General features: G+C 47.4%; 201 protein-coding genes and 5 pseudogenes (1 of these 206 cut by a window edge). 135 read left to right on the top strand and 71 right to left on the bottom strand.

Going from position 1 to position 230686, the window contains the following annotated elements:
• Nucleotides 1-185: 185 nt before the first annotated feature.
• The 5 genes from yycF to E6W40_RS20605 all read left to right on the top strand — a co-directional run bounded on the left by yycF (nt 186) and on the right by E6W40_RS20605 (nt 5757).
• Nucleotides 186-917: a response regulator YycF gene (yycF, locus tag E6W40_RS20625; RefSeq protein ID WP_136608177.1), complete on the top strand. Its 732-nt coding sequence runs from the start codon at nt 186-188 to the stop codon at nt 915-917.
• Nucleotides 918-2744: a cell wall metabolism sensor histidine kinase WalK gene (gene walK, locus E6W40_RS20620; protein WP_136607491.1), complete on the top strand. Its 1827-nt coding sequence runs from the start codon at nt 918-920 to the stop codon at nt 2742-2744.
• Nucleotides 2741-4021, top strand: a complete 1281-nt coding sequence (locus E6W40_RS20615) for a YycH family regulatory protein (protein WP_136607490.1) — start codon at nt 2741-2743, stop codon at nt 4019-4021. Before walK ends, E6W40_RS20615 begins: the two co-directional genes overlap by 4 nt.
• A 126-nt stretch (nt 4022-4147) precedes the next feature.
• Entirely contained in the window at nt 4148-4945 is a 798-nt protein-coding gene (yycI, locus tag E6W40_RS20610) for a two-component system regulatory protein YycI (RefSeq protein WP_136607489.1), read from the top strand.
• 5 nt (nt 4946-4950) lie between these two features.
• Nucleotides 4951-5757, top strand: a complete 807-nt coding sequence (locus E6W40_RS20605) for an MBL fold metallo-hydrolase (RefSeq protein WP_136607488.1) — start codon at nt 4951-4953, stop codon at nt 5755-5757.
• Here E6W40_RS20605 and E6W40_RS20600 read toward each other — a convergent pair.
• Nucleotides 5726-5932, bottom strand: coding sequence for a hypothetical protein (locus tag E6W40_RS20600; RefSeq protein WP_136608176.1), 207 nt, complete (start codon nt 5930-5932; stop codon nt 5726-5728). The two genes, E6W40_RS20605 and E6W40_RS20600, sit on opposite strands and share 32 nt — an antisense overlap.
• A gap of 659 nt (nt 5933-6591) precedes the next feature.
• On the opposite strand from E6W40_RS20600, the gene E6W40_RS20595 reads away from it, so the two are divergent.
• From E6W40_RS20595 to rlmH, 3 genes are all read left to right on the top strand, one after another.
• Nucleotides 6592-7839, top strand: a complete 1248-nt coding sequence (locus E6W40_RS20595) for a S1C family serine protease (protein ID WP_136607487.1) — start codon at nt 6592-6594, stop codon at nt 7837-7839.
• Between the two features lie 128 nt (nt 7840-7967).
• Nucleotides 7968-8135 (top strand): CxxH/CxxC protein, encoded by a 168-nt coding sequence (locus E6W40_RS20590; protein WP_136607486.1) that lies wholly within the window; start codon nt 7968-7970, stop codon nt 8133-8135.
• A 239-nt stretch (nt 8136-8374) separates the two neighbouring features.
• On the top strand, nt 8375-8854 hold the full coding sequence (gene rlmH / locus E6W40_RS20585; protein ID WP_136607485.1) for a 23S rRNA (pseudouridine(1915)-N(3))-methyltransferase RlmH: 480 nt from the start codon (nt 8375-8377) through the stop codon (nt 8852-8854).
• Between the two features lie 460 nt (nt 8855-9314).
• Here rlmH and E6W40_RS20580 read toward each other — a convergent pair whose 3' ends face one another.
• The gene (locus tag E6W40_RS20580; RefSeq protein WP_136607484.1) at nt 9315-11738 is read right to left on the bottom strand and encodes an ATP-binding protein; all 2424 of its coding nucleotides are present in this window, start codon (nt 11736-11738) and stop codon (nt 9315-9317) included.
• A gap of 598 nt (nt 11739-12336) precedes the next feature.
• Between E6W40_RS20580 and E6W40_RS20575 the strand changes: the two genes are divergently transcribed.
• The 4 genes from E6W40_RS20575 to E6W40_RS20560 all read left to right on the top strand — a co-directional run bounded on the left by E6W40_RS20575 (nt 12337) and on the right by E6W40_RS20560 (nt 19750).
• Nucleotides 12337-15825: an SIR2 family protein gene (locus tag E6W40_RS20575; RefSeq protein WP_136607483.1), complete on the top strand. Its 3489-nt coding sequence runs from the start codon at nt 12337-12339 to the stop codon at nt 15823-15825.
• Nucleotides 15826-16131: 306 nt separating this feature from the next.
• Nucleotides 16132-16356: a hypothetical protein gene (locus tag E6W40_RS20570; RefSeq protein ID WP_136607482.1), complete on the top strand. Its 225-nt coding sequence runs from the start codon at nt 16132-16134 to the stop codon at nt 16354-16356.
• Between the two features lie 502 nt (nt 16357-16858).
• Nucleotides 16859-18598, top strand: coding sequence for an ABC-F family ATP-binding cassette domain-containing protein (locus E6W40_RS20565; RefSeq protein WP_136607481.1), 1740 nt, complete (start codon nt 16859-16861; stop codon nt 18596-18598).
• A gap of 279 nt (nt 18599-18877) precedes the next feature.
• Nucleotides 18878-19750, top strand: coding sequence for an AraC family transcriptional regulator (locus E6W40_RS20560; RefSeq protein WP_136607480.1), 873 nt, complete (start codon nt 18878-18880; stop codon nt 19748-19750).
• Between the two features lie 202 nt (nt 19751-19952).
• Here the strand turns inward: E6W40_RS20560 and E6W40_RS20555 are convergent, their stop codons facing one another.
• The gene (locus E6W40_RS20555) at nt 19953-20420 is read right to left on the bottom strand and encodes a MarR family winged helix-turn-helix transcriptional regulator (protein WP_136607479.1); all 468 of its coding nucleotides are present in this window, start codon (nt 20418-20420) and stop codon (nt 19953-19955) included.
• A 152-nt stretch (nt 20421-20572) separates the two neighbouring features.
• On the opposite strand from E6W40_RS20555, the gene E6W40_RS20550 reads away from it, so the two are divergent.
• Complete coding sequence (locus E6W40_RS20550; protein WP_136607478.1) at nt 20573-21631, top strand: WD40/YVTN/BNR-like repeat-containing protein; 1059 nt, start codon at nt 20573-20575, stop codon at nt 21629-21631.
• 2 nt (nt 21632-21633) lie between these two features.
• Nucleotides 21634-22398 (top strand): SDR family oxidoreductase, encoded by a 765-nt coding sequence (locus E6W40_RS20545; protein WP_136607477.1) that lies wholly within the window; start codon nt 21634-21636, stop codon nt 22396-22398.
• Between the two features lie 403 nt (nt 22399-22801).
• Here E6W40_RS20545 and E6W40_RS20540 read toward each other — a convergent pair whose 3' ends face one another.
• From E6W40_RS20540 to E6W40_RS20525, 4 genes are all read right to left on the bottom strand, one after another.
• Complete coding sequence (locus E6W40_RS20540) at nt 22802-23986, bottom strand: MFS transporter (protein WP_136607476.1); 1185 nt, start codon at nt 23984-23986, stop codon at nt 22802-22804.
• A gap of 88 nt (nt 23987-24074) precedes the next feature.
• Nucleotides 24075-25124 (bottom strand): LLM class flavin-dependent oxidoreductase, encoded by a 1050-nt coding sequence (locus tag E6W40_RS20535; RefSeq protein WP_425464955.1) that lies wholly within the window; start codon nt 25122-25124, stop codon nt 24075-24077.
• A 59-nt stretch (nt 25125-25183) separates the two neighbouring features.
• Nucleotides 25184-25465, bottom strand: coding sequence for an ArsR/SmtB family transcription factor (locus E6W40_RS20530; RefSeq protein WP_136607475.1), 282 nt, complete (start codon nt 25463-25465; stop codon nt 25184-25186).
• A 166-nt stretch (nt 25466-25631) separates the two neighbouring features.
• Nucleotides 25632-26567 carry a ketopantoate reductase family protein gene (locus E6W40_RS20525; RefSeq protein ID WP_136607474.1) on the bottom strand — a complete coding sequence of 312 codons (936 nt, stop codon included), beginning with the start codon at nt 26565-26567 and terminating at the stop codon, nt 25632-25634.
• Between the two features lie 197 nt (nt 26568-26764).
• Here E6W40_RS20525 and E6W40_RS20520 point away from each other — a divergent pair, with 197 nt between their 5' ends.
• Entirely contained in the window at nt 26765-27337 is a 573-nt protein-coding gene (locus E6W40_RS20520) for a TetR/AcrR family transcriptional regulator (protein ID WP_136607473.1), read from the top strand.
• A gap of 397 nt (nt 27338-27734) precedes the next feature.
• On the top strand, nt 27735-29474 hold the full coding sequence (locus E6W40_RS20515) for an ABC-F family ATP-binding cassette domain-containing protein (RefSeq protein WP_136608174.1): 1740 nt from the start codon (nt 27735-27737) through the stop codon (nt 29472-29474).
• A gap of 188 nt (nt 29475-29662) precedes the next feature.
• On the opposite strand, the gene E6W40_RS20510 is transcribed toward E6W40_RS20515, so the two are convergent.
• The 4 genes from E6W40_RS20510 to E6W40_RS20495 all read right to left on the bottom strand — a co-directional run bounded on the left by E6W40_RS20510 (nt 29663) and on the right by E6W40_RS20495 (nt 33060).
• A complete protein-coding gene (locus E6W40_RS20510; RefSeq protein ID WP_136607472.1) occupies nt 29663-30574 on the bottom strand; it encodes a DMT family transporter in 912 nt (303 codons plus the stop codon).
• Nucleotides 30575-30618: 44 nt separating this feature from the next.
• Entirely contained in the window at nt 30619-30999 is a 381-nt protein-coding gene (locus E6W40_RS20505) for a RidA family protein (protein WP_136607471.1), read from the bottom strand.
• A 123-nt stretch (nt 31000-31122) separates the two neighbouring features.
• Nucleotides 31123-32121 carry an alpha/beta hydrolase gene (locus E6W40_RS20500; protein ID WP_136607470.1) on the bottom strand — a complete coding sequence of 333 codons (999 nt, stop codon included), beginning with the start codon at nt 32119-32121 and terminating at the stop codon, nt 31123-31125.
• Between the two features lie 42 nt (nt 32122-32163).
• A complete protein-coding gene (locus E6W40_RS20495) occupies nt 32164-33060 on the bottom strand; it encodes an MBL fold metallo-hydrolase (RefSeq protein ID WP_136607469.1) in 897 nt (298 codons plus the stop codon).
• Nucleotides 33061-33386: 326 nt separating this feature from the next.
• Between E6W40_RS20495 and E6W40_RS20490 the strand changes: the two genes are divergently transcribed.
• Nucleotides 33387-33932: a helix-turn-helix domain-containing protein gene (locus tag E6W40_RS20490; RefSeq protein ID WP_136607468.1), complete on the top strand. Its 546-nt coding sequence runs from the start codon at nt 33387-33389 to the stop codon at nt 33930-33932.
• 279 nt (nt 33933-34211) lie between these two features.
• Here E6W40_RS20490 and E6W40_RS30530 read toward each other — a convergent pair whose 3' ends face one another.
• The 3 genes from E6W40_RS30530 to E6W40_RS20480 are packed head-to-tail and all read right to left on the bottom strand — an operon-like array spanning nt 34212 to nt 35369.
• Entirely contained in the window at nt 34212-34355 is a 144-nt protein-coding gene (locus tag E6W40_RS30530; protein WP_425464950.1) for a hypothetical protein, read from the bottom strand.
• Between the two features lie 35 nt (nt 34356-34390).
• Nucleotides 34391-34867 (bottom strand): GyrI-like domain-containing protein, encoded by a 477-nt coding sequence (locus tag E6W40_RS20485; protein WP_136607467.1) that lies wholly within the window; start codon nt 34865-34867, stop codon nt 34391-34393.
• A gap of 22 nt (nt 34868-34889) precedes the next feature.
• A complete protein-coding gene (locus tag E6W40_RS20480; protein ID WP_136607466.1) occupies nt 34890-35369 on the bottom strand; it encodes a hypothetical protein in 480 nt (159 codons plus the stop codon).
• A 151-nt stretch (nt 35370-35520) separates the two neighbouring features.
• On the opposite strand from E6W40_RS20480, the gene E6W40_RS20475 reads away from it, so the two are divergent.
• The 3 genes and pseudogenes from E6W40_RS20475 (at nt 35521) to E6W40_RS20465 (ending at nt 37380) form a co-directional block, all read left to right on the top strand.
• The gene (locus tag E6W40_RS20475; RefSeq protein WP_246073122.1) at nt 35521-36513 is read left to right on the top strand and encodes a helix-turn-helix transcriptional regulator; all 993 of its coding nucleotides are present in this window, start codon (nt 35521-35523) and stop codon (nt 36511-36513) included.
• Between the two features lie 241 nt (nt 36514-36754).
• Nucleotides 36755-36935, top strand: a pseudogene (locus E6W40_RS30150) (NADP-dependent oxidoreductase); the annotation flags it as partial.
• A 187-nt stretch (nt 36936-37122) separates the two neighbouring features.
• Nucleotides 37123-37380, top strand: a complete 258-nt coding sequence (locus tag E6W40_RS20465; protein WP_136607465.1) for an NAD(P)-dependent oxidoreductase — start codon at nt 37123-37125, stop codon at nt 37378-37380.
• Between the two features lie 297 nt (nt 37381-37677).
• Here the strand turns inward: E6W40_RS20465 and E6W40_RS20460 are convergent, their stop codons facing one another.
• On the bottom strand, nt 37678-38316 hold the full coding sequence (locus E6W40_RS20460) for a nitroreductase family protein (RefSeq protein WP_136607464.1): 639 nt from the start codon (nt 38314-38316) through the stop codon (nt 37678-37680).
• A gap of 114 nt (nt 38317-38430) precedes the next feature.
• Between E6W40_RS20460 and E6W40_RS20455 the strand changes: the two genes are divergently transcribed.
• From E6W40_RS20455 to E6W40_RS20445, 3 genes are all read left to right on the top strand, one after another.
• A complete protein-coding gene (locus E6W40_RS20455; RefSeq protein ID WP_246073121.1) occupies nt 38431-38793 on the top strand; it encodes a helix-turn-helix domain-containing protein in 363 nt (120 codons plus the stop codon).
• A 188-nt stretch (nt 38794-38981) separates the two neighbouring features.
• Nucleotides 38982-39947, top strand: coding sequence for a helix-turn-helix transcriptional regulator (locus tag E6W40_RS20450; RefSeq protein ID WP_136608171.1), 966 nt, complete (start codon nt 38982-38984; stop codon nt 39945-39947).
• A gap of 106 nt (nt 39948-40053) precedes the next feature.
• Nucleotides 40054-40680 (top strand): type 1 glutamine amidotransferase family protein, encoded by a 627-nt coding sequence (locus E6W40_RS20445; protein WP_136607463.1) that lies wholly within the window; start codon nt 40054-40056, stop codon nt 40678-40680.
• 304 nt (nt 40681-40984) lie between these two features.
• Here E6W40_RS20445 and E6W40_RS20440 read toward each other — a convergent pair whose 3' ends face one another.
• Nucleotides 40985-41710, bottom strand: coding sequence for an SDR family oxidoreductase (locus E6W40_RS20440; protein WP_136607462.1), 726 nt, complete (start codon nt 41708-41710; stop codon nt 40985-40987).
• 1000 nt (nt 41711-42710) lie between these two features.
• Here E6W40_RS20440 and E6W40_RS20430 point away from each other — a divergent pair.
• Nucleotides 42711-43193, top strand: a complete 483-nt coding sequence (locus E6W40_RS20430) for a DUF2975 domain-containing protein (protein WP_136607460.1) — start codon at nt 42711-42713, stop codon at nt 43191-43193.
• Between the two features lie 174 nt (nt 43194-43367).
• Entirely contained in the window at nt 43368-44069 is a 702-nt protein-coding gene (locus E6W40_RS20425) for an SDR family oxidoreductase (protein WP_281281503.1), read from the top strand.
• Between the two features lie 179 nt (nt 44070-44248).
• On the opposite strand, the gene E6W40_RS20420 is transcribed toward E6W40_RS20425, so the two are convergent.
• From E6W40_RS20420 to E6W40_RS20405, 4 genes are all read right to left on the bottom strand, one after another.
• Entirely contained in the window at nt 44249-45697 is a 1449-nt protein-coding gene (locus tag E6W40_RS20420; protein ID WP_136607458.1) for a serine hydrolase domain-containing protein, read from the bottom strand.
• Nucleotides 45698-46160: 463 nt separating this feature from the next.
• Nucleotides 46161-47180, bottom strand: a complete 1020-nt coding sequence (locus tag E6W40_RS20415) for an alpha/beta fold hydrolase (RefSeq protein WP_136607457.1) — start codon at nt 47178-47180, stop codon at nt 46161-46163.
• Nucleotides 47181-47624: 444 nt separating this feature from the next.
• Nucleotides 47625-48545: an alpha/beta hydrolase family protein gene (locus E6W40_RS20410; protein WP_136607456.1), complete on the bottom strand. Its 921-nt coding sequence runs from the start codon at nt 48543-48545 to the stop codon at nt 47625-47627.
• A gap of 54 nt (nt 48546-48599) precedes the next feature.
• The gene (locus tag E6W40_RS20405; RefSeq protein ID WP_136607455.1) at nt 48600-49352 is read right to left on the bottom strand and encodes an SDR family oxidoreductase; all 753 of its coding nucleotides are present in this window, start codon (nt 49350-49352) and stop codon (nt 48600-48602) included.
• Nucleotides 49353-49508: 156 nt separating this feature from the next.
• On the opposite strand from E6W40_RS20405, the gene E6W40_RS20400 reads away from it, so the two are divergent.
• On the top strand, nt 49509-49955 hold the full coding sequence (locus E6W40_RS20400) for a MarR family winged helix-turn-helix transcriptional regulator (RefSeq protein WP_136607454.1): 447 nt from the start codon (nt 49509-49511) through the stop codon (nt 49953-49955).
• A gap of 254 nt (nt 49956-50209) precedes the next feature.
• Here E6W40_RS20400 and E6W40_RS20395 read toward each other — a convergent pair whose 3' ends face one another.
• The gene (locus E6W40_RS20395; protein WP_136607453.1) at nt 50210-51403 is read right to left on the bottom strand and encodes an alpha/beta hydrolase family protein; all 1194 of its coding nucleotides are present in this window, start codon (nt 51401-51403) and stop codon (nt 50210-50212) included.
• A gap of 143 nt (nt 51404-51546) precedes the next feature.
• On the opposite strand from E6W40_RS20395, the gene E6W40_RS20390 reads away from it, so the two are divergent.
• Entirely contained in the window at nt 51547-52101 is a 555-nt protein-coding gene (locus tag E6W40_RS20390) for a PadR family transcriptional regulator (RefSeq protein ID WP_136607452.1), read from the top strand.
• A 377-nt stretch (nt 52102-52478) separates the two neighbouring features.
• Here the strand turns inward: E6W40_RS20390 and E6W40_RS20385 are convergent, their stop codons facing one another.
• Nucleotides 52479-53060, bottom strand: coding sequence for a TetR/AcrR family transcriptional regulator (locus E6W40_RS20385; protein ID WP_136607451.1), 582 nt, complete (start codon nt 53058-53060; stop codon nt 52479-52481).
• A 125-nt stretch (nt 53061-53185) separates the two neighbouring features.
• On the opposite strand from E6W40_RS20385, the gene E6W40_RS20380 reads away from it, so the two are divergent.
• The 3 genes from E6W40_RS20380 to E6W40_RS20370 all read left to right on the top strand — a co-directional run bounded on the left by E6W40_RS20380 (nt 53186) and on the right by E6W40_RS20370 (nt 55608).
• Nucleotides 53186-54196, top strand: coding sequence for an NADP-dependent oxidoreductase (locus E6W40_RS20380; protein ID WP_136607450.1), 1011 nt, complete (start codon nt 53186-53188; stop codon nt 54194-54196).
• A gap of 67 nt (nt 54197-54263) precedes the next feature.
• Nucleotides 54264-54563 (top strand): putative quinol monooxygenase, encoded by a 300-nt coding sequence (locus E6W40_RS20375; RefSeq protein WP_136607449.1) that lies wholly within the window; start codon nt 54264-54266, stop codon nt 54561-54563.
• Between the two features lie 475 nt (nt 54564-55038).
• Nucleotides 55039-55608, top strand: a complete 570-nt coding sequence (locus E6W40_RS20370; protein WP_136607448.1) for a GNAT family N-acetyltransferase — start codon at nt 55039-55041, stop codon at nt 55606-55608.
• 244 nt (nt 55609-55852) lie between these two features.
• Here E6W40_RS20370 and E6W40_RS20365 read toward each other — a convergent pair.
• A protein-coding gene (locus E6W40_RS20365; RefSeq protein ID WP_136603897.1) for an IS3 family transposase occupies nt 55853-56973 on the bottom strand; the annotation gives its coding sequence in 2 pieces (ribosomal slippage) (nt 55853-56724 and nt 56724-56973; 1122 coding nt in all).
• 240 nt (nt 56974-57213) lie between these two features.
• Nucleotides 57214-57687 (bottom strand): SRPBCC family protein, encoded by a 474-nt coding sequence (locus tag E6W40_RS20360; RefSeq protein WP_136607447.1) that lies wholly within the window; start codon nt 57685-57687, stop codon nt 57214-57216.
• Here E6W40_RS20360 and E6W40_RS20355 point away from each other — a divergent pair.
• On the top strand, nt 57679-58212 hold the full coding sequence (locus E6W40_RS20355) for a winged helix-turn-helix transcriptional regulator (protein WP_168928999.1): 534 nt from the start codon (nt 57679-57681) through the stop codon (nt 58210-58212). The genes E6W40_RS20360 and E6W40_RS20355 overlap by 9 nt on opposite strands.
• 202 nt (nt 58213-58414) lie before the next feature.
• Here the strand turns inward: E6W40_RS20355 and E6W40_RS20350 are convergent, their stop codons facing one another.
• Entirely contained in the window at nt 58415-59974 is a 1560-nt protein-coding gene (locus E6W40_RS20350) for an IS1182 family transposase (protein WP_136604998.1), read from the bottom strand.
• A 1035-nt stretch (nt 59975-61009) separates the two neighbouring features.
• On the opposite strand from E6W40_RS20350, the gene E6W40_RS20340 reads away from it, so the two are divergent.
• From E6W40_RS20340 to E6W40_RS29770, 7 genes are all read left to right on the top strand, one after another.
• Nucleotides 61010-61507: a DinB family protein gene (locus E6W40_RS20340; RefSeq protein WP_136607445.1), complete on the top strand. Its 498-nt coding sequence runs from the start codon at nt 61010-61012 to the stop codon at nt 61505-61507.
• A gap of 268 nt (nt 61508-61775) precedes the next feature.
• Nucleotides 61776-62255: a GyrI-like domain-containing protein gene (locus tag E6W40_RS20335; RefSeq protein ID WP_136607444.1), complete on the top strand. Its 480-nt coding sequence runs from the start codon at nt 61776-61778 to the stop codon at nt 62253-62255.
• Between the two features lie 23 nt (nt 62256-62278).
• A complete protein-coding gene (locus tag E6W40_RS20330; RefSeq protein ID WP_136607443.1) occupies nt 62279-62701 on the top strand; it encodes a DoxX family protein in 423 nt (140 codons plus the stop codon).
• A gap of 123 nt (nt 62702-62824) precedes the next feature.
• Nucleotides 62825-63304 (top strand): GyrI-like domain-containing protein, encoded by a 480-nt coding sequence (locus tag E6W40_RS20325; protein WP_136607442.1) that lies wholly within the window; start codon nt 62825-62827, stop codon nt 63302-63304.
• A gap of 220 nt (nt 63305-63524) precedes the next feature.
• On the top strand, nt 63525-63986 hold the full coding sequence (locus tag E6W40_RS20320) for a phage tail protein (RefSeq protein WP_136607441.1): 462 nt from the start codon (nt 63525-63527) through the stop codon (nt 63984-63986).
• A gap of 431 nt (nt 63987-64417) precedes the next feature.
• A complete protein-coding gene (locus tag E6W40_RS20315) occupies nt 64418-65845 on the top strand; it encodes a PQQ-dependent sugar dehydrogenase (protein ID WP_136607440.1) in 1428 nt (475 codons plus the stop codon).
• Between the two features lie 492 nt (nt 65846-66337).
• Nucleotides 66338-66496: a hypothetical protein gene (locus E6W40_RS29770; protein WP_211147057.1), complete on the top strand. Its 159-nt coding sequence runs from the start codon at nt 66338-66340 to the stop codon at nt 66494-66496.
• A gap of 90 nt (nt 66497-66586) precedes the next feature.
• On the opposite strand, the gene E6W40_RS20305 is transcribed toward E6W40_RS29770, so the two are convergent.
• The gene (locus tag E6W40_RS20305) at nt 66587-67285 is read right to left on the bottom strand and encodes a YheC/YheD family protein (RefSeq protein ID WP_168928998.1); all 699 of its coding nucleotides are present in this window, start codon (nt 67283-67285) and stop codon (nt 66587-66589) included.
• 219 nt (nt 67286-67504) lie between these two features.
• Here E6W40_RS20305 and E6W40_RS20300 point away from each other — a divergent pair, with 219 nt between their 5' ends.
• Nucleotides 67505-68083: a TMEM175 family protein gene (locus tag E6W40_RS20300; protein ID WP_136607437.1), complete on the top strand. Its 579-nt coding sequence runs from the start codon at nt 67505-67507 to the stop codon at nt 68081-68083.
• Between the two features lie 293 nt (nt 68084-68376).
• Here E6W40_RS20300 and E6W40_RS20295 read toward each other — a convergent pair whose 3' ends face one another.
• Entirely contained in the window at nt 68377-68955 is a 579-nt protein-coding gene (locus tag E6W40_RS20295; protein WP_136607436.1) for a TetR/AcrR family transcriptional regulator, read from the bottom strand.
• Between the two features lie 280 nt (nt 68956-69235).
• Between E6W40_RS20295 and E6W40_RS20290 the strand changes: the two genes are divergently transcribed.
• The 3 genes from E6W40_RS20290 (at nt 69236) to E6W40_RS20285 (ending at nt 71333) form a co-directional block, all read left to right on the top strand.
• Nucleotides 69236-70429 (top strand): MFS transporter, encoded by a 1194-nt coding sequence (locus E6W40_RS20290; protein WP_136607435.1) that lies wholly within the window; start codon nt 69236-69238, stop codon nt 70427-70429.
• A gap of 105 nt (nt 70430-70534) precedes the next feature.
• On the top strand, nt 70535-70687 hold the full coding sequence (locus tag E6W40_RS29585) for a hypothetical protein (protein WP_168928996.1): 153 nt from the start codon (nt 70535-70537) through the stop codon (nt 70685-70687).
• A 43-nt stretch (nt 70688-70730) separates the two neighbouring features.
• The gene (locus E6W40_RS20285) at nt 70731-71333 is read left to right on the top strand and encodes a class I SAM-dependent methyltransferase (protein WP_136607434.1); all 603 of its coding nucleotides are present in this window, start codon (nt 70731-70733) and stop codon (nt 71331-71333) included.
• 130 nt (nt 71334-71463) lie between these two features.
• Here the strand turns inward: E6W40_RS20285 and E6W40_RS20280 are convergent, their stop codons facing one another.
• The 3 genes and pseudogenes from E6W40_RS20280 to E6W40_RS20270 form a co-directional block, all read right to left on the bottom strand.
• Nucleotides 71464-72348: an aminoglycoside phosphotransferase family protein gene (locus E6W40_RS20280; protein ID WP_136607433.1), complete on the bottom strand. Its 885-nt coding sequence runs from the start codon at nt 72346-72348 to the stop codon at nt 71464-71466.
• Nucleotides 72349-72379: 31 nt separating this feature from the next.
• A pseudogene (locus tag E6W40_RS20275) lies at nt 72380-72641 on the bottom strand (winged helix-turn-helix transcriptional regulator); the annotation flags it as partial.
• 74 nt (nt 72642-72715) lie between these two features.
• Complete coding sequence (locus E6W40_RS20270) at nt 72716-74161, bottom strand: DHA2 family efflux MFS transporter permease subunit (RefSeq protein WP_136607432.1); 1446 nt, start codon at nt 74159-74161, stop codon at nt 72716-72718.
• A gap of 167 nt (nt 74162-74328) precedes the next feature.
• Here E6W40_RS20270 and E6W40_RS20265 point away from each other — a divergent pair, with 167 nt between their 5' ends.
• Nucleotides 74329-74883: a TetR/AcrR family transcriptional regulator gene (locus tag E6W40_RS20265; RefSeq protein WP_136607431.1), complete on the top strand. Its 555-nt coding sequence runs from the start codon at nt 74329-74331 to the stop codon at nt 74881-74883.
• Nucleotides 74884-74929: 46 nt separating this feature from the next.
• Here the strand turns inward: E6W40_RS20265 and nspC are convergent, their stop codons facing one another.
• Together nspC and E6W40_RS20255 are read right to left on the bottom strand one after the other, a co-directional pair.
• Nucleotides 74930-76057: a carboxynorspermidine decarboxylase gene (nspC, locus tag E6W40_RS20260; protein WP_136607430.1), complete on the bottom strand. Its 1128-nt coding sequence runs from the start codon at nt 76055-76057 to the stop codon at nt 74930-74932.
• 1 nt (nt 76058) lies between these two features.
• Nucleotides 76059-77297, bottom strand: coding sequence for a saccharopine dehydrogenase family protein (locus E6W40_RS20255; protein WP_136607429.1), 1239 nt, complete (start codon nt 77295-77297; stop codon nt 76059-76061).
• A gap of 676 nt (nt 77298-77973) precedes the next feature.
• Here E6W40_RS20255 and E6W40_RS20250 point away from each other — a divergent pair.
• The 4 genes from E6W40_RS20250 to E6W40_RS20235 all read left to right on the top strand — a co-directional run bounded on the left by E6W40_RS20250 (nt 77974) and on the right by E6W40_RS20235 (nt 80192).
• Complete coding sequence (locus tag E6W40_RS20250; RefSeq protein ID WP_136607428.1) at nt 77974-78678, top strand: DNA alkylation repair protein; 705 nt, start codon at nt 77974-77976, stop codon at nt 78676-78678.
• A 127-nt stretch (nt 78679-78805) separates the two neighbouring features.
• A complete protein-coding gene (locus E6W40_RS20245; RefSeq protein ID WP_136607427.1) occupies nt 78806-79282 on the top strand; it encodes a MerR family transcriptional regulator in 477 nt (158 codons plus the stop codon).
• Between the two features lie 26 nt (nt 79283-79308).
• A complete protein-coding gene (locus E6W40_RS20240) occupies nt 79309-79752 on the top strand; it encodes an SRPBCC family protein (protein WP_136607426.1) in 444 nt (147 codons plus the stop codon).
• The gene (locus E6W40_RS20235) at nt 79749-80192 is read left to right on the top strand and encodes an SRPBCC family protein (protein ID WP_136607425.1); all 444 of its coding nucleotides are present in this window, start codon (nt 79749-79751) and stop codon (nt 80190-80192) included. Before E6W40_RS20240 ends, E6W40_RS20235 begins: the two co-directional genes overlap by 4 nt.
• 153 nt (nt 80193-80345) lie before the next feature.
• On the opposite strand, the gene E6W40_RS20230 is transcribed toward E6W40_RS20235, so the two are convergent.
• On the bottom strand, nt 80346-81536 hold the full coding sequence (locus E6W40_RS20230) for a coenzyme F420-0:L-glutamate ligase (RefSeq protein ID WP_136607424.1): 1191 nt from the start codon (nt 81534-81536) through the stop codon (nt 80346-80348).
• Between the two features lie 125 nt (nt 81537-81661).
• On the opposite strand from E6W40_RS20230, the gene E6W40_RS20225 reads away from it, so the two are divergent.
• From E6W40_RS20225 to E6W40_RS20200, 6 genes are all read left to right on the top strand, one after another.
• On the top strand, nt 81662-82555 hold the full coding sequence (locus E6W40_RS20225) for a LysR family transcriptional regulator (RefSeq protein ID WP_136607423.1): 894 nt from the start codon (nt 81662-81664) through the stop codon (nt 82553-82555).
• Between the two features lie 157 nt (nt 82556-82712).
• Nucleotides 82713-83894, top strand: a complete 1182-nt coding sequence (locus E6W40_RS20220) for a multidrug effflux MFS transporter (protein WP_136607422.1) — start codon at nt 82713-82715, stop codon at nt 83892-83894.
• Between the two features lie 443 nt (nt 83895-84337).
• Entirely contained in the window at nt 84338-85339 is a 1002-nt protein-coding gene (locus E6W40_RS20215) for a sensor domain-containing diguanylate cyclase (protein ID WP_246073119.1), read from the top strand.
• A 371-nt stretch (nt 85340-85710) separates the two neighbouring features.
• Complete coding sequence (locus tag E6W40_RS20210) at nt 85711-86676, top strand: iron-hydroxamate ABC transporter substrate-binding protein (protein WP_136608169.1); 966 nt, start codon at nt 85711-85713, stop codon at nt 86674-86676.
• Between the two features lie 365 nt (nt 86677-87041).
• A complete protein-coding gene (locus tag E6W40_RS20205; protein ID WP_136607421.1) occupies nt 87042-88544 on the top strand; it encodes a malate:quinone oxidoreductase in 1503 nt (500 codons plus the stop codon).
• Nucleotides 88545-88812: 268 nt separating this feature from the next.
• Nucleotides 88813-91629 carry an S-layer homology domain-containing protein gene (locus E6W40_RS20200; protein ID WP_136607420.1) on the top strand — a complete coding sequence of 939 codons (2817 nt, stop codon included), beginning with the start codon at nt 88813-88815 and terminating at the stop codon, nt 91627-91629.
• Between the two features lie 164 nt (nt 91630-91793).
• Here E6W40_RS20200 and E6W40_RS20195 read toward each other — a convergent pair whose 3' ends face one another.
• From E6W40_RS20195 to E6W40_RS20185, 3 genes are all read right to left on the bottom strand, one after another.
• Entirely contained in the window at nt 91794-93140 is a 1347-nt protein-coding gene (locus E6W40_RS20195; RefSeq protein WP_136607419.1) for an MFS transporter, read from the bottom strand.
• Nucleotides 93141-93170: 30 nt separating this feature from the next.
• Nucleotides 93171-93878 carry a purine-nucleoside phosphorylase gene (gene deoD / locus E6W40_RS20190; RefSeq protein WP_211147073.1) on the bottom strand — a complete coding sequence of 236 codons (708 nt, stop codon included), beginning with the start codon at nt 93876-93878 and terminating at the stop codon, nt 93171-93173.
• Between the two features lie 269 nt (nt 93879-94147).
• Nucleotides 94148-94888 carry a GntR family transcriptional regulator gene (locus tag E6W40_RS20185; RefSeq protein WP_136608168.1) on the bottom strand — a complete coding sequence of 247 codons (741 nt, stop codon included), beginning with the start codon at nt 94886-94888 and terminating at the stop codon, nt 94148-94150.
• A 341-nt stretch (nt 94889-95229) separates the two neighbouring features.
• On the opposite strand from E6W40_RS20185, the gene E6W40_RS20180 reads away from it, so the two are divergent.
• From E6W40_RS20180 to E6W40_RS20150, 7 genes are all read left to right on the top strand, one after another.
• On the top strand, nt 95230-96036 hold the full coding sequence (locus E6W40_RS20180; protein ID WP_136607417.1) for an SDR family NAD(P)-dependent oxidoreductase: 807 nt from the start codon (nt 95230-95232) through the stop codon (nt 96034-96036).
• A gap of 52 nt (nt 96037-96088) precedes the next feature.
• On the top strand, nt 96089-97357 hold the full coding sequence (locus E6W40_RS20175) for an MFS transporter (RefSeq protein ID WP_136608167.1): 1269 nt from the start codon (nt 96089-96091) through the stop codon (nt 97355-97357).
• 55 nt (nt 97358-97412) lie between these two features.
• Complete coding sequence (locus E6W40_RS20170) at nt 97413-98147, top strand: SDR family NAD(P)-dependent oxidoreductase (RefSeq protein ID WP_136607416.1); 735 nt, start codon at nt 97413-97415, stop codon at nt 98145-98147.
• Between the two features lie 67 nt (nt 98148-98214).
• Nucleotides 98215-98634 carry a MarR family winged helix-turn-helix transcriptional regulator gene (locus E6W40_RS20165; protein WP_136607415.1) on the top strand — a complete coding sequence of 140 codons (420 nt, stop codon included), beginning with the start codon at nt 98215-98217 and terminating at the stop codon, nt 98632-98634.
• A 265-nt stretch (nt 98635-98899) separates the two neighbouring features.
• Nucleotides 98900-100375, top strand: coding sequence for a protein adenylyltransferase SelO (locus E6W40_RS20160; RefSeq protein ID WP_136607414.1), 1476 nt, complete (start codon nt 98900-98902; stop codon nt 100373-100375).
• An 82-nt stretch (nt 100376-100457) separates the two neighbouring features.
• Nucleotides 100458-101405 carry an SMI1/KNR4 family protein gene (locus tag E6W40_RS20155; protein WP_136607413.1) on the top strand — a complete coding sequence of 316 codons (948 nt, stop codon included), beginning with the start codon at nt 100458-100460 and terminating at the stop codon, nt 101403-101405.
• 215 nt (nt 101406-101620) lie between these two features.
• Nucleotides 101621-102472 carry an MBL fold metallo-hydrolase gene (locus tag E6W40_RS20150; protein WP_136607412.1) on the top strand — a complete coding sequence of 284 codons (852 nt, stop codon included), beginning with the start codon at nt 101621-101623 and terminating at the stop codon, nt 102470-102472.
• 74 nt (nt 102473-102546) lie between these two features.
• Here E6W40_RS20150 and E6W40_RS20145 read toward each other — a convergent pair whose 3' ends face one another.
• Complete coding sequence (locus E6W40_RS20145) at nt 102547-103992, bottom strand: DEAD/DEAH box helicase (RefSeq protein WP_136607411.1); 1446 nt, start codon at nt 103990-103992, stop codon at nt 102547-102549.
• A gap of 175 nt (nt 103993-104167) precedes the next feature.
• Nucleotides 104168-104755 (bottom strand): GNAT family N-acetyltransferase, encoded by a 588-nt coding sequence (locus tag E6W40_RS20140; RefSeq protein WP_136607410.1) that lies wholly within the window; start codon nt 104753-104755, stop codon nt 104168-104170.
• A gap of 260 nt (nt 104756-105015) precedes the next feature.
• On the opposite strand from E6W40_RS20140, the gene E6W40_RS20135 reads away from it, so the two are divergent.
• Nucleotides 105016-106254 (top strand): ATP-binding protein, encoded by a 1239-nt coding sequence (locus tag E6W40_RS20135; RefSeq protein WP_136607409.1) that lies wholly within the window; start codon nt 105016-105018, stop codon nt 106252-106254.
• 454 nt (nt 106255-106708) lie between these two features.
• Here the strand turns inward: E6W40_RS20135 and E6W40_RS20130 are convergent, their stop codons facing one another.
• From E6W40_RS20130 to E6W40_RS20120, 3 genes are all read right to left on the bottom strand, one after another.
• Nucleotides 106709-107218 carry a hypothetical protein gene (locus tag E6W40_RS20130; RefSeq protein ID WP_136607408.1) on the bottom strand — a complete coding sequence of 170 codons (510 nt, stop codon included), beginning with the start codon at nt 107216-107218 and terminating at the stop codon, nt 106709-106711.
• 420 nt (nt 107219-107638) lie between these two features.
• A complete protein-coding gene (locus tag E6W40_RS20125) occupies nt 107639-109102 on the bottom strand; it encodes an MDR family MFS transporter (RefSeq protein ID WP_246073118.1) in 1464 nt (487 codons plus the stop codon).
• 412 nt (nt 109103-109514) lie between these two features.
• Entirely contained in the window at nt 109515-110432 is a 918-nt protein-coding gene (locus tag E6W40_RS20120) for an aldo/keto reductase (protein ID WP_136607407.1), read from the bottom strand.
• Nucleotides 110433-110890: 458 nt separating this feature from the next.
• Here E6W40_RS20120 and E6W40_RS20115 point away from each other — a divergent pair, with 458 nt between their 5' ends.
• Nucleotides 110891-111700 (top strand): alpha/beta fold hydrolase, encoded by an 810-nt coding sequence (locus E6W40_RS20115; RefSeq protein ID WP_136607406.1) that lies wholly within the window; start codon nt 110891-110893, stop codon nt 111698-111700.
• Between the two features lie 27 nt (nt 111701-111727).
• The gene (locus tag E6W40_RS20110) at nt 111728-112705 is read left to right on the top strand and encodes a sensor domain-containing diguanylate cyclase (protein WP_136607405.1); all 978 of its coding nucleotides are present in this window, start codon (nt 111728-111730) and stop codon (nt 112703-112705) included.
• A gap of 74 nt (nt 112706-112779) precedes the next feature.
• Here E6W40_RS20110 and E6W40_RS20105 read toward each other — a convergent pair whose 3' ends face one another.
• Nucleotides 112780-113328, bottom strand: coding sequence for a helix-turn-helix domain-containing protein (locus E6W40_RS20105; protein ID WP_136607404.1), 549 nt, complete (start codon nt 113326-113328; stop codon nt 112780-112782).
• 148 nt (nt 113329-113476) lie between these two features.
• On the opposite strand from E6W40_RS20105, the gene E6W40_RS20100 reads away from it, so the two are divergent.
• From E6W40_RS20100 to E6W40_RS20075, 6 genes are all read left to right on the top strand, one after another.
• Nucleotides 113477-113887, top strand: coding sequence for a DoxX family protein (locus E6W40_RS20100; protein WP_136607403.1), 411 nt, complete (start codon nt 113477-113479; stop codon nt 113885-113887).
• A 23-nt stretch (nt 113888-113910) separates the two neighbouring features.
• On the top strand, nt 113911-114681 hold the full coding sequence (locus E6W40_RS20095; RefSeq protein ID WP_136607402.1) for a DODA-type extradiol aromatic ring-opening family dioxygenase: 771 nt from the start codon (nt 113911-113913) through the stop codon (nt 114679-114681).
• Nucleotides 114682-114841: 160 nt separating this feature from the next.
• Complete coding sequence (locus tag E6W40_RS20090; protein WP_168928995.1) at nt 114842-116209, top strand: RCC1 domain-containing protein; 1368 nt, start codon at nt 114842-114844, stop codon at nt 116207-116209.
• The gene (locus E6W40_RS20085) at nt 116166-121244 is read left to right on the top strand and encodes an AAA family ATPase (RefSeq protein ID WP_246073117.1); all 5079 of its coding nucleotides are present in this window, start codon (nt 116166-116168) and stop codon (nt 121242-121244) included. The genes E6W40_RS20090 and E6W40_RS20085 overlap by 44 nt, the downstream gene beginning before the upstream one ends.
• Nucleotides 121241-121894 (top strand): response regulator, encoded by a 654-nt coding sequence (locus tag E6W40_RS20080; protein WP_136607400.1) that lies wholly within the window; start codon nt 121241-121243, stop codon nt 121892-121894. Before E6W40_RS20085 ends, E6W40_RS20080 begins: the two co-directional genes overlap by 4 nt.
• A gap of 90 nt (nt 121895-121984) precedes the next feature.
• Complete coding sequence (locus E6W40_RS20075; RefSeq protein WP_136607399.1) at nt 121985-122824, top strand: SDR family oxidoreductase; 840 nt, start codon at nt 121985-121987, stop codon at nt 122822-122824.
• Nucleotides 122825-122925: 101 nt separating this feature from the next.
• On the opposite strand, the gene E6W40_RS20070 is transcribed toward E6W40_RS20075, so the two are convergent.
• Both E6W40_RS20070 and E6W40_RS20065 read right to left on the bottom strand, forming a co-directional pair.
• Nucleotides 122926-123978 (bottom strand): bifunctional transcriptional activator/DNA repair enzyme AdaA, encoded by a 1053-nt coding sequence (locus E6W40_RS20070; RefSeq protein WP_136607398.1) that lies wholly within the window; start codon nt 123976-123978, stop codon nt 122926-122928.
• A 105-nt stretch (nt 123979-124083) separates the two neighbouring features.
• Nucleotides 124084-125127: a C40 family peptidase gene (locus E6W40_RS20065; RefSeq protein WP_136607397.1), complete on the bottom strand. Its 1044-nt coding sequence runs from the start codon at nt 125125-125127 to the stop codon at nt 124084-124086.
• A 217-nt stretch (nt 125128-125344) separates the two neighbouring features.
• Between E6W40_RS20065 and E6W40_RS20060 the strand changes: the two genes are divergently transcribed.
• From E6W40_RS20060 to E6W40_RS20050, 3 genes are all read left to right on the top strand, one after another.
• On the top strand, nt 125345-126085 hold the full coding sequence (locus tag E6W40_RS20060) for a hypothetical protein (RefSeq protein ID WP_136607396.1): 741 nt from the start codon (nt 125345-125347) through the stop codon (nt 126083-126085).
• Nucleotides 126086-126219: 134 nt separating this feature from the next.
• Nucleotides 126220-127281 (top strand): LLM class flavin-dependent oxidoreductase, encoded by a 1062-nt coding sequence (locus E6W40_RS20055; RefSeq protein ID WP_136607395.1) that lies wholly within the window; start codon nt 126220-126222, stop codon nt 127279-127281.
• Nucleotides 127282-127486: 205 nt separating this feature from the next.
• On the top strand, nt 127487-128443 hold the full coding sequence (locus tag E6W40_RS20050; protein WP_136608164.1) for a bile acid:sodium symporter family protein: 957 nt from the start codon (nt 127487-127489) through the stop codon (nt 128441-128443).
• 122 nt (nt 128444-128565) lie between these two features.
• Here the strand turns inward: E6W40_RS20050 and E6W40_RS20045 are convergent, their stop codons facing one another.
• Nucleotides 128566-129699: a tetratricopeptide repeat protein gene (locus tag E6W40_RS20045; protein ID WP_246073167.1), complete on the bottom strand. Its 1134-nt coding sequence runs from the start codon at nt 129697-129699 to the stop codon at nt 128566-128568.
• A gap of 266 nt (nt 129700-129965) precedes the next feature.
• Between E6W40_RS20045 and E6W40_RS20040 the strand changes: the two genes are divergently transcribed.
• From E6W40_RS20040 to E6W40_RS19990, 11 genes are all read left to right on the top strand, one after another.
• Nucleotides 129966-130943 carry a ring-cleaving dioxygenase gene (locus E6W40_RS20040; protein WP_136607393.1) on the top strand — a complete coding sequence of 326 codons (978 nt, stop codon included), beginning with the start codon at nt 129966-129968 and terminating at the stop codon, nt 130941-130943.
• Between the two features lie 166 nt (nt 130944-131109).
• Nucleotides 131110-132057 (top strand): aminoglycoside phosphotransferase family protein, encoded by a 948-nt coding sequence (locus tag E6W40_RS20035; RefSeq protein ID WP_168928994.1) that lies wholly within the window; start codon nt 131110-131112, stop codon nt 132055-132057.
• 106 nt (nt 132058-132163) lie between these two features.
• On the top strand, nt 132164-132994 hold the full coding sequence (gene ypfJ, locus E6W40_RS20030; protein ID WP_136607391.1) for a KPN_02809 family neutral zinc metallopeptidase: 831 nt from the start codon (nt 132164-132166) through the stop codon (nt 132992-132994).
• A 304-nt stretch (nt 132995-133298) separates the two neighbouring features.
• Entirely contained in the window at nt 133299-134912 is a 1614-nt protein-coding gene (locus tag E6W40_RS20025; protein ID WP_136607390.1) for an ABC transporter substrate-binding protein, read from the top strand.
• Between the two features lie 131 nt (nt 134913-135043).
• Nucleotides 135044-135994, top strand: a complete 951-nt coding sequence (locus E6W40_RS20020) for an ABC transporter permease (protein ID WP_136607389.1) — start codon at nt 135044-135046, stop codon at nt 135992-135994.
• Nucleotides 135995-135998: 4 nt separating this feature from the next.
• Nucleotides 135999-136844: an ABC transporter permease gene (locus E6W40_RS20015; RefSeq protein ID WP_136607388.1), complete on the top strand. Its 846-nt coding sequence runs from the start codon at nt 135999-136001 to the stop codon at nt 136842-136844.
• Between the two features lie 41 nt (nt 136845-136885).
• Entirely contained in the window at nt 136886-137899 is a 1014-nt protein-coding gene (locus tag E6W40_RS20010; RefSeq protein ID WP_136607387.1) for an ABC transporter ATP-binding protein, read from the top strand.
• A complete protein-coding gene (locus E6W40_RS20005) occupies nt 137896-138783 on the top strand; it encodes an ABC transporter ATP-binding protein (protein WP_136607386.1) in 888 nt (295 codons plus the stop codon). The genes E6W40_RS20010 and E6W40_RS20005 overlap by 4 nt, the downstream gene beginning before the upstream one ends.
• Before the next feature lie 21 nt (nt 138784-138804).
• Nucleotides 138805-139239, top strand: coding sequence for a hypothetical protein (locus E6W40_RS20000; RefSeq protein WP_136607385.1), 435 nt, complete (start codon nt 138805-138807; stop codon nt 139237-139239).
• A gap of 184 nt (nt 139240-139423) precedes the next feature.
• Nucleotides 139424-140023 carry a sigma-70 family RNA polymerase sigma factor gene (locus E6W40_RS19995; RefSeq protein ID WP_136607384.1) on the top strand — a complete coding sequence of 200 codons (600 nt, stop codon included), beginning with the start codon at nt 139424-139426 and terminating at the stop codon, nt 140021-140023.
• Nucleotides 139990-140775 (top strand): DUF4179 domain-containing protein, encoded by a 786-nt coding sequence (locus tag E6W40_RS19990; protein WP_136607383.1) that lies wholly within the window; start codon nt 139990-139992, stop codon nt 140773-140775. The genes E6W40_RS19995 and E6W40_RS19990 overlap by 34 nt, the downstream gene beginning before the upstream one ends.
• Nucleotides 140776-140932: 157 nt before the next feature.
• On the opposite strand, the gene E6W40_RS19985 is transcribed toward E6W40_RS19990, so the two are convergent.
• On the bottom strand, nt 140933-141586 hold the full coding sequence (locus E6W40_RS19985; RefSeq protein ID WP_211147071.1) for a response regulator transcription factor: 654 nt from the start codon (nt 141584-141586) through the stop codon (nt 140933-140935).
• Between the two features lie 3 nt (nt 141587-141589).
• Nucleotides 141590-142732: a sensor histidine kinase gene (locus tag E6W40_RS19980; RefSeq protein ID WP_168928993.1), complete on the bottom strand. Its 1143-nt coding sequence runs from the start codon at nt 142730-142732 to the stop codon at nt 141590-141592.
• A 190-nt stretch (nt 142733-142922) separates the two neighbouring features.
• Between E6W40_RS19980 and E6W40_RS19975 the strand changes: the two genes are divergently transcribed.
• Nucleotides 142923-143447 carry a CPBP family intramembrane glutamic endopeptidase gene (locus E6W40_RS19975; RefSeq protein ID WP_168928992.1) on the top strand — a complete coding sequence of 175 codons (525 nt, stop codon included), beginning with the start codon at nt 142923-142925 and terminating at the stop codon, nt 143445-143447.
• 72 nt (nt 143448-143519) lie between these two features.
• Here E6W40_RS19975 and E6W40_RS19970 read toward each other — a convergent pair whose 3' ends face one another.
• From E6W40_RS19970 to E6W40_RS19955, 4 genes are all read right to left on the bottom strand, one after another.
• On the bottom strand, nt 143520-144527 hold the full coding sequence (locus E6W40_RS19970; protein WP_136607379.1) for a FecCD family ABC transporter permease: 1008 nt from the start codon (nt 144525-144527) through the stop codon (nt 143520-143522).
• A complete protein-coding gene (locus E6W40_RS19965; protein ID WP_136607378.1) occupies nt 144524-145537 on the bottom strand; it encodes a FecCD family ABC transporter permease in 1014 nt (337 codons plus the stop codon). The genes E6W40_RS19970 and E6W40_RS19965 overlap by 4 nt, the downstream gene beginning before the upstream one ends.
• 6 nt (nt 145538-145543) lie before the next feature.
• The gene (locus E6W40_RS19960) at nt 145544-146485 is read right to left on the bottom strand and encodes an iron-hydroxamate ABC transporter substrate-binding protein (protein ID WP_136607377.1); all 942 of its coding nucleotides are present in this window, start codon (nt 146483-146485) and stop codon (nt 145544-145546) included.
• A 64-nt stretch (nt 146486-146549) separates the two neighbouring features.
• Entirely contained in the window at nt 146550-147335 is a 786-nt protein-coding gene (locus tag E6W40_RS19955) for an ABC transporter ATP-binding protein (protein ID WP_136607376.1), read from the bottom strand.
• A gap of 207 nt (nt 147336-147542) precedes the next feature.
• Here E6W40_RS19955 and E6W40_RS19950 point away from each other — a divergent pair, with 207 nt between their 5' ends.
• The 3 genes from E6W40_RS19950 to E6W40_RS19940 all read left to right on the top strand — a co-directional run bounded on the left by E6W40_RS19950 (nt 147543) and on the right by E6W40_RS19940 (nt 153478).
• Nucleotides 147543-148592, top strand: coding sequence for an NAD(P)/FAD-dependent oxidoreductase (locus E6W40_RS19950; RefSeq protein ID WP_136607375.1), 1050 nt, complete (start codon nt 147543-147545; stop codon nt 148590-148592).
• A gap of 376 nt (nt 148593-148968) precedes the next feature.
• Nucleotides 148969-151767, top strand: coding sequence for a bifunctional diguanylate cyclase/phosphodiesterase (locus E6W40_RS19945; protein WP_136607374.1), 2799 nt, complete (start codon nt 148969-148971; stop codon nt 151765-151767).
• A gap of 73 nt (nt 151768-151840) precedes the next feature.
• A complete protein-coding gene (locus tag E6W40_RS19940; RefSeq protein ID WP_136607373.1) occupies nt 151841-153478 on the top strand; it encodes a thiamine pyrophosphate-binding protein in 1638 nt (545 codons plus the stop codon).
• 65 nt (nt 153479-153543) lie between these two features.
• Here the strand turns inward: E6W40_RS19940 and E6W40_RS19935 are convergent, their stop codons facing one another.
• Nucleotides 153544-154293, bottom strand: coding sequence for a hypothetical protein (locus tag E6W40_RS19935; RefSeq protein ID WP_246073116.1), 750 nt, complete (start codon nt 154291-154293; stop codon nt 153544-153546).
• A 231-nt stretch (nt 154294-154524) separates the two neighbouring features.
• Between E6W40_RS19935 and E6W40_RS19930 the strand changes: the two genes are divergently transcribed.
• From E6W40_RS19930 to E6W40_RS19920, 3 genes are all read left to right on the top strand, one after another.
• Nucleotides 154525-155205, top strand: a complete 681-nt coding sequence (locus tag E6W40_RS19930; RefSeq protein ID WP_246073115.1) for a cupin domain-containing protein — start codon at nt 154525-154527, stop codon at nt 155203-155205.
• A 144-nt stretch (nt 155206-155349) separates the two neighbouring features.
• Entirely contained in the window at nt 155350-156948 is a 1599-nt protein-coding gene (locus tag E6W40_RS19925; protein WP_136607371.1) for a PTS sugar transporter, read from the top strand.
• A 226-nt stretch (nt 156949-157174) separates the two neighbouring features.
• Complete coding sequence (locus E6W40_RS19920) at nt 157175-157822, top strand: pentapeptide repeat-containing protein (protein WP_136607370.1); 648 nt, start codon at nt 157175-157177, stop codon at nt 157820-157822.
• A gap of 50 nt (nt 157823-157872) precedes the next feature.
• Here the strand turns inward: E6W40_RS19920 and E6W40_RS30135 are convergent.
• A pseudogene (locus E6W40_RS30135) lies at nt 157873-158008 on the bottom strand (PLP-dependent aminotransferase family protein); the annotation flags it as partial.
• A 256-nt stretch (nt 158009-158264) separates the two neighbouring features.
• On the opposite strand from E6W40_RS30135, the gene E6W40_RS19910 reads away from it, so the two are divergent.
• The 8 genes from E6W40_RS19910 to E6W40_RS19875 all read left to right on the top strand — a co-directional run bounded on the left by E6W40_RS19910 (nt 158265) and on the right by E6W40_RS19875 (nt 169594).
• Nucleotides 158265-159632 carry a polysaccharide deacetylase family protein gene (locus E6W40_RS19910; RefSeq protein ID WP_246073114.1) on the top strand — a complete coding sequence of 456 codons (1368 nt, stop codon included), beginning with the start codon at nt 158265-158267 and terminating at the stop codon, nt 159630-159632.
• 23 nt (nt 159633-159655) lie between these two features.
• On the top strand, nt 159656-160975 hold the full coding sequence (locus tag E6W40_RS19905) for a nucleotide sugar dehydrogenase (RefSeq protein WP_136607368.1): 1320 nt from the start codon (nt 159656-159658) through the stop codon (nt 160973-160975).
• 48 nt (nt 160976-161023) lie between these two features.
• Nucleotides 161024-162877, top strand: a complete 1854-nt coding sequence (locus tag E6W40_RS19900) for a glycosyltransferase (protein ID WP_136608162.1) — start codon at nt 161024-161026, stop codon at nt 162875-162877.
• Nucleotides 162878-162918: 41 nt separating this feature from the next.
• Nucleotides 162919-164685: a polysaccharide deacetylase family protein gene (locus E6W40_RS19895; RefSeq protein ID WP_136607367.1), complete on the top strand. Its 1767-nt coding sequence runs from the start codon at nt 162919-162921 to the stop codon at nt 164683-164685.
• A gap of 42 nt (nt 164686-164727) precedes the next feature.
• On the top strand, nt 164728-165798 hold the full coding sequence (locus E6W40_RS19890) for a glycosyl hydrolase family 18 protein (protein ID WP_136607366.1): 1071 nt from the start codon (nt 164728-164730) through the stop codon (nt 165796-165798).
• 263 nt (nt 165799-166061) lie between these two features.
• Nucleotides 166062-166952, top strand: coding sequence for a DMT family transporter (locus E6W40_RS19885; RefSeq protein WP_136607365.1), 891 nt, complete (start codon nt 166062-166064; stop codon nt 166950-166952).
• Nucleotides 166953-167007: 55 nt separating this feature from the next.
• Nucleotides 167008-167982 carry an aldo/keto reductase gene (locus E6W40_RS19880; protein WP_136607364.1) on the top strand — a complete coding sequence of 325 codons (975 nt, stop codon included), beginning with the start codon at nt 167008-167010 and terminating at the stop codon, nt 167980-167982.
• A gap of 196 nt (nt 167983-168178) precedes the next feature.
• Complete coding sequence (locus E6W40_RS19875) at nt 168179-169594, top strand: hypothetical protein (RefSeq protein ID WP_136607363.1); 1416 nt, start codon at nt 168179-168181, stop codon at nt 169592-169594.
• A gap of 92 nt (nt 169595-169686) precedes the next feature.
• On the opposite strand, the pseudogene E6W40_RS19870 reads toward E6W40_RS19875, so the two are convergent.
• Nucleotides 169687-169872 (bottom strand): annotated as a pseudogene (locus E6W40_RS19870) (KGG domain-containing protein); the annotation flags it as partial.
• Between the two features lie 427 nt (nt 169873-170299).
• Here E6W40_RS19870 and E6W40_RS30130 point away from each other — a divergent pair.
• From E6W40_RS30130 to E6W40_RS19850, 4 genes are all read left to right on the top strand, one after another.
• Nucleotides 170300-171046, top strand: coding sequence for a sigma-70 family RNA polymerase sigma factor (locus E6W40_RS30130; protein ID WP_342774734.1), 747 nt, complete (start codon nt 170300-170302; stop codon nt 171044-171046).
• Nucleotides 171047-171157: 111 nt separating this feature from the next.
• Nucleotides 171158-171739 (top strand): TetR/AcrR family transcriptional regulator, encoded by a 582-nt coding sequence (locus E6W40_RS19860; protein ID WP_136607360.1) that lies wholly within the window; start codon nt 171158-171160, stop codon nt 171737-171739.
• Nucleotides 171740-171923: 184 nt separating this feature from the next.
• A complete protein-coding gene (locus E6W40_RS19855; protein WP_136607359.1) occupies nt 171924-172871 on the top strand; it encodes a helix-turn-helix transcriptional regulator in 948 nt (315 codons plus the stop codon).
• A gap of 65 nt (nt 172872-172936) precedes the next feature.
• On the top strand, nt 172937-173476 hold the full coding sequence (locus E6W40_RS19850; RefSeq protein WP_136607358.1) for a DinB family protein: 540 nt from the start codon (nt 172937-172939) through the stop codon (nt 173474-173476).
• A gap of 266 nt (nt 173477-173742) precedes the next feature.
• Here E6W40_RS19850 and E6W40_RS19845 read toward each other — a convergent pair whose 3' ends face one another.
• On the bottom strand, nt 173743-175356 hold the full coding sequence (locus E6W40_RS19845) for a type 2 periplasmic-binding domain-containing protein (protein ID WP_136607357.1): 1614 nt from the start codon (nt 175354-175356) through the stop codon (nt 173743-173745).
• Nucleotides 175357-175700: 344 nt separating this feature from the next.
• Between E6W40_RS19845 and E6W40_RS19840 the strand changes: the two genes are divergently transcribed.
• Together E6W40_RS19840 and rlmN are read left to right on the top strand one after the other, a co-directional pair.
• Nucleotides 175701-175886, top strand: coding sequence for a hypothetical protein (locus tag E6W40_RS19840; protein WP_136607356.1), 186 nt, complete (start codon nt 175701-175703; stop codon nt 175884-175886).
• Between the two features lie 97 nt (nt 175887-175983).
• Nucleotides 175984-177081: a dual-specificity RNA methyltransferase RlmN gene (gene rlmN, locus E6W40_RS19835; RefSeq protein WP_136607355.1), complete on the top strand. Its 1098-nt coding sequence runs from the start codon at nt 175984-175986 to the stop codon at nt 177079-177081.
• Between the two features lie 66 nt (nt 177082-177147).
• Here the strand turns inward: rlmN and E6W40_RS19830 are convergent, their stop codons facing one another.
• Nucleotides 177148-177516 (bottom strand): DUF423 domain-containing protein, encoded by a 369-nt coding sequence (locus E6W40_RS19830; RefSeq protein WP_136607354.1) that lies wholly within the window; start codon nt 177514-177516, stop codon nt 177148-177150.
• 378 nt (nt 177517-177894) lie between these two features.
• On the opposite strand from E6W40_RS19830, the gene E6W40_RS19825 reads away from it, so the two are divergent.
• The 3 genes from E6W40_RS19825 to E6W40_RS19815 are packed head-to-tail and all read left to right on the top strand — an operon-like array spanning nt 177895 to nt 181244.
• Complete coding sequence (locus E6W40_RS19825; RefSeq protein ID WP_136607353.1) at nt 177895-178863, top strand: AAA family ATPase; 969 nt, start codon at nt 177895-177897, stop codon at nt 178861-178863.
• Nucleotides 178864-179967: a DUF58 domain-containing protein gene (locus E6W40_RS19820; protein ID WP_136607352.1), complete on the top strand. Its 1104-nt coding sequence runs from the start codon at nt 178864-178866 to the stop codon at nt 179965-179967.
• The gene (locus E6W40_RS19815; protein WP_136607351.1) at nt 179964-181244 is read left to right on the top strand and encodes a hypothetical protein; all 1281 of its coding nucleotides are present in this window, start codon (nt 179964-179966) and stop codon (nt 181242-181244) included. The genes E6W40_RS19820 and E6W40_RS19815 overlap by 4 nt, the downstream gene beginning before the upstream one ends.
• Before the next feature lie 57 nt (nt 181245-181301).
• Here E6W40_RS19815 and E6W40_RS30125 read toward each other — a convergent pair.
• Nucleotides 181302-181409: pseudogene (locus tag E6W40_RS30125) on the bottom strand (ASCH domain-containing protein); the annotation flags it as partial.
• Nucleotides 181410-181480: 71 nt separating this feature from the next.
• Between E6W40_RS30125 and E6W40_RS19810 the strand changes: the two are divergent.
• From E6W40_RS19810 to E6W40_RS19790, 6 genes are all read left to right on the top strand, one after another.
• On the top strand, nt 181481-182578 hold the full coding sequence (locus tag E6W40_RS19810; RefSeq protein ID WP_136607350.1) for a glycosyl hydrolase: 1098 nt from the start codon (nt 181481-181483) through the stop codon (nt 182576-182578).
• A 135-nt stretch (nt 182579-182713) separates the two neighbouring features.
• Nucleotides 182714-183589 (top strand): diguanylate cyclase domain-containing protein, encoded by an 876-nt coding sequence (locus E6W40_RS19805; RefSeq protein WP_136607349.1) that lies wholly within the window; start codon nt 182714-182716, stop codon nt 183587-183589.
• A gap of 34 nt (nt 183590-183623) precedes the next feature.
• Nucleotides 183624-183767 (top strand): hypothetical protein, encoded by a 144-nt coding sequence (locus tag E6W40_RS29575; RefSeq protein WP_168928991.1) that lies wholly within the window; start codon nt 183624-183626, stop codon nt 183765-183767.
• Nucleotides 183760-185055, top strand: coding sequence for a glycosyltransferase family 2 protein (locus E6W40_RS19800; protein WP_136607348.1), 1296 nt, complete (start codon nt 183760-183762; stop codon nt 185053-185055). The genes E6W40_RS29575 and E6W40_RS19800 overlap by 8 nt, the downstream gene beginning before the upstream one ends.
• A 228-nt stretch (nt 185056-185283) precedes the next feature.
• Complete coding sequence (locus tag E6W40_RS19795; protein WP_211147056.1) at nt 185284-185823, top strand: CD3072 family TudS-related putative desulfidase; 540 nt, start codon at nt 185284-185286, stop codon at nt 185821-185823.
• A gap of 125 nt (nt 185824-185948) precedes the next feature.
• A complete protein-coding gene (locus E6W40_RS19790) occupies nt 185949-186686 on the top strand; it encodes a hypothetical protein (RefSeq protein WP_136607347.1) in 738 nt (245 codons plus the stop codon).
• A gap of 83 nt (nt 186687-186769) precedes the next feature.
• Here E6W40_RS19790 and E6W40_RS19785 read toward each other — a convergent pair whose 3' ends face one another.
• Complete coding sequence (locus tag E6W40_RS19785; RefSeq protein WP_136607346.1) at nt 186770-187549, bottom strand: hypothetical protein; 780 nt, start codon at nt 187547-187549, stop codon at nt 186770-186772.
• Nucleotides 187550-187689: 140 nt separating this feature from the next.
• Between E6W40_RS19785 and E6W40_RS19780 the strand changes: the two genes are divergently transcribed.
• Together E6W40_RS19780 and E6W40_RS19775 are read left to right on the top strand one after the other, a co-directional pair.
• Nucleotides 187690-188652, top strand: a complete 963-nt coding sequence (locus E6W40_RS19780; RefSeq protein ID WP_136607345.1) for a helix-turn-helix transcriptional regulator — start codon at nt 187690-187692, stop codon at nt 188650-188652.
• Nucleotides 188653-188697: 45 nt separating this feature from the next.
• The gene (locus E6W40_RS19775; RefSeq protein ID WP_136607344.1) at nt 188698-189192 is read left to right on the top strand and encodes a GyrI-like domain-containing protein; all 495 of its coding nucleotides are present in this window, start codon (nt 188698-188700) and stop codon (nt 189190-189192) included.
• Between the two features lie 94 nt (nt 189193-189286).
• Here E6W40_RS19775 and E6W40_RS19770 read toward each other — a convergent pair whose 3' ends face one another.
• Nucleotides 189287-189811: a PadR family transcriptional regulator gene (locus tag E6W40_RS19770; RefSeq protein WP_136607343.1), complete on the bottom strand. Its 525-nt coding sequence runs from the start codon at nt 189809-189811 to the stop codon at nt 189287-189289.
• Nucleotides 189812-189965: 154 nt separating this feature from the next.
• Nucleotides 189966-191126: a YhgE/Pip domain-containing protein gene (locus tag E6W40_RS19765; protein WP_246073113.1), complete on the bottom strand. Its 1161-nt coding sequence runs from the start codon at nt 191124-191126 to the stop codon at nt 189966-189968.
• A 245-nt stretch (nt 191127-191371) separates the two neighbouring features.
• Between E6W40_RS19765 and E6W40_RS19760 the strand changes: the two genes are divergently transcribed.
• Both E6W40_RS19760 and E6W40_RS19755 read left to right on the top strand, forming a co-directional pair.
• Nucleotides 191372-191773, top strand: a complete 402-nt coding sequence (locus E6W40_RS19760; RefSeq protein ID WP_136607342.1) for a BlaI/MecI/CopY family transcriptional regulator — start codon at nt 191372-191374, stop codon at nt 191771-191773.
• Nucleotides 191774-191804: 31 nt separating this feature from the next.
• On the top strand, nt 191805-194063 hold the full coding sequence (locus tag E6W40_RS19755) for a M56 family metallopeptidase (protein ID WP_136607341.1): 2259 nt from the start codon (nt 191805-191807) through the stop codon (nt 194061-194063).
• Between the two features lie 79 nt (nt 194064-194142).
• Here the strand turns inward: E6W40_RS19755 and E6W40_RS19750 are convergent, their stop codons facing one another.
• On the bottom strand, nt 194143-196263 hold the full coding sequence (locus tag E6W40_RS19750; protein ID WP_136607340.1) for a glycoside hydrolase family 52 protein: 2121 nt from the start codon (nt 196261-196263) through the stop codon (nt 194143-194145).
• A 143-nt stretch (nt 196264-196406) separates the two neighbouring features.
• On the opposite strand from E6W40_RS19750, the gene E6W40_RS19745 reads away from it, so the two are divergent.
• From E6W40_RS19745 to E6W40_RS19730, 4 genes are all read left to right on the top strand, one after another.
• The gene (locus E6W40_RS19745; protein WP_136607339.1) at nt 196407-197300 is read left to right on the top strand and encodes an AraC family transcriptional regulator; all 894 of its coding nucleotides are present in this window, start codon (nt 196407-196409) and stop codon (nt 197298-197300) included.
• Nucleotides 197301-197418: 118 nt separating this feature from the next.
• A complete protein-coding gene (locus tag E6W40_RS19740) occupies nt 197419-197709 on the top strand; it encodes an ArsR/SmtB family transcription factor (RefSeq protein WP_136607338.1) in 291 nt (96 codons plus the stop codon).
• Between the two features lie 183 nt (nt 197710-197892).
• Nucleotides 197893-198903 carry an NADP-dependent oxidoreductase gene (locus E6W40_RS19735; protein ID WP_136607337.1) on the top strand — a complete coding sequence of 337 codons (1011 nt, stop codon included), beginning with the start codon at nt 197893-197895 and terminating at the stop codon, nt 198901-198903.
• A 234-nt stretch (nt 198904-199137) separates the two neighbouring features.
• Nucleotides 199138-199545 carry a hypothetical protein gene (locus E6W40_RS19730; protein WP_136607336.1) on the top strand — a complete coding sequence of 136 codons (408 nt, stop codon included), beginning with the start codon at nt 199138-199140 and terminating at the stop codon, nt 199543-199545.
• A gap of 39 nt (nt 199546-199584) precedes the next feature.
• Here the strand turns inward: E6W40_RS19730 and yedF are convergent, their stop codons facing one another.
• Together yedF and yedE are read right to left on the bottom strand one after the other, a co-directional pair.
• Nucleotides 199585-199812, bottom strand: coding sequence for a sulfurtransferase-like selenium metabolism protein YedF (gene yedF / locus E6W40_RS19725; protein WP_136607335.1), 228 nt, complete (start codon nt 199810-199812; stop codon nt 199585-199587).
• Nucleotides 199802-201046, bottom strand: coding sequence for a selenium metabolism membrane protein YedE/FdhT (gene yedE, locus E6W40_RS19720; RefSeq protein ID WP_136607334.1), 1245 nt, complete (start codon nt 201044-201046; stop codon nt 199802-199804). Before yedE ends, yedF begins: the two co-directional genes overlap by 11 nt.
• Nucleotides 201047-201320: 274 nt before the next feature.
• Between yedE and E6W40_RS19715 the strand changes: the two genes are divergently transcribed.
• From E6W40_RS19715 to E6W40_RS19690, 7 genes are all read left to right on the top strand, one after another.
• Entirely contained in the window at nt 201321-203042 is a 1722-nt protein-coding gene (locus tag E6W40_RS19715) for a methyl-accepting chemotaxis protein (protein WP_136607333.1), read from the top strand.
• Between the two features lie 98 nt (nt 203043-203140).
• Nucleotides 203141-203419, top strand: a complete 279-nt coding sequence (locus E6W40_RS19710) for a hypothetical protein (protein ID WP_136607332.1) — start codon at nt 203141-203143, stop codon at nt 203417-203419.
• A 137-nt stretch (nt 203420-203556) separates the two neighbouring features.
• Nucleotides 203557-203733, top strand: coding sequence for a hypothetical protein (locus E6W40_RS29570; protein ID WP_168928990.1), 177 nt, complete (start codon nt 203557-203559; stop codon nt 203731-203733).
• A 238-nt stretch (nt 203734-203971) separates the two neighbouring features.
• Nucleotides 203972-204673: an N-acetylmannosamine-6-phosphate 2-epimerase gene (locus E6W40_RS19705; RefSeq protein WP_136607331.1), complete on the top strand. Its 702-nt coding sequence runs from the start codon at nt 203972-203974 to the stop codon at nt 204671-204673.
• A 32-nt stretch (nt 204674-204705) separates the two neighbouring features.
• On the top strand, nt 204706-205602 hold the full coding sequence (locus tag E6W40_RS19700; RefSeq protein ID WP_136607330.1) for an ROK family protein: 897 nt from the start codon (nt 204706-204708) through the stop codon (nt 205600-205602).
• Between the two features lie 185 nt (nt 205603-205787).
• The gene (locus E6W40_RS19695) at nt 205788-206234 is read left to right on the top strand and encodes a MarR family winged helix-turn-helix transcriptional regulator (protein WP_136607329.1); all 447 of its coding nucleotides are present in this window, start codon (nt 205788-205790) and stop codon (nt 206232-206234) included.
• Nucleotides 206235-206304: 70 nt separating this feature from the next.
• Nucleotides 206305-208293 carry an FUSC family protein gene (locus tag E6W40_RS19690; RefSeq protein ID WP_168928989.1) on the top strand — a complete coding sequence of 663 codons (1989 nt, stop codon included), beginning with the start codon at nt 206305-206307 and terminating at the stop codon, nt 208291-208293.
• An 82-nt stretch (nt 208294-208375) separates the two neighbouring features.
• Here E6W40_RS19690 and E6W40_RS19685 read toward each other — a convergent pair whose 3' ends face one another.
• Together E6W40_RS19685 and E6W40_RS19680 are read right to left on the bottom strand one after the other, a co-directional pair.
• Complete coding sequence (locus E6W40_RS19685; protein WP_136607327.1) at nt 208376-208855, bottom strand: GyrI-like domain-containing protein; 480 nt, start codon at nt 208853-208855, stop codon at nt 208376-208378.
• Between the two features lie 163 nt (nt 208856-209018).
• Nucleotides 209019-209900: a LysR family transcriptional regulator gene (locus E6W40_RS19680; protein ID WP_136607326.1), complete on the bottom strand. Its 882-nt coding sequence runs from the start codon at nt 209898-209900 to the stop codon at nt 209019-209021.
• A gap of 160 nt (nt 209901-210060) precedes the next feature.
• On the opposite strand from E6W40_RS19680, the gene thrC reads away from it, so the two are divergent.
• The 3 genes from thrC to E6W40_RS19665 all read left to right on the top strand — a co-directional run bounded on the left by thrC (nt 210061) and on the right by E6W40_RS19665 (nt 214569).
• Nucleotides 210061-211317, top strand: a complete 1257-nt coding sequence (thrC, locus tag E6W40_RS19675) for a threonine synthase (RefSeq protein WP_136607325.1) — start codon at nt 210061-210063, stop codon at nt 211315-211317.
• Between the two features lie 256 nt (nt 211318-211573).
• The gene (locus E6W40_RS19670) at nt 211574-212782 is read left to right on the top strand and encodes an MFS transporter (protein WP_246073112.1); all 1209 of its coding nucleotides are present in this window, start codon (nt 211574-211576) and stop codon (nt 212780-212782) included.
• A gap of 335 nt (nt 212783-213117) precedes the next feature.
• Nucleotides 213118-214569, top strand: coding sequence for an FAD-dependent oxidoreductase (locus tag E6W40_RS19665; protein WP_246073111.1), 1452 nt, complete (start codon nt 213118-213120; stop codon nt 214567-214569).
• A 296-nt stretch (nt 214570-214865) separates the two neighbouring features.
• Here the strand turns inward: E6W40_RS19665 and E6W40_RS19660 are convergent, their stop codons facing one another.
• Complete coding sequence (locus tag E6W40_RS19660; RefSeq protein WP_136607322.1) at nt 214866-216425, bottom strand: hypothetical protein; 1560 nt, start codon at nt 216423-216425, stop codon at nt 214866-214868.
• Nucleotides 216426-216569: 144 nt separating this feature from the next.
• On the opposite strand from E6W40_RS19660, the gene E6W40_RS19655 reads away from it, so the two are divergent.
• Both E6W40_RS19655 and E6W40_RS19650 read left to right on the top strand, forming a co-directional pair.
• A complete protein-coding gene (locus E6W40_RS19655; protein ID WP_136607321.1) occupies nt 216570-217181 on the top strand; it encodes a TetR/AcrR family transcriptional regulator in 612 nt (203 codons plus the stop codon).
• Between the two features lie 137 nt (nt 217182-217318).
• A complete protein-coding gene (locus E6W40_RS19650; protein WP_136607320.1) occupies nt 217319-220435 on the top strand; it encodes an MMPL family transporter in 3117 nt (1038 codons plus the stop codon).
• 118 nt (nt 220436-220553) lie between these two features.
• Here the strand turns inward: E6W40_RS19650 and E6W40_RS19645 are convergent, their stop codons facing one another.
• Nucleotides 220554-221678, bottom strand: a complete 1125-nt coding sequence (locus E6W40_RS19645) for an NADH:flavin oxidoreductase (protein WP_136607319.1) — start codon at nt 221676-221678, stop codon at nt 220554-220556.
• 116 nt (nt 221679-221794) lie between these two features.
• Nucleotides 221795-222106 carry an ArsR/SmtB family transcription factor gene (locus tag E6W40_RS19640; RefSeq protein ID WP_136607318.1) on the bottom strand — a complete coding sequence of 104 codons (312 nt, stop codon included), beginning with the start codon at nt 222104-222106 and terminating at the stop codon, nt 221795-221797.
• A 197-nt stretch (nt 222107-222303) separates the two neighbouring features.
• Here E6W40_RS19640 and E6W40_RS19635 point away from each other — a divergent pair, with 197 nt between their 5' ends.
• Together E6W40_RS19635 and mprF are read left to right on the top strand one after the other, a co-directional pair.
• Nucleotides 222304-224442, top strand: a complete 2139-nt coding sequence (locus E6W40_RS19635; RefSeq protein WP_136607317.1) for a catalase — start codon at nt 222304-222306, stop codon at nt 224440-224442.
• A gap of 147 nt (nt 224443-224589) precedes the next feature.
• The gene (gene mprF, locus E6W40_RS19630) at nt 224590-227235 is read left to right on the top strand and encodes a bifunctional lysylphosphatidylglycerol flippase/synthetase MprF (protein WP_136607316.1); all 2646 of its coding nucleotides are present in this window, start codon (nt 224590-224592) and stop codon (nt 227233-227235) included.
• A 118-nt stretch (nt 227236-227353) separates the two neighbouring features.
• Here mprF and E6W40_RS19625 read toward each other — a convergent pair whose 3' ends face one another.
• The 3 genes from E6W40_RS19625 to E6W40_RS19615 form a co-directional block, all read right to left on the bottom strand.
• Nucleotides 227354-229327: a CotH kinase family protein gene (locus tag E6W40_RS19625; RefSeq protein WP_246073110.1), complete on the bottom strand. Its 1974-nt coding sequence runs from the start codon at nt 229325-229327 to the stop codon at nt 227354-227356.
• Nucleotides 229328-229446: 119 nt separating this feature from the next.
• The gene (locus E6W40_RS19620) at nt 229447-230145 is read right to left on the bottom strand and encodes a DUF4956 domain-containing protein (RefSeq protein ID WP_136607315.1); all 699 of its coding nucleotides are present in this window, start codon (nt 230143-230145) and stop codon (nt 229447-229449) included.
• A 44-nt stretch (nt 230146-230189) separates the two neighbouring features.
• Nucleotides 230190-230686, bottom strand: partial view of a polyphosphate polymerase domain-containing protein gene (locus E6W40_RS19615; RefSeq protein WP_342774718.1) — the 3' portion only. It continues 217 nt past the right edge of the window; the window shows 497 of its 714 coding nt (coding positions 218-714); the start codon falls outside the window, past its right edge; its stop codon occupies nt 230190-230192.

Below are 230686 nucleotides of genomic sequence, written 5' to 3'. Positions count from 1 at the left end.
ACACGTTCAGCAATCATACACGATGATATAGATGGGCACTGTCTCTTATCCGAGGCAGTGTTTTTTTTGAACAAATGCATGAGATAAACCGTGTTTAAGCGCTTGGACAGGATGTGACGCGAAGCGAGGTATGGTAAAATGATAGGAGGACTGTACGAGTTCCGATGAACGGGGTGAAAGAGCGGATGCAGGGAACGATTCTGGTGGTGGATGATGAACAGCCCATCGCCGATATTTTGAAGTTTAATTTGGAAAAAGAGGGTTATGAGGTCATCTGTACCTTTGACGGCGTAAGCGCGGTCGAGATGGCAATCTCTATTCAGCCTGACCTGATGCTGCTTGATTTGATGCTTCCGGGCAAGGACGGGATGGATGTATGCCGCGAACTGCGTGCCCAAGGCATGCACATGCCGATTATCATGCTGACCGCAAAGGATGGCGAGATCGACAAGGTATTGGGTCTGGAGCTCGGCGCGGATGATTACGTCACGAAGCCGTTCAGCACGCGTGAGCTGCTTGCACGGGTGAAGGCGCATATGAGGCGCCAGACGAAGACGGCGGGCACAGAAGCCGCTGCCGTGGCCGTGCAGGAGCAGAAGCAGGGCATTCAGCTGTTTGACCTTTTTATAGATACGGATATGTATTTGGTGTACAAGGACGGCGAGGCGCTGGATTTGACGCACCGTGAGTATGAGCTGGTGTATTATTTGGTGAAGAATGCCGGAAGAGTGATGACAAGGGAGCATTTGCTCCAAGCGGTATGGGGTTTTGAATATTTCGGGGATGTCCGTACGGTGGACGTCACGATCCGGAGACTGCGCGAGAAGATTGAGGAGAATCCGAGCAAGCCGGAGTATATTTTGACGCGCCGGGGTCTTGGGTATGTGATGCGCAGTCCCAAAAACGGAGGCCTGTAAATGAAATGGACCTCCTTTTTCCGCACCATTCAGGCGAAGCTGATCATTATCTATGTGCTGCTCATTCTGATCGCCATGCAGCTGATTGGCGTTTATTTCGTGAGCGCCATGAAAAACTCGCTGACCCGAAATTTTACGCAGGACCTGCAGGAGAGAGCTGAGCTTCTGTCCGTACTGGCCGCGGAAAAACTGGAGAGCACCGCCGATACGGGAGAGAACAATTCTGTTGAAAGTCTGGGAGCGATCGTGACCAATCTGTTCAACATGGACGGAGCGGAGATTCAGGTGCTGGATGCGAGCGGCAAGGTGCTGATTACATCCAATCAGTCGCATATGGACTATGTGGGACGTAAAAATACGCAAACCGTGGTCAGCCGCGCGCTCCAGGGCAGCAAGGATAACGAGGAATACGTCATTGACGAGGACAATGTCCGCAAGAAGGTCGTGGCGAAGCCTGTGTTTAACAAGGGTAAAATTGTCGGTGCGGTATACATTGTCGCCTCGATGAAAGAGCTGTACACGACGATGGGGCGGGTTAACAATATTTTCATATCCGGTATATTGCTGGCGCTGGGACTGACAGCTGTGCTTGGAGTCATTCTCGCGCATACGATTACCCATCCGATCAAGGAAATGACGCGGCATGCCACAGCGGTGGCGGAGGGGGATTTTGACCAGAAAATGCCCGTCTTTGGCAATGATGAAATCGGCCAGCTGAGCGAGGCCTTTAACTATATGACAACCCGTCTGCGGGAAGCACTGCTTGTAAATGAGGAAGAGAAGGAGAAGCTGGCATCCATTCTCACCAATATGAGTGATGGCGTGATTGCGACGGATGAAGCGGGACGGATTATTCTGATGAACCGCCGTGCAGGTGCGATTCTGGGCGTGGATGAAGAGGAACTGTCCGGCAGTGGCATCGCGGGGGTGCTGGGACTCAGCGCAGAGCAGACGCAGACGTTCACGGAGGGTACGTACGTGACGATGCTGCTGCAGATGAATCCGGAAGAGGAGCATTCGTATATGATTCGCGTGACGTTTACTCCGATCCACCGCCGGGAATTTGGCATTACAGGTACGATTGCCGTACTTCAGGATGTGACGGAGCAGGAGAAGCTCGAAGCGTCGCGGCGTGAATTCGTGGCGAACGTCTCGCATGAGCTGCGTACGCCGCTCACGACCATCAAGAGTTATACTGAAGCCCTTGATGACGGTGCACTCGACGATCCGCCGCTGGCATCAAGGTTTGTAGGCGTAATCCAGAACGAGACAGGCCGGATGATCCGGCTCGTAACGGATCTGCTGCATTTGTCGCGGCTGGATAACAAGGAAGCCTTGATACGCAAACAGCCGACGGATGTGCTTGAAATGCTGGAGGATGTGGCGGACCGGTTCTCATTCCAAATGCAGCAGAAGGACATCGGGTCCGAGGTCAAGGTGGAAGCCGGACTGCATAAGGCGCTTTGTGACCGCGATCAAATCGATCAGGTACTGGACAATTTGGTGTCCAATGCGATGAAATATACGCAGCCTGGCGGGACGATCTCCATGGGAGCGGCCGAGGCGCCGGGGAACATGCTGGCTATTTCCGTACAGGATACGGGGATCGGGATTCCGAAAAAGGATCTCGACCGGATTTTCGAGAGGTTCTACCGGGTCGACAAGGCGCGTTCCCGCAGCATGGGCGGCACCGGGCTCGGGCTGTCCATCGCCCGGGAGATTGTTCTTGCCCATAGCGGTACAATCTCGATCCAGTCGGATCTCGGACAGGGGACCAAAGTGACGTTTACGTTGCCGCTCGCTGAGGTTAAGGGGGTGGCAACATGAAGGAACGGATGAAGTCTCTCATGCTGCTGCTGCTCGTCTTGGGTAGCCTGATTCAGAGCTATTACCTCATTTATCGCCTTCCGGGGAGCGACACGGCTGCCAAGGCGATGAACAACTATATCAAAACAGACAATATGGGTCCGCAGGATAAAGTGGAAAACCTGCTCTATCCGGATAAGATGTTGATTCATATGGGCGAAGGCAAGCATACCATTTTCTATCCGAATTCAACGTTCTATAAATTGATATACACCCGTCTGAAGGGACGCAGCTTCGAAGGCTTCCAGCGGCGGCCTGTCGAAAATATGGACTGGAATAAAATCCGTAACGAGAATCCCGGTATTGAGCTGACCTTTGGCTCCGGCATTCCGGTGTCATTGCTGCAGCGGGTGATGCAGATTCAGCCCGATTCATTGTTTGGAGCTGAGCGGATTAACCGGATCTGGATCTACAGCGCGCCAAGCGATTCGAAGGCGCATGCGCTGTTCTTCAGCACGGAAGGCGATGTGGTGTATGAAGCTGGCAAGGTCGATCTGACCGTGCAGGATGTGCAGCAGCATGTGGACTTCGGCAAAAACTGGATTCCGTATGCCATGCAGGCGGACGGCTCGTATTATCTGCCGGAGAAGCCGGTGGACATGGTGGACGCGAATTTGGAGATCGGCTCGTATACGGTAGCACAGATGCAGCAGAGCCTGTTTTTTGATCCGGGCATTACCCGGTATATTCAGGAAAAGGACGGCTCGGAGATATATACAGACTCTAAGCGCAGTCTCCAGGTACGGCAGGAACAGAAATGGATGAGCTACACGGACCCGGCGGCTCCGCCGGCCGGGGAGAGCAGCGATGATAAAGACATTTTGGCGGCAGTAGACTTTGTGAATGAGCATGGCGGCTGGAATGGCGTATACCGGCTGGACTTATCCGGCATCGGAACGGAGCAAAGCCAGATTATGTTCCAGCAGTATTACGGCTCTTATCCGGTTCTCGATACGATGAACTTCCATTACGGTACGATGAAGCTGGATTTACAGCAGGGCAACGTCTCTACTTACGAGCGTTCCCTGATCTATATGAAAATGGGACAGCAGACCAAACAGATGAAAAAGCTGCCTGGCGGCGATGATCTGAAGGCGATGCTGGCAGCATTCAGCAAGGAGTCTCCGATTGTGGATCTCTATCCGGCTTATCTGCCGGAGCTTGAGACCAAGGGACTGAAGCTGACACCTGTCTGGGCCGTGAAGCTGGCGAACGGTCAGATTCGGACGATCAGATAAGGATGATGACGAAGGTGGAAGCTGCGAGAGAGACAGTATTGTTCTGAAGAACGACAACGATGGGGAGAACAATCCTTAATCGTAGTGGTAAACTCTCACAATGACTGCATATAAGGAGGCAAAGGAATGGATTGGGGACGGGCCAAAAATGTATTGATATATGCTTTTTTGCTGCTAAACCTGGTGCTGGGTTATCAGCTATGGGCCGATGTGCGTGAGCAGGCGGACACCAATCTGGATTTTGCCTCCTTGTCGGAGAGTACGCAGAAGATCATGAAAGAAAAATCGATACAGCTTTTGTGCCAGATTCCGAGCATTACGCCGCAGCTGCCCAAGATCACGTATCAATATTTGAATGGGGAAAGCATTGGCGGGCTGGTCATATTACAGGATAAAATTGAAAGTCAGCTGATTTTTAGAGATAAAGAATTGGTGAGTGCCTTAAAAGGGCGGATTCCGGAGATTGGAAACTATCAGTATGATCCGCTGGCAAGCGAGTATATGAGCAAAAGCGAGATGGAGCGGGTTAAACAGGCCGGAGCTGCCGGACGCTTCGTCATGCACGCGCTCGTGGACCAGAAATGGCCGCTATTTAACGACCAGCTGGAGTTGTACTACAGCGAGCAGCGGATTATCTCCTACAGCCAGTCTCCAATCGAGATTGCGACATCGGGAGATGAGGAGAATCAGAAAATGCTGCCGGCCAGTAATGCGCTGAAAACCTTGGTGGAGCGGCATATTCCACCGGGTTCGAATATCAAGGACATTCAGCTCGGGTACTACGGGCAGGTATATAACTCGGAAAGCCAGGTGGCCGCGCCTTCGTGGCGGTTTACGCTGGAAAGCGGAGAGATGTATTATGTACAGGGCATCAGCGGGGATGTTACTGTGAGCAGTCCGAAGACGGAGAAAGAAAGGGAGTAGTGGTTATGGGAATATCTTTTACAGTGCTGTCCAGCGGTTCTACCGGCAATGTCACCGTGGTCAGAAATGAAGAAACGACATTGATGATCGATGCAGGCCTGAGTGCCAAACGGATTGATGAGCTGCTGAAGGAGCGGGATGTAACGGGCGAGGAGATCGACGGCATTCTTGTCACCCATGAGCATTCGGATCATATCAAAGGTCTTGGGGCCGTGGCGCGCAAGTACGATCTGCCAATCTACGCCAATGAAAAGACATGGGAAGCAATGGAGAAGTCCATTGGCAAGATCGCTGAGGAGAACCGGATTGTGATGGATAGCGGTGAAGTCCGCGACTTCGGCTCCCTACGCGTGGAATCGTTTGGCATTTCACATGATGCAGCGGAGCCTGTAGCCTACTCCTTTTATGACGGTAATGAGAAGCTCAGCGTGGCTACAGACCTCGGATATATGAGTGATAAGGTGAAGCAGTCGCTCAGCGACTCAAACGTGATGGTGCTCGAAGCGAATCATGATATCGAGCTGCTGCGAATGGGGAGATACCCTTGGAATATTAAGCGCCGTATCCTTGGCGATATGGGTCACTTGTCCAATATCGCTGCTGGTGAAGCCCTTAGCGAGCTGCTCACGGGTGATCTGAAGCGGACTTATCTGGCACATCTCAGCCGCGACCATAACATGATGGATCTGGCTAAAATGACCGTGCGCGACAGTATGGAGGAACGAGGCTGTTTTTATAAAGACAGTGAATTTAAATTATGCGAGACGTATTATGACCGCCCTACACCATGGGATAAGGTGAGTGAACCATAAATTGGTCGAGTTCGGCCGCCTTCCTCTCCACCTCTTCACGGGTGAGGATGCCCTTGTCTACCAGCAGCTCGATAATCGTGCTGAGGGCAAGGGTATTGCGGTAATGCTCATCCTTCAAATCTCCAAGCTTGGCCATCATCTGCACATAGTCCATACTGGACGGAAATCGTTCCATCATATTCATCCTCCTGGCATGATTTCTTGGTAACTCTCTTCTACTATTATTTCCAAAAATGAACAATCAAATCCCACAACTCACCAGTACAACCTTTTAAAATAAATTAGGTACGAAGACCTCCATGTGTTACAATAATCTGTACCGGAAAAAAACCTGAAAGTCCTTGCAGCAGTTGGGCTGAGGGCGATTAGTAAGCCTCCAGATTTTAGGTAAATTATTGAGTGTAGCCTTGCTTTGGAAGAGGCTGTACTTTGCTGGTCTGCTATTATTCTAGTAGCTTGCAGATGGAAATATTCCTGTTTTTTGATAGAGTCCCGTAAAAATTGGATGTCTGGATCAAAAAGTTGAAGAAAAATGGATTTTTTTGCTTAAGAGTGGCTGTTTTGTGGTGATTAAAAATAAAGGGATTTTTAAACGCAACCTTTAGGGTCATCATGCAGTTTATAATAATGAAGACTTTTGCACTACAGAAAAAACAGCGCCAAAAAGGTAATCTTTAGGTAGATTGAAGATAACTGAAGATCATGCAGACGAACTCTTACATGGAAATGATTATTCAGATGAGGACCGGACAGGATTACATACCTAAGAGGGTATTGGAGGTACAAAACGGCAGGTTGGATTTGGGTGCGTGACAACAAAGGGGAGAGGATCACATGGGGCTGTTTCAAGACGATTTTTATTCGACCAAAGTGACGAAGCGCGAACGCGGACTCCGCAAAGCTGGCAAGGCGCAGGAAGTCTGGCCGAGATCCAGGCGCAGCCGGGGGATGTCCACGCTTCAGGTCGCTACGATCAGCTCGGTCATCAGCGCATTTGTGGCTGTGCTGTTGTTCAGTATGATCACGGGGCTGCCTTCCTCCGGGAAAGAAGCGGTCGCAGTTAGCGCCATCAATTCCAAGCAGCTGGACAGTAACGCCGATCCTTATGACAGATTAGTAACGGCTGCAGCCAAAGTACGCCCTACCGTAGTAAGCATTGTGAATTACAAGGACGCCAAGAAGGATAAGACCAGTCTGGAGGATTCGGCTCTGGGATCAGGAGTTATTTTCAAAAAAGACCAGGGTCAGGCCTTTGTGATTACGAACAACCACGTTATTGAAGGCTCACAGGAGCTCGAAGTGGTGTTGGTAAATGGTGAGATGAAAAAAGCTAAGCTCGTCGGCGCAGATAAGGTGAATGACATCGCCGTGCTGGCAGTCAACGATAAAGATATTAATGAGGTAGCGGAAATGGGCGACTCCGGCAAGCTGCGGCTTGGGGAAACGGTGTTTGCGATCGGCAATCCGCTTGGACTTGGTGACACACTGACTTCCGGTATTGTAAGCTACACGAACCGTATTGTGCCCGTATCCCTGAACCAGGATGGTATATATGACTGGGAGCAGGAGGTTATCCAGACCGATGCGGCAATCAATGAAGGCAACAGCGGCGGAGCGCTTGTCGATCTGAACGGAAAAGTCATCGGCATTAACACGATGAAGATTGCGGATGCCGGTGTAGAGGGATTGGGCTTTGCCATTCCTGTGGAACAAGTGATGAAGACGGTCGATGAGCTGATGACACATGGCAAGATTGCCCGCCCGTATATCGGCATTTACTCCATGGATCTCGGTAACCCGTATGCCCAAATGGATGAGGATCAGCTCAAGGAGCTGAAGCTGCCAAGCGATGTGAAAGACGGAGTCGTGGTGCTGGATGCCATTGGTCCGGCGCAGGAGGCTGGTCTGAAGCTTAATGACGTCATCGTGAAATTTAACGATGATCCGATTACGACAACACTGGAAATGAAGAAATTCCTGTATGATAAAGTCAAAATCGGCGATACCGTAAAGGTTACCTTCTACCGTGGTGGCAAGGAACAAACGACGAACGTGAAGCTGGCGGAAAAGCCGGATCAATAAAGATAACATCAGAAAAACAGATGTGCGAAAATGTCGAAAAAGAGCTATAATTTGAGTAGGAATTTAGATTTTTGCAAAAGATGGACTTATGACAACCGTGTGCAACGTTAGAAGGGATGCTTTCATTTATGTATGTAGTATGCAAAGAACATTTGGAGCTTGCCATTGATATGTTTGTGGACGAATACGAGGATGCTCCGGACGTTGTGGATCTGAAGGATACAGAGTTTTCTGATTGGGATCCGCCTGTGCAGTGCGCACACTGTGAGCAGGCCGGCAAGTTTCTGGTCGTATAACCACAAAAGCATAAGGTAACAGGGGAGCGTGGGAGCACGCTCCTTTTTAATTGCCATGGAAGTGCGGGATGTCGATATCCGTGGTTTTTGCGGGCAAGGGATCAGGAACATGAAAATAAAAATAAGAGGAAGAAGAATTGGCCTATTCCAAGTAGCCCCGGATGGACAGGGATGGAAGGCAACGGAGCTTCCCATAATACAGTACATATCAAGGTTTCATGAACGGAGGACATACGAACATGTTGATTCAATTGATTGGCGTCGGCAAGCTGAAAGAGAAGTATTTGGTGCAGGGCATCCAGGAATACGCCAAGCGGCTGACCCCGTACATCAAATTCCAGATGATCGAGGTCGCGGACGAGAAAGCTCCGGACACCTTGAGCGAAGCCGAGGTGTCGATCGTAAAGGAGCGCGAGGGCGAACGCATTCTCGCGCATGTCAAAGAGAGCGCGCATGTGGTCGCGCTCGCCATCGGCGGCCAGCTGTGGAGCTCGGAAGAGCTGGCTGCCGAACTCGACAAGCTCGGCACGTACGGGACGAGCCATGTCGTGTTCGTGATCGGAGGGAGCCACGGGCTCTCCGATCAGGTGCTGCGCCGCGCCCAGCAGAAGCTGAGCTTCGGGCGCATGACGCTGCCGCATCAGCTGATGCGGCTGGTGCTGACCGAGCAGATTTATCGCGCGGTGAAGATAAATCGGGGGGAACCGTATCATAAGTAGGGCGAAATTATTTCAAGTTTGTGGTGTAATCTTCGGACAGGGGTTCAACTCCCCTCGCCTCCATATGGTAAATCCACAACCTTGAGGTTATGAATTACTATTATTGGGATAAATCGGGAATGCGAAATGAACCAAAGCCACCCGGGATGATGGCTTGGTTCATTTTAAATTACGTGGCACTGTCGCTAACAAAAGAATTGCTCGGGGCTAATCTGGATGGGATGGGTTAGAGCCAATTAACGAAATCATTTAGGTTTAATTTACCTGTAACAGTTACTTTCTTATAATTCTCAGGATGTTTTTGTACGTTCATGGCGACGCGCTCTGACCTCAGGAGCGGGTTTTGAACGGGAGGTTGAAACATTGTCGCTAATAATAGGTAAGTAGGTTTGTATAGTAGTTTGAATTTTGAAGATAGTTTATCAACAAGTTAAGTTTACAATCGGGGAAATCGTTGTTACTAAAATATGCTTAAGGCTTCCATAGCAACTCGGAAACGCTGTATTGTATCGTCATTAATATCCCACAAGGTTGGGTGTACACCTATATCTTCAGCATCATAATGATCTGCATCTGTTCTTCCAGCATTCAAATCATCCATATAAACCTGAAATCTGTTTTTGTTGATATTGATGTTTTCAAATTTTTGTCCAAGGTAATTCCAATTAAGACTAATGATTTTTTTTAAGCTTGAAAAATACATTATGAACTTTTTATGTTCAAATATCTCTTCAAATTTACAAGTGTTTATGTCTAGCCGAGTTCCATAATTTTCATTAGCGGTCACAAATTTTTTCAGAATATTTCGCCCTTCTCGTTCCTTTCCAGTTATATTGTAATAAGTGTAGATATGGGTTTTAAGTTTTTTCTCAAAATTTGCAACGAAGTCTTGCACATATCTTCTTCGTTCATCGTTGTCCATTGTTAATGGATCTTTGGTGCAAACTTCGCATAGATACTCACGAATAGAGTGTATTTTGAATGTAACAAAGGATGTTCCATGATCATACTCAATCAAACCATATTTTTCGAGATGGTCAATCGTTTGAACCTCACTAGCGCCAATTGAATTATAGGCTTGCGGGGAAAGGGCCATTTTTTCCAAAATTATATATTCGTTTTTATAGTAAGTACGAACGTGTTGCAAAACGGTCTCATAAAGACTTCTTCCTGCATTCGAACTGTTGAATTTTATCAATAAATTGTCCACGGTTGCTTGCGATACCTCATAGGTATCGGTATGCGTGCGCATTGATTTTACATTTTCAAATACAAACGCACAAAATTGTCGGATAGCATAGGGTTGTCCTCCGAAAGATTTATTGATTGCAGGATATACGTTGGAAAACCCAATGTCGCTGTATCCTCCAAGAGTATTTATCATGTGTTTTGTATGCTCATCTGTAAAGGCCGGAAGATATGTTTTATATGACTCAGAACAGCTCGTTATCCTTTCATACATGGGATTATCTCCAGATACACCATCAAACGTTATTGTACTGATTTCATTAATTGCAGAATTCACTCCACAAATAATAAGGGAACAACCACAATCTCTTAAGGCGCCCCAAAAACCACAGTAAGCCTCCATACTTTTCCATGCCTGTGTGCTTGCTGTGTTATATGTAATTAGTTCGATTTCATCTATTGCAATTACAAAGGAGTGGTTAGCTCTGCAATACAATTTAACGTCTTCTACAAAACTCAAAGATGCATTTTCTGAAAAATCCTCAAAAGTTCGGTTTAGTTTTAATCTAGACAAATAATCGGTATACGATTCTTCGACACGTTGCTCCATATTGTTGATTTTTTCTTTAATTCTGCGAGATATGAAATATAAAGCCGCCTTCCACGAACTGGAATTCTGCAATTCAGAACGAGATTCTATTTTAATATATTTTATATTTTCTTTATCCAACCTTCGTAGCGAAGCGTTAAGAACCGATGTTTTGCCACTACGTCTTAGCCCAAAAATTCCGGAATTGCCACCCTGGCGGCATCTCTCAACAATTGCATCGGCAATTTTCCCGCGATCTCCAAATAGAAGATTATCTTCTTCGATAGCCGTGCTTTCGCCCAACATGTTATTCTCGAAATGATATTCGGCAAAGCGATTTAAGATTAAGTCTTTTAATGCCTCATTTGTTTTGCATCCTAATATTTCATCAAATGAAAAAGGAATTATTGCTGCCATTGGTTTACCTTTTATAGAACCGTCAATTCTATTTTTTAGTCCATCAGCATTGCTGACCAACATGTAAAAATTGGGGAGGGGATTGCGGTCGACAACTTCTTTTAACTTCCTAATTTCACGCTCTGCTTTCAATGTTCTATCCTGCCAATCACGACTGTCAAAATGTGAAAAAACCAACAAAAATTCACGTTGCCCTCTCACATATCTCTTCAAGATTTCTGTAGTTCCAAGCAGAGCAAACGGATAACGATCTCCTTTATCCATATCAAAATGATCAATTTTTGACACATATAACAAATTACTTAATTTATCTAGTATTACATCCTCTCTCGCTTCTTTCTTTAAATGCTGCGTATATACTGAAGACTTATTCCTTGCTATATGTTTTACAAAGCCTTTTCTGAAGAAATGAATTTCCCCAGACCCAGTGTGTGAATTTTTTTCGTTAATAGTAAAACTCACTGTAGCGGGATATATGTTTTCTGCGCGGTCATTATTCTTATTTGACCGAACAGGCGTAAAAGTAATAGAATCTCCATTGCTAAATTTATTTATTCCGTTACTTTCAAGTGGGAAAGAATATTTATCAAAATAATAAGATTTATTATCTTCACCGTTGATGAATCCAAATTTATAGGCTTCATTATTAGGATTTGTTTTTTCAATTATAGTCTTTATTTCCCCCAACATTTGCACTCGCTCCTTAATAATGTAAATGCTATCATTCTATTATTATAGTGTAGAATGATTTCGTAAGTAAACGTCAACATCACCCTAATTTCGGCAAAGAACGAGAAATGTTGGAGGAGGTTAGTTTGGTTGTTCATTTCCTTGGAGTTATCCACCCTCAACTAACGACAAGAGCGCCCGAAAGTAGCTGTCGCTACAGATATTTAACATGCCTCATATTTCGATGAAGCACGCTCTGACTTGTAGTCTCTCTTTCAAATATCAACTAGAATATAGAAAAGAAATGATTTCGATGACTGGCTCCAAGTGTTAACATGCAAGTGAGGGTGGCGTTAACTTCACAACAGTGCGATCTGGACTATTGGCAAGATTTTGTATCCTGAATGTTAAATTATGCCACCTCCCCAAACATCCTAAGCATCACGCGCATAACCCCTTTTCACGAAATCAGGGAACTAATGTTTAGTGCTCTGGTTTTTTTCGCCCTATAGTTGTTAAGCTGAACCGCATCATAAGTAGGGCTAAAGAAATTGAAATTGCTAATCTTTTACAATAATATTTATAATACTATTAAGAAACATTAAGGAGGCGGAAGTTTATGAACGCTCATATTATTGATGCATTGAAGAAAAACAAGCTTATTTTATTCATAGGATCAGGTTTTTCAAAACCTCTAGGATTTCCTGATTGGAACGGCCTTATCACAAAAATACTTAGTGAAATCTCAAGAGAAGAAACGAAGTATCAAGTTTTAATCGATGGGTTAGCATCTAATATGTTTAGTTCCTTAGAAGTTCTAGATAAAATTAAAGATAAGAAAAAAGATATATATAGTGTTCTAGATAAAGAAATTGATAGACCTTTGAATAACATGAATCTTGAGCTTCATAAGAAGGTAGGTAGAGTTTCGTCTAAAATAATTACTACCAATTATGACCGGCTTCTTGAAGAAGCTACAAAGTATAAAAAGATTGTTTTCGACAATACATATCATATAGCCAACATCTCAGAAATTGATAATTTTATACTAAAATTACATGGATGTATAGAAAGTCCAGATAAATGCATTTTGTTTCAAGATGATTATGAGGAGCTTTATTCCGAAACTCCTGCAATTGAAAAGTTGAGAAGTTTGATTTCAGATCACACTATACTTTTTATAGGGTTTAGTTTGTCAGACGAGTATGTAAGAAAACAATTTGATTACATTTATAATATCTATAAAGGATATACTAAAAATCATTATCTTCTAACTACTGATAAAAACACAAATTTTGATGGTGTATCATCTATAGTAATTGACAGTTGGAGTGAAATAGAAGTTTTTTTTGATCAGCTAATTGAGGCTAAAGAAAATATCTTACAAACGAGTGCAGCGATAGAGGTAATTAATGAGGGAGGAAACATTACAGATATTAAAGAAAAAACTTATCCGTTAGAAATGAAATTTGCTCTATTAATAAGTGCTCCAATAGATAGGGAGGACAGGTACACATTTGAAGAAGTATTAAAATACTTTGCTAAATACAACGTAATAGTTGATTGTTTCCATTTATCAATTGATACACTTCATAATATAGAAGACTATGATTATATATTGGTTTTTACAAATATAATCAAAAATAAACTACTAATAGAAGATCAATATTTAAAAAGCAAGCTTATATCTCTTCAAGAATTTGAAGGGAATTTAATGATAGAAAAGTTAAAAGGACTGTTTATTTTTGTAGATAAAGAACCATCCTTGGATTCAGAAAATATTACTTTACCAATCACGTTGTTATTACTAAATGAATTAAACAGTTTTGTGTTTAAAATTTTTCAAAAAAAATCATTGAATTTACTTAATGAGAAGAGTCAAATTATTAATATTGATCTATTCAATCTTACTTCACTAACCAAAGGCAATTCAAAAATTAAGATGTTAAGTGAGGAAGGAAAGGTAAAATTATCTCAAAATATTGATGCAAAGAATCTAATAAATTTTATTGGTAGGAAAACTGACTTAGAAGATATTATTAGAAAAATAATAGATACCACTAAACAGATACTAACAATAAAGGGGTCTGGTGGTATAGGCAAAACATCCATCGTAAAAAAAGTTGCGTTAGAATTATATGCAAGAGGGTATTTCAATGATGGGATTAATTTCATAGATTGTGAGTCTATTAAGAACTATCAGTCATTTGAATATAAACTGGCACAATGTTTTGATTTAGATAGCTCATTAAATTTGAAGGATCATATTTCAGATAATAACATGAGAAAAAACGCATTGATTATTTTAGATAATTTTGAGCCATTACTTTATATTGAGGATAATGATTTAATAAAAAATCTAATAACCTTTATATGCGACTACTCCAATGTAGTAATTACTTCAAGGGAATGGATTGGATTTGAATTTGAGGAAGGACACGAATTAAGAGCATTTACAAACGAAGAAGCATTCCAATTATTTACCAAATATTATAAATCAGCAATTTCTGAGTTTGATACAAAAATACTTAAGGAAGAGATTCTGGATAAATTACTTAATAACAATCCACTTGCTATTAAATTAATAACAAAAAATATTCCAAAGACTAAAAGTATGACCCAGTTAAAAAATGAACTTGAAACTAATTTTTTCACCATTACTGAGGCGGGATACAATGATATTTTCGATGGAAAAGTTGATGCTAATATCGAACGTTCGAAATCTTTATATCAATCCATAGCTTATTCATTTAACAAACTATTGCCAAATGAAAAGCTTCTTTTTGAGATACTATCATTATTTCCGGATGGTATCCACATGAATAATATAAGAGCTTTTTTTTCACAAGGAGAATATAAATGGGACTCTAAAAAGGTAACTGATAAAGAAATCACTGCTCTAGAAAATAAATCTCTAATTGAAATAAACAAGGGCTTCATAGAACTTCAATCTATTTTAGGTAGATTTGCTGGCCATGAATTTCTTAAGAGGTCAGACAAAGAAAAAATAGATTATTATCAAAGAGCATTTAATTTAAATGCTTATCTAATAGAAATGCTACGTTCTCGAAAAGAGGGGATGGATTCATGGCACTTGCAAGTGTTTGATCAAAATATTGGAAATAACTTGAAATGCCTAGACTATTTATTCGAGTTTGAAGGAGATAAGCGTAAAAAACTTGACTATATTGATAGTATCGATATTTATTTTAATATTACAGAACAAGCTGAGGAATTTCATAAAAAACTAGAGAAAATAAAGCATAACTTCAGTGATATTGAAAATGCTGAACTGTACTTGAGTTGTCTAATTATTAATTCAAGGTATTATGCGGGTGACTTTGAAAATGCTTATATAGAATTATCAAAGTTGTTACCAATTGAGAAATTATATTCACTCGATATTAATGTCCCTTTGGAAAAGAAAATAATGTCTACTGCAATGAATGTATATAATTATAGTAATTACGGAGAAATAAGGAAATTAATTATTAGTAAAGGCTATGATTATCCTGAATTTTTATTTGCAATGTTATTTCATGCAGGCGAGTACACAAAGTCTTTGGATTTGAAAATTACCGAAGGCGAATTCTATTTATTTGAAATACAGTATAATACGAATTCAATAGATAAAGACCGCCTTGAGGAATACATAGGCAGTTTATATAAAAAGCGATACGCCGAAATAATGCAAACTAATTATATAAAAGCAAAATTAGGAGAGATAGATAAGAAGACTGTGGATAAGTTAGTAGTAACAAATCCATATACTCAAGGTTTAAAATCATTAATGTATGCTTTTTTGGAAAATGATACTGCGTCCGCAAGAAGCTTCTACCTAAACGCAATTAAAAATTTGGAACATATAAAATATTATTATATTGAAGCAATATATTATTACTCGAAATTTCTACTGAGTTTGGAAATAGGTGAGGGTAATGAATGGTTAAGAAAAGGAAAGGAATTAGCGAGAATAAATCATTATAGAGTGTTAATCCATAAATTCGATTGTTTAATACTCGGAATTGACGAAAATTACGACGAGGAAAAGTATGTTTTACCTAATGATTTAATAATTGACGAACTTTTAGCAATCAATAAACAATAGGTTTGTAATATTTCGGATAATTAGTTTCTAGGTCCATATCCTGGTTGATGTACATCACTCGAAAGGGAAATATACTATGGAAGAATTGATATTAACATGAATCATGCTAATGGTGAAGATAAGTATTATTTCAATTAGATAACCCTAATCGGGGATAATAGATGCTACTCTTACAAGTGGGAATATAGAAGATATCGCTGTGATTCCTTGTGGACAACCATTTTTAACTGATACGGATTTAGATAATATCGACAGCATTCATAGTACTGGAACTCTTAAGGACTAAACTCAAGGAGATTAAAAACTATGAAATTACCAAAAAGAACATTGTTATTTACTATTGCTGCTATTTCTATGGCCTTTTCTTCAACCAGTTCGTCATTTGCTGAGGGATATTATTATTATAAAGGAGCTGAAAAGAACCAGGTTGTTAAGAGCAATTCCCTAACTCCATGGACATCAAAGGATATTGGTGGTTCAAGTGTTGTGGCTTGTGTTCCCTCTTATTACAGATTACAATTATTTCCATGATATCCCTAAGAAGAGGGTAGTCCTACAAGGAGGAGTTGATTGTATGAGCGAGTTTGACATGTCTTCCGAGAAGGAGTCACCTTGCCATTATGTAGATGATACGGTGAACCGTATCACAAGTAGGGCGAAATTTTCTACAGATGATCTCTCTTTCCGGAGTATTGAGTTGCTCTTATGGTAGCATCCTTTCACTGCTAACGGCGAACGATAGTCGAACAAATCGATATCAAAGAAAGGGCCATTTCGCAAAGGATGGCCCTAAAAAACTTGCCGTTACAGACAGCGCGGTGAACCATATCACAAGTAAAAACTCGGAGCCTTGAGGCTTTAGCAAATTCAGCTCTAATAGTTAGCGAAGGAAATTCCAAAGCAAGAGTAAAACCTACAAATCAATTGTACTCCCCACCAAACAGTGTTAATCTGAAAATCGGCAACCTTAAGTTTACACGCTGCCGCGCACCCCACAATACCCGCCGTTATGGCGATTCAGAAAGGTAACACCATGATTAAAATAGATAACCTATCCTTCTCTTTCCCGCAAAAAGAACTCTATCAAAACATTTCCTTCACGCTCGAAGAAGGCCAACACTGCGCCTTTATCGGCACGAGCGGCAGCGGGAAAAGTACACTGATTGAGATGCTGTTGGACCCGGAAAGACATTTGTTCGAGGGCAAGCTGGAGATCGACCCGGATTGTAGAATCGGGTACGTCAGTCAGTTCTCGCAGGTGGACAAAACGAAAGAAATGACCGTTTTTGAATATATCGGGAAAGACTTTATCAAGATCCAGGACGAACTCACCGCGATTTATGCTGAGATGGAAACCACGTCGGATATGGATTCGCTGATGGAAAAGTATCAATCGGCGTTGGACGAACTCGATGCCATAGGCGGGGATGATTTCGAAAGCACGATTAATAAGCAGCTGAATCTCGCCAATCTGATGAAGCTGAAAGACGCCAGAGTATCTTCCTTGAGCGGCGGGGAATTCAAGCTGATTCAAGTTATGAAGGAAATGCTCGGCAGCCCGGACTTAATGATCATGGACGAACCGGACGTGTTTTTGGATTTTGAAAACCTCAATGCGCTCAAAAAATTGATCAATTCCCATAAAGGCATGCTGCTGGTCGTTACGCACAACCGCTATCTGTTGAATCATTGCTTCAATAAAATCATCCACCTCGAAAACATGGAGATCCAGGAGTTTGATGGGCGGTATATCGATTATAACTTCTCGCTGCTTCAGACCAAGATCGAGCTGCAAGAAATCGCGATCGCCGAAGCCGAAGAAATCGAGCGATACGATCACATCATCGATAATCTTAGAGAGATCGCAACGAATGTTGCAGACGCGTCTAGAGGAAGGGCGTTAAAAGCCAGAGTTAAGTTTCAGGAAAGATTGGAAGCACGCCGAATCAAAGCGCCGTTTGTCGAGATCAATCAGCCGAATATTCGTTTTGATCTGGACCTTGAAGGGGAAGACGCCACTGTTATAAAGGTTGCTAATTACAGCGTCGCCTTCGACGAGTTGCTTCTGCACAACGTTAATTTCGAGATCCAATCTACAGATAAAGTCGCGATCATCGGCCCGAACGGCACAGGGAAAACGACTTTGCTCCGCGAAATCTTCAAAAACAACGATGACTCCATCGAAATCAATGCAGATGTGAAAGTGGCTTATTTATCACAGCTTCAAGACGAAACGCTAAAAGACTCGAATACGATTCTTAATGAATTCATCGACGCAGGATTCAAAACGTATGACGAGATTAGAGCGTATCTTGCGAATTACGGCTTTGAAGACGAAATCCTGGATCAGAAGATCCAATCATTATCCGGTGGAGAAAAAAACATGCTTCAACTGGCTAAAGTCGCTGGTAGTCAAGCCGACCTGCTGCTGCTTGACGAACCGACCAGCCATTTGGACCTCTATGCGCAGATTGCACTGGAGAAAGCCATCGAAGACTACAAAGGCGCGATTTTGATGATTTCCCACGATTTCTATTCAGTCGTAAACGGCATGGATTATGTGCTAATCATTGACGACAAGACGATTAGAAAAATGAGTATGCGCAAATTCAGACAGATGATCTACGCGAGTCATTTTGATAAAGACTATTTGGAAAACGAACAAAAGAAAAAGGCCGTCGAAATGCAGATCGAATTAGCTTTGAAGAATACGGATTTTGAAACGGCAAAAGGCTTGGCCGACGAGCTGGAAGGCATCATAAAGCAGCTTTAAACGGCAACGCTCATGGTGACGGTAGAAAAAGGCCAAAGAAGACACTGATGAATAATATCTCAGTGTCTTTTTACTGCATACTTATTGAATTCACTATGGACTGGTATAATTTATTGAGGAATAGCCCGTATATTGCAAAAATTCGCCGTTAGAGTGTTACGCCGAGCCCTACCATAAGTGACGGCAAGTTTTTTTATGTAACCCTACAAAAGTGTGCATGAGATGTCGGATGGATACTTTTTAATTCTGCTATTCTGTACCTGAAGGGAGGTCATTCATATGGATGGGCTTGCAACTCTGAATAGGGCTTTACAATATATTGAGGAAAACCTTGCCGGGGACATGGATTTGAAGGAAGCAGCTAGGCTTGCTTGCTGTTCCGAATACCATTTTTCAAGAATGTTCTCGTTCCTTGCAGGCATTACGTTATCGGAATATATCCGCCGAAGACGCTTAACGCTTGCGGCATTTGAACTTCAAGCCGGTAATGTGCGAATCCTTGATATGGCGGTGAAATACGGCTATGGCTCTGCAGACGCGTTTTCTAGAGCCTTTCAAGGCTTGCACGGATTCACGCCTTCTTCGGTAAAATCTCATTCCGCATCGTTAAAAGCCTATCCACCAATGACCTTCCAATTAACCATTCAGGGAGGAAGCGCTATGAATTACCGTATTGTAGAGAAGGGCCCTTTCCGAATCGTGGGCATCACGAGAAAGGTACCCATCCAGTTTCATGGTGTGAATTCGGAAATTGAGTCCATGGCGAGAAGCTTAACGCCGGAGGACATTGCGCAGCTGAAGACACTCTCGGATATAGAACCACGGGGAATAGTTCAAGCCTCTGTGAATTTCTCGGAGGGGCGTATGGAGGAGAAGGGAACAGTCGATCACTATATCGGCGTTGCTACCAGTAAGGAATGTCCCGAGCAGTTTACGGAATTGGAGGTTTCGGAAGCGACCTGGGCTATATTCGAAGCAGTCGGTCCTTTCCCGGAAACGTTGCAGAATATCTGGGGACGGATTTATTCAGAGTGGTTCCCCTCAGCGAGTTACGAGCTGGCTAGAGGGCCGGAGATGGTTTGGAATGAGAGCAAGGATTTTTCCTCCCCCACATTCCGTAGCGAAATTTGGATACCTGTAATCATGAAATAAGACTTGCATATATCAAGCGGGAAAGGAAAAAATAATTTCAGAGAGAACCTCATTCTGGGGTTCTCTCTATTTTGCATTCATTTAACTTGCCGTTACAGACAGCTTGGAGAGCCGTACCACAAGTAGGGCGAATAATCATGTTGCGGGCCGTGGCGCGGAATTGATGATGAGCGTGTGATGTGAGGAATAACAGAGCCTCGCATTATCTATTCCTATTTTGAGTAAGCTGATTCAGATGTTGTATCAGTTGCTTACGTGAGTCAATCGATATTCCTTCAAATATTTCTTCTGCAGCTTGTTCCATGATAAGTCGTGCTTTCTCGATGATTGGGAGTGCTTCATCCGTCAACTTCACCAACGTTGCCCGACGGTCATTGGGATCCGGCATCCGCATAAGCAAATTTTGTCCTTCTAAGGTATCTACATACTGTGTCATGACCCGAGCTTCAACGCCCAGATTTTTTGCCAAATCACTCATTCGAATGTTCCCAAATTGAGAAACATCCAAAAGTACGCGCAAACGTGGTCCAGTTAAGTAGGAGGGTAATCCCAAAGTCGATAACCGTCTTTCGAAATCACGATGAACTTGGTGTGTTGTCTTAATTAGGGTTTGCAGCACAAAGGCTGCGGAAGCAGAGTTTGCTGGGAAAGGGAAATCTGAACTGCTCATACAAAATCTCCTTGACTTTTTATGATTTACTGATCATAATCAACATCGACATAAAAATACTGATCATAGTCAATATAATTAAGATCTGTATCTGTAGTTTAACCTAACTAGAAAACGATGACAAACATAACTTTTCGTAAGGAGAGAACGAGATGAAACGATTTTTTTTATGCATGTCAGAGGAACTAATAGTTGTGGATGAATTAACTACGAAGTACGAGGCCCAGACTCACCCACTGGTTTTAAATCCTGTATGTATCGCTGTCGATCCTTTTATGGCAAACCGCCTTTATTGTGGAACAGATGGATATGGTCTATGGATGAGCGATGACGGGGGTGGCAGTTGGAGAAGGATTGGAGAAGACATCTCGGAAACGATCTTCACTTCGGTTTTCGTTAGCTCGATCAGAAAAGACGGAAATCATGGAAGGGTCTATGTAGGAACAGAGCGAAGTGCCTTATTTTATTCCATCGATGGCGGCCAAACTTGGATGGAATGGGAAGAAATCAAAGCATTACCCTCTTATTCGAACTGGTCGTTTCCTCCACATCCCCAAACCCATAATGTTCGCATGATTGCGGAGGATCCGTCCAATGGACATATATACGCTTCCATCGAAGCAGGAGCAACGATTAAAACTCGAAATGGGGGCGAGCACTGGCTGGATACAAAAGAGGGGAATCCTTTAGACGCTCATACAGTATTAACTCATCCAAAGGCACCCAATCGTATCTATGCAGCGTGCAGCGACGGTGTAGATCAACCAGGAAGGAGTGTGTTAGTGAGTTACGATGGTGGTGAGACATGGATACCCTTTAGCGATGGATTAGAACATCGATATATGTTTAGCATGGTAGTCAGTAAAGTTGATCCGGATATGATGCTTGTTTCCGCCTCTGCTGCTGCAAGAAATGCTTTAGACCCTTCCGTTGCCGAATCTTATATTTATCGTAAAGAAAAAAATCAGCCGTGGAAAAGGGTTGAACAGGGCTTGCCCGTTGCGAAAGGGACAATGATTTCAAATATAGCAGAGGACCCGTGTGATACCGACACTTTTTATGCATTGAATAATCGAGGACTTTTTAGGTCCTTGGATGGCGGAAAAACTTGGACCGCACTACCTGTTGATTGGAATATGGAGCATTTGCAACATGCGCCACAAAGGAGACATCGCAGCGCGTTGTTGGTTATCGATTGGAGAGGAGAATAAAAATGAATCGACTAAAGGGAAAAGTTGCGCTGGTGACAGGGGGAAGTAGGGGGATCGGTCGAGAAATCTCATTACGACTAGCAAGAGAAGGTGCAATGGTTGCGGTTCATTATGGAAGTAAGCAGGATGCCGCAAGGGATGTGGTGGAGACTATAATAGCGAATGGAGGCGAAGCATTCCCAATCGGTGCCAACCTGGGCTCGGTTGCCGGAGTTATTCAACTCGTTCAATTGCTTGATGAGGAACTCAAGGATCGAACCAGTGATATTCACTATGACATACTTGTCAACAATGCGGGTATCGGTATACCAGAATCGTTTGAAGAAACGACAGAAATAGCCTACGATGAAATATTTGCAGTTAACGTCAAGGCGCCATTCTTTTTAGTTCAACAGTCGCTCTCTCGATTGCGCGATGAAGGGCGTATAATCAATATTTCTTCGGGTGTTACAAGGGTTGCCTACCCGTCTATTATGGCCTATAGCTTAACAAAAGGAGCAATCAATACCTTCACTCTTCATCTTGCAAAACTGCTTGGTTCTCGAGGGATCACGGTAAATGCAGTTTTACCCGGCATGGTTAGAACCGACATGAATGCGGACTTTCTTGATTCCCCAGAAGCGCAAAAACTCCCTGCCGACATGGTTGCTCTTGGACGAATGGGAGAACCCTCCGATATTGCCGATGTTGTCGCGTTTCTTGCATCCCGGGATGGCCGTTTCGTCACAGCCCAATTGCTTGATGCGACAGGGGGATCTCATTTGTAGTCATTAAATAATCAGAGAAGATAAAGGGTTCTACACGACCCAAAGGAGCTGCCGCGGCAAGCTCCTTTCGTATTTTCGCCGTTATGCACGTTAAGCTGAACCGTATCATAAGTAGGGCGAAGTTCAGGTGCATTTTGAGATCGGAGCAGAACATAAGGCTAGAGTCGATGTTATTCGTACTCTTGTATCCGGTCTGCCTGGTTGCGGTTATAAGTGACATTCGGCTCTCAATTCAATACGCTCAAGCGAACCGCTAGAAAGCTATGCAATTTGGTTTTCGCAACAGACGGGAAGTCGTTTGCTCTACAAAGCGTCCATTGGATGGAGGAAGTGGAAATGGAAATAGAAAACAAGAACAAGCAGCGGCATACCGCTGCTTGTTCTTGTAATTTTACGCATGGTTTCATTCTTTGCTTGTGACGGATTGTATGCCATTAGCAGACTGACTTCGCATCGAGAACGATAATATAGCCGGAAGGAGTGCGATTGCAACACCAATTGCGCCAGCCACGCCGATTGACTGTAAGGAGAAGCTTTCCACCACAATACCGCCAATGGCAGCTCCGACAGCAATTCCCAACTGGATGAAGGATGTATTCAAGCTCAGAAGGATTCCCGCTGCGTTTGGTGCCAAGCTAATCATATAAACTTGTTGAATGGGACCCGTAGACCAAGCAAAAAACGACCATAACAGCAGCAACGGAAAGACAGCTATAGATGTATGGGCAAAGATGGACATAAGGATCAAAATAGCAGCGTGGATCATTAAGCTTCCATTCAGCGTACGCGGAATACCTAATTTATCTGCACCATAACCTCCAGCCTGGGCGCCCAACAAACTTGCTATACCGAATGAAAATAGCGCGATGCTCACCATCCCATTGCTCATACCCGAAATGTTCATCAGAAATGGTGTAATAAACGTGTAAATGATCGTATAACCGACCATCCAAAAGAAGCTAATCGACAAGGTTAATAATAGCTGTGGCCTTTTCAACAGGGCGAGTTGTTCTTTAAGAGGCACATTTGCCTCTCCTTGCGACTTTGGCAACGCCATTAAAATGACCAGCATCGCGATAAAACTAAGAAGGCCGATTCCATAAAAAATCATTTTCCAGTCGTAGGTGCTGGCAATGACTCTTCCCACAGGAACGCCTAAAATAAGCGATAGATTAAATCCCATCATGATAGTTGCTATGGCGGTGCCTTGTTTTCCAGGTCCGGCAATTTGAGCAGAAACAGTTAAGGCAACCACGGTAAAGACACCTGTACTAAGAGCTAAGATCACTCTCGCACCAACAAGCATTGGATAGCCCGTCGAGACCACCGTAATTAAATTCCCTATAAAAAAGAGCGCCAAAGCAGCCAGCATAAGTGTTCTCCGGCTTAGTTTAGAGGTAGCCGCAATGAGAATTGGAGTACCCACCGCGTAAGATATGGAATAAACCGAAATGAGTTGGCCGGCAGCAGCAATGGTTACGCCTACATCTTTGGAAACCAGATCCAATATCCCGGCAATTACAAATTCCGAAGTTCCCACTAAAAAACTTATAATCGCTAAAATATAAACTTTCCACGATTTAATCAATTGATTGTTCCCCTTTCTATTTCTATATATCTAAATATATAGAAACGATAACGCTGAAGGATTAAAATTTCTTAGCATCTTACTTTCTTTAATGCCTAGCTAGCTCCTTGCGGACAAGGGGGGCGACCTCCGTTCCAAATCGTTCGATCGTTCTTAACAAATCACGATGTGGAAGCGTACTAAAGTCAACGTACAAAAGAAAACGAGTCAAGCCCAGTTGTTTGGTTACACGCACGATCTTTTCTGCTACATATTCTGGATCTCCAACATAAAGAGCGCCGCGAGGGCTCAGTGCTTCTTCATATACACTTCGTGAATAAGTCGCCCAACCGCGTTCCCTTCCAATTTGATTCATTTGTTCGGCCATAATGGGATAATACTTTTCTTTGGCTGCTTCAAACGAGTTGGCAATAAAACCATGCGAATGACAGGCGATTTGCAATTGATTAGGATCGTGCCCTGCTTGTTGGGCTGCTTTAAGATATAACTGCACTAAGGGAGCGAAACGCTCCGGCATACCGCCTATAATGGAGAAAATGACAGGAAGACCAAGCTGACCGGCACGAATGGCCGACCCCGGACTGCCGCCAGTAGCAATCCATACTGGAAGCGGGATTTGTTGCGCTCGCGGGTACACGCCCATATTGTGCAGCGGTGCACGGTGCTTGCCACTCCATGTTACGTTCTCAGAAGATCGTATTTTGAGTAAAAGCTCCAATTTCTCATCGAATAATTCCTCATAATTTTGCAGGTTATATCCGAAGAGCGGAAAAGATTCGACAAAAGAACCGCGTCCGGCCATGATCTCGGCCCGCCCATTTGTTAAATTATCCAGAGTGGCGAAATCCTGATAAACACGGACTGGATCCGACGAAGATAATACCGTAACGGCACTGGACAGCCGAATATGGTTTGTAGTAGCTGCAGCCGAAGCTAAAATAATTGCCGGCGATGAGCTTGTGTAGTCCATGCGATGATGTTCACCGATCGCATAGACATCAAGACCGACCTGATCAGCCAGCTGAATTTCTTCCATCGCTTGTCGCAGTCGTTCACCTGGCAGAACGCCCCCTCCTTTGGGGTTGGTGTGAAGAAATGTAGAGATTCCAAGTTCCAATGGCACGCGATTTTCCAAAATGGTTTCCCCCTTTATCTTTTCTATAATTCTAAAGATATAGAAATGCTGCTTAAAAAAATTTACGCCAGTAAAAATGGCGCAAACTTCATTGCCACTTCTTGATCAACACTGTAGTGAATAAACGAACCGTTCTTTTGCGACTGGATTAAACCCGATTCCGTCAGCTGCTTGAGATGATGGGATAACGTTGAACCGGCTACGTGTCCAAGCTGTTCACCGATCGCGGTAACGCATTGATTCTTTTGCTTTATTAGCATTAAGGCAATTTTTAGTCGTGTAGGCTCACCTAGAGCCTTGTATACTTTGACAGCTTGCACCAGATCGTGATCGACATCAGCCATTAAATTCTCCTTTCAACCATCATTTCTATATTTATGGAACTATAGAAATGATACTACCACTTAATGACTGAGGTGTAAAGTGTAAATTTGGCTGTTTGTCAATCGTCTGTGAAACTGTAACTCGTCCGAGAAAATGCCACTTTCAAGTTTGACAAGATTATTTCCATTATTGCATAGGGGTGTAATTGTAAAGCTTGTCCCAATTTGGCGTGACCTCGTTCACTCTGTTTTTTAAGTCGGAAAAGGCTTGGTACAACGCATTCATTTCGTTGGCAGACACCGCCTTATCGCTTAGCGTGGTTCTGCCGATTGGGGTTGCTAATAAAATTTTCAGCACGGTAAAAACCACCTTGCGATATTTTCGGACTAACTGTTGTTGATTCGCAGGCGTAATTGAGTAACCATTTTTTATCAACACTTGATGGCCTTCATCTATTGCGTCAATGACGTAGTTAAGCAGGATTTTGTCCCTGGCCGCTTTGCGCAGATTCCCATTATATGAAACGGCAATGCGATTCAAAGGCAAGATCATAACGAAGTGGCTTTTCAGCCATTCATCCATATTTGTAAAGGTGATCGTATTATACCTTGTGTTCTTTAAAGCTTGGTCAATGACCGATCGCCAATTTAGTTGCTCTCCCAAGCCGCCGAAAACCAAGCTCACCTTTGGACCGCGCAAGCAATTTACCCGACCGTTCTCTCTCCATCCGGCAAACGACTGAAAAGCAAAGGCAACCTTTTTCTCTACGGGGCTATTGGATTGCAAATAATGCCGCATTTCAATGGGACTTGCATTATTGCCCATAATAACAATATGTTTGCTTTGATTCGCTGCAAGGGCAGGAAGGACTGCCTCGAAATCCGGATATTTCATCACGACGAAGATAAGATCATAAACATCCTCCGGCTGTAATTCACGAATCACATTTACTTTATCGACCGTTGTTCGGAGCTGTAAGTAATGGCGGATCACATTACCGTTCTGCTGTAACTCATCCGCCCGCCGCCCTCTGGCTAACATTGTGACTTCGTTGTTCCCGCGCACTAACTCGTGAGCTAAATAACTTCCCAATACCCCTGCTCCGTAGACCAGTATTCTCATATTATTCCTCCATTTTGGTTGTTTTCACGAAAAAGTTTTTAAATATCATGGCTTATTATTTAAAAATATTCTATTTGATTGTATCCTCGGTCAAATGATTCGTCAATATTTTTTTAATTTATATCCATCAAATTTAAAAACATTTTGAATTGTGCTATATTGATAGCAATATGGGATGCAAGACGGAGGAATGTGTAGTGAATAAATTCGAAATAAGAACTCAGAAAAAGAAGACGGCTGTTATTAATGCGGCATTAAAGCTCTTTAAAGAAAAAGGTTTCATCCATGTCAGCATAAAGGATATTGCCGCTGAGTCCGGCGTATCATCTGTATCGCTGTATAACTACTTCGAAAGCAAAGAAGGGGTTGTAAAGGAATGTGCGAACGTTTTGATGCAAAATACCCTTCATATGGCCGAAGAGATCATGAACCAAGACATCGATTTCAAGGATAAAATCATTCAAGTAATGGATATTTGCGCCGATCAGGACTATCAATTGCTTGGTTCGCCTGGTGCCGTAAAGGATCAAGTGTTATCAAGTCTTTATAGTGAAAATACGAATGAAATTCGAATTCGAATGCTTCAGGAGCTTATTGAACTTGCGAAAAAGGAAGGAGCTATTCACTCTTCAGTTTCTCTGGAGACTGTTCTTGAATTGTTAAACGCGATAGGAACCATTCAATTATCTTGGGCAAAATCAGGAAACTATAAAGAAAAGATGGCTGAGATGAACCGTCTGTTGTTATTCGGGTTGATTGGCAATGGTTAATGTTCGATGAAATTTTGGAATTTCCAAGACTAATCGGGGTTACCTATGAACAATTGATTGCTGCAATATTTTATGTAGGGATGCAAGACCCAACTTATAGCACTCAATTTGAAGATGCGTTTATACAGTTTTATGAGTTACTGACAGGTGTTTAAGTGGCCGGATGGTTTGACTAGAACGGTTAAAAGGGATACTTGTATGGAATTCCTGTTTCACTGAATTAGGATGGACCTATTCCGGTAGGTATGGAACGAAGGGTAATTCCGGAATCAGAGGGGATATAAATGGTTTGAAGTTAGTTGTAAACGGTGTTATTCTAGCAACGGTAAACTTAAACCTATGTTCTGCAAAACATCTAATGATAACCACTATTTTAGATATAAAGAAAGGTAATACTATGATAAAAGTTGAAAACTTATCCTTCTCATTTCCACAAAAAGAACTATATAAAAACATTTCATTTACGTTAGAAGAAGCACAGCATTGCGCTTTTATAGGAACAAGTGGCAGTGGTAAAAGTACACTGATCGATATACTTATGGATCCAGAAAGATATTTGTTCGAGGGCAAGTTAGAGATAGATCCAACCTGCACAATTGGGTATGTAAGTCAGTTCTCTCAACTAGACAGAACGAAAGAAACAACCGTTTTTGAATATATCGGAGAAGAATTTATTAAGATACAAAATGAAATAGAATCTCTTTGTACTGAAATGGAAACATCACCGGATATTGAGCCGTTACTCGAAAAGTACCAATTAGCTTTAGACGCGTTTGATGCCATCGGCGGCGATAATTTTGAAAGCAACATTAATAAGAAACTAAATCTAGCAAACCTTATGAAGCTAAAAGATGTTAGGGTATCCGAACTGAGTGGTGGAGAATTCAAACTTATTCAAGTGATGAAGGAGATGCTTCATAGTCCCGACTTGATGATCATGGATGAGCCCGATGTATTTTTAGATTTCGAAAACCTAAATGCGCTTAAAAAACTTATTAATGCTCATAAAGGCATACTGCTGGTTGTTACGCACAACCGATATCTATTGAATCATTGTTTTAACAAAATTATTCACCTTGAAAACATGGAGATCCAAGAGTTTGATGGGCGATATATTGATTATAATTTCTCATTACTTCAGACAAAAATAGAGTTGCAAGAAATCGCAGTCGCTGAACAAGAAGAAATTGAGAGATACGATAACATCATAGATAACCTCAGAGAAATCGCAACGAATATTGCAGATGCATCTAGAGGGAGAGCATTAAAAGCTAGAGTTAGGTTTCAAGAAAGATTGGAAGCACGTAGAATTAAAGCGCCATTTGTAGAAATTAAGCAACCGAATATTCGTTTTGATATGGATCAGGAGATTGAGGACACCATTGTTGTAAATGTCAGTAATTATAGTGTTGCCTTTGATGAGCTGCTGTTAGACAATGTTAGCTTTGAGATAAAATCTATGGATAAAGTAGCCATTATCGGTCCAAACGGTACCGGAAAAACGACTTTACTCCGAGATATCTTTAACAATAATCATGATTCCATTGAAATAAATGCGGATGCTAAAGTGGCTTATCTATCTCAGCTTCAAGGAGAAGTGTTAAAGGATTCTAATACAATATTAGAAGAATTCATCGATGCAGGGTTTAGTACTTATGATGAGGTTAGATCGTATATTTCACACTATGGTTTTGAAGGAGAAATCGTTAATCAGAAGATAGCATCTTTATCTGGTGGAGAAAAGAATATACTTCAATTGGCTAAAGTTTCTGCTAGTAAAGCAAACGTATTGCTTCTTGACGAACCGACAAGCCATTTAGACACCTATACACAAATCGCGCTGGAAAAAGCCATTGAAGATTATAAAGGTGCGATTCTCATGATATCTCATGATTTCTATTCTGTTGTAAATGGTATGGATTATGTATTAATCATTGACGATAAGACGATTAGAAAAATGAAAATGAAAAAATTCAAACAAATGATTTATGCTAGTCATTTTGATAAAAACTATTTAGAGGCGGAACAAAACAAAAAAGCAGTTGAAATGAAAATAGAACTGGCTTTAAAAGATACTGATTTTGAACTTGCAAAAGTATTAGTTGATGAGCTAGAAGAGCTGATTAAGTTGCTTTAAATTAAAACCCTCTGATTGAAACAGAGGCTGCCAAGGGAGTTATCAATATACTCTCTGAACGCTACCCTAAATTTTGCAGTGCTGTCTTTTCCATTATAAAAGCCAAAGGGAGCCATGATATAAAGGGCTCCCTTTGGCTTGTCGTAAGTCCTCAATCCTTTTCTTGTGGCCTCGATTACTGTGTAGTCTTACCCCTCGGTAGGGGATAATTTCAGTTTATCGTCTTGTGTTTTCCTTGTTCTCTGTCCCTGCACAGTGGCTAGAACTACGCCGGAAATGATGAGGACAGATCCTGCCACTTGCGTTAAGGAAATCGGGGTGCCTAGCGTGATATAACCTAAAATCATGGCGACAAACGGTTGTAAATTCAGAAACAGGGAGGCTTTAGCCGCCCCCACCTTGCGGATCTGCGCATTCCAGATAACCGCGCATAAGCCCTGAATAAGCAGCGCCGATCCGACCAAGAGAACCCACCACCAGAATTGAGGCTGTACCTGTACGTGAGGCTCACTCCAGGCCGCCACCGGGTATACCGAGATGCAGCCGAGCACGGTGGTATACACCGTTGCGACAAGCGCATCCATACGTTCTGTCAGCTTTTTCATGAGGATCATCGATCCCGACAATGCCAGCATACAGATAAACATGATCCAGACGCCTTCGGTAATGGCTGTGCCCATGCTTCCGCCAGTTCCAACCACGAAGAAGACACCGGCGAGGGCGACAATTGAGCCTGCAGCCATGCGTATCGTTAACGGCTCTTTCAAAAATAAGCGGGCAAACAGCGCCGTGAAAATTGGAGCTAACGATAAGATGAGCGAAGCCGTGGTTGCGTCCGTTGTCCGGAGACCCGTAAAGAAAGAAACTTGGTGAAGCAGCATCCCGATTAGAACGAAGGGGACCAAATAAACGGAGTCGCGGAACGTAATCTTCGTCAAGCCACGGGTTACAACCAAATAAATAAGCAGGAACGCCGATGAAACCATCAGCCGGTATGCTGACAGATGCAAGGCAGGAAATGCTTCCAGCAGCAGCGAGCCTAAGACGAAGTTGCTCCCGTAAAGGGCTGCGCAGAACAAGAGAAGCAAATAAGTTCGCAAGCAGATGCGCCTTCTTTCACAGAAATAGGGATAATGGAGCGGATTTAAATGCGTTTGACTGCAATAAGCTCTATTTCAATCTTGGCGTCTCTTGGAAGTTTAGACACCTCTACGGTTGTTCTGGCAGGGTGGTGATCGCTGAAATATTGGCTGTACACTTCATTCATCTGCTGAAATTGCTCTAGCTCCGTCATGAAAACGGATGTTTTTACAACGTCTCCGAAAGATAATCCAGCTTCAGCTAAGACGGCTTGCAGGTTCTTTAATATTTGATGGGTTTGGTCAACGATGCCTTCTTTCAGATTTCCTTCAGCATCAATCGGAAGCATGCCCGACGTATAGACGGCATTTCCTAAAGCGATGGCCTGCGAGTAAGGACCGATAGCTGCGGGTGCTTTTGTTGTTGTAATAGCGGTATGGCTCATCGTACTTAATTCCTCTCCGTCTCTTTGATAAATGGGTGAAGAAAAAGGCCCGAGGCGACAATGCCCGGGCCTCTCATTAGGCAAGCAATATAATCTTAAAGATCCGCTCGTGCAGTGGCAGCTTTACTTCGCCGGCACGTATGCTTCATCCAAAAAACCGCGGATGGCTTGAAAAGCCTGAAGTCTGTTTTTCTCCAGTAATACCATGTGCGTCCCTTCACCGATTTCCACCCAGCGGCGATAAGCGGCCCCTGTCAGGGAAGTGAAGAAATTCTGGGCCAATTCAAGAGGGACATCGATATCCCACTCGGCATGGACAAGAAGGACAGGAACCGTGATATCCTTAGGATTATAGAAAGCTTTGCCAGCCGTCCAGTATTCGCGGATATCCAGAATAGGGCCGTTGGTCGCCCGGATATGCTCAGGATGATCGGTTAAGCTCCCCGGATCCGAAGCAAGAGTGGCTTTGACCCATTGTTCAAACCAACCGTCCGGAATCAGATCACCGCGTTTATGTTCTGGCGCCGCGCTGAGCCAGCGTTCCTTCGTGCTGCCGGCAGCAACAAGGCGATATGAACCGAGTGGGCCTCCGGTATCGATCGGAACCGGTTTGGAGCTTAGCCATTGCGGTGCAACAAGCGTAAGCTTGTTTACTTTCTCGTTGTTTTGGCTGGTATAAGCTCCCGCAACCGTTCCCCCCCAAGACATTCCCAGTATGTTGACCTTCGTTAAATTCCGGCGTTTCAGAACGTAGTCCACGGCTGTACCAAAATCCCGGACCCCTGTCTCCGTGCGGACAAGCGGCGGATTAAGGTCGGCAGGCTGCTCCATCTCAGGCGGTCTTGTCGAGCCGCCGTAGCCGCGAACGTCCACGGCGTATACGTCATAGCCATGGCCGGCAAGATAGTCCAGAAAAGTGAAGCCTTCCAGCTCCACATCGTACAGACTGCCAATTGAATAGGTAGCGCCATGAACCATTACGATTGTTTTTTCGTTTGAGAAGGTATTCATGGAAGCGGGACGTTTATTTCGTACATAAAGCTCGATTCCGGGCGTATCGCTCGGGATACGCAAGTCTTCGGTCACGATATGGTTATCTTTAAGAAAATCACGGGTTGTCATAAGCTCAGCGCCTTTCGTATTGGATTTTGTTGTCAGGTTGTATTAAATAAAGTTCCACTTATACTTGCCCTCGCTGCGAGTCACGTACCCCGCCGCGCTTCCGGGGAAATGCGTACTGAAATAAATGACTGGGCGATCCGCTATGAGCTCCAGCACCCTAAGCCGTGTAATACGCGCTTGATCGGTAAATTCGCAGTACATGGAATTCCATTCCGGATTAAAGACCTGAAACGGATGGTGCATCACATCGGCGCCGAATAAAGCTTCTTCCCCGCCAGATTTGAGACGGATGGACATTTGGCCGATGCTGTGGCCGGGTGTCGGAATGAATGTGAATATATCAAGAAATTCTCCGCCCTCAGGGCCAATGGTCTGCGTTAATCCGGCTTCAACAACAGGCAATACGCTTTCTTCGTAAACGTTAAAATTTGCTTCGTTTGCTTTGTTGTGACTGGCCTCGCTGGAGTAATATTGCTGTTCTGCGAGGGGAAATACGTATTTGGCATTGGGGAAGGTCGGTACCCATTTTCCGTCCACAAGCTTTGTATTCCAGCCGACATGGTCCACATGCAGATGCGTCAGCAGAACGTAGTCCACTTCCTCCGGTGTAACCCCTGCCTCCTTCAGCCGCTGAAGATAGGGGAGCTGGAGATTGGCGAGATCGGGATTTAAAGGCAGGTTTTTATCGTTTCCTGTAGCCGTATCGATTAGGATCGTATGCTTCGGAGTTTTCACCACCCACGTTCCAATGCTGACAATAAGCTGAGAATTGCCATCGATCAGGCCGGCCGGAAGAGAGTTCCGATTCTCCTCCAGGAACAGGGGGTTCCACGATCCCGGAAAATATACTTCTGGCGGAATACCGTCCAGCATCATCTCCGTGACACGTGTCACGGTAACATCACCGACTCGATAGACCTCGGGAATTTTAGCAGTCATTCTTTTAACTCCTTTCGTCCTTCTAACTTATCTCTTTGATCCGGATAAAGAAGCCATTGAATCAATGTGATTCGTTTCTCATTATCCAGGAGAATTTCGCTGTAAATGAAAATGATTCTGTTGAAATGAACGATCGCCAAGAAACCTGGGTAAGATTTGTTCACCAACCTTGATTAAATGGTAGCCCAATAATGGTGCTAAATCAACGTTTTTACACCGTAATTTCGCTCTAGTGAAAGGGCTTGATATTGCTCATGTTTACGCCTATTATAAAGTAATAAATTTCGCTGATAGCGAAAATATATCGAAATCTAGGAGGCCTGCACATGAATTCGATCGGCGAAGCCATTCGAAGCACGCGAAAGAAACAGAAATTAACGCTCAAGAAGGTAGCTCAAGCGGCCTCTGTATCCTTATCTTTTCTCAGTGAAATTGAACGCGATAAGGCGAATCCGTCCATCAGTGTTCTGAAGCGCGTAGCAAATGCATTAAACGTGAATTTTACCGATTTGTTCGGCGAGGAGAAACGAAGCATTGTCGTTAGAAAAAACGAACGCAAATCTTTGGTACATTCCGAAGGTTCCCGTATTACCTGGTACGCGCTCAGTCAAGGAAGCAATAACCGAATGGGACCGATATGGGGAGTGTTGGAAGAAGGGGCGGCTTATGGCGACATCGGCGTCGGCCATAGCGATGGCGAGGAATTTCTATTTGTCCACTCCGGGCGTTTGGAGTTTATGCTGGGCAATGAACGTTATACACTCGAAGAAGGGGACAGCATCTATTATGATGCCAGAATTCCCCATAGTTATAAGAATATCTGGGATGGCGAAACGCTGCTAATAGCGGTTGCTACTCCGCCTACTTTTTGACGGAACGGAATTGGAGGTACATATGTACGAACCGCTGTTGACCATTTATGAAGAACAGCGGAAAGGAACTCCTTTAGCATTTTTCGCCGATAGCCCCGTTAAGCCGAACCATATCACAAGTAGCGGCAAGTTTTTTTGAGGAAAACTCACAGGAGCCAGTATTTACAGCTTACAGACCATAGGAGCAGGGTAGGTCACACTTCGGTCGGAACGGTGCGTAAATGGGCTTCTGCGAGGCAATGTAATAATCGATGTGAGGCCCGCTAATCACGGAAGCTGCTAGTGTCGTCTCGGAGTCATATCGATTATAGATACGTGTTGTACGATCATAAGATCGATCGAGCCGTCGGGTAGGGTGAGTCTTCTCGCGTGCGGCGGATTCTTTCTGTTATAGGACCAGAAGTATGCGATGAAAGAAGACAAAGGAGGCCGGGGGGATTACTCCCCCGCCTACCCTACTATTTTTTAATCACAGGAACCCAAAATTCGCCGTAGAAAGTGCCGTCACCGTTTTCTTTGCGATAAGTCGCATTTGGACCGCCGATGTATGCATAGTCAGTGATTTGTGCCAAGACTTCCCCAAAAGCACGGTAAGTCAATTGATCAAATAAAGTTTCCTTGTCGCCGCTTCCTGCGAGCACGATGTACTCGCTCTCTGGGAACTCGATGATGCGTGTTGCGTCAGCCACCGATTTGCTAGCTTCTACTGCGAAATAATTCCACGGTTTGCCTTGATAAACCTCGTTGACTGACCATTCGCGATCATCTTTTGCGGCCGCTTTGAGCTTATCAAAACGCCCGTCAGCCAGGAGTCTTCCCCAAAATTCTGCTTTTTCCTTCTGCAAAGCCGGCGCGTTTTGGAAATTGGATTGAATTGAAAAACCATAAGCGGTCAATGTAAATGATTTTTTATGTTCAACTGTGTAATTTGCCATGGGCGTGCTCCTTTGACTGAGTTTAGCCTGCTACTTTTGTTGCACGAAGCCACATTTCGCCGTAGAATGTACCATCCTCTGCTGCTTTGACGAATGTTGAGTTACCAGGACCAACGTATTTGTAGTCTGTGATTTCTTGCAGCAGGCCACCGAACGCTTTGCCTGTTATTTCGTCGGCAAGGCGGTCTTTCTCAGCGCCTGTGCCAGGCACAACGATGTAGTCCCCAGCGAGGAAGTCGAGGACGACCGTACCTTCCACGTCGTATGCACCCCTCACGCCGAAGCCGCGCCAAGCTTTGCTGTCGATGATGTAGTTGATTTGATATTCCTGCCCGTCAGCGAGCGCGAGAAGTTCGGCAAGCTTGCCGTTTTCAGTGATTTCAGCTTTTTTCGCTGCAGTTTTTGCAGCATTACCTGCCCAATCGTTGTAGTCTTCAAGTGTAACACCGAAAGCAGTCATTTTGTAGTTTTCTGTGATGGTTTGGATGGAGTAGTTAGACATTTTAATCTCTCCTTAGCGGATTTATTTTTACAAGATTGATACTATTCCCCAAATGTATCAAAAAACGATACCCTTTTATCGAATATCAAAAAGTAATGCAAAAACAGAATAAAAATCAGTACGAACGCTACATTTTTGATACAATAAAATCATGAAAAAGACAGAACGTGTGAACCTGATCATGCGCTTCATCAATAACCGCGCGCATTTTACGATTGCCGAGATTCAGCGGGAGTTCAAGATTTCTCGTGCGACGGCGATCCGCGACATTAACGAGATCCAGGCGATGGGTTTTCCGCTGACGACTGAGATTGGGCGCGGCGGCGGCTACAATGTCCTGCAAAATCAGTATCTATCCGCCGTCCGTTTCACGCCAGAAGAGCTGAAAGCGATATTTATCAGCTTTATCGCTTCGAAAAATTCTCAGCTGCCTTATTTGCAAAATCGCCGCTCCATCACCGAAAAACTCATCGGCATCGCGTCGCAAACCCAGCACGACGAGCTGATCGAGCTAAATAATATTTTACTTTTTGAAAATACAAATCCTGGCAATCCAAATCTGTTGGAACTTGATGATGCGGCACCTGCGGAGTTGAACCAGTTGATTTCGCTTGCCGCGCGGGATAAGCACTTGCGCTTGACGTATGAGCCGAGTCCAGGGTGGCCGCAGTTGATGGACGTTTTTTTGATTCATATTTTTAACTCAAACGCTCATTGGCTGGTCGAGGTTTATGATCTAGATACGGATGAGTTTCGTTATTTGCCTGTCGAGATGCTGCGTGATTCGGCCATTTCTGAGCAGAAGATGAAGCGATCTGAGCAAGAGATTTTAAACAAAAAACGGCTTGGTGCACGTGAGTCCAATTTGGTTGTAAGGCTTGATGTGACAGGGATTCAGCGTTTTAAGCGCCTGCACCCGCCGGGGATTATTTTGTCCTTTACAGGGATGTTCCAGTCGAGTGGGATATTCTATGTTCAATTGGATGTGACCGATGTTGAGGCGCTAGCGTATTATGCGGATTGGCTTTTGTTCTTGGGGAAAGGGGTCGAGTTTGAACGGATTCCCGATGAGCTACGCTTGATTTTGGAAGAGCGCTTAAGGGGAAGTATCGACACTTTAACAAAATACACGTCAGGCCAATAAATATTCGCGTAGGGAGAACAACTCCATGTTTTTGGGCTTCCGGCCTCGTCCCATCTTAAGCGCCTAATTCGCCGTTAGGGTGATACGCTGAACCGTACCATAAGTGACGACGAAATTATAGGAGGATGCTTATGCGGATTAGGCTTTCTAGGTGTGACTACACAGATAGCAGGAGATTGCGTCTGGACAAAGAAAAAGCCCCGTCCTTCGCGGGAATCATCGATCAAGTGAGCGAAGGAGAGCCATGAAAGCCATCGGTGTTGGACCGGGTGATACGGTGCTGATTCACGGGGCGGCAGGATCGCTTGGGGCTTTTGCGGTACAGTTGGCGAAGGAGTGGGGGGCCAAGACAAATCATTGGCATAGCCAGCGAGAGCAACCACGACTACGTACGTTCGCTCGGGGCTATCCCGATTACGTACGGGGGGCCACAACGATGAGGGCCAGCCCGGTTGCTTGTCCCCAAAAAACGCAAGTTAACCGGCCTCGATAACCTCTTCGACCATCGACTCCAGCGTGCCGACTCTGAGACCGACCGCCCGTTCAGGCAATGCCCCCAACCGCCGCGCCATAGAACTTTCTGCCGTGAATCGATGGGCGGTAGGCCTAATGCGCCGAATCTATTGGAAGCCGATCGAGGATAAGGCGATTGCCGAACATGCAGTAATACGGAGTGATTTGGATTGGGTCATTGTACGAGCGTCAGTGCTTAAATACGCGGATGGCACTCTAAAATATACAGCAGGTCCATCAGCTCGCATCTCTCCACTCCGGCCGCTGCCCTTTGCAAATTGTGCCGACTGCCTTGTGCGAGCGGCGAAGAATGAGCCTGCATGGGTTAGGATGATCGTTAATGTTGGACGATGACATGCTGAGTAGATTGCAACATTAGTCCAATGCTTAAATCTACTGTTAGCTGAGAGATAAGATGATATAGTGATCTGAATGCTTTTGAGATAATGGTAATGATTGGATACAAATAAGAAGATTCATAGGCTTGTGTTTAATTGCTGACTTGCCGGGAGCACAGAACGATGGGGAATCTTGAGGGGACTTTTGCTTTCGCAAAGCAAAAGCCCCTTCGGGTGGAAGGGGCTGCTATTAACGTTCAATCTATCTGACTCAGATCTAACCGGTGTTTGAGCTTATAAGTGCTTTTAGAGGTTACCGCCAGAATGTAATCTTGTCCGAGCTTAATCGAACGGATTCATACCCGTCTTCCTTGGCTTTTCCTATAGAGATCATCATCACCGGAGCATAGCGTTCTTCATCCAAATCAAACGCTTTGGCTACCTGATCGACTTCAAAGCCTGCCATTGGGTTCGTATCATACCCATGCGCACGAGCTACCAGCATGAACTGCATGGCAAACAGGCTGCTATCGATTTTTGCAACTTCAACTTTTATTTCTTGAGGGAGAGTCGGGTACATCGATAGGATGGTTTTGAGCTGGCTGTCTCGCACTTCAGCCGGCATTTTCCCTTGTTCCACTGCTGTATTAAAGATTTCTTCAGCATTTAAGTAGCTTTGGGTATCCCCGAAAATGATCAACATGGCCGATGAAGTGTCGTTTTGTAACGTATTGAACCGCACAAGTGGTCTTAGCTTTTCTTTTCCTTCCGGAGTGTCGACCACGACTACGCGCCAAGGCTGCAGATTGGCTGAGGACGGAGCCAGGCTGGCTTCCGTAATCATTTCGTTCAGCTCTTCTTTCGATATTTTAACGTTCTCATCATAATGACGAACGGAACGTCGTCCTTTGACGATACTGGTGAAATCGTTATTGTGGATATGGTTGAACATAGAATCTCTCCTCTGGATAACCCTAAATTTTTGACATGACGTATGTCATTTGTTATCCTATTCGCATTATGAACTATGAACTTAGGTTCATAGCAACAAATAAAGAGAGGTCCTATGATAAAAATAAATGAAGTGTCAAAATTAACGGATCTGCCGATATCCACCTTGAGATTCTATGAACGCAAAAATCTCGTTCCGGACGTATTCGTCAAACGAGATGCGAATAATTATCGTATATACTCTGAAGAGATTGTTGAATATCTAAATGATGTGAAGGCACTTTTATCCGTGGGATTTTCAATAGAAGAGTTAAGTTTGCTGGTCAATCAACAACTTCATCTATCATATGAGGAAAAGAAAAAAGTGGTGGAGCAGAAAATCAAAGAAATTGATGATATTCAGAAGCAGCTGAGACAGTCGAAAAAGTTCCTGAAGGCAGTCTTGGAAGGAAAAGCGAATTTCCAAACCAAGTGTTAAGCTGAACCGTCTCATAAGTAGGGCGAAATTGTATTTATTAGGCGAGTAGGCATTCTCTATTCTGAATGGGTGACAAAATCCCCCGAAACTACCCCCTTCAAGATCGCCAAATTCTTATATAATGTAATAAGTGCAAGGTGGATCTGTCGCAAGCAGTGCAGAAAATAGAGTTGAAAGTTGAGAATGTTATGCCAAAAAACGATAATATGTTGGCGATTCTATGGTTGCTAAATTCAGGTGCTAAAATGACTGCAAAACAAATTTCCGAAAAGTTGGAGATAAATATTAGGACGGTATACCGATATATCGATGCACTATGTGCCAGTGGAGTGCCGATTATCTCCGACTCAGGTCATAATGGCGGGTATAGGCTGCTGAATCTTTTTATCAGAGCACCTCTGCTATTTGATATGGAGGAGAAAAAGGCACTCGTTCATGCTGCGATTTTTGCCAAAGAAGCCGGCTACCCTTTGAGTGAGGCACTAAGCAATGCGACATCAAAGCTCAGAATGTATACGAACCAAGAGCAGGAAAGTATGCTTAATCGTCATTTGGCCGGATATGAGGTTATAAATGGGAGACGATATTTGTCTATTCAGCCTGTATTGATGGAATTGGAGCAAGCTATAGATAAAGAAGTCTCTGTCGGAATTGATTATCGTTCAAGTCGTGATGAACAACCCAAGAATAGGCTAATAGATCCCTATGGGTTGGTTTACTGGAACAATACATGGTATGTGGTTGCATTTTGTCACTTAAGAAATGAGATCCGTACCTTTCGAGTAGAGCGGATTCTGGAAATCAAGCATACACAAAGCAAATTTAAGCGTCCCGAAGCCTTTTCACCCCGCGAATTTTTTATGCAAAACCTGCTGCCTGATTTAGATGGCAAGGACGGAATAATTTCTTTAAAGATCGAAGGTAGGTCAGATGCATTGGATGACTTATGCCAGCATTGGTTTTTGGGTCATTATCTGAAAGAGCGGACATTAAATCGAGCAATTTTTTGGCTTGAGGAAGAATTTATTCATAACTATGTTCCGAATTTTCTTATTCCTTACGGGAAATCGATTCAAGTCATCGAACCGCAGAGCTTGAAGGAAAAGCTTGTTGCTACTGCGTCGGAGTTAACGGAATATTATAAACTACAATAGCTTCACTGACTGCAGATGTCAGGGAAGCTGTTTTATTATGAGGATAATCACTGATTACCGCTGGTTGGTATCACTTGATGAATTGTAAAGCGAGGGGAAATTACAAATGAAAAATACAGTATATCTCTATGTATTTGACACAATGGCGGACTGGGAAATTGGTTACTTAACTGCTGAACTGAACTCGGGAAGATATTTTAAAAAAGGGCGGGCTCCATTAAAAATAGTTACTGTGGGAAATGATATGACTCCCGTAACGACAATGGGTGGATTGAGAATACTTCCTGACATCAAGCTGGAAGAGTGCAGCTTCGAAAACACGGATACACTGATTTTACCAGGTGGAGATACATGGTCAGAAACAATTCACCGACCAATCATTAGCGTTGTTGAAAAGTGTTTAGAAGAAGGTGTATTGGTTGCGGCAATTTGTGGTGCTACGATACGACTTGCCCAGACAGGATTGCTAAATTTACGCCCGCATACAAGCAATGATCTGGAATACCTCAAAATGACTTGTCCCACGTATACAGGTGAAAAGTATTATAGAACGGAGCCTGTAGTAACGGATGGAAATTTGATCACCGCATCTGGTATAGCTCCTTTAGAATTTTCTGTACATATTTTGAGAGCATTGGATGTATTTCCTTCTGAAGCTTTAGATGCATGGTATAGTCTGTATAAAACCCATGAATCAAAGTATTTCTATGAACTCATGAATTCAACCCAATAATAGGTCATATTTTAACAACTCAATTTAGAACCGTACCACTAGTTGGGCTAAATTTAGAGCGGGGGTACTTTACGGGAGTTTTGGATTTTGCTAAAAAGCGAGATGCAGTTGCTTCATGAGTTTCCAGTCCTTCGGCGGCTCGCTCGGCAGGCCTAGTGCATGAACGCATGGAACAAGGAACTTATAAACCACGCAAAGCGGGCAGTCCTTGATGGGACTGCCCGCTTTGCGATGCATTTCAACTCAGCGCATGTACGCCGGCATATGCGGAAGATTCGGTTCGGCTGCATTCAGACAGATCGATTTATTTCAGCCGCAGGCCGCCGTCCACTTCGAGAACCGTTCCGGTTACAAAGGTATTGTCGACCAGATAGGCGATGGCCTTGGCAATATCATCGGGTGCGCCTACCCGACCGACCGGTGTATTTTCGGCATAACCGCTAAACGCTGCCTCGCGCTGCTCAACCGGCAGCCAATTCCACCAGGCTGTGTTGACGACTCCTGGTGAAACGGCATTGACACGCAGCGGCGAAAGCTCGAGCGCAAGAATGGGCACCATCGCTTCCAGCGCTGCGTTGATGGCGGCTAGGCCGGAAGTCCCCGGCGAAACGCTACGGGCGGAGATGGCCGTAATGAACGTGATGGAGCCGTTCGCACTGATCGTGTTCAAGCCCAGTTGGGCTGCCGTGAGCTGCGGCCAGAATTTGGCCTCGAAGCCGCCGCGCAGATCATCCAGTGTGAGCTCACGGAAATTCCCAGCTCCCTTGGCACCGGACACGGATATAATGAGATGATCGAATGCGCCTTGGCGTTCGTAGAATGTTTTGACCGCTTCCGGGGAGCTCGCATCGAGACACTCGCCCGAAGCGTTGCCTCCGAGCTGCCGAAGTGCTTCTTCAAGCTTGGCGCTGTCCCGCCCTGTAATGACGACCTCGGCTCCTCCTGCTGAAAGCATCTGTGCTGATGCGACGCCCATACCGGAAGTACCGCCCATAATAATGACGCGTTGACCTTGAATTCCGTTTCCCATGACAAATGAGCAGATACTAGAAGAAATACTTCATCATGATGAAGCGAGGGATGCATTCTTAAAAGTAATCAGAACTGATTTAAGTGAGTCATTTCTTGAGGATGCAGACTATAATGCTTCTTCGACAAACTCTAGGGAAATTTCAAAACTAATAGTTAATGTTTTTGAGGATATTGATTACAGCCATTTCTTATATTCTAAATAGAGATATACCAGTGCGCCTCTTTGAAGAATGAGACATCTTCTTAGGGGGCTTTTTACGTTAAGGTTGTTTGAACCGTATCTCATGTAAGTCGGGATCAAACCAAAAGAGGACTGTTGAAGAATTATGGAGTTATGACTGAAGAAAAGAAATAGGTGAAGCTCCACCAAGCCTTTGGAGTACGAGCATTTGGCTTCGCTCTATAGATGATACGGTGAACCCTATCACAAGTAAGCATAAAGTCGTCGTTAATTGAGTTCATACTCCGTATCCTTCTTCTGCTGGATTAGCTTTTTCTTTTCAACTTCCAATGAGACCAACTTTTCTAATATCGATGAAGGATAACGTTGGTGATAAACTTCAGGTAGAATTGGAACATGCCTTACATGGCTGTCCAAGCGTTCTCCTGATGAGGTTAAGGGTGGGGGGGTTACACCTTTTCCATGTTTATCGTTGTCAGATATGCCGTAGGTACTTCCATAGACAGACTATGAGTGAAATTTGAAACGAAAACGATATAGAAAGATACTCCAACATATGGTTCTATAAAAATACTACATAAAGCATGGATTTTATTAATTTACATGGCATTTTTTTATTGAAGAAGCTGTAAATTTGATATTTTAAAGTAAGAGCATTTCTTTGTAATGAGGAATGCTTTTTATTTTTTTATTTTTTTTAAAACTAAAAGGATATTCCAAAACAATAATAATATAATAAAAAACAATATTAATTTATCGCAAAACGATATATTTTATGTTAAAGTCGTATTGTCATTAAATAAATGGAGTGTTTAAAATGAATGTTAAACGAAGTTCTAGCACTTTCTTAAAGGTAATAATTTTTCTGATTGGAATTGCAGTGCTTGCCGTGGGTATAGTTTTTTTGCCTGAAGCAGCCAGAAGAGATGCAATAGAGCGTCCGGGCGATTATTCGCTATATCCACTTTTGGTATGTGCATATGGAATATGTATTACGTTTTCTGTGGCGTTGTATCAAGTATTTAAACTTTTAAACTACATCGAAAAGAAAAATGCATTCTCTGAGTTATCTCTTCATTCTTTGGAGGTAATAAAAAAATGCACTTTTACTGTCATTTTTTTCATTTTGTTAGCAATAGTTTATTTAAGGGTGCGTGCACAATTCACAGGTGATGATGCAGCAGGTCCAATATCTCTAGGTCTAATGGGCATCTTGGCAACAAGTATCATCGCAGCCATTGTGGACGTACTTCAAAAACCTATAAAGAATGTCTTGGATTCACAGCCAAAAAACAATTAACATTCTGAAATATACAAGAGGTCACGTAAGCAACTGATACAACATCTGAATCATCTTACTCAAAATAGGAATAGATAATGTGAGGCTCTGTAATTCCTCACATCACACGCTCATCATCAATTCCGCGCCACGCCCGCAACATGATTATTCGCCCTACTTGTGGTACGGTGAGAAATCTCATTACGACTAGCAAGAGAAGGTGCAATGGTTGCCGTTCATTATGGAAGTAAGCAGGATGCCGCAAGGGATGTGGTGGAGACTATAATAGCGAATGGAGGCGAAGCATTCCCAATCGGTGCCAACCTGGGCTCGGTTGCCGGAGTTAATCAACTCATTCAATTGCTTGATGAGGAACTCAAGGCTCGAACCAGTGATAATCACTATGACATACTTGTCAACAATGCGGGTATCGGTATACCAGAATCGTTTGAAGAAACGACAGAAATAGCCTTCGATGAAATATTTGCAGTTAACGTCAAGGCGCCATTCTTTTTAGTTCAACAGTCGCTCTCTCGATTGCGCGATGAAGGGCGTATAATCAATATTTCTTCGGGTGTTACAAGGGTTGCCTACCCGTCTATTATGGCCTATAACTTAACAAAAGGAGCAATCAATACCTTCACTCTTCATCTTGCAAAACTGCTTGGTTCTCGAGGGATCACGGTAAATGCAGTTTTACCCGGCATGGTTAGAACCGACATGAATGCGGACTTTCTTGATTCCCCAGAAGCGCAAAAACTCCCTGCCGACATAGTTGCTCTTGGACGAATGGGAGAACCCTCCGATATTGCCGATGTTGTCGCGTTTCTTGCATCCCGGGATGGCCGCTTTGTCACAGCCCAATTACTTGATGCGACAGGGGGATCTCATTTGTAGTCATTAAATAATCAGAGCAGATAAAGGTTCTATACGACCCAAAGGAACTGCCGCGGCAAGCTCCCGTACCATAAATAGGGCGAAAAATAGGGGGGGCCTGGCACTTCCTTTTTGCTGGTATTGTTCTCTCATTAAAAGAAATCTTCACGTTTTTTCAATAAGGCGAACGAATGAAATGCTTATTTTCGGAGCGAGGCATTATATCGCTGAGTGTATACAAACCATGTAATGCTTGCTGTAAATAATGCCGACGAAATCAAAGCTGTAAGAACACTATATGTTTGCCAAACAAGTATCGATGACCAATCTAATGCACAGCACATTATACACTGGACAATCGTAGCAATCAGCAAAATAGCTGTTACGATTATTCGCTTTTTTGTCATTGGCTGCGGCTCATTCGTTTTCCTTCTGCGTAATCCTAAGAGAAAGAACAGAACGGCCAAGGGGCAAAGAATAATTGTGGTAGACGACAAAATGATGTCCAAAAGCTGTATGCCGCTTATTCTATATGACTGCGTCAGATTGCCGTCTAATATATCTTTAACTTTTAGTACCATGCTTCTATTGATATTTGCGCCGTTGGTCAGCAAGCAGATGGCTGTTCGTTCATTTGGCAGTATGGCCACTTCGGTTCCGAAATTGGGATTGCCCCCTGGGTGCTCTATAATCGTTTGGTTGGCGTTAACCGACCAGCCCGCCGCATAATACATTTCGTTGACAGCCGGAACAGACATATCACCCTGATGTGATTTTTCGATAACCGTGTGGAATATTTCGGGTATATCCTGCACAATACCCATCTGTATGCCCATCCAACGCGCCATATCTTTTGTACTAGAAATGATGTAGCCTGCGGGTTTATTCCCGGAATAATCCGGCGCGTTATATGGAGTTGTCATAAAAAAGGAAGAACGGTAGCCCTGTGCCAACTGTCCGGTGGCTTGAGCATCTTCTTTGTAAACATACGTCTGGTGAAGACTGAGCGGCTGAAATACCTGTTCCCTCATAAAATCTTCATAGCTTTGTCCCGACACAATCTCAATAACCAGACCTAATACGTCATAATTAACAGTTCCGTAATTATACTGCTCACCAGGATAGAACGACAATTCAGAATCTACGAGCATTTCTACGGTTTTTTGCAACATATCCGGCGTATTGCCTTGTGGAATGTTTTGACTGTGACTGCCATTTGTTAACCCGCTAGTATGGTGTAAAAAGTTATTGAGTGTCATACTTTGCATATCAACGTGTTTCCCCTGATACTTTAACGTAAACCAAGGCAAATATTTCTGGATAGAGTCTGTCATTGACAGCAGTCCTTGTTCTTCCAGCAGCTGAATACCCATGCCGGTAAAAGCTTTACTTACCGAAGCCAGCTCATATAGTGTATTTTCACTTGCCGCCAGTCCCTTTTCACGATCTGCGTACCCGGAAGAAAAGTAGAGCACTTCATTGTTCGCAAGTATTGAGATTGACATTCCCGGTACACCTGATATACGGCTTGCATCATCCAACAATGTTTGTATTGAATCAGATTGCGAATCTGATAATGCATAACTTGGTGTTGCGAATCCAGTGAACAGTATAAGTAATGCAATCATAAAGACAATAATTTTTTTCATAGTCTCTCCATTCCGAAAAAACTCCCGTACGGAAAATATAAATAATCCGCAGTACGCCTTATCCCCCTAAAGTGTAATACGATATATATATGAAGCTTATTATTGCAAAATCTTATTGTATGTGAAAAATCATACGATATAAAAAATTAGATTGCTATCATAATCTTCTACTTACTACGAACTATTTTGCTAGGTACACAAAAAGCCCCCTCTGCTTCATTAGCGGAAGGGGCAATAGTTTGGAAGTGTTCCTCAATCTTCTCATCAAAGGTTAGCTCGATCTCTCAATGGTAAAAGACTTATTCCCTGGTATATCAGTCGAAACAAGCAATGCATGCATGGTACTCCTAACTAAAATTAAAGCGTTCGCAGAATTCGTGAAAGCAAGTACGACCAAAGAAAAAAGAGGTCAAACCAGTACATTCTGGTGACCTCAAATACGATTCGTTAGGTTGATGACGTTCTATTCGTTAGCGCTAAGTGACAACAAGTGCTTCAGATTGTCATCGATGAATTCATTATCGGCACTGTTGATACCGCGGCCGGCAAAGTGACCCCAGATTGACTGGATCGGGTTAAGACTAGCATTAGGGATACGTGCAGCTTCATATGCATTATCGTCCGCTGTGCAGAAGAGATCGGTACTTCCCGGCATAATGCAAGCAAATGCCTTTATGCTATTAAGTGCCTTATCAAAATCTCCGTTATAGGAAGAGTTGGCACTAATGTCTGCATGCTGGCCTGTCCATAACATGGCTAGGACGTTATGTGGATCCATATTCATAAAGCTATTTTCCCAGACACCAGCTACAAAATCCTCCAATGAGTCAAATCCCATCTCACGATAAAGCTCCTCTCGATAAAACGCATGTGATAATCCCCATCCCGCATACACCCGACCAACGGCGCGCATGTCTGCAGAAGTCAACTGGTTTAGTTTACTTGAGTCGAAGCCGACTGCAGATAGCAGTGAGGATTTTACACCATCCAGCACTACATATGTGTGAGGCCAAGGTTTGGCGATACCTCCGAAAGGTGCAATCCGTTCGACCATCTCCGGGTAACTTGCCCCCCATTGAAATGCCTGAATGCCGCCCATGGACCATCCGACGACGAGAGCAATCTTCTGAATGCCGAATTTTTCGGTCAGTAGTTGATGCTGGAATTGTACGTTGTCATAGATAGTTACCTGTGGAAAGTTAGACCGCTCGAATGGATGCGGCGTGTTGCTGGGAGAGGATGAAAGTCCATTACCCAGCAAATTTGGAACGATAATAAAATATTTCTCTGGATCAAGTGCCATTCCGCTGCCAATGAGCCATTCATTCTGAACATGCTGATCTCCAAATGCCGTTGGATAGACAATCACATTATCTTTCTGTTCATTTAATTTTCCGTATGTTTTATAAGCAAGAAAAGCATTGGGTAACGTCACTCCTGATTGTAAAAGTACATCACCCAAATTAAAAATTTCATAATCCATCGTATGGTCGCTCCCTTCAAAATGAAAAACCACATGTTCACTGTGATCTCTTGTACTCAGTATAGAGTCGTGATACTCTCAATAAAAGTGAATAGAATTCAAGATAGCATTCAATATAATTGAAAGAAGAAAGGGGGGCCTCCGATGGAATTGTGCCAACTGAGGTGAACCGTACCTTAAGTGAAGGCGAAAACACTCCCTAAACTGCCGCAGCACCGCCCCTGTCCCTTTGGAAATTAAGAAAACACTAAAAGAGCGAACACTTTAGGAGTGTCCGCTCAAGATCATGTTGTGGATTTGCATCGTGGATGCGATACATATAGTTCTTCTAGACGCAGTTCATTCAAGGTCAATTTGACTGACAACGCCGTCATGCACCTTCGAGATGGTGCATCCTCTACGTTCCACGATCATGCCATCAGGCCGGTATCGCCCGTCAGATCCTTACTTGGATTCGATGCGACCCAGTGGGTTGGCGCTCTCTTCCAGAGCCGCTCGGGCTGCTTGCCAGTTGGAATCGTCGAGGCCGAGCGCGCTGCGCAGATAAGCCCATGTAACCCGTTGGAGCAGGGCGACTCGTTCGGGACTCTCGTCCGTCGTCTCCGTGACGTTGTACCCGGGGATTCCGCCAAGCGAGTGTTCTCCCCCGAAGAGGGTGAGTAGGCTCTTGCTGCCCGGGCTCAGGAAATACGGGTCGTTAAACCAGTCCGGCCCCCGAGTGGACAGCATGGACTGGTCTTGGTCCCCCGCGACCACGAGGGTCGGCGTGCTCATGTCCGCAAAATCCGGATTCATAAACGGGAAGTGCTCGGCCGCAAACGGAGTCAGGTCGGCTCCCCCCGTACCCGTCGTGGCAAGCAGTACACCTGCCTTGATCCTCGGGTCGGACATGTCCTCTCCCGGCTTGCCGTCGGCATTGAGAACCCGCGCGCCGAGAAGCGTGCTCACCGTCTGGCCGCCCCAAGAGTGGCCAACTGCGGCGATACGGTTTTGATCCAGACGTCCGCTGAGGCCGGGTATGGAAGCTTCAATCTGATCAAGCTGGTCGAGGATGTGCTTCAGGTCGCCGATCCGTAGGCGCCAGATCAGCGGTGTACGGGGATCTTCAGGAGAAAGATTCAGCGTTCTGGAGTCGAGGTGGGTGGGTTGAATGACCACGAAGCCGTGAGCAGCCCAGAAGTCTACCAATGGGGCGTAGCCGTCCATCGACGAGCCAAAGCCGTGGGAGAAAACAATAATGGGCAGTTCGTGTCCAGTCGCGGGCGCAGACACCCGCACTTGCAGATTCTCACCCCGGTCTGGGGCTGATATCACTACTGGTTTTATCGAGATGACTGGAGTAGGCGTGTTAACGTTGATGTGCATAAGTATAGTTCCTTTCTTTGAGAGAGATTAGGTTCGAATCATACCGGGACTGCATCACCATGGGAGCAGGCGACTTTCGTTCGAAAACGTGCCCGTCGGACCGTTCTCGTCAAGGAGTGCGAGGCGTACGGGTTGACTTGCGGCCTGCTCGACAGTGCCCGTACCCTCGAAGTTGTTGAGGTCAGTCGAAGTGAAGCCCGGGCATACTGCGTTCACCTTAATGCCTGTGGGCTCGAGTTCGATAGCGAAAGCGAGTGTGATCGCATTCAGGGCAGTCTTGGACGGGCTATAAGCGGCACCGAACATCGGGCGATGCGGATTGGTCGTGTCCGCGTTCAACGTCAGAGAGCCTGCGCCACTTGATACGTTGACGATGCGTCCAGCCGATGCTTTAAGCAAGAGTGGCAGCATCGCTTGCGTGACGGCGATAACGCCGAACACGTTTGTCTCGAACACCGCCCGCACCTCGTCGAGAGATGCGACGCTAGGTCTCCCTGAATTCCCAACCTCCTCAAGCGTCCGGCCTGGCTTGCCCGCGTGTGAGATGCCCGCATTGTTGACGAGAACATCAAGACGGCCAAACCGGCTGCAGATTTGCTCTGCTGCGGCTGCGATGGAGGCCTGATTCGTGACGTCGAGTTGGAGGGCGCAGGCATCCGCTCCGATGTTCTTCGCCGCCGTTTCCCCATTCTCGAGATTGCGTGATCCGACCAGCACGGTGAAGCCATGCCCCGCGAGATCCTTTGCAATTTGAAGACCGATTCCTTTATTGGCCCCGGTGACCAGGGCGACCGGTTTATTTTGCATCGTAATCATCTCCTTTCGTGCATCGAAGTGCGACTTTTGTAAATGAAGGTTGACACGTCAACTTAATAATCAGGATATCGCCATGAGTTGATATATCAACCTGGTATTCACTGTAACATGTTGTGGTTGATGCGTCAACCATGATATGATGTTTTCATGGATAAGAACGAGCTAAACGAAGAAGAAATGCGAATATGGCATATGTGGAAGGGCTCCTTCCAGACCATCTTCGGCCGCGTAATCAAAGACATGTTTGAGAATACAGGACTATCCGAAGGGGATTTTGGAGTATTGGATCGATTAGACCTGTTAGGGGAAGGCAGCCTTCGCCAACAGGAATTGGCCGACTCGATGGACTGGGATAAGAGCCGATTATCACATCATCTAACGCGGATGGAGAAACGTGGACTCGTGAAGAGGAAACCGCTGGACACGGATCGTGGCGTTCAAGTCATCATCACTCCGGCAGGGAAATCAGCGCTCAATTATGCCCGTCCCGTCGTCTCGAAGGCAATACGCAGATATTTCTTTGATCAATTAACGGATCAAGACATCGAATCAATTTCCAGGCTGGCGGAAAAAACAAAGTCTTCGTCCTGGTAAAGCCCTTCGCCTCGATCGACATAGAACAGCCCTTCCAACAAAACGGCGGAGGGGCTTTTACTTTCCGCAAAGGGTAAGACTAGAAAATCAGCCTGTGCGTTTTCTACTCCAAAAAGCAGTTTTTATTCGACTAAAACATTGACTGTACAAGAAGCTTTGTTGTGACTTCAGCAAACAAAAAGTGCCTCTTTCGGGAGAGGCATTTAAGGGTGATTTAATCTTTACCTTAGCTTTGGTCTTACTATAGAAAAAACTTAATCTCTATTCAAAACTTGGTCTAACCAGGTGAATATCCGGTGGTTAGCCAATTTCAAAGCTCCAAAATGACAGTGTTCTTCAGCAGAATCTTCCGCAGTAAACTTCATATATGTTTTTGGGCCCTTCAAAGCGTTATATAATCGTTCGGGTTGTCCTGCAAAGGCGTGATCATGCTCTGCTTCGCAAACAAGAACCGGACACTGGATCTGCTCAGCAACGCCTTCTAAGGTAAAAGGCTCCGTTTTGTGCACAAGTTCTTCCAGATTAGCTGCTGAGAAAGTGAACTGCCCATTTTCAATTCCCCATCGAATGCCTGTATCTTTGGCCATAATCGACGCGATAAAATCCTCCGACTCTGGTAAGCTTAAATCCAATTCACCGCCTGCTTTTTCGCTTAATCCCGCAGCTATTGTACCCACTTGGAAGGAGAACAAACCATCATTTGCTATGCAAGCAGCGAGTCTGTGTTCATAAGCAGCTGCGCGCGGAGCCAAATACCCACCTAAACTAATACCCATTAACGCAATTTTGTCGGAAATGACTTCCGGACGTTTAATCAGATAATCGACCACTGGAGTTACAACAGCCTCCCAGTCATGTCTGAAAGGAATTCGCTGTTCGCGTATAACGGCGCCTTGTCCTGGACCCTCGAATACCAAACAATGATAACCTCTTTCTAAAGCAGAGATAACGACTTGAAAATAAAGCTCTTCTGCAGTGGAATCATATCCACCGTGAACGATCAACACAGGACCTGGCTGATTTCCGGTTAAATATAAGTAACCGGGCAGCTCAGTATCTTCATAAGGAATAGCAACATTCTCATAGTGATGATTAAGTAAAGTAAGAGCCTGTCTGAATGTACTCCGGCTCAACCCCCACGTTTCAAGAATACGTTTATCCTCCGGATTGCCATGCAGAAAAAATTCGGCTGTACGAAAGTAATTTGATGCACGCAAGTAAAAATCTCTCGCGCTGATCTTGTTGCCAGCCTTGCTGCTTTCGTCGGCTTCCCGATGAAGCCCTTTTGCTGTTCTAAGCCATTCCTCATACCAGCTTTCAAAGTCACCTTCTTTAATTCGATAGGCAGTAGATAGGCATTCACCTATATCCGCCCCGCCAAAAGCCGCGTAACCCATTGTACGAAGCAATTCGAATGAAAAAGTCTGATCATTAAAAATAAGTTTCATAGTTTCTAACACTCCTCTATATGTTAAGTTTAACCTATATGGATTTTATTCTTCTCAGCTTTGTATGTCAATATTATTTTATGTTATACTTAACCTAATGACCTGAACGGTAGTACACAAACTAAGATTAAAAGGAGAACTCTATGAACAATATCCAGTACAGTTTATTAGGACTGTTGGCAAGGGAACCGTTAAGTGGATATGAAATGAAGCAGCAAATCAACAGCAGGATTGCATATTTCTATAAAATCAACAATAACCAGCTTTATCCATCCCTAGCGAAACTGGAGGAAGTCGGACTTATCGAATTGCAAGCTATTGAACAAGAATCTTATCGTCCACCTCGGAAAATTTACAAAATTACGCCTAATGGCATGAATGCTTTAAAGTCGTGGGTGCTAGAGCTTCCTGAAGTAGGTGATACGGATACCTTCCTGTTGAAGCAGTACAGTGCTTGGTTAGTAAGACCGGAAGACCTAATGAACCTGCTGGAGAAGAGAAAAGAGCAACATGAAAGTACGTTAGAGAATTATAGGGAGAGGATTTTTTCCTTCCAAGAACAGAGCCCTGACATCAATCATCCTCTGTTTTCTACAATTTCCGTTATAGAAATGGGGATAAATTTGGAGGAGGCAAGTATCCTCTGGTGCAATAGGATGCTGGAGGTGTTAAAGCAGCATACCTTGCGAGTGGAGTAATCATCCATTTTGAATAAGGGAAAACGGAGCTCAGGAATCATGCCTCGAAGTCGGGTGGCTTTGCCTTGCCCATAATCAGCTTAAGCGAGTTAAATACAAAAAACGCAAACCGGGATGGCGCAGAAAATGACTCTGCTTCATCCCGGTTTGCGTCTGGTGGGTTAATCGGAATATCTGACTCGTCTGTCCATCAATATCACCCGGATCTGGGCTCTAAAGATTACGGAAATCCTATTGATTATAAAGTGAATCATCAACATTCGTTATTACGCGAGCATCAAATAGCCCCCACCTAGCGGCGGGAGCAGACAGGGTCGCGAGCCGGGGAGTGACAGTGTAAAGTGTCGATGCTGACTTCGCCACGGATGCAACCTGTTTTATTGTGGCGGCTGTGCCCTGAAATCGCTGCTCACTCGATTCGTCAAGATCGCGCTCGCAATAATATTGAAGTGATGCTCAGCTCGTGGCGCGGACGAGGGCTGGCCGCCGAGCCACGCGAGCGCAGCAGCTAGTGAGAACAGATCATCACCATCCATGTCGGTACGCGCTAGACCCTCGGCCTGAGCGCGAGTGAGAAGCCGTGTGCCGGCCGTGCGCACCGTAACGCACGAAGCGTGGAGCGCGGAGTTCGGGTCCTCCATGGCGGCCATCATCGCCTCCACAACTCCTTGATAGTTGCCCGTGAATGCAACGACGTCGCGTAGCCACGACACGAGTGCATCATCGGATGAACTCGCGGTTTCGAGCTCACGTGCCTTTGCCGTGAACTCGTCGAAGCCTGTGCGGAGCAAAGCTTCGAGCAGCGCCTCTCTCGTCGGGAAATGACGATACAGTGTACCGAGCCCGACGTCAGCTCTACGAGCGATGTCGCGCAGGGAAGCTTCGGCGCCCTGCTCGGTTACAACGACGTTCGCGACTGCGAGTATGTGATCATAGTTTTTCTGTGCATCGGCTCTCATATAAATCCCCCTTGACAAGTGGAGCGGTGCTCCTTATAATCCGAAATATAAACGGAGCGGTGATACGTTTTAAGTGGAGCACTGCTATCATAAGAATAACACATCTGCATGAGAGGAGAAAGAAAATGAATACAAACATGATGAAAGCAATTCGGCAACACGAATTTGGCGGCCCTGAGGTACTACGTTACGAGGATGCTCCGCTTCCTGAACTGAAACAGGGGGAGGTGCTTGTCCGAGTTCACGCGGTTGGCATCAATCCCCCCGACTGGTACCTTCGCGATGGGTATAAGTCACTTCCCCCTGAGTGGAGACCTCCGGTGCCTTTTCCCATCATTCTGGGATCGGACGTGTCGGGTGTCGTCGCGGCAGTAGCCACGGATGTGGAGGATTTCACCGTCGGCGAAGAAGTATTTGGCTTGGTTCGCTTTCCTAGCTTTGGTGAGAGTGCTGCTTATGCCCATTATGTCGCCGTACCGGCGTCGGACCTTGCACTCAAGCCGGCTGGTATCGACCATGTGCACGCCGCAGGGGCGCCGATGGCAGGCCTCACCGCATGGCAATTCCTGATCGAGCTGGGGCACAATGAACCGAATCCGCTTCAGCCGGAGATACATCGCCCGTTGCCGCTGGCTGGCAAGACGGTACTCGTTAACGGTGCCGCGGGCGGTGTGGGTCACTTCGCAGTACAGCTGGCTAAATGGAAGGGTGCACACGTTATCGCGGTAGCATCGGGCAAGCATGAATCGTTCTTGCGCGAGCTCGGTGCCGACGAATTCATTGACTACACTAAGAGTACTCCCGAGGACGTCGCGCATGACATTGATCTTGTCCTGGATTCCCTTGGCGGTCCCACCACCGGTCGTTTCTTGCGTACGCTCAAGCCTGGTGGTGCTTTGTTCCCGGTGTTCTTAGGTTTCTCCGACGCCGAGGAGGCCGCGAAGCTGGGCGTCACGGTCTCGATGACCCAAGTGCGTTCGAATGGCCCACAGTTGGCGGAGTTGGGACGCTTGCTCAATGATGGAACGATCCGCGTCGCCATCGACAGCACGTTCCCACTTGCGGATGCTCGCAAGGCGCACGAAAGAGCCGCCCATGGTCACGTCCAAGGGAAGATCGTGCTCACGGTAGAGTGAGGAAGAAAGTTCGAATAAGATATGAATAAATTTTCCAATTTAATGAAGTCAAAAAGGATGAACAAAAATGATTATACTTATGGGTTACCTTCACCTGAATCCGTCTGATGTGAATGAGTTCACTGCAGACGTTCAGGCCATCGCTTCCAGCACGAGAGCTGAAAAGGGCTGCCTCTTTTATGCCGTGACTATGGAAGATGCCAGCGCCGGGCTCGTGCTGATCGTCGAGCGGTGGCAAGATCAAGAATCGCTGACAGCTCATCTTGAAAATCAAACGACAGTGCCGTTTTTAAAAAAGTGGGGAAATAGAATCAAAATCGACACTCTAAAATACGATGCCTCGAACGAACGCTCTTTCATGGAGTAAAAGAGGAGGGGTAGACGGGGAATTCCCCAGTCTCTCACAGAACAAAACTGAAGGGCCAGGAGCTTCGTCTCGGTCTTTTGCGTTTTTCGTAAATTAAATTAATGAAAATCATTACACCCGAAATAATAATCCAGCCATAGGTTACAATCTACAACGTCATTTTTACAGATACAAACTCCCTGTAAAGAAAGGTTATGGCTTCATAGAAGTTAGCCCCGAGCCATCGCAGTTGAAAGGGCGTCCGTATTTCCCGCAAAGCGCAATTTTTCATATTGTTATCCCACTTTATCAGAGTTGAATGCTCGGATTCAGCTTGAAGGATCCCATCTCATTCTCCCTTAATGTAGTTCTATTTTATCTTGTGATAGTAGGGGAAATAGAGTAGTATAAACCAAAACTTCACCTTTTGTGAATTGAAAAAAAACGAGGAATAACTCGGAATCCGGACTGGAATTAATAAAATTGGAGAGTGTACATGGAAAACCTTTTAATGATTACACACAGTCGGATGGAAAGTGAGCGTATCCTATTACGTCCGTTATCGCTTGAAGATGCTGAAGATCTGTATGAATTTACATCTGATGAAGAAACTACACGGTTCATTTATGAACCATATAAAGATTTGAACCGAGCTAAGAGGGTATTAGCGAACTATTACCTAAAAGAGCCCATCGGTAAATACGCAATCGTGTTAAAAGAAAGCAACAAAATGATTGGGGTTATCGAGTTCAGAGTGCATGAAGAGACCAAGAGTGGAGAACTGGGTTATACATTAAGTAGGCATTTTTGGGGTAAAGGATACATGACAGAAGCAGGGGGATTAGTACTGGAATTAGCCTTCAATGTACTTGGTTTAGAGCGAGTATTCGCGGCAACTGATGTTAGGAATACCGCTTCTGCAAGACTAATGAGCCGCTTAGGTATGAAATATGAAGGTACTCTTCGGAGAAACCATATCGTAAAAGATGTACTAACAGATAGCGTGCATTATTCTATATTAAAAGAAGAATATGTAAATGTTAAAGAAAAGAAATCTACTGAGTGATCATTTGGGCGTAAGATCTTTGTACCGCTCAAAGATAATGAGGGCTAAATAATAGATCGATAAAGTCTGGGATGATTGGATAAACAATGATTTTAGCCAGAGGAGTCCCACCGGAGAAATATGCAGGCTGCTGTTTAGTCCAGATAAAAAGGGGTGTCCCATCGTCATTATTCATGACTTATGGGACACCCCCTTTAATTTCGCTCAATAGTTGTTAAGCTGAATCTGGATTGTCAACAGTAAATCAGACAACTTTTTTAAGGGCTTCTTGGCGATACTGAACAGGAGTCATATAACCTAATGTCCCATGAATACGATGCTTGTTGAACCAATTAACGTAATCGTATAATTCCAGTTCCAGATGACGAAGACTTTGGAAGTTCATCTGGTTCACGAACTCTGTTTTCATGATTTTGTAGGTAGCTTCGGCTACAGCGTTATCGTATGGACAGCCTTTCGCACTTAGAGATCTGCCGATCTCAAACGTCCCCAGAAGCTCGTCTATCTTTTGATTTTTAAACTCGCTGCCGCGGTCCGTATGAAACCACTGAATCTGACGTAAATCTCCCTGGACGTTCGCAAAAGCGCGGGAAATCAGAGCAGCGTCTTTATTCGTACCTGCACTATGGCCAATGATCTCTCGATTGAACAAGTCGAGCAGCACACATATGTAATGCCATCGGTTCTGAACCTTCACATAAGTCAGATCGCTGACAACGAAGCGCTTTGCTTCCTCCTGCTCGAACTCACGGTCCAGAACATTCCCTGTCGTTGCTTCATTAGAAGCGGTTTTATGGGGCTTATATTGAGCCACAGTGTAGGTGGAAACTAGCCCTTGCTCTTTCATAATCCGCCCAATTCTACGTCTGGAAACGACGAATCCGCGTTCTTGGAGCTTGACCTTGATCTTTCGTGTACCGTAAGCTTTTCGATTGTTGTGGAATATCTCAAGAATCGCTTCGGTTATATCGTCTTCGTTCGGTTGTTCTTTCGCGTCATAGTAAAACGTACTTCTTGCGATTTGCAGGACGTCGCACATTGCTGATACCGAGTATTTATCGAGGTTGTTCTGGATGATAGCTACTTTCGTCCCATGATCAGCGCGGCTTGCTTTAAAATATCCACCTCCATTTTCAGACGTTGGTTCTCTTTTCGTAATGCAATTAACTCGTTTTCTTCTGACGAGCGATTGTCCTTCTCCTTGAAGGAGCCCGTTGTCTGAGCTTGTTTGATCCAGCGGTCTAAAGCAGAGGCTGTGAGATCATATTCCTCCACAATGGCTGCTCTGGATTTCCCATTTTCATAGAGTTCCACCAGTTGCTTTTTGAATGCTGAGGTAAAGGTACGTCGTTCTTGTTTTGGCATTGTAGAGTTCCGCTCCTTAATGATGATAGGTTTATTCTACAAGCCCTTATTTTTTCTGTCCAACTAAGTGTAGACGATCCAATCGCACCTCAAATAACGGCAAGTTTTTTGGGGAGAATCATGCAGGAGTCTGCGTTGACTATTGCTAATACTTTGCTCGACGCTTTCCGAAGAGGCAGCGCAGTCTCTTGGCAAAGCCTTGGTTGCTAAGCGCCGAGCTTCGGTCTATGGCATGGGTTTTTAAGAGTTCTTTATGCCGTGTTTGTTTGCAATTTGCTCGCTTTGGTTGGGCTGGCCCTTACCCTTGGTGATCAAGTCGCGAAGGCTGCCGTTTATGTAGATACCCCAGGAGTCCGTACAGACGGCGTAGCACTCGTACGCGGGAACGAGGCCTACGTGCGTAAATCGAACTTCTGTTTTGCCGTCCTTCTTGGCGATTTCAAAGACAATGTCGGTATCCGTCCACTCGCTCTTTTCCTTCACGAAGTTAAAGTAGTTGTCTGCAATGTGCCAAACAACCTTTTTACCTGGAACAAGCTCGGTGATTCGGATGGTGCAGCGGTGGATATCTTGGTGGTGGTACTTAAATTCACCGAGTTCGTCGGTAGTGCCTTCAATTTCCTCTGACCACCATCCGCGGACGTTATTGATGGCGGCGAAGACTTCTTCGGGGCTTTGGTCCACCTTGAAAAAAGTGCTGTAACTTTGATTCATGCAAGTGATCTCCCCTCGTTAATTGTTGACTACACACCGAGTATAAAGTTTGTACTTGTAAAACGCAAGTACAAACTTGCGAAATGCAAGCACGAATTGTATAATCATTTCATGAAAAAGCGATCTTCCACAGTTTGTCCAATCGTATATGCGCTCGACATATGGGGCGATCCCTGGAGCCTAGTCATACTTCGTGACGTCCTTATCCATAACAAGCGGTATTACCGCGAATTTCTTGCTTCACGCGAGCACATCTCAACTAATATTTTGAGCGCACGGCTCCAATCACTCGTTGAAGCAGGCCTGCTCGTCAAGATAGAAGGAGATACAAACCGCGCACAAACCATGTACCGACCAACACAAAAGGCACTTGACCTGTTTCCGGTCGTTTTTGCCATTATGCACTGGGGCCTGAAATACAACCCAAATACCGATATGACTATTCCGATTATGCAAGAACTAACAACAAACGAAAAAGGGCTGGAGCTGCGCCTTTTGCAGAATTTCGACGATGTTACATCATAAAAAGTCGCGTCGCAATTCCTACGTTCTTAAGCCATGAAAATAGCTGCATACGGAGAAAGTATCGATATCGGTCTCAAAGCGATCGGTCAACAAAGCTGAAAACAGTGGGTTTTAGCCCGGGGCGCTGTCTCATAAGTGGATTTCCCACGACAGAGACAGCTCCGTTTTATTTTGGGATCCAAAAAAAGGAGCAATTCTCCCGTTATTGGAGAATCGCTCCTTTGCGTTTTTGCTCTACTCCGGCTTGCTTCAGCATATTATGGGCAAGCGAAAGCCATCCGACCTCCAGCGTCACTTTCTTCATGCCGCGAAGCAGAAACCGCCGGAAGCCCCGGTTGTTTTTCAGTTGGCCAAACACACTCTCCGGCTCAATCATTCGCCGTACGGCCAGGGCATAGCCTTCCTCACTTCGGAGGAGGTCCCGGGCCTGACTTTGGTATCGCAGCCTTTCCAGACTTACCGCTACTTCCCGGTTCCCTGCTGCTTTTGTGCACCGATCTTTCAGCGGGCAGCCTTCACAGCTTTGACTTCGGTAATGACGCCTGCGAATCTCATATCCACTTTCTAGTGTTTCCTTGCTTTCTCTGTGGAAATGCAGTGTTTGCGCGGCGGGGCACGTCCAGTTATCCTCGGCTGCGTTGTACGTCCAATTCTCGATTTTACTCACATCTGCTTTCCACGCTTTGCTCTTTTCTTTATGGTAACTGCCGTATTTAACGACTGCTGTGATCTCTTCCTTTTCCAGATAGGCATAGTTCTCTTCACTTCCATAGCCTGCATCTGCAATGATTGTCTGTGGATGTTGCCCCAAGATCCGCCGTGCTATTTCCAGATGAGGCTCTAAACAACGGGTATCCGTGGGTCTTTGGTGGACACTGTAGGCTAAAATGAACTGATTTTCCGTGCCAATCTGCACATTGTATCCCGGTTTTAACTGTCCATTTCGCATGTGGTCTTCTTTCATCCGCATGAAGGTGGCGTCCGTATCGGTTTTGCTGAAGCTGTTTCGATTTCCAAGCAACTTTTGGTAATGTTCGTACTTCACAAGTCTTGGAAGCAAGTCCTTCCGAAGCTTCCGAACGGCTTTCTTTAAGGGGTTATCCTTGGGATGTTTCAGCAGCTGAGCTTCCAGTTGCTGCGTGACTTGTTCGAGCTTGCTGCTATCTAACTCGGAAGCCTCACCGAGTTCGGTCAGGTCTTTGCCGTGATGCTCGCGCTCTTCCTGATGCTCTGCGGCTTCGATGGTGGAGAAAAGTGCATGTACCTTCTCTTGCAGTTTGGTCTTGTGTTTGCTGACCGCTTTACCCCAGACGAAGGTGTAACGATTGGCATTGGCCTCAATCTTGGTACCATCTACGAAATAATGTTCCAAGGAGATGTACTTTTCATCTGCAAGAAATTGAAGTACGGCGGAGAACACGGTTTCGAGGACGTCTTTCATCCGCTCAGAACGGAAGCGGTTAAGCGTGCGGAAATCCGGACGTTGCCGTCCGGCTAGCCACATAAAGGGGATGTGTTCCCGGATGGCTTTGGCGATTTGTCTTGAGGAATAGATGCGCTGTGTGTAGGCGTAGATGATGACTTTGGTGAGCATTTTGGGATGGTAACTGTCACGGCCGCCGCCGGGATAGGCAGCGTCAAAAATGGCGTCGTCCAATCGATTGACGGCAGCATTCACGACACGAACGAGGTGGTTTTCTGGAATATCTTCTTCCAGATCCATTGGCAAACAAAGTTGGTCCATGGTATATTGAATGTACAAAGAAACCTCTCCTTTGAAATGGTTGGTCACACTTCCATTTTACCAAAAGAAAGGTTTCTTTTTTGTGTTTTTTTAAAGATTGAAGATCCATTCCCCGCATAAACAGCGGAGAGGACGGACGGATTGTGGAAAAGCGGCAGCGTTCGCCTTGATCTCCGGATTTTCACCGCTAAGGGGAATGAAAAAAAATCCGGAGAGCACAGCGATTGGAACAATGGTCCGTTCGCGCAGCGTCCACCCAAAAAGTCTAAGTATATCCTACGTAAAAGACAAGGCTGTCCCAAGCAGCCATTTCATGGCTTTTGGGACAGCCCCTTGTTTTATTTCAAAAACTTGCCGTTACAGATAGCGCGGGGAACCGTATCATAAGTAGGGCGAAGCGTTCCCACTAAGTACTGCGACACCATGACCCGAAACAGAACCGGGATGTTCCAGAGGACATCGGGACACCAGTCCGTACAGAGGATGAAGCAAGTTATCTTGGAATGGTCGCCAAGATTGGAGACTGGTATTCGTAATCCCATTGAAGGGCATCTGACGCTCTTGCATCGATTCCATGAATTGCTCCGGCTGGAATTAGTAGTCGATAATCTGACAATTGAGCGCGGACTTCTAGTATATGGACTACAAAATCGAAAGCAAGAGGTCCGTCATTTTCCTCTCTGAGGCTGAAAATTATTTCTCAATGATGACAAAAGCTGTCACCAATAGCGTTTAAACTTGGGTTGAGTGAGATAAGAGTTGAACAAAAAGGAGTGACATGAAGATATCGAATACCGGTTATAATAGCTCGGCAACAAGGGAATCCTTTCACTCGGGAAATCTTTGTCTTTCTTACTTTGATTATGGAGGGGATAGAGAACGAGTGCTCGTTATGTAGCATGGGTATATGGCTAGTGCAAGATCACTCTCAGAGCTGGCTACCAAGCTGACCGTGTTCGAACAATGCGGCCACGGTGTCCACTCCGAGAAATAGACGGTTATTATCAGGCGGTAAACGAGTTTCTAATGGAACTGAATGAAGGAGATGAAAAGATGTATTGTACAGTCGAAGATTTTATAGCCGAATGGAAGAATGAAGCCGCACTAACTCAGAAGATACTGGACGGTTTGACTGATGAGTCGCTCTCGCAGCAAGTTTATCCTGAAGGACGGACGTTGGGAAGGATCGCCTGGCACTTCGTTACAAACATTCCGGATTATTTAACAGAATTTGGATTAACGGTGGCGAAAGTCCCGAATTCAGACGAAGTGCCATCTGCAAAGGTGATCACCGATACTTTTCGTACGGTAAGCATAGAGGTAGAGAAGGCACTACACGAGCAATGGACGGACGGTACATTGAAGCAAGTCCAAAAGGCCTTCGGAAGAGTGGAGTCCAATGCCACGATATTCATGGGATTGATCAAGCACATCGTACATCATCGGGGCCAAGTTACGGTGTTGATGCGCCAAGCGGGGTTACCTATACCTGCGGTATATGGTCCTTCGAAGGAAGGGTGGGCCCGGCTGGGGATAATGCCTCCGCTTTGAGCGCGACCTATCATAGGCATTCCGCATAATTGCAGGATCTCTTATTTGAAAATCACAAAGGCACCCGACGGGGTGCTTTTGATTTTCGCCCTAATTATGATACGCTGAACCGTTTATTATCAAAATAAGTTGAGAGAAGACTCCTTCTCTCAACTTATTTTTTTTCACAAAAATGTCCAATCTAAACAGTATCATATTTTGACATGATTTACAGTTATTATAAACGCATCAAGTGAAAAACAAATCATTAAAAAAAGGAGTGTTGATCATGGCAGCGTATACCATTGAGGAAAAGGAAAGTTTTATCGTTCTAGGTATTGGAACGGAGCTAAAGAGCGAATATACGGATTATGCCGGCATGAACAAGGAGAAGGAAAACTTATGGCGGGCAGTGGAGCAGGATGGAAGGCTTGACGCATTAAAGGCCATTGCCACGAATGACTACATTTTTGCCGTGAACGAAGCGGTAAATCACAAAAGGATGTATTATGCTGGCGTCATGACAGAAGCATCGGTACCGGAAGAACACAGGGTGATCCAATTCCCCAAGGGACAATACCTCGTCATTAAAGGCGAAGGGAATTCGGCTGATGAGTTGAGTAGTATGCTTACTGGCATTGCCTTTGGTCAAGTCTTGCCCGAAGCCGGCAATTTCGCCTATGTTGGCGGACCCAATGCAACGGTTGAGATGGGGCAACGGGACGGCCTCGTCTATGGGGAAATGTGGATTCCTGTTGTTGGGAAATAAATGAAACCATTGGAGGAATGAAAATGAGTGCGATCATCGGTAATGAAAAAATCGCGAAAGTAGAAACCCGTTCTATTGGAAGGATGGCCGCTTATTGGACTGTCACAATAATACTCGCATTCTCAATTACATTAAGTGGTATCGGGCAGCTGATGCGATATGGGGGAAATGTCGATCTAGTGACTTCTATTGGTTTCCCGTTATATGTCACGAACATTCTAGGAGGCTGGAAACTGCTTGGAGTCATTGCGATCGTAATGCCAGGTTTCCCCCGACTTAAGGAATGGGCTTACAGCGGTATCTTTTTTCTAATGACGGGTGCGGCCCTATCTCATGTGTTCGCTAACGATTACGGCGATTACGGATTCCATGTTATTCTTCCGCTGTTCTATGCCGCGCTTGGCATCGCCTCCTGGGCGCTGCGTCCGAAAAGCCGCAAACTTTAATGGGTAGTGATCTGACACGATAGCAGACATAAACAGTATCATATTTTGACATGGTTTGTAGTTAATATAAACATATCAAGTAAAAAAAATCATTTGATCTATTCAAAAAAAGGAGTGTTGATGATGACAGCGTATAACTTTGAGGAAAAAGAAAGCTTTATCGTTCTAGGTATTGGAACGGAACTGAAGAGTAATTACACAGATTATGCCGGCATGAACAAGGAGAAGGAGAACTTTTGGCAGGCAGTGGAACAGGATGGAAGGCTTGACGCTTTAAAGGCCATTGCCAAGAATGACTACATTTTTGCCGTGAACGAAGCGGTAAATAACAAGATGATGTATTATGCCGGTGTCATGACAGAAAAATCAGTACCGGAAGAACACAGAGTTATTCAATTCCCGAAGGGGCAATACCTCGTCGTTAAAGGCGAAGGGAAGACGGCCGAAGAGATGAGCAATACGCTTATCGGCATTGCCTTTGGTCAGGCCTTGCCAGAAGCCCAGAATTTTGCCTATGTTGGTGGACCCAATACAACGGTTGAGATGGGGCAGCGAGATGGCCTTGTCTATGGTGAAGTATGGGTTCCGGTTGTTAGTAAATAAACGGGTGGATGAATGCTTTCGATGCGAGTTTTGCTCGAAGTAGGTTCTAAGATGTAACACTAGCAAAACTTTTAGATGAATGCTTCCGATGCGAGTTTTGCTCGAAGTAGGTTCTAAAATGTAACACTAGCAAAACTTTTAGGTGAATGCTTTCGATGCGAGTTTTGCTCGAAGTGGGTTCTAAGATGTAACACTAGCAAAACTTTTAGGAGGAATGAGAATGTCCTATATCGTTGATTTCAAGAATGTATCTAAGGTTGGTTTAGAGTCTTCACCTGTAGCAGAAGCGCTTACTGGATTACGTGCTAATGAAGCCCGTTACTTTATGAACAAGTACAAACATGAATTTACAGTCGTACCCGCTAGCGAAAGTCAGGAAAACCTTGATTATGTGAACCGCATTTTGAAAGAACGCGATATTGCGTTTGCGGCCAAACCTTTAGAAACGTCGCGTTTTCAAGTGGAAAATATCCAATTTACTTACGTCTTTTATGAGGATGGTCTTGGGATCAATGTCATGTATACGGTTGATGACCCTAAGAAGCGGGCCGTTGGTTTTAAGCTTTCGGAGGGAATGGATGTACCGAAGGAGTTAGAAGGGAAATTTAAGTTTGCCAGGCAGAAGTCTAAACTGGCTGGAACCATTCGAGGCTCGTTTTTTGTAATTAAAGGACAATATTAAAGTAAACAAAGGCGCAGGTGGAGGGAAGAATGATTAGCGACAGACGGATTAAGTCGCTCAGGAAAGCAGCACGACGAAAAACGCAAACGGGATGGAGCAGGAAATGACTCTGCTTTATCCCGTTTTGCGTCTTGATGCTCATACCGAGCTCCATTCGGATTTACTAGAGCATGCCGAGTACGTCGCCGCGCCGGCCTAGCATTTCCGAACAGAGAAACGCTTATTCTGCTATGGAGAGTGGAGAAGCCTCAAACGATTGAATTTGATACGCAGATGGATCCGGGTTCATCTCCATGGAAATCAGACTGTGCGGTTACACCAAGAGCGATGCTTCATTACGGTATGGTGGTATAAGTGTGTGCTGGTACTAAAGGAACCGTTCTAATCATATTTCTAAAAGGGGAAATAAGAGTAGGGGGTGCAGAAGTTAGTTGAAAAAAATTAAGGTTAGTTTACAGCCCATTGTAGATAAGCTCAATATGCCCACTGTTATGAAAACAGCTATACTTCCAGGTGATTCAATTGAAAGATTATTTATTGCAACCCAAGTAGGAGAGATCTTTTACATAGGAGACGGAGTTATAAGGACTTTTTTAGATATTCGCCCCCGAATCATAAAACTAGGTGCTTCTAGGGGAGGGTATGATGAGCGCGGATTGTTAGGGTTAGCGTTTCATCCCGATTTTTATTATAACGGTCTTTTCTATCTTCATTTTTCAGTAGCCGGGACACAAGGTCCAGGTGCAATTCCGGGTGCTCCGCTTGAGTCTTTTAAGCCTAACCCATGTGATCCCGGAACTTTAAACCTCAGGTGGACGAATAGGGAAACGAATTATGATCATATCGATACAGTTGAAGAATGGAGTTTACAACCGAATGGTCAACCTCAAAGACGACGGACATTACTTAACCTAAGGAGACCATTTCTTAATCACAATGGCGTCAATAGCTTAAACTTTTCACCAGAAACAGGAAAGCTTGTTTTAACAACCGGAGATGGCGGGTCAGGCTTTGATCCATTTAATTTAAGTCAAGATAATATGGAAATCGCGGGGAAGATTATTGAAATGGATGTAGCTAAGGAGACGTTGATTTATAATCCGCCCGTAGTTACACGTTTTAATGAACTTCCCGTACCTATTCAAGAAACGCTTACGGTCATTGCCAAGGGCGTTCGCAATGTACCAGGCATTTCATTTGAAAAGGTTTATAACCGGTATATCAAATATGTGGGGAATGTCGGACAGGACTTGGTCGAGTCGATTTTTTCATTCGTTCATTATACGCCAATCCCGGTCACCCAGCTTGTTCAGGCTTCAGTAGGGAACGCTGAGCTTGACCAAGAGGGATTGATTAACTTTGGCTGGCGAGGGTGGGAAGGTGCACTTCCGACTACGATTATTAAGGGCTGCGCTGCAAGTAAAGCTGTGGATGAGAAGACAATAGCTTATTACAATGAAGCAGTAGAAACCTCAGTGAGGCGTCTTCAGCCTCTAATCAGTTATTTTCATAAAGATCCTCGCCCTGATAAGTTTGGAGGAACCGCGCTTACAGGTGTTCAAGCCTATATGGGGGCTGGCATCCCCGGTTTAACAGGAAGCATAGTGTTTACCGATCTTGCCAAGAATGAAGGGGTTCGCCCTCCAGTTAGAGGGATTTTAGCTTATGTCAGGGGACAAACTGATTGTAAATTAAATGACTTTAGTATAATCGAAACCGATTATAATTTTGGGTCTGAGTCCGCTTATTATGTAAGCTTAGGAACGAATTTGGATCAAACCAGATTATACTTAGGGGTTTATGGCTCCATGAAAGTTGCTGATTTTAACCAAGGTACTGTTTTTGAAATTACTCCATAATTCATAATTCAATTAGAGGTCATCGAATAAGATGTGTAAAATTGTTGTAGAGGATGTGGAATAGTTCGACAGAGGTTGTCCCAAAAGTCATAAAATGACAGAGGGACAACCTCTTTTTAGATGAGGCTTGCTTTATTAGACCTATAGTTCTCGAACCTCCTGTTTAACTACGAGGGTGGTTCTTTTTTTGAGATTACAGCATCATAAGCTGCCGTATACTCATGACCACCGGAAAAACGCACTTTTTTTTCCTGTCCACATTTATACCTTACCAAAACGGTTCTATTGCATTTAATGAAAATATCAATAATAAGGGAGGTTATGATGATGGGAAATAGAGGACCTAAGGGTTATGACCCCGTTCAGATCACTAACTCTACTTCGTTTAATGCGTTTGGGAAGGTTGAGTATGCTTCCATCTTTTGTAGTGACGACAATTATAGTGTTCAGCGTGACGAGACTTGGAGAGCTTCTAGTCGCGGAGTCTGTTTGGTGACAAGAATCACCGCAACGGTTAGAACGCCGAGTGGAAATATCGAAGCGGAACCTTATACTTCTTCCGGCACATCTTTCAGCCGGTTTGCCATTATACAGGTAGGGGTAAATAAGTTCCAAGTGACGCGCGTAGTAAGTGCCGGAAGACGCAAGTAAATCCCAAGCGGGGCATGATCAAGAATAGGTACCAAACAAGAAAAGACGACGACAAGCCAATGATAAAAGGCCGGTCGTTTTTTCTTTGCTTTAATGTTTCTTATACCATAATATTCTGCGATGCATCGAGGAATCCTTCAATTGCCGGAATGGGCGCAAGTCTGGTTGATAATTGCCTTCGATGATCCAAATCCGACGTTTCCTGTCGATGCCTATATCGAACCCGACTTGTCTAAGCTTGGGATAACGGTCTCCCAGTCGTTTGGCAGCCAATAGTGCGATCCGTTCCGCTTCGACAAGCAAGCTCCGATCTCCGATTCGGGCTAATTTTAGCGCTTCAGGCACTGGAATGGTTTGGCTGGTCACATTCGTGACCAGATATCCTTGCGCCGCCACTTTCGCGTATGAGCCTGTCACGTTCCACGTGGATGAGGAGCCTTTTTTCCGCTGAGCCATGATCCGAATGTCGAACGGCTTGCGCCCAATTTGAGCAAGCTGCAGACGCCGCTGGACAATATATCCAAGACCTCTGTTTTTTTTACGGAGCTCTTTGAGTAACTTACCTGTGTCTCTCATGGTGACCGCATTCTTTTCGTTATGAATACGATAGGCGTTCATACCGTTCCGTTTAATGAACAGGATATCTCTTCCGTAACTCCCGTCGCGGGGTTTCAGTACGACGCTTTGATATTGAAGCAGCATCTTCGATAAAGCGTCTTTCTTAAGCAACTGTGTATCTGGCAACCATCCGGCAAGAGAGGAACTATTCTGAAGGATGCGATATTGCAACCATTTGTCTCTTTTGATTAATATTAGAATCACAGCCTTTTTCAATCTTTTACGGTAATTCTAAGTCAAATGAGTGATCAGCATAAGTGGTATTCGTCCATATTTATGTGCCTAAGCAGGTAAAGAGGGTTTTTGCTTGACGAGATGAAGGATTTTATGCAAAGTTACTAGTGTCGAAAAGGTTAATATAGCGCGAGAAGCGAGAGAGGTTGAGACACAATGAAGGCGAATCGGATGGAAGCGTTCAGCGATGGCGTATTGGCGATTATCATTACGATCATGGTACTGGAATTTAAAGTGCCGGCAGGCCATGACTGGCATGCGCTGATCGAGCTCGGCCCAAAGATTCTTAGCTACATCTTTAGTTTCGTATATATCGGCATCTACTGGAACAATCATCATCATTTGCTGCACATGGTTCGAACGATGAACGGGCCGTTGATGTGGCTCAATTTGCTGCTTCTATTCTGGCTATCCCTTATCCCGTTTACGACAGCTTGGATGGGGGAAAGCCACTTTGCAGCCACTCCAACAGCGCTGTACGGTATTATACTATTACTCGCAGCATTCGCGTACTGGCTGCTCCAGCGGGCAATTATTAACCAGCATACCAGTGATTCCTCATTCTTTTTGATAATGGGGAAAGACTGGAAGGGGAAAATGTCGCCCTTACTCTACTTAGCTGCAGCCTTGACCGCATATGTGAGTCCCTGGATATCTGGCTTCTTTTTTGTACTCGTTGCCGTAATCTGGTTCATGCCGGATAAGCGAATCGAGCATGCTCTGAAAGACCGCTAAGAAGAAGTGTTCTGACCAGCGATCAACCGAAGCCACAAGTTTTTATTATAAAGCGATGAAAGGCACCCGGTGGGGTGCCTATTGAACATGTGTGAAATGTTCAAACATCTACATGTATGCGATATAGTAAGTGAAGTGGTGGGTAATTCGATAAAGCCTTTGCTCCATGAGCAAGGGTTTTTGATTCGATTAATAACGAAGCGCCAAAGCCGCTTGAAAGGAAGTCTTCGGGCAAGGCGCTTACGTTCTGCCCGGCGCATTCGATATTTGTTGGATATACGAACAAATATGACTCAGGTTGAACGGATTCCTTCAAATGCGTTTCTTACTAAATTCTCCACATAGGTTTCGTCCAAGGTTTCGCCTGTCACAAGCAAACGATAGAAAATCGGCCCGTAAATGAGGTCAATGCATATGCCAATGTCGAGATTGTTTTTCAATTCCCCGCGTTGAACCCCTTTTTCCAAAAGACCTCTTGCCTCAAGTCTGCGGGGACGGAAAAACCGAGCACGATAGGCCTCCGCCAATCCTGAATCAAACTGCCCTTCGCCTAATAACTCCGTAATGATGGTCCCCTCTCGGCTTGTCAAAAACCTTGTTAAATTCGTGGCATGAATTAAAATATCATTAAATGTTGTACCTGTATCAGGCACGGGTAATCTGTCCGTGGCGGCATGAAGGAAACCATCCATAACCACGGCAGCCTTGTTAGGCCACCATTTATATATCGTGGCTTTGCTAACTTGGGCACGATCGGCGATTTTATCCACTGTGACGGCTTGAAAGCCATTTTCCAGCAATAACTCGTATGATGCGGAAAGAATAGACTTTTGAGCTTCTATATTACGCGGCCGGCCTCTTTTTCCATTCATCGTCATCATCCCCTTTCATCCATACATATCTGATCCGATAAAAATAAACTATACGTTCAGTATACCGATTATAAATAAAAAATAAAGTTGCAATCACCTATTTACAAAACTACACGTTCAGTATATTATTCTGTTATACAATTTATAAACTACACGTTCAGTATTTTAAATGGAAATAGAGGAACTATGTGAGGAGGAAACCGGATCGAATCGTAACTGTAGCGAAGCCATGAATTTGACAGTAGAACACATTATATTTCTATATAAGGAGTTGCCTAAAATGACTGCTTTAAAAAAACAAACTATCGAAAAGAACATCTCAACATGGTTAACCCTACTTCTGGCTGCCGCATGCGGCGTCATTGTAGCTAATCTTTACTATGCGCAGCCCTTGGTTGGGGTCATCAGCTCTTCCATCGGGCTGTCCGCAAACAGTTCCGGCTTGATCGTGACGTTAACACAGATTGGTTATGTAGTCGGCTTGTTATTTATCGTACCTATGGGAGATATCGTTGAAAATCGAAGGCTGGTTGTCGGATCTTTACTTCTCACGGGTGTTGCTCTTGCAATCACGGCAATATCGAAGCAAGCTGTGCCCTTCCTGGCGGCTTCGTTTGTCATCGGCGTCGGGTCAGTGGCCGCACAGGTACTCGTGCCTTTTGCGTCATACCTTGCATCCGATTCTTCACGCGGTCGCGTTGTCGGCAATGTCATGAGCGGTTTGTTACTTGGCATCATGCTCTCGCGTCCGTTGTCGAGCCTGGTGGCCGACTTTCTGGGCTGGCATGCCGTATTCGCCTTGTCTGCCGCGGCGGTTATTATTTTGGCGATCGTACTGTCAAAGGTGCTTCCTGCAAGAAAGCCCATGACGGACACACGCTATACCGCTCTGCTCGGTTCGATGTGGCACTTGCTGCGCACAACCCCGATCCTACGCCGCCGGGCTGCTTATCATGCATGTGTGTTTGCAACTTTCAGCTTATTTTGGACAACAGTTCCGTTACTGTTATCCGGCCCGATCTTTCATTTTTCACAGATAAACATCGCATTGTTCGCGCTTGTCGGAGTCACGGGTGCAATAGCCGCGCCTTTGGCTGGACGGCTGGCAGACCGCGGCTGGACTAAACCCGCAACAGGGATTGCGCTCGCCACTGTCATCAGTTCGATGTTGCTGCCGCTTATGATCCGTACGGGTTCAATTACCGGAATCATTGTTCTTGTGGTTTCAGCTATTTTACTGGACGCCGGCGTATCCGCAAATCTTGTGCTTGGACAACGCGCGCTCTTCTCGCTGAGTCCGGAAATTCGCAGTCGGCTGAATGGGCTATTTATGGCTATCTTCTTTTTTGGCGGTGCTATCGGATCCGCAATTGGGGGATGGACATATGCCACAGGAGGATGGAGTGCCGTGATATGGATTGGAATGGTTTTCCCGATTGCAGCCATCCTTTATTTTGCGACAGAGAAGAAGTAATACTTTCATTTTTCCTAGCTCCTTATTGTGATATATTATTAAACAAACGCTTGCTGCTTTAGTAAACTATCTTGAAAAGAACGAAAGGGAAAGTTAAATTCGATCATGAGAGTATTGCTCACACCCGTCTGTTCAAAGGATGAAGGGGCTTTCTATACACCTATCTTTGCGCAAATGATCCATGATGGAGCCTTGCAATGGGCCACGGGGGATATCGTTTTGGACAAAGAGGAAATTGCCGAGAAGGTCGCGGTATGAGTAGTTGGTGGATTCAATCTTCTGGCAGATAGGAGAGATACGAATGGGAAATACGGATAAGTTTGAAATGATAGCTAATATATATGACACTCCTGAAAGAATCCAAATTGCAAAGGTATCTTCAGATGCCATTCGTGAATATTTAGTTGATGCTAATAGTAAGAGTGCTATTGATTTTGGATGCGGAACGGGTCTTGTCGGAATGAACTTGATAAGCGAGTTTAATTCCGTGCTTTTTCTGGATGCATCACACAACATGATTGATCAGATAAATCAAAAAATTTCCGGTTTTAATATTCAGAATGCAGGTACATTATGCTTTGACCTTGAAAAGGAAGGTCTATCGGATTTACGTGCTGACTATATTTTCATGACCCAGGTTCTGCTTCATATTCCCGATGTTGAATTGATTTTATCAAGATTATTCGATGTTTTAAATGTTGGAGGACATGTAATCATCGTCGATTTTGATAAAAATGAAAAAGTAACATCAGATATCGTGCATAACGGATTTAATCAAGTAAGTTTAATGGAGATGATGACTAAAATAGGGTACAGGAATATTCAATCTAAAACTTTTTATCACGGGAGTAATATATTCATGGGGCAGGATGCATCCATGTTTATTCTTGATTCTCAAAAATAACTTTTAGACCCTTGGATTGAACTTTTCAAAGACAATGGGCTAACCATGGCTTCTATTTTTTTGATCTCACTTCAACTTCATAGCACGTAATTTATTAAAAAAAATGGCCCTGCATTTGCAGGCCATTTTTTTATGCGTATAGCGACTTGTAGTCTCGAATGATGACATCGATTACATACTTTCCCCAATTCGAGGCCTCCGAGCCCGGTTCATTCCAAGCGTAGGTGATGAGTGCTTTCCACAGAGCCCAACCACGTCCGCGATTGACCGTAACCTGGTCGAAGTTCATGCGGCTAAGAAAAATACCACGACTTATATCATCGAAAAAGTTCCATGCCATCACAAGATCGCTTGAGGGATCACCAACGCCCATCGTTCCGAAATCAATGACGCCGCACAGCCGCCCATTTTGCACGAGCAAATTGCCTACTGCCACGTCCCCATGCAGCCATAGCGGTGCCGATTGATATCTGGTCGCAAGGGCAAGCTCCCATATTTCCGTCAAGAGCTTTTGGTCATGGGAGTCGGAGAGCTTGTCAATGGTGGACCTTGTATCCGAATCGTACACCGCCAAATTCCCCCCGCGATGAAAGTTTTGGACACCTGATGGTATGCCTTGGCTTGCATCGATTGCCTCCAATTCGTTCAGAAAGCCCGCGAGGTCTTCGGCAAATCCGTTTAAATCGGGTACGTTGGCATGCGTGACAGTATCGCCTTCAATCCACCGGTTAACGGACCATGGAAGGGGATATTCGTTTGTCGGTTCGCCTTGCGCAACGGGAGCCGGAATAGGCAAGGACAGAAGAGGTTGGAAAACAGGGAGCCAGGTCCGTTCTTTCATAACCGCCGAAGCGTAACTTTCATGACTTGGCAGGCGAACCGTCATGTTGTGTCCCAGCCGATAGGTCCGGTTATCATGCCCGCTTTTTTCGACGGGGACGATCTCTAAGTCTTTCCACTCGGGGAATTGGCTGTTGATTAATTGACGTACCAATTCAGTCGTGATTTCCATCATTTCATTCGCCTCGCATTTCTTGTTTTTTCAGTTATTCGTTTAAAATGCTCTCCTCCAAAACAGCATATTTATCGCCATATACATTCATGATATGTCTTTCTCCCCATGAACACAAAGAGTTTAAAATATCCTGCAAGCTCCATCCATATTCACTAAGCTCATATTCCACTTTTGGAGGAATTTGATGATGAACAATACGATTAATGCCCCCGTCCTCTTCTAACTCGCGTAATTGTTGGGGGAACTTTTTTTTGAGTGATATTCGGCATCAGACGGTTCAATTCATTGGTTCTACCTCCTGATTTATGGGTACCCGTTCATCCAATACATCGAAAAAAGGCCACTCCTGAAAAGGAGTGGCTTTTTTTCATGCTTTCTTTTCAACCGCGGCCTTACGTTTCGTGGGCATAAATAAGGTGATAACAAATGCGACAACCGATAGAATCATCATAAAGTAGTAGGCGTCGCTTGCCCCTAAAATGGACGTAAGGGATTTAAGAAGCTCATTAGTCGTAGAAGGATTGTTCTGCATCAATGTCGCTGCATGGCTTGTTGCCTGTACGGTATAAATCGTAATTACGACAGCAGTACCAATGGCTCCGGCAATTTGGCGAACGGTATTATTCACTGCCGTACCATGCGTACCGAGCTGTTTGGGCAGCGCATTGAGTCCGGCCGTATTGAGCGGCATGGTGATGAAGCTTAAGCCAATGCGCAGGCAAATCGTACGGATCATCAAATACATATACGTGGTCGATGCAGATAAATCGGTTACCGCCCACATGGACGGAATAATAAATAATAAACCAATGATGAACAGCGGCTTCGCACCGAAACGGTCGTATAACTTACCGGTAACAGGTGACATGAACGCATTGACAAGCGCACCCGGCAATAAGAGCAGTCCTGCATCAAACGCTGTAAAACCACGGCCATTCTGCAGATAAATAGGCAGCAAGATCATATCTGCGTACATCATCATCGTGACTAGTACGTTAATAATCGACGTTAACGTGAAGACTTTATTTTTGAAGACAGACAGGTTGAGCAGTGGATCATCGGACTTGACTTGGCGAATACAGAATATGGCTGTCACAACGATCCCGATTCCTAAGGATAGGATGACTATAACATCATCCCAGCCTTTACTGCCTGCACTACTGAATCCATATAAAATCAAGCCAAATCCGACGGTCGATAACAGAACGCTTACGACATCCAGTTTCGACTTCGACGTTTCGGATACATTGACCAAATACTTGAAGGCAAGCAGGATGACAATGATGACAAGCGGGATGAGACCGATAAATAACCAGCGCCATGAGTGGTATTCGACAATAAATCCCGAGAGCGTCGGTCCAATGGCCGGAGCGAAAATCATGGCCAGCCCAAGCAGTCCCATCGCGCTGCCGCGTTTTTCAACGGGGAAGATGGCAAGCACAACACTCATCATGAGCGGCATGACGATTCCTGCACCGGCAGCTTGGATCATCCGTCCGATTAAGAGCACCATAAAGCTTGGCGCCGCTGCACAAATGATCGAACCGATGAGTAAAAATGCCATGGCACTTATAAATAACTGCCGCGTTGTAAAGCGTTTCATTAGATAGGCCGTAATCGGGATCAATATCCCGTTGACCAGCATGAAGCCCGTTGAAATCCATTGGACAGTTGCTGCCGTGACATCGAATACATCCATCAGATTACTCAAGGCGACGTTTAATAGCGTCTGGTTGAGTGTGGATAAGAAACAACCGAAGATTAAAATGGTGAGTAAGATTCCTTTATTGATTTTCTTTATGTCTTCCTGCATTATTGCTTTCCTCTCCTCATTGCTTTTTCGACAGAGTGTCAATAAAATATATCTTATCAGTATTGAAGAAGATTTCCCATTTGCAATTCTGCTGAAAATGTCGACTAATCGACAAAAGACATAAATTGGTCGATGAAGTGACAAATAAGCGATAATCGAGGGATGAAATGCCTGAACATAAAAGAGTCGATCCACGAGCCATTCGTTCAAAAAAGATGCTGAAACATGCTGTATTTTCATTGCTGGCCGACAATGTGGAAATTTCTCAATTGACCGTCCAAAAAATTGCCAACCGTGCAGAACTAAACCGTGCAACGTTTTATTTGCATTATGAGGATATTAACGATTTGTTGCGCCAGATCGTGCATGAGATCTTTGATGACCTGTCCATGAAAGTCGAACCGCTATTACAAGTGAAGAGCAGAAACGAACAGGAGCAGCTGGTTACATTTTTAAATTATTTTTATGAGTACCGAAAGGTTTTCGCTGTATTGGTTGAGCATCCAGGCTTCAAAAAACACTTGTCCAACCTGTTGAAAAAAACGATCGAAAAACGCAGAGACGCAAGAAACATAAATTCCACAAAGGGGGTTGCCTCCGTTGATATTGTTGCATCGTCACTTCTGGGGGTTATCCTGTGGTGGATTAAGGAGGGCACGGAACATAGCGCAGAATATATAGCGGATCAAATTACTTTGATGTATAAAAGAAAATATTTGTAACAAAAAGCCTTAACCCTTTTTACAGGGTTAAGGCTTTAATGATTCATTAAGCGAGTCTCATCTTAAAATCCTGATAGCCGAACTCGCGCACGACGCGGCAGTTGCCGTCTTTGTCCTGCACAGCGATGGCCGGTAGCGGCATGCCGTTGAAGGTGTTGGTTTTGACCATGGAGTAGATCGCCATGTCTTCGAACACCAATCTGTCGCCGTTCTTCAGAGGCTGGTCAAAGGAGTAGTCTCCGATGACGTCGCCCGTCAGGCAGGTCGGACCGCCAAGCCGATAAGTGAACGCCTTCTCACCGGCTTCGCCCGAACCGACAAGCGGCGGACGATACGGCATTTCCAGAACATCCGGCATATGGCAGGTTGCCGACGTGTCCACGATCGCAATCTCGATGCCGTTCTTATGAATATCCAGGACGGAGGTGACCATATAGCCCGCATTGAGCGCGATCGCTTCACCCGGTTCCAGATAGACTTCCAAGCCGTATGTATTCTGCATTCGCTTAATGCAGGCTTCAAGTCTCGGAATATCATAATCGTCTCTCGTGATATGGTGACCGCCGCCGAAATTAATCCATTCCATCTGGGGCAGCCATGGTCCGAACTTGTTCTCGACCGCATTCAACGTGGTCTCCAAATCGTCCGAGTTCTGCTGGCACAGGGTATGGAAATGCAGGCCCGTAACGCCCTCCAGCAGTTCCGGCCGGAAATCCTCCCGTTTCACGCCGAATCTGGAGCCCGGCGAGCAGGGATCATAAATTTCATGTCCCACTTGCGTCGAGCATTCCGGATTGATGCGAAGGCCAACCTTTCTACCCGCAGCAAGAGCTTTCGCTTTATACTTTTCCAGCTGGGAGAAGGAATTGAAGATGATATGGTCGCAAATGGATATAATTTCGTCGATTTCATCCTCGCGATAGGCAGGGGCAAAGACGTGATTTTCCTTGCCCATTTCTTCTTGGCCCAGCCGTGCTTCGAATAGGCCGCTCGCGGTCGTACCGCTTAAGTATTGTCCGATAAGGGGATACATGGCGGTCATCGAAAAAGCCTTTTGCGCAAGCACGATCTTGGCTCCCGTACGCTGCATGACGCCGTTCAATATCTTCAGGTTCTTCTCGATGAGCGCTTCATCGACGACGAAGCAGGGTGTCGGTAACTCCTCGAACCGCATCTTAACGAACGAGCTCCGGCTCTTTCGCTTCTTCAGGCAATGCGTCTACCAGCACTGGATTGAAGTCTTCTACCCAAGGAAGTCCCCATTTGTTCAGTTCTTCCATGAATGGATCCGGATTGAACTCTTCGACATTGTATACGCCCGGTTTACTCCATTTGCCGGTCATAACCAGCGCTGCGCCGATCATGGCAGGAACGCCAGTTGTATAGGAGATGGCTTGGGAGCCCACTTCTTTATAGCACTCTTGATGATCGCAAATATTGTAGACGTAATAAGTCTTGTCTTGACCGTCTTTTTTTCCTTTAAAGATACAGCCGATGTTCGTCTTGCCCACCGTGCGAGGTCCCAGGGAAGCCGGGTCCGGGAGTACGGCCTTCAGGAATTGAAGCGGAATGATTTGTTTGCCTTCGTATTCGATCGGTTCGATGGAAGTCATTCCTACGTTTTCAAGCGCCTTTAAGTGCATGAGATAGCTTTGACCGAAAGTCATGAAGAAACGGATGCGTTTCAATCCAGGCATGTTTTGCGCAAGGGATTCAAGCTCTTCATGGTAGAGCAGGTACATATCCTTTTGGCCCACTTCAGCGAAGTTATACTCACGCTTGATTTCCATCGGCTTCGTTTCGATCCATTGGCCATTTTCCCAGTAGCGTCCGTTCGCGGACACTTCACGGATATTGATTTCCGGGTTGAAGTTGGTTGCGAAAGGATAACCGTGATCCCCACCGTTGCAATCCAGAATGTCGATATATTCAATTTCGTCAAAATAGTGTTTCAGCGCATAAGCGGAGAATACGCCCGTAACGCCTGGGTCGAATCCACTGCCCAACAAAGCTGTGATTCCTGCTTTTTCAAAGCGCTCGCGGTAATCCCATTGCCATTTGTATTCGAATTTCGCCGTATCTTCCGGCTCATAGTTTGCCGTATCCATATAGTGCGTTTTGGTGGCCAGGCAAGCATCCATGATCGTCAAATCCTGGTAAGGCAGAGCCAGGTTCATGACGATATCCGGTTTGACTTCGTTAATCAGAGCGATCAGCTCATCTACGTTGTTCGCATCGACCTGTGCGGTTGTAATTTTGGTTTTGCCGCCGTCCAATTTTGCTTTCAGCTCATCGCATTTGGATTTCGTACGGCTGGCGATGCAGATTTCTTCGAATACCTCGCTGTTTTGAACGCATTTATGAATGGCTACAGATGCTACGCCGCCGGCGCCGATGACTAGTGCTTTTCCCATTTTTCGATCTCCTATTCAAAGTGAATTTTTTAAAATGTAAAAACGGCAACAAAAAAAGCAAGCGAAACACGCATTATGCGCATCACACTTGCTTTGATATAGTCAAATAATAAGATCGTCCCCATAAGCATGACCGGACAAACCTCTTGCGTGCTCGTCAGTCAGCCATAAAACTCAAGCGTTATATGGAAGGCGCTTCATATTCAAATATATCATGTTAGGATCAGAGTCTATATAGCAAATAATTACTTTTACCACTCTTATTGACCGTTTCACAAGTTGTGTGCATATGCACTGGTTGTAAAGTAACCAACTTATAAAATTTGAGCTTTTAACTCAATCAATAAGGCAACGAAAGTTGCCAATCGGCATTTGACCCGGCTGTCCGTATGGCCTTAACTTCAAAGTGGAAGTGGTCAAAGATTATCTGCTTGGAAAGATCCTAAATGTACCTGAATATTCGCTTTCCAAAAATCATGCTTCTTCATAATAGCAGGATAGGTATTATTGAGCAAGAGGAATTTTTAAGTAAATGATAATGGCGGAAATATGCTGGATCACTTTTTCATGCTGTTTTGAATCGGTTCTGATTTCATTGGATGAATGCTGTTTTATGATATATTCAAGTAAAGAAGCCTAATCCCTAAGACAAGCTATTAAAAAGGAAGTGTGAACAATGAATTTAAACATGGTCATGCAAGAGCTTGAGGCTCTCGGCAAGGAACGAACCAAGAAGATGTACCAATCCAACGGCGCGCGCGAACCTCTTTTTGGCGTAGCCACGGGCGGGATGAAGCCCATCTTCAGGAAAATAAAACACAACCAACCCTTGGCTGAGGAGCTTTATGCCACGGGGAATTACGATGCGATGTACTTTGCGGGGGTGATCGCCGATCCGAAGGCAATGTCTGAGGCGGATTTTGAACGGTGGATGGATGGAGCTTATTTTTATATGCTATCGGATTATGTAGTAGCCGTAACTTTGGCGGAAACGGATATTGCGCAGGAGGTTTCCGATAAATGGATTGCAAGCGGTATGGAGCTGAACATGTCGGCGGGCTGGAGCTGTTACTGCTGGCTGCTCGGGAATCGTCCCGATCAAGAATTTTCCGAAGGGAAAATAGCCGGTATGCTGGAGCTTGTGAAAAACACGATTCATGATGCTCCTGAACGCACGAAGTACGCGATGAATAATTTCATATACACCGTGGCAGTGTCCTATCTTCCGCTCCATGATAAGGCGGTCGGGATTGCGAAGGAAGTTGGTCCGGTGGAAGTTGGCAGCGGTGCCAAAAGCAAGTTTTTGAACGCTTCCGTTAACATTCAAAAGGCAGTCGATAAAGGGCAGCTCGGCTTCAAACGGAAATATGTGAGGTGTTAATGTCCGAAATTCATTGGCGCGAAAAAATTCCGTTAGAGCTTCATAATTTCGCTTGCACCTTACGTAACGTCATGTTTTACAATGAAGTTACCGGTACATAGCTAGCGCAAAAGAGTGGAGTTGGTTCATGAATAGACATTGGAAGGTCGGGGATCTGGCCAAGCTGACGGGGCTTACGGTACGAACCCTGCGTTATTACGATCAAATCGGTTTGTTATCTCCTTCCAGCCAGACGGAGTCGGGCCACAGGCTATATAGCGAATCGAATTTGTCACGCCTGCACCAGATTTTATCGCTTAAGGAGCTGGGCTTATCTCTCGAGGAGATTAAGTCGGCCTTGTCGGACGGGCAGATCAGTCCGCTTGAGATCGTGGGCCTGCAGATCAACCAAATCCAAGAGCAGATCAAACTGCAGCAGAAACTATTGGAGCAGCTTAGACATGTCTCCAAGCTGATGCAGGGTCAGGCGGAATTAACGGTTGAAGATTTCACGAGCCTACTGCAAGCGATGAAGATGGAATTCGAGAAGCCCGTCATTGACCGGCAAACGAGTTGGGAGCGACATTTGGACCTGCTGGGAGACTTTCTTGCCGAGGAGAACTAAATTTCCAAACATAAGGAGGAAAATCAATGAACGAACGATTTGTCAAGCATGGAACCTTTGTCGTCGAGAGGACTTATGCCGCTTCACCGGAGCGGGTTTATCACGCATGGGCCGATCCGACAGCCAAAGCCAAGTGGTATTCGAAGCCGGACATCTTCAATTTCCAGGTTGGCGGACGTGAATACAGCAGTGGAGGACCGCCGGAAGGGCCGGTCTTTACCTTCGACGCAGTCTACCAGGAGCTTGTCCCAGAGCAGCGCATTGTCTATACGTATACCCTGGACTCGGACGGTATACGCTTCTCCGTCTCGATTACATCGGTCGAGCTTATCAAGGTGGAGGGTGGCACAAAGCTGATTTACACGGAGCAAGGTGCGTTCTTTGACGGACACGATACGCCGGAAATACGGGAACATGGTACAAACATCATGTTGGATACACTGGGCAAGGTATTAGAAGGGGAGGCATGAACACGACCATAGGTGAAAATGAACTTGTTGCTACGCGAGAGTACGATGTTCCGCGGGAGCTCGTATATCGGGCCTGGACAACCCCCGATTTGTTAGCCAGGTGGTGGGGACCGAAAGGCTTCACCCATACGTTTCACGAATGCGATATAAGGCCGGGAGGCACGTGGAAGTTCACCATGCACGGACCGGATGGCGTGGATTATCCTAACCATAACGTCTTTGTTGAGCTTGTGCAGCAGGAGCGGGTCGTGATTGATCATCTAAACGTTCATGAATTCCGGGTAACGGCTACCTTCGAGGAAATCAAAGGACGCACAAGGGTCACCTTCCGTCAACGTTTCAAGAAAAAAGAGGAGTTTGAACAAGCTAAGGCGATCTGCATCGAAGCTAATGAACAGCAGCTTGACCGGCTTGGCAAGGTGCTGGCGGAATTGGCCTAAGTTATATCGGCTTTTGCCGAAAGAACTGCCACTTACATGATGACTCTAAAACTGTCGCCGTTCACGTTCCCTACCTGGGAATCGGACGGCGATTTTATTGTAGTAAAAAACCACCCCATAATTGGAGTGGTTTCTTCTGTGGATTCGTTGCTGTTAGTTTGTATAGTTATCAAAATATCCTTGAATATAGATAATAGGTGTACCCTTGTCTCCACTTCCAGAAGTTAAATCAGATAGGGAGCCGATAAGATCCGTTAATCTTCTGGGTGTAGTACCTTGTGCTTCCATAGCTCCTACGAGATCCGTCTCTTTATCTCTAATATATTGAGATATAGCTTGCTTGAGTTCCTCACCTTTTAAATCAGCGAAGTTATTATCCGCAAGATACTTTAACTTTACTTCATTTGGTGTACCATCGAGTCCTGAAGTGTAGGCTGGTGATACAACCGGATCAGCAAGCTCCCAAATTTTACCCACAGGGTCTTTGAATGCTCCATCCCCATAAATCATCACTTCAACATGCTTGCCCGTTTTTTCTATGAGCATATGCTGTATTTTATCCACGATAGGTTGGCAATTACGCGGGAAAAGCTTCACGCCATCTTCTGTTGACTTATTTGACCCTAAGAGGCCATAGGTTTCATTATATCCACTACCCTCAATAGGTGCTGCCAAGATGTCATCGAGGCTATATATCTTATCTCCGCCATGGGCTTTTAAAATTTTCTTCGTTCTGAATCTCGTATGAATATCACAAGTTAGCACATTTTTGGTGTACTCCAAGATAGTCTTGGGATTATTCGAGAAAATGACTTCGCATTCCACGCCATATTCTTCGATTAGCGATTTATAGTAATCGATATAATCGATACCGGTAAAGGTATGTTTCTTATATCCAAAATGCTCACGGAATTGCTGCTCTGTTAAAACATCCGTCCAAGGATTCACTCCTTTTTCATCGAGCATGTCGAGATCCACTAAGTGATTTCCTACTTCATCAGAAGGATAGCTAAGCATGAGAACAATTTTTTTAGCCCCTTTTGCAATGCCGCGAAGGCAGACTGCAAAGCGGTTGCGGCTTAAGATCGGAAAAATGACCCCAACCGTTTCTTCTCCAAATTTGGAGCTTACATCTTTCGAGATATGATCGATCTTTGCATAGTTACCTTGAGCGCGAGCAACGATAGATTCCGTTACGGTGATGATATCTTTATCTTGAATGCTGAAGCCTTCCACTTGGGAAGCTCTCAGCACACTATCCACGACGATTTCCTCTATGCTATCCCCTTGATTTATGATTGGGCAACGGAGGCCTCTAACGACTGTTCCTACCACTCTTTCCAAGTATAATCGCTCCTTAGGATTACTAAAGTGAATTGCATGAATTGGCGTTTCTATTTGTAATATACAGCTATTTAATGGTATAAGTGAAATTAATATATTGAATACCTGATATAAGAGGAGCTTATATAGTGAGCAAATTAGATTTATATAAAGTGTTTTGTAGGGTAGCGAAGCGTAAAAGCTTTTCCAAAGCAGCTCTTGATCTTTACATGACGCAACCAGCCGTTAGCCAAGCGGTCATGCAATTAGAAAGGGAGCTAGATACGCGTCTGTTCACACGAACTTCAAAAGGAGTATTTTTAACCAATGAAGGCAGCCTTTTATTTGAATATGCGGATTCGGCGATGAATTTAATTCATGTCGGAGAAGAAAAGATGCTGGAATTAAAAAATTTAACGACAGGTGAGTTGAAAATAGGTGTTGGCGATACGATTTCCAGATACTTTTTACTTCCTTATTTAGAGGCCTTTTACAACAGATATTCCAATATTAAGTTCAAGATTGTGAATGGCACAACACATGAGATTTGCGCCCTGATCAAATCGGGTGGGGTAGATATTGGAATATGCAATTTCCCGCTTGATGATCCTGCATTGGAACTAAGGCCATGCATTGATATTCATGATATTTTTGTTTATGGGGAGAAATTCAAGAGCATATTATCCGAACCTGTTAGCCTGGATACGATAGCAAAACTGCCATTAATCTTTCTTGAATCGAAATCGAATTCCAGAAAGTATGTGGAAGATTATATACTGTCTAAAGGAATACAGATATCGCCAGATTTTGAGTTAGGGTCACATCATTTGCTATTGGAGTTTGCAAAAATAAATTTAGGAGTAGCTTGTGTGACGAAAGAATTCTCTCAAGAGTATTTGGATAAAGGATTATTGCATGAAGTTCAATTAACTCAGGAAATACCTAAGAGAAGTATTGGTGTATGTTTTTTAAAAAGTGTATCTTTATCGCCAGCATCGACAAAATTTGTTGAGATCATAGAAAAAAAGTTATTGGAATAAATAAAGTGGTTAGGTTAGCCCTCCTATATAAAGAATGAAAGGTGATTCTACAAAATGATGATATATAGTCGTCTTGCCATAATTATGCCCCCGTTTCCCTAGCTAAGCTTATATTCTTCTGGTTCTGTGATATAAGCTCATAGGAGGGCGAAAATTAATGAAGAAATATGCAGCGCCATCTTTACTATTAATGATTTGTTTGGTGGCTTTTCCTCAAATTAGCGAGACAATCTACACCCCATCATTACCGGATATTTCTGCAGCGCTTGGTGTCTCAAACCGTTCCGTACAGTTAACGTTAAGCATATATTTTATCGGATTTGCATTAGGCGTTTTCTGCTGGGGTTGGTTTTCTGATTGTATAGGACGAAGGCCTGCCATGCTAGGCGGGCTTATTGTATACGGTATCGGAAGCGTGATGTGTGTTAACTCTGAATCGATTAGTTTACTACTTATCAGCCGTTTCATACAAGCATTTGGAGCAGCAACAGGATCAATCATTACACAAACGATTCTTCGTGAAAGTGTATCAGGAAATAAACGGCATGCTATGTTTGCCCAAATATCCGCTGTAATTTCCTTTACTCCCGCAGTTGGTCCACTTATTGGCGGATGGGTTGACCAAGCGCTAGGCTTTAGAGCTGTTTTCTTTACACTTGTGATCATGAGCATTTTGTTGTTTATGTATGCCTTTTTAAAACTGCCAGAAACAACGGATGTTTCCTCAAGGAAAAGGGTTACTATTCTACCTATTATTAAAAGAATGCTTTTATCACCACGTGTACTGGTGTTTGGGTTACTAATCGGCGGCATAAACGGGATCTTATTCAGCTATTATGCTGAAGCTCCCTTTATGTTCATTGATCACTTCCATATATCGCCGGGAGTCTATGGTTTTCTAGGCATTATTGTGGCCGTGGCATCGATTGTTGGTGCAATGATTTCAAAAAGATTATTGACCGTCTATGTACCAGAAAAGATAATTCATACCGGTTGTCTAGTGATGGCAATGGGAGCATTATTATTAACATTCGCAAGCAGCCTTGTTAATTTGCCAGATCTAATCGTCATCGTTTGTATTTTAATAACCATGTTTATCATGTTAATGGGGGCAGGTATTGCGTTACCTCATTGTCTGAGTCTTGCTCTTGTCAGTTTTCACGATGTTGTGGGAACAGCAGGTGCGATTTTCAGCTTAGGATATTATTTGCTAGTTAGCTTAACGACATGGGGAATGAGCACTCTTCATAATGGCTCCTTGGTGACGATGCCTATATATTTCTTAGTCATAAGTGGCGGAATGTGGTTGCTGGGTAAAAAGTTTATTGTGAAGGAATAACTTATTTGAAGAAGTCATTTGTTTGAAAGTGCTTTTTTATTATGCCTAAAAGGAGAAATGACGCGGGGCTGTTGTCATTGATTTGTCTATACACTGTATAATCCGCCAGAGTGATCTGGCGGATTTATTTTCGCCGGCAAACTCGTTAAGGAGAATCCTATTATAAATAACGGATAAGCTGCCGCTATGGATAAGTCATAAATTTTACAATTTTATCAAGTTTGTCATATGACAGAATTCATGACAATGCTCACTACTAAACCGGATCGGAATTCATTAGAATTTGTATTAGAATGTCTATCGACAAACATTGAGACAGAGTTGAGACTGTGAACATAGCAAAATCCGATATAATCGGAACTGTAAAGGCCGCTGCCTGTATAAGTCATCTTGCAACGCAAGCATTCGTAGCGTAAATGAATATCTTGGAGTGAATGTAACGGATGATATATGCATTAAAAGGGTATTCGGAAATGGACGATCGGCTAAAATACGCTCCCTGTGGATATGTATCCATAACGAATGATGGCATGATTAGGGAAGTGAATCGGACCTTTCTGGATTTAATGGGTTATACACATGTGGATATGGTTCAAACACAGTTTGAGTCGCTCATGTCCGCGGAAAACAAGCTTGTTTTCCAATCTGACTTTTATCCACAAATCCATTTGACGGGTCAAGTAGAGGAGCTGCTTATCAGTTTAATGGACAGTAATGAGCAGCCGATCCCGTTTATTTTGAATGGGCGAAGGTTTAAGAGTGACGGGATGGAAATGATCGATTGCGTGCTTATACATAGGAAAAAAAGCATGGATGATACGGTTGATCTTTTCTCTGCGAAGAAGCATATGGATTACTGGCAGATGGATCAAGCCCTGGTGAAGCTGGAACAAATCCATAAGGAAATTGAACTGAAACAAGCAGAGCTTATGGAGATCAATGCCACGTTGGTAGAACTTTCGATTACGGATAAACTGACAGGACTTCGGAATCGGCGTTATTTTCATGAGAAGCTGGATGAGCAGATGAATCTTTACAATCAAACGCAGCAACCGTTCTCTCTTATTGTCATTGATATTGATTATTTTAAACAGGTGAATGACAATTGGGGCCATCTTACGGGGGATGACGTACTCGAATCTCTGGGGAAAATCCTGTCCTCCCATGCCCGCAACGGGGATGTTGTAGCGCGGCTTGGCGGGGAAGAGTTCGTGCTGATTTTACCCCATGCAGATGGACTCCAGTCCAAGAAAGCTGCGGAACGTTTGCGGCTCGCAATTGCCGATTCGGAATGGAGAGCGGGCAATATTACCGCAAGTATCGGAATAGCCACGGTTACCCCGGATGATACGGATATGACCCTCCTGCAGAAAGCCGATCAGGCGATGTATGCTTCTAAGAGAAACGGAAGAAATCAGGTTACGCATGTCATGGATTTGTGCTGAAAAAGGAGATGCGTGCCTCTTTTCTTCCTTTTCAATGATCAGTACTTTTAAGGATTGGATTCTGAAAATAAACCTCTCGTCAATAAATTCCAGATCGTTACTAGCCATAGGCAGTTCTCCCCTCTCTCTTTATCGGTTCAAATCCCGTCCTTTCCTCTTTTTTTCTTAGTTAATGAGCGTATACAGGTAACCTGCAGGCTGTTTTCTTCTTAAATATCCTCAATATCTGACATGAGGCACTTTCTTTCAGATTACAGGTGAGCTTTTTACTGAAAGGACCTTTCCTATTGACAACCGGAAAGAGAAAAGATAAAGTAATCCTTATATGAGATTGATAATCATTATCATTATAAGGGGATTAAACATTGAATATGAACAAAAAGCTGCTCCTCCCATTACTGCTGCTGATGATCGTAATCAGCGCGTGCGGAAACCAAGCTGTAAACGACAATAAGGCCGCCTCCACCTCTAGTGAGGGCCAAGCGACCAACTCTGCAACGAACTCCGATACTGCGTCCGAAGCGAGTACCGGAACAAAGACATATCAGTCCGAGTCCGGCCCTGTCGAGGTTCCGGCTAATCCCAAGCGAATCGTCGCACTGACGAATGCGCCCAATGTGCTTTCGCTTGACGGAACGCTGGTGGGTGTTGACGAATGGACGAACAAGAACCCGCTGTTCAAGGACAAGCTGTCGGGTGTTAAAGTCGTATCGCCAGAGGATCTCGAGAAGATTATCGAGCTGGATCCCGATCTCATCATTACAGGCAGCGACAGCAAAAATATAGACAAACTCAAAGAGATCGCGCCAACCGTCGCGTATACATGGGGAAAGCTGGACTACCTGAATCAGCAGCTCGAAATCGGAAAGCTGTTGAACAAGGAGAAGGAGACCCAGGCCTGGATCGATGACTTTAAGCTGCGGACTGCTGAGGTAGGTAAGGAGATCAAAGCAAAATTCGGAGACAACGTGACCGTGTCGGTTCTCGAGGGGGACGCCAAGAGCTTCTATGTACTCGGCAATAACTGGGCGCGTGGAACCGAAGTGCTGTATCAAGCGATGGGGCTGAACATGCCGGAGAAGGTCAAAGCCGATGCATTGGGTCCTGGCTATTATACGCTATCACCAGAGGTGGTAGGCGATTATGTCGGTGATTTCCTTGTGCTAAGCAGAAGCTCCCAGGGGGATAATTCGTTCATGAAAACAGCGACGTGGAACAATATCCCGGCCGTCAAAAACAAACATGTCATCGAGATTGACTCGGAATCGTCCAGTTACAGCGATCCGACGACGCTCGAGTACTTGCTCGGCGTTTTCAAGAAAGGTTTTCTCGGATAAGTCGGCAAAACATTTCATAAAGAGCTGCGGCAATTCCACCGCAGTATGAAGGAACCCAGCGTTATTAGTACGCATGGGTTCCTTTTTTTTTTGAGCTACCGCTAAAAGGTGAATTCTTTAATTTATAACCATACCTATAGACTTGCCGTTTATGAAAATTCCGCTTAACCCCAATAGCATATCTTCATTGCCATGTTACCAGCTTTGAAATGGTATTTAACAATCATTTAATACTCAATAAAATAGTGATATACTAGGATAAGGTTATAATTCATCTAGAAAAGGTGTGTGACCAGGTCGTACTTTGACTTGTATGGGAGCGCCTACATCTTTTCTTCAAATATTAGCGTGTAAGGACGGTAAACATGAGTAACAGACAAACCGAAACAGACGTTATTTTAATTGGTGCCGGAATCATGAGTGCGACTTTGGGAACAATGCTGAAAGAATTAGTACCTGACTGGAAGATTAATGTGTTTGAGAAGCTGGCAAGCCCAGGCATCGAGAGCTCCAACGAATGGAATAATGCAGGAACGGGGCATGCTGCGCTATGCGAGCTTAACTACACAACTGAAAAACCCGACGGATCCATCGATATTAGCAAAGCGATCAGCGTAAATGAACAGTTTCAAGATTCAATGCAATTTTGGTCCTATCTTGTGAACAACAATCTGATTCGTAATCCGCAAGACTTTATCACGCCATTATCTCATATGAGTTTGGTGCAAGGGGAAAGCGATGTCGCGTTTTTGAAAAAGCGTTTTGAAACGATGTCGAACAATCCTCTGTTTCAAGGGATGGAATTTTCCGATGACCCGAACAAACTGAAGGAATGGATTCCGCTGATTATGAAGGACCGTACTTCGAATGAACCTATAGCGGCAACTAAAATGGACTCTGGAACGGACGTGAACTTTGGTGCTTTAACGCGCATGCTGTTCAATCACTTAGTAAGTAAAAACGTCGATGTCCATTACAAACATAGTGTGGATGATATAAAACGCACTGCCGATGGCGCGTGGGAATTGAAAATACGGAACGTCGATAGTGGCAAGGTTGAACGCCATACGGCTAAATTCGTCTTTATCGGCGGCGGGGGAGGAAGTCTTCCGCTGCTTCAAAAAACGGGTATTCCGGAAGGAAAACATATCGGAGGCTTCCCGATTAGCGGGCTGTTCATGGTCTGCAATAATCCGGAAGTGGTCGCGCAGCATCACGCCAAAGTATACGGCAAGGCTAAGGTTGGTGCGCCTCCAATGTCGGTTCCGCATCTGGACACCCGATTTATCGATAATAAAAAATCGCTTCTTTTTGGACCGTTTGCAGGCTTCTCACCAAAGTTCTTAAAAACGGGCTCAATGTTTGATTTGATAGGCTCCGTGAAACCGAATAATATTTTGACGATGCTTGCGGCAGGTGCAAAAAACCTGTCATTGACCAAATATCTGATCCAGCAAGTGATGCTATCGAAAGAAAAGCGCATGGAAGAGCTGCGGGAGTTTATCCCGAACGCTAAAAGCGAGGATTGGGATATGCTCGTTGCCGGTCAACGTGTGCAAGTGATCAAGGATACGGCAAATGGAGGTAAAGGAACGCTTCAATTCGGTACGGAAGTGGTGAGTGCCGCTGATGGATCGATCGCCGCATTGCTCGGTGCTTCGCCGGGTGCTTCAACTGCGGTTTCTGTCATGATAGAGATCATCGAAAAATGCTTCCCGCAGCATCTAAAAGCATGGGAACCGAAATTAAAGGAAATGATTCCTTCTTATGGCGTAAAACTGTTGAAGAACCCGGAGCTTATCCAAGAAATTCATACTTCAACAACACGGACACTTGGTCTCAACAGTACACTGCAGCCCTCTAAGTAGACAGATCTACAATAAAATGAATTCCCGCTTTATACGAATATATTTAAAAACAGGAATGGAAACCCGGATTTTTAGTCGGGTTTCCATTCCTGTTTTTTGATGCAGGTTTGTATGACGCATGATGTACAAATTTGTCATATGACAAATTCATGACAGCAGTCACTATTTATATGAAAATAGTAAATGTACAATGAAAATAATGCTATAACAGCAGGATACAGGATACGATATGTCATTGATATGAGAAGAACATTCATAGGAGGTTCATATGTATTTTGCCAAGCGAATAGGTATATTATTCCTATCATTATCCATTATAGCGGGGCTGGTGTTTATAAAGCCAATCGGTGTAGTAAATGCTGATACTTCCACGCCCCTGACGGCCACTATAGTATTCTCCAACCCGTCGCTGACCATCGGTCAGACTTCAACGGTGACGATCACTTTCACGGAAGCAGTGAGAAACTTTACGGTCGCCGCTCTGACGGTTATGAACGGAACACTGAGCGGCCTCAGTCCATCCGATGGGATGACGTGGACGGCGACGTTCACGCCGGTTGGTAACACTTATGCGACGAGCAATTTCATTGCGCTAAACATGGAAGGCGTGCAAGATTCCGAAGGTCATTCAGGGTCGGGTACAATCCATTCCGGCAATTATTCTATCAATACGATACGATCTGCACCGTCTGTTGTCAGCGTAGCGGTTCCGGCAAATGGCATATATGGTACAGGGCAAAACCTGGATTTCACGGTGCAAATGAGCGAGCCTGTAAACGTGACGGGAACTCCGCAGATCGCATTGGTTATCGGGACAACGACGGTTCAGGCTGTATATGTAAGCGGTTCGGGGACAAACGCGTTGTTATTCAGATACACGGTGCAAGCCGGGCAAGAGGATACGGATGGGATCACCATGGGTGCTCTGGCGTTGAATGGCGGGTCAATTCAATCTGTCGCGGGCAACCATGCAGTATTACTGCTAAATAGCGTAGGCAGTACAACGAACGTATTGGTGAGTACAACCGCTCCGGCGATTCAAAATGTAAACGTACCAGTGGCCGGTACTTATAAAACCGGTAACTCCTTAGATTTTACGGTAACCATGAGTAAGAATGTTACGGTATCCGGAACGCCGCAGCTCACGCTGGATATCGGTGGAGTGAAGCGTACGGCCCCCTTGATTGGCATGCCATCGTCCAATAACACGCTGCAGTTCCGCTATATGGTGCAATCCGGCGATCATGACAACGACGGTATTACCATCGAAGCCTTGACGCTAAATGGCGGTTCGATCAAGGACGGGCTCGGTAATGATGCGGACTTGACGCTTCGCAACGTAGGCAGTACAGCGGGAGTACTCATTGATACAACACTCCCAACGATCACAGGCTACGTTTTAGGCAAGGGTAATGCCTATATCGACGTGACGTTTAGCGAAGGCGTATTTGCAGATGATCACGGTGCTGGCGCATTGACTCCGGGCAATTTGCGCCTGAATTTCGATAAAAATGGCGGAAGCGCAACTGGCGCTGCCATTCATTCGTTGAAGAGGACGGATGGAGGGAACTTGACGGGCGGCGAGACCGTTATTCGAGTCATGCTTGACATCGTAGGGATTCCAAGCGGTCAAGAGTCCATTGAAGTCGTGCCGGCGGATGGAGCATCCATGTATAATTTGGCAGGTAACGCCGTGGAAAGCACTCAATCGACCGGAAAGGTAAGGCTTCTTGACATGCGGGCGCCAGTGGTCATACCGCCGACGGTTGATCCGAAGCCAGATCCAGGGCCGCAACCGACGCATTCGACATCATCACAGGTACAATCAGGCTCTCAAGAGGAGGGCATCGCCCTGCTCGCGAACGGATTGCTGCAGAAAAATATGTTTACAGTAACAACCCAAACGGTAAATGGAGTCAAAACGACGGTCATGAAAATGGATGAGGCGAAAATCAATGCGCTGCTACAGCAGGCGGACGCAGGATATGTGCTTATAAATCGGGTGACCAATCACTCCGATCATGTCATCAGCGAGCTGAGCGCGCTGTTAGCCATGAGTTTGGAGGCCAAGGGAGCGGTACTTGAAGTGCAAACGGAGAATGCCGTTTACAGACTTCCTGTTCAGCAGATCCCGGTTCAGTCTCTGCCGAACTTATTCGGCCCCGGCGTTGCTCTGCAGGACATTCGGCTCCGGGTTGAAATCACTCATGTGCCTGCCAATCAAGTCAGCTTCGTGCCTAACCAAGACAGCGGCATTCAGCTGGTCTCACCTGCGGTGGATTTTAAAATTATAGCGGAACATAACGGCAAAGAAGTTATGATTGAGAAGTTCAATGCTTATGTAGAGCGAATGATCGCGATACCGGCTGGAACGGATCCGAGCCAAATTACAACCGGCGTGATCATGATGACCGATGGCAGCATGAAACAAGTCCCGACGAAAGTCATTCAAGTCGATGGTAAATGGTTTGCCGTCATGAACAGTATGACGAACAGTACGTATGCGCTCATCCATAACAGCAAGACATTTGACGATATTGCCTCCCATTGGGCACGGAAAAGCATTGAAGACCTGGCGTCGCGTCTTGTTATCAACGGTGTGAACGAGAACAGCTATGTACCGAATGAGGCCATTACACGCGCCGAATTTACAGCGATTGTCACCCGTGCGCTTGGACTGCGGCTTGCCGATCAGGAAATGCACTTCCGTGATGTCCATTCCGGGGACTGGTTCTACAACGCCGTTCAGGTTGCCGTATCGTACGGGTTAATCCAGGGTTATGGGGATGATTCATTCAAACCCGATCAGCGGATTACACGCGAGGAAGCCATGGTCATGATTTCAAAAGTGATGGATATGACGAAGCGGAGCACTATCCTGAGTATGGAGCAGCAAAATGAACTGCTTGCATCATTCCGTGATCAAGCGGAATTCAGCACCTGGGCGCGAAACGGAGCAGCCTTGAACATCCAATACGGAATCATACAGGGCGATCAACAACAGGCCCACCCAGGCCAAAACATCACAAGAGCGGAAACGGCCGCGATCGTTGAGCGATTGCTCCAAGCATTAAAGTTGATATAGTCAGAGGAGGGAGGGGCTGCGAATGCTCCTCCCTTTTTCATGAACTGGGGTTTCGGCGCTGCCTGATATAGAAAACAGAACAAACCTCAATCCAGTTGCTTATTCTCGCCAGCTATGACAAAAAAGAAGCTGCCACAGCAGCTTCTTAAGCGTGAACACAATCTCTACTTTTCTTTGGACTCGGTGATCCGGCCTACAAGCAGCCAGAACATTACAAGCGCAAGCAGTGTAATCAAACAAAGGATAAACAACACCGTTCCAAATGATACAGCCTCCATCAAAGACGCTGTATAAGCGATACCAATAGAAACGGCCACATTCAGCACCAAATTGTAAAACCCAATCGCCGTTCCTGATTTTTCCACAGGAATCGTGCTTATGCATGAATCCAGCATAGGGGCGTACATGAAGGCGAATGAACCTGAGAATAGCAGCATCGAGATCACATATACAATAACTGAGCTGCCTCCGATAAGGGCGGGCAAAGCCAGACTGCATGCGATAATGAACATCGCAATGGAAACCGCCTGCTTATTGGTGAGTACTTTTGCAATTTTTCCGGACAGCGCTCCAACCAGCACCGCCGTCACATATCCAGGAATCAAAAGCAGCGAGATCGTGTCCAGCTGAAGACCATACATCTTCTGAAGCACGAACGGAAAAATGAAAATGTAGCCCAGTTGAACTGAATAAATCACGAAGGCAATTACAAGAACGGCTACAAACCGTTTATTTTTAAAGAAGGAGACGCCAATGAACGACTTCGTACTCTTGCTGATGTAGCCAAGGAATAACGCTGTGGCGATCGCGAAGATTACAATAAAGATCCAATTGAAATCCGTTAGATATAGCATGACCGACGCAGCGATCGCTGCGATGAGGAGTAGACCGATGAAATCCACATGGCCTTTGCGTGATTGTTCCTTCGGCAAGTATTTAAGAATGAAAGGAAGCAGGATCAGGGACAGCAGCGGGATCAAGAATAACATCGCCCAACTTAAATACGTGGAGACGTACCCTCCCGTAATGGAGCCGATAACAAGAGAAAGCGAGTAGCTGCTTGTACTGAATCCCAGAAACTTTTTCTGCTCCTCTTTGGGCAGATGTTTCGTCACATAAATCACATATAACGTTTCGGCAGAGGCAAGCCCCGCCGTCTGAATCATGCGCGCAATCAGAACGAAGAGATAAGAGTGCTGAAACACAAACCCGATGATTGAGCCTATGCAGATTAAGATAATCCCCGCACTCAGCAGCTTTCGGATACTGATGGAGTCGGCCAAAGAGGCATAGACCACAGCGCCGATGCCAATCACAAGTCCCGCTAAGGAGGCCTGCAGGCTGACCGCAGCTGTTGAGATTCCCAGATCATTGGCAATTGCCACTGAAACCAATTTAAAAGAGTTATCAATGATCAGAGCAAACACGAAAAAGAGCAGAATGACGGGCACGGCCCTTTTCGCCTGAAAGGATGAGGTCGTTTTCTGTGCTTGTTCACTTATCGTAGCCATATACCATTTTCCTTTCGTACATCCCAAGTATTAAGCAAGCTCGAGTGCAATTTCCATCATTTTAGTGAACGCTGTCTGTCTTTCTTCAGGGGTCGTGGATTCCTGTCTGAAAATATGATCGCTGATCGTCAAGATACACAATGCGTTAACGCCCGCATGGGCTGCATTCATATACAGGCCAGCCGATTCCATTTCTGCACATAAGATTCCCATTTCACTCCATTTCTTCAGCGCCGTTGGATCCGCGTTATAGAAAATGTCACTGGAGAGGACATTGCCGACGTGAACCTTCTGCCCCTGCGCATCTGCAATCTTTTTGGCCTTTTCCAACAGTTCGAACGATGCCGTAATCGAATAATGACCTGGAAGATTGTACTGATGTCCATAATTGGAATCGGTTGCAGAACCCATTGCAAAAACAATATCATACAGGTTCAAATGATCTTGAATTGCCCCTGCGGAACCGATGCGGATAAGATTCTTCACGCCGAAAACATGGATCAGCTCCCATGAGTACAGACTCATGCTTGGTGTTCCCATTCCAGTCCCCATTACGGATATTTTTCTTCCCTTGAACGTTCCCGTGTAGCCCAGCATGCCGCGTACGTTATTGAACTGAACGACATCTTCCAAATAATTATCTGCAATAAATTTCGCTCTCAGGGGGTCCCCCGGCAAAAGAATCGTTTCGGCGATTTCGACGCCTCCAGGTTTAATATGCGGCGTTTCTTTATGCATGGATGTATTCAACACAAATCTTCCTCTCTTTTACAAATTGGTATAGTTGTATAATAAGTTGTCTAATTAGTACATAATTAAAATACCACACGTCTCATGCCTTATCAACCTATCTTTTATGGAAGTTCTTGTAGCATACTATCTTCTCCATTCAGGCGGGTCCATATGAAAAAAGGCGGTGGGCCTCCTTAAAGGAGACCCGCCGCCTAGCAAGTACATAATGTCTTATATAGGTATTCGGTTCATTGATTCTGTCGATATCAGCATGGCTACTTCGTCGCGTTGATCTTAATCCGGCTAAATTCTTTAGGAATATAATATTTGTTGTATACAATAGGGTACTGTTCATTGACATATAAACTTTCCAGCAGCAAGTCGCATACCTCGCCGCCATCAAGTTCAAATTGTTGAGACGTGGAATTCATCACCGTGGAATGTTTGACCTCCACCGTTGCCGAGTTCGCGAGCTCATATACCTTACTCTCAAGCATGTCCAGCAGCTGCTCTTCATTTTGGAGGTCTAGATTCAACTCAGATGCAGCTTCAATTGCCATGAAGGTAAACGCGAAAGCCACCGCTTGTCCCTTACTCTTGTACCAACGTTCAATGGCTACGACGGCAGTCGCTCTTCTGTTCAGGACTTCTTTGGTGTAGTCACTCTCCAAATCCAGCCTGAACTGGATGTCGACGTGGTCAATGTCCTCCGTATGGCACTTATACACAGGATTTCCGATTTTTTCAAGACCCATGCTTCTCTGCTCGATTCGAGACCCGGTAACAAAGTTTCCTTTACCGTGAAAGCTCTTCACCAGCCCGTCATCCTGCAATAGAGCCAGTGCTTGTCTTAACGTCATTCGGCTTACATCGAACATTTTGGCAAGTTCGGGCTCCGTAGGCAATTGGCTATTGGCGGGGAAGGTACCATTCATGATTTTTTTAAAAAGTTCATCGTATACGGCAAGGTATAACGGCTTCTTTTCTTTGGCTGTATGTTCCGGCTTCATTTCCATCTGTTCACGCACCTATATCCTCTTAATTCATCAGTTAAGCATATTATACCACGCCCCGAAATCGTTAGCCCGGGGTACTGCTGCTGGTTCATGCGAAGAGCCTTTTTTGCATCGCCGCCCGTATGTCAGTTCATTGCGAATGGGAAATAAACATGTGAGGAAGAGGGCATCTCTGCCCTCCTTTTTTGCGTTGCGCTGCTTGGCCAGCATAAACAATTCTATTCAAAATTCTCCGTTGCATTAGAATAAATATTCTGCTAGTATTTAGACGTTAAATATTTAGATATCTAAATTTTAGGTATACTACCCATAACGTGAGTATCGAAAGGAGCCTGAGAAAAATGGCGAAAATGAATGACAAGGTAGCGCTGATCACTGGAGGCGCTTCTGGAATAGGCTTGTCCACTGCTAACTTAATGGCGAAGGAAGGCGCTAAAGTAGTCATTGCTGATTTTAATGTTGCTGGGGCAAAAGAAGCGGCGGAGCTTATTAAAGCCCAAGGCGGAGATGCAGTGGGCGTATTTCTTGATGCCGGAGATGGAGCATCGATACAGGAAGCCGTTGAATTTACGGTGCAGCATTATGGGAAAATCACGACCTTGTTCAACAATGTGGGCTTGACGAATCTGAAGAAGGACCTGGATGTCGTTAACGTAGATCTGGATGAGTGGGATCGGCTGATGAATGTGAACCTAAAAAGCGTGTTATTGGGCTGTAGATATGCTATTCCCCATATGATCCAAGCTGGCGGAGGTTCCATCATAAATACGGCTTCCATGGCTGGTTTTGCCAGCGATGCGATTCGGGTTGCATACGGTGCCTCGAAGGCTGGAGTCGTTAATCTGACGAAGTATATCGCCACCCAGTATGGCAAACATAACATTCGCTGTAATGCGGTCGCACCGGGATTGATTTTGACGCCGGCAGCTAAGAATAACATGTCTCCGGAGCTGCTCGAGACGTTCACGAAATATAACGCGCTGCCTTATCACGGTGAACCGGATGATATTGGACATACCGTCCTGTTTCTGACTTCCGATGCATCCAAGTTTATTACCGGACAGACCATCCAGGTTGAGGGCGGGCACTATATTGCGAATCCTACCGTTCCGGATTTCGAGCAAATGATGAAAATGGCACAGAGTTAATAGCAGCTATAGACTGCAACGGATATTAGAGAGTAGGGGAACGATAAACATGATGAGCCACAACAAGAAGAAAATTCACTATGCTTGGTGGATATTGCTGGGGCTTTGCCTGATGGTCGGTTTGGGAAAGGCCGGTTTAAATAACTCCGCCGGGCTTTTTTTGAGACAAGTTTCGAATGATCTGGGCGTGGGGATGGGCAGCTTATCCCTATATTTTAGCGTCTCGGCCATTGTTACCATGATCTTTTTGCCCATTGGCGGCAAATTGATGGCGAAGTACGATACCCGGCTCATTTTGATCATTGCTATCATTTTACAGGCTGGAGCATTTGCTTTATTCGGTTTGATGCATTCCGTATGGGGCTGGTATATCCTCGCTATTCCGCTGGCAGTGGGCGGCGTGTTCATTACCGTTATCGCGGGACCTGTACTCATCAATCAGTGGTTCAAAAAAAGCAAAGGTCTGGCGCTTGGAATCATGGGTGCGGCAGGCGGCGTGCTTGGCGCCATTACTCAACCGGTAGTTGGCAAACTGATCGCGGGTCAAGGCTGGAGAGCTTCTTATATGATTGTCGGGATTACGATCATCGTTATCGTTGTTCCCATCGTGCTGCTCCTGATCAGGAAATCACCTCAAGAAAAGAAAGCGCTTCCTTACGGAGCGGAAGTACTGGACGGTACAAACGGAACTGCAAATAGTGCGCCAGCGGATGAAAAAGGGGTAACTTTAGCTGCTGCCAAAAAATCCTCTGCATTCTATGCGCTTATTGCTTTTTTCTTCCTGATAACATCTGCAGCCAGCTTTTCGATGCACATTCCAACGTATCTGATGAACAAGGGGTTTGATGTCACCTTTGCAGGTAATGTTATGGCAACCAATATGATCGGCGTACTGATCGGCTCACTCGTCATCGGATATGCGAGCGATAAAATCGGCACCCGAAATACAGCGATTGCTGCCATGTTCCTCGGTTTGCTATCGATCGGGTTGTTATTGTTCTCGCCATCAAGCACAGTCGTCATATCGTTAGCTGTTGGACTTTTTGGCCTTGTTTCTGCCTCCATCGGAACATTGGGTCCGGCTCTTACATCGAGCTTGTTCGGCAATAAGGAATATAGTCAGATCTATTCCAATGCTTCCATGGGGCTCGCGATATCATCGATCGTTGCCTTGCCGGCCTATGGATATGTATTCGATTATACCGGAAGTTACACCCCTGTTTTATATGCCATCGGCATTATGATGATCATTAATATCGGCTGCATAGGCATGGCTTTTAGAGGGAAGAAGAAGCTGGAGCGGGCGGGTTTGTGGAATTAATCCAATTTCGTTAGAGGCATAATGGTTCAATCAAATTACGTTAGGAGCATGGGATATGGGGAAATTGTCTAATAAAGTAGCTATCGTTACCGGTGGGGCTTCGGGTATCGGTGAATGCATGGTTGATCTGTTCGCACAGGAAGGCGCCATTGTGATTGCGGCTGACATTAATGAGGCAGCTCTTGAGAAAGCAAGCCAAAAAGAGAATGTCCACGGTATGAAATTGAATGTCGCCTCGGATGAGGATTGGCAGGCACTGGCGAAAGGAGTAAACGATCGATTTGGTAAAATTGATATCCTTGTCAACAATGCGGGCATCTCTTCCGAGAAGCCATACGAGCAAATCAATGTGGAGGACTGGCAGAAAATGCTGTCCATTAATGGCTTCGGCCCATTCGCGGGCATCAAGCATGTCGCTCCTTATATGGCAGCCCAAAAGAAAGGCTCCATCATCAATATCTCTTCGTACACGGCCATGATCGGCCAAGGCTTTAACCACTACTCGGCATCCAAAGGCGCTGTACGCGCATTGTCTAAAGCAGCGGCTACAACGTTTGGACGTCAAGGCGTTCGGGTAAATGCGCTTTTCCCAGGGATCATCGAGACGCCAATGACTCAAGCTTTAAGTACCTCGAAGGACCTGCTGGGCCAATTGATTCAGGCAACACCTTTGCAGCGTTTAGGACAACCTGATGATATTGCCAAAGCGGCATTGTTCCTGGCTTCTGATGATTCTTCGTACATTACAGGATCTGAGCTGGTGATTGATGGTGGATACTCAGCCCAATAGCGTGTAAGATGATGACAGCCCTTCATATTCATTAGGGGCTGTCGTTTATTTTTACAAGGAGGATCAAATGGAAGAGCAGACCATTTTTGAACTCATACAAAGTATGGAGAATTTTACGAACAAGCTGATCGTTCAGTGGAACAAAACATTCAATGAGGACCTTGGTGTCTCTCATGTTCTTGTGCTCGGCCACCTGAAGCAAAACGGAAGAAGCCGGCCCTCGGATATTGCGAAAACATTAGGGCTTTCCCCCGCTACGCTCAGTTATTTATCGGACAAGCTTGTCGCGAAGGAATTGGCCGTCAGAAATGTGGACGAGTCGGATCGGCGGATTATCTATTTGGAGATTACCGACAAAGGTGTCGAAGTTCTAAGACGGGCGACACTGGAGGGGCAAAGGCTGAAAAGGGTTTTGTTTGAAAAATTAACCGAGCAGGATCGGGCGCAGATGGCAGCCATTTTCAAAAAGCTGGATAGTGAAGCTTAGATTCGTTATATGGACGAAGAGCAGAGTTTAAGACAAGGCATATCATGTATTGGATACATAGAGCGCGTACCTAATCGGTAGCGCTCTTGCTTTTTTAGATAAAAAGCTTGCTGTTAGATTGACACCATTGATGTTGATTTCCGTCCATCGTTATTTATAGTAAGAGTATAATAAATGGGAAGAGGTATACCCTAAAAGGCATCTGTAATCAATTCTATTTGATGTATGCATAGAATTCCAAAACTAATGAAGAGAAGGTTATGCGATGGCAAAGAGAGATGAATGTTTGGAATCCGGTTGGAACTTTGATCATAGCTATACCCGTTTGCCGCAATTATTTTTTAGCCGTATGAACCCGGCCCCTGTAAGATCTCCGCAGCTAGTTATTTTCAATGAGAAGCTGGCGGCATCCTTAGCGTTAAACGCTGCAGCATTGCAAAGTGAAGAAGGCGTAGCGGAGCTTGCTGGAAACAGGGTTCCTGAAGGGGCTTTACCTATTGCTCAGGCATATGCAGGGCATCAATTTGGGCATTTCAATATGTTAGGGGATGGGCGGGCCGTATTACTTGGTGAGCATATTACTCCCCAAGGTGAGCGTGTGGACATACAACTTAAGGGTTCAGGCCCAACACCTTATTCCCGCCGAGGTGATGGTCGGGCGGCGCTTGGTCCGATGCTGCGCGAATACATCATTAGCGAAGCCATGCATGCGCTGGGTATTCCTACGACTCGCAGCTTAGCGGTGGTATCTACGGGTGAATCCGTGATCCGTGAAAAAGACTTGCAAGGCGCTATTCTTACTCGCGTGGCTGCAAGTCATTTGCGCGTAGGTACTTTCGAATATGCTTCCCAATTGGGGAATGTTGAGAATGTTCGGACTCTTGCGGATTATACGTTACAACGACATTATCCAGATGTAGAAGATGATGAAAATCGTTATCTTCATTTACTTCAGGAGGTCATCAAACGTCAGGCTGTGCTGATTGCCAAATGGCAGCTGGTTGGCTTTATTCATGGGGTCATGAATACCGATAATATGGCGATTAGCGGGGAAACGATTGATTATGGCCCTTGCGCATTTATGGATACCTATGACCCTGCAACAGTGTTTAGCTCCATTGATCGGGAAGGTCGCTATGCCTATGGAAATCAGCCGTATATTGGTGGTTGGAATCTCGCACGATTTGCGGAAGCCATATTGCCATTGCTTCATGACAATCAATCGGAAGCCATCGAACTGGCTCAGGGTGCGTTATCGGAATATACTACGTTGTATTTTGATTCTTGGACTGCGGGAATGAGAGCGAAACTTGGAATATTTAACGAGGAGCAGCAGGACGAGACTCTTATCAAAGATCTCCTCAGTATGATGCATAAGTATCAAGCTGACTATACGAATACTTTCCTGGCCTTAACCTTTAATACGGTGGATGATACGGTTCTGTCTGGCACACCGGAGTTTACAGAGTGGTATATGTTATGGCAGGAGAGACTAGACAGGCAGCAGGAATCCATAGAATCAGCACATGAGTTGATGCGTAGCAGCAACCCCGCGATTATTCCCCGAAATCATCGAGTAGAAGAAGCGCTGGAAGCGGCGGAGAAAAATGGAGATTATAGTGTAATGGAGCAGCTGCTTGAGGCACTTTCCAGTCCTTTTGCACATTTACCAGAACAGGCTGTTTACGCTGCTCTGCCTGTGGACTCTACTCGTCAATACCGAACCTTTTGCGGAACATGATATAGAAATATAGGTATTATTGGAGAGGGCCGTGCTGGAAATGGTATAATTTCTAAAAGGCTTAGAACTGGGAGGCATACATGTGAGAGAAGATCTTTTAGCACAGCTGGATGAGTGGCATGAAGAGGATAAATTCGAAGAAATCGTAGACGCCATTATGGAGATTCCTGCAGAGGACAGAGATGATGTACTGATTAGTCATTTAGGCAGAGCGATGAATAATCTCGAACGTTACGAAGAGGCGATTGAACAGTTCTTAACCATTGCAGAAGAGGGTAAAGAAGATCCGCTCTGGCACTACCGTATGGGACTTGCGCATTACTATCTGGACCAATATGATGATGCCTTAAGGGAATTCGAGATCGCAGATCAATTGGATCCCGGAGATGAGGATACGTTGGAGTTCCTGGATTCAATTCGGAGTAAAATGGCTGAAGAACAAGAACCGTTAGAAGATTCCAATGCCGAGCCTATTGCGCAGCCTATAATCATGCCAGTTCCCGATTTGGATACCAATATCGACTTCGCGAACTTTTGGGATGATAGCGAGCAAGCAGCCGAGCAATATGTTTCGGATCCGCCTACAGAGGATCTGATTGCTTCCGTAGAAGAAGAACTGGTCTTTAAGCTGCCGGCCTTCTATATTCATATGATGAAGTTACATAACGGGGGCATTCCTCAAAACAAAAGCTTTCCTATAGGAGGAGCAGCATCTGGAGCACAAGAACATATCCTGATTTCCGGTATTCTGGGAATTGGACGTAAGAAGCGGCACTCGCTATGCGGAGATTCCGGCAGTCGGTTTGTGATTGAACATGGAGGTTATCCTGAAGTTGGCGTGGTGATTTGTGATTGTCCTTCTGAGTCCGGAGTGGTGATGCTGGATTACCGTTCATCGGGAAATGACGGCGAACCCGAGGTTATTTATGTGGATAAAGAGAGTAATTATAAAATAACCAGACTCGCACCTAACTTTGAGGCTTTTATTCATGGATTGGTAAATGAAGAAGTGTACGACATCGAGCAGTAGCCAAGGCTTGCAAGACGATCAAAGAAATTCATTTATATACTTCTATATATCCTGGGCTCAAACTGTATTTGCTGGCAAGGAGAATCGCCTGCTCACTTAGCAAATTTGAATCGGTGATATAAAGTCAGTTATTGGATTTATATAACCCCTATCAAAAGGATATAATGAGATGATGGTTTACCTGTAATTTTTGCAATAGGAGAGAAGGTACTACAATGCTAAAAAAACTTGGAAATAGAGTGCACTACATGCCGCAGTATTCCGAAACGGACCGTCCCACGCTAGGGTTGGTTTGTGGAGACAACTTCAGCCTAATCGTTGATTCAGGCAATTCACCTGCACATGCAAAGGACTTCCTCAATCTCATCGAAAAAATGGAGATCGCGCCGGCGAAGCTTGTTGTCATTACGCATTGGCATTGGGATCATATTTTTGGTATGAAAACGATGGATTTATTAACCATCAGCCATGATGAAACGAAGAAAAAGATAGAATATCTGCAAACTGTAAAATGGGATGATGCCTCATTAGATGCTCGGGTTAAGACGGGTGAGGAAATTGAGTTTTGCAGTAACATGATAAAACGTGAAATGCCTACACGGGATCATCTGGAGCTGAGAGCGCCGGATCTTACTTTTAATAACAAAATCGAGATTGATTTAGGTGGCATGACTTGTGTTGTGGAGCATGTCGGAGGGGTTCATGCACAGGACTCATCCATTATTTATATCCCTGATGAAAAAATAATGTTTCTGGGGGATTGCATCTATCAGGACTTTTACAGCGGGGAATGGAGTTATGATCAAAACGAGCTCACGATTCTATTGGATAAAATAAAGAAATACGATGTAAACGTCTATCTGACAGGGCATCAAGATCCAAAAACGCATGCAGAAATGTGGAGCCTCATGGATGATCTATCCAGTATTGGGGAAATCGTAGGGAGAGAGACTGCTCTTGATTCAGCTGTTGCCAAATTTAACGAAATTCGCAGTATAATGCCCAACGAAGAGCAATTAGAGTATATCCAAAACTTTGTATGTGGAAATCAAAAGAAATTACGATGATTACACGGGCACAGCAAAAAAAGGATGATCTTGGCATGGTGCCGAGATCATTCTTTTATATGTCAGTTCAACTTTTACTTATTCCCTTTGCGCACCTTTAACAGTTTGCCTTTTACCGTTGTGTCCTTCATCATTTCAAGCACAAGCGGTCCTTTGCCATTCAGAATTTCCACATCCGTCACAAAATCAAGGATCGTAATAATCCCGATATCGTCTGCGGTGACCCCTTCAAGCTTAGCGATCGTTCCAACAAAGTCCACGGCTCTAAGCTTTTTCTTTTTCCCGCCATTGAAGTTAAGCTTCATAATCTGCTTGTTTAATTGCTCACGCTTATCTTTCTTGAGTTCAGGCCGGATATTTAGTTTTTGTTCAAAATCTTCTCTGCGACGATCAACAGACTCTTCGGAGGGAGCCTTCACGACCGGTATCGCAAATCCAATATACGCTTCAATATCGGCTAATCTCCTGCTATCCTTCGGCGTGACGAGGGTTATCGCTTTACCCGTCTTTCCTGCACGTCCCGTACGTCCTGTACGATGAACATAGCTTTCCTTTTCAAGTGGAATATCATAGTTAATCACATGGGTAATATTCGTGATATCGATGCCCCTGGCGGCTACATCTGTTGCAATCAAGTAACGGAATTGGCCTCTTCTGAACGCATTCATGACCTCGAATCGTTCTTCCTGCTCCATCCCTCCATGGATACGATCACACGGGTAACGGAGATCAGCCATTTCTCTGAATAGTTTATCCACATGCTCCTGCGTACGGCAGAAAACAATACAGCTGTCCGGGCTCTCAACAATGAGCAGGTCTAGAAGCCGTGCCAGCTTGTCCGCTTCCGTCACCTGAATGAGAGAATGTTCAATCGTGGCTGTCGTAAGACCGCTCGCTTTGATCTCAATTTGGGCAGGGTGATCCATATACTTGCGTGACAGCTTGAGCACATCCTCAGGGAACGTAGCGGAGAACAACATGGTAACTCTGTCACGAGGCAGTGCTTGGATAATCGACTGAACTTGCTCAATAAAGCCCATATTCAGCATCTCATCAGCTTCGTCAATGACGAGATAGGCAATCCGATCCAGCGATAGTGTGCCGCGTTCAATGTGGTCCAGCACACGGCCCGGCGTACCCACAACCATATGCGTTCTTTGCTTTAACTCGGCTTTTTGTATATGAAAAGGATGTTTTCCAAAAAGAGGCGTCGCCTTGATCCGCTTAAAGCGTCCAATATTCGTTATGTCTTCATTAACCTGCAACGCGAGTTCGCGGGTTGGCGTCAGGATCAATGCCTGCGGCTTATTCTCATTCCAATCGACCAGCTCGCAGAGCGGGATGCCATAAGCAGCTGTTTTGCCGCTGCCTGTTTGCGATTTGACAACAAGATCCTGCTTCTCGAGCGCAACGGGAATGACTTCCGCCTGAACCTCGGTTGGCGTCTCATAGCCCAAGCTGCTCAGCGCTCTCAGGATCTCTTCACCTAATTTATAATCTGTAAAGTGCTTCTCACTCATCTTTAACCTCTTCTACACTATATTCGAATACCTATACATACCGATTTCCACCGTATATCTATCGTATACTTATCCATTATACTCGAATCCAGTAAAATTTATCGGTACATTCATGAACGAAAAGGACATCCATGTGGATGCCCTGAAATGGCAAGTGGTGCAAGGTGCTGAATCGTCATCTATCCGCTAGCATGCCTTTTAACCTCATTTTTACATCTGTCCATTCCGATGCGATAAAGCTATAGTAAGCGGTGTCTCTGATGTAGCCGTCATTCAAAATGCGATGGTTTCTGTGGACTCCTTCCGCAACAGCGCCAATACGCTCCATTGCTCTTAATGAGCGGGTATTGCGGGAATCGGCTTTAAGCTGTACACGGACCGTGCCCAATGTTTCAAAACAATGCTGCAGCAGCAAATATTTACATTCGGTGTTGACGTGAGTTCTCCACGCCTCCCGGGCAAGTGCCGTCCAACCGATTTCCAGTTGTCTGTGCCGGGCGGAGATATCAGCAAACCGAGTCGTTCCAACTAAACGATCTGTTTCCATGTCGCGGATGACAAAAGGCATCGCAATCCCTTCAGCCCGTTCCTCTAATGCCGTTTCCACATAAGTTTTCATGTCGTCAATATTTCGCATACCCGGAGGGGAGTACGTCCATATTTCCGGATCGTTCAGCGCTTCGTAAAGCGGGGCAATATGAGAGGCTTCCATGGGAACAAGGATGACTCTTTCATCCTGCAAAATGGTGGGTTCGACCTTCATCGGCGTTATCTCCTTTTTTGTCCATGTTCAAGTCATTAGTAAAAAGGATACTAAGGAAATCGACAATTAAAAAGTGCCAATGTACGGTTTATTTTATGAGCCACTACATGCTTGATGGAGTCATTCAAAAATTGGATCGGACATCCATAATTAACAGCTTTAGCTTTACTTACAACATGTGATTAGCGTAATCTTCTATTGTATAGCTCGGAACCTGATATATGATTTTTAGTTACAAAAGGTTGAAAGGAAGTTAACTGTTGTTTGAAACTTTACTTTTGAATTTCTTGTTTTTACTGTTTCCAGTTGTCGTATCTCTGATTTTCTTTGAAAATAGAGCACATTCCTTTAATAGAAAGGCTCTTATTTTACTATCGGCCTTGACGATGAGTCTCTGTATTGCCAAACCTTTTAAACTCGAAATCGGATTTATTTTTGATTTGAGATATATTCCGTTTATTATCATGGCTCTTTTTGGAGGATATAGAAATGTTCTCCCTTTATATATCATCTTAAATCTTTACCGATTCTATGTGGGTGGAGCCGGTACGATCCAATCCTTTCTTTTTTCAACAACGGTCATGATTTTAGTGCCGTTATACAGCAAAAAATTCGTGAAATTAAGCTCGAAGGGCCGAGTCATATGGGCAACGATTGCTTCTTTCCTTACCATGGGATTTTACCTGTTTACATTGAGCTTTGCTCATGGAGCGTTAAACAGAGAATTCTGGGTTCTCGCCCTTAATGCCTTAACGACGCATGTTGGGGTGATGAGTGTCATTATGATTTTAATAGAAAAAATTATTACCAATATTAAAAATCGTGACCGGATTATGCAATCGGAAAGATTAAATGTCGTCAGTGAGCTCGCAGCTAGCGTGTCACATGAAATTAGAAATCCGCTTACGGTTACCAGCGGTTTTTTGCAGCTGTTAAACAGATCGAAAACCCTCACGCGGGAGGAAAAGGAATATGTGGGATTATCGCTGCAGGAGCTGAGACGAGCAGAAAAAATAGTCAGCGATTATCTCTCATTTGCCAAACCGCAATCCGAAAATATGGTTTATTCCAACATGAGTGCGGAGTTAGAGTATACCAAAAATATCATTATGCCTTATGCCTCCATACATGAAGTAGAGGTTAAATTCAGTTTTAATAACTCGCTCAATACACATTATGACCGGAACCAAATTCAGCAATGTTTTATTAATTTATATAAAAACGGTATTGAAGCGATGAAAGAAAAGGGTGGCGGTACATTATTCATCGATGTCTCGGAAAGAAAGCAAAATATTGTGCTCCGCATCCAGGACACCGGCATTGGAATGACGAGGGAGGAAATATCACGTCTAGGCAAGCCGTATTATTCGACCAAAGAGGAAGGAACGGGGCTGGGCATGCTCATGGTCTACAGTACAATCAATAAGGTGAAAGGGAGCATTGAAGTCGATAGCGAAAAGGGCAAAGGCACAACTTTTCTTATAACCATACCTACCTAGATACCTTGCGGCATTTTTTTGGTCTTCTTACAATACAAGTGTCATTAGCAATACGGGTCGTGTTACAAGACAGGCCAATGACATCATCGTAAACCTTACGGCCAAGGGCTCGGAGAAGCCTTTGAAAGGCTTCCTGAGCAACATAATCTCATTCTGCACTCTGATTAATGGTGGTATACCAGCAAAAAAAATACCAGTATATGCTCTCAGAAAGAGGAATTACACAAGGGGAATTGTTTGGATAACTCAGTGATAGAGAATTTCTGCTGTATCTTGAGACTGAATCCAAGAATTTGCAAGAATTACACAGTATATGCACTATTACAACCACCGAAGGACAAACAAAAGCTCAGAGGACTGTCGTCGGTAGAATACCGCCTTCAGTCCTCTGTAGCAGCCTAAGTCACCTTGTGTCTAAATTTTGGGGTCAGTTCATTACCAACAGGGTCATGTGTTATACGACTTTCACACCTTTGTAGACATTCCCAGCCACAGTACTTCCAATCTCAACTTCTATAGTGGATTGACCAATGGAAACACCAAACCACTTGATGCCTAGGACAGTGTCAACTTTAAGTCGGCTGTAGACTTCGGCATATATATAGCCCTCTATAACGGGAAATCTAGATGTCCCCATATTAACAGGATCAATTTTTAATGTTGCTCCAAAAAAATATTGTTTCCTATCCCCATCACTTTGAGCAACTTTTACATCGGAACCGTTATATTGAAATGAGGCGGAAGCATATAGGTCGAACAGTTTGCCTCCCAACGCGTTATAACAAATTCCTGTTTCTCTATCATTAGGAGTATAGCTCCAAGATGCTGCCATCGGATTTAATGACTTTTCAGCTTTACTATCATTGAGCGCTTCATGATGTAAAATAAAAATTCCAGTCTCATCTACTCCACCTACTATAGAAAGTAAAATTCCACCCCCAAAAAATGATTTGGATAAGTTCATAAGCTCCTCCTTTACGAAGGTATGACGACTATTTTCCAAATAAATCCATAATAATCCCTTTTTCTCTTTAATAATGTTAGTATTCTGGAGAAATTAAGTTTTAGACTGACGATGCAGCACGTTTTGAGTCACCTGGAATGAATTGACGAAAGGAAAGGCGATTCCTTGTTCAGGCAATCGCTTTTCTAAATGCTAGAAGACTATAGATCATTGAATGCTTCAAATACAGCTCTCATCTTGCCATCTTCCGTCCATCGCCGGAAACGAACACGGATCTGAATCCTCGGATTTACATATACAATGCTGAACGCTAGAGACGAGATCACAGATATTGAGGTGGGTGCCAATCAGATCAGGTTTATTGCCAATGGACTGCAGATTCAGCCCGAAGGGAATTTACGTCCCCAGGGCCTATTTTTATTACAAGGATGCCGACTTGGAAGTTCTGTGAATCAGGAACTCTTCGTTAACTGGATAATGCCTCCTGCGTAACAAGAACAAGAATGGTATTGCCAGGGCAACAAGTATGGTTCCGATCATGAACGCATCCTGAACCGATTGGGAAAGGGCCAATTCAGATGCGTTCGCAGAGTTTGCCTTGTTCTGACTGAGATGAGTTAGGGTACGAGCAGACAGGATGCTGCTGAAAATACTGACCGAAAGCGCGGCCGTTCCCTGACGAATCCAGTTGGTGACGGCGGATGCATGCCCGGTAAATCGAGGGGGTACAGCGGTCATCGCGGAGTTCGTTACCGGCATGTTGCAGAGTGAGATCCCGACATAGCGGATTGCGAGCCAGAGTGCGATAAAAAGTGTAGTTGAAGCCAGATTCAAACGGCTAAGCTCCCAAGTCGCAACTCCCATGACCAGAACGCCAATCAGAATCAGACGGAATGGCCCTACCCGATCGTATATTTTGCCAACTATAAATGAAAGTATGACCATAACCAGCGCACCCGGAAGCATGACAAGACCGGTGTGAAGTGTTGTTGCATGCTGAATATTTTGCATGTAGATCGGCACCAGGAAGGTAGCTGCATATAGGGAAATGGTGATGATGCAATTAATAATCAGGCTATACGTGAATCTGGGGATCTTAAAGACTCGCAAGTTCAGCAAAGGAGCGCTAACCTTCAGCGTTCGAATGATGAAATAAGCTACAATGACAAGTCCTGCGAGTAACAGGGTGATCGTCTTCCAGGACGTCCAGCCCCAGGAATGACCCTGACTGAAGGTGAACAGCAATGAACTTGTACCCACAATAACTGCTATAAAGCCAATGATATCAAGCTTGACTGCACTGCTGATTTTATAAAAAGGTATAAATTTCAAAGCCAGCAGCATGGCTATGATTCCAATCGGCAGATTCATGATAAATAACGATTTCCAGCCAAAATATTCGGTCAGCCATCCTCCCAGCGTAGGTCCGAATGCCGGTGCGAGCATCGAGGATACACTCCACAAGCCGATCGCAATCGTTTGCTTATCCTTTTGAATTGTCTGATAAATAATCGTCATGGTTGTCGGCATAATGATTCCGCTGCAGAGACCCTGTAAGATTCGGAACACAATCAAGGATTCCATACTCCAGGCGAACGTGCAGAGTGCCGATGTCAAGGTGAATCCGAGCAGGGCGAATATATATAGACGCTTGTAACTGAGTTTATCCCCCATGAACCCGATAATGGGAGCAATAACACCCGTTGCCAGCATAAAGCCGGACATCATCCACTGCACCGTATTTAACTCGGCATGAAAATCATTCATGAAGACGGGTAAAGCAACATTAATACTGGTGGTACTGAGCGTAGCCATAAAGTTTCCGAAAAACACAGCGAAAATAATGCTCCAAAACGGAGCTGAGCCTTCCTTCGTATTATTCAAATCTTCTCCTCCGGCATTCTAGATGTTCCAATTCTTGAAGTGTGTTTAGTTCCACTAATTGAATACTAAGTAGCATATATAATAATAACGTTAACGTCAACGTTAATTATAGGGAATTTATATGAAATCCAGGTTAATGTGGGGTGAGGGGGGATGTTCCAGGCCGAGTAATTAGATTTTGAGATGGAGATGGAGATGACGTGACTATTGGTGCGAGTAGCATTGCATTATCCGAAATGTCCATGAGAATCGATGCTGATAATTAGCTTTTGAGTTGTGCGGAATCCTTGTGGGCTTCGAAAAAGGCTTAAGTTGAATCAAAAGAGGATGCTCCAAGGTCACTGGACCTTGGAACATCCTCTTTTTTCAACTTCGCATATAAATTTACTTGCCGCGTATTCCTGTTGCTTATTTATGGAAGAATATTGCCTGCCGAACGGTAAATGTCGTACCACTCTTCACGAGTAAGGCGAATTTCGGATGCTTTACAGCAATCTTTCAGACGCTCGATGTTCATCGTACCGATGACCGGCTGCATGTTTGCCGGGTGGCGAAGCAGCCAGGCGACAGCGATCGTCGTGTTGCTCACTTCGTATTTGGCAGCAACCTCGTCAATTTTTTTGTTCAGCTCAGGGAACTTAGCGTTGCCAAGGAATACGCCCTCAAAGAATCCATATTGGAACGGGGACCAAGGCTGAATGGTAATATCATGCAATCTGCAGAAATCGAGGACGCTGCCATCACGGTTCACGGCCGCATCATTCTCCATGTTCACATTGAAGCCCTGGGAGATCATGGTGGTGTTCGTGATGCTTAATTGAAGCTGGTTGGCTACAATCGGCTGCTTTACATACTTCTGAAGCAGCTGAATCTGCATCGGGTTCTGGTTGGAAACGCCGAAATGACGCACCTTTCCTGAGCTCTCCAGCAGATCGAAGGCTTCTGCCACTTCTTCCGGTTCAACAAGCGTATCCGGACGGTGTAGCAGCAGTGTATCCAAATAGTCGGTTTTGAGCCGTTTTAGAATGCCGTCAACCGAATTGAGAATATGTTCTTTGGAGAAATCGAACATTCCAGGGCGGATGCCGCATTTCGATTGCAAAATGATCTTTTCACGAATGCTGGGGTTCATATGGATTGCTTCAGCGAATCGTTCTTCGGATTTGCCTCCTCCGTAAATATCCGCGTGTTCGAAGAAATTTGCACCTTCTTCAAGCGCCGTCTGGACGAAGCGCTCGGTTTGCGGCATGTCCAGCGAATCGATACGCATGCAGCCTACTGCAACAACAGGCACCTCTAATGTACTGGTACCCAGCTTTATCGTTCTCATGATATGTACCTCCGTTTTTATAATTGGACGTATGACGGCGTTAAGGACGTCTCCTTGTATATTGTGGCATACACAAAAAGCAGTTTCAATGCAAGGATGTGATAACGTCTCAAAATCATGTGATGCCGGTAGTGATTTGTTAGGTGGCAAGGGTATTCCGAAACATTGATGCTAAGCTCACCTGAATTGCATACCACCTGAATATATGCTATGACTGAACAGCTACCCGATCATACGCTTCCTGTTCACTAACCGCACGGCTGTCCGTATCCGGAGACATGGACATCAATCACCGGAATATCTACTTCTTCACTGGGGTGGTAACCATACGGAAAAGATCATTCCAGAGACGGGATGATCTTTTTTTGCATGATACCAATCCTCAAGTATTCACTTGATATTTCCAAGCCGTACCTTCAGAATGAGAGGAACGCTATTGATAAAGGGAGTTATACGAAATGATCGATGTTGCAGTACGCAATAATGTGAAAATGATTGGCGAAGGAGAGCGAACCATCATTTTTGCGCATGGATTTGGTTGCGATCAGAGCATGTGGCAGTATATTGCGCCTTCATTTGAGAAAAAGTTTCGAATCGTTCTGTTTGACTACGTGGGCTCCGGAAACTCGGATTTAACCGCATATTCCTCGGAAAAATATAGCTCGTTTCATGGTTATGTGCAGGATGTACTGGATGTTATTGAATCGCTACAGCTTAAAAACGTGATTTTCATAGGTCATTCGGTGAGTTCGATGATCGGGATGCTGGCATCCATCGAGCGGCCGGATGTTTTTGATAAATTGATTATGATCGGACCATCCCCGCGTTATTTGAATGATGGGGAGGATTATTTCGGAGGCTTCGATCGAAGTGATATTACTGAACTGCTGGATATGATGGAAATGAATTTTGCAGGCTGGGCCAGCTTTTTGGCGCCGCTTGCAATGAATGCTCCGGATTCTCCGATGCTATCCAAGGAACTGGAGCGGAGCTTTATTTCGGGAGACCCGGTCATTGCGAGAGAGTTTGCCGAGGTGACCTTTTTATCCGATCATCGGCAGGAATTATCCAATTCTACTGTTCCCACACTCATTATGCAGTGCTCGGATGACAGTATCGTACCGATTCAGGTCGGGGAATATTTGCATGAGCATCTGAAGCACAGCACGCTGCGCCTTATGGAGGCCAAAGGCCACTATCCGCATATCAGCCATCCGGAGGAAACGATTCGTGACATTAATGAATATCTTGGAGTGGATTTGCTCTGATGATGTGTATGGAAAGGATATTGGACCATGGATGAGCGGCTGAAATATGCACCATGTGGATATGTATCTATTACACATAAAGGAATGGTAACGGATGTGAATCAAACCTTCCTGGATTTGATGGGATATCAACCGGAAGACTTGGTAGACCAGCATTTGGAATCCATCATGTCTACGGCGAACAAGCTTATTTTCCATTCCTACTTTTATCCGCAGATCAATCTGAATGGACATGTGGAAGAGCTGTTTATCAGTTTGAAGGATAAAGAAAAGCAGTCGATTCCCTTCATACTCAATGGAAGACGATTCGAAAACGATGGCGTAGAGGTTATTGATTGTGTACTCGTACAGATGAGAAAACGCATTGATTACGAACAGGAGCTCCGATCTGCGAAAAGGCAAATCGAAGAGGCCTATTGGGAGAAGGATCAGGCGCTTGTGAAGCTCGAACAAATCCATAAAGAGATCGAGCAGAAGCAAGCTGAGCTGATGGAGATCAATGCGGTCTTAGTCGAGCTGTCTATGACGGATAAGCTGACGGGGCTCAAGAATCGAAGGTTTTTTCAAGAGAAGCTGGAAGAGCAAATGAATCTATACAGCGAACAAGGATTGCGCTTTTCACTGGTTATCATAGACATTGACCATTTCAAGCAGGTGAATGACACATGGGGACACCAGGTGGGTGATGAAGTTCTGGAATCGCTCGCGAAAATCCTTACCTTCCATGTCCGTGAAGAGGATATGGTGGCACGGCTAGGCGGGGAGGAGTTTGTGTTGATCCTGCCTAACACCGCTGAACCTGACTCTAAGAAAATAGCTGAGCGTCTACGGGCTGCAGTTGCTGAATCCTCTTGGGAAATCGGCAGCATTACGGTGAGTATGGGCATAGCTACCTCGAGTCCGGGTGATTCGGAGACATCCATTCTGAAAAATGCGGATCAAGCCTTGTATGTCTCAAAGGAAAACGGAAGAAACCGGGTTACTCATATCATGGAAATTAAATAAGTTCATACAAAAAAAAGCTCTTCTCCACACTGGGGGAAGAGCTTTTTTGCTGTTTTGGGAAACCCTGTATTTACTTAGAATAAATCCCCGGCCTGATCGGACTCCGTATAGACCGCTATCAGGATAATGGCCAGCTCATCACCAATATTTTTCACTAAATGCGGTGTACAGGCATTCCACGAGAAGGAATCGCCTTCGGTAAACTCCGCCGAATCCTCTCCCTGCTCGGCGTAAATCTTCCCTTTGATCACCACATGCACCTCTTCACCTTCGTGAGCATGGGCTTCTCCGGTTGAGGCTCCAGGAGGAGTCTCGACGATCATCATTCGTACGTTCTTTGTTGAGCTGAGATGGGCCACCTTGAGCTTTTCGATGCCGCTAGTCGTGATCTTCCGTTCGTCTTTACGGACAATATGCATGCGGTCTTCTTTTTTTAGCAGCAGATAAGCCAAAGGGACCTTAAGAGCCTGTGCAATATTTTCTAGTGTAGCAATGGATGGCGAGGTTTTATTCGTTTCGACCTGGCTTAAGAAGCCTTGCGAAAGTCCTGTTTCCTCGCATATTTGAGCAATGGTGATGTTTTTTCGTTTCCGGATTGCACGGATGTTGGAGCCGATGTCCATGGATTCACGCGTCCTTAAAAATATTTGTAATACTGATTTAATATTTATATTAACAAATAAATTGTTGACATGCCAGTAAATTACGAGTTATATTTCTTATATAAAATATATTTTATTATTACTAATATTTTAGGATGGAGAGGATCAAATGATTAAGAATATATGGGTACCAGCTCTGCTGCGTGTGGTACTTGGAATTATATTTCTCGCGCATGGCATCAGTAAATTTCAGATGGGACTTGGTAATGTGGAGGCATGGTTCAGTTCCATGAGCGTGCCTGGATTTATGGCTTATGTGGCGGCGATTGCCGAAGTAGTTGGCGGTATTATGCTGATTATCGGATTGTTCACCCGTGTGGTATCCGCGCTGTTTATCGTGTTGATGATTGGGGCGATCGTGACGGTGAAGCTGTCTGCCGGTCTGCTCGGTCATGATCAAGTGGCTGGTTATGAACTGGAGCTAAGCCTGATTCTGATCTCGGTATATCTGCTTGCATCCGGACCTGCAGCTTTTTCGGTGGATCATTTCGTTTATAAAAAGCGTAGTAAGGTTCAATAATATAAAAAAGGGAGTGAATTCAAATGATGCCATCTTACTTTTTCGCGCATGGTGCGCCTTCGCTTGTACTTGAAGAGCATGCATATACGGATTTATTAAAAGAATTTGCGGCGGGAAGGCCGAAACCAAAGGCCATTGTGATCTTTTCGGCCCATTGGGAAGAACCGGTTCAAACGGTGAGCTCAGTGGATCAATACAGTACCATCTATGACTTTGGCGGGTTCCAGGATGAGCTGTACCGGATGACGTATCCGGCTCCAGGGGACCGTTCGCTTAGCGAACAGATCCAGTCGCTTTTCACCAAAGGCGGAATCCCGAGCAAGCTGGATGAGGCAAGAGGGCTCGATCACGGTGCTTGGGCGGTTCTGAAGCTGATCTATCCGGATGCGGATATTCCGGTCGTGGCGCTCTCCGTTAACCGTTACCTCACGAATGAGCAGCAGTATGAGATCGGTAAAGCATTGTCTGAGCTAAGAGAGCAGGATGTGCTTATTATTGGCAGCGGCGGGACCGTTCATAACCTGCGGAGCGTCAATTGGCGTGCGCAGGACGTTGACGGGTGGGCGGGAGCATTCGATAACTGGCTGCAGAGCAAGCTGGAGGCTTGGGATACGGCTTCGCTGTTTAACTACGAGGCGCTTGCTCCTAACGCCCGCATGGCAGTACCGACAAGCGAGCATTTCATTCCGCTGTTGATCGCGATGGGTACGGGGGATGCGAACCGGAAGGCAAAATTGCTGCATCGCAGCTATCAGTACGGTAATTTAAGCTTAAGCTGCTGGCAGTTTGATTAATAGAAAAAGAATGATTTTGGAAAAGGCCACCTGGTGCGTTCATCGCATCTGGGTGGTTTTTTTTGTCACATGACAAAAGTCATGACAACGCTCACTATATTACTTCCAACAATTGAAATATATTAGAAGCGACAATTGAAAATAAGAAGGAGTGATGAGCGTGCACCCGATCCCGAAGAAGTGGAGGATACTTCTTAGTAAGACATCTGTGATCCATTTTTATCCGAAGTTTTCGATCTCCAGGGCAGATTCAGTCGCCCGGCTGAGCGTCACAGAAGTTAGCGCTGCAGAAGACCACTTCCTTGCTCTGATGAGTGATGGAACGGTGATGGCTATGGGCTGCAATCAACACGGACAACTGGGAAACAACACATGGATAACCGGGCAGGCGGCTTCCTTTGTAGTAACCAACGAAGGGGAAGCTCACCTCTCTAACATAAAGGCTATTTCGGCGGGGAACTCTCATAACCTCGCACTCGATGAGCAGGGCCAGGTTTGGGCTTGGGGAGATCATCGAAAGGGTCAGCTTGGTATTGGCCAAATGAATACGGTGAGATCGATCCCTGCTGCAGTTCAAATTAAGTTTCCTCATCATGCGAAAATAGCAGCTATTGCCGCGGGTGCCGAATTCAGCCTGGCGCTGGATGAAGAAGGACAGGTCTGGGCCTGGGGAGATCATGAGGAAGGTCAGCTGGGCACCGGATATCATTCACGTGCACAGCTTCAATATTCCCCGGTCCGAGTGGTGACAGAGCAGGGACCTTTAAACGGCATCCGCTCCATTTCCGCGGGACTGTATCACAGTCTTGCACTGGATGAAGAAGGACGGATTTGGGGCTGGGGAGCGAATTGGGAAGGTGCCCTAGGATTTGAAAGAGGTATTCACGCAGACTTTCTCCTTGAAGACACAGTAAACACGAAAGATTTCTACGCGTTAATAGATCATATGACTGAGCATGACGCACAGAATATGATTTGGATGCTTGCAAGACCATTAACGGATGCCGGGAGTATCTTTACGGGAATATCGGCAGGATTAATGCAAAGCCAAGCGTTCAGGTCAGATGGCTCGGTGTGGGCTTGGGGGTATATAGAGGACCAGACGAATGATGCAGGAAGAATGGTGAACGGCGAGAGGCTGGAGTCAAGGGCTGAGTCTACTGAAACGAAAGTAAATGGAGAGAATATGCCACAGGCATATGGCGATTATTTGCCGCCTCGTAACGGATCGAAATGGAGCCTGATTCTATGCGCGGATGAACTGGATATTGAAACTTATTATAGCCCGTATGTCCCCCTTCAAATGAGTGAATCGGTTGATTTTGGTACGAATGGTCTGGGATATTTCAGGGCTGGCCGCAGCAGGTATATGACAGAATGGGTATTGGGGAAATCGATGGTTCATCTGGGCGGTCTAATGTATTCAGAGTATAATGGGCTTAATCTATCATCGGAGTTGTACCAGTGGAGGGAGAGAACGGCTGTTGAAAGTTCCAGGACATCAAATCATAGAGGAAATGGGGAATAACGGAGAAGTCATACTCTACCGGACGGTAAGGATCATTGACCAGAAAAGATTTGTTGCCAAAACGACCTGTGACGAATATCCGCCCTTTGCTCTGGCAGCTTCTTTTCAATATGAATATGAAATGTTTCAAAAATTGAAAGGAAAAGGAACTGCAGCGGCATACCACCTGGAGAAGGTGGGAGAGCGGCCTGTACTGCTGCTGGAGGATATGGGGGGAATTACGCTCGAACAGTTCATACATAATCATACCGTACCCATAGAGCTTACGGATTTTCTGCGCATAGCCGTGTCTGCGGCCGATTGTCTCAGTCAGCTGCACAAGGAGCATATCACGCTTAATGAGCTGACTCCCTTTCACTTTGTGGTGAATCCGGATACTTGCGAGGTGAGATTGACCGACATCCGGATGTGTTCGGGTGATGGCGTTGAAAGTCCACTGGCACAGGTAAAGAGCAGACCCATCTTCGCCCTGCCATACATTTCTCCGGAGCAGACGGGCAGAACAGGAATTATTCCTGATGATCTTTCGGATATCTATTCATTTGGTGTGATACTTTATGAATTCTTTTCGGGACAGCTGCCGTTTGAATCCGGGGATAAGCTGGGGACGATGTATCATCATCTTGCAAGCGTTGCCTATTCCGTTCATGGAAGATCCCCTTTTATTCCGGAGATTGTGTCCGAGATGATTGGCAAATGCATGGAGAAAATGCCAAATGCACGATATGCCAGCGCATATGGGATTAAGCATGATCTGGATGAGTGCCTAATCCGGCTTCGTGCCTCGGGGCATATCGAAACTTTTAAGCTTGGGGAATGGGATGTTTCGGACAGGTGGGCATTTCCCTCTACCTTTTATGGGCGGCATGAGGAGCGGCAAAGCCTTGACGAAGCAATCCACCGGGCTGCCGAGGGATCTGTGGAAATCGTATGGGTTAGTGGAAGCGTGGGAAGCGGAAAGACGACTTTTGTTAAGGAAACTCTGAATCGGGAGAATGCTTTGATTGGCTTTATGGCTTACGGTAAATTTGGTCCGGATGATGAAGCCGGACCCTATCACAGCTGGGTTCAGGTGCTGGATGGGCTTGTGCGGCAATTACTGACAGAGAGCGAACTGCAGCTGGAACTGTGGAAGCTGCGGATCATGAATGCGGTTGAGGCTTACGGTCAGCTGCTAATTCAGCTCATTCCCAGGCTGGAACTCCTCATTGGAGAGCAGCCTAAGGTTCCTGGGCTTCCGCCTTTCGAAGCGCAGCAGAGGTTTCATTTGATCATGACACGGTTTATTAAGCTTTTTCTTGATGAGGAGCATCCTTTAGTTATATGTCTTGATGATCTCCAGTGGAGCGATGAGGCATCTTTGCAGGTGCTTAACTATTTGTTAGGCGATAGCGGAGTGAAAAACCTCATGTTGATTGGTATTTACCGGGGCGTGGAGGTTGCTTCGCAGCATCCATTTTATCAGTTCATGACAGAGCAGGTCATTCAGAAACGAAAGACAACATCCATCCATCTGAGGGAATTAACCATGACCGATTTGATGGAGCTTCTTGGAGATGCAATGCACTGCGAGCAGGCAAAGACCCATGATCTGGCCGTGGAACTGCTGTATAAGACCGACGGTAATCCATTTCTTCTGAAGCAATTGTTGCAGGATATGATTCAAGAGAAGCGGATGAGCTTTGATCAGGTCAGCCGCTGCTGGCAGTGGGAATTAAAGGGTATTTCCGATATGAGTGTTCCTAATAATTCGGCTGCGTACCTGCTGGAGAAATGGGTGCATCTCCCGAATCAGATGATTCAGGTTCTTGGACATGCCGCGCTCTTAGGTAACCAAGTCCATGTGGATGCCCTGTCCTCCATTATGGAATGCAGCAGCGCCCGGTTAAAAGAGGTGCTTGATTATGCTGTACGTGAACGCCTGCTGCAGTCGGCCCATGAGAATGGCCAAAACTATCGTTTTCAGCATGACCGTATTCAGCAGATTGCCTATGGACTTATTCCGGAATCAGAGCGGTCCGGGCTGCACTTACGGATGGGGCGCATCCTCCTGGAACGGCGTAAGGCGGGTGAGGATGTGAGTGTGTTTGAGGTGGTTCACCAGCTGAACCGCGCTATAGAGTCGATCGACAACAGGGATCAGAGGCTGGAGCTTGCGGAATTGAATCTACAGGCGGGCCTTGCCGCCAAACAGTCGACGGCGTACGAGAGATCCCGGGTTTATTTGCGTCAGGCTACGGAGCTGCTGGACGGGGAAAGCTGGAATACTCACTACAAACTGGCTGTTCAGGCATATCAGGAGCGCGCTATGGCAGAGTATCTCTGCGCCAACTTCGAGGCGGCGAATGAACTGTTCGACCTGCTTCTGCATAAAGCAGCTACCCCTTTAGATCAAGCGCGTGTTTATATTTTAAAGATACAGCTCGAGTCTAACCAGGATAACTATGAGGAAGTCATTTCCATGGGGAGGAAAGCGCTGAAGCTGCTGGGCATCCATAACGTCTATGAAGCGGGAAAGATCAAGGCGTCGCTACGATGGATACGACTGCGGCAGCGGCTTCGCAAGCACAAAAGTGAATCCCTGAATCTGCTGCCCCCCATGGAAAGCGAAGTTAGCAAGGCTGCCATGTCAGTACTTGATTATACAAGCCATGCCTATTATACGGTTGATCCCACAAACTGGGCAGCCTCGGTGCTTGCCATGGTGGAATTGACGCTGAAGGAGGGCTGGACGCCGGAGTCTTCGGTTGGATTTGCAGGATATGCATTGATGCTGAACTATGTTTTCCGGGATGATGAAGCGGCTTACTATTGGGGGATGTTTGCTTATGAAAAGTCCCGGCCTTATCCGATGCTGCATACCAAAGTGCTTTCAGCCTTCTCGATTTGCTTTGACAGCTGGCGCCGCTATAATCCGAGTTTACTGGAAACCTTCAGCGAGCATGCAAATAGGGTGGGTCTGGAGTCTGGAAATCTGTGGCATAGCAATCAATCAGTCATCGTGATCAGTGCGCTGCTGTTTCAATATGGTTATCCGCTCGGAGATATTTATGATCGCTTGCTTACCCAGGCTTCCAATCTCCGGAGAAACAACAACAGCTTGCACTGGAAGCAAGCCGTCATCTTTTCGGCATTACTCGCCAAGTTAACCGGGGAACGGAATTCGGATGATCCGTTTATAATTCAGGATGTTGAAATGGAGGATTTTGCTGCAAACGTACAGGGAGATTCCCATCATCTCGTACGTGAGCTCGTATATACGTTCGACTATTTAACGGCGTATCTCCTTGGAAACTACCCGGCCGCGAATAAAGCTCTCGTGCAGGCAAGATCGATCTTAGATGGACGAAGAAAGGATATTTCCGAGTCCTTTATATGCAATCATTATGAGTCACTCGTTTGGGCAGAGCTGTGGGTCGATGCAGAACCTCATGAACAAAAAGAGTATGTGGCCAAGATACTGAATCGATTGCCTTTGATGAAAGCATACGCTTCGCGTTGTCCGGAGAATTACAAAGATAAATATTTGCTGGTTAAGGCTGAACTGGCTCGTCTGAAAGGGGAGTATAAACAGGCAGAGGAGCTGTATGAGCAGTCTATTGAGCTGGCACGCCATCACGGACATCTTCACGATGCGGCGATGGCCTCAGAATGCTATGGTAAATACGGACTCCGTCTAGGGAAAATGAGGCATGCCAAAGTCTATCTGACCGAGGCGTATGACTACTATGCAAAATGGGGAGCCAAGGCCAAGACAGAGGACTTACAGCGGAGGTATGGACATCTGTTGCAGGTGAAACGATATACGGACCTGGACCAAACGGATTATCTGTCCGTTGTATTGTCAGCGCAGGCTTTATCGGGTGAAATGGAAATGGATCGCTTGCTGAATGCGCTCCTGCGTATTATGCTGCAGAGCGCTGGAGCGGATTATGGCGCGCTCGTGTTCATGAACCAGGAACGATGGGTTGTGGAAGGGTATGGAACGGCGAAGGAAACGCATCTGGAATCCGTTCCGCTGGAGGAAGCGGGCCACATTGTGTCAACGGCTATTATCGGGTATGCAGCCAGGACGAAAGAAGAGGTCGTATTGTACGATGCTGCGCACGGGGGCCTATTCATGAGGAATCCTTATGTGAAGGACAACGAGTTGAAATCCGTCCTTTGTCTTCCGGTTATGCATCAGAATAAGCTGATTTGCCTGCTGTATATGGAGAATAAGCTGTCGGCGGGCGTCTTTACACCGGAGCGGATGGATGTGCTGAGGATTCTCTGCTCGCAATGTGCCATTTCCATTGAAAATGCCAGGTTATACTCCGGTATACAGCAGCTCAAAAATAGCCTGGAAGCACAAGTGAAAGAGAGAACGCTCCGCCTTGAACGTTCGATGCGCGAGACGTCGGCGGCCCTGGCTGAAAAGTCTATTTACGAGGAGCGCAGCCGTATTGCCAAGGAGATCCATGATATTGTCGGTCATACGCTGACCTCGACCATATTGCAGATTGAGGCCGGAAAACGCCTGCTTCAGAAGGATATGGACAGCGCGGTGGAAAAACTGCAGGAAGCGCAGCAATTGGTCCGTCACAGTCTAAATGAGATTCGCGGCTCGGTGCACATGCTCAAGGAGGACAAATTCTATCAGCTGGAACAGGCTTTGCATCAATTGATCCGGAATACAGAACATAATACAGGCGTAACGATACATGCCATGATTCATGAGCTGCCGAATCTATCCATTGCTCATAAGAAGGCGATCTACTTCGCATTGCAGGAGGGATTGACCAATGGACTTCGGCATGGCGGGAGTACGGAGTTCCGCTTTAGTCTGGTGCATACGGAGGATGTTTTAGTGTTCCGGCTTGCAAATAACGGTAGAAGCACAAGTGATATTGTGAAGGGATTTGGTCTCAAGGCTATGGAGGAGCGCGCAGAGCAGCTGGGCGGCAGTTTATCATTCGAATCCGGTTCCAATCAGGGCTGCCTGCTGCGAATCGACCTTCCCTGCCCGAAGAGTAGAGTGGGGGACAGAATATGAAACCAATAAGGATCGTCATTGCCGATGATCAGATGTTAACACGTGAAGGACTTCGAACCATTCTCGATTTGGAGGATGATCTGGAGGTTGTCGCGCTGGCCAGGAACGGGCTGGAGGCTTGCGAGATAACGGAAGAGCTGCGGCCTGATCTGGTGCTGATGGATATCCAAATGCCCGAAATGAGCGGGATCGCCGCCCTCAAGAGAATTAAGCGGAGCTGTCCGGAAACGTCGGTCCTCATATTGACTACATTTATGGAAGATGAATATATCATTGAAGGGCTGGCCAGCGGAGCCAGTGGTTACATGCTGAAAGATATGGAAAGCGATAAAATGATTGCTTCGATCCGGGACACGGTATCGGGTCAGTTTATTTTACCGTCAGCAGTGGCTTCCAGATTGGCGTTAAGAATGACTCGTCTTACGGAAGAGCATGATCAGTGGCAAAGGAATAGTCTGGAGCGGATTAAGCTGACAGATCGGGAAAAGGAGCTGGCTCAGCTTATCATCAGGGGACTCAATAACCGCGAAATAGCTGATGAGCTGTTCATTGCTGAAGGTACGGTCCGCAATTACATCAGCAGTCTCTACGGAAAGCTGGGAGTAGTCGATCGGGCGCAGGCTATCGTTCGTTTGCAGGGCTTGATCTAATCAAACAGATGATTTTGTTCCACGGGTAGGTTAGCTGCAGACTTGGGTTATATTAGAGTTGATTGAATGATAAAGAAGGGGTGTTGATGGATGAGCCGGACTATCGCTATAACAGGTGCCTCGTCAGGGATCGGATTAGCCACAGCTCTAATGCTGGCCGATAAGGGATGGATTGTATATGTCGGGACACGGCATGTTGACCGGGATCAGGAACAATATGCAGGAATAAACAACCTCCATTTTGTTGAAATGGAAGTCACAGACCCCTCCTCGCTGCAGCATGTGTTTGATCGAATCGGTCATGAGCAGGGGAAGCTGGATGTCCTGTTTTGCAACGCGGGCTTTGGATACCTAAGGGCTTTGGGTCAAGCTGATCCTGCTGATATTCAGCGTGTGTTTGATACGAACGTGCATGGTGTCATGCACAGCATACGCGGAGCCTTGCCTCTCCTGCGCAAGTCAGATAACGCTTATATCATTGCTACATCCAGCGTTGGCGGTCTGGTCGGGCAGCCGTTTAACGAGATTTACTGCGCCAGCAAATTTGCCATAGAGGGTTTGCTTGAGAGTCTTGCGACATATTATAAGCCGGCATTCAACATCGATATTACGCTGCTTGAGCCAGGTGCGATAGCGACGAATTTTACGGATACCGTCATGGATCAATTGAACCGGACAGGTGGTATTTTGGATGATGAATACAAACCGATTCTAACGAGCTACCTCGATGCGTTCAGCAAGCGGACATCCGTACCGCAAACGGCAGAATCCGTTGCCGAGGTCGTGTGGGATCTGTTACAGATGGATACGAAGCCGCTGCGCCAGCGGACCTCCGAGTCTGCGGAAACCTTTGTCCGCTTCAAGGCAGAGATTGATCCGACAGGCCTTGAAGGGATGCTCAATACCCGAAAGCTTCATTTGAATCTGTAGGCAGCATGTACAGATATGAAAAAGGGCTATCCCGATGGCAGTCACAATCAGCGCCATAGGGATAGCCTTTTTCTTCAAGGGGTGATTTGTTATTTTGCATGTTACTCGGATATAAAGGATTTTTCATGCTGCAGCAGCCAGTTTTTACGTGTCAGGCCGCCGCCGTAACCTCCCAAATCTCCGCTTGAATTAATTACACGGTGGCAGGGGATGACCAGCGCAAGCTGATTCGCGCCATTGGCCTGGGCCACAGCCCTATAGGCGGTGGGCTTACCGAGCGAAATAGCGATCTCGGCATAGGACCGTGTCTCTCCCGGAGGTATTTTCATGAGCTGCTCCCACACGCTTTTTTGAAAAGGTGATCCCAGTAGATGCAGCGGCGTTGTGAATTGGCTCCGCGTTCCGTCAAAGTATTGGGTGAGCTCTTGCTCAATCGAGCGGATCGGCCCCGTGGTGCCCGGGATAATCGCTGATTTCGTTCTTTGCCGTAACCGTTCCACTTCGCGCTCGAGACCCCGGCGGTCTACAAACTCCAGCAGATACACGGCTTCGTCATCCCCAATAGCCATCATGGGGCCAAGCCGCGTATCGATCCAGGAGGCTTTTAGTACCTTGCCATCCTCGAGCAAAGACGGGGCGGCACCCATGATGCGGGAAAAGGCGTCCCTGAAGCCGCTGCTGGATTCGTAACCCGTTGAGAGCTGCGCATCCAGGACCGTTTGTCCGGAGCGGATGTTCTTCATCGCAAGCCCCATGCGGCGGGCACGGGCATATTCTACAAAGGTCATGCCGAAACGTTTTTTGAATTGGCGCCGCGCCGTGGATTCATCCACCGAGAGCTTCTTGAAGTCTTCTTCCTTCCACCGCTTTTCGGGATTATCCTCAACTGCCTCGACAAGCAGACGGACCATGTCAGAGACCTGATTCGGATGCGATAGCGGCCGACAGCGTTGACATGGGCGGTAGGAAGCCAAAAGCGCCTGCTGGGCATTGTCAAAAAATTCGCAATTTTCAAACTTTGGCTTCCGGGCCGGACAAGTCGGGCGGCAGAATACGCCGGTTGTCTTGACCCCTACATAAAATACGCCTTCATATTCCGTCCGTTTTTCCAATAGGGCTTTGTAGTATTCCTCGTTACGTGTGGCTGTCGCCATGCTTACACTTCCTAACCTCGGATATTGTCCTTATTATATCCTCTCCCTTTTATTCATGCGGACGAAAATCAGGCATCTATTTTTAGAAATGGGAATCATTGTCTTCTAAAAAACCCGGCGCGCGGTGACGAACCGCTTTTTCCATTGTCCGTCAAAGGTTTCCACATGAACGCCAAGCTCTTTGGAATACGTGTGCAAAATCTGATTGTTCCCCGCATAAATGGCAACATGCCCAATATCCAGATTTCGAGCGCTGAAGAACAGCAGATCGCCTTTACGCAGCTCGTTCATGCTGACTTCCTTGCCTGCCTTGGCCTGATCATAGGATACCCGCGGAAGATCGATCGACAGTGTATCCTGGAACACACGCTTCACAAAGGAGGAGCAGTCAAAGGTATCTGTTTGGTCTGGGGAAGCTCCGAACACGTACGGCGTGCCCAGATACTTTTTGCCGTAAGCAATCAGTGCATCGCCCTGCTGGTCAACAAGAGAAGGGCTTGAATAATCGGTATATTTCGGTTTGGCCGATATGTATCCGGTCTGGTTATCCTGGGTTCGCACTTCGAGCCAAGTAGCATTAACTTCCCGGGTGACATGGACCTTAGCGCCTGCAGCCAGCATCTCCAGGGAGGAGCCTTTTCCGGCATCCGGTAAACTCCGCAGATTGACACCCCACAGAATGGATGTTTCATAGTTGACTGTTGAGGTGATGCGGACGGTCTTGGTGGTCTGATCCCACTTCACGCTGCTGCCCAAGGCTTCGCTGACAAAGCGCAGCGGGATTAAGGTGTACCCATTTGCAATTTGACCGGGAACATCCACCGAGAGCGCTTGTCCATTGAGAGAAGCCGTATGCTCGCCAATGCGATAGGTTAACGTTGTATTTCCTTTGGTTGCCGTAACGGTTTTACTTGTGTTATTCCAGGTTAGCTTGGCACCCTCTTCTTCAAATACTCCGCGCATCGGAACAAGTACCGTTCCATCTACATTGAGCGGCGCTACTTCAGGTTGAAACGGGTGTCCATCCAAATAAATGGTGACCGGTTTGACAGCCCCTTGAGCTTGAGTTGCCGTTTCTGCATGAGTGGGGACCGAATATAACAGGGAAGCGGTTAGTAGAAAAAGAAGAGCGGTTTTACTTTTTGTCATCTGTTCATCACCTTGCTGTTAGATTTGTTCATTCTATATATTGGACGATGGCTGGCATCATTGGTTTTGGTGCCAAATGATGGTAACCAGTGTTCGGCGGCTATTTCCGATTTGGAACAGGGGGATTTTTTAATGATCTGATAACATTGAGCTGATATAACCGAAATGCTTCACTGATAGGATAAATGAACCAAATCCTATTTGTGAGGTGTATGGAATGCATGAACAGAGCAAGGCGAAATGGTCCGCGGTTCTGATGACGATACTCTTTGCTTTTGCTACGGCTTTTCCCGGATCGAGCATTCAAGCGGATGCTGATTTTTCACCGGGAGGAACTTCGGCAGAGGTTCATAATCACAGTTTGACCAGCTCGGAATTAACCAACATTCAACTTCTGCATCCAAACTCCACCTGGAGATATCTCGATAATGGCTCCGATCAGGGAACGGCATGGCGGACGACGGAATTTAACGATTCGACATGGAGTGTAGGTATGGCCCCTCTTGGTTATCCGGTATCAAAAACAACCTCCTTGTTTGGCGGCATCAGAAAGACAATCAGCTACGGAGCAAACGGCAGCATGAAGCATCGGACATCTTATTTCCGGACAGCCATCTATGTCTCCGGCCTGGCCGATTACACCAAAATCATAGGGACCTTCGGGATGGATGACGGGGTAATTCTATATGTTAACGGACAAGAGGTATACCGTTATAACATGCCGGAAGGCGAAGCGAATGATCAGACGCTTAGTAGCGCGACTGTAGAGGAACCTGTCACGGAAACGGCCGACTTGACCCAAGCTCTGAGGGGAGTCCTACATGAAGGTGTTAACTCATTTGCCGCAGAGGTTCATCAGCGCAGCGATAACAGCTCTGACCTTTACTGGGAAATGCAGCTAATCGCGAATCCAGCCGGGAGCATGAATATGTTTCCGGCCATTTCTTGTCAGAAGTAGTGCCTCCCCTCCCGGACTTCAATTCAACTTGAAATTCACGGACTAATAGTTCAATATAAAGATATCAATCATTAAAACTTACATGCTTATTAAAGGTAGCTTATTAAAACGTGTTGATATAGGAGGGACTGCTCATGGAGATCGGAATTAGTACATTTGTTGAAACAACGCCGGATGCTCATACCGGTGAGGTGATAAGCCATGCACAACGTCTGCGTGATGTTGTGGAGGAAATCATCCTTGCAGATCAGGTGGGATTGGATGTATTTGGTGTAGGCGAGCATCACCGAAAGGATTATGCGGCCTCTTCTCCAGCGATGGTGCTCGCAGCAGCAGCGCCGCAGACGAAACGTATTCGTCTGACCAGCGCAGTAACGGTGCTTTCGTCTGCAGATCCGGTGCGCGTATTTCAGGATTTTGCCACACTTGACGGTATCTCGAATGGACGAGCGGAAATCATGGCAGGCCGCGGCTCCTTCGTTGAATCCTTCCCGCTGTTTGGCTATGATCTGAACGATTATGATGAGCTGTTTGACGAGAAGCTCGAACTGCTGCTCAAAATCCGGGAGTCCGAGAAGGTCACCTGGAAAGGCGGTCACCGGCCGGCGATTAACAATCTGGGCGTATATCCGCGGCCGGTTCAGGATCCATTGCCGGTATGGATTGGAAGCGGAGGCAACCAGGAATCCGTCATCCGTGCGGGTCTCTTGGGGCTACCGCTGGTGCTGGCGATTATTGGAGGAAGACCCACGCAGTTTGCGCCTCTTGTCGAGCTCTATAAGCGAGCGGCTGCTCATGCGGGCCATGACATATCGAAGCTGCCTGTAGCATCTCATTCCCATGGCTTTATTGCTGAAGAAACAGAGCTTGCGGCAGATAAGTTCTTTCCATCCACTCAGGCCAGCATGAATGTGCTCGGCAAGGAGCGGGGCTGGGGGCCTTATGACCGTTCGAGCTTCGACTTCGCGCGGAGTTTTGAAGGTGCACTTTATGTAGGTGATCCGGAGACGGTTGCCAAGAAGATTATTCATCTCCGCAAAAACGTAGGTATCACGCGCTTTATGCTCCATGTACCCGTGGGGACCATGCCGCATCAGGATGTGATGAAAGCCATCGAGCTGCTTGGAACCGAGGCCGCACCCATGGTGCGCGAGGAAATCGCCAGATGGGAAGCTGCGGGTGAACCGAAGGAATAACATTGGCTAAAATAACGAAGGGGGGGCGCTGAGCCTCCTCTTTATTTGTTATGCAGCACATCAGGCAGAATGCCTGCTCGTACCGGCAATTATAATCCGGCGCAGATTTCAGTAATATTTTCCCATTGCCTTAGAATTGTGGATAGGCGTAGAATAATCCCTAATTATTACGTAGATGTTTACATGGGAAGTGAGGTTTGATGCGATGAACACCGTTGCAAAAGTAAGCCGTTTTGTAGGAGGAACATTTTCTCTTTGGGTCATTCTATTTGCTTGTTTGGGATTTTTTTTACCCGGGGTCTTTAGCCATTTAAAGGGATACATTTCTCTTTTCCTTGGCATTGTTATGTTCGGAATGGGACTTACACTATCTTCGGCTGACTTTCGCGAAGTTTTCCGTCGCCCCTTGGAAGTGTTGATTGGCGTTGTCGGCCATTTTGTGATTATGCCGCTGCTCGCTTATGTACTGGCACTTGTGCTGAATCTGCCGCCCGATATCGCTGTAGGTGTCATTCTCGTTGGTTGCTGTCCAAGCGGCACCTCCTCGAACGTCATGACACTGCTTGCCAAAGGTGATGTTGCGCTTGGCGTTTCTATTGCTTCCGTTTCCACGATAATCGCTCCACTGGCCACACCAGCTCTGATCAGTCTGCTTGCGGGACGCTGGATGCCCATTGATGGGGGAGCGCTTATTAAAGACATTCTGATGGTCGTTATTGTTCCTATAATCTTAGGAGTTATCGTTAAGACGCTGTTTAAAAAGCAAGCAGAAGCCAGCATTCAGGCGCTTCCGCTCGTATCTACGCTGGCGATTGTCCTCATCGTGGCAATTGTGGTCGGCGGCAGCAAAGCCAAAATTATCGAGAGCGGCATGCTGATCTTTGCCGTCGTTATCTTGCATAACATTCTCGGTTACGCCCTGGGATACTTATTTGCCAAGCTGTTCCGGATGAATCTGGGTAAACGAAAGGCGATCCTTTTCGAAACAGGAATGCAGAACTCCGGACTCGGAGCTGCGCTCGCAGCAGCTCATTTTAATCCGGTCGCGGCCGTTCCCAGTGCGATCTTCAGTGTATGGCATAATATTTCCGGCTCTCTGCTGGCCACATGGTTTGCACGCAGGGCTGAGAAAGAGAACATGAAGGTAAGCCAACCGGGTTAAGACAGCTAAGAAAGCACAATCTATCCATTCAAAGTCACAAATACAGGCCATCCCATAACGGGATGGCCTGTTCAAGCTCAAATAGATTCCGAATTATACATGGATTGCCCGGTAGCATTGAACTACCATTCCACGCCGTTTTTCTCCAAGAACCGCTGACTGACTTCGAGCCCTTGTCTTGCAGCGGCCTTGTACATATCCAGCGCTTCCTCAATTTGTCCGATTTGCTGGAGCATGATGGCATAGTTATACTGCGCCATGGAATCTCCCTTTCGTGCAGCTTGCCCGAACCATTCAAATGCTCCTCGGGTGTCTCCTTGTTCACCCAGCAGAGAAGCCAGATTATATTGTGCGTCAACATTTCCTTGTTCAGCAGCGAGAGTATACCACTTGATGGCTTCCTTTGGTTGATTCTCTTCTTCAAGCAGGGAGGCGATGGTAAACTGGGCACCAACATGACCTGCATTCGCCGCCAGCGTATAGTGCTCCAGTGCTTCCTTCATCCGGCCTTGCTTTTCATACAAGGAGCCAAGATTATAATCTTCGAGCGGATTGCTGCTTTCCTGATTCTGTTCATGCCTGTCCTCTGAGGCATCCATTAATACCTGCTTGGCCTCAGGATGTCCATGCTTTACGGCCTCTTGAAGCCACGGAATGGCCTCATTCGTATACCCCGCTTCAATTAAGAGAGAACCGATTTGATAAGAGGCCTGCAAATCCTGATGATCATAAGCTTTTTTATAGTAGATGATGGATTGCTCGGGGTTTCCTTCATTTCGCTCCAACATGCCAAGGCTGTTCCAGGCATACACCTCACCGAGCTCTGCGGCTTTTAAATAATATTCCCGGGCACCAGCGATGTGTTCTTCTTCATATAGCAGATCCCCATAGGTATGAAAAGCAAGAGGGTAATTGTCGTCCAGCGCTTCCTCAATAAGTGTTAGACCCGCTTCACGAGAACCGGATTGTATATATAGGATGCCCAAATTATATTTTGCCGCAGTGTTATGGTCCTTGATGGCAAGCTTGTACCACTTTTCAGCCTTCTTCGGCTTGTCCAGTAAGCGGTATGCTTCGGCAACTCCGTTTTTGGCTTGGACATTGCCCTGCTTGGCTGATTTTTTATACCAGTTCAGGGCACTTTTATAATCGCCTTCGTCCATATAATAACTTCCCAAGGCGCACTGGGTGTGATTGTCACCCCTCTTGGCTCTGCGCGTCATTTCTTCAATATCCATGTGTTCTTCCACTTGCATACTCAAGCCGTATCCATCTCCTTTTCTTCTTCTCTTAAATTCATGGTAGCAGGATGGTCAGACCGATAAAGATATACTTCATAATTTACACTATAAGGATAGGTCATGGAAACCTTAGGTTGTTTTCATGCATGATAGTTGACATAGAAGAACCATCGTGATATATTTATCTTAAATTAAAGATTCTTTATTAGAAGTTATCGACGTCGATTTGTTGATTTTAAATATTCATTTGGGAAAACCTACAATAAGAGGAGGAAATGATGATGAACGGATTAAAGGGTATACACCACGTGACTGCGATAACAAGCAGCGCGGAGAAGAACTATCAATTTTTCACATATGTGCTGGGGATGCGCCTGGTTAAGAAAACGGTAAATCAGGATGATATTCAGACCTACCACTTATTTTTTGCGGATGATAAAGGCAGCGCGGGAACGGATATGACGTTCTTCGACTTCCCCGGAATTCCAAAGGGAGTGCATGGTACAAATGAGATTTCCAAGACCTCGTTCCGGGTACCCACGGATGCGGCGCTCACATACTGGGAGCAACGCTTTGACCGCTTGAATGTGCAGCATTTTGGCATCAAAGAGATGTTCGGAAAAAAAACGCTGTCCTTCGTTGACTTCGATGATCAGCAGTACCAGCTTATTTCTGACGAACATAACAAGGGCATTCCTTCCGGTACGCCATGGCAAAAGGGACCGATCCCGCTGGAGCATGCCATTACCGGTTTGGGTCCGATTTTCGTACGGATCGCGAATTTCGATTATTTCAAAGAAATGCTGGAGAAGGTCATGGAGTTCAAGGAAATCGGGCAGGAGGATTCATATCACTTGTTCGAGGTGGGTGAAGGCGGTAATGGAGCGCAGGTCGTTGTGGAATATAACGCTGTATTGCCTCCTTCCCGGCAGGGCTTTGGCACTGTGCATCATGCGGCGTTCCGCGTGGAGGATCGCAAGGTGCTGGAACAATGGATTACGCGCCTGGATCAGTTTGGATTCTCAACCTCCGGCTACGTAAACCGCCATTTCTTCGAGTCGCTGTATGCAAGAGTGGCTCCGCAAATCCTGTTCGAGCTTGCTACCGACGGTCCGGGCTTTATGGGTGATGAGCCTTATGAAACGCTTGGTGAGCTATTGTCTCTGCCGCCGTTCCTGGAGCCTAAGCGTGAACAGATCGAGAAGCTGGTACGTCCGATTGACACGGTTCGCAGCACGATTGAATTCACCAAAGAATAAGGGAAACAGTAAAGAGGAGTGCATATACACATGCACTCCTCTTTGTGATACATATCCGATGAATCTGCAGTCATAATTTTTCATTATAAATATACTATCCCGGGAATCGCGGACGGCTTTCCTATACAATCAAAGACAAATCAAGCGATGAAGGAGCCTATTGCCATTGAATAAAAAAGAAGCCCCAACTATTGAAACGGCCGCTGGCCTTGCGCACCCATATCTTCATACTTCCCATTTTCGGATTGAAAGGGAGCTGAGCGGGGTCTCCACTTATGTGTACCGTATAGATACAGGGAAGGAAGTTTTTTATTTGCGGATTCTTCCGGAACAAGGCATGAGCTTCGGGGTGGAAGTCCAAGTACATCATCTGCTGCGGCAGCAGGGAGTGCAAGTCCCGGAAGTGATAGGTTATGAAAATCGACACGAGACGCTTGGAATGTCCATCATGCTTGTCCGGGAAATTCCCGGCTCGCAGGCCGGACAAGGGATGTCCAATGAAGGATATGAGCATATCTTAGGGGAAGCCGGCAAGCAGATTGCTCTTGTGCATCGGGTGCCGGTGGATGGCTTTGGCTGGATCATTCGGGGAGCGGATGAGGACAGCACCGTTTTACGGGCGGAAAAAAGCGCAATAGATGAGTACCTTAACGAGTTTCTGGAGGGAGATCTATGCTTTTTATCCGAACAGATTCTCCGTGAGACAGAAGCTTCCCGGATTCAAACCGTTTTGAAGAATAGTGCCTCACTCATGAAAAGACATGAATCAAAGCTGGTTCACGGGGATTTCGATGATTCGCATATTTTTCAGCTGAACGAAAGGTATACAGGCATGATTGATTTCGGCGAAATCCAGGGGAGCAGTCCGCTGTATGACCTTGGGCATTTCAAGCTGCATGATGGACAGCATTACACGGGATATCAGGCATTAGCCGGTGGCTATGGGGAAATCCATCCCCTCACGGCTGAGGATCAGCTGGAGATTGACCTGTGGGCTCTGTGGATCGGGGTGAGAAGGCTGGGAATCGTAGGCCGGAGAACCACCGGAAGCTACCTGAATCATTTGACGAAAATGGTGCGGCATGAATTGGACTTGATCAGCAGCAAGCTTTGATATTTGCCTTTGTTATTTTCCGGAAGCTTCAATCCACCTGCCATTGGGGTATTTAACTTACATCAGAGAACATTTTGAACTCCAATGGAGTAGGAGAGGGTTATAGATGCAATGGAGAGGCAGAAGGGCAAGCTCGAACGTGGAGGACCGCAGGGGAAAAGGTGGAGGACTTGCGATTGGCGGCGGCATCGGCGGAATTATTCTGGTGCTGCTTGTGACGCTGCTGGGCGGGGGAAATGGCGGTGATATCCTGAATTCCCTTACGGGTTTGGGATCAGACACCAGTACGCCATACCAGGAAACCGCTGAAGAAAAGGATCTTTCCCAGTTTGTGTCCGTGGTTCTAGCCGATACGGAGGATGTGTGGACGGATATATTCAAGCAAAAGGGTTTGGTATATGAAAATCCGACACTCGTATTGTACATGGACCGTGTCCAGTCGGCATGCGGCACCACGGGTTCATCGGTGGGTCCCTTTTACTGTCCGGGGGATCATAAGCTGTACATTGATCTGAGCTTCTATGACGAGCTGCGGCAGAAGTTCCAGGCACCTGGCGATTTTGCCATGGCTTATGTGGTCGCACATGAGGTCGGGCATCACGTACAGACCCTATTGGGCGATATCAACCAAAAAGCAGCAGGCAGCCAGAGTGCAAACCAGCTTTCCGTGCGCACCGAGCTTCAGGCAGACTATTACGCCGGGGTGTGGGCGCATCATGCGCAGGACATGAATGTGCTGGAGCAAGGGGATCTTGAGGAGGCGTTGACCGCAGCCAGTGCAGTCGGTGACGATACGATTCAGAAAAAGGCACAGGGTTACGCCGTACCGGAGAGCTTTACGCATGGAACAGCCGAACAGCGCATGCGCTGGTTTAAGAAAGGCTTCGATTCCGGCACCATCGAGGGTGGAGATACGTTCCGTGCAAACAAACTGTAAATTCTATTGTAACGAATGGGCTCTTGCTGAAGCAGGAGCTTTTTTATTGTGAATTTCGACAGCGAATTTCGACAAATTTCGATAAATAGCTATAGCAATTTTTAGCGTTTGCCACTAAACTAAAGTTAGTATATAAAATAAACTAAAGAACCAGAATAAGCTGTAGTTTCATTTTATATCGAGATATTTTATCCGAGTATGTTAAATTGGCAAAACCTTGCATACTTTGGATTGTCATTGCAATTCCTAGTAATCCGATATACAATAAAAATCAGTTTTATAGAGAGATGGAGGATAAGACATCATGCGTAAATACTTTTCAGGGGTCATAATTTTGGCGTTATTGACGATGTTGGTCAGTGCGTGCTCAGGAGGCAGTTCTGGGGATTCTGCTTCATCTACTGACACTTCTTCCGATGCTTCGCAGACATCCAGCGGGCAGCCGAAAGACGGCGGTAATCTGATTATTGGCGTAGCGGCCGATCCGGTCATCCTGAACCCGAACTACGCAGGCGACCGTGTCAGCTTAACGATTGACCAAGCACTTTATGCACCTCTTTTCCAAGTGAATAATGGTAAAAAAACGTTCTATCTCGCGGACAGCCTCGAGCCATCTGCAGATAACTTAACGTATACGATGAAGCTCAAGAGCGGCCTGACTTGGCATGATGGAGAAAAGCTGACGGCTGATGATGTTGTGTTCACGATCGACAAGATTTTGGATGAGAAACAAAACAGCATGCTGAGAGGTAACTTCATTATCGGGGGCAAGCCGATTAAAGCGGTGAAAGTCGACGATACTACGGTAGAATTCAAGCTTCCGCAGGTAAGCCCGGCATTCGAAGCAACATTGGTGCAGGTATCGCCAATTCCGAAGCATATTTTTGAGAATGAAGCGGATATCGAGAAAAGCCCGAAGAACAACACACCTGTAGGTTCCGGACCATTCAAGTTCAAGGAATATAAAACAGGCGAGTATGTCACTCTGGATCGCTTCGATAACTACTTCGGCGGCAAGCCGCATCTGGATTCGGTCACATACCGGATTTCCAAGGATGCGAATGCATCGAACCTGGCACTGCAAAACGGCGAAATCAACATGAAATATGTAGATCCGCAAGATGCAGCGACGATTGAAGCCACAGGCAATTTTGATATGAAGAACTATAGTGAAGGCCGTTTGTCTTACCTGCTCTTTAATGAGAAGAGTGACACAGGCCTCCTTGCTAAAAAAGAAGTCAGAGAAGCATTGTCCTACGCTCTGAACCGTGAAGAACTGATCCAGGTAGCTTATACTTCACCTGATTATGCGGATCCGGCCAAATCATTTGTTACACCTGACGGCCTATACCATGACAACAACGTGACGACGTATGATAATGATGTGAATAAAGCAAAAGAATTGCTGCAAGCTAACGGTGCAAGTGGAATGAAGCTGCGCTTCATCGTATCCGGCGGCAACAAAGCTCAGGAAGCTATCTCCCTCTATGTGCAGCAAAAGCTGAAAGAGGTTGGGGTGAACGTGGAGATTCAATCCATGGACGCTTCCGCATTTGGTGATAAGTTTACTGATCCAAATGCAAGCGACTATGAGCTGGCAGCAGGCGGATATATCATGGGCTTCGACCCTGACGCGTACAGCATTCTGTATACAACAGGCAGCGACTCCAACTACAATCACTATTCGAACAAAGAAGTCGACGAGCTCTTCAAGCAAGGCGCCGGCGAGGCTGACACCACCAAGCGTGGAGAGATCTACAAAAAGCTGCAGGAAACCATCGCTTCCGATGCGGTTATCTACCCAATCGCTTATACGAAAACGATCGTTGCTGTAGATAAAAAATATGGCGGTCTGGATGAAGCTGTACTGAAACCCGTTGTTATCTTTGAAGATTTGTCTAAACTTTACCTGAAATAAAACGGTTATATTCGAAGTTTATCGTGAGTGGAGACGGAGCTGCGCCTTAGGGTGCAGCCGTTTCTGTTCTACTTGATGTATTTAGAAAGATCAAAAACGTATTATCAGAACGAAGCTAGGAGACTAAAAGCATGAGAAGACTGATCGTCAGAAGATTATTGCAAACTCTGCCTATGCTGTTTTTTGTGTCGATCGTCTGCTTCATTTTGGTGAAAGTGGCGCCCGGAGATCCCGTGCGTTCTTTTGTTACACCGAACATGCATGCGGCGGACATTGAGCGCATTAGGCATAACCTCGGTTTGGATAAGCCGGCATACATTCAATATTTTATTTGGCTGAAGGAATGCCTGACCGGCAATTTCGGCTACTCGCTTGTGAACCATAAACCGGTGCTGGGACAAATTGTGGAGCGCTTGCCTGCAACGGCCGGACTCATGGCATCAGCCATCGCTTTGGCCGTCATTTTGGCTATTCCCATGGGCCTGGTTGCGGGAGCAAACCGCAATCGCTGGGTGGATAAGCTCGTTAACATGATTGCATACATTGGTATTTCGCTGCCTCTCTTTTGGCTGGCTATATTGCTGATGTACTTTTTCTCCATTAAAATGCACTGGCTGCCGAGCATGGGGATGCGCACGATCGGCACGAATTCTGCGCTCGATGTGATCAAGCATGGTCTTTTGCCGTGCGTGGTGTTAGCCATAGGCTTCTTAACGGTATACGTGAGGTATATCCGTTCAAGTACGATCAGCCAGCTCAAAGAAGATTACGTACAAATTCAGTATGCCTTTGGCTCGGCCAAGCGTATTATTTTGTTCCGGCATGTCCTTAAGCATGTTCTGCTCCCCGTGATCACCTTGCTTGGTATGTCCATGGGCGACCTGGTCGCCGGGGCAATCGTGACCGAGACGGTATTTTCCTGGCCGGGCATTGGCTCGCTCGGTATGACGGCTGTACGGGGGATGGATTACCCTGTCATTATGGGCATTACATTATTCTCTTCCGTTCTGCTGATCCTGGGGAATTTGCTCGCGGATATCCTGTATGGCATCGTGGATCCGAGAATTAAAACAACGAGGTGATCTCATGAAAGGGAGTAAATGGGTTAATGTAGCCCGTGAGCTTAAGGGAAACAAGCTGGGGATCGCCGCCGTTATTCTGCTGCTTGTGATTACCCTGGCTGCGATATTTGCATTTTTGTCCTCCAAGGACCCGAACCAGATTAACGCTCTGGAGAGGCTGAAGCCGCCAGGTCAAGGACATTGGTTCGGTACCGATGATTATGGACGGGATACGTTTGCACGAGCGCTGTACGGTGGCCGCGTCTCGCTGATGGTTGGTTTCTTATCGATGATTATCGCAACGGCGATCGGCGTAACAGTCGGCATTATTAGTGGTTATTTCGGCGGATGGATCGACAGCCTGCTGATGCGCTTTTTGGATATTATCATGTCTATTCCGTCTTTTCTGATCTTGCTGCTGCTCAGCGTGTACTTGAAGCCGAGCGTGGGCAACATTATTATTATTATTTCACTGCTCATGTGGATGAGCATCTCCCGGGTAGTCCGGGCAGAGACGATGGCGCTCAAACAGAGGGAGTATGTTCTGTATGCCAAAGCCTCGGGCCAAAGCTCGTTCAGGATCATCTGGAAGCATATATTGCCTGGTCTGCTTTCCGTTATCATTGTTAGTGCGACCAATAACATCGCTTCGGCGATTATGATGGAATCATCTCTTAGCTTTCTCGGCTTTGGCGTGCATCAGCCGGATGCGACATGGGGCAGCATGCTGAACGGGGCGCAAGGCTATATTGCTCAAGCGCCTTATATGGCAGTGTTCCCGGGTCTGCTGATCTTCCTGACGGTACTCTGTTTTAATATACTCGGTGATATTCTGCGTATCGGTCTAGAACCGAAGCTAGGTAAAAGATAAACCCGCCGGCTCCAGGCGGCGTGAAGGAGTGAGAAACGAAGATGACTAAACAACTGCTAAGCGTGGATGATCTGAGAGTTTCATTCCAAACCCGTGATGGGCAGAACCAAGCGGTACGCGGCGTCAGCTTTCATGTAGGCGCAGGCGAAACGGTAGGCATCGTTGGTGAATCCGGGAGCGGCAAGAGCGTGACGGCAAAAGCGATCATGGGTCTGATCGCCCCTCCAGGAAAGATTACGAACGGCGAAGTTCTTTTCCAGGGGGAGAATCTGCAGGAGCTAAGCGAGAATGAATGGCGTAAGCTGCGCGGAAATCGGATCGCCATGGTGTTCCAGGATCCGATGACTTCGCTGAATCCGGTGAAAACGATCGGTTTTCAAATGGCGGAAGTTATCCGCCGTCACCGGGGGCTTGGGAAAAAAGAGGCGATTCAGGAAGCGGTAGAAATGCTGCGTAAGGTGGGCATCTCCGAACCGGAGCGCCGCGTAAAGCAGTATCCGCATGAATTCAGCGGAGGCATGCGTCAGCGGGTCATGATCGCAATGGCACTTTCCTGCAGTCCGGAGCTGCTGATTGCGGATGAACCGACAACAGCGCTCGACGTGACGATCCAGGCGCAAATTCTTGATTTGCTGAAGCAATTGAAGGAACAATCCGATACCGCAGTACTGCTCATCACGCATGATTTGGGAGTCGTTGCTCAGGTATGCTCCCGCGTCGTCGTCATGTACGGCGGAATGGTCATGGAAGAGGGAACGGTTGAGGATATTTTCTATCGTACAGGACATCCGTATACGCAAGGCCTGCTTCGTTCGGTACCGAAGCGTGTGGGCGCAAACCGGGAACGGCTGGTACCTATTGAAGGCTCACCGCCGGATCTGATTGATCCGCCCGCCGGCTGTCCGTTCAGAGAACGCTGCCCGTATGCCTTTGAGAAATGTGCGGAGCTTCCACCCATGGCGGAGCTTGGAGAAGGACACCGGTCCCTTTGCTGGCTTGTGCAGGATAAGAGCACGCTGGAACAGGCATTGGCGGAGGGAGGAACAGGCAAATGAGCGGAAATATCATGGTCGATGTACGGAACCTGAAGAAGCATTTCACGAAAGGTCCGGAAGTGCTGAAGGCTGTCGATGGTGTCAGCTTTCAGATCCGCAAGGGTGAAACGTTTGGTCTTGTAGGCGAATCCGGAAGCGGCAAATCAACGGTTGGACGCTGCCTGATCCGTTTGTATGATTATACGGACGGAGAGGTCTATTTTGATGGGCAGAACCTGTCCAAGCTCGGAGATAAGCAGCTTAAGCCTTTCCGCCGGCGGATTCAAACGATCTTTCAGGATCCGTATTCCTCATTGAATCCCGGCATGAGCGTGCTGGATCTGATCGGTGAGCCGATGGATATCCACGGCATCTATAAGAAGGCGGATGAACGCAAAGAATTCGTCGCCGGCTTACTGGAAAAGGTCGGACTCAAGCGCGAGCATCTATACCGTTATCCGCATGAATTCAGCGGCGGGCAGCGCCAGCGGATTTCGATTGCACGGGCCTTATCCGTGCGTCCTGATTTTGTTGTCTGTGATGAGCCGATTTCCGCGCTCGACGTATCCGTACAGGCACAGGTCGTCAACATGCTGGAGGATTTGCAGGCCGAATTCGGTCTGACGTATCTGTTCATCGCACATGATTTGTCCATGGTACGCCATATTTCCGACCGCATCGGAGTGATGTACAGAGGACGCTTGGTGGAAGTGGCGGAAAGCGATGAGCTGTACGATAATCCGCTGCATCCGTATACGAAGGCGCTTCTCTCTTCCATTCCGATTCCCGATCCGCGCACGGCAAATGAGAGATTGGCGATTAAATATGAAGTGCCCACAACGAATGATGGCGCGGTGCCTGAACTGCGGGAAGTAAGTCCCGGCCATTTTGTGGCGGATCATTAAGTTAGGGGAGGAACCTTGAACATGGGAGCTAATCAAGGCGTCAAATTATCGCAGTGGGATGCATTAATGCTGGAAGGACTTCGGGCATACGGCTGGTCCAATGAGGAACTGCTGCGGAGAATAAATGAACGGGATCTTCCGGTGGATACAAGTATTTACGAATTTGATTATCAGGCATTGGCCGAATTTGCTTCTGCAGAGCCGGAAACCTTTGAGTCGGCAGTCAAAGATGGTTATTCCATCAAATACAATACGCTCGGCGGCCTTCGCTCCTGGCTCGCGGTTGCATACGGCTTGGAGCCGGAGGTCGTGCGGGAACCGGGGCAAGAGGCGGTCATCGCAGAAATGACCCCGGAACAGAAGGAACGGCTCGCGTCCGTGATCTCATTCGGGTGGTTGATTCAGGAAGAAGCCGGCAAGCCCGGTGTGTACCGTATGGAACCCATCCAAAGATAACGAATAATATGCGCTTTCTCAAGTCAACGGCTTGGGGAGGCGCTTTTTTTGTTGTTCTAAGATTATATAATCAGGTCGTAACCAAAAGTTTTAAGAGACTTACATAAAAATATTTTAGAAATCAGTGAACCATCCCACTCCAGAGAGCCAATACATCGTGTATACAATTTCAGGAGGCCTTCAAATGAACGATCAAGCATTGGAACCCTGGTTAGACCGACTGATAGCCGGGGATCAAGAAGCACTGGAAGTGATCTATCAACTGACTCGAAAGAAAGTATATGGTACGGTCACTTTGCTCATTCGCGATAAGGAAGATGTTAACGATATCGTCAGCGAAATATATTATCAGCTGTGGCGTTCACTGCCAAGCTATGACCGCAAACGGCCATTTCAGTTCTGGTTGAATGGGATCGTCATCAGGCAGGTCAATAATTGGCGCAGGCAAATATGGAGAAGGTTCCGCTTGCATGAGCGAAGCTATCGTCTTGGTGTGGAACCGCATGTAGAGATACCTGATGAAGCTTTGATGAAGACCGAATCACACCGGGAAATTCAAGAGGCGATTAACCAGCTGCCCTATAAACTTAGGACCGTAATCATTTACAGGTATTACTATGATTACTCTTATGATCAGATTGCCGAATTGCTGCAAATACCACTGGGGACGGCGAAATCCAGGCTTCATCTGGCACTCGGGAAAATGCGGAAAGGGTTCAACACAAAACAAGACGAGGAGAATGATCCGATATGTTTGAACACCGAAAAATTGAACAATCACTAACGAAGCACTTTGATGACGTGACCGTTCCTGAAGAAGTCGATCGGCGTGTCAGACGGTCTTTTAACGAATTTCACCATAAGAAGGAGACGAGAACAATGAAAAAAAGAATCGCCGTATTAAGTATAGCCGCAGCCATTTTAGTACCGACAGGTGTATTTGCGTCGACAGGCGGAGTATCTTACTTTTTTAACAGCAGTGCCAACATCAATGGATTGGTGGATGACGGCGTGAAGCAGGATTTGTCTGAGGGAATATCCATTCCTATGGATGAAAAAATGACAGATCAGGGCATTACGGTTCATTTCAAAGAAATATATGCCGGGGGTCAAAAAATCTTAGTTCATTACAGCGTGGAAAACGCCGATGGTACCTTGGTTCCCTATGAGTTTGATACTAAAGGATTGGATGTTCTTTCAGATGGAAAGAAAGATGGCAAGCAAATCGAAAATCCGACATACCAGGAGTCCGGGGTTGAGGGCTTTAGCGTGCTGAGCTTTATTGGAACAGAGCAAGAAGACGGGCTTCCATTTTATCTGACAGATGCAAAAGGAAACAGAGTAGACTCGGGTGTTGCGGAAAAGGATCTGCCTGATGGCGTGTTCGCCTTTGTGACCGATGGCACCAAGCTGCCGGATTCGATGAACCTGAACGTGGACATCAACCGGATTGGCAAAACAAAAGGCAGCTGGAAAGGCCAAATTCCCATTGATCAAAGTAAAGTAAAGCAGGCTGCAGAAGCATCGAAAAAATGAGGCTAAGATGAATATACGAAGACGCCCGGTTAGAACACAAACAAACCCTACTCATATTGAGTAGGGTTTGCTGTTTAAATTACGTCGACGGGCGATTCCATCGTAAGCCCGGTACCCTGACAGCCCTATGTCAGGGTGGAGAGGAGGGTGAATTTTTTTAATTATTTTGCAAATATAATATCAGTTCGGCTCGGCTGTTCAGTTCAAGCTTGTCGAGGATATGCGAGACGTAATTTTTAACGGTGCCTTCTGCCAAAAATAATGCATCACCGATAGCTTTATTGCTTTTCCCCTGCAAGATCTGCTCAGCAACCTCAATTTCCCTGGGAGTCAATAGCGGGGTCAGATCCTTTCGAACCGGAGTCTCGCTTGTGTTCATAACTGCGGTATTGTCAGTGGTATGAAGTGCATGGATAATCCGGTTTGTAATTTCCGGCTGGAGCAGCAGATTGCCTTCATAAGCGGCGTGGATAGCTTTAATCATTTCCTTGGAGCTCGTATCTTTCAGAATATAGCCATCGGCGCCATTTTTCAGACCACTGAAAATATACTCATCCTCATTAAAGGTGGTCAGGATAATCACTTTCACGCCCGGATACTGATGTTTTACAATTTTGGTTGCATCAAATCCGTTCATGACAGGCATGCGGATATCCATCAGAATCACGTCAGGAACCTGACTTTGCAGCAGAGCGAGAAGCTCTTCCCCATTAGCGGCCTCCGCAATCACATTGATTTCCTCATATAAGCTCAAAATCATGTTCAAACCGTCTCTCACAATCCCTTGGTCATCGGCAATCATTACTCGGATCATTCAGTTCAACTCCGAACCTGTAAAATATGGAATATGGGCCAACACGGCAAACCCGCGGTTACCGGCGGATGAGAAGTGTACGGTCCCCTGCAGAGAGTCAAGACGTTCTTCAATTCCGCGAAGTCCATGTGATTTATGGATATGCGTGCAGCCGGCCCCGTCATTTTCAACAAGGATATGAAGCAGGGGGCCTTTTTTTTCGACAGCGATCACAAAGGATTCGGCATCTCCATGCTTCATACCATTGGTCACGGCTTCCCGGACGGTGTTATACACTCCTTGTTTAATATCCAGACGGGCATCCTCTACGGCTGGATTGAATTTCAGGTCGAATTTCAGCCGTTCGGCAAGCTGGAGGCTTTCGATCATGTCCTGAAGGGATTCCTGCAAATGCATCACGGGAGGAACCTTAGCTTCTTTGAGTACAGAAACAGCCTTCCGGAGATCGGCAATGCTTTTTTGGGATATGGATAATGCTTTGTGAATGACCTCTTTGGACTTCTCCGGCTTCTTCTCCACCGTATTCTCGGCAAACTCCAAGTGCATCCGGATGGCAATGAGTCCATGACCGATCGAGTCATGAAGCTCCTGGGCGATCCTTGTCCGTTCCCTGACAATGGTGATTTCCTTCAATTTGGCATTGACTTCAAGCAGCTCCGCACTGAGCGTGACGTTCTTTTTGCGCTGCAGGCTATTGTTGCGGAATAGATAGACGAGCATAAGCATGGCCATGTAAGGAATGACGGAGCTTACCACACTGGCTTTGAGCATAATCATGGCGGTCAGGAACACCAGGATATGCACAATGACCAGACCCACCTCCAATCGGGTGCTGTATAGAAACATTTCGGCAAGCGGGAAGAAATAATAGAGATCCGCCCCAGGACTGTCAAAGAAAATCATATACAGGCCAATGCCGACGATACTGACAACCATAGATAGGGCATACCAGGCGCGGTTTCTTTTAAAAAAAGGGAGGGTGGCTCTCCCGAAATCATTCGCCTGGATAGCCAGAATACCGGCAATGGTGGCGGCTTTAACAACCGTTGATAGCTCGTAGCGGGTCACAACATCGATGGCGACAAAGAGGACGATCACGATTCGGAACAGTAATAGCAGGAATAGGGGCTTTTCTTTAATCATCGCATCACTTCCAGAACGATTCATATTTCCTAAATTATACCATTCCAGATGCGAAAAGGAATAGATTACTAAAGTCATATTCCAAATGTTTACGAAAGTCACGGTGAACAGATGACTTAAGTTTCTTCAGACCACCTTCTAACCGCTCTACAATGGGAAATGTAAGCAAATGAATCCCGTGAGGAGCGTTATGAAAGCCATCATCACGGTGGTTGTGACCATCGTTGTCAATATCGTCGTGGTATTAGGGGAGGAGTACGGCTGGCGCGGTTATCTGCTGCCTGAGCTCACCCGGATTTATGGAAAATTAAAAGCGACATTCATTGTAGGCATCGTATGGGCTCTGTATCACATGCCTGCTGTCTATCTGTTGGCTAGAGCCACTGATATGAGCCATCCGCTGTTAACCTGCGCCGTGCAGGCCGGAGTGGTCTTTGCCGTCAGTTTTGCCTTCTCATACGCATACGATTTGTCCGGCAGCCTCATTCCTGTACTGTTCTTCCATTCTGTATGGAATGTGGTCAACACGACCGTACTCGGCGATATCTATACAAACAAGCAGGGTCTGCTCCAAGGGAATCTGTTCATCATGAACGGGGAAGGCGTGATAGGGTTTATTGTGAGCGGAGTGCTGATGTTGTGGTTTATGTGGAAGCTGCGTATACAAGGAGAAGTGAAGGCCATGGAGACGGGAAGATTACAACGCTTCGTTTAAAAATAAAAATGCTCAAGCAGCTTACGGATTCAATCCGTGCATTGCTTGAGCATTTTCTGTAGCTGGAGCATTTTATTTTTTTAGCAATAAATAGATAAAATACGGTGCGCCGATAAGGGCAACCACGATACCTGCCGGAAGTCCATCCGGATCGGCTACCTGCCGGCCGATGGTATCAGCCAGCACGAGCAGCCAGCCCCCGGTCAGAATTGCCACAGGGATAAACATTTGATTCCGGGGTCCGACGAGTGCCTTGGCGATATGCGGAGCCATCAGTCCGATAAATGCAATGCCACCCGTAACGGATACAGCAGAAGCGGCAAGCGCAACGGCGGTTAACAACAGCACGATCCGTTCCTTGTTCAGCGAGATGCCAACACCAATGGCTACAGGCTCGTTCAGAGACAGCAGGTTTAGTCGATTGGCCTTATACAGCGTAAAGGGGATCAGAACGACCAGCCAAGGCAGAAGCGCCCAGATAAAGGGCCAATCGGCGCCCCAGATGCTGCCCGCCAGCCACTTGGAGATAAAATCGACCTTTTCTCTCGGAGCCGAAGAAATGAGCACGACCATCACGCCGGAGAGTGCCATGGAGAATCCTACGCCCATCAGCACCATCTTGACCGGCTGCAGGCCCGTCTTCCGGTTATATGAAAAGAAATAGATGAGGCAAGCAGTAAGCACGGCGCCGGCAAAGGCCATCACCGGCAGCAAATAAATAAACGAGCCGGCATCAATTGGCGCAAACAGGAAAAACAGTGCTACCGCTACGCCTGCCCCGGAGTTGATACCGACGATACCGGGATCTGCCAGATCATTGCGGGTGATTCCCTGTAAAATCGATCCGGACAGTGCCAGTGCCATGCCCGCCAGCAGTGTAATAACAATCCGCGGCAAACGCACGGAGAACAGCACGAAGTTCTCTTTGAACGTTCCTTGTCCGAACAGCGTCGGCAGGAGCCGGTCAAAAGATAAGGTAGAGTATCCGAGTCCCATGCTGACGATCATGGTCAATACGATAAGTACGAACAGGATCAGCATAATAAGGCGGTGCTTCTTGATGAGAGATGGATGAATCATGAGAATGCTCTTCCTCCTTTACGCACGATGACGAGGAAGAAGGGCAGGCCCAGGACGGCCACAATGGCAGCCACCGGTGCCTCGTAAGGAGCGCTGATGGTTCGGGCCAAGGTGTCGGCGAACATCATGAACGTAGCACCCACGAGGCCGGACATCGGAATGGTATAACGGTAATCGGTTCCGACAATCGCCCGCACGATATGCGGAATCATGAGTCCGATAAAGGTCAGGCTGCCGACCAGCGCGACAGAGGCGCCTGCCAGCATAACCGTTACGACAAACAAAATGGCTTTAATGCGAGCGGTCTTTTGGCCGAGACCCACGGCAACTTCCTCGCTGAGACTTAAGATCGTCAGCTGTTTAGACAGCAATATCGCAATAATGATGCCGACAACGATAAATGGTACGATGACCTGAAGCTGCTCCCAATTGGCTCCGACCAGGCCGCCGGAGGTCCACATGGATACGTCCTTCGAAATCTTGAAAGTAATACCTACACCGTCCCCGACGGCATATAGAAAAGCCGAGATGGCAGCACCGGCCAGAACGATGCGCAGCGGGGAGAAGCCGCCTCTTTTGACTGCGCTGATCCCGAATACCAAAGCTGCACCGACCGCAGCACCGATAAAGCATGCCACCATAAGTCCGAAATAATTGACTGAGGGAATAAAGGCAATCGTCACCGCCAGCGCCGCATTGGCTCCGGCCGTCAGTCCTAGAAGTCCTGGATCGGCCAGCGGGTTGCGCGTCATACCCTGCATAATCGCACCGGAGACAGCCAGCGCCGCTCCAACGAAGATCGCGGCAATCTCGCGAGGCAGGCGAATTTCACGGATTATGGATAATTTTTCCCCGTCACTGCTGCTTGTTAGAGCCGACCATACATCTGTGATCGAAGTATCTGCTGCCCCTAGCACCATGGCGAGCACAAAGATAGCAATAAATAGCAATACCGCCGCGAGTATTTTGTAGATAAATGGGATGCGTATGCGTTCAGATTTTGTCTTCATTACGCCTTACTTCCCTAGAAAGCTTTTAGTAAAGAATTCCAGCTGATAATCCAGCGTCAAAGGATCATTGAAATAAAACGCTTTGGCATCAGCTACATACACATGGTTGTTTTTAACGGCAGGAATATTTTTATACGTATTGGTTCCCTCGAACGAATTATCCGCATCCTTATTTTTGCTGAAAATCACATAATCACCTGCGAAATCAGGCAGTACTTCAGGAGATATGGCGTAGTAGCCTTCCTTCAGTGCTGCGTCCTTCACTTTTTGAGGCATTTTCAGCTTCATTTGCTGGTATAGAATCTCTGTGCCGCGGCCCCAGTTATCGCCGAAGACATACAGCTGCTTGTCGAAACTTTCAATAACGGAAACGGTAGCATTCTCGCCAATCTTGGCTTTGATTTCATCGCCGGCTTTTTGAGTGCGGGCCTTGAAGTCATCCACCCATGCCTCTGCTTCCTTTTCCTTGTTCAACAGCTTGCCGATTTCCAGGTGCTGCGTTAAGTAGTCGACTTTACCATAAGTATAAGTAACTGTCGGAGCAATTTGTTTCAGCTTATCGAGATTTTTGATGTTGGAGAGACCGATGATCAGGTCCGGGTTCAGCTCAATGATTTTCTCCAGATTCTCATCGGATACTTCCTGAACATCCTTCAGTTTATCCTGGAAATTCGGATTCATTTTCGACCAGGAGTCGACGCCGACCAGATTGACACCCAGGGACATCACGTTCCCGGTAAAAGACGAGAGAACCACGACACGCTTCGGATCAGCCGGAACTTCAACGGGACCGTTTTCCGACTGGTATGTGATGGTTTGCGGCTTGGCGCTTTCAGCGGCCGCATTGCCTTCGACTTTATCGCCGGATGGCTCGCTGGTGGCTTTGTTGCCACAGGCGCTTAAGACCAGAATGAAGCATAATAAGAGTGGTATGAAAGCTTTTTTCATGAGAGTAAACTCCTTCTTGGGGATAAAGTTAGATGGGATCCAATTTCAGGATTAGTAGCATCCTTTATTTAATAAGGTTATATGTGACGCACATTGGCTTATCAGTACGGGGATCAAGTCCGATGGCCGCGTCAATTTGATACACCTGCTTAAGTACTTCAGGACAAATGACTTCCTCGCTGCTGCCGGTTTTGACAATTTCACCGTCTTTTAGGGCCACAAGGTAGTCGGCGAACCGTGCCGCCTGGTTAATATCATGCAGTACCATGACGATCGTCCGCTCTTGTTCCAGATTCAGCTTCTGCAAAAGCTCCAAAACCTCAAGCTGATGTGCCATATCAAGGTAGGTAGTCGGTTCATCGAGAAAAATGATATCCGTCTCTTGAGCTAGTGCCATGGCAATCCATACCCGCTGGCGTTGTCCACCGGATAACGTATCCACCGAGCGGAACTTAAAGTCAAGGGTACCTGTTTTCTCCAATGCCCAATCGATGACCTCGTAATCTCGTGTCGTCAGGCGTCCAAAGCCCTTTTGATATGGAAAACGTCCATAAGATACCAGTTCACCGACGGTAAGACCTGCAGCACTTTCCGGTGTCTGCGGCAGGATGGCCATCTTTCTCGCCAATTGCTTCGTATTTTCCTTGGCAATATTTTCACCGTCCAGAATAACCGTACCGCCTTGATGTGGAATGATCCGTGTGATGGCTTTCAGCAGTGTGGATTTGCCGCATCCGTTAGAGCCGATGATTGCGGTTATCTTCTTGTCGGGAATGTTCACACTAAGATTCTTCACAATGGAGCGTTCGCCGTATCCAATGTTTAATTCCGTTGTGTACAGTCGAACCATGACTTTGTCCCCCTATTTATCATGTATCTTTTATTATAAAAATCACTGATAATGATTCTCAATATCGACTAAATCATAAGTAGAAATTGAATAAATGTCAATAGAATCTTGAAAAGTAATCGTAATGAGTGTATATTTAATTGAGAATGAGAATTGTTATCACTGAAACACTACAATTAACAATAAATTTCTGAGGAGCGAGCGGGAATGGTTCAAGAAGAAATTTTCGATATGACAGTGATCGGCGGGGGTCCGGCCGGACTTTATTCCGCATTTTATAGTGGCTTGAGAGAAATGAAAACCAAAATTATCGAATTCCAGCCTGAGCTTGGCGGCAAAGTCCACGTATATCCGGAAAAAATGATATGGGACGTCGGCGGCTTGACACCGATGCCTGCAGCGAAGCTGATCGAGCAGTTGGTGCAGCAGGGACTGACGTTCAATCCCGAGGTCGTGCTGAATGAGAAGATCGAGTCCATCACGCGAAGCTCGGACGGGATATTCGAGCTCCACGCCGCTTCAGGGCGCGTCCATCTCTCGAAAACCGTCATCGTGGCGGTCGGAGGAGGCATCCTGAACCCGCAGAGGCTGGATATCGAAGGGGCAAGCCGCTTCGAAGTCAGCAACCTTCATTATACGGTGAAGTCCTTGAAGCAGTTCAAGGATAAGACCGTCATCATTTCTGGCGGCGGCAACGCGGCCGTCGACTGGGCGAACGAGCTGGAGCCGATCGCGAAGAAGGTCTATATCACATACCGCAAGGAATCGTTGACCGGTCACGAGGCGACGGTGGGACATCTGCTGAACAGCTCGGTGGAATGCCTTTCATATACCTCCATTTCGAAGCTTCATGCACGCGGCGATCATGAGGTGATTGAGCGCGTGGAGCTGATGCACCACCAGACCGGTGAAGTGCTGGATCTGGAAGTGGATGAGGTGATCATCAATCACGGCTATGAGCGCGACGCTTCCCTTTTGGAGAACAGTACGCTCCAGATCGACATCGCGGAAGATTTCTACATAGCAGGCACGGCCAGCAGCGAATCTTCCGTTCCGGGCCTCTACGCAGCGGGAGACATTCTGAAGCATGAAGGCAAGCTGCATCTGATCGCGGGAGCGTTCCAGGACGCGGCGAATGCCGTCAACAAAGCGAAGATGTTCATTCAGCCGGATGCCGATGGATACGCCATGGTCTCCTCGCATAATGAACTGTTCAAGGACCGCAACAAAGAGCTTGTGAAGAACATGCTGGTCTGAGTCATTTTCCGCATATACATGCAACATAATAGGTGAAAGTCCCCTCGCGCGAGGGGGCTTTTTATGTAGACCAAGCCTCCCATGTCTAAACCACTAGTAAACCGCGAAAAAAGCCCTAGTACGACAGATTATTCCACTCTCTATGCCTATCTATCGCTTACTTTGTTAAAATAACTAAAAATTACTATTTTTTTAGGATTGGATATATAAAAAAGATACCGATCTGAGTTAAAATAAGGAAAATAGGACCTTATATCAGAGAAAGTATGGCAGAAGTTTAGGATTGCGAGATCATACGCTTGTATAACATAAGTAGTTCATATTTAGCAGGACCATACATCGATGCCAAACGAAGATGACAAGGGGAGAGCGTGTGATGGTGAAGGAGCAAACGAGGTATTCCCGGCTTGCGAACATTACAAAATTGATCAACACCAAGCTGGAATTACGAGAGGTACTACAGCATGTAACGACTGCAATCTCGGAGGAAATTGTCCAATGTGATTCGGTGGGAATTTATTTGCCGCAAGAAGATGGGACTTTCAGAGGATATGTCGGCAAACCGGAAACCATTAACGGCATGACGCTGGACATGCACATTATCGATACCCGACGTGATCAGCTGGCCAAGGAAGTGATCGAAACGCAAAAAACGATCTACATTCCCGACACATCACAAGATGAACGCCCCGACTCCTGGGCTATCGAGGGATTTGAGATCAAATCACTGCTCGTTCTTCCCATCTCGTATGAGAAGGAGCTGTTTGGACTCGCATTTTTGTTTGATTACGGCATTCCGATGAACCTGACAAATTCGGAGATTCAAACCGTCGAGGCTTATGTCAATATGGCGGCTGTTGCCATCCGTAACGCCAACAATTTGACGCATAAGGAAAATTTGATCGCTGAGAAGCAGCTCCTGCTCGATGTGACACGCAACCTGTCAATGTGTTCTACCATGCAGCAAGGACTGGATACAAGCTTCTACTATATTGCTAAAGTACTGAACAACTATAACGTCGGAGCGCATCTGCTGGATCCGCTGGCAGGTAAACGAATCAAACCGGCTAAGCTCAGTAAGGACAGCGACTGGACTGAAGAGGACTGGATGCGAACGCATCAAAAAATCAAAATCGACCCGGAGAATGACGCGGTTTTTCAAGAGGTTATTAGCACCAAAAAGGTAATCATCATTCCCGATGTCTTCGAGGATGACAGACCGAACCATGACGCTTGCCGCGATTTTGGGATCAAAGGGATGTTCATGTTCCCGCTCGTGTCCATGGGAGAAGTACTGGGTGTCATTGCCGTCGTAAATCTGGGGGAGAAAATCACAGCGTATTCCGAAGCGACCGTCCAGCTGTGCCAATCCATCGTGGAAGCCACAGCCTCAACGTTGTCCAATCTGCTTTATATGGAGAAGCAGGAGGTCATTATCGAGGAGAGAACCTCGGAGATTACTTTTAAGAACAAGGAGCTTGAACGGGTTATTGCTGAGCTCCAGCATCTGAGCCGGGAGAAGGAATTGATTCTTAACTCGGCGGGTGAGGGGATTTTCGGTCTGGATCTGGAGGGCAACATTACATTCTGCAATCCGGCCGGCGAGGCCATGCTGGGCTATGAAATGAAGGGCGAACTGATCGGGCAGCCGGGCAGCATTGTTTTCAATGGAAAAAAAGCGAGAAAACAGCAGGAAACCTATATCAATCAGCGCGCATGGAGCAACTGTCATACCGATGACCGCTTCTACCGCAAGGATAATTCCAGCTTCCCTGTAGAATATGTCATCTCTTCTATTAAGGAAGGGGAGGACATCGTGGGGGACGTGGTCACCTTTAAGGACATTACGCAGCGGAAGCAGATGGAAGAGGAAATCAAGTACCATGCTTATTTTGACAGCGTGACGGATTTGCCTAACCGGGTTCTACTCAAAGACAGGCTGAATCAGGGCATCAAGTATGCCCAAATGAATGGGGGAAAAGTAGCGCTCCTGTACCTGGATTTGGATCGCTTTAAATTCATCAATGATACGCTGGGGCATTCCTACGGGGATCTGCTGTTGCGCGATGTAGCCAAGCGCCTGAGCGCCTGCATTCCGAAAAGTGCTACGGTTTCGCGCCAAGGCGGAGACGAATTTACCATCTTTTTACCGAACATCATGAGCAGAAAAGAGATTCTGAAGGTCGTCAATCAGGTCATTGCATCATTCGCCGAGCCCTTCTATGTCAAGGATAATGAAGTATATATCAAAACGAGCATTGGCGTCAGCCTGTTCCCGGATCATGGAGATACCAGCGAAACCCTAATCAAGAATGCGGATACGGCAATGTACAAATCAAAGGAAATATCCGGGAATAGCTATCATTTCTTCAGCACGGGCATGGATACGAGAACCTTTGAAATTGTTAAATTCGAAAATGCTTTATATAAAGCTCTCGACCAGGACGAGCTGTTGATCTACTATCAACCGCAAATTAATTATAATACCAATACGATCGTCGGCGTGGAGGCTCTGCTGCGTTGGAACCACCCGACGGAGGGGATGGTATCGCCGGATGAATTCATTCCGATTGCCGAAGAGACGGGACTGATCGTCCCGATTGGAGAATGGGTTCTGAGAAATGCCTGCAAGCAGATCAAGGAATGGCATAGACGGGGCTTCCCGCTCATCAGTGTATCGGTGAATCTGTCTGTCCGGCAGTTTGAACAGGATAATTTATTCGGTATGGTTAAAAGCATCCTGAAAAAGACGGATTTATCACCGGAATACCTTCATTTGGAGGTTACGGAGAATCAAATCATCAAGAACACGGAGATTACGCTCAAAACCATGGAGCAGCTAAAGGGACTTGGTATCAGTATCGCTATCGATGATTTTGGTACGGGATACTCGTCACTCGGATATTTGAAGAACTTCCCGATCAGCACGCTGAAGATCGATAAATCCTTCGTGCAGGATATCATCAAGGATGATGATAATGCGGCCATTACCAACACGATCATCACGCTGGCGCAGAATCTGGACTTGAATGTAATTGCCGAAGGGGTCGAAACGAAAGAGCAGGCCGATTTCCTGGCTGCCCGCGACTGCTACCTGATGCAGGGTTATTATTTCAGCCGCCCGATGAGGGCGGAGGATATTGCTGAATTGTACCTATCCTGTGGGGTGAACTAAAGCCCAGGGGCATTTAGTTCACTCTGTTACACCATAGATGAATATAGAAATAGAAATTCTAGGAGGTTTTTTTATGAAAGCGGCACGCGCAGTATTAGAGTATTTGAAAGGTCAAGGCGTCAGACATATCTTCGGCATTCCGGCTGGCTCGGTCAATGTACTGTTTGATCAATTGGTGGAAATGCCTGAAATTACGCCGGTAGTCACGAAACATGAAGGGGCTGCGTCGTATATGGCGGCGGCCTATGCCAAATATTCCAACCAGATGAGCGTCGTTATCGGCTGCAGCGGTCCTGGCGGTACTAATCTGGTGACCGGCGCTGCCAATGCGATGCGTGAGCATCTGCCCGTTTTGTTCCTGACTGGCGCGGTTCCGGTAAATACACTCGGACTGAATGCATCGCAGGAACTGGATGCCGAGCCGGTGTTCCGTCCGGTGACCAAGTACAGCGTGATGGTACGCGAATCGAAGGATCTGCTGGCAGAAGTGGTCAAAGCAGTTGAAATCGCGGTCTCCGGAGTGCCTGGACCTGTTCATGTGGCCATGCCAATCGATGTACAGCAGGGAGAAGTTCAGCATGTGATGATTCCCGATCCTCCCAAAAGAGCGCCAATGGTGCCGGATCTTGATACCATCAAGCAGGTGGCACAGGAGCTGGTGCAGCGCGAGAGCGGGTATATTTTCGCGGGTCAGGGCGTTCGAAATTCGGTGGATCAGCTGCTGGAGCTTGCGGAAATGCTGAACTGGCCCATCTTGACTTCTCCACAGGCCAAAGGGTTTATTCCTGAGGAGCATCCACTGCAAGCTGGCGTTTTCGGCTTTGCGGGGCATGAAGGTGCATCCGCTCTGATTAATGAAGGGGATGGACAAGCTCTGCTGATCCTCGGTTCAAGTCTGGGAGAGACTGCGACAAACAACTGGAATGCGAATCTGACGAAGAACCGGTTTTGCGTACAGATGGATTTTGACCAAACGGTATTTAACCGTAAATACGAAATCGACATTCCTGTTCTAGGTGATATCAATTTGAGCCTGATGTTCCTACTGGAGGAGCTGAAGGCACTGGGACTGCCAAAAGAGGCCGCGAAAGCTTTGGAGAAGCCGCAGGGCTATGTGGTTACGGAAGAATACAATACGCAAAATGTGCTCAAGAGCCTGCAGAAGCAGCTGCCTGTGGATACTCGTTATACCGTGGATATCGGCGAATTTATGTCTTACGTCATCAACTATATGAATGTGCTGGATTACAATACATTTGATATCAACGTGCATTTTGGCGCAATGGGCAGCGGTATTGGCTCGGCCATCGGCTCCAAACTTGCTGAACCGGATCGTCCGGTTGTATGTATTACGGGTGACGGCTGCTTCTTCATGCATGGTATGGAGATTCTGACAGCCAAGGAATATAACCTGCCGATCCTGTTTGTTGTCATGAACAATGCCCGCCTCGGCATGGTCTATCATGGCCATGAGCTGCAGTATAAACGTTCGCATGCCTCCTTCGGTCAGAAGGAAATCAGCATTGCAGCGATGGCGGCGGCGATGGGGATCCCAAGCTTCCGCGTGGAAGAACTCGGCGACCTGAATCAGGAAGCGCTGAGCAGTCTGCTGAATGCAGGCGGTCCGGCGGTTCTGGAAGTCGCGCTTGTAGATAACAATACGCCTCCAATGGGAGATCGGGTGAAGTTCCTGTCTTCGTTCGGCAAATAAGAATTATCAAAAGGGCTCTGATCTGTGATCAGGGCCCTTTTTTTGCATGATGTATGGAATTTTGCTTATAAATGCGCGTAGTCGCTCCGAATGGTTGCCATAATGGCCCCCATAGTTTGCCCTTTAAAAGCATCCGGTACGGCTTGTCCGTCAGGATCAGCGTAATAGCAGGTTTTCTGGTTCGCATCCAGTTGATAACCCAGAGACTGAAGTATGTGCCGGAGCTCTGCCGGAAGTTCATTCTGTCCCGTTTGCTCCACAAAATAAGAGGTCGGGTACACTTTGACATCCACATCTCCCTCGCCGGTGTATACCACAAACAGGTCATGTTCATGCTGTACAATCCATTGGTCTTTGGAAAATAACGAGATTCTTGCTTTTTCCAGCGAGGATATGGCATCCAGATTCACGCCAAACATTTGATTCAGCATGCTGCGGATTTCGGGGCCTGTAATAAGACCGCCGTATACAGTGAGACGGGAGTCCATGACAGCACGGGCCAATGAGCCGCTGTAAGGAGATGTTCCCGCTTCCGTGTTTTGGGCTGCGGCCAAAGCTTCCTTTTCTCCGTCCAATAACAGCGAAACGGCATCGAGATTAATCTCGAAAATATGCAGAATGCTCTTGTGAATCACATCGCCCGTTATTTCTCCCCTAAAGGATTTGAAGTAGGCATCCATGATTTGTGACTTGTTCATTTGACTCCGGCGTTCTTCCAGCTCAGCTGGACGGGCGTCCGGCATTTCTGTAGTTAATGTCTTGATTACGCCCTGTGCTATATCAGAAGAATAATAGGCTGCATCTGCTTGATTCATAGGACCTCCGTAATTGTTAAAGTTATCCATCATAACCGCTTGATTTTATTATAGCGGAAACGATGACAGTCACAATAGCATTCTTCGTAACCGTGGATAGGATCTGGACTTGTCGCGTGAGTATGCGCAGAAGAGCTCTATGGGGCGATCGCATTTGGCTAAGGGGAATTAGACGCATTACCCGAGCCCTTTGCATACAGTGAGATAGACATTTACCCAGAGGGAGGCTCCATGATGAAGGTTGACCTGACGAACCCGTCATTAAATCTTAGCGCAGATTCCAATGAGGTCGTGAACTATCGCCGGGATCCGCGGAACTATACTACCCAGCTCTTTGCCGCACAGCTGCCTGCTGTCAATACAGGCTTCTTTAATGTCTACATGAGCCAGGGAATCATGATTAATCCGCACTGGCATACGAATGTGGATGAAATGATAGTCGTGATTACCGGAGAAATAATGACGTCCGTGTTTAACCCGTTTACTCAAAAGCTGATGACTTATCAGCTGAAGCCGGGGCAAGTGACCCAGTTCCCCAAGGGCTGGTTCCACTGGATCGTATCGCTGACAGACAATACGTTTATCATGGCCATTTTTGATAAGTCCACCCCGGATATTGTATATGCGTCCGATTTCCTGCGCTTTACGCCGAAGGAAATCATGAACCGGGCGTATTGCGTGAATCCGGAGGAATACGCCAAGACGGTGGCTCCAATAACACAGTCCGTTATACTGGGTCCACCCGTAGATTGCGATCAACGGGACATTCCGTCCATACCTGCAGAGCAGCGGCAGTATACGCCTCCTTCTTATCCGGGTCTGCAAGCGGAACAGCCAGCATTTTATTCCCAGAATTTTTATGGACCAGAGGCTCCTTATCCGTATAGGTTTGATCCGAACCGGTTTTGGTGATGTGACGAATACTTATGAAAAAGAGAGAGTCAATCCTCTCTTTTTTTTTGCGTTTAAGAGTTGTTCAGGATACATTTTACTCTTATAATATGGTAGTACGGTAACCTGATAAAGTACTAAAAGATATACATAGAGGAGCACATCATGAAACGGATAGCAGTTATAGGAAGCAGCGGCGGTAATTTATATAATCTTGGCGGTAAGGATCCGGACAAGCTGATGGGGGAGATCGCCGCACAGTGCGCCAGTGCTGGATTCGAAATCGGCGGGGTGCAGTTTATCGCGGCATCGGAATCGATGGATACAGCCAAAGAGACAACTTCAGCGATTCTGTATGAGTGGAGTTCGGAAGATAATCGATTATTGAAACGTTTTGAGGGTGCGCTAAGAGAAGTGAACCAGGCAGCATCGGAGATGGATATTCAGACGGCCGGCTTGATCCAGTCGGGACAAATTGACGGTTTGATCGTCATGAGCGCGGATCCCGAAACAGCCAACCGGTTGACAATCAAGGCAGCGGCGGAACGACAGATCCCCGTAGTTGGCACAGGTGGCACCTCCATGGCTTTAATCAGCTCTAAAGGAGCGAATGTTATTGCTACCTCCGGTACGACGGGTACGACAAACCGGACCAGAGCAGTGTCGTTCATCACCTCGCTTTGCAAGCATTGGGGCATGAAATTCACCCCTGTGCTGGGAAGCCCGGGAACGACCAAGCTTCCATCCTCGGGTAAGCCTTGGCGGAGAATCAATCTGAAGGGCATCATGCAGTCGTCCCTGCCTGGCTTTATCGCCATGGCGATTGTGCTTGCACTCAGCCAGATTCCAGCATTGAAGGGCCTCAGCGAAGTATTTGATGTCATGCTGAAGGCTTTGCCGGTCGTGCTCGCCGTCATCGCGGCCAAGCAGATTTCCGATCTGGACGAGGTTTCGATCGTTGCAGGCGTCATCGCAGGCGCATTGTCGATCAACGGTGGCATTATCGGCGGCATTATTGGCGGTATTGGAGCGGGACTGCTGGTTCAGTTCCTGTTCGTCAAATGTGTACAGTGGAAGTTCCCGATGACGACTGTCAATATTGTAGCGGGTGGCTTTGCAGGCCTGATATCCGGTCTGATCATGTATTATTTGATTGCTCCATTTGCCCTGCAAGCCGGGGAATTCATTAAATACATCATCAATATAGCGATTTCCTTCAACCCGATTGTAGCAGGTGTTATCGGAGGTCTGCTGATCTGGCCGGCAATTCTGGGCGGCGTGTATCATGCGGCAATTCTACCGATCGTCCTGCTCGAAATGGAGAAGACAGGCAACAGCTTCCTCGGGGCGATCGACATGGTCGGACTCGTGATGGTATCTGCCGGGATTACGCTTGCCAACATCATTGCGCCAAGAGATAAGGGCGAGGCAGCTGTGGCTGCGCCGGGCTTCCTGATCAATATGGGCTTCGGCACGTTTGTCGAGGCGGCGTATCCATTCATGTTCTCCAACAAGTGGGTGTTTGCGGGGGCCATCTGCTCAGCAGGCGTTGGCGGAGGATTAGTTGGCGTATTCAACGTCCGGGGCACAGCTTATGTTCCATCCTTTATGGGGCCCTTTCTCTCCAACAATGTCATCGGCTTTATGATCTCGATGGCAGTGGCGCTGCTGCTGTCACTGGCTGTAACCCTCGTGGCGAATAAAGCGGCGAGAAGCCGGAAACAGGTGGCGGAGCAAAGTGTGTCGGCCCAGCAATCCGCTTAATATTTTTCCGGAGTGTTCTTATCCAAGTAGAAAGACCCGATCGGCCTGTAACCAAGGCTGCTCGGGTTCTTTTTGTATCCCATGCACAGACGCTGCGTGCTGGTTCAGATCGCCATATCATTATCTTTGAGTTCTTAATCGTTTATAATTGTTGATTGTTACAGGATTTCAGTGACTGCTCAATAGATATGTCTGACTAATCAATAAAATAACGAAAGGTGATCTTATGACAAAAAGCTTTAAAATGGAGCTTCCCAAAATTCCATCAGACTTAGAAACAGCAAATTTTCAAGATATTTATAACGAAGAGGAACCCTACTTAGCCAATTGTATGATTACTAACGAAATTATGGATAACGAGGAGATTGATAAAGCGGTTCTGTCCAAAGTTATTTTCAAAAATGTAACATTCAAGCATGCTCGCCTTGAAAGAATAGATATGGTAGATATTGTTTTTGAAAACTGTGATCTGTCTAACGCTTATTTCGGCAAAGGGATCATACACAGGGTTGCCTTTAAAGATTGCAAATTAATGGGCGTGGATTTTTCTGAGGCCAACATGGGTAATGTTTCGTTTGAAAATTGTATGGCGAATTTCAGCAGTTTCATAGACACCCGTCTAAAACAAGTCATTTTTAATCATTCATCACTGCAAAGTACGAACTATTATGGTTGCAAATTCAGTAAGGTGAATTTGGATCAATGTGACATTGATGAAGCTGATTTTTCTCAGACATCTCTTAAAGGCATCGATATTAGTACATGTACATTTAATCGGCTCAACATTGCTTTGGAAAGTTTGGACGGTTGTATCGTTTCAACGGATCAAGCCATTGGATTTTCAAAGCTGCTAGGTTTGGTGGTTAAACAATAACTGCAGTTGAATGGCCCTCGATGATGAATCGGGCAAGCGTCCAGCTGCTCCAGGGCCGGAGACAGGCTTTTGCTGAATGTTCCTGTTCCTATATAAGATGACCCGGTTGGGATCAAGCCCTTGTGACGAGCTTACAGGGGCATCTTCATATCTGAATTCGCTGTCGTAGTCATCCTTATTGATGTAAAAGACCATCGCAAATGTGAGAGAGTACGGGAAAAATGTTTAATACTGTAAGAGAGGAAAATTTTGTGCCTTTTCGTTTAGTTGCTTTTTGTATATGTTGAGTGGATATGCTGTACCCAAAATGGGTAGAAAGAAGCACGGAGATTTACATAAAGGAGCAAGGTATATGGGATTGGGGAATGCAAAAAGTCCTGGCGGGAAGCCGGTTTTATGCTTGCTTTTGATGCTTGTGTTTACTTTTTTGTCAGGATGCGGAATGTTGGGAGGCACAAAGGAAGCAGACAGGAGCGATCAGCCCAAAACGCAGCAGCCGGTTTCGAAGTACACAGGGGTTAAGAGCAAGGCGATCTCCTATGTGTACACGACCCAAAGGGAGCTGGCGCTCACGTTTAACGGTATGGCGGATCGCGCATCCATGACCACGCTGCTCGATGAGCTGGATCGTTATCAGATCAAGGCAACCTTCTTTCTGCCAGGTATGAGAGTAGCAGAGGAGCCTGATATCGCGAAGGATATTCTGTCCCGTGGACATGAAATTGAGAACAACACCTTGAACGGAGTAGATCTGAGCAAGCTGACCTATGATCAGATGTATAAGGAAATTCATCTGGCCAATCAGGTGATTCAGAAGGAAACCGGTGTGATTCCCCGCTATGTAAGGACCAAAACTGGAGAATATAACGATGATATCAGGCTTGCAGCTGCCCATAACGGGCAGAGCGCGGTCATATCCTACAGCCTGTTTTTACATAATTGGAATAAGGAAACCGAGCTTCAGAAAAAAAACTATATCCGCAAATACATCAATCGAGGCGGCATTATTACATTGGACACGGTGGAGAACAAGCAGCTGGCAGAAAGTATCTCTTTGATCGCGGCTGCCGCCAAGGATGTCGGTTATGCGTTTGTGCCGCTGAGCAAGCTTGTTCAGGAAGGCGGAGAGCGGAAGCCGCTGGAAGCCATTGAAGGACATGATGCCGCCAAGGTGAATGCCGATTATAAATCGGCAGCATACAACCTGGTTTATCGCAAAGAAACCTCGCGTAAAGAGGTGGCGCTGACCTTCGATGACTGGGGTACAGATGTTACGGTTACGAAAATCCTCGATATTTTGGACCAATATCACATCAAAGCTTCCTTCTTTCTGCGTGCGGACGGGGTAGAGAGAAACCCTAACCTGGCGAGGGCCATCGCCGAAGCGGGTCATGATGTAGGCAACCATACGTACAGCCACCCCGTGCTGAGTTCCCTGACCCCGGCGCAGCTTCAGAATGAAGTGGTGAAGGCGCATCAGATCATTACGGAAGCGATACAGGAGAAGCCTGCGATGATCTTCAGGCCGCCGACCGGGGAAATTAACGCGGATGAAGCGCGGATCATATCGGCTGCAGGCTATCACATGATTGCCGATTTTAATGTCGACCCGAATGACTGGAACCGGAGCCGGACCGCAGATCAGATCGTTAAGACGATTACGGAGGAAATGAAAAGCGGCAGCATCATTTTGCTGCATATGCTGGATGATCTCCACACGATCGAGGCGATGCCCGAAGCGATTGAGAAGCTGAAGGGCAAAGGGTATACATTCGTGAGAGTCAGCGATCTGCTGAATCAAGGAAGATAGATGGCTATGAAGGGGAGTAAAGAATGGAATCAATCATCGTGGAGGATATCATAAACCGGCAGACAGCCGTCGCTGTTGTCGGTCTCGGATATGTGGGACTTCCGATCGCTGCCGCTTTTTCCAAGCGGCTTCGGGTCATCGGTTTTGACGTGAATGCGCGCAAGATCAGCCGCTATCAAAGCGGAATCGATGTGACCGGAGAGCTCGGAGACGAGGAAATCCAACGCTGCTCTATCGAGTTTACGTCGGAGCCGGATCAGCTGGACGCTGCCCGATTTTTTATTATAGCGGTGCCAACGCCCGTACAGAGCGGCAATGTGCCTGATCTCCAATATGTACAGGGTGCGAGCCGAATTGTAGGGAAGAAGCTGGCCCGGGGATCTGTCGTTGTGTTTGAATCGACCGTCTATCCCGGCGTCACAGAGGATATCTGCATTCCAATACTGGAGGCGGAGTCCGGGCTTCGGTGCGGAGAGGATTTCAAGGTCGGATACTCCCCCGAACGGATCAATCCAGGAGATCAAGTGCACCGCCTCGACAACATTGTGAAGATTGTCTCAGGCATCGATGAAGAAGCACTCCGCATCATTGCCGAAGTATACGAACTGGTCATCGATGCGGGTGTATATCGCGCGGCAAGCATCAAGGTGGCCGAAGCAGCCAAGGTGATTGAGAACGCACAGCGGGATATCAATATCGCATTTATGAACGAGCTGTCCATGCTGTTTCACCAGATGGGGATTGATACGCAGGAAGTGCTGGAAGCTGCCGGAACCAAGTGGAATTTCCTTCACTTTTCACCCGGGCTTGTCGGCGGTCACTGCATTGGCATTGATCCATATTATCTGACTTACAAAGCCGAGGATACCGGGTACCGGTCACGGATCATACTGGCCGGGCGGCATATCAATGACGGCATGGGTGCTTACGTAGCCCAGCAGATCATTAAAGCGCTGGTGAAGCTGAAGCTGGATTTGAATGATGCCAAAATCGGTCTGCTCGGTCTTGCCTACAAGGAAAATTGTCCGGATATCCGTAACACGAAGGTGACGGATATCATCGCTGAGCTTCAAGATTACGGTATTCATCCGGTTATCGCTGATCCGTATGTTGACCCGCAGGAAGCGAGGGACGAGTACGGTCTTGAACTGTCGGAGCTGTCTGAAATGAAGGATTTGAACATGCTGATTGTTGCAGTTCCGCATGAGGAATTCGCCCGGATGAGCTTTTCAGATATTAACCGGATGTTCAGCGAGAAGCAGCCAAAAGTAATGGTGGATTTAAAAGGGGTCTACAGCAAGGCCGAATTCGAGAATGAAGGCTACTTCTACTGGAGGCTATAATTCATAGATTGGAGAAGAGCGCCGGTGCTTGGAAGAAATAAGAAAAACATGAAAGAGGTGCTGACCTCTCCGCGAGCGGACAGACGCATTTTACCGGATGTTCCTGATCCGGAGCATATTCGGACTACCCCGGACCGCCGGGGTATGAAGGAAATGGAAGAGAAAGCGGAGCAGGATCCTGATTTGATATCGAAGCTCCGCCTTCTGAGCTTGCGGTATGAAGCCGATTTTGAGGTACGTATAGCAACAAAAGGGCAACGCAAGAAAAGAATGATGAAAGGACAGGCCGTGGATATTTCCTCCACGGGCATCCTGATTCGCCTGGATGATTCGAGGCCGCGCATAAGTCCCGGAGAATCGGTGCAAATCCGGTTCCATATTCCACCGGGTACGATGCCGGAGGGCTTCGAATCAGCCGTGAAGACGGATGCGGTAACGATCCGTTTATTCACACTCGAGGTAGAGGGTCACGTAGAGCAGATGGCAGCGTTTGAATTTGAGAAGCCGCTGACCGTCTATTTTCAAAAAAAGCGTTGGGGCTACTCCGTGTATACGGCAAGCGCTCTGCTGTTTGTCTCGGTTTTGTTTATCATGCTGCTGCGCGCGGAAAGCATTATCTATTTTAAATATAATTTGCTTTTGTACTTATACAGCCTGATTGCGGCGGCGTTTCTGCTGACACGTTATTTCTTCGGGGCGCTGTACCGTGATGTTCCGGTTAATCCGGACTACACGCCCGGCGTATCGATCATTATCCCCTGCTTTAATGAAGAGGAGTGGATTCATCGTACGGTTCTAAGCTGCATGAATCAGGATTACCCGGTGGACAAGCTGGAGGTAATCGTGGTCGATGACCGTTCGACAGACCGCTCGGTGGAGAGGATTCAGAAGACGATCGATCTGGTTCACCGCGAGGCTGACCGTTATCGGACCAAGGAGCGCCTGCGTCTGCATGTTCTGCCGGAAAATGGAGGCAAAAGGGTTGCACTCGTTGAAGGCGTGAAGATGGCGAAGCATGAACTGGTCGTGTTTGTGGATTCGGACAGCTTTCTCGACCCCCAGGCCATCAAAAATCTGGTTCAGCCTTTCCAGGATCCGCAAATGGGCGGTGTGGCCGGCCGGACAGATGTAGAGAATAAGTACACGAACTCCGTAACCAAACTACAAACCGTCAGATACTACATTGCTTTTCGGATCATGAAGGCTGCTGAATCGTGGTTTGACAGCGTGACCTGCCTCTCTGGGCCGCTTTCCTGCTACCGGAAGGAACTGATCATTCAGCATTCCGAAGCCTGGTTGAATCAGAAATTTCTCGGACAGCCTGCTACCTTCGGTGATGACCGCAGCATGACAAACTATATTCTGAAGACCCACCGAACCGGATATCAGGACCGGGCGATCTGCTCTACGATTGTTCCGTCAGATATGGGTGTGTTTCTGAAGCAGCAGATGCGGTGGAAGCGTTCCTGGCTGCGCGAGTCGCTGCGGGCCGGGGGATTCATTTGGCGCAAGGAGCCTTTTATGGCGTTATTCTTTTATATCGGGCTGATCGTACCCATCGCGGCCCCCGTCATCGTGCTCTATAATCTCGTCTATGTGCCGGCTGTGCATCATATTTTTCCGACGACGTTTCTGATGGGGCTGCTGATGATGGCTATGCTCATGAGTTTGGCGCATCTGCTGTTCCGTAAGAGCAGGCTGTGGGTGTTTGGGCTGGTGTTCTGTGTCTTTTACGAGCTGGTGCTGCTGTGGCAGATGCCTGTCGCATGGGTGACCTTCTGGAAATCCACCTGGGGAACACGCGAGACGCCGCAGGATATTGAAGCACGCAACCGCAAAAAAGCGAGAAAGCAGCGAAAGAAGCACAAGCACAGGGATCGGAAAATTGATCTTCCGTTCTAACTCCTGCGCCAGACCGAAACTATAGAATGAGGTTATCCGAAATGAACAAAAAAACACGGAAAACCGTCCTGAATTACCAGCGCAAAAATCGCCGGAAACGGATCAAAACCATGGTACAGCTGGCCATCTTAATGGTCGAAGTCATTCTGCTGGTCCAGACCATTGGGTATACCAGGCATTATGAGGAGCCTGCCCAAGAGACATGGACGAACCATAACGGCTTTATCGCCTTGTCCTATTTTGGCGTGGACCGTGAGGGGACACCGAAGCTGGTTGCCAAAAGGCAGCTGGAGCAGCAGCTGAAGACGCTGTATACCCAGGGCTACCGGACGATATCGCAGCAGGATGTCCTTGATTTTTATGAAAAGGGCAAGCCGCTGCCGGATAAGGCATTGTTTCTTTCTTTTGAGGATGGACGCAATGATTCCGCCTTGTTCGCCCAGCCGCTGCTGGAGAAGTATAATTTCAAGGCGACCTTCCTTTCCTATGCGAATAAAATGGGAAACAGTGACGGTAAGTTTGTCCAGCCTAAAGAAATGCAGAAGATGATGAAAAGCGGCTATTGGGAGCTGGGTACGAATGGTTACCGTTTGTCTTATATCAATATCTTTGACAAGGATGGCCGTTACCTCGGGCAGAAAACCGAGAATGAGATGCGCAGCAAAGGGAACATGGCCTACTATAATCATTATCTTATGGATTTTATTCGCGATGAGAATATGATTCCGGTTGAGGACCGCGACCAGATGGATGCCCGCATAACGGATGATTATCAGAAAATGCAGTCCATTTACACGGATAAGCTGGGTTTTGTGCCTAAGGTGTATATGATCATGCACGCCAATACGTTGTATGGAAGCATGAACCGGCTGGTTGCTGAAGCCAATGACGAGAATATCCGCAAGCTGTTTAGCATGCATTTTAACCGGGATGGCAATATGTATAACGATAGCAAAAAGAGTCTGTACGATCTGACCCGGGTGCAGCCGGAGCCCTACTGGTTTACCAATCATCTGCTGATGAAGGTTGAAAAAGATACCGGGCGGCAAATGAAGTATATTCAAGGTGATGGGAAACGCGCTGCCCAGTGGCAAACGATTAGCGGGGCTGCCGAATATATGGAGAATAAGATCGCCCTGACCTCTCCTCCAGGAAAAGAAGGCAGGATCGTACTGAAGGACAGCGATCGAAGCCCGGATCTCCGGCTCAGTGTCAAGCTTACCGGCAATGTGGTAGGTAAACAGATGGTGTATGTCCGTGATGATGAAAAGAAGCAGTCCTATGTCCGCGTCGTGCTGGACAATAACGAGCTCCGCGTTGAGCAGAAGAAGGCCGGACAAGCAGTGGAGATCCTGCAGAAGCGCAAGCTGGATACGGTGCAGTGGCGATCAACGGATTTGACTTTAGACAAGGCGGGGATGTACTCGCAGCAGGTTGCAACTTCGGGACTGAAGACTTCAGAGGATGAGTATCCGGTCAATATCGGGCAGAATCGTAAGCTGGACGTGAATGTGCAGGGCAGTACTCTGGATGTGAACGTGGACGGCAAGCCGCTTCTGGTGCATCAGCCCATCGACGGGTCGATAGCGTCAGGCGGAGCTGCATTGGGTGCGGAATATCATAAGCAAAATACCAAGGACGATATATACGACGGTGTATTTGAAAGCCTGAAAATTGAAGCCCTGAAGAAAACGGACGGAAGCAAGGAGCTGCTGTTCAACAGCCGTTCTACCGGACTGAAGGGTGTTGCCATCAAAATTCAAAACATAATGAATGCTTCCATCGACTGGGCGATCGATACCTTCTGAGGAATCCGGAAGTGAAGGGAAGTGTGGAAGGTGTCTAAACGAATGCTGACAAAACAATGGCTGGTTGCCTTATCCATTACGATGATTACAGCGATAACCGCCATTTATATGGGAGTCAAGGAACAGTTTAATCTGGATGAGAAGCGGCCGGTGGCGGCGGTTGAGAAGGAGCTATCTTCCTGGTTGGTAGACTGGCAGTGGAAATCGGGGCTTGAGGACCTTCGGCAGATCGCAAGCGGCCTTGGCAGTTTGCAGCTTTTTGCTGTGTATTTTGATGAGGCGGATCACTTGTATATGACGGATGATTTGAAAAAAGGGCTGCCGGAGATGCTGCAATCCGCGAAGGATGCCTCCTTGGATAAGGTCTATATGACACTCGTTAACGACCGCTATCTCCAGGATGGAACCGAGGTGCAGAAGGATCCGGATTTGGTGTCGCGCCTGGTCGAATCCGAAGCTGCCCGCAGCCGGCATATCGGAGACATTATAGATTTGGCTTCGAAGTACGGGGTACAGGGCGTAGAGATCGATTACGAAAAGATTAAGGACAGTGACTGGCGGCAGGTCAAGGCATTTTACAGCGAGCTGTACAAAAGGCTGCATGAGCAGGGCAAGTCGCTGCGGATCGTGCTTGAGTCACGGGCACCGATCGAGCAGCTGGATCTGCCGGGCGGACCGGAATATGTCATGATGGCTTATAATCTGTACGGAACGCATAGTGATCCTGGACCGAAGGCGGATTACATCTTTCTCGACAAGCTGGCACGCCGGATGAACCATCTTCCTGGAGACAATGTCATTGCGATTGCAGCCGGCGGATTTGACTGGAGCGGTCAGGGGAAGGTGACAGCTGTTACTGAAAAACGGGCAGTGGAATTAACCCGGCGAGCGGTTACTCCGCCGGAGCGGGATCCGGCAAGCGGCAGTCTTCACTTTGAGTATGTGGATGACAAGGGGGAGAAGCATATCGTGTGGTATGCGGATGATTCTACGCTGACCGGATGGCTGGATACGCTGCACCGGGACGGTTATGGCAAAGTGGCATTCTGGCGGCTGGGTGAACTGAGCGAAAATTCACTTGCGAAGCTGAAGAGCTGGAGTGAAGGTAAATAGACAGGAAAGTTTGGTTTCTTTCCATAACGGAATAGCAACAACATAAAATCCCTCTTTAACGGGGGATTTTTGCTGTTATTGAACTTAATGATAAGGAAAACAGGCAGTCGAGACGCAGATCCCAGTCCTCGTTTCAACGACTCCCTTTATTGACAAATTCACACTGGAAACGTATATTCACTAAAACAACGGCGGCCGGTTCTTAAGAAGCCTGTCGAGGCTTTATTTCTACGTATTTTTCAGACATCCGGGGTGTGGTTAAAATGAATGTATTGATTGGTTTGCTTTGCCTGATCTGGGGATTTAACTGGGTATTTATGAAGCTGGCGAATGGGGTGTTTCCGCCGGTACTGTTTGCGGGATACCGATTTGCCCTTGGGGCCCTGGTGCTTATTGCCGTGTGTATGGTCCGGAGGGTACCGCTTCCCCGCATGCGTGATTGGAAGTGGTATATTCTTTGCGGTATCTTGCAAACGATGTATTTTAACCTGGCGATTCAATTATCACTGGAGGATTTGAGTGCGGGACTCACGTCGGTGCTTACCTACAGCATGCCGTTGTGGCTGACTCTGATGGCGCATTTCTGGCTGCCGGGCGAACAGCTCCGTCTGCGGAAGCTGCTGGGCATTGTGATTGGCATCATCGGGCTGTTTGTCGCCATGGATGCGCATTGGAGCGGAAGCACGCCGGCCCTGCTGCTGGCCGTATCCTCGGGACTTTCGTGGGCTATTGCCAATCTGTTGGTTAAGCGTAAGCTGGGACACTGCGATATGCTTCAGTTTACAACCTGGCAGATGATTACCGGGGCGGCTGGACTATTGCTGTACTCGGTTATTTTTGAGCATGGGGAAAGCCACTGGGGCGTTATGCCTGCGGTGTATGTGCTCTTTTCGGGCATTGTCGGCTCGGCGCTCGCTTTCGTGATGTGGTCTTACATCCTGTCCAAGGTGGAAGCGAGCAGGGCTTCCATTTCATTGCTGCTGGTTCCGGTCATTGGTGTAGTTTCTGGTGTTCTGTTTTTAAATGAAAGCCTCAGCGTGATTACGGTGGCAGGCATTCTGCTTGTGCTCATGGGCATCTGGCTGGTAAATGGAAAGAGCCGAAAGACAAGAGACGGGAGTACAGACGGATTCCGGGCGGACCAGCAGGCGTAGATCAGGGAATTGGTAAGGTTACAGCAAATAAATATAAGTCAAAGGAGCGGTTATGATGAAATATCGCCGACTAGGAAACAGCGGTCTGGAAGTGTCTATTCTGGGCCTTGGAACGAATGCTTTCGGTAAACGAGCAGACGAGGACGCATCTACCCGGATCATACACCATGCGATGGATCAGGGTATCAATTTCATCGATACAGCCAATATTTATGCGGGTTCAGAGTCCGAACGGATTATTGGCGAGGCTCTGGTTGGCAGAAGACATGAGGTCGTGCTGGCAACCAAGGCCGGGCTGGTTAACGGAGAGGGTCCCAATTCCCGCGGATCATCGCGGTATCATTTGATGCAGGAGCTGGACCGAAGTCTTACACGGCTGAAGACGGATTATGTGGATCTGTACCAGATCCACACCTTTGACCCGAATACACCGCTGGACGAAACGCTCCGCACATTGGACGATATGGTGCGCGCTGGCAAAGTGCGTTATATCGGGGCTTCCAATTATGCCGCTTGGGAACTTATGAAGGGACTTGGCTATAGCGAGGCTAAAGGACTGAACCGATATGTGTCTACCCAGACAAGCTATTCGCTTGCTGACCGCACACCGGAACAAGAATTAGTGCCTGTGTGCCTGGATCAAGGCGTGGGAATTATTCCATATTTCCCTCTGGCAGGCGGCATTCTCACAGGTAAATACAGCTTCGCGGACCAGGCGCCTTTGAAGTCGCGTGCACAGACGGACCCCAGCTTCAGCCGGTTCATTAATGACCGGACGCTGACACTTGGGGAAGAGGTAAGCCGGATCGCCGAAGAGAGCGGATGCACGCCAAGCACGCTGTCACTGGCTTGGCTGATGGAGCAGCCTGTAGTTTCAACTGTTATCGTAGGTGCAACCCGCACGGAGCAGCTGGATGAGAACCTGAACAGCGTAGAGCTGAACCCGGGCGGGGAGGCCCTGAGCAAGCTTAATGAGATCAGTGAGCCGTTCCGATACGGCAAACCCTTCGCGACATATCGATTGACTTAGTTCTTTTTAAAGAATATTTCACGCAGCTATGTGCCCTTAGATATACACAAAAACCACTCTTCGGAGTGGCTTTTTTTCGTAAAGATCAAGTCGCTCTTAAAGAAAACTTCGAAGCACCTCTAGTCATGAACCCATGCCCAGGCCCCTGCATAGCATATAGCACCACTTTGCAGCTGGGGAAGGATGTGAGCAAGAGATGGTCATTCATTTAACGGCAATTCATTACGTGTATCTGGCGTTCATTGTGTTTATCATGGCACTGCTGATCAAGCGGCGGGATACGACAATGATCTGCGTAGCAGGGATTTTAGCGCTGGGTATTCTGGCAACGGGTGCGGTCAGCGGATCGATATCGGGTGTCTTTAACTCTTTTATTTATGCCACAAAAGAGCTGATGGGCACGATCATGATTATTTCCATCATCGTAGCGATGAGCCGCGTACTTATTCGCACAGGCATCAATGAGGCCATGGTCGCGCCGCTCACGCGCTTTCTGCGTACACCGGCACAGGCCTTCTGGGGTATCGGCATTATCATGATGGTCACATCCTGGTTTTTCTGGCCTTCGCCGGCTGTCGCATTGATCGGAGCCGTGCTGCTTCCGGTTGCCATTCGGGTCGGGTTGCCCGCGTTGGGGGCTGCGATGGCAATGAATCTGTTTGGCCACGGTATCGCGCTATCCGGTGACTATATTATCCAGGGGGCTCCCAAGCTGACGGCTGATGCGGCAGGGCTTCCGGTCACAAGCGTTATGGAAGCGAGCGTACCGCTGGTTATCGTGATGGGACTCGTTACAACTGTAACCGCTTTCTGGATGATGCGCAAAGATATGAAGAACGGTACCTGGAGAGACGGCCTGGTTACGGTCAAAAGCACAGGGAACGTCCTCGCTGCTAATGGAGAGGAAAATGAACAGAATGTCATATTGCCGTCCAAAGTGAAAAAAGGGCTGGCGCTTGCCATACTGCTGCTTTTTCTTGCGGATGTGGTGGCCATGTTCGTGCTGAAGCTCCAGGGCGGAGATGCAACCGCACTTGTTGGCGGTACAGCGGTGCTCATCTTGATTGTCATTTCTTTACTCGCCCACAAAAATCAGGGTCTGGAGAAAATAACGACATATCTGATCGATGGCTTTGTGTTCGGTTTTAAAATTTTTGGTCCGGTGATTCCGATCGCAGCCTTCTTCTATCTTGGCGATGCGGCGTTTACAGATCTGTTCGGCAAAGTATTACCCGAGGCATCGCATGGAATTGTGAACGACCTGGGGGTGGCACTGGCGGGCAGTGTACCGCTGAACGGCGCGGTCGGGGCAGTGACTTCGACCATCACAGGTGCCATTACAGGTCTGGACGGCTCCGGTTTCTCCGGCATTTCGCTCGCAGGTTCTATTGCTCAGTTGTTTGCGGCTGCGACACATACGGGGGCGGCGACATTAACGGCGCTCGGACAAATTGCTGCGATCTGGGTCGGCGGAGGCACGCTCATTCCATGGGCTCTCATTCCGGCGGCTGCCATCTGCGGGGTCAGTCCGTTCGAGCTGGCGCGTCGCAATCTGAAACCAGTGCTGATCGGACTCTCGGTTACAACGATTGTGGCCATGTTTTTAATCTGAATTTTCATATCTCCACAGAAAAAAGCACGATTTCAATACATATTGAAATCGTGCTTTTTATTCTAGTTTATGAAGGTATGGTCCCATACTTAATTATTGTTACCTCGGGCTTCTCCGCCTTTTTTACCGTTCTCGCGGTAAAAATCCTTGTCATGGTTTTTGGAAGTGGCTTCTCCGCCTTTTTCGCCGATTTCCTGATAGAATTCTTTGTCATGATTACGTGCTGTTGCTTCTCCGCCTTTACGACCTGCTTCTTCTCTGGACATTTTGTCTGCCATGATTAATCTCTCCCTTTATTTTGCATTTTTGCAATAATCTATGTTACTGCAACGTTATTTATATAACCTCAACCGGTGTGGATCAAACGAAAATTTTCATTTTTTTGTTATTGGAAATGCTGGAAGTCCAGCCGTGGAGACACCGAAATAAGTTCGATCCACCCCCGTAGCCTACTATTACCCATCTGGTTAGAATGCAATCGGAAAAGAAATAAAAGGGAAATTTTCAGATTGATGCTAAATGGTTTTCACATCAATAAAAGGAGTTGGGCGGTATTTCACAAAATACATATCAATAGAAATCCACAAGGTGGGTGACCGGAATTGTATGCCATTTACGTCTATATAGCAGAGGAGCTGATACAGTGGATGGCGAGGCGGACCGTTTAAGGGTGGAAAAGGCGCGTCGGGGAGATCAGGAAGAGTTATCGCCATTGCACGGCGTGTATGCCTGGATAAGCTGCGGGAAGAGCCGAACCCGGTTCAGCCTCTTGAGTGTGCAAGGGGACTCCCGTCACTACAGTCCCTCGAGGAGGATTACCAGGTTCGTTCCACAAGAACGGCGGTACGTGAGGCTCTGCATGAGCTGGATGAAAAATACCGCATTGTAACCGTAATGCATCACATCGGAGGCTATAGCGCCAGGGAGATCGCTCAGATGCTGGATCTGAAGGTGAGTGCGGTAGAGAGCCGTTTGCGGAGAGCGCGGCAAAAATTAAAAGAGGAGTTGTATGATATGGTCCATGACTTTTTGGAAGACAACCGGCTGGAGGAGCAGAAGTTTGAGAAGGAGGTGACCTCAAGGCTTAAATCCCTTTTTCATATGCAAATTCCGGTCAAAGACATGGAGGAATCCATTGCCTGGTACAATCAAAATTTAGGATTTGCGCTGAGAGAGAATTATGGAAAATGCGCATTTCTAGAGCTGCCAACTGGACCGCTTTTGATGCTGTGGCAGACCGCGGATGATACCTCTGCGAATTTCACAGTAGATGGAGCAACGATGCCGGTGCTTTTGTATGCCACGGATGATGTGCACGCCATGCATGATTCCCTGGCAAAGAGCGGCGCCGTGATTACGCATTACAAAAATGAGGACTTCGGCTGGGTTCTTAAATTTGTAGATCCAAACGGGAATATGTGGGGCGTCGTTCAAGAGCATTCAGGAAGCTAAGTCTATCATATTTTTCCCAAATCCATATATTGACAAATTTTGAGTAACATGCTAATATCACGCTGTTAGTGTGCACTAACAACTGGGATGGAAACAAAGGATGGAACATAGATGAACCAAAGGCAGAATAATAAAGACAGGCTGCTGCTGGCAGCAATTGATTTAATGGCAAAAAAGGGTTACAACGGCGTGTCGACCAAGGAAATTGCCGCTGCTGCCGGCTTAAGTGAGATGACGCTTTTCCGCCACTTTGGGACAAAACGATACCTGCTTGAAGCAGCGGTGGACCGGTTCCATTATACCGAGGATATGATTCAGGTTTTTCAGGAGAAGCTGGTTTGGGATTTACGGGCTGATTTGTATCTTCTCGCGGATCGTTATCATGAGATCATGAACCAGAACCGTAAGATGATTCTAATTGTGCTGAAGGATGCCGAATTATCGGATGTGATGCATAAAGCCCAAAAGCATCCGCGGCAGCTCAAGGAAATGCTGATGGATTATTTTACAGCTATGCAGGAACAGGGTAAAATGATCGCCACGAATGCGGAAGCACAGGCTATGACCTTTATGTGGATGAACTATGGGGCTTTCATGACCCACCTGCATCAAGCGGAGTCCATAACGAGCATTACGATGCAGGAATTTAAGGAGAACAGCGTGGATTTATTTGTCAGGGCGCTAACGCCCTGATCAGGAGGCTGAGTTTCTAATGCAATCGCATGGTGAAAAAAACAGGGAAAGGCAACAATTAGCATCCATCAAGAGAAGCTGGAAGATATGCATGCCAGGGAGACAATGAAGGAGCACTGGGAACAGGTGCAGGACAGACTTAGAGAGCTTATAAGGTGTATACAGCTAGAGGAGTGACGATCAGATGAACCGCATGGACCGCTTATTAGCCATTGTGCTTCAACTGCAGGGCAGAAAAATAGTACGGGCAGAGGAGCTGGCCGCCCAGTTTGAAACCAGCGTTCGCACCATATACCGGGATATGCAGGCGCTAAGTGAAGCCAATGTCCCGATCGTGGGTGCCCCCGGCCAAGGCTATTCCCTGATGGAGGGGTACTTTCTGCCCCCGGTCAGCTTTACGGCCAGCGAGGCAGTGACACTGCTGCTGGGAGCGGAATTTGTGCAAAAGAAATTGGAGCCGAACTACGGAATCCATGCGGAGTCAGCACGGACGAAAATCGAGGCTGTACTCCCGGAGCGGGTACGGATTGAAGCCGAGAAGGTGCGAGGGACCATGCGGCTGCTGTCGGCCCGAGAATCAGGCAGCAGCCGGAACGAGCGGATGAACTTGGAGATTTTGCGGCGAGCCTTGCTTGAGCGGCGAAAGGTAGGCTTCCGATATGTTAAAACTCGGTCGGGGCCGGATGGGAAAAAGGAAAGTACCCGCGTAGCGGCACCTTATGGACTTGTTCATGTACAGGGGGCATGGATGCTGGTTGCAGCCTGCGAGCTTCGGCAGGATATACGCCATTTTCGCTTATCCCGAATGGCGGAGCTGGAGCAGCTTGAAGTGAAGTATGAGCTTCCTCCCGACTTTCAGCTTGAGGACTATAAGCCCCCGGATGACCGAGGACTTGAGATCATCCTTCTTGCCGATATCAGCATCGCGGACCGGGTTAGAGAGTCGGATAACTACTATATCGATGCTTTGGAAGAGCATTCCGCAGGACTACGGATCAAGCTTCGTGTCAGGCAAATCGAGGAGATCCTGTCCTGGGTGCTCAGCTGGGGATCTGGCATAAGAGTTCAAGAGCCGGAGTCCTTGCGCACACGGGTCATTGAAGAAGCCGAAAAGCTTCTGAAACGCTACTGACATAACGCTGTCAGTAGCGTTTTTGTATATTTATCTCAAGATCAAGTTCAAGGAGTGATTCGGAGATGAATACACAAGAAACGATACAAAGGCTTGAAGGCGTAACACAGCATTACTTGAAAGAGCTGGAGCGCTTCAGCATGGAGGATTTAACTCGAAAGCCGGGCGAGGATGAATGGTCGCTCGGACAAATGTATATGCACTTGATTAACGCTTCCTTGTATTTGCATTTACGGAATGTCCGTGCCTGCGCCTCGTCAGCTGAGGATGTGCTAACGGAAGGAGAGAAATCCGAGAGAGGGGAGGCCGCATTCTTGAACAATGAATTCCCGCCGATAAGGGTTCACGTTCCGCCATCCCCGGCATATACACCAAGACAACCTGACAGTAAGGAGCAGATCCGGGAAGGGCTGCTTAGCGTTTTAGCCGAGATGAAGAAAGCCGAACAGGTGGTGGATGGCGCTCCTAAACAGAACAAGCTTATCCATCCGGGCTTTGGCGCTTTGAATGCAGCCGAATGGTTTATGCTGGTTGAAATGCATTACCGTCATCATCTGCGCCAGAAGGAGCGTATAGAGAGCGTTCTGGCGGAGTTATCGCTGTAACGGACGACCTGAGAAAGAAACACCAGCGGAGAGCCAATGCTATCCGCTTCTCCGGTATGTCTTCATTCACGATGCCTGGTTCTGATTATCCATATACAAAAATGAAAGAAACCGTTCTTAGAAATGTAGGTCCACTACTATTTCTAAAGGAACGGTTTCTTTGTAATCCTTGTCAGCCCATGGATCGGGAAGAAGTACATGTAGCTGTCTTACAAGAGACTTGCCCTCGATTCATCTTTTGACACATTCATGAATTAGGGTCTAGATTATTTGCTCCCTTGTTGATCCCAGCGGTCATATGCCGCCTGATAGATCTCGACGATCCGGTCGCTGCCCATTTTCTTCACCTGGGCTTTGTATTTATCCCAGCCTGACAGCGGTTCCTGGCCCGTAACAAATTTCGCTTCCATCTGTTCAACATAATTGTTCAGATCGGAGAGCAGCGATGTAACCTCGGATTGTTCCGCTTCGGTCAGGAACACATTCGGATATGGCACCTTGGCATAAGGAATGATTTTCTCCTGGTTCTCCTTTTCGACCCATTCGTCAATATCGCTTCTCAAGCCCTTCGACACTTCCGGCAGGCTGACGCCAGGCGTCGTGATTCCATAGTTCGGGGTAATCTTTCCGCGATAGTTCTCACGGTCGCCCCCGTCCGGAACAGGCAGCCATTCTTTCACATGACTTTCTTTGTCCTTATACTTCCACAGCAGGTTTTCCGGCCCTTGGTTGAACAAAGTGGATCCCTCGTAGTCATACTGGTAATCAACCCAGCGCATCGTTGCTTCCGGTGCCGGATTCGTGCCGGAAATCGCGAAGGTGCCGTTCTTGGAAATGCCGGAAGACTTTGCGGCAACCGGTGAATCCGGGAAGCCTGTTTTCAGCGGCGCCATGACAGGGTTGGCGGTATTCGGTTCCCCGCCCAGCATGAAATACGGAAGCCAGTCGTTAAACAGGGCTACCTGATTGTTTTTCCCCTTGGCCTTTTTCTGCTCATCAGTTTGGGAGAAGGTTTCATGATCGAGCAAGTTATCCGTCCACAGCCGGTTCAGGAAGGTAAGATACTCTTTGTACCCTTCCTCCTGCGGCGTATAATGCACCTTGCCCTGCTTGTCGGCATAATACACCTCATCATAAATGCCCCAGAATCCGAGCATCTGCACGCGAATATCCTTCAGCTTGGTCGATGTCAGCGGGATTTCATCCGCTTTGCCATTGCCGTTCGGATCCTCGGTTTTCACCCGTTTCAGGTAGTCATACAGCTCATCCGGCGTACCCGGAAGCTTGGTTACGCCCAGCTTTTTGAGGAAGCTTCCGTTATAGTAAAGCGGGCTCTTATACCATACCGCGCCCTTATCAACATAAGGCAGGGCATAAATATGTCCGTCTGGAGTCGTGATGGACTTTCTGACCTCCGGATTCTCATCTAACAGTTTCTTGATATTAGGCGCATACTCGTCAATCAGCTTTTCCAGCGGAATGAGCGTGCCCTGGCTGCCGTAGGTGACCTGTTCGGCTGGGGTCAGGCTGGCTGCATAGAAAATATCCGGCAGATCGCCGCTCGCAAAGATCAGATTCTTCTTCGTTTCGAAGCTGTCTACGGGAACTGTCTGGAAGGTCAGCTTGATGTTCGACAGCTTCTCCATATCTTTGAATACCTGCATGGTATCCCATTTCGCACTGCCTACATCAGGCGCAAACACGGACAGTGTAATCGGCTTGTCAACGATCGGGAAGCCTTCTTTATGTACGTTTTCCGCCGTTTTGGACGCTTGTCCGCCGTCGCTGGCATCTTTGGAACTGGAGCCGCATGCCGCCAAGAGTGAGGCGAACAAGGACAGGCATAGGATCATTGCCCACGGTTTTAAGTATTTTCTCATCAGATGATTCCTCCTGTTATCGTTGTGAGCCGACTTTAGCGTGAATGAGACTTTCCCCCCTTTGATATGAGCTAAAGCCTAAATTCTACGCTATGCTGGAGCTCTGTTGTAGAAAGCCTTAGGATGTTCAGCTGCTGAGCCCGGATAAATGTTAGCGTTTACAAAAAGTGTAGAGACACGATGTCTTAACGTAAATATGTCATTTTTGATATGTTAAATAGGAGTGCGATATTCCCTGTGATAGCAGCACTTTCCTGCCCTCTGTCCATTGCCTTAGGATATAAATAGTATGTCAAATATGCTTTCGAAAAATATAGATATCCGCCTAAAGTGACCACAAAAGTATGAACCGAATACATAATTCCGCGCCGCAAAAAAATATCCAGCCTCTTTCCAGACGAATAGCCAAAGAGAGTGTCGTCATGCGTGAACGTATGATTCCTGCTGTTCTCGGAACTGCAGGTTCCAGCTACAACATGCCTGCAGCATCTGTCCCCGCCTCAAATCCTGCCTGTCTCCCCTTGTTTTAACAATAAAATTTTGGGAGAATAAAGACAGATTGCCGGTCCTTTTCTGGTAAAGTAGAGAGGGACTGAATTTTAGGTTTTTGAAAAGAGGAAAGCAGCAATGAACAAACCATCCATTTATGGATTAACTCTCGACCAGTTGGCCGCATGGCTGGCTGAGCACGGGCATAAAAAATCAAGGGCGCTGCAGGTATGGGATGGGCTGTACCGCAAACGCGTAACCGAATTCTCCGCAATGCCGGATGTGAAGCCGGAGTGCCAGGCTTTGCTGGACGAGCATTTTGCTATTCAGACGCTGGAGGAGCACACCAAGCAGGAGTCTGCAGACGGCACGATCAAGTTCTTGTTCCGTCTTCAGGACGGAAACCTGATCGAAACGGTACTGATGCGCCATAAGTTTGGTCTTTCCGTATGTGTGACGACTCAGGTGGGATGTAATATCGGATGCAGCTTCTGCGCAAGCGGACTGCTGAGCAAAAGCCGGGATCTGACCAGCGGGGAGATCGTGGAGCAGGTCATGAAGGTGCAGCTGCATTTGGACCAGATGAAAAAAGACGAGCGTGTCAGCCATATTGTCGTCATGGGTATCGGCGAACCGTTCGATAATTTCGAGCATATGTCCAGCTTCATCCGGGTTATCCGGGATCATAAGGGGCTGGCGATTGGACCGCGGCATATCACCGTATCCACCAGTGGTCTTGCGCCGAAAATCCGTGAGTTCGCTGACAGCGACCTGGGCACCAATCTGGCGATTTCCCTGCATGCGCCGAATAATGAAATCCGCACGCGGATTATGAAGATTAACCGGGCATATCCCATCGAGCCACTGATGGAGGCCATCGATTATTATCTGGAGAAGAGCAATCGCCGGATCACGCTGGAATATATTCTGCTGAAGGATGTCAATGACCAGCCCGAGCATGCGCTGGAACTTGCGGAGCTGGTAGGCAGCCGGAGAAACCTGGCCAACGTGAATTTGATTCCTTATAATCCGGTTGACGAGCATAGCCAGTATCAGCGGAGCTCCCAGGAAACGATTACCACATTCTACGATACGCTGAAAAAGCAAAATATCAGCTGTAGTGTACGTCTGGAGCATGGTACGGACATTGACGCGGCTTGCGGACAGCTGCGCAGCAAGCAAATTCAGAGTGAACGCGGACGGAATGCGAAGACAAGCCGTGCCGTAAATCAATAAAGAAATAAAAAAGCGCATTTCCCTATAGCAGGGAATGCGCTCTTTTTAATTTCCAGCCCCTCATGGTTACCCTTGTGCTGCTGCAATGATAAACATAACCCAGCCTGCCAAAAAGGCTACACCGCCAAGCGGCGTAATGGCACCCAGCTTCCGTATGCCGGTTAGACTCAGTGCATACAGGCTGCCGGAGAAGAGCAGGATGCCTGCCGCAATGAACCAGCCCGCCAGAATCACGAGTGATGCATGGTCTGTCATGCCTGCATAGAGTCCGATCAGCACCAGGCCGAGTCCATGGGCCAAATGATATTGAATGCCGGTCTGGTATGTTTTTAATTGGCTTTCGTTCAGCCGCTCCTTGAGGGCATGAGCGCCAAAGGCACCAAGCGCCACCGCGAGGAACAGCATGATACCGCCGAGTATAAGCATGGTTTTCAAGTCAAATCACCTCTTACGCCCATATTACCGATGGCAGGGCTTCGTCGTCAATGGCAGTGGATTATTCATCTCATTTCCATTTACCAAGAAAAATTTGCTAAAATGAGATAGGTAAGGAAATAGGAATGAATCAATTTCATATCTCACTAAAACGATCAAATTGAAACTATACATAGACCAATAAAACCGTTTGGATCTATATATAGCCTTGATTGAAGCGGCTTAAGGTATTATGAAATTGATTCGAATACATAATCATTCAAATAAAATGTCTACACGGATTTTCAAAAAACAGGAGACTTGCTCCATTTTTTGCAAGCGTTTTAACGGCATCATGAGCACATCGAAATGGTGGCAAGGGGAAGGCGGGGAAGAGGTATGGAGAGCGTTCAACAGCTGGCGCAGAAGTTAAAGCAAAACATTGCAAACGTAATTGTAGGCAAGGAGCATGAGGTGGATCTGCTCCTGACGGCGCTTCTCGCCTCCGGGCATGTGCTGCTGGAGGATGTTCCGGGAACAGGCAAGACCTTGCTTGCTAAAAGCTTGGCGGCATCGCTCAGTTTGAGCTTTCAGCGAATTCAGTTCACCCCGGATTTGCTGCCATCGGATCTGACCGGCATCCATTTTTTTAATCAGAAAGACGGGGAGTTTCATTTCCGCCCGGGACCGCTGTTTGCGCGTATTGTATTGGCCGATGAGATTAACCGTGCCACACCACGCACACAGTCGAGTCTCCTCGAATGTATGGAAGAGCGGCAGATCAGCATTGAGGGGAAGACGATGCCGCTTGCAAGCCCGTTTATGGTCATGGCCACGCAGAATCCGGTGGACAATCAAGGGACATTCCCGCTGCCTGAAGCGCAGATGGACCGGTTTCTGATCCGGATGAAGCTGGGGTATCCTTCAGCATCTGAAGGGGTAGAGATTCTGAAACGGACTGCGGCCGCAGGCAGTTTGCGGGCCGAGGAAGCAGGACAGACGGCAACCGCCGAAGAGGTGCTGGAAGCGCAGAAACTATGCGGACAGGTGCAGATTACGGATGATCTGATGGGCTATATCGTTGCATTGGCCGAGGCCACCCGGAATCATGACGAAACGATGCTTGGAATCAGCCCGCGCGGCACGCAGGCACTGCTCCGCGCTGTCCAAGCGTATGCGGCACTGCATGGAAGAAGCTATGTGCTGCCAGATGATATCAAGCAGCTGCTTCTACCGGTGTGGACGCACCGGCTGGTGCTCCGGAAGCGCCATGAGGCAGGAAATGGCCATGCGGAGCGCATTTTGACGGGAATCATGGACAGCATCCCGGTTCCGAGTGAAAAGGAACTTGAAAGTGGCGTGAAATAAATGGCAGTGCTGTGGCTATTTCTTGCCTGCGGACTTGTCATGGTGCTGCAGGGACTTATTTTAGGCAGAAGCGCGCTTGGCAAGCTGGATTATGACCGCCATTTCAGTGCCCGGACCTGCTATGCAGGCGACCGGATAGAAATGGTGGAGGTAATCGAGAACAAGCGGCGTGTGCCTATCCCCTGGCTGCGGCTGGAGGCGATGCTTCCGGCATCCCTAGGCTTCAAGCGGAGCAAGGAGACCTGGATCAGTGAGGGCCAGATTTACCAGAATCATACGAGCTTCTTCTCGCTTCCCGCACGGACGCGGATCACCCGGACGCATCAGATCCAGTGCCGGGGCCGCGGCATATTCCGCATGGATACGGCAACTATGACCGGAAGCGATTTGTTCGCCATGTACACGCCTTCCTTGAAAGTGACACTCAACAAACGGCTGGTGGTCTATCCATCCCTGCTCAGGGATGAGGAGCTTCCTTCCTCCTGGAAAACCTGGCAGGGTGAACTGGCTGTGCGCCGCTGGATTGTCGAGGATCCGTTTCTGTTTACAGGCGTAAGAGGTTATGCGCCTGGAGATGCTATGAACCGTATTCACTGGAAGGCCAGTGCCAGAAGCGGAGAACTGCAAGTGCATCAGCATGGCTATTCTGCAGACCCGAAGGCCATGATCTTCCTTAATATTGAGGTCTCGGAGCAGATGTGGAATGTTGTCACCAAGCCGGAAATCATTGAAGAGGCGCTATCCTATGCGGCAACCTGCGCCGCTGCGCTCATTCGTCAGGGGATGGCGGCTGGATTTGCGAGCAATGCCTCATTGTCGCCGGACACGGATGCCAGGATGGCGTATCTTGCGCCGGATTACGGACTTCCGCATCTTGAGGATTTGCTGGAGGCCATGGCTGCCGTAGAGCTCAAGATTCAGAGGCCTTTTTATGAGCTGCTGCGGATTGAAGCGGAGCCAAAAACGCATGAAACAATGGATTATTTTCTGGTGACCCCATATGTATCCGCAGCGATCCGGGATGCCGTTCGGCTGATTGAGCTGAAAGGGCACCGCGTATCGATTGCTGATCTGAGCGAAGGCATGAAGGGGGCGGGGGCATGATGATAGCCGATAAGGGCATACGACTGCGCCGCAGCCTGGCGGTGCTGGGGAATTCATTGCTGGAAACGGCTGCCGTCTTTCCCTATTTACTGCTGTATATGGTCTATGCCATGCAGGCTTCGCCTTGGTGGCTGCTGCCGGTCATGTGGCTGCTGCATGCCTTGGGTACGATGATTGGAATCAGACAGGCTGGAGGCAGGAAGGCAGTATTGGCGACGGCTCTGCTAATAGCTGCTGCCTTGCTGCCGCTGGCAGCGCTCGGGCTTCGTGCTGCAATACTGGCGGTACTGCTCCTTCTGCTAGCGGACATTCGCGGGCTTATTGTCGGCCGCAAGCAGCTGTGGAGATTAGTCCAGCTGAATTTGCCGCTGGGGGGGCTGGCTGCGTCCTTGATTGTGTATGGCGTATCTTCCAGAGTGCCTGCGATCGAGCCGTACCGCACCTCGCTCTATCTTCTTAGTCTGTTTACGTTGTTTGCGGTCCTGCTGCGGTGGAACGGGGACCGTGTACGCGAAGCTTCCAACGCGCAGCAAACCGACCGGATGCTGCTCCGCCGAATTCTGTCCAGAAACCGCTGGATGACCTGGCTGACGATCGCGGTCATCGCACTGCTAAGCCTGTGGAACGGACTGAATGAGGGCTTTGCCTATTTCAGGCATTGGTTGAGCGGGATATTTAATGGCCTGGACCAAGGAGAGCAGCAGGTGACCCCGGAGCAGCCGCAGATGGGGCAGCAAGGACCGCTGGATCTTCCTCCGCCTTCCCAATCGCCGAAGTGGCTGCACATTATGGGCCAGATCTTCTTGATCCTGCTGATCGTTGCCGTGGCTGTAGCCCTGCTGCTTCTCTTGTATCGGCTGGTGCGCCGCTGGCTCCCGCAAAGATTTCGCGAATGGATCGCACGGATGGCACAGCGGCTCCGGCTTCTGCGTGAGGTGCGGAGCGCCCCGACCGATCAGGGCGATTACGTGGATGAGGTGGAGAAAATCGACCGTGTGAATAAGCGTCCCGGCAGATTGTGGAGGCGGCGCAAAGAAGGGGCAGCTGCGGTGAAGGATGGTGATCCGCGCCGTGCTTACGAAAGCTTGATTCGAAGCGCCGTTAAGCGGGGCTATAAGTTCCGTCCAAGCCTTACGCCATCCGAGAATGGCGCTGCATTAAACGCCAAAGGCGATTATACTCATCTCCCTGCACAGGATGTGGGTCAGGTTATCCATCGATACAACCAGGTCCGTTACGGCTCTGATGGCAAGCCAAGCAGCAATTCGAAGCTGTAACATCGGAATCGGTATTACAATAGAAACATAAAACCGCTTGGGATATCCCAAGCGGTTTTATGTTTTTTTCACATCGACAACTTCGTAACGCTGACAAACCAGCATCATATCTTCTGTAAATTCAAGTCCGATCTTACCTAGTTCTACGCTAAAGAATCGTTCATGTTCCCTCTGCTGGTTTATTCTATATTATCTGAATATATCATGGAACTGCAAAGGAAAGGCGGAATTCATATATGCACAAGCACCGAAAGCAACTGACCATTACCGGGCTGATACTGATGGCTGCGGCGGGTATATGGCTCTACTGGAAAGAGGGGCAGCCCCAGGAATCGCCAGCCCAGACAGAGGCCTTCATCCAAAAATATATGACGAATCCGAATGGCACGCTTGCGACATACCTGCAGGAAGGGGACTCAACCAACCCGGAGATTGCGGCGGGTCGTGAGTCGCTATCGGAATCGCTTGGCTTCTGGATGCAATATGCTGTGCTGAAGAAGGACAAGACCTTATTTCATCAAAGCGCTGGGGTGCTGGAGCATTATTTCCTGACTCCGCAGCAATATTTGGCATGGAAGCTGGAGCCGGACGGCAGCTCCAATATCCATACGAATGCGCTGGGTGATGATCTCCGAGTGATCGGTGCGCTGCTGAAGGCTGAACAGCTCTGGGGCACATCAAGTGATCGTGAGAAGGCAGGGACACTGACGGGGACCTTGCTTTCTTCTGCATTGGTAAATGGATACATGACGGATTTTCATGACTTTGACCGAGGTGAATCTGCGCAGGAGCTGAGCCTCGCTTATATTGACAGCGATGCCCTGCAGCAGATGCAGAAGGCGCAGCTTATTGATCATGCTTTCTACGGTAAACATATTCAGCTTCTGGAGAACATGCCGGATGACGGCGCTTTTTATCCGAAAAGCTTCAATGTCCATCACGGGCAATACACGTATGACGATTCGGTTAATTTGATCGATCAACTGCTGGTGGGAATCCATGCTGCGGAAATCGGGAGGGAGCCGGAACCGCTGATATCCTTTTTGAGAAAAGAATGGAGCCACAGCCATAAGCTCTACGGTCGTTATGACAGGGTTACACGGGCAAGCAGTGTCGAGTACGAATCCCCTTCCGTTTATGGATTGGCTGTACAACTGGCGCTTGAGGCTAAAGACAAGGTCTGGGCAGGAGAGCTGTTCAAGCATATGATTTCACTCAGGGACGGGGATACAGAGTATCCGGGAGGCTATGTTTTTGACGGGAACACGCATATATTTGATAACCTGCTTCCGCTCCTGGCTGCAGAACTGTGGATAAAACATTCGCAAAAATGAAATAAATTGGTTATTTCTTGAGCTTTTGCGTTAATGGATAAGTAAGTGTAGAAGGCCTTTTTTAGTCGATAATCTGTTTTTGGCTGGACAACGGTGTCCGCAGTGAATGAAAGCGGGGGGAGTGGAGGAATTCGGATGACCAAAAATACAACGACGCGTCGCCTTGAACTTGGATACATCCTTTTGATCGCTCTGATCATGGTGCAGGAGCTGCTGATTTATTGGAAAATGTACCTTAATCAATCCTATACGACGCTGGAGCTCATGTTTAGCATGGCGACCCTTGCGGCGCTGCTGATCGGTTTCATCATTCCTTTAGGGATTTCTGTGGTCCTGGTGTTTGTATTTCTGGTGAGCTATTTTGTTTGGCTGACAACATACGCTCCCATAAACATGCTGACATTCTCATGGATGCTGCTGATTCCGGCAAATATGCTGATCGCTGCCTTCATTAAATCCGGACTGATCGGCAGCAAGCGCTGGATGGAACGGATGATTGAAATGAGAGGGACCAGTCCGCAGGTGGATATCGACACGGCTCTTGGCAACAAGGAAGCGCTGGCAGATACCATGCAGAAGCAGTCCAACCTGGCCAGACGCTATTCCGAGCGGTACGGTTTTTCCGTGGCAATGTTCAAAATCGACTTTCTGCCGCTGGTGCAAGAGTCGCTGGGATCACAGCTGTACTCCCGCCTGCTGCTTGAGCTGTCTGCCACAATTCAAAGGCAGATCCGCTATGAAGACTATAAATTTTCAATCAGCAAGGGCCGCTTCATCGTCCTGTGCCCCATGCTGGGGCAGGAGAACCTGCAGATGCTTACCAGCCGGATCAAAAATGCGATGATGGCAGTGAATTTTCTGGACAAAAGAGGTCATGAGCTGAAGATCGTAATACGTGCAGGCGCGCTGGTCTTTCAGAAGGAGCAGTTCGGCAAATATGAACATATTGATCAGGTCATCGCTGCGCTCGAACGTAATACCGAGACCGATCTGATTGGAGAATATATTTAATCTTTTCCTACGAACCGGCAGAGGAGGAATTCAAATGTCATATACGAGCTGGTTTATCCCTGTCTGCATTGCCATTAGTGTAATTTTCGCCGTGACGATCCTGATCCTCACCATCGCAACGCTTAAATTTCGTGCCGATGTCAACAAAAAGTATGATCGGGGGAACTTCAGTGGCTGACGTTCTATTGATCCTTTCCATAGTAACCATTTGGATTGCCGTATTTGAGTCCGTCATCATTATGGCAGGGGCTGTCCGGTTTATTTTCAAACAAAACAAGAAGAAGCTCAAGCTTCCGGAGCATATGAATGACTTCCCTGCTGTGACCGTCATGGTTCCGGCGCATAATGAGGAGCTGGTCATCACGGCTACTGCCGAGCATATTCTGCAGTTGAACTATCCGCAGGATAAGGTACAGCTCATCATTATTGCAGACAACTGTTCAGATCAGACGGCGGCCCGGCTTAAGGCACTGAAGGAGAAGACGAGCTATTCGGACCGGAATTTCATCATTCTGGAACGCAAGGGGACGGGTGGGAAATCCGGAGCACTAAACGATGCACTGAAGCTGGCAACAGGCGAATGGATTTGTGTGTATGACGCGGATGCTGCGCCTGAGCGCAATGCGCTCTTATTCCTGACACAGAAGGCGATGGAGAATCCGGAGAAATACGGCGCTGTCTTTGGACGTAATAAGGCCCGTAACCGCGGCCAGAATTTTCTGTCCCGCTGCATCAATCTCGAGATCATTACAATTCAGCGTGTGCATCATACCGGACTATGGGAGCTGTTCAAGCTCGGAACGATTCCCGGCACCAATTTTATTGTCAAAACCGCTTTAATGCGGGAGATCGGCGGATGGGACGAGCAGGCGATTACCGAGGATACGGCCGTTTCCTTTGAGATCATGTCCCGCGGCCAGCTGATTGCGCTGGCTCCCCAGGCGGAAGCCTACCAGCAGGAGCCTGAGCAGCTTGGGGTTTATATGAAGCAGCGGGAGCGCTGGGCCAAAGGCAACTATAATGTTGTCGTCGAAAACCTGCATCATCTGTTCGACCGCAGCAGCTGGCGGATCAAACTTCATGTGCTCTACTATGCAGCCAGCTATTTTTGGTTCATGATCGCTATTATCGTATCGGATATTGTGTTCGTGGCGAACCTGGTGTATCAGGTCATTGCCATCTTCAAGCCGGGTGTGGTTTCACCCTTCCAGTTCCAATCGGATGTATATGTCTATCTGGTAGTGGCTTGGGCTTTGATGTATTTTCTCTATGTGCTGCAGATCAATCTGGCGCTCGCTACTGACATCGGACAAAGCAATGTCCGCAATTTCGTGCTCTCTTGTATTTCTTATTTCACATATGCACAGCTCTTCCTTGTCATTTCTGTCAAAGCCTTTTATAACTTGATCGTCGATAAAATTACAGGCCGGGAAAGCAAATGGTATAAGACGCAGCGGTTCAGCTGATAAGCGGCGCGGGCTGCACGATACAGGACGGCTTTATTTGAAATGAAAGACCATGCAACGCTCTATTCAGGCAGATGCCAGGGAAGGGCGTTTTTTATGCTGTGATATTGACTTACGGTACAAATGAAATACAATAATATCAATTATTCCGATTAAATTAATAAGAATATATTTTCCATAGATAAGCCATAGTGAGCCAATTACAACCAGCAAGAAAGAGGTGTCAGCGTGCAGCGCAATAAACAGATCCTTATAACCTCGCACTGTGTGATCAATCAGAATACCGTTATTCATGGCGAGGCTCGTAGTGCAGGTGTGATGAAGTCAGCGGTAGATTGGGCATCGGAACAAGGCTATGGCATTTTTCAACTGCCCTGTCCAGGGTTTACCTTTCTAGGACCGGATCGGCAGCCCATGACGGAAGAGGAATTGGACACTCCTTCATTTCATGATCATAATTTCCGCATCCTGCAGCCGGTTATCGAGCAGTTAAAGATCTATCAAAATCACGGCTATGAGATTATCGGCGGGGTTGGCATCTCGGGCAGCTCCTCATGTGATCCCGGAAAAGGTATATTTATGATCGATTTTTTGCGGTTTGCAGAGGAGCAGGGAGTACATATTGATTTCTTTTGGCAAATACCCAATACCGAGGAGGGAGTTTTTGATCCAAGGGATAAAAAAAGCGTATATGGACCTACAGGGATACGGCCACAAGTTTTACCTGAAGCCCTGCCGGTTAAAGTGTGCAGAAAAAGGCGTCACTGAGTCGTTCAGCGGCACCTGTTCTAATATTCGGTAAACTGGAGGTATATGACCTCCGTATGGGAAGGTTACAATATAGGGACGAAGAGACGGAATGTTCTTGGATAAAAATCAAGGAGGTACAGCCCGTGAAGCCCAGATCATTGCTTGAACAGTACAAGTCGGCTATTCGGGCTCTGCCGCAGGACGGCGATCTGAACAAGCAGGAGCTGCTGACCGATGCATTCCGAATGGAAGTGGAGGGGCGGATTACGATGTACTACGCGCCCCATAATGAATGGATCAACCATGCCGCGAGGGTGGTGATCGTTGGAATTACTCCTGGCTGGACACAGATGAAGGTAGCCTTTCAAACCGCAAGAGCTGGCCTGGCTGAAGGACTCCCGGACGAGGAAATTTGTCGCCGGGCGAAGCGGGAAGCCGGATTTGCCGGCACCATGCGCCATCATTTAATCCTGATGCTTGATCGTCTTGGTCTTCCGGGGTATTTGAACGTCGGATCAAGTGCAGCCCTGTTCGGGGAGCAAGCGCAGCTTCTGCATACGACATCGCTGCTGAGATATCCCGTATTTGTAGATGGCGATCGCAATTACACAGGCTCCAGTCCCGATATACAGGCTTCGCCGCTCCTTTGTCGGCAAGCGCTATCCGCTTTGGAGGAGCTGCAGGAGATTCCCGATAGCATGCTGATCCCGCTGGGAAGGGCAGTGGAACGTAATCTCCTATGGATGGCTGGCCAAGGGCAAATCCAGGAGGAACGGATTCTAAAGGGGTTTCCGCATCCTTCCGGGGCCAATGGACACAGGCAGCGGCAGTTTGCAGAGAACGAAGAGAGTATGAGGGCGATGCTCACAAAATACTTCTGATTGAATAACTGATTGGTAGAGTTCTAAAAAAAAGAGCAGATGCGGATGCATCTGCTCTTTTCTGATGGTAAATCGTTATCATATTACTCAAACTTGACGGACTGAATGACTTTATCCGTCTCGGCTTTGGATGCGTCATCGAAGTATGTACTGATGAAGTTGACCGCATATCCGTCGGTAAGTGTGCTGTAGTAACGCTGATTCAGAGTGATGCCGTTTCCCTTGAGGGTAGCAGTCATCATGTGGAAGTCCTTGCCTCCAAGATTGACGGTTTTGATCTCATCAAATTCGTAGGGAAGCTCCGTTGTTTTCAGCATGGCTTGTGAGGCTTCCAGATACTGTTTGCCGTTTCTCACTTGAAGCGGGCTGACCTTCTTGGCATTAGAAATTACGCTCGGATTGATATCCTGCTCATTCATCGGGTATTTGGAAGTAAGGAAGAAGTTGAGAATTTTTTGCTCCGCTTCATCTAACGCTGCCTGCTTGTCATCATCCCCATTGGCAATGATGTCCTTGCCGGTCTGCATGACATCCTGCATGGCATCCTGGCCCTGGACCTCCCATTCCTTGGGCATTTGTACAGTTAAGCCAAAGTAATCATTGGTATAGATGCCGTCTTTTACATAGCCCTCATCCGCTGTTTTTTTCGTTTTTTTATCAGCTGCATCTTTATTGTCCGATACGTTTTCCGATGTTTCCTTAACGTCAGCATCCTCATTCGTTGTCGTTTCGCTTTCCGCAGCCTTCACGGTTTCTGTCGGCTTTACCTCTGATTCCCCTGCTGCTTTTTTGCCGCCGCAGGCGCTGATGAGTAATACCAGCAGTACGAGAATAAGTGATGTTGCGGTAAACCTTCTGTTCATTGCTTGACCTCCGAATTATGATAGTATTAGAGCCTTAATTGGCGGGGAGTGCAAACTCCCATTATGTATTAAACTTCCAACGGATACCCCAAACATTTCCTTAAATAGAAAAACAATAACGGAAAGGAACCTATATTCCGATGAAAATAGACCGTTTGCTTGCGATGACCATTCTCCTGCTGAACAGAGGCAGAATCAGTGCCAAAGAACTGGCAGAGCGATTTGAGGTTTCGACCAAAACCATTTACAGGGATATGGATACGCTGGGCCAGGCGGGGATTCCCATTATTGCGCATCAAGGAACCAGCGGTGGTTTCGAGATGATGAGCCAGTATACGATTTCCCGGCAGCTGCTGACCCTGGACGAAATAGGCTCTATCTTTACAGCTGTCAAAGGTGTCAGAGCCGCACTGGATGACCGGACGCTGGACCGTTTGCTGGATAAAGTCGAGTCACTCCTTCAGCACTCTGATCCTAAGCCGGGAGTAAGTCACCCGGAAGATCTCCTGTTTGATCTGAATCCATGGGGACAGGGGAAGAGCGCAAGAGATAAGGTGAGGCTTCTGCGTCAGGCTGCCGGACAGACCCAAAAAGTGAAACTGCAGTACATCAATATGAACGGGACGGACAGTTGGAGGGTTGTTGAGCCGGGACGGCTTATTTTAAAAGGGAATGTGTGGTATCTGCAAGCATATTGTACGCTCCGTGAGGATTTTCGGATATTTCGGGTGTCCCGGATTCAAGAGATGAGTATGCTGCTGGATCTATTTAATCCGCGAGAGCTGCCGCCGCTGGATTCGTATGATTGGAATCCGGAATGGTCGGCCAAAGGGGCGTACAGCATGGTGACGCTGCGGTTCTCCCCACTGGTCAGGCACAGAGTCGGGGATTCCTTCAGCCCGGAGCAAATATCGATGCAGGAGGATGGAAGCCTGCGCGTGCAAGCAGAGTTTGCCCTGGATGAATGGTTTTATGGGATGATCCTAAGCTACGGTGGCCAAGCTGTTATTGAAGCCCCGGAGCTTGCAGCCAATGAAGTGATGCGGCGGGCTCATAAAATTGTGGAGCTGTACAGGAAACCGGACAGACTGCTGTCCACTTAGCCCCTGTACAATGGGATCACATCACACAAAAAGGGGGACATTAGCATGAACATCAACATTACGCACAGGCCAGCAGCCGTACTGACTGGCATAAGTATCCGGACATCCAACCAGCGGGAATTAAGCGGAGAGGGGGAGATTCCGTCGCTATGGGAGCGGTATTTTCAGAGTGGGCAGCAGAGCCGTACGGATCTGATCCATCCGCATTTGCTATATGCGTTGTATACCGACTATGAGAGTGACGTGAACGGCGAGTATACGCTTTTGCTAGGGCATGAACAAGACCATCTCCTATCTGCCGAAGATACAGCAGGTACCGTATATATTCCGGAGGCTGATTACATCAAGTTTACGACAGAGAAGGGTCCCATGGGGCAGGTTGTTCCACAGTTATGGCAGGAAATATGGGATTATTTCCAGGATTTGGAGTACGAGCGCACATATACAGGGGACTTTGAATTGTATGACTTGCGTGATTTTAACCCGGAAGAAGTCAGCGTAGATATTTATATGGCAGTACGAAAACCGTCGATCCTTTAATACTTTGTCTTAAAAAAAGCGTGCCTGGACGTCCAATGGACTTCTCGGCGCGCTGTTTCGTATTTGTTCGAAATATAAGTGAATACATATGCTTTTACTGCTCAAGTATTAGTAACTTAAACTTCTCCAGCCACTGTAGGTCGACCTTCATCTGGCTGCTGGCGTGATCATGAATCAGGTGAACCGCGGGCGGGGTTTCATCACGTACCGATTCCCAAAAGGCTTGGTCGTTTCTGATTTTATTTTCAAGCTTTTCCTGGGCCTCCTCAATCAAAAATACCAGCTTTTTCGGATCAACATGCTTGAGAAATAGGACAGCTGAGTACAGGGAGTCCACGCGGGTGAAATTTTTGAAAACCGCATAGATCTCCTGCTGCAGATGCTCTTTGCCAAGCGGCGTAATGCCATAGGTTGTTTTTTCCGGACGGTTGTCATCACGGATCACCTCAATTTTCTCGATATATCCTTTTTTTAGCATGACCTCGAAATTGTAATACAAGGTTCCGTCATTAATCTTGGAGTTTTCATCCAGCACGTTTTGCTTGAACATTTTTTTAATATCATAGGGATGATGATGCCCCGAACTCAAAACACCCAGTATAAAAATTTGAAGCGACATAAATGCAACACTCCCATCCAAATCATACGAAAAGCCGGCTGACTCGTGGGAGTGAGCTGGCTTCGCGTGTATGTGATATAGAATGAACTCGGGTATCCGGAGCCCATTCTATACAGCTAAACATCAATTCGTGTAGACGAAACGAGTTACCTGATTAAGCAGCAACGGTTTTCTCTTGATCATCGGCTGCTTCTTTAGGAGAAACGAAATAGAAAGAAACCATGCAGATGATCATGGAAGCAATGGCTGCGATCCACAATCCGAGCAGATGCTCGGTCAGCTTGCCGCCGCCGTAAATGATCGAGAAATCCGTTTGAACGGTATAGAACATGATGGAGATGTAGCTCACGATCTTAAAGAGCCACGGCATCATTTCTCGGGACATCGTCGCGCCGCTGCTGATGGTTTGGATCAGCATGAGCGTCAGGTTCGCGAAAATGGCCTTGTCCTTTAATAATAAACTGAAGATGGACATAAACTCAATGGCTCCGAACAATTCAAGCGCGTGGACAAGCCATACCTTCACGAAAACTTCCGCTCCAAAGCCGCCCTGAATCAGGAAATAGATCGAAATCCCAATCAGCGGTGCAATCAGAGAGACAATCGCATTGGTTGCTTGCGCGGACCAGAAGGCTTGCCATAAGCCCATTTTACGTTTCAGCGCGTTCATGGCACCGACCATCATCATGGAGAAAACCATGGCGCCGACATAGCTGACCATCGTCAGGAAGAATGGAGACATTTGGTTATGCATGCCTGGCGGAACCGGATTTGTGTTGACGATATTGGCATCCAGCTTGGTAGGGATCTCGGCCGCGAGCTTCTGCGCCTGCTCCGCCGGCATTTTCATGGACTCGAAGACGCCCTGCGCGGTCTGGGTCGCCAGCTGGTTGTTCAGATTCGTTGTGATTTGCGTTACTACTGACTGCATGCTGCTGGACACCATGGCCGGATTGGATTGGTTCATGAAGAAATCCATTTTGGCTTTCGTTCCGGATGTTGACAGCTGCTTCGTAAAGTCCTGCGGAATGTGAATGACCAAGGCAAGATCACGGTCGTTCAGCTGTTCTTGGGCTTTGTCCAGCGGCAAATCCGTCACCATTTTGAACGGAAGCTGCTTAGCTAGACCCGCAGCGATTTCTTTGCCCGCCTGTTTGTCCTCATTGACAATCGCGACGGTCATTTCGTTCATGTTTTTCGGAATGGCGCTGTAACCTGACATGAAGATCAGAATAAATGCCACCTGATAAAACAGTACCATCGTGATTCCGCCAATGACGGACTTGTTTTTAAGAAACATTAAAATATTTTTCAATGACCACACCTCTATATATTTTATTTTTTTTGATTTAATTACTTTAATTAGAGTAATTGAGTTAGAATTATACGCCGAGGCAAAAAATGTGTCAACGAATGTATGCGCTTATATGTGATTTTTGTCATATACAAAACGAAAAGTTTTCATTTAGGACACAATTACGTTTGTAATAGTTTGGGGAGTGGGTTATATTTACATTTGTAATAGTTGATTTGCCTGTAAGGGAAAGGGGGTGTAGGAGAATGGAAGGTATGCCAAAAATCTCGGAATCCGAGTGGGAAATTATGAAGACCGTTTGGAGGGAAAATCCGCTAACAGCAGAGCAAATTGTGCAGCAGCTGCCGAAGGATACCGAATGGAGCGATCAGACGGTCAGAACCTTCATCAACCGGCTGATGAAGAAGAGAGCGCTGGGGTATCACAAATCGGGTAGAAGTTATCAGTATTATCCGCTCATTTCTGAAAAAGAATGCGTTCGTGCGGAAAGCAAGTCGTTCTTAAACCGCGTGTTTAACGGTGCGGCGGGTCTGATGATGACAAACTTTTTGGAGGAAACGCAGCTGTCGGACAAGGAAATTGAGCGTCTGCAGCAGATTTTAACGGAAAAGCAGGGCAGAGATCCCCAAGATCCATCACGGCCTTAAAACGTGAAATTCAATCAAACGAGGTAATTTCATGCATATCGCCGAAAGTCTTTTCAGATGGTTTGTCGCTTCGACGCTGACGGCAAGTCTGGCTGCGATCGTGGTCATAGTGGTTCAGCATCTGCTCCGCCGGCGCATCAGTGCCCGTCTGCGATATACATTATGGCTGATTGTGATGGTAAGGCTCGTACTGCCGGTATTTCCACACAGTCCGGTGAGCTTATTCAACGCGTTACCTAATATCATAGACATAAAAAAGGCTGTCTCCGAGCTTCCATTTCAGCAGGACAGGCCTGCTGGGGAATCCGAAAACAGCGCAAAAGAAATTTCACTTCAACCTTATTATACATCGAATGAAGCCGGGCGGAACAATCCGAAACAGGTCATCATGGTGCAAGACCCTCACGAGAGGGCGGTGTCCATGGAGACTGGAACCCATCCGGCAATCCGTATATTGTCTATTGTCTGGCTGGCAGGAACGGTGGCTTTTCTGACGTACCATTTGATCTACTGGCTGCGAATGAAGGGAATGCAGAGAAGTTTCAGCCGCGTCTATGATCCCGCGATGATGAAGGTGGCAGAGGAATGCCGGAATCTATTTTCGGTGAAGCGTTTTGTATCTATGTACACGCATGCTTCTGTTCGGAGTCCGTATATGACCGGCATTCTGCGTCCTGCTGTCTATCTTCCGGATACCTTCTGCCGTGAAACGGTGGATGCTGCCCCGCTGAAGCATGTCATTGCGCATGAGCTTGCCCATTATAAAAGAAAAGATACAGCATGGAATATGCTTGGCAGTGTTGTACTTGCGTTTCACTGGATGAATCCGCTGGTGTGGCTTATGATGCGGCGCATGAAAGCGGATCGGGAGCTGGCATGCGATGCGTGCGTACTGGAGGTGCTTGGGGAAGAAGAGGCCGTGCCGTACGGCATGACGATTATCGGATTCCTGAAGCGGTATTCCTCCAGACGGAATCAACCTCATCTGTTGTACTTCAAGGGCATGAACGGAGAAAAAGATATCATGCGGCGAATTCGGATGATTAAATCGTTTAAAAAGGGTTCATATAAATTTTCATTGCTGGCGGTGTTATTGGTGCTTCTGATCAGCGCGGCAACGCTGACGAATGCACCGGTTTCGAGCGCAGGTACTTCCGCCTGGATTCATGCCGAGGACGGGGGAAATGAACTGCTGTTTTCGGATATGACATTTCGGGAGTACGATAATCTGGACAAGGCTTCCCGGGTGGCACCATTCCAGTTCAAAGTTCCGGCGGTGCTGCCGGAAGGGATGGCGATGGACAACATCAGCTATCACCTTCAGCCCTTAACCTCATCAGCGAGTCCTGAAATAAGTGTGTGGTACTCGAAGGCAAAAGCAAATACGATCTATGGCAGTATGGAGCTCACAATTGTGCGCGGTGCAGGACTGCAAGAGTGGTACGAGCAAACCGTAAAAGAGGAAGAGGAGCTTGGAGACGCCGAGGCCGGTGGTAAAGTCATTCAAAAATCGCCAATTTCCATCGCGGGACTTGAAGGCTTGAAGATGACGATCCGTATGACGGCATGGAAAGAACACCCCGAGAGATACACCTATCTCTGGAAGGATCAAGGCGTGACGTATCGAATACATGCCAATGCCGCCGATATATCCAGCAGCGATTTTGAGCATATGGTTGCTTCTATGAGGTACCCGGATGAGGCACTGAACAAGCTCTACGAGAACAATGAGTATACCTCTAAAATGATCAATTATGTATATGATACCGAGGATATTCGGCGGGCTCAAAAGCTGATTGGATATAACGCAGCCTTTCCGCGTAAGCTTCCGGGAGACTTCACGGCTAGTTTATCTTATGTTTCCCGAAAGGGAAATTTCAACTTTTCCGAAAATGATACGGATTCGATGAGGAAACTGCTCTCCGTGGCCTATTCTCCATTGACGGATGTGAAGTCCGTGGATAGTCATCAAGCAGGCATTAAAAGCGTTCAATTTATGCAGATGCTGAACGGGGATATGTATGAGGATATGAAAAAGAGCGGAACCGTCTCATTTTCAAGAATCGATGGAAAAAGATTTATCGTCAAATTGCAGCAAGTAATCATTCACGGCCATGAAGTGCTCCGAACAGAAAAATTCAAAATCGATGGTGAGCTCAGCAATCCGGGTGAAACCGATCGTATCAGCTATTTCTGGCTGGACGAGAATGTATGCTTTCAGGCAAGATTTGCGGGTCAAGGACCTGAGGAGCAGGCGATTGTCCAGTATTTGATGGAGCAGGATAAGTAAGGTTTGTTCATTTCCATAAACGAGAAAAGAATCCGGACTAAGCTGTCCGGATTCTTTTTTATACTATCTGCTTGCACGCTTATTTGGTCTTCACTTCATCCAGCCACAAAATCGCCGTCACACCGCGTGGATAATACCGGCTGCCGACAATGACTCCGGCGTTCATTTGATCACTCCAGCTCCAGAAGGCATTTTCCGGAGAAGTCAGCCAGCCGACATGAGCGGCATCGGCCGCAGCCTCCTGTTCGCCCTGCTCAAGCCCCAGCACCTGCCGGGCAATGTATTGGCATAAGTATATTTTACTGAGCCAGGAATTGTCGCTGGTGGAGGAGAGCTTCCAGCCTCCGTCCGGGAACAGGCAGACGCCAGGCTCTAAGACCGCGTAGAAATGCTTTTTGAGCGCCTGAATATAGTGTCCAAAACGTCCATCCGGATCGAGTGCATCCTCGTTGCCGGTAAATAACGGAAAGATCAGTCCCTCAATGGCAGGAATGATCCGGGAATCATTGCCCTCCTGAATGACTGCCGGAATATATCCTTCCGGTGTCGCGTGGTCCGTAATGGTCCGGGCGCAGCGATCGGCCTGATCTCCGGCTAATGCAGCCAGCTCTTCATGGCCATACTCTTTGAATATACGCTCGAGCGCGACATAGGCCGCCCAGCATTTACCTCCGAGATAAATATTGTTGCGGGCCTGGCCAAGGGAGACATCCAGACTGTCATAGGTTGTGATTTCCGCTCCGCCCATGGTGCGCGAACTGTCCAGTCCCATTAATCCGCTGCGCTGCGCTGAATCCGGATGATCGCGGTTTACCATGCTCTGCAGACACTCCCCGAATAACCCGAGATGATCCTGAAGCCACTGTGCGTCCCCGGACTGGCGGACATATACAGAAGCGGTCAGCACCCAGTTAACAATCTGCTCTTGAGTCATGTGGGAGAAACAGCCATCCAGCGCATGCTGCTCGTAGGAGGAATAACCAGGCCGTGAGAAGGCATTGGCTACGCCCATGTCATGGGTAAAGCTGATGCCTCCCGGATAATCCTTGGTTTCACCCGGAAAACGGACCGTGTCTTCATATTGATAACGGGATACAAACAAATCCAGTTCATTCCGTACGGTCCAAGGGTTCATTTTCATTTCGAAAAATAGCTGATCCACGGTCAGATCAAAGGTATTCATCATCCGGTATTCGCCCTCGTTGACGATCCAGAGCGGCCTGCCTTCGGCCTCGAGCAGCTCGGTGCTGCCGTAATAGCTGCGGATGGCATGGGACAGCATAAAGCGCTGATCTTCCGACAAGGCAGAATCAGCTACCAGCCGGTCATTCTGCCGGCAAATCTCCAGCTTCTGCTCGAAGTGTTCCAATGCGTATAGCGCCACTTCTTCAATATTCGCAAAATAACGGGTATAGAGGTACGAAGTATCCATCCCCGTCGTGATGTAACCGCCCCGGTAGAAGCAGAGAGCGAAGCGGTAGGTCGCTTGTTCTCCCGCAGGCGTATCCATCAGCATCGCGCCAACGTTACCCAGGCCAAACTGCAGGTTTTCCTCCACGCCCGGCTGCAAAATATTTTCAATGGTAAAATGGCTTGCGCTCCGTACCCGCGGATCGGAGGCCGCAATGGCAATATGGCGTCCCTGCCCGACACCGGTCACTTGGCCATCCGTTGTATCCTCCAGCCGCCGGATCGCTGTGTAAGGATCGGTCCCCTGGAAGCCGAAAAAGGCGCGCCGTGGAAGAGAACCTTTCGTATTATCCACGGTGATTTCCGCCAATACGGCCGGCAGTAGGGCGAACCGGAGCTGCTCCTCATCCGCAGTATCCGGATCGGGTACGGAATCAAAGGGCGAAGACAGGCGGAACGTCAGATCCCCTGCCTGCCATGTATCGGTGGCCGCTGCGAACATGCGGGACACGGATTCTACGGCAAACGGCTTTACGAGACGGGATGTGTTGGCCGCTGCTTCATCTCCGCCGCCTATATACCGGAAGGAATCGTCTCCGGCCAGATCATAGAAGGGCAATGCCTGATAGCTGTTGCCGCTTGGCTCCTGCAGGCCGATATAGACATTCTGTTCAGGGGGCCTGCCGTATTCTAGATCAAAACCGCCGCTGCGGCCCGGGAAACCCAGTGTAAAGCTGGCAAATGCCCCGACCGGAGAGTGATGTGCATTAAATAGCATTTTTTTATCCAAATCCGTAACCTCCTATGATTGCAATAAGGATGTATGATATGTTGAGATTAACAAAGTAATAAAGCGCTTACTATATCCAGAGCAAGCCGAAATTTACCCGAATTCAGCATATATGAAATGAGGTATGGGAGGGGATGGATGCAATGCCGGACGGGCAACAATTGCAGATCAGGGAAGTGATGCTGCCGGATGTGGAAGCGACGTTCCGGATCTATGCAGCACACTGGCGCACCGTAGCACAGGGATGGGAATATCCGCTTCATGCCCATCCCCTGTTTGAGATTAACCTGCTCATGGAGGGCAGGCAGACGATGGAAGTGAGCGGCCGGACTTATGTACAGGAGCCAGGTGATCTGCTGCTGCTGAAGCCGGAGGACCTGCATGAAAGCCGCAGCAGCGGGGATGGAAACATGACCTACTACTGCATACATTTTGATACCGATGAGCGTGCGCTCCGCGAGCTGCTGTGCAGGGATGGGCAGCGTTATTTTTCCGGGGACAGCCCGCTTGCCTGCGCCATCCGGCCAAGTCTGGACAAGCTGATTGATCTGACCTCCGAGGATGCCGCAGGAAAACTGGAGACGAAGATGAGAACACTGTCCGCTATGTTTGAGCTTTTTGCCGCATTGACCGGCAGCCTCTCGGAGCGGGAGAACTCACGGCTCACCCATACCCGCGCTGCCCGGATCGCCGAAAGAATTGCCGCGGATTTGGAACGGGCTGTAGAGGATACCGCAAATGAAGACGGTACAAGCGTAGATCGAACTGCGGACACGGTCGCGGCTGTCACGGCAGGGCTTGGATACAGCATGTCTGCATGCACCCGGATGTTTCAGAGGGTCTACGGCATATCTCCTCGCGGATACTTATCCCAGCTTAAGCTCAAGAAGGCCAAGCTGCTGCTCATGCAGCCCGAGCTGTCTGTCGAGTCGGTATCCAGAATGCTGGGGTATGGAGATATCGCCCATTTCAGCCGCCAATTTAAACGCTGGACAGGAGAAGCGCCCGGTAAATTCCGTGGAAAGTACCATATATGAGATGCCGCCATTTTCAATAATGATTATGAATCCAGGCAGCGTGGTATATAAATGATGTCCATAATAAGGAATTACCGGCTGGATTGACTTCTCTTAGGATCGGGAATACTATAGTTCTATGACTATCAAACCATCAAAAGACGACGAGAAGCGGGTCAAGATTTTTAAGGCCATGGCGGAAGTAAAGCGCATTGAAATGCTTCGCTACCTGCATCATCACCGCAGCACGAACACCTGCGGGGATATCGGGGATGCGATCGGCATGGACAAATCCAACGTATCGTACCATCTCAAGATTTTGTACGAAGCGGACTTGATTCAAGTGTTCCGTAAAGGTCAAAACAAAAACAGCCAGCTCAAAGAGGATACGTTCAACGAATTTTTGCCGGGTTTCTTGGACAGTTTATAACGGACAGGGAACCCTGATTTCGGTCTAATAGTTTTAAAGTTTTAAAACTATCCAATTTACTTAGCAAGTGCTTAAGTATCCGATTTTTTCTTGGGTTTCGACCTTTTATGCGCAGGTGCAGAACCTGTTTCTGTAGTCATTCTTTTAAAACCAAAATATAGATATGGGAGCCGTGATATATACATGCAGCAGTTAACGAATAGATCCATCGCTTTAAAGACACGTCCGGTTGGCATGCCGACAGACCAGAATTTTGAATACCGCGAGGCCGCTGTTCAGGAGCCAAAAGAAGGACAGGTTGTAGTCCGCACGAGTTATCTGTCCGTGGATCCTTATATGAGAGGCAGAATGAGCGATGCCAAATCCTATATCGAGCCTTTCGCCCTGAATGAAGTTATCTCAGGTGGCATCGTCGGGGAAGTGGTGGAGTCAAAATCCGATCTGATCAAGACGGGCGACAAAGTGATCGGGATGCTGGGCTGGCAGCTCTACAATGTAGTGGATGCGAAGCAGGTCCGGAAAGTTGATGATTCCATCGCGCCGCTTTCCGCTTACCTGAGTGTACTCGGCTTGACGGGTCTAACCGCCTACTTCGGACTGCTGGATATCGGACAGCCCAAAGCGGGAGAAACCGTCGTGGTGTCCGGCGCAGCCGGTTCCGTGGGTATGTTCGTTGGGCAGATTGCAAAAATCAAAGGCGCACGCGCCGTCGGCATTGCCGGAACGGATGAGAAATGCGAGTATTTGCTGAAAGAGCTTGACTTTGACGCAGCTATTAACTACAAAACGACAAAAGACCTGGGCAAGGCGCTGGAAGAAGCATGTCCAAATGGCGTCGATGTGTATTTTGATAATGTTGGCGGCTCTGTCTCAGATGCGGTGATGAATCTTCTGAATGACCATGCTCGGATTCCGCTGTGCGGTGCCATCTCTTCCTACAACAGCACGGACGGAGATATGGGCCCGCGCATCCAGTCGAAGATCATCAAAACCCGCTCACTGATGAAAGGCTTTGTTCTCGGGGACTATGCTTCCCGGCAGCAGGAGGGTTTGATTGAGCTTGGAAAATGGTTGTCCGAAGGCAAGCTGAAATATGAAGAAACCATCATCGACGGCTTTGTTCATGTTATTGACGCGTTTCTGCAGCTGTTCCAGGGTACAAACTTGGGCAAAATGCTCGTGAAGGTAGACTAATTAAGACCATTTGATCCGTAACATGACGAATTAAAAAGGCTCCCTCCGTTTATGGAAGGAGCCTTTTTGCATCAGCCGCAGAACCTGTTAATCAGCCTTCGTTCTCTGTTAGCGGATTCCAGGGGGCTTTTTTTGAGTGGATGCCTTGTGCGGGTGTGAAAATAGCGTTATATTGAAGAGCCAGTACCTATAAGCGCGCAGGCCGATATTTAATGATAAGGAAGTTTTCAGACTATGACTGCAAAATTTAAAGGCAACAAGATGAACATCGTGATGTTTGGGCTGCTCCTGCTCGCCGTTATCATCCGGCTGGCGCTGCAGTGGACCTCTGACTACACCAAGGCACATGCTGTATGGAATATCATTTTTATGGCGGTGCTCCTGCTTCTGTCTTTTCGCTTTGCTTACGTGTATGCACGGTATATCCGCATTAAGGAAGATCGGGTGAAGGTAGTCAATATTCAAGGCACAAGGACGTTTGATCTGACGGAAGTCGAGAAGGTTATGATTTATGACAACTGGATCCGTTTTACAATGAAGGCGGACCGTGACGTATTTATTCATATTAGGGATTTGAATGAGAAGGGCCGGGTTCCGTTTGTAACCTGGGCAGCGGATCAATTCGAAATTGAAAAGGATTAGGGCGAAGGAAGCACACCCTAATCCTTTTTTTAGTTTAAGCTATGCCCGGATGAGAAACAGCAGCTCCCGACCGTTCTTCATGGGCTCTTGTTCCAGGGTGTAGCCGTGCTTGACGACTTCCTCCGGTACGTTGCGGAAAGCTGCCGGGCAGTCGGCGATGACCTGAAGCAGCTCCCCCTTTTTCATCCCCTGAAGTGTTTCGAGCGTATAAATCACCGGGTAAGGACAGGATTCCCCCCGAAGATCCAGCGTAAAATCAATGGACATTTTTCGTTTCCCCTTTCTTGAATCCGACACCAAAGCGGTAGTTTTTCTGCCAGAAGACAGCAACGACAAAGCCGGCGGCCAGCAGGGCAAGCGTCAAAATGAGCGCCCAAGCCGGCCCCATGACATCGATCAGGTTGATCGGCTTGCCCATCTTCACCAGCGTATTATAGATGCCGAGATGATCCCAGCCGTATGCAAGCACGGTGGCTCCGATAATATTGCCGATGAATACCGGCAGGAAAATGACCTGGCCCTCCATCAAACGGTACATCATACCGGTTTCACAGCCGCCGGCCATAACGATGCCGACACCGAACAGGAGGCCGCCGATCAGCGTGCTTGGAGCTGCCATTTTGGTTACAGGATCCAGGCCGTTCACCAGAATAATGATCAGTGTGACAACAGAGCTGACAGCCATGCCGAACGTAATGGCTTTGGTCATGGTGGCGCGTCCGCTGATCCAGAGATCGCGGAAGGCTGAGGTGAAGCAGATTTGTCCTCTTTCAATCAGAATGCCGAATGCAGCGCCGAAGAGGGCTGCTGTGCCCAGCATGTTTTTTCCAACTGCATAGAAATAAATAATGAGCACGGCGTATGCGAGCGCAAGGACACCGCCAATATAAGGCTGGATCTTCCTGCGTTCCTTGATAATTGACGCCGTATTGCCTTTTTGCAGGACGGGCTTCCCTTTCCACCAGGAGGTATTGACGATCTTAGCACCCCCAAAGGTACCAATCGCCGTTGCTACGATAAAAATCCATGAGTGCAGAGAGAACTGAGGTACACCCGTGAAGAAGGCCGCGAGGTTGCAGCCGAGTGCCATCCGGGCACCAAATCCGGCAACAAAGCCGCCGATCAAACCCTGAAGCAAACGGCGCTTCTGCCGCGGCATCCGAATTTTAAAATTATTGCTGAATAACACCATGAGAAGCGCCCCGATGAACATGCCCCACACAATCCAGCCATCCGTACGCGTAAAGGTGGTACCTTCCATATGAATGAGCTTGAAGTAAGCCCAATCGGAAATGTCCACGCCGAACAGCTCGAGAATATGTCCTCCCAGACGAGTAAATTCGCCCGTTACGGCCCATACCGTTTTGGTAATCCCGAAGTATATGGCACTCAGGATACCTGCAGCAGCCATCACGATATAAGGGCTCCAGTACTGATTGAAGACTTTTTTAAACACGATTGTAATTCCTGCCCTTCTTGAACTATGAAATGTTGGGATCATGAATATCTATGTTCCAAACCGTATTAATTTTACATCATTTTCTGGACAATGTGTGGAGAATTGGTTTATTACCGGCATAGGGGTCGCCATGGCTAATTTGAGATCTATTCACATAAGATGTGTCGATTTTGTGAAAAAGTGATCCAAGTGGCTAATTGAAACGATTATATTGTGAAAAATATAGTTTTATAAAACTGAATATCGTGTATAAAACTATATTAGTACATTGGTGATAAGTCCCGGTAAATTACCTAAATAGAAGGAGTTTAGGCGGATGAAATTCAAACAGAAACTTTCTTTGAGCTTTGCAGCCGTACTGGTCATTACGATGATTGTAGGGGCGATTGGCTGGGTACAGCTGTCGAATGCCAACACAAACTACCGCATGCTCATCGACGGCCGGGTAGCCAAAATGCTTTTGGCCAAGGATCTCGGACGAATTGCCGCGCTGGAAGCCGAAAATGTGAGAGGTTATCTGCTGACCGGTAATGAAGAGCATTTCACGAACTACGAAGACAACCGGAAGCAGTTCAGCAAGGCGGAAACGGAAGTGCAGGCCTTAAACAAGACAGGGAAAGGAAAAGAAATATCAGACCAGTTAGCAGAGCTTGAACAGCAGTATGCCGTGATTGTAGATGAGATTGCAGCCTATAAGAAAAAGAATGATGTTGCCGCGTATACCCGCCTGGTGGAGGAGAAATGCGCGCCTATGGTGAAAAAAATGACTGCTGCCGCAGCCGAGCTGGAAAACTATCATCAGGATCAGCTGGATGCGGACTTGCAGAAGACCCGGGATCAGGAGCAAAAAACCAAGACTGTGCTCGGCATAACGGTCCTGCTGTCTTTGGTGGTAGGTATTGGCATGGCTTATCTGATGATCCGGATGATCTCCCGTCCGGTAGCACTCGTTGCTCGCTCTGCGCAGCAGATTGCCGCGGGTGACTTGACAGGTGCGGACATGAATATCCGCCAGAACGATGAGATCGGTAGCATGGCTCGCTCCTTCGATGAAATGAAACATCATTTGAAGCAGCTGATGCTTCAGATTGATCATCACGCGGCTGAAGTTGTTTCGGCATCCGGAGAGCTTGCACTCGGTTCTGAACAGACGGTGCTTGCTTCGCAGCAGATTACGGGATCTATGCAGGAGGTATCCACAGCAGCAGAGAACCAGATGGCCCGCATGAAGGAAAACAAGGCAGCGATGGAGGAGAGTGCTTCCAGCCTGAAGCGAATCGCCGAGTCCGCATCCATCACGGTGGAATCAGCCGAGACGGTGCAGAAGCAGTCCGAACAGGGATTGGGACTCTTGGAGGAAACCGTATCGCAGATGCAGCAAATCCAATCCGTGATGGAGGAGTCGAGAGCAGCAGTGAACGATCTTGGACATCGCTCACATGAGATTGAGAAGATCACGCTGTTCATCAAGGAGATCGCAGACCAGACGCATCTGCTGTCTCTCAATGCGAGTATTGAAGCGGCACGGGCCGGGGAGCATGGTAGAGGCTTCGCCGTTGTAGCCGGAGAGGTGAAGAAGCTGGCGGACCAGGTCGGTATGGCATCGGAGCAAATTGGCGGAGGCATCCGGAATATGGTCGGCAATATCTCAAAATCGGTCGATGCGATGCATCGGGGCTCGGATGAGCTGGAAAAAGGCACGCAGTCTATGCAGCAAACGGGCCAAGCTTTTCATCAAATATACGCATCGATTCAGATCGTTGCGGGACAGGCCCAAGAGGTATCGGCATCGGCATCAACGGAGGAGCTGTCCGCTTTGACCGAGCAGATGTTGGTCTCGGAGGAACATATGGTTGAGTTATCCTCTTATATCGCCGAGCAGTCTCAAAGCGTTGCGGCCGTGACCGAAGAGCAGCTGGCTACGATGAAGGAAATCTCTGCTTCCAGCGGTTCCATGAGCGGAATGGCCAGAGGACTGCAGATGGAAATCCGCAGATTCCAATACGAGGATACCCGGGCGGGCACGAAAAGTTCATGACTTTTGTAAATTTGTTAATTTACAGTCTGAAAAAATGGAAACCAGAGCATTTTATGTTACAATGGCGCTAGGACATGAAATAAGGAGATGAAAAGGCCATGAGCGGCACACTCAACGAGCAGGAGCTTGTGCAGTACATAGCGGCTGAGACGGGCGCTGAACCCGAAAGCATCAGGGTTGTCCTGAAGCATGAGAAGACATTTATCAACACGGCGGAAGCAAATGAGCAGGGCGAAGTGGAGATCGACAGCGATGATTTGGTCGACTTCGTGCTGAGTTGTAAAGATGTAAAGCTGGATGAAATGACCGTCGAAGCTGTACTCGATGCCGAGATGGATTACCTGATGGATATAGGGATTGCCGTAGACGAGGATTAGTCGCTGGCAAAAGCCCGCAGGAAAAGCTCATTACCCCACAGCCGGGAGTAATGAGCTTTTCTTGTTGTGGTTTGAGTGGAAAATATGGGTACATTTTATATAGAATTTGCTATTTTAGCGGGAGGGATCAGGCAGCAATGAACAAAAAGGATTACAGAGAGCTGTACATCCGCGGGATTCTCGATTTGGCGGAGGAGCATGGGCTGGAATATTCAAGGGAAGTGCTTGAGCGAATGGCCGAGAAGGACTTGATAGAGCTGCGTGATGCGCTGCGGATGAAGCATGGAAATATAAATTTTAAACGATTCTGCTGATCGCGCACGGGCTTTATATTTTGTTATGTCAGGCTGGATGCTGCTTCAATAACGCTGATTTCAGAGGTTCACCCGGGATGATTCTCTGGGATTTGGCGTTTTTTATTATGAAAGAAATAATCTCCCTTATTTTAATTAATAATGGAGAAAATCTTTAGTGACTGTTATAATGGATTCCAAGAAGCATTGGGAAATTGATCCATATACCGATTGGTAGAGGGTAACAGGAGATGAATTTATGGATGATCCGTTTTTCAAAAAAATTCAAGGCGGGTTGATTGTTTCCTGCCAGGCACTTGAGGATGAGCCGCTGCATGGAGGCGACACGATGGCCAAAATGGCTCTGGCCGCCGAGCAGGGCGGAGCAATCGGCATCCGCGCGAACAGCGTACACGATATTCATGCCATCAAGCAGGTGACGAAACTACCGATCATCGGCATTATCAAACGCGACTATGACGACAGCGGAGTGTATATAACGCCTACACTTCGTGAGGTGCAAGAGCTGATGGAGTTACAGGTGGATATCATCGCACTTGATGCCACACGCAGTTCAAGACCTGGAGGGGAAACGCTCGAAGACCTTGTAGCTTATATGAAAGGGAAAGGGCAGAAGATGATGGCCGATATTTCGACGCTCGAGGAAGCTTTGTATGCGGAGTCCATCGGTGTAGACTGTATTTCGACGACGCTTTCCGGCTATACGGCCTATTCGCCCCAACTCAAAGAGCCTGACTTTGAGCTGCTGCAGGAGGCAGCCCGCAGAATCCGGATTCCGGTGATTGGTGAAGGAAGAATCAATACCCCGGAACAGGCGGCATATTGTCTGAAGCTTGGGGCGCATGCAGTTGTCGTTGGATCGGCTATTACCAGACCCCGGTTGATTACGGAAAAATTTGCGGTGGCTGTCCGCGGAGCGTTGAATGGGGAGGCTCGCTAAGTCGGCGCCACAATGAAAGGAATGGGAGAGGCATGAAGGTCATCGGGATCGATGTTGGCGGAACCTCCATCAAAGGCATGGTCGTGGATCGCTCGGGACAGCTTCTGGATCAGGGGAAAGTGGCCACGGAAGCAAAAGAGGGAAAGGAACGGATTTTGGAAAATATGAAGCTCCTGCTGAATGATCTGCTGGCAAACCATCAGGATATTCAGGGTATCGGTATAGGTACCGCAGGCCGAGTGAATGTCCGGACGGGGGAAATCGTATTTGCGACTGACAATCTGCCGGGCTGGCAGGGATCCAATGTTAAAAAGGATGTGGAGGCGTCCTATAGCCTGCCTGTATTCGTTGACAATGACGCCAATACGGCACTGGTTGGTGAGGCCTGGCTTGGCGCGGGAATGCATGTGAAGGATTTATCCATGCTCACGCTGGGAACGGGTGTTGGCGGGGCCAATATGATCGGCGGCGAGTTGTACAGAGGCGCTCATTGGAATGGAGGCGAGTGGGGACATACCATTCTGGTGCCTGGTGGCAGGCCCTGCAATTGTGGACTAAGCGGTTGTATCGAGCAATACCTGTCAGGAACGGCCTTGGTGAAGCTTGCGAGTGAAGCGGCGGGACGCAGCTATAATAACGGCGTTGAGGTGTTGGATGACCATTTGAAGGGACAGCCGCAGGTTACGGAAGTGCTGAGGCAGTTTGCCGCTCATTTGGTGGTCGTTATCCATAATATTCATGTTGGTTTGAACCCACAGGCGATTCTGATCGGCGGAGGTCTCATCGACTCCAAGCCAATATGGTGGCCACTGCTGCTGGAAGCGATGGAAGGAATGCGGCTGAATGTGGACGTACGACCTGCTGAGCTCAGTAATGAAGCGGGGGCGATAGGTGCAGCCAAATTGATCTTGGATCAATTGAAGTTCTGATAACTGTGGAATGCATATCTACTGTATATTATTTTGATAAAATGAGCGGCTGAGAAGCTGTTCTTTTTTTGGATTATTGGTTAGTATAATAAATGTTTGTATACATATAATATTTACAAATATTAATCTCTGCTATAGAATTAAAATATAACCAGCACCCAATGAAGGGGGAAGGGTCTTCAGGTATGGAGGACAAGGAGCATCTTTACGGGCATCTGATTTCGAAAACAAGCCGGACATTAATGCGGTATTTGACGATGCATTTCAAGGAAGACGATATTACACCGGAACAATGGACCGTACTGAAACGACTGGGTGAGCAGGATGGGCTCACGCAAAAGGAACTGTCGCTCATTGCAGACAAGGATCAGGCGACATTGACTAAAATACTCGATATTCTGGAACGAAAGCTTCTGGTCCGCAGAGATAAAAACAAAGACGACCGGCGTTCGTTCCTTATTTTTATTACGGATGAAGGCAGACAGCTGCGGGAGAGGCTTTTTATCCATGTAAACCAGCTTTTTGCGGATGAAATCGTGGCTGGAATACCGGAAAGTGACTTGAAGGTATTTTTGGCTACACTTATGAAAATTCAGCAGAATGCTGAAGCTGCCAAAGAAACAGAGTCATGACATCAGGACAGGACAAATTGAAAATATAGAGGACCATAATAATAGAGATAGCCAACTGGAGAGAAGCCTTATGATAACTGAATCACATCAAAACGCATATGCACGGCGCAGAGCGGGACAGCGTGCGCCTGCTCCGGGAAGGGTGCGCGACGCATTTCGGATCCGGCCGCTGCCGCTGCAGTGGTTTCGGGGCATCGGCTCTGCGATCAGTGCAGGGATACCGGTTCTGATCGGAGCGCTGACCGGGCATATGGATTATGGATTATGCGCCTCCATCGGGGGCTTTACCTTTTTGTATGTATCGAATGAAACCTATAGACAGCGGGCTATCAAACTGCTGCTGGTTGCACTGGGTATGGCCGTATCCTTTGGGCTTGGCTCATTAACGGGTACGATTCCCTGGCTGATGGTGCTGCTTTTCGGCCTCATCGGCGCAGCTGCCGTTTTTTGTTTTGGAGCCTTTCAGGTAGCCGGTCCCTCGGCCATGTTTTTTATTCTAACCTTTGCTGTCGGAACTAGTCTGCCCTATGATCTATCATTTGTTCCGCTGCGGACGGGATTTGTGTTTCTAGGCGGTGTGCTGGCTTGGATCGTCGGTATGGCCGGTTGGCTGATGAGTCCACACCGGCCTGAGACCAAGGCAGTTGCGGGTGCTTATGCATCATTAGCCCAATTTATGGACTCCATCGGCACGGAGCATCAATACGATGCGCAGCATAAAGCGGTAGTCGCGCTGCAAAATGCCGGGAAAACAGTATCCGGCGGAGAGCTGCGTTGGCGGCATACCTACGAGCCGACCCGGCGCCTGATGCAGCTGTCACAAAAAGCCAATGAGATCTACCTGACCCTTGTAGAGATTGCACTGGGTCATAAAGGTACAGGCGAGTCGGGAGGATCGGAAGCGTTACGTTCGATTGCTGCCGGTATTCAAAGTCAGGATCAGATGAAATCCCTGAATGCAGGCAAATCTTCATGGAATGGGGAAGAGAGTCTGAGCGGGCGGTTGAATCACCAGATTGAAGAAGCCTTTTCAATGCTTACGGGTTCCGGAGAGGGAGCTGCCAAAGCTACACTTGCTGAACCCGATAACCGGCTGCGGCTGATACTCACAGGTGCCTTCAACCGCCATTCGACCTTGCTCAGCACGGCGTGCCGTTACGGCATCATGATCGCTGCCTCTGCAGCGGTCGCTTACGGACTGGGGCTTCACCGTTCCTACTGGGTCCCTCTATCCTGTGCGGCTGTCATGCTGGGTACGACTGCGATCGGTACCATGCACCGCGCGCTGCAGCGTACCGCGGGAACGATAATCGGCCTGCTGGCCGGTGGCGCTTTGCTGTCCCTGAAGCCTGAAGGGATATATGTAGCATTAGCCATGGCGGTACTGCAGTTTATTGTAGAGCTGATTTACCTGCGTAACTATGCGCTGGCCGTGATCTTCATTACGCCAAGTACGCTGCTAATTGCGGAGAGCAGCCAGCCTGAGACAGCGTTGAGCTACTTTATGTCTGCCCGGATCATTGATATTCTGGTCGGCAGCGCCATTGGTCTGCTTGGAATTCTGCTGCTATGGCGGCGGGCTTCCTCCAGCCGGTTGCCTGGAGCCATGGCATCCGTCCTCCGTAAGGAAGGAGCCCTGCTGGGACAGATTCTCGCAGGCGGGCTGCCTGCAGAAGAACGGGTCCGTCCAGCAGATCTGGAGACGGAGCTGCTTCGGGTCAGACTGTTGTATGATGCTGCTCTGGCTGAATCCGTACGGAGGCGTGAAAAAGTAAGCCTGCGGTGGCCGGCTGTGGCAGAAATGCAGCATTTTGGTTATGTGCTTATCTCGGCTGCGGAGAGGGGGCTGGAGCATCGGGAACCGCCCGAGACGCTGCGCATTCTGGAGCAGGCTTTTGACGAGATGGCGAATGCCGTTCAGCGATCAGAATCCCCGGCGCCGATTCATGTGCCGGAGCTTCCCTCTTTTTCCGCACTGCGTTATGAATTGATTGAGCTTCATGCTTCGCTGCAAATCGGGGAATCCACCGCGCCCCTAAAGATAGAGATGGAATCATAAAAATAAATAAGCCTGTGCAGACTCTTTTGCAGTGTTGCAATGGAGCTTGGCACAGGCTTGTTTTATAAGATTAGGATTGGATTTATTTTTTCACAACAGGAATCCATACCTCACAGCGGTAATCATCCCGCATGGTGTCTCCGGGAGGGTATACCTCCAGTTCGGGACCAGGTGCATGCTGATAGCCGCTGGTTGGAAACCAGTCCTGGTAGATCTGCTGCCAGACCTGCTGGATTGCACCCGGCATGGGGCCTATGGATGTGAAGACGGCCCAGGCAGCAGCAGGAATGACACGTGACACGAACTCCTCCGTATCTGCCTGATCTGCTGCAGTTCTTACCCCTATGAGATAGTGGAACCCGCCTTGACCATCAAAATCCATACAAATGCCTAACATGTCATGATCCTCACCAAGTGCTTCCAGCTTCATGAATGTTTCATCTTTGCCGCACTCCTGCCAGAACGCCGGAATATCGACCAAATTGCTGCCGTCCTTCGTGGATACCTCACGCATTTTACCGGTTACGGTGAAGGCCTCTTTTTCAATGATTTGAAATTCCATACCCATTCCCTCTCTCCAATTCAATTCATATGGTCATCATAACTAAAGTTAAATCTATGATAATAACATTCGGGCCTTGCGCCCAGCTTTCCTTCCAGAGATTTAATCGAATGATGACTGTTTTTGATGGATTTTGCCGAGCGTTGTTCTAATTTGTACGACGCTATGAATATAGCTGGAGGCCGTCGAAAAATTGGCGGGCTGCCGGAGATAGCGGCTCCTTCCGCGTATAGATTGAAATGGGGTTCTTCAGCGTTGCATGCTGTACGTGAACCTTGGAGAGCTGGTTCTGTATCATGAAGGCTTCCGTTTCCAGCGTGGAAAGAAAGGCGGCACCGTATCCTTCCATTACGACGCGCAGCGTCTCATGGAGGCCGTTCATCTGTAGTCCGATTGCCGGAGCAGGAAGGTTGTGGATCTTGCACAGGGCGAGCAGCTGCTCACGGGAAAAGCTGCCCTCTTCCCGGATAATGAATGGTTCCCGCAGCATTTCGGCAAGCGGAATATGGGCTCCGGCCAGACGGTGTCCTGGATGTACGACAAAACACATCTCGTCCTCAAGCCATAAGATCCGCTCCAGCAGAGGATGCTCCTCAGCGATGCCTCCGACGATTGCGATGTCCGCCTTGAAATGAAGCAGCAGCTCAAGTGCGTGACTGGAGTTGGATGTCGTCAAATCGAGTCCGATCGAGGGATGAAGCTTTTTATATGCCGCAATCGGTCTTGGCAGCAGAAAGTTGGACGGCAGATAAGTCGCTGTGATATGCAGCTGTCCTGCTTCACCTTTCTTCAACCGCTCCAGGCCATCCTCTATTCTTTGCTCCAGTTCAAACAATCTCCTGGCTTCGCCTGCCAGCATGCGGCCTGCTTCGGTTAAAGCGACCCCACGGCCATGCGGAATCCAGAGCTGTAAGCCAAGCTCATGCTCAAGCCGTTTAATTTGCGCGGTGACAGCCGGCTGGCTGACTCTCAAGGCCTCAGATGCCAGCGTCACACTGCCAGTCTCCGCCACTTTGACGAAAAATCTAAGCGCATGCAGGTTCATTAGCGTCCCCCATTTCCTTTAACTCATAACTAAATATTATGTAATAGTAAAAATAATATATTAGATTTATAAGAAGCTTCTGCTTATTCTAATCCTAACCGGAGCGTATGGCAATGAGATGTGCATGGGCTCCAAAAACGGAGGAGAGGAAGATAAATAAATGAAGCTGGTATGTGTAGATTGCAGTGCTGAGCGGTCATGGCGGGAGTTCAGTACGGCTTGTTCCTGCGGAGGAAGGCTGGAAGTTGTACAAGATTTGAGCAGGCTGGACGGAGAACGGCTGAAGACATTGTTCCAGGAGAGGCTGGCTGAGCGTATGTCCATCTATGCCAGCGGCGTATGGCGGTATAAAGAACTGATTTTCCCGGAGCTTCCCGAAGAGTATATCGTGACCAAATTTGAGGGGAATACCGGTTTATACACCTCGGAGCCTATTCGCAGAAAGCTTGGGATCAGAGAATTGTATTTCAAGGCCCTGAGTGAGAATCCCAGTGGTTCCTTTAAGGACAACGGGATGACGGCGGCGGTATCCCATGGCCGGTCGCTTGGATACGACCGTTTTGCCTGCGCGTCAACGGGCAACACATCTTCATCGCTTGCCATGTATGCCGCTATGGGGGGATGCACCTCACAGGTATACGTGCCAAACCGCAGCATATCGATGAATAAAGTTCTGCAGACGCTTGCTTATGGCGCACAGGTGATCCGTTTTGACGGAACCTATGACGATGGCATCCGGTTTCTGGAGCAGCATGGAGCAGAGCTTGGCCTCTATGTCTGCAACTCGGTGAATCCGTTCAGAATCGAAGGCCAGAAGAGCATAATTTATGAAACAGCTCAGTATCTGAACTGGGAGCTGCCGGACTGGATTCTTATCCCTGGAGGAGCACTCAGCAACGTATCCGCACTTGGGAAGGGGCTTGCGGATCTAAAAAGTCTCGGAATGATCACTAAAATTCCGCGTATTGCCCTGATTCAGGCTGAAGGGGCAAGCCCCTTTCACCGCATGATGGCAGCAGGCAAGGAGCAGCTGACACCAGAGCCTCATCCGGCTACCAAGGCCTCTGCTCTTAACATCGGGAACCCGCCGAGCTGGAAAATAGCGCGCCGCGTCCTGCATCTCTGCCAGGGTGTGACTTGCAGCGTAAGCGATGAAGAGATATTGGCTTCCAAGAGGATGATTGATCAAAGCGGTATTGGCTGCGAGCCGGCGTCAGCAGCGACTTTGGCAGGGTTGAGCAAGCTGCTGAATGATCAAACGATCGGCAAGGAAGAGAGCGCACTGTGCATTTTGACCGGAAATCTGCTGAAGGATACGGAAATTCTGGCAGAAACGACGGATGAGATGCTGTACTCCGGGCTGACCGTGGAAGCTGCGTTAAAAAGTACTTTTACAGTGAATGGAAATCCATTATAATCGAATAAATTTACGAAGGATTCCAGTGAATCCTTACTTGGGAGGTTTTCTATTGTGTTAAAAATTCAGACGCTGCAGTACGTAATAGAAACGTTATCAACTAAAACGACAGGCAGTGTGATGCGCACGTAACGGATGAAGTGGTCTCATCTTAAAAAGAAGTTATTCATGGATATCAGTTAACGTGACGCGCCGCCTGCTTCGAAGGGCGGAAATAATTTTGTATATAAACCGTGCGTCACATGTGTATATGATAATGAGTTTTATGATGGCTCTAGCCAACAGTACCATGTTTACCACCAGTGGGATTTATCATGTGACATCACTCGGATTGAATCCGTTCGAGCTGGTGCTGATGGGAACGGTGCTCGAGCTGACCGTATTGATCTTCGAAGGAATTACCGGCGTGGTGGCTGATACCTACAGCCGTAGAATATCGGTAATCATCGGTATGTTTATTCTCGGTTCTGGTTTCACGATGGAAGGGAGCGTCCTGTGGCTCACGGGAGCGGGTTCGATCATTTCTGTGTTTGCCTGGATCGTGTTTTCGCAAATCCTGTTCGGAATTGGCTGGACCTTTGTCAGCGGAGCGAACACCGCCTGGGTCGTAGATGAAGTGGGCGAGGAGCAGGCGGGGGCGATTCTGATGCGGTCGCAGCGGTTGTCGTTGACCGCTTCGCTTCTGGGCATAGGCTGCAGCGTGGGGTTGTCAATGATCACGCCCAACCTGCCTTACCTGATAGGGGGAATGCTGTATGCCATGCTGGGTGTGCTGCTTCTGATTGTCATGAAGGAAACCAAGTTTAAGCGTCAGGAACATGCTCCACAGGCTTCACATTTCAAGCGAATGACGGGTACATGGCTCAGCGGGGCCAAGGTCGTGCGCAAACATCCTCTGCTTGGGGTTATCATTGCGGTTACTCTGTTCAGCGGAGCAGCCTACGAAGGGTATGACCGCTTGTGGCAGCCTTTTCTCATCAGCGGCATCGGCTTGCCGGATCTGAAAGTATCCATGGCTGTCTGGTTCGGCGTGGTTTCTGCGGCGGCAACGCTGCTTGGACTGGGAGGAGTCCGGCTGGCTGAGAAATGGATTGATATGAAAAATGAACGAAAGGTATCCGCCGCGATGCTGCTGCTTACCATGATCCGCGTTGCGGCGATCTTGTCGCTGGCTGTGGCTCCGAATTTTGCCTGGGCTATTGTTTCCGTACTGATTGCCGGTGCTTCCGTTTCGATCAGTGAGCCGGTTTATGGTACCTGGCTAAATATGAATCTGGAAAGCAAAACGCGTGCGACAGTGCTGTCCATGGTGAGCCAGTCAGATGCACTCGGTCAAACCGCAGGCGGGCCTGTGGTCGGTTGGATCGGAAGCCGGTTTTCCATCCGGGCTTCCATTCTGTCTGCAGGAATTTTGATGCTGCCGGTATTGGCTGTTTTTGGGAGAATCATCCGCAAGCGAATCTAGCGGGCACAAGATGATAGTTTTACGTAAAATTGATAATTTTTAATGATTAGGTAACTTTTTCATGGAGTAGACCGTCCTTAATAGGACGGTTTTTTTATGAATATGGAAACAGATTGCGATCCGTTATACATATAAATATTTTCCGTGAATAAAATCCATGTAAAAGATGTCCCGTTTATAGCATGGGAAGTGTTAAATATTGTATATGAATTGGAGGTGGTTTATAGTATAAAAAGCAATAAATAGAAATTATATTTAATAGATTTTACCTAATAGATATACGTAATAGACTTCGTAAAATTTTTACTATACAAGAAATGAGCTGATTATAGCCCGTGCATCATTCAAAGAAAATATGGCAGCTAATGTTGATTGTCATGATAACCGCACTCGTTTTTCAATTTTTCATTCCTCACGGTTTAACCCGGATCACACAGCCTGCCTCATGCGGAGAAGGGTGCAGCCGCTATGATGTTGTCGTCATTGGGAGTGAATTGCAGGGGGTACTTTTAGCCAGAGAAGCTCAAAATCTCGGATTAAGCGTATTAATTCTCGATCCGCGGGAAAAGCCCGGCGGTGAGCTGATTCAGGGAGAGATGCTCTTTCTTGATGAGCCGTTTAACAAGGGACGAAAAAGCCTCGTACAAGGCGAGATGAAAAATTTATTCCATAAATATAATAAAGGCAAGGTTCGGGATTTGGATGAATTCACGGATTACTATAATAGGCTGATTGAAAATATACCATTGAAAAGTGGCATCAAAATTAGCAAAGTGAATGAAGCTGCTGCGGGAGAAGGCCATGTGATGCAGTCGCTGATGTATACCGACCGGGATCAAATGGATTACAAGCTGGAAGCAGGCTACTGGGTAGAAAATACGGATTTTAATGCACTGACCAGCAAGCTGAAACACAAGAAGCGTATCCCTGGCATGGAAGTCGTGGAGAAGAGCAATCAGCCTGATTATATGGGCGCAACGTATATGCTGAAATATAAAAATGTAGATTGGCGAAAGCTGAACAAGGATGTTCTGAGTCATTATCCGCTGTCCAACGTCCAGGAACTGTACGGTCCCAACACTTATGTGGACTGGAATTTTGCAGTAGGCTTCAGCAATATTATGGGTAAATATACGCCTGCGGAGAAGCTCTTACGGCTGCGCGGACTGAACATAGCCAATCAAGGCAACGGAAATATCATCATTAACGGTCTGATTATGTATAACGTAGATCCATCCAGCGATGATTCGGTCAATGAAGCGCTGCGGAAGGGACGGGTCGAGGCTCCACGCATTTTGGAATACCTGCGCACCCATTTGGCAGGTTTTGAGAATGCAGAGATGAACGGGTATCCCAACTATCTCTACATTCGTGACTTCAACCGCTTTGAGACCGACTACGTGTTAAAATACGAAGATGTCATGAGCGGCAAAATGTTCTGGGATAACGTCAGCATCGGTTCTTATCCGGTCGATTTGCAGGGTACGGTGCACATTCCGCATGGTATTAGTTATGGTGTGCCTGATTCTTACGGTATTCCGCTTCGCTCCTTCCAATTGAAGGAATACGACAATGTGCTCGTGGTGGGGAAAAATATCGGCGCTGACATCAAGGCTTATGGTACTTCGAGAATTATGCCCAATAATGCCTTGGCCGCGCAAACGATCGGTGTCATCCTGGGTTATGAGTCGCAGAAAAAGCAATTGAAGGATTTGACGCCGGAGGATTTTAAACGAATTCACCACTATTTGAAGAGAAAATATAAGATTGATGTGGAGCATGCCTGATTTGATTCGTGAGACATGTGACAGCCGCCTATATATAAACATCCCCACATGGCCCCGTCTTTTTCACCGTCATGTACTTCAGGAATTATCAATAGATCAAAGGGGTGAATCTGTCTGCTTCCAGGCTTAACTCTTCTCCATAATGAAAGAGCAAGGCCTGTCGTGAGACAGGCATTTTTTTATGTTCAGGTGATTGAAAATACAAAAGCCGGGCCCCGTTATGGGGCTGTCCGACGTATTCCAAATCTATTGAATGAGGGCTTATTTTATTTCTGGTGCTTACTGCAGCCGCGATTTCAAGTTCGGGGTGCCAGGGCGGGCTGCATATACTGGTACTTCTCAAGCAATGCCTGCCACCACGGTTCTCCTCCCACATTCCGGCTGCTGTCTACTGTGAAGATATCAAGATTGTCCGAGGAGGACAGGCGGAGCTTGGTTTGATACTCGCTCTTTAGGACAGACAGGCTCTCATGGCCATAATGGAAAATGGAAAGCCGCTTGCCCGCTTCCGCGAGCGAACGGAACAGTCCATTGATATGGCCGTCGTCGCCGTTAAAGCCGTAGCCGATAATCGCGATAATATCCGACTGCTCGAATCTGTCATACAGCTCAACATAGCGGCGGGACATTGTGATCGAAGTCAGCGGTTTGATTCCGCTCTGGGTGAAGATCAGCGGCACGAGCAGCCGCGGATATGCGGCGAGTTCTTCCGCCGTTGGCTGCTCCAGAATCAGGTTGCAGTAGGGATCATAGTATTCTTCAACACAGCCGTTCAAATAGTAGACGGGAATGGATGGGAGCTCTTGATGCACCCGTTCACGGGCAAAGCCGTTGTAATTGGTCGTGCCGACGGAAGTGATATCCGCGAGGCTGGATAGCCCGGATAGATCATGATAATATCCAGGGCCTGCGGCGAGCCTCTCCATAAGATGGACATCCGATCTGCTGATATACCTCCTCACGGTGCGCAGAAAGATGGCAATCCGTGTGAAGCGGGCCCAGTGTGCCTTCGGATTGTACAGATAGCGGAAGTGGCTGTCGACCAGTGCCTGGTAATCCAGTGTGCGTGAATAAATATCCTCCAGCACCGTACGGCAGAGGGCAGTCATAATCTCAACCGGCGTGTTCTCCTCCGTCACGGGCTGTGCCGGTTCCCCAAGCACGATGTCCATACCGGTCTGTCCGACGCTGTGATAGTTGAGACTGAATATGCCCGAGAGATCATCAAATACGGACAGCTTGTCCGGCGCGGACTCAAATACCTCCTCGTTCAGCTTGGCCACCAGCCGTTGTCCGCAAGAGCCGACAAGCAGTTCGAGGATGGCGCGTACACCATGCTGAAGCTGAGTCTGCTCGGGATGCAGCTCCAGCAGCTTCAGCCAGGCGGAGAAGAAGACCGAGTTGAACAACCCGACACTCTCCGCCAGACGGCTGTTCAGCTTGACGGCTTGTCCGTAGAGGATCTGGCCCAGTTCGAGGCTGGTTTCGTCACGGAAGATACGGCGGATATGGTCCTCACTCACATCCCATGCACGGAGAAGACGGAGCACATGCTGATCAAGCTGTTCCAGATAGGCTAAAATATCATCTTTTCGGTATTCCAGACTGGAGGCGATAATGCCCTCATAGTCGCTTTTGCCAAATACATGAATGCGTTTCTTCAAATAATCATCCGGGAGCCACTTGCTGACGTAAGCCGACGTGTTATCCAGCGCCTTCAGCTGGTCTTTGAAATCGGCCTTATCCTGATCGACCGGTATCCGGAACAAGTCCAAAGCGAACTGGCCGCCCGATGGCAGTCCGTATCCAACTTCGGCTCCGGCGCCAAAAAACAAGGAAACTGCAGGTTTATCCATCAATGCCCCCCATTTCCGATTGCTAAATCCTTACAATTTATTGTAGCATAAAGCGCTTCCCTGCGGCTAATTCAATGATTTGCCAACAGGATGCAGAGGCATTATAATTAAGATTATAAAATAATAGTAAACAGGTGTTTATTTATGCAAACGTTGAAAGAAGATGTCCGTCAAAGTATTCTTCGGGCTGCCCTGAACGAATTCAAATCCCATGATTACACCGGCGCCTCCATGCGCCGTATTTCGGCATCTGCGGGAATCACGACCGGCAATATCTACCGCTATTTTAAGAATAAGGAAGAGCTGTTCGAGGCGCTGGTAGGTCCTGTAAATGAGAAGATCGTTGCCTATATCCTCGATCTGAAAAAGGAGCTGGACCGCAGCTACACCGCCGAGGTAAAGGGCTTGAAGTATTTGAATATGGTGGAAGATACGATTGTTGCGTTATTCTTGGAGTACAGCGCGGAGCTGACCATTTTGCTGAACCGGAGCGCAGGCTCAAAGTACGACCAGGTGAAAGAGCATATGGTAGGACTGATCGTAACGATCCTGGAGGATGTGTTTACGTCTGGCCCCCAGAATGCCGCAGAGCTTAAAGATTCCGAACGTCAAAGCGCACGGATGCTTGCGGGAACCGTGGTGGAGGGCGTAAGCCTGATCCTGAGAGAGAATGAGGATGGGGAGACCGTAAAAAGGCTCGTGAATGAGTTCGTATATCTGTATCATTTGGGCATAGGATGCCGGCGCCCTAACTAGTAGGGGCGCCACAAGGCACTTAGATCAGAGGAATACATTCATCCCGATTTTTATATGATGGATGGGTAGCTCAATTTTTTTGTTTGAATAATGAACACCTGTTTACTAACATAACTCTGAGGAGGAAAACCACGAACATGCGGCAAATCATCAAATGGCGCTGGGGGATCCTGGCACTATGGCTTGTGGCAACCGTTCTGCTGACAGTATTTCAGCCGGATGTGAACGCCATTTTACATGAGCGGGGCCAGGACCCGCTGACCGAAGACAGCCCGTCAAAGGTCGCCGGAACTCTGCTTAACAAGATGACCGGCACTAGCGGAACGAGCGATATTATCGTTTTTCACAAAGAAGGCAAGCTGACGGACGAGGATATGAAACATATCGGATCCGGCATCGAGAATATGGTTCAGCATCAATCGGAGCTGGGCTTCAGTCAGCTGATTGACCCGATTACGACTCCTGATGCCAAGTCCTCCCTCGTTTCAGAGGATAACACCACGCTGATGGTCAGCTTCAATCTGGACAAAATGGGACGCAACGTGGATGATATCGAAGCCCAGTTCAAAGATGTACTGAAGGATGTCGATGTCCCTTATTACTTAAGCGGCGAGGACTTTATCCAGAATGACTATCTTAAGGCATCGGTATCGGGAGTGGAAAAGAGTGCTGCACTCACCGTTATCTTCATTCTGGTTGTACTTATTGTCATGTTCCGCTCCGTCGTTATTCCGCTTGTCTCCCTGCTTGCGGTAGGCGTCTCCTACCTGGTCTCGATGGGGATCGCAGCGCAAATTATCGACAAGCTGAATTTTCCGGTCACGAGTGTGACACAGATGCTGCTGGTGCTGATTTTGTTCGGGATCGGCACGGATTACAACATTCTGCTGTTTAATCGTTTCAAGGAGGAATTATCCCACGGACGATCCGTAGATGAGGCGATTATTGCATCCTACAGAACCGCGGGTAAAACGATTATTTACAGTATTGCAACAGTATTTATCGCTTTTGCAGGGCTCAGCTTCTCAAGCTTTGGTATCTATAAGTCAGCGAATGTAGTAGCGATTGGTACGGTTGTGCTGGTGCTTCAAATGCTGACGCTGACACCATTCATGCTGAAAGTGTTCGGGCCGAAGCTGTTCTGGCCTTCGAAAAAGGTAGCAGGCCATAAGGAGAGCAGATTCTGGGCAAAGCTGACATCTGTTTCCGTTAAGCATCCGGTTATTGTTACGGTAATTATAGCAATTTTGCTGATTCCGGCACTGCTGACGAGCGGACAAAAGCTTTCCTTCGACCAGCTGAAGGAGCTTGGTAACAGCTATCCGTCCACCAAAGGCTTCAGTATTGTGGCTGACCACTTCAGCCGCGGGCAGGCGCTGCCGACGAGCGTGGTCATTGAAGGCGACAAGGCGATGGATAATAATGATACCTTGGGCGTTATTGACAAGCTGACGGATAAGTTGAAGGCAGTTGATGGGGTGAAATCGGTTGCCAGCGTAACGCAGCCGCAGGCGAAGCCGATTGAGGATTTTTACATCAGCAATCAGACGGAGACCGTAACGGAGGGTATCTCGGCATCCCAAAAGGGTGTGGATCAGATCAAGAGCGGCCTGGATCAGATTGGCGATAAGCTGAGTACGCCGGATACTTCCAGCGCGAATCAGCTGGTTACCGGCACCGGACAGGTGAAGGATGGTTATGATCAGATTACCGCCGCACTCGGGCAGGTATCCGCAGGTATTGGCAAGGGTGCGGGAGGAGCCGGCGAGCTGAGTAAGGGGATCGCGGGGCTGAAAAGCGGCCTGGATACCGTGAGCGCTAATACAGGCAAGATTGGTTCGGGTCTGTCGCAGCTCTCCAAGGGATATACCTCCTTGGAAGCAGGATACAAGCAAATCAGCGGACAAATACCGGGAATTCAGCAGGGCTTGGCTGGTATGAACGGCCTGATTTCCGGACTCGGAACCAAGCATAGTGAGCTGGCTTCTGATCCCGATTACGTAACGCTGAAGGCAACCGGCGAGAGTCTTGCATCCGGCTTGACTCAGCTCGGCGGAGGACTGCAGGAGCTGAATGCGAATTATGCAAAGCTGAATTCCTCCCTGGGCGAGGCTGCGGGTGGATTAGGGCAAATTGAAGCGGCACAGAAGCAGATGTCCACCGGGCTTTCCGCACTGCAAAAGGGTGCGACTGAGCTGCAGAAGGGTCTTCAGCAGGGCAGCAGCGGCAGCCGTGAAATTGAAGCGAATATGAAGAAGCTGAATGCCGCTCTAGGTCAGGTGCAAAGCGGACAGAAGCAGCTGATCGGCGGTCTCTCAAGCCTGACTGGCGGTATGTCGCAGTTGAAGGAAGGTATTGATAAGAGCGGTAACGGACTCGGGGATATCTCTGAGGGACTGGGCAAAACAGGTGATTTCCTCACCCAGCTGAACAGCTCGAAGACCTTCTTTATTCCGCGGGAGGCTTTGGAAAATGGGGACTTTAAGAAGGCAGAGGACAACTTTATGTCCAAGGACCGGAAGATCACGAAGCTGATTGTTATCCTAAAGGATGATCCCTACTCCCCGGCTGCGCTGAAGACCATTGAGAAGATCAATGATACGGTATCCAGCAGTCTTAAGGGAACGGTATTGGATAAAGCCACCTACGGTGCGGCTGGTCCAAGTTCAACCACCTATGATATGAACAAGGAACAGATCAAGTCTTTCAATAGCACGGCCATTATCGTCATCGTGAGCGTGTTTGTCGTTCTGCTGTTCGTCATTCGCTCATTCTGGCCGTCTGTCTTTATCGTACTCTCGCTCGTTGCGTCTTACTATGTGGCGATGAGCGCGTCCAATCTGGTCACAACCTATATTATTGGAGCGGACGGAGTGTCATCCTTTGTGCCATTCTTCTCCTTCATCATTATTGTGGCGGTAGGTGTTGACTACAGTATCTTCCTGATGGAGCGCTATCGTGAATATGGCGATATGTCGCCGGGTGATGCGATTGTGAGAGCGGCGAAAAGCGTGGGTGGTGTCATCATCTCCGCGATGGTTATTCTGGGTGGTACCTTTGCAACCCTGATCCCATCCGGCCTGGTGCTGCTCATCGAGCTGGCATCTGCTGTGGTCGTGGGTCTCATCGTGCTCTGCTTTATCCTGCTGCCAATGCTGGTTCCGGCACTGATTGTGCTGCCTGAGAAAATGCAGCAGCGGCGTGCTGAACGCATGCAGGTTGCGCATGTCAACAGCAAGGATTCACGCAAATAAATGATAGCTGTACGTTAACGGCAAAAAAGGACCGGGAAAGAGCTGCAGGCTCTAACCGGTCCTTTCGTATATCAAGATTTAATGCTGAACAGTTCCGGAGGGGATTCGGTCATTCACATTAAACCAGTGTTTTCAGCGCATCCGGTGTGAACGGCTGGAGATCATCGAAGCGGCCTTCACGTACTTTGGTGGCCCAGGCAGGATCAGCGAGTAGTGCACGGCCAACCGCAACCAGATCAAACTCATTTTTCTCCAGACGGTCCAAAAGATCGTTGATATCCTTGTTCCCTGCGCCCTTGCCTTCCGTAAAGAGGCTGGTGAATGCTTCATCGAGGCCTACGGAACCAACCGTAATAACGGTTTTTCCGGTGAGTTTCTTGGCCCATCCGGCGAAATTCAGGTCGGAGCCTTCAAATTCAGGTTCCCAGAACCGGCGTGTAGAGGCATGGAAAATATCGACGCCCGCGTCGGCAAGCGCTGTTAGAAGCTGTTCCAGCTTTTCCGGTGTATCTGCCAGTTTCGCGTCATACTTGGTCGTTTTCCACTGGGAGAGACGCAGCGCAACCGGGAAGTCCGGTCCTACTGCGGCGCGGACAGCTTTCACGACTTCGATGGCAAAGCGGGCACGCTTCATCATGTCGCCGCCGTATTCGTCAGTCCGCTGATTGGTGGTTTCCCATAGGAATTGGTCGATCAGATAGCCGTGGGCGCCGTGGATTTCCACGCCATCAAAGCCGATCCGTTTGGCATTGGCGGCTGCATCGGCATAGGCTTTGACGACGTAGTGAATCTCATCCACCGTCATCGGCTCGGTCACCTTGTTGCCGTTCAGGTCGAGCCCGGACGGGCCGATCGGCAGCGCTTCCGGGTTCGGCTCGGAGCCGACGGCACGCGTCATGCCGACATGCCAGATTTGCGGCATGATTTTGCCGCCGGCTTCATGGACCTGCTTCACCACTTCGGCCCAGCCGTTCAAGGCTGCTTCACCGTGGAAGTTCGGTATGCTCGGACTTTCGACTGCCGCCGGATGGTCAATTGCCGTGCCTTCCGTGATGATCAGGCCGACGCCGTTCTCGGCGCGGCGGCGATAGTAAGCAGCGACGTTCGCTCCCGGTACCCCGTTCGGGGAGAAACCGCGGGTCATAGGCGCCATCACGATTCGGGATTGCAGGTTTAAGTTACCCAAAGTATACGGCTGGAATACTGAAGCTGTAGAACGGACATCCTGTTTTTGTTGACTCATGTATGGAATCCTCCAATATGTTTATTTTTTTATTTTTCTATATTTCCATAAAAATAGATATATATGATCAAAAGAAAGAGCTTTTTGCTTAAGTGGCGTGTAACGATGCTTGTAAGCTAAAGCTCTTTCTTGAGTTGTTCGATAAAGTGGTTAATACCCTCCTCATCACGTCTGTAATAAGTCCACTGTCCCGAGCGGCGGGACTCCAACAAGCCTGCCTTCTGCAACTTGACCAGATAGCCGGAAACGACGGATTGGGCGAGGCCGGTTTTCTCCGATATGGATCCGACGCATATTCCACCCCTAAAATCACAGGTTGCTGGCATATGCTCCTGCGGGCCAAAATGATTCTCCGGATGTTTCAGCCACTCCAGAATGTTGAACCGGGTCTCGTTAGATAACGCTTTGATCGTTAATAATATATCCATGTGCTTTATTATATCTATTTTTATAGAAATGTAAATATACTTTCGGAAAATATGACCTGGTTAAAAAAGGATGCGAGCATCAGGGATATATTTCTGTTTCCGTAAGCTTCGTTTAATGCGATATCCAGAAGGGTAATACCGTGTGTATTCATATTCGGACACAGTGCCGTACATAAGAACAGGAGGGAATGAACTTCATGAATAAAGATCGGGATAACATGAACATCAATGAAGAGAGCAAGAAAGAGCAGCTGAAAGATTTTAGCGTCAATGACTCCGGTCAGAAAATGACGACCAATCAAGGGTTACGCATTACGGATGATGAGCATTCGCTGAAGGCGGGGGACCGAGGCCCAACCCTGATGGAAGACTTTCAATTCAGAGAAAAAATGACCCATTTTGACCATGAACGGATTCCTGAGCGGATTGTCCATGCCAGAGGTTTTGGTGCACACGGTTATTTTCAGGTCTATGAGCCGATGGCCGAGTTTACCAAAGCCAAATTTCTGCAGGATCCAGCCGCAAAAACTCCAGTGTTTGTCCGTTTCTCAACCGTAGCGGGCTCGAGAGGCTCCGCAGATACGGTACGTGATGTCAGAGGCTTTGCAACCAAGTTCTATACCGAAGAAGGAAACTTTGACCTGGTGGGCAATAACATGCCGGTCTTTTTCATACAGGATGCCATGAAATTCCCTGATTTTGTTCATGCGGTCAAGCCGGAGCCTCATAACGAAATTCCGCAGGCATCCACAGCGCATGACACACACTGGGATTTCATCGCGAACAATACAGAATCGACACATATGATCATGTGGGCCATGTCAGATCGCGCGATTCCACGCAGCTTCCGGATGATGGAGGGCTTTGGCGTTCATACCTTCCGCTTTGTGAACGAGAAGGGAGAAGCCCATTTTGTTAAGTTCCACTGGAAACCGCTGCTTGGCGTGCATTCTCTGGTATGGGATGAAGCGCAGAAAATAGCTGGTAAAGACCCGGATTTCAACCGCCGCGATTTGTCTGAAGCCATTGAGATGGGCAATTATCCGGAGTTTGAGTTCGGCGTGCAGATCATCCGGGAGGACGAGGAATTCAACTTCGATTTTGATATTCTGGATCCGACCAAGCTGTGGCCCGAGGAAATCATTCCGGTACGCCGCATTGGTAAAATGACGCTGAACCGCAATGTGGATAATTTCTTTGCGGAAACCGAGCAGATTGCGTTCCATGTGGGACATGTGGTGCCTGGCATTGATTTCAGTAATGACCCGCTGCTGCAGGGCCGGTTGTTCTCCTATACAGATACACAGCTGTCCCGTCTCGGCGGACCAAACTTCCATGAAATCCCGATCAACCGTCCATTGGCACCGGTACACAACAACCAACGCGACGGGATGCACCGGATGACGATCAACCAGGGCCAAACAAGCTACCACAAAAACTCCCTGAATAATAACGATCCGCATGAGGCCACCGAGCAGGAAGGCGGATATGTACATTATCAGGAAAAGGTGGAGGGCCGTAAGGTACGCGCCCGCAGTGACAGCTTCAAGGATCATTACAGCCAGGCCAAGCTGTTCTGGAACAGCATGTCCGATGTGGAGCAGAAGCATATGATCAAGGCCTTCCGTTTTGAGCTTGGCAAGGTGCAGACCAAGAGCATTCAGCAGCAAATGGTCAACAATCTCAGCAATGTGGACCTGAATTTGGCTGAGCAGGTTGCTCTTGGCATCGGAGCAGAGGCACCGAAGGCGCCGACAGAGGAAGTCCGCGAAAGTGTTACTTTGTTATCGCCTGCGCTGAGCCAGTTGAATACGGCCAAATCTGCTGCTACCCGTAAAATTGCTGTGCTTGCCGCAAACGGCTTTGATTCCGCTGAAATGAAGGCGGTACAGACAGCGCTCCAGGGGGCTGGGGTAACGGCTGAAATTATCAGTGAACATCTGGGCATGATTACGGGTACAGAGGGAGATCAACAGCAGGTGAAGCAAACATTCCTGACGGCCGACTCCGTCTTGTACGACGCTGTATATGTAGCCGGCGGTGAGGAGAGCATTGCGCAGATTGGCATGATCCGCGAAGCGGTTAACTTCATTATAGAAACCTATAACCATTTCAAAACCATCGGCGCAGCAGGCAAGGCGCTGGGATTACTGGGTACAGCGGGCATCCATGTCGCGAGTCCGGATCAACCGGTAGGGAATCTGGAAACACCGCTCACGGATACCGGACTTGTCATCAGAAGCGGTGCAGAAAGCGGTCAAGAATTCGGTCAAAAGCTGGTGGAGGCGATTGCCATGCACCGTCATTGGGACAGAGAACTGTCTATGTCCAAGTAAACTGCCTTAAGGTATAACCTGTTCGAAAGCCAGCCGATGATTCTCATCCGGGCTGGCTTTTGTTTTAAATATTTGTATCGGCCAAGCTTTATGTTAGGATAATAAGGGACTTAAATTCCAATCTTTACAAGTGAAAGGGTGCATGGCATGAAGGAAAGGCTGGAGCGGTACAAAATATTCCGCATTCTGGCTTCCATATACCGGATTAAAGCAGTTCGGCTGCTGATACCGCTCATCGTTATCGGGCTTGTCTACTGGGAAGGCCAGAAGGAGCTGCGTCAGGTTTCCCTCGGCCGTACGTTTGGCGAGCTGCGTCGTTTGCCGGTAGAAGCGGTTGTGGAGATTTTTCTGTTTTCCCTTTTTTCAATTGCGGTAATGAGCCTTTATGATTTTATGATCCGCCGTCATTTCCGGTTGAAGGTTGGATTTTGGAGTACATTTCGATACGCTTGGATTGCCAATACGTTTAATAATATTATTGGATTTGCCGGATTAACCGGAGCGGGACTCCGGACAATTTTATATAAAAGAAGTGGGATTTCACCTATATTGATGGCTTCGGCGGTGGTATTTCTTTCGCCGATTGTAGTAACGGGACTGTCGATCCTCTCATGGGGCATTATAGCCGGAGTGTTTACGGTAGGAGATCTTTTTGAGGAACACAGGTGGCTTATCTTTGCGGTATGGGGTATGGCTCTATATCTGCCGCTCTTTGTCTTGATGCAGAGATCCTCACTCTTCGCCAAATGGTTCAACCGTGGCGAGGGAAGAACACCGTGGACGACCGTAGGCATATCTCTCAGCGCTTCTTTGCTGGAATGGGCCTGCGCCGGAGTGACCTTCTGGCTGATTGCCAGCAGTGTGCTCCATGATGTATCTTTCCGCGAAGTGATCGGCATGTATGCGGTGGCCGCGATTGCCGGAATTCTGAGCATGGCGCCCGGCGGCATTGGAGCCTTCGATCTGACGGTGCTTTTGGGGCTGGAACAGCTGGGCTTACCTTCCGACCGCGCGATGGCGGTGCTGGTCCTGTTCCGTTTGTTCTATTATATTGTGCCATGGCTGATCGGGCTGATCCTTTCAGCATTTGAGCTGGGCAATGTGGCCAAACGGGCCGGTGACAAGCAGGATGATGGAACCGAGTTCCCGCTGAATGGATGGCAGAGGCTGTGGCGGTGGCCGGGACAATACCGTTTTCTGAGTGATCTCGGTGTCTGGGCGCTGGGCAAGCTGGTGCTGGTGAGTGGTCTGGTGCTGCTGCTCTCGGCAGCTACGCCGGGGCTGCTGTATCGTCTCCGGCTGACAGAAGAGATCCTGTCCATGCCGCTCATGCGCTTGTCGCATCTGCTCTCGGTTATCATCGGATTTATGCTGATTGTGTTGTCCCGCGGCATTTCGCTGCGGATTCACAGGGCCTATGTTTGGACAGGCGTTCTGCTGCTTGCGGGCGCGGTCTTTACGTTCATCAAGGCGTTTGATTTTGAAGAAGCGATATTTCTGCTCATTGTTGGCATTGCGTTATGGGTGTCGCGGGCCAGATTTTACCGTGTGGGGGCTCCTGTGGACGCCCGCAGCTACCTGTTATGGTACGTGCTGTCGGCGGTTATTGCGTTTATCTATTACTGGATCGGAAGCCATGTCCATCATGGCTGGCTCAGGCATCTGCCGACGGCAGACCGCATCCATTGGATGTTTGGGCCAAGGCCGTATGCGATCACAGCGCTGATTGGCCTGGCCGGATCATGGGTGCTGCTGACCATGCTGCTGCTGTTAAGACCCAATCGAAAAATCGCTGCCGCAGCAGGACCGGAGGAGCTGGACAAGCTACGGCTGTTCCTGAAGCGGAATCAAGGAAATTTACTAACACATATGCTGTTTACGGGAGATAAGAGCTTTTTCTGGTCGCAGGAGGATCAGGTTCTCATACCGTACGCCAAGGCGAGGGACAAGCTGGTGGTGCTGGGTGACCCGCTCGGGCCGGTAAAGCTGGTACCAGAGGCGATTGCCGATTTCCAGCAATATGCTGACCAGTATGCGATGTCCGTTGTGTTCTATCAGGCGACACCGGAATATCTGCCTATCTATCATGAATATGGATACCGCTTCTTTAAGCTGGGAGAAGAGGCGCTGATTCCTTTGGAGAACTTCACTCTGAGCGGCAAAAAAGCTACCGATTTACGGAGTGTCCGCAATCGGTTCGAGCGTGAAGGATACATTTTTGAAATGGCTGTGCCGCCTTTCGGAAGCGCGCTTCTGGAGGAACTGCGCAAGGTGTCCAATGAATGGATCAAGGGCAGACGGGAGAAGGGCTTCTCACTTGGATGGTTTAACCAAGATTATCTGGAGCAGGCTCCTATAGCATTGCTGAAGAATCCTGAAGGTAACATTCTTGCGTTTGCCTCTCTGGCACCTGGATATGATGAAAAACACACGATGTCCATAGATCTGATGCGCCATCAGAGCGGAACACCGAACGGTACAATGGATTATCTGTTCGTCAAGCTGCTTGAATGGTGCAAGGAACAGGGATACAACGTCTTTAATTTGGGCAACGCACCGTTATCCAGCGTCGGGGAGAGCAAGAGCGCGCTTCGCGAGGAAAAGCTGGCTGCGCTGGTATTCCAATACGGCGGCCATTGGTATGGATTCAAGGGCTTGCGCAGATATAAGGAAAAGTTTGCTCCGGAGTGGGAGCCGCGTTTCCTGGCTTATCCAGCCTGGGTATCGCTGCCCGTGCTGACCGTGGATCTGGTGAGATTGGTATCCAGGCGGGTGCAGGAAGTCAGAAAATAGTAGATGAATACAAAAAGAGCAGGGCCTCAGTCATCCTCTGGATGATCTGTGCCGACTGCTCTTTCTTTTTGTCTAAGGAAGTATGGGGAGAACACTTCTTGCTTACTGATTCTATCCGTTATTGATCTATTTCTTTTCCGTTCATAAGAGATGGTTCTTCTCCGCTTGTTTTCGATCGAGGGACTCTTCTCCGCTTGAAGGTGAGAGCGAAGATGAGAGCCGCAATCAGCAGCACCAGGAAGATGGCGGCAATGATGATATCCTGCGTCGTATATTTGCCGGTTGCTCCGGGCTGAATATTGGCTCCGCCCATGCCCGGCATGCCGCCAGGGAATCCCCCACCAGGTCCGCCACCGCCAGGGAATCCTCCAGCGCCGCGGTTACCGCGGCCTTGTCCCATCTGCCCGTTTTGCCCGTCAGGCATCTGCATGCCCTCCGGAGGCTGCATGCCCTCGGGAAGCTGCATGCCTTCGGGAAGCTGCATCCCGTCAGGCATTGCAGGCATCTGCCCGTTATCGGCGTTCTGTCCATTATTGAACTGCCCGCCGCCGAAGCCCATGCCGCCGCTGGTATCCGCCTCGACAACCAGCTCGCCGGAGAGCTGCATCTTGATGGATTCCGCCCGCTCGGTTGCGAACTTCACCAGGCTTTTGTCGCCGGAGACACCCTCTTTGAATTGATCCGGTGTATAGAAGCTGGTCGGATCCTTCTCCACGTAAGAAGAGATCAGGGAGGAGATCGATGTTGTCATTGACAGCATATTGTCTTCCGTGAAATATTCATCCGCAATTTCCTTCAGATACTTATTGAATTTCTCCTTGTATTCATCCTTGGACAGGAGAGCTTTCAACAGCGGGCGCTCTTCCAGCGATGTGCCGGATACCGGCGTTGTGATGCTGAAGTTGATATTGTTCTCGCTGAGGAAGTTGGCAGCCATGTCACCGCCCATACCGCCACCCATGCCACCGCCTCTTTTTTGGTTGCCTTGACCTGCAGCCTGCTCGTTGGCGGCATTTTGCCGATTTTGCCCGGCCTTGGCATCAGCCTGATTACCACCGGCAGCTGCCTGGTTCTGTGCATTTTCCTTACCTGCGGGCTTATCATCTTGTGCATTATTATTCTGACCGTTTTGACCCGGCATACCCTCTGGCATACCGCCACCTCCGCCACCACCACCGACGCCGTATCCGCCGAACGCCATGTTGTAATCCCACGGAAGTACGGAAAATTTACCGTCTTTCTCATAGAGGTAGTAATTATGCTTCAGGTTTCCCTGATAGCTGTCGAGGTTGACGAGCGCCGTATTGGCTGCAAAATACCTCAGCATTTCATCCACGTCTGCAACGTCTTCCAGATTGCCGCCGTTATTGATGACATCTAGCAGTTTCATCATGTCTTTCTGGTCGGAGTTTGTATCGGATTTCAGATTAAGCCCTGAATAATCCTTCATTTTGTCACTGATCCATTTGAGATCGCTTCCGGTTCCGTCCGGCTTGTACAAATCTCCTGTGCTGTCAGTGAAATTCCGCTGCAGATACGTTTCCTCAATGGCTTCAACCCCAAGGTACAGACCCCACTCCTGGCCGTTAATCGTCACATACATGTACGAGTAGCCTGGCGTAGGGATGCCCATCTTCTCCATGAGTGCGTAAGACAAGTATTCCCGCATTTGCGAGGGATCGCTGTAGTTGTTGTTCAGGTTGAGTTTTTTCAACCCATAGAGCTTCTGATCGTCATTGTAGTAATCAAAATCGAGCTTGAAGCTGTAGCGGTCTGAATCCTCCATCTGTGCGACGGAACGCAGCGTCATGTTCCCTTTGGTGCGCATACCGATTCCATCAACCTTGACGCCGTCGATGACGACGTTTGCCTGTACCATTTTCTCATCCAGCGGATTGTCCAGAATGGTCTTTAGATCCTTTGGATTCATGGTAATATCGACGTTTGTAACCTTGCTTTGATTAAAGACCCGCTGCATATATGTGTTTTCCAACTGCGTAGCCTGAAGGCCTGCCCGCGGAAGAATGGCCGTTACCGTGACAAACAGCACAATCAGCAAAACGAGCGAAGCAACTATAGTTCTGTTTTTCACAAAGCGTAGACTCCTTCCGTCTTAATATTCATGCGGCGAACAGTCAGGGGTAGGAACAATGTGGAACCCGCTCCGGTGCACCTGCCCCGCTGCGTCCGAAATCTTGAAGGGACGAAGAGTTAAGCTGTGAAGTTGCCGTCATAGCTCAGCATGATTGCGGATTTCACGCCATCCATGTTCGTAATCTGCTGCATAAAATCGGTATTGGTATCCTTCAGGCGGATTTCATAAGTCATTTCCAGGCTTCCATCCATAGAGACGGACTTGGATTTGACGGTGTGCTTTTTCGACTGCATGGAGACCATGTGCGCAAGCGGCTTTTCCACGCCAGCATCGTTATATTTCACAACCAGCAGGTACGGGTTTTCCAGGGTCAGACGGTTGACGAAGAAAAGAAGTACAAGACCGATCAGAATGGCACCGATGATGACCAGCGGAATGAGGCCAGCGCCGCATAGAATCCCGGAAGCGACCGCCCAGAAAATGAAAATCAGGTCAATCGGATCCTTAATCGGCGTTCTGAAGCGAACAATGGACAGGGCGCCGACCATACCGAGCGAGAGGACGATGTTAGTGGAAATCCCCATGATGATCAGAGCCGTAGCCATCGTCATGACGATGAGCGAGATGTTAAAGCTGTGGGAATACATCACGCCGCTGAAGGTTTTCTTGTAGATGACATAGATGAACAGCCCGATAGCAAAAGCGACCAGGAGACCGATCAGAGAGTCGACAATCGAAAAGCTGCTGGTTTTCTCCAGAAAGCTGGATTTGAAAATATCCGTAAAAGTTGTTGCGTTATTGGCATTCGTACCCATTATTCATTCCCCCAAGTTGTTTGTAGCGCGTTACTGGCGCATGCCTAGCCGTACATCCGGCTGTACTGGTATTTGGAAAAAGAGGTTTTGCGGCTGTCCCGCACCTGCAGCAGAAGCTTGATCACATCCGGCAGGTATTCGTCGTACTTCACCTCTAGGATGACGGTGTTCGGATCGACCGTATCGACCATGATCAGGTCCGGATTCAGAATATCCGTATCCTTGTAGCTGGTCCGGACCTGGCTGTCGAACGTCACCCGCACATTGCCCTGCTCATAGATGTAGACCTCGCGAACATAATCCACGACGGCAACCGGCTTCAGCTGAAACAGGTTCATATGCGTATACAGCTCGCGCATCAGCGGACGCTTGTCCTCTTCCATCCAGGCGATATCACCGTTATTCAGCCGGGTGTACTCTTCAGCGGTCATGCTGCATTTTTCCTTGTAGCAGAGATTGTCGCGCTTGCTCTTTTTCTCGAGATTAATAAAGCTTGTGTCGTAGTCGTACAATCTCACCCGGTATTTGTCCCGGTGGAACA

It is taken from the genome of Paenibacillus dokdonensis (assembly GCF_004916975.1).
Classification (GTDB): domain Bacteria; phylum Bacillota; class Bacilli; order Paenibacillales; family Paenibacillaceae; genus Paenibacillus_AQ; species Paenibacillus_AQ dokdonensis.
Note: the sequence above shows the minus strand (reverse complement) of the source record. Positions and strands in the feature narration are given on the sequence as shown.

What these genes read in the sequence shown, in the direction of transcription:
- yycF (WP_136608177.1), top strand. Translation starts at nt 186, where the DNA reads ATGCAGGGAACGATTCTGGTGGTGGATGATGAACAGCCCATCGCCGAT.
- walK (WP_136607491.1), top strand. Translation starts at nt 918, where the DNA reads ATGAAATGGACCTCCTTTTTCCGCACCATTCAGGCGAAGCTGATCATT.
- E6W40_RS20615 (WP_136607490.1), top strand. Translation starts at nt 2,741, where the DNA reads ATGAAGGAACGGATGAAGTCTCTCATGCTGCTGCTGCTCGTCTTGGGT.
- yycI (WP_136607489.1), top strand. Translation starts at nt 4,148, where the DNA reads ATGGATTGGGGACGGGCCAAAAATGTATTGATATATGCTTTTTTGCTG.
- E6W40_RS20605 (WP_136607488.1), top strand. Translation starts at nt 4,951, where the DNA reads ATGGGAATATCTTTTACAGTGCTGTCCAGCGGTTCTACCGGCAATGTC.
- E6W40_RS20600 (WP_136608176.1), bottom strand. Translation starts at nt 5,932, where the DNA reads ATGGAACGATTTCCGTCCAGTATGGACTATGTGCAGATGATGGCCAAG.
- E6W40_RS20595 (WP_136607487.1), top strand. Translation starts at nt 6,592, where the DNA reads ATGGGGCTGTTTCAAGACGATTTTTATTCGACCAAAGTGACGAAGCGC.
- E6W40_RS20590 (WP_136607486.1), top strand. Translation starts at nt 7,968, where the DNA reads ATGTATGTAGTATGCAAAGAACATTTGGAGCTTGCCATTGATATGTTT.
- rlmH (WP_136607485.1), top strand. Translation starts at nt 8,375, where the DNA reads ATGTTGATTCAATTGATTGGCGTCGGCAAGCTGAAAGAGAAGTATTTG.
- E6W40_RS20580 (WP_136607484.1), bottom strand. Translation starts at nt 11,738, where the DNA reads ATGTTGGGGGAAATAAAGACTATAATTGAAAAAACAAATCCTAATAAT.
- E6W40_RS20575 (WP_136607483.1), top strand. Translation starts at nt 12,337, where the DNA reads ATGAACGCTCATATTATTGATGCATTGAAGAAAAACAAGCTTATTTTA.
- E6W40_RS20570 (WP_136607482.1), top strand. Translation starts at nt 16,132, where the DNA reads ATGAAATTACCAAAAAGAACATTGTTATTTACTATTGCTGCTATTTCT.
- E6W40_RS20565 (WP_136607481.1), top strand. Translation starts at nt 16,859, where the DNA reads ATGATTAAAATAGATAACCTATCCTTCTCTTTCCCGCAAAAAGAACTC.
- E6W40_RS20560 (WP_136607480.1), top strand. Translation starts at nt 18,878, where the DNA reads ATGGATGGGCTTGCAACTCTGAATAGGGCTTTACAATATATTGAGGAA.
- E6W40_RS20555 (WP_136607479.1), bottom strand. Translation starts at nt 20,420, where the DNA reads ATGAGCAGTTCAGATTTCCCTTTCCCAGCAAACTCTGCTTCCGCAGCC.
- E6W40_RS20550 (WP_136607478.1), top strand. Translation starts at nt 20,573, where the DNA reads ATGAAACGATTTTTTTTATGCATGTCAGAGGAACTAATAGTTGTGGAT.
- E6W40_RS20545 (WP_136607477.1), top strand. Translation starts at nt 21,634, where the DNA reads ATGAATCGACTAAAGGGAAAAGTTGCGCTGGTGACAGGGGGAAGTAGG.
- E6W40_RS20530 (WP_136607475.1), bottom strand. Translation starts at nt 25,465, where the DNA reads ATGGCTGATGTCGATCACGATCTGGTGCAAGCTGTCAAAGTATACAAG.
- E6W40_RS20525 (WP_136607474.1), bottom strand. Translation starts at nt 26,567, where the DNA reads ATGAGAATACTGGTCTACGGAGCAGGGGTATTGGGAAGTTATTTAGCT.
- E6W40_RS20515 (WP_136608174.1), top strand. Translation starts at nt 27,735, where the DNA reads ATGATAAAAGTTGAAAACTTATCCTTCTCATTTCCACAAAAAGAACTA.
- E6W40_RS20505 (WP_136607471.1), bottom strand. Translation starts at nt 30,999, where the DNA reads ATGAGCCATACCGCTATTACAACAACAAAAGCACCCGCAGCTATCGGT.
- E6W40_RS20500 (WP_136607470.1), bottom strand. Translation starts at nt 32,121, where the DNA reads ATGACAACCCGTGATTTTCTTAAAGATAACCATATCGTGACCGAAGAC.
- E6W40_RS20495 (WP_136607469.1), bottom strand. Translation starts at nt 33,060, where the DNA reads ATGACTGCTAAAATTCCCGAGGTCTATCGAGTCGGTGATGTTACCGTG.
- E6W40_RS20490 (WP_136607468.1), top strand. Translation starts at nt 33,387, where the DNA reads ATGAATTCGATCGGCGAAGCCATTCGAAGCACGCGAAAGAAACAGAAA.
- E6W40_RS20485 (WP_136607467.1), bottom strand. Translation starts at nt 34,867, where the DNA reads ATGGCAAATTACACAGTTGAACATAAAAAATCATTTACATTGACCGCT.
- E6W40_RS20480 (WP_136607466.1), bottom strand. Translation starts at nt 35,369, where the DNA reads ATGTCTAACTACTCCATCCAAACCATCACAGAAAACTACAAAATGACT.
- E6W40_RS20475 (WP_246073122.1), top strand. Translation starts at nt 35,521, where the DNA reads ATGAAAAAGACAGAACGTGTGAACCTGATCATGCGCTTCATCAATAAC.
- E6W40_RS20465 (WP_136607465.1), top strand. Translation starts at nt 37,123, where the DNA reads ATGCGCCGAATCTATTGGAAGCCGATCGAGGATAAGGCGATTGCCGAA.
- E6W40_RS20460 (WP_136607464.1), bottom strand. Translation starts at nt 38,316, where the DNA reads ATGTTCAACCATATCCACAATAACGATTTCACCAGTATCGTCAAAGGA.
- E6W40_RS20455 (WP_246073121.1), top strand. Translation starts at nt 38,431, where the DNA reads ATGATAAAAATAAATGAAGTGTCAAAATTAACGGATCTGCCGATATCC.
- E6W40_RS20450 (WP_136608171.1), top strand. Translation starts at nt 38,982, where the DNA reads ATGCCAAAAAACGATAATATGTTGGCGATTCTATGGTTGCTAAATTCA.
- E6W40_RS20445 (WP_136607463.1), top strand. Translation starts at nt 40,054, where the DNA reads ATGAAAAATACAGTATATCTCTATGTATTTGACACAATGGCGGACTGG.
- E6W40_RS20440 (WP_136607462.1), bottom strand. Translation starts at nt 41,710, where the DNA reads ATGGGAAACGGAATTCAAGGTCAACGCGTCATTATTATGGGCGGTACT.
- E6W40_RS20430 (WP_136607460.1), top strand. Translation starts at nt 42,711, where the DNA reads ATGAATGTTAAACGAAGTTCTAGCACTTTCTTAAAGGTAATAATTTTT.
- E6W40_RS20420 (WP_136607458.1), bottom strand. Translation starts at nt 45,697, where the DNA reads ATGAAAAAAATTATTGTCTTTATGATTGCATTACTTATACTGTTCACT.
- E6W40_RS20415 (WP_136607457.1), bottom strand. Translation starts at nt 47,180, where the DNA reads ATGGATTATGAAATTTTTAATTTGGGTGATGTACTTTTACAATCAGGA.
- E6W40_RS20410 (WP_136607456.1), bottom strand. Translation starts at nt 48,545, where the DNA reads ATGCACATCAACGTTAACACGCCTACTCCAGTCATCTCGATAAAACCA.
- E6W40_RS20405 (WP_136607455.1), bottom strand. Translation starts at nt 49,352, where the DNA reads ATGCAAAATAAACCGGTCGCCCTGGTCACCGGGGCCAATAAAGGAATC.
- E6W40_RS20400 (WP_136607454.1), top strand. Translation starts at nt 49,509, where the DNA reads ATGGATAAGAACGAGCTAAACGAAGAAGAAATGCGAATATGGCATATG.
- E6W40_RS20395 (WP_136607453.1), bottom strand. Translation starts at nt 51,403, where the DNA reads ATGAAACTTATTTTTAATGATCAGACTTTTTCATTCGAATTGCTTCGT.
- E6W40_RS20390 (WP_136607452.1), top strand. Translation starts at nt 51,547, where the DNA reads ATGAACAATATCCAGTACAGTTTATTAGGACTGTTGGCAAGGGAACCG.
- E6W40_RS20385 (WP_136607451.1), bottom strand. Translation starts at nt 53,060, where the DNA reads ATGAGAGCCGATGCACAGAAAAACTATGATCACATACTCGCAGTCGCG.
- E6W40_RS20380 (WP_136607450.1), top strand. Translation starts at nt 53,186, where the DNA reads ATGAATACAAACATGATGAAAGCAATTCGGCAACACGAATTTGGCGGC.
- E6W40_RS20375 (WP_136607449.1), top strand. Translation starts at nt 54,264, where the DNA reads ATGATTATACTTATGGGTTACCTTCACCTGAATCCGTCTGATGTGAAT.
- E6W40_RS20370 (WP_136607448.1), top strand. Translation starts at nt 55,039, where the DNA reads ATGGAAAACCTTTTAATGATTACACACAGTCGGATGGAAAGTGAGCGT.
- E6W40_RS20360 (WP_136607447.1), bottom strand. Translation starts at nt 57,687, where the DNA reads ATGAATCAAAGTTACAGCACTTTTTTCAAGGTGGACCAAAGCCCCGAA.
- E6W40_RS20340 (WP_136607445.1), top strand. Translation starts at nt 61,010, where the DNA reads ATGTATTGTACAGTCGAAGATTTTATAGCCGAATGGAAGAATGAAGCC.
- E6W40_RS20335 (WP_136607444.1), top strand. Translation starts at nt 61,776, where the DNA reads ATGGCAGCGTATACCATTGAGGAAAAGGAAAGTTTTATCGTTCTAGGT.
- E6W40_RS20330 (WP_136607443.1), top strand. Translation starts at nt 62,279, where the DNA reads ATGAGTGCGATCATCGGTAATGAAAAAATCGCGAAAGTAGAAACCCGT.
- E6W40_RS20325 (WP_136607442.1), top strand. Translation starts at nt 62,825, where the DNA reads ATGACAGCGTATAACTTTGAGGAAAAAGAAAGCTTTATCGTTCTAGGT.
- E6W40_RS20320 (WP_136607441.1), top strand. Translation starts at nt 63,525, where the DNA reads ATGTCCTATATCGTTGATTTCAAGAATGTATCTAAGGTTGGTTTAGAG.
- E6W40_RS20300 (WP_136607437.1), top strand. Translation starts at nt 67,505, where the DNA reads ATGAAGGCGAATCGGATGGAAGCGTTCAGCGATGGCGTATTGGCGATT.
- E6W40_RS20295 (WP_136607436.1), bottom strand. Translation starts at nt 68,955, where the DNA reads ATGAATGGAAAAAGAGGCCGGCCGCGTAATATAGAAGCTCAAAAGTCT.
- E6W40_RS20290 (WP_136607435.1), top strand. Translation starts at nt 69,236, where the DNA reads ATGACTGCTTTAAAAAAACAAACTATCGAAAAGAACATCTCAACATGG.
- E6W40_RS29585 (WP_168928996.1), top strand. Translation starts at nt 70,535, where the DNA reads ATGAGAGTATTGCTCACACCCGTCTGTTCAAAGGATGAAGGGGCTTTC.
- E6W40_RS20285 (WP_136607434.1), top strand. Translation starts at nt 70,731, where the DNA reads ATGGGAAATACGGATAAGTTTGAAATGATAGCTAATATATATGACACT.
- E6W40_RS20280 (WP_136607433.1), bottom strand. Translation starts at nt 72,348, where the DNA reads ATGATGGAAATCACGACTGAATTGGTACGTCAATTAATCAACAGCCAA.
- E6W40_RS20270 (WP_136607432.1), bottom strand. Translation starts at nt 74,161, where the DNA reads ATGCAGGAAGACATAAAGAAAATCAATAAAGGAATCTTACTCACCATT.
- E6W40_RS20265 (WP_136607431.1), top strand. Translation starts at nt 74,329, where the DNA reads ATGCCTGAACATAAAAGAGTCGATCCACGAGCCATTCGTTCAAAAAAG.
- nspC (WP_136607430.1), bottom strand. Translation starts at nt 76,057, where the DNA reads ATGCGGTTCGAGGAGTTACCGACACCCTGCTTCGTCGTCGATGAAGCG.
- E6W40_RS20255 (WP_136607429.1), bottom strand. Translation starts at nt 77,297, where the DNA reads ATGGGAAAAGCACTAGTCATCGGCGCCGGCGGCGTAGCATCTGTAGCC.
- E6W40_RS20250 (WP_136607428.1), top strand. Translation starts at nt 77,974, where the DNA reads ATGAATTTAAACATGGTCATGCAAGAGCTTGAGGCTCTCGGCAAGGAA.
- E6W40_RS20245 (WP_136607427.1), top strand. Translation starts at nt 78,806, where the DNA reads ATGAATAGACATTGGAAGGTCGGGGATCTGGCCAAGCTGACGGGGCTT.
- E6W40_RS20240 (WP_136607426.1), top strand. Translation starts at nt 79,309, where the DNA reads ATGAACGAACGATTTGTCAAGCATGGAACCTTTGTCGTCGAGAGGACT.
- E6W40_RS20235 (WP_136607425.1), top strand. Translation starts at nt 79,749, where the DNA reads ATGAACACGACCATAGGTGAAAATGAACTTGTTGCTACGCGAGAGTAC.
- E6W40_RS20220 (WP_136607422.1), top strand. Translation starts at nt 82,713, where the DNA reads ATGAAGAAATATGCAGCGCCATCTTTACTATTAATGATTTGTTTGGTG.
- E6W40_RS20215 (WP_246073119.1), top strand. Translation starts at nt 84,338, where the DNA reads ATGATATATGCATTAAAAGGGTATTCGGAAATGGACGATCGGCTAAAA.
- E6W40_RS20210 (WP_136608169.1), top strand. Translation starts at nt 85,711, where the DNA reads ATGAACAAAAAGCTGCTCCTCCCATTACTGCTGCTGATGATCGTAATC.
- E6W40_RS20205 (WP_136607421.1), top strand. Translation starts at nt 87,042, where the DNA reads ATGAGTAACAGACAAACCGAAACAGACGTTATTTTAATTGGTGCCGGA.
- E6W40_RS20200 (WP_136607420.1), top strand. Translation starts at nt 88,813, where the DNA reads ATGTATTTTGCCAAGCGAATAGGTATATTATTCCTATCATTATCCATT.
- E6W40_RS20195 (WP_136607419.1), bottom strand. Translation starts at nt 93,140, where the DNA reads ATGGCTACGATAAGTGAACAAGCACAGAAAACGACCTCATCCTTTCAG.
- deoD (WP_211147073.1), bottom strand. Translation starts at nt 93,878, where the DNA reads ATGCATAAAGAAACGCCGCATATTAAACCTGGAGGCGTCGAAATCGCC.
- E6W40_RS20185 (WP_136608168.1), bottom strand. Translation starts at nt 94,888, where the DNA reads ATGGAAATGAAGCCGGAACATACAGCCAAAGAAAAGAAGCCGTTATAC.
- E6W40_RS20180 (WP_136607417.1), top strand. Translation starts at nt 95,230, where the DNA reads ATGGCGAAAATGAATGACAAGGTAGCGCTGATCACTGGAGGCGCTTCT.
- E6W40_RS20175 (WP_136608167.1), top strand. Translation starts at nt 96,089, where the DNA reads ATGAGCCACAACAAGAAGAAAATTCACTATGCTTGGTGGATATTGCTG.
- E6W40_RS20170 (WP_136607416.1), top strand. Translation starts at nt 97,413, where the DNA reads ATGGGGAAATTGTCTAATAAAGTAGCTATCGTTACCGGTGGGGCTTCG.
- E6W40_RS20165 (WP_136607415.1), top strand. Translation starts at nt 98,215, where the DNA reads ATGGAAGAGCAGACCATTTTTGAACTCATACAAAGTATGGAGAATTTT.
- E6W40_RS20160 (WP_136607414.1), top strand. Translation starts at nt 98,900, where the DNA reads ATGGCAAAGAGAGATGAATGTTTGGAATCCGGTTGGAACTTTGATCAT.
- E6W40_RS20150 (WP_136607412.1), top strand. Translation starts at nt 101,621, where the DNA reads ATGCTAAAAAAACTTGGAAATAGAGTGCACTACATGCCGCAGTATTCC.
- E6W40_RS20145 (WP_136607411.1), bottom strand. Translation starts at nt 103,992, where the DNA reads ATGAGTGAGAAGCACTTTACAGATTATAAATTAGGTGAAGAGATCCTG.
- E6W40_RS20140 (WP_136607410.1), bottom strand. Translation starts at nt 104,755, where the DNA reads ATGAAGGTCGAACCCACCATTTTGCAGGATGAAAGAGTCATCCTTGTT.
- E6W40_RS20130 (WP_136607408.1), bottom strand. Translation starts at nt 107,218, where the DNA reads ATGAACTTATCCAAATCATTTTTTGGGGGTGGAATTTTACTTTCTATA.
- E6W40_RS20120 (WP_136607407.1), bottom strand. Translation starts at nt 110,432, where the DNA reads ATGAGAACGATAAAGCTGGGTACCAGTACATTAGAGGTGCCTGTTGTT.
- E6W40_RS20115 (WP_136607406.1), top strand. Translation starts at nt 110,891, where the DNA reads ATGATCGATGTTGCAGTACGCAATAATGTGAAAATGATTGGCGAAGGA.
- E6W40_RS20110 (WP_136607405.1), top strand. Translation starts at nt 111,728, where the DNA reads ATGGATGAGCGGCTGAAATATGCACCATGTGGATATGTATCTATTACA.
- E6W40_RS20105 (WP_136607404.1), bottom strand. Translation starts at nt 113,328, where the DNA reads ATGGACATCGGCTCCAACATCCGTGCAATCCGGAAACGAAAAAACATC.
- E6W40_RS20100 (WP_136607403.1), top strand. Translation starts at nt 113,477, where the DNA reads ATGATTAAGAATATATGGGTACCAGCTCTGCTGCGTGTGGTACTTGGA.
- E6W40_RS20095 (WP_136607402.1), top strand. Translation starts at nt 113,911, where the DNA reads ATGATGCCATCTTACTTTTTCGCGCATGGTGCGCCTTCGCTTGTACTT.
- E6W40_RS20080 (WP_136607400.1), top strand. Translation starts at nt 121,241, where the DNA reads ATGAAACCAATAAGGATCGTCATTGCCGATGATCAGATGTTAACACGT.
- E6W40_RS20075 (WP_136607399.1), top strand. Translation starts at nt 121,985, where the DNA reads ATGAGCCGGACTATCGCTATAACAGGTGCCTCGTCAGGGATCGGATTA.
- E6W40_RS20070 (WP_136607398.1), bottom strand. Translation starts at nt 123,978, where the DNA reads ATGGCGACAGCCACACGTAACGAGGAATACTACAAAGCCCTATTGGAA.
- E6W40_RS20065 (WP_136607397.1), bottom strand. Translation starts at nt 125,127, where the DNA reads ATGACAAAAAGTAAAACCGCTCTTCTTTTTCTACTAACCGCTTCCCTG.
- E6W40_RS20060 (WP_136607396.1), top strand. Translation starts at nt 125,345, where the DNA reads ATGCATGAACAGAGCAAGGCGAAATGGTCCGCGGTTCTGATGACGATA.
- E6W40_RS20055 (WP_136607395.1), top strand. Translation starts at nt 126,220, where the DNA reads ATGGAGATCGGAATTAGTACATTTGTTGAAACAACGCCGGATGCTCAT.
- E6W40_RS20050 (WP_136608164.1), top strand. Translation starts at nt 127,487, where the DNA reads ATGAACACCGTTGCAAAAGTAAGCCGTTTTGTAGGAGGAACATTTTCT.
- E6W40_RS20045 (WP_246073167.1), bottom strand. Translation starts at nt 129,699, where the DNA reads ATGCAAGTGGAAGAACACATGGATATTGAAGAAATGACGCGCAGAGCC.
- E6W40_RS20040 (WP_136607393.1), top strand. Translation starts at nt 129,966, where the DNA reads ATGAACGGATTAAAGGGTATACACCACGTGACTGCGATAACAAGCAGC.
- ypfJ (WP_136607391.1), top strand. Translation starts at nt 132,164, where the DNA reads ATGCAATGGAGAGGCAGAAGGGCAAGCTCGAACGTGGAGGACCGCAGG.
- E6W40_RS20025 (WP_136607390.1), top strand. Translation starts at nt 133,299, where the DNA reads ATGCGTAAATACTTTTCAGGGGTCATAATTTTGGCGTTATTGACGATG.
- E6W40_RS20020 (WP_136607389.1), top strand. Translation starts at nt 135,044, where the DNA reads ATGAGAAGACTGATCGTCAGAAGATTATTGCAAACTCTGCCTATGCTG.
- E6W40_RS20015 (WP_136607388.1), top strand. Translation starts at nt 135,999, where the DNA reads ATGAAAGGGAGTAAATGGGTTAATGTAGCCCGTGAGCTTAAGGGAAAC.
- E6W40_RS20010 (WP_136607387.1), top strand. Translation starts at nt 136,886, where the DNA reads ATGACTAAACAACTGCTAAGCGTGGATGATCTGAGAGTTTCATTCCAA.
- E6W40_RS20005 (WP_136607386.1), top strand. Translation starts at nt 137,896, where the DNA reads ATGAGCGGAAATATCATGGTCGATGTACGGAACCTGAAGAAGCATTTC.
- E6W40_RS20000 (WP_136607385.1), top strand. Translation starts at nt 138,805, where the DNA reads ATGGGAGCTAATCAAGGCGTCAAATTATCGCAGTGGGATGCATTAATG.
- E6W40_RS19995 (WP_136607384.1), top strand. Translation starts at nt 139,424, where the DNA reads ATGAACGATCAAGCATTGGAACCCTGGTTAGACCGACTGATAGCCGGG.
- E6W40_RS19990 (WP_136607383.1), top strand. Translation starts at nt 139,990, where the DNA reads ATGTTTGAACACCGAAAAATTGAACAATCACTAACGAAGCACTTTGAT.
- E6W40_RS19980 (WP_168928993.1), bottom strand. Translation starts at nt 142,732, where the DNA reads ATGATTAAAGAAAAGCCCCTATTCCTGCTATTACTGTTCCGAATCGTG.
- E6W40_RS19975 (WP_168928992.1), top strand. Translation starts at nt 142,923, where the DNA reads ATGAAAGCCATCATCACGGTGGTTGTGACCATCGTTGTCAATATCGTC.
- E6W40_RS19970 (WP_136607379.1), bottom strand. Translation starts at nt 144,527, where the DNA reads ATGATTCATCCATCTCTCATCAAGAAGCACCGCCTTATTATGCTGATC.
- E6W40_RS19965 (WP_136607378.1), bottom strand. Translation starts at nt 145,537, where the DNA reads ATGAAGACAAAATCTGAACGCATACGCATCCCATTTATCTACAAAATA.
- E6W40_RS19960 (WP_136607377.1), bottom strand. Translation starts at nt 146,485, where the DNA reads ATGAAAAAAGCTTTCATACCACTCTTATTATGCTTCATTCTGGTCTTA.
- E6W40_RS19955 (WP_136607376.1), bottom strand. Translation starts at nt 147,335, where the DNA reads ATGGTTCGACTGTACACAACGGAATTAAACATTGGATACGGCGAACGC.
- E6W40_RS19950 (WP_136607375.1), top strand. Translation starts at nt 147,543, where the DNA reads ATGGTTCAAGAAGAAATTTTCGATATGACAGTGATCGGCGGGGGTCCG.
- E6W40_RS19945 (WP_136607374.1), top strand. Translation starts at nt 148,969, where the DNA reads ATGGTGAAGGAGCAAACGAGGTATTCCCGGCTTGCGAACATTACAAAA.
- E6W40_RS19940 (WP_136607373.1), top strand. Translation starts at nt 151,841, where the DNA reads ATGAAAGCGGCACGCGCAGTATTAGAGTATTTGAAAGGTCAAGGCGTC.
- E6W40_RS19935 (WP_246073116.1), bottom strand. Translation starts at nt 154,293, where the DNA reads ATGAATCAAGCAGATGCAGCCTATTATTCTTCTGATATAGCACAGGGC.
- E6W40_RS19930 (WP_246073115.1), top strand. Translation starts at nt 154,525, where the DNA reads ATGATGAAGGTTGACCTGACGAACCCGTCATTAAATCTTAGCGCAGAT.
- E6W40_RS19925 (WP_136607371.1), top strand. Translation starts at nt 155,350, where the DNA reads ATGAAACGGATAGCAGTTATAGGAAGCAGCGGCGGTAATTTATATAAT.
- E6W40_RS19920 (WP_136607370.1), top strand. Translation starts at nt 157,175, where the DNA reads ATGACAAAAAGCTTTAAAATGGAGCTTCCCAAAATTCCATCAGACTTA.
- E6W40_RS19910 (WP_246073114.1), top strand. Translation starts at nt 158,265, where the DNA reads ATGTTGGGAGGCACAAAGGAAGCAGACAGGAGCGATCAGCCCAAAACG.
- E6W40_RS19905 (WP_136607368.1), top strand. Translation starts at nt 159,656, where the DNA reads ATGGAATCAATCATCGTGGAGGATATCATAAACCGGCAGACAGCCGTC.
- E6W40_RS19900 (WP_136608162.1), top strand. Translation starts at nt 161,024, where the DNA reads ATGAAAGAGGTGCTGACCTCTCCGCGAGCGGACAGACGCATTTTACCG.
- E6W40_RS19895 (WP_136607367.1), top strand. Translation starts at nt 162,919, where the DNA reads ATGAACAAAAAAACACGGAAAACCGTCCTGAATTACCAGCGCAAAAAT.
- E6W40_RS19890 (WP_136607366.1), top strand. Translation starts at nt 164,728, where the DNA reads ATGCTGACAAAACAATGGCTGGTTGCCTTATCCATTACGATGATTACA.
- E6W40_RS19885 (WP_136607365.1), top strand. Translation starts at nt 166,062, where the DNA reads ATGAATGTATTGATTGGTTTGCTTTGCCTGATCTGGGGATTTAACTGG.
- E6W40_RS19880 (WP_136607364.1), top strand. Translation starts at nt 167,008, where the DNA reads ATGAAATATCGCCGACTAGGAAACAGCGGTCTGGAAGTGTCTATTCTG.
- E6W40_RS19875 (WP_136607363.1), top strand. Translation starts at nt 168,179, where the DNA reads ATGGTCATTCATTTAACGGCAATTCATTACGTGTATCTGGCGTTCATT.
- E6W40_RS19860 (WP_136607360.1), top strand. Translation starts at nt 171,158, where the DNA reads ATGAACCAAAGGCAGAATAATAAAGACAGGCTGCTGCTGGCAGCAATT.
- E6W40_RS19855 (WP_136607359.1), top strand. Translation starts at nt 171,924, where the DNA reads ATGAACCGCATGGACCGCTTATTAGCCATTGTGCTTCAACTGCAGGGC.
- E6W40_RS19850 (WP_136607358.1), top strand. Translation starts at nt 172,937, where the DNA reads ATGAATACACAAGAAACGATACAAAGGCTTGAAGGCGTAACACAGCAT.
- E6W40_RS19845 (WP_136607357.1), bottom strand. Translation starts at nt 175,356, where the DNA reads ATGAGAAAATACTTAAAACCGTGGGCAATGATCCTATGCCTGTCCTTG.
- E6W40_RS19840 (WP_136607356.1), top strand. Translation starts at nt 175,701, where the DNA reads ATGAACCGAATACATAATTCCGCGCCGCAAAAAAATATCCAGCCTCTT.
- rlmN (WP_136607355.1), top strand. Translation starts at nt 175,984, where the DNA reads ATGAACAAACCATCCATTTATGGATTAACTCTCGACCAGTTGGCCGCA.
- E6W40_RS19825 (WP_136607353.1), top strand. Translation starts at nt 177,895, where the DNA reads ATGGAGAGCGTTCAACAGCTGGCGCAGAAGTTAAAGCAAAACATTGCA.
- E6W40_RS19820 (WP_136607352.1), top strand. Translation starts at nt 178,864, where the DNA reads ATGGCAGTGCTGTGGCTATTTCTTGCCTGCGGACTTGTCATGGTGCTG.
- E6W40_RS19815 (WP_136607351.1), top strand. Translation starts at nt 179,964, where the DNA reads ATGATGATAGCCGATAAGGGCATACGACTGCGCCGCAGCCTGGCGGTG.
- E6W40_RS19810 (WP_136607350.1), top strand. Translation starts at nt 181,481, where the DNA reads ATGCACAAGCACCGAAAGCAACTGACCATTACCGGGCTGATACTGATG.
- E6W40_RS19805 (WP_136607349.1), top strand. Translation starts at nt 182,714, where the DNA reads ATGACCAAAAATACAACGACGCGTCGCCTTGAACTTGGATACATCCTT.
- E6W40_RS29575 (WP_168928991.1), top strand. Translation starts at nt 183,624, where the DNA reads ATGTCATATACGAGCTGGTTTATCCCTGTCTGCATTGCCATTAGTGTA.
- E6W40_RS19785 (WP_136607346.1), bottom strand. Translation starts at nt 187,549, where the DNA reads ATGAACAGAAGGTTTACCGCAACATCACTTATTCTCGTACTGCTGGTA.
- E6W40_RS19780 (WP_136607345.1), top strand. Translation starts at nt 187,690, where the DNA reads ATGAAAATAGACCGTTTGCTTGCGATGACCATTCTCCTGCTGAACAGA.
- E6W40_RS19775 (WP_136607344.1), top strand. Translation starts at nt 188,698, where the DNA reads ATGAACATCAACATTACGCACAGGCCAGCAGCCGTACTGACTGGCATA.
- E6W40_RS19770 (WP_136607343.1), bottom strand. Translation starts at nt 189,811, where the DNA reads ATGTCGCTTCAAATTTTTATACTGGGTGTTTTGAGTTCGGGGCATCAT.
- E6W40_RS19760 (WP_136607342.1), top strand. Translation starts at nt 191,372, where the DNA reads ATGGAAGGTATGCCAAAAATCTCGGAATCCGAGTGGGAAATTATGAAG.
- E6W40_RS19755 (WP_136607341.1), top strand. Translation starts at nt 191,805, where the DNA reads ATGCATATCGCCGAAAGTCTTTTCAGATGGTTTGTCGCTTCGACGCTG.
- E6W40_RS19745 (WP_136607339.1), top strand. Translation starts at nt 196,407, where the DNA reads ATGCCGGACGGGCAACAATTGCAGATCAGGGAAGTGATGCTGCCGGAT.
- E6W40_RS19740 (WP_136607338.1), top strand. Translation starts at nt 197,419, where the DNA reads ATGACTATCAAACCATCAAAAGACGACGAGAAGCGGGTCAAGATTTTT.
- E6W40_RS19735 (WP_136607337.1), top strand. Translation starts at nt 197,893, where the DNA reads ATGCAGCAGTTAACGAATAGATCCATCGCTTTAAAGACACGTCCGGTT.
- E6W40_RS19730 (WP_136607336.1), top strand. Translation starts at nt 199,138, where the DNA reads ATGACTGCAAAATTTAAAGGCAACAAGATGAACATCGTGATGTTTGGG.
- yedF (WP_136607335.1), bottom strand. Translation starts at nt 199,812, where the DNA reads ATGTCCATTGATTTTACGCTGGATCTTCGGGGGGAATCCTGTCCTTAC.
- yedE (WP_136607334.1), bottom strand. Translation starts at nt 201,046, where the DNA reads ATGATCCCAACATTTCATAGTTCAAGAAGGGCAGGAATTACAATCGTG.
- E6W40_RS19715 (WP_136607333.1), top strand. Translation starts at nt 201,321, where the DNA reads ATGAAATTCAAACAGAAACTTTCTTTGAGCTTTGCAGCCGTACTGGTC.
- E6W40_RS19710 (WP_136607332.1), top strand. Translation starts at nt 203,141, where the DNA reads ATGAGCGGCACACTCAACGAGCAGGAGCTTGTGCAGTACATAGCGGCT.
- E6W40_RS29570 (WP_168928990.1), top strand. Translation starts at nt 203,557, where the DNA reads ATGAACAAAAAGGATTACAGAGAGCTGTACATCCGCGGGATTCTCGAT.
- E6W40_RS19705 (WP_136607331.1), top strand. Translation starts at nt 203,972, where the DNA reads ATGGATGATCCGTTTTTCAAAAAAATTCAAGGCGGGTTGATTGTTTCC.
- E6W40_RS19700 (WP_136607330.1), top strand. Translation starts at nt 204,706, where the DNA reads ATGAAGGTCATCGGGATCGATGTTGGCGGAACCTCCATCAAAGGCATG.
- E6W40_RS19695 (WP_136607329.1), top strand. Translation starts at nt 205,788, where the DNA reads ATGGAGGACAAGGAGCATCTTTACGGGCATCTGATTTCGAAAACAAGC.
- E6W40_RS19690 (WP_168928989.1), top strand. Translation starts at nt 206,305, where the DNA reads ATGATAACTGAATCACATCAAAACGCATATGCACGGCGCAGAGCGGGA.
- E6W40_RS19685 (WP_136607327.1), bottom strand. Translation starts at nt 208,855, where the DNA reads ATGGAATTTCAAATCATTGAAAAAGAGGCCTTCACCGTAACCGGTAAA.
- E6W40_RS19680 (WP_136607326.1), bottom strand. Translation starts at nt 209,900, where the DNA reads ATGAACCTGCATGCGCTTAGATTTTTCGTCAAAGTGGCGGAGACTGGC.
- thrC (WP_136607325.1), top strand. Translation starts at nt 210,061, where the DNA reads ATGAAGCTGGTATGTGTAGATTGCAGTGCTGAGCGGTCATGGCGGGAG.
- E6W40_RS19670 (WP_246073112.1), top strand. Translation starts at nt 211,574, where the DNA reads ATGAGTTTTATGATGGCTCTAGCCAACAGTACCATGTTTACCACCAGT.
- E6W40_RS19660 (WP_136607322.1), bottom strand. Translation starts at nt 216,425, where the DNA reads ATGGATAAACCTGCAGTTTCCTTGTTTTTTGGCGCCGGAGCCGAAGTT.
- E6W40_RS19655 (WP_136607321.1), top strand. Translation starts at nt 216,570, where the DNA reads ATGCAAACGTTGAAAGAAGATGTCCGTCAAAGTATTCTTCGGGCTGCC.
- E6W40_RS19650 (WP_136607320.1), top strand. Translation starts at nt 217,319, where the DNA reads ATGCGGCAAATCATCAAATGGCGCTGGGGGATCCTGGCACTATGGCTT.
- E6W40_RS19645 (WP_136607319.1), bottom strand. Translation starts at nt 221,678, where the DNA reads ATGAGTCAACAAAAACAGGATGTCCGTTCTACAGCTTCAGTATTCCAG.
- E6W40_RS19640 (WP_136607318.1), bottom strand. Translation starts at nt 222,106, where the DNA reads ATGGATATATTATTAACGATCAAAGCGTTATCTAACGAGACCCGGTTC.
- E6W40_RS19635 (WP_136607317.1), top strand. Translation starts at nt 222,304, where the DNA reads ATGAATAAAGATCGGGATAACATGAACATCAATGAAGAGAGCAAGAAA.
- mprF (WP_136607316.1), top strand. Translation starts at nt 224,590, where the DNA reads ATGAAGGAAAGGCTGGAGCGGTACAAAATATTCCGCATTCTGGCTTCC.
- E6W40_RS19620 (WP_136607315.1), bottom strand. Translation starts at nt 230,145, where the DNA reads ATGGGTACGAATGCCAATAACGCAACAACTTTTACGGATATTTTCAAA.